At 68.5% G+C, this 228,560-nt stretch carries 221 protein-coding genes (2 of these 221 running past the window's edge); 129 read left to right on the top strand and 92 right to left on the bottom strand.

The genetic code is table 11. The features are described from left to right. Both QRN16_RS11465 and QRN16_RS11460 read left to right on the top strand, forming a co-directional pair. Positions 1-61: the 3' portion of an ABC-F family ATP-binding cassette domain-containing protein gene (locus tag QRN16_RS11465; protein WP_285186764.1), read on the top strand. Its footprint begins 1,556 nt before the window's first position; 61 of the gene's 1,617 nt are visible here — the last part of the coding sequence; its start codon lies off the left edge, out of view; its stop codon occupies positions 59-61. Positions 62-87: 26 nt separating this feature from the next. After that, positions 88-894 (top strand): alpha/beta fold hydrolase, encoded by an 807-nt coding sequence (locus QRN16_RS11460; protein WP_285186762.1) that lies wholly within the window; start codon positions 88-90, stop codon positions 892-894. On the opposite strand, the gene QRN16_RS11455 is transcribed toward QRN16_RS11460, so the two are convergent. After that, positions 875-1,294 (bottom strand): rhodanese-like domain-containing protein, encoded by a 420-nt coding sequence (locus QRN16_RS11455; protein WP_222646355.1) that lies wholly within the window; start codon positions 1,292-1,294, stop codon positions 875-877. The two genes, QRN16_RS11460 and QRN16_RS11455, sit on opposite strands and share 20 nt — an antisense overlap. A gap of 93 nt (positions 1,295-1,387) precedes the next feature. On the opposite strand from QRN16_RS11455, the gene QRN16_RS11450 reads away from it, so the two are divergent. From QRN16_RS11450 to QRN16_RS11430, 5 genes are all read left to right on the top strand, one after another. Next, on the top strand, positions 1,388-1,846 hold the full coding sequence (locus QRN16_RS11450; RefSeq protein WP_285186758.1) for an Lrp/AsnC family transcriptional regulator: 459 nt from the start codon (positions 1,388-1,390) through the stop codon (positions 1,844-1,846). A gap of 277 nt (positions 1,847-2,123) precedes the next feature. Then, entirely contained in the window at positions 2,124-4,346 is a 2,223-nt protein-coding gene (gene secA2 / locus QRN16_RS11445; RefSeq protein WP_285186752.1) for an accessory Sec system translocase SecA2, read from the top strand. A 131-nt stretch (positions 4,347-4,477) separates the two neighbouring features. After that, the gene (locus QRN16_RS11440; protein ID WP_285186750.1) at positions 4,478-6,253 is read left to right on the top strand and encodes an N-acyl-D-amino-acid deacylase family protein; all 1,776 of its coding nucleotides are present in this window, start codon (positions 4,478-4,480) and stop codon (positions 6,251-6,253) included. Then, on the top strand, positions 6,250-6,855 hold the full coding sequence (locus QRN16_RS11435; protein WP_285186748.1) for a TetR/AcrR family transcriptional regulator: 606 nt from the start codon (positions 6,250-6,252) through the stop codon (positions 6,853-6,855). Before QRN16_RS11440 ends, QRN16_RS11435 begins: the two co-directional genes overlap by 4 nt. Beyond that, positions 6,852-7,709 carry an alpha/beta fold hydrolase gene (locus QRN16_RS11430; RefSeq protein WP_222632210.1) on the top strand — a complete coding sequence of 286 codons (858 nt, stop codon included), beginning with the start codon at positions 6,852-6,854 and terminating at the stop codon, positions 7,707-7,709. The genes QRN16_RS11435 and QRN16_RS11430 overlap by 4 nt, the downstream gene beginning before the upstream one ends. An 8-nt stretch (positions 7,710-7,717) precedes the next feature. Here QRN16_RS11430 and QRN16_RS11425 read toward each other — a convergent pair whose 3' ends face one another. The 7 genes from QRN16_RS11425 to QRN16_RS11395 all read right to left on the bottom strand — a co-directional run bounded on the left by QRN16_RS11425 (position 7,718) and on the right by QRN16_RS11395 (position 15,228). Beyond that, positions 7,718-8,932: a low temperature requirement protein A gene (locus tag QRN16_RS11425; protein ID WP_285186744.1), complete on the bottom strand. Its 1,215-nt coding sequence runs from the start codon at positions 8,930-8,932 to the stop codon at positions 7,718-7,720. Between the two features lie 51 nt (positions 8,933-8,983). Continuing rightward, on the bottom strand, positions 8,984-9,532 hold the full coding sequence (locus QRN16_RS11420; RefSeq protein ID WP_222646360.1) for a hypothetical protein: 549 nt from the start codon (positions 9,530-9,532) through the stop codon (positions 8,984-8,986). Between the two features lie 364 nt (positions 9,533-9,896). Further along, positions 9,897-11,009: an ABC transporter ATP-binding protein gene (locus tag QRN16_RS11415; protein ID WP_027506158.1), complete on the bottom strand. Its 1,113-nt coding sequence runs from the start codon at positions 11,007-11,009 to the stop codon at positions 9,897-9,899. An 11-nt stretch (positions 11,010-11,020) separates the two neighbouring features. Next, positions 11,021-11,902 (bottom strand): carbohydrate ABC transporter permease, encoded by an 882-nt coding sequence (locus QRN16_RS11410; RefSeq protein ID WP_027506157.1) that lies wholly within the window; start codon positions 11,900-11,902, stop codon positions 11,021-11,023. After that, positions 11,902-12,849 (bottom strand): carbohydrate ABC transporter permease, encoded by a 948-nt coding sequence (locus tag QRN16_RS11405; RefSeq protein WP_027506156.1) that lies wholly within the window; start codon positions 12,847-12,849, stop codon positions 11,902-11,904. Before QRN16_RS11405 ends, QRN16_RS11410 begins: the two co-directional genes overlap by 1 nt. Continuing rightward, positions 12,849-14,198 carry an ABC transporter substrate-binding protein gene (locus QRN16_RS11400; RefSeq protein ID WP_285186736.1) on the bottom strand — a complete coding sequence of 450 codons (1,350 nt, stop codon included), beginning with the start codon at positions 14,196-14,198 and terminating at the stop codon, positions 12,849-12,851. The genes QRN16_RS11405 and QRN16_RS11400 overlap by 1 nt, the downstream gene beginning before the upstream one ends. A 7-nt stretch (positions 14,199-14,205) precedes the next feature. After that, entirely contained in the window at positions 14,206-15,228 is a 1,023-nt protein-coding gene (locus QRN16_RS11395) for a sugar-binding transcriptional regulator (protein ID WP_027506154.1), read from the bottom strand. 69 nt (positions 15,229-15,297) lie between these two features. Here QRN16_RS11395 and QRN16_RS11390 point away from each other — a divergent pair, with 69 nt between their 5' ends. Then, complete coding sequence (locus tag QRN16_RS11390) at positions 15,298-16,320, top strand: NAD(P)-dependent alcohol dehydrogenase (RefSeq protein ID WP_285186731.1); 1,023 nt, start codon at positions 15,298-15,300, stop codon at positions 16,318-16,320. Further along, positions 16,317-17,792 (top strand): mannitol dehydrogenase family protein, encoded by a 1,476-nt coding sequence (locus QRN16_RS11385; protein ID WP_285186728.1) that lies wholly within the window; start codon positions 16,317-16,319, stop codon positions 17,790-17,792. The genes QRN16_RS11390 and QRN16_RS11385 overlap by 4 nt, the downstream gene beginning before the upstream one ends. 15 nt (positions 17,793-17,807) lie before the next feature. Here the strand turns inward: QRN16_RS11385 and QRN16_RS11380 are convergent, their stop codons facing one another. Further along, positions 17,808-19,025: an L-talarate/galactarate dehydratase gene (locus QRN16_RS11380; RefSeq protein WP_285186726.1), complete on the bottom strand. Its 1,218-nt coding sequence runs from the start codon at positions 19,023-19,025 to the stop codon at positions 17,808-17,810. 416 nt (positions 19,026-19,441) lie between these two features. Between QRN16_RS11380 and QRN16_RS11375 the strand changes: the two genes are divergently transcribed. Then, positions 19,442-21,013 carry an ABC transporter substrate-binding protein gene (locus tag QRN16_RS11375; RefSeq protein WP_222632229.1) on the top strand — a complete coding sequence of 524 codons (1,572 nt, stop codon included), beginning with the start codon at positions 19,442-19,444 and terminating at the stop codon, positions 21,011-21,013. Position 21,014: 1 nt separating this feature from the next. On the opposite strand, the gene QRN16_RS11370 is transcribed toward QRN16_RS11375, so the two are convergent. Then, complete coding sequence (locus QRN16_RS11370; protein ID WP_285186722.1) at positions 21,015-22,409, bottom strand: xylulokinase; 1,395 nt, start codon at positions 22,407-22,409, stop codon at positions 21,015-21,017. 72 nt (positions 22,410-22,481) lie between these two features. Between QRN16_RS11370 and QRN16_RS11365 the strand changes: the two genes are divergently transcribed. Further along, on the top strand, positions 22,482-23,174 hold the full coding sequence (locus tag QRN16_RS11365) for a TetR family transcriptional regulator (protein WP_285186720.1): 693 nt from the start codon (positions 22,482-22,484) through the stop codon (positions 23,172-23,174). Here QRN16_RS11365 and QRN16_RS11360 read toward each other — a convergent pair. Beyond that, positions 23,158-25,215 carry an acyltransferase family protein gene (locus tag QRN16_RS11360; protein ID WP_285186718.1) on the bottom strand — a complete coding sequence of 686 codons (2,058 nt, stop codon included), beginning with the start codon at positions 25,213-25,215 and terminating at the stop codon, positions 23,158-23,160. The two genes, QRN16_RS11365 and QRN16_RS11360, sit on opposite strands and share 17 nt — an antisense overlap. Before the next feature lie 165 nt (positions 25,216-25,380). On the opposite strand from QRN16_RS11360, the gene QRN16_RS11355 reads away from it, so the two are divergent. Then, the gene (locus tag QRN16_RS11355; protein ID WP_222646367.1) at positions 25,381-26,538 is read left to right on the top strand and encodes an acyl-CoA dehydrogenase; all 1,158 of its coding nucleotides are present in this window, start codon (positions 25,381-25,383) and stop codon (positions 26,536-26,538) included. 24 nt (positions 26,539-26,562) lie between these two features. Here the strand turns inward: QRN16_RS11355 and QRN16_RS11350 are convergent, their stop codons facing one another. From QRN16_RS11350 to QRN16_RS11340, 3 genes are read right to left on the bottom strand one after another with little or no spacing between them, the layout of a single operon-like run. Further along, complete coding sequence (locus QRN16_RS11350) at positions 26,563-26,931, bottom strand: RNA-binding S4 domain-containing protein (RefSeq protein WP_027506141.1); 369 nt, start codon at positions 26,929-26,931, stop codon at positions 26,563-26,565. Beyond that, complete coding sequence (locus tag QRN16_RS11345; protein ID WP_056441151.1) at positions 26,928-27,419, bottom strand: metallophosphoesterase family protein; 492 nt, start codon at positions 27,417-27,419, stop codon at positions 26,928-26,930. Before QRN16_RS11345 ends, QRN16_RS11350 begins: the two co-directional genes overlap by 4 nt. Before the next feature lies 1 nt (position 27,420). Beyond that, a complete protein-coding gene (locus tag QRN16_RS11340; protein WP_285186714.1) occupies positions 27,421-28,179 on the bottom strand; it encodes an SDR family oxidoreductase in 759 nt (252 codons plus the stop codon). Positions 28,180-28,283: 104 nt separating this feature from the next. Between QRN16_RS11340 and QRN16_RS11335 the strand changes: the two genes are divergently transcribed. Continuing rightward, the gene (locus tag QRN16_RS11335) at positions 28,284-28,688 is read left to right on the top strand and encodes a VOC family protein (protein WP_285186712.1); all 405 of its coding nucleotides are present in this window, start codon (positions 28,284-28,286) and stop codon (positions 28,686-28,688) included. A gap of 25 nt (positions 28,689-28,713) precedes the next feature. Here the strand turns inward: QRN16_RS11335 and QRN16_RS11330 are convergent, their stop codons facing one another. Continuing rightward, positions 28,714-30,432, bottom strand: a complete 1,719-nt coding sequence (locus tag QRN16_RS11330; protein WP_285186710.1) for a metallophosphoesterase family protein — start codon at positions 30,430-30,432, stop codon at positions 28,714-28,716. A 120-nt stretch (positions 30,433-30,552) separates the two neighbouring features. Further along, the gene (locus QRN16_RS11325; protein WP_285186708.1) at positions 30,553-31,332 is read right to left on the bottom strand and encodes a lysophospholipid acyltransferase family protein; all 780 of its coding nucleotides are present in this window, start codon (positions 31,330-31,332) and stop codon (positions 30,553-30,555) included. A gap of 141 nt (positions 31,333-31,473) precedes the next feature. On the opposite strand from QRN16_RS11325, the gene QRN16_RS11320 reads away from it, so the two are divergent. Further along, positions 31,474-32,871: an NAD(P)/FAD-dependent oxidoreductase gene (locus QRN16_RS11320; RefSeq protein ID WP_285186706.1), complete on the top strand. Its 1,398-nt coding sequence runs from the start codon at positions 31,474-31,476 to the stop codon at positions 32,869-32,871. Between the two features lie 15 nt (positions 32,872-32,886). Continuing rightward, on the top strand, positions 32,887-33,708 hold the full coding sequence (locus QRN16_RS11315) for a UbiA family prenyltransferase (protein WP_285186704.1): 822 nt from the start codon (positions 32,887-32,889) through the stop codon (positions 33,706-33,708). Here QRN16_RS11315 and QRN16_RS11310 read toward each other — a convergent pair. Then, complete coding sequence (locus tag QRN16_RS11310) at positions 33,691-34,017, bottom strand: hypothetical protein (RefSeq protein WP_222632237.1); 327 nt, start codon at positions 34,015-34,017, stop codon at positions 33,691-33,693. The two genes, QRN16_RS11315 and QRN16_RS11310, sit on opposite strands and share 18 nt — an antisense overlap. Positions 34,018-34,106: 89 nt before the next feature. Here QRN16_RS11310 and QRN16_RS11305 point away from each other — a divergent pair, with 89 nt between their 5' ends. Both QRN16_RS11305 and QRN16_RS11300 read left to right on the top strand, forming a co-directional pair. Beyond that, on the top strand, positions 34,107-34,817 hold the full coding sequence (locus QRN16_RS11305) for a dienelactone hydrolase family protein (RefSeq protein WP_027506133.1): 711 nt from the start codon (positions 34,107-34,109) through the stop codon (positions 34,815-34,817). A 45-nt stretch (positions 34,818-34,862) separates the two neighbouring features. Then, positions 34,863-35,792: a pirin family protein gene (locus QRN16_RS11300; protein ID WP_285186699.1), complete on the top strand. Its 930-nt coding sequence runs from the start codon at positions 34,863-34,865 to the stop codon at positions 35,790-35,792. Here the strand turns inward: QRN16_RS11300 and QRN16_RS11295 are convergent. Together QRN16_RS11295 and QRN16_RS11290 are read right to left on the bottom strand one after the other, a co-directional pair. Next, entirely contained in the window at positions 35,783-36,550 is a 768-nt protein-coding gene (locus QRN16_RS11295; protein ID WP_056441130.1) for a putative protein N(5)-glutamine methyltransferase, read from the bottom strand. The genes QRN16_RS11300 and QRN16_RS11295 overlap by 10 nt on opposite strands. Beyond that, a complete protein-coding gene (locus tag QRN16_RS11290; protein WP_156380440.1) occupies positions 36,547-37,935 on the bottom strand; it encodes a maltokinase N-terminal cap-like domain-containing protein in 1,389 nt (462 codons plus the stop codon). The genes QRN16_RS11295 and QRN16_RS11290 overlap by 4 nt, the downstream gene beginning before the upstream one ends. 106 nt (positions 37,936-38,041) lie before the next feature. On the opposite strand from QRN16_RS11290, the gene QRN16_RS11285 reads away from it, so the two are divergent. Further along, positions 38,042-40,015, top strand: a complete 1,974-nt coding sequence (locus QRN16_RS11285; protein WP_056441127.1) for a M13 family metallopeptidase — start codon at positions 38,042-38,044, stop codon at positions 40,013-40,015. A 1-nt stretch (position 40,016) separates the two neighbouring features. Here QRN16_RS11285 and QRN16_RS11280 read toward each other — a convergent pair whose 3' ends face one another. The 5 genes from QRN16_RS11280 to QRN16_RS11260 all read right to left on the bottom strand — a co-directional run bounded on the left by QRN16_RS11280 (position 40,017) and on the right by QRN16_RS11260 (position 45,324). Further along, positions 40,017-41,099: an ABC transporter ATP-binding protein gene (locus QRN16_RS11280; RefSeq protein ID WP_056441124.1), complete on the bottom strand. Its 1,083-nt coding sequence runs from the start codon at positions 41,097-41,099 to the stop codon at positions 40,017-40,019. Between the two features lie 18 nt (positions 41,100-41,117). After that, positions 41,118-42,440 carry an ABC transporter substrate-binding protein gene (locus QRN16_RS11275; RefSeq protein ID WP_027506126.1) on the bottom strand — a complete coding sequence of 441 codons (1,323 nt, stop codon included), beginning with the start codon at positions 42,438-42,440 and terminating at the stop codon, positions 41,118-41,120. A 25-nt stretch (positions 42,441-42,465) separates the two neighbouring features. Further along, the gene (locus QRN16_RS11270) at positions 42,466-43,359 is read right to left on the bottom strand and encodes a carbohydrate ABC transporter permease (RefSeq protein ID WP_027506125.1); all 894 of its coding nucleotides are present in this window, start codon (positions 43,357-43,359) and stop codon (positions 42,466-42,468) included. Then, positions 43,356-44,315 (bottom strand): carbohydrate ABC transporter permease, encoded by a 960-nt coding sequence (locus tag QRN16_RS11265; RefSeq protein ID WP_051613419.1) that lies wholly within the window; start codon positions 44,313-44,315, stop codon positions 43,356-43,358. Before QRN16_RS11265 ends, QRN16_RS11270 begins: the two co-directional genes overlap by 4 nt. Before the next feature lie 76 nt (positions 44,316-44,391). Continuing rightward, on the bottom strand, positions 44,392-45,324 hold the full coding sequence (locus QRN16_RS11260) for a L,D-transpeptidase (RefSeq protein ID WP_285186691.1): 933 nt from the start codon (positions 45,322-45,324) through the stop codon (positions 44,392-44,394). Between the two features lie 219 nt (positions 45,325-45,543). On the opposite strand from QRN16_RS11260, the gene QRN16_RS11255 reads away from it, so the two are divergent. Continuing rightward, positions 45,544-46,845 carry an EAL domain-containing protein gene (locus tag QRN16_RS11255; protein WP_235578864.1) on the top strand — a complete coding sequence of 434 codons (1,302 nt, stop codon included), beginning with the start codon at positions 45,544-45,546 and terminating at the stop codon, positions 46,843-46,845. A gap of 11 nt (positions 46,846-46,856) precedes the next feature. On the opposite strand, the gene QRN16_RS11250 is transcribed toward QRN16_RS11255, so the two are convergent. Further along, positions 46,857-47,867: a zinc-binding metallopeptidase family protein gene (locus QRN16_RS11250; protein WP_027506122.1), complete on the bottom strand. Its 1,011-nt coding sequence runs from the start codon at positions 47,865-47,867 to the stop codon at positions 46,857-46,859. Positions 47,868-48,019: 152 nt separating this feature from the next. Here QRN16_RS11250 and QRN16_RS11245 point away from each other — a divergent pair, with 152 nt between their 5' ends. Further along, positions 48,020-48,580, top strand: a complete 561-nt coding sequence (locus QRN16_RS11245; RefSeq protein ID WP_056441116.1) for a Dps family protein — start codon at positions 48,020-48,022, stop codon at positions 48,578-48,580. Between the two features lie 115 nt (positions 48,581-48,695). Beyond that, the gene (nhaA, locus tag QRN16_RS11240; RefSeq protein ID WP_285186932.1) at positions 48,696-50,540 is read left to right on the top strand and encodes a Na+/H+ antiporter NhaA; all 1,845 of its coding nucleotides are present in this window, start codon (positions 48,696-48,698) and stop codon (positions 50,538-50,540) included. A gap of 6 nt (positions 50,541-50,546) precedes the next feature. Here nhaA and QRN16_RS11235 read toward each other — a convergent pair whose 3' ends face one another. Next, on the bottom strand, positions 50,547-51,632 hold the full coding sequence (locus QRN16_RS11235; protein WP_027506119.1) for a DNA polymerase domain-containing protein: 1,086 nt from the start codon (positions 51,630-51,632) through the stop codon (positions 50,547-50,549). A 2-nt stretch (positions 51,633-51,634) separates the two neighbouring features. Continuing rightward, positions 51,635-52,687: an ATP-dependent DNA ligase gene (locus QRN16_RS11230; RefSeq protein WP_222632253.1), complete on the bottom strand. Its 1,053-nt coding sequence runs from the start codon at positions 52,685-52,687 to the stop codon at positions 51,635-51,637. A gap of 53 nt (positions 52,688-52,740) precedes the next feature. Here QRN16_RS11230 and lppU point away from each other — a divergent pair, with 53 nt between their 5' ends. After that, positions 52,741-53,352, top strand: coding sequence for an LppU family putative lipoprotein (gene lppU / locus QRN16_RS11225; protein ID WP_222629718.1), 612 nt, complete (start codon positions 52,741-52,743; stop codon positions 53,350-53,352). Then, on the top strand, positions 53,349-54,776 hold the full coding sequence (locus tag QRN16_RS11220) for an MFS transporter (RefSeq protein WP_350310206.1): 1,428 nt from the start codon (positions 53,349-53,351) through the stop codon (positions 54,774-54,776). The genes lppU and QRN16_RS11220 overlap by 4 nt, the downstream gene beginning before the upstream one ends. Before the next feature lie 3 nt (positions 54,777-54,779). Here QRN16_RS11220 and QRN16_RS11215 read toward each other — a convergent pair whose 3' ends face one another. Beyond that, complete coding sequence (locus QRN16_RS11215; RefSeq protein ID WP_285186675.1) at positions 54,780-55,358, bottom strand: sigma-70 family RNA polymerase sigma factor; 579 nt, start codon at positions 55,356-55,358, stop codon at positions 54,780-54,782. Between the two features lie 231 nt (positions 55,359-55,589). Between QRN16_RS11215 and ilvD the strand changes: the two genes are divergently transcribed. Together ilvD and QRN16_RS11205 are read left to right on the top strand one after the other, a co-directional pair. Next, on the top strand, positions 55,590-57,323 hold the full coding sequence (gene ilvD / locus QRN16_RS11210; RefSeq protein WP_027506114.1) for a dihydroxy-acid dehydratase: 1,734 nt from the start codon (positions 55,590-55,592) through the stop codon (positions 57,321-57,323). Between the two features lie 138 nt (positions 57,324-57,461). Then, positions 57,462-57,929 (top strand): DUF6764 family protein, encoded by a 468-nt coding sequence (locus QRN16_RS11205; RefSeq protein ID WP_037185983.1) that lies wholly within the window; start codon positions 57,462-57,464, stop codon positions 57,927-57,929. Positions 57,930-58,015: 86 nt separating this feature from the next. On the opposite strand, the gene QRN16_RS11200 is transcribed toward QRN16_RS11205, so the two are convergent. Next, complete coding sequence (locus QRN16_RS11200) at positions 58,016-58,687, bottom strand: S1 family peptidase (protein ID WP_027506112.1); 672 nt, start codon at positions 58,685-58,687, stop codon at positions 58,016-58,018. A 59-nt stretch (positions 58,688-58,746) separates the two neighbouring features. Further along, a complete protein-coding gene (locus QRN16_RS11195) occupies positions 58,747-59,508 on the bottom strand; it encodes a DUF6319 family protein (RefSeq protein WP_285186664.1) in 762 nt (253 codons plus the stop codon). A 146-nt stretch (positions 59,509-59,654) separates the two neighbouring features. Between QRN16_RS11195 and QRN16_RS11190 the strand changes: the two genes are divergently transcribed. The 10 genes from QRN16_RS11190 (at position 59,655) to QRN16_RS11145 (ending at position 70,533) form a co-directional block, all read left to right on the top strand. Next, a complete protein-coding gene (locus QRN16_RS11190) occupies positions 59,655-60,254 on the top strand; it encodes a CatB-related O-acetyltransferase (RefSeq protein WP_222649917.1) in 600 nt (199 codons plus the stop codon). A 45-nt stretch (positions 60,255-60,299) separates the two neighbouring features. Beyond that, on the top strand, positions 60,300-60,794 hold the full coding sequence (locus QRN16_RS11185; protein ID WP_027506110.1) for a pyridoxamine 5'-phosphate oxidase family protein: 495 nt from the start codon (positions 60,300-60,302) through the stop codon (positions 60,792-60,794). A 138-nt stretch (positions 60,795-60,932) separates the two neighbouring features. Further along, the gene (locus tag QRN16_RS11180) at positions 60,933-63,206 is read left to right on the top strand and encodes a glycerol-3-phosphate 1-O-acyltransferase (protein WP_285186659.1); all 2,274 of its coding nucleotides are present in this window, start codon (positions 60,933-60,935) and stop codon (positions 63,204-63,206) included. Then, positions 63,203-64,651 (top strand): HAD-IB family hydrolase, encoded by a 1,449-nt coding sequence (locus QRN16_RS11175; protein ID WP_222649919.1) that lies wholly within the window; start codon positions 63,203-63,205, stop codon positions 64,649-64,651. Before QRN16_RS11180 ends, QRN16_RS11175 begins: the two co-directional genes overlap by 4 nt. After that, positions 64,644-65,693: an adenylate/guanylate cyclase domain-containing protein gene (locus QRN16_RS11170; protein WP_051613418.1), complete on the top strand. Its 1,050-nt coding sequence runs from the start codon at positions 64,644-64,646 to the stop codon at positions 65,691-65,693. The genes QRN16_RS11175 and QRN16_RS11170 overlap by 8 nt, the downstream gene beginning before the upstream one ends. Positions 65,694-65,702: 9 nt before the next feature. Then, a complete protein-coding gene (locus QRN16_RS11165) occupies positions 65,703-66,794 on the top strand; it encodes a spore photoproduct lyase family protein (RefSeq protein ID WP_222632262.1) in 1,092 nt (363 codons plus the stop codon). 1 nt (position 66,795) lies between these two features. Next, entirely contained in the window at positions 66,796-67,599 is an 804-nt protein-coding gene (locus QRN16_RS11160; RefSeq protein ID WP_222632264.1) for a DNA-formamidopyrimidine glycosylase family protein, read from the top strand. 88 nt (positions 67,600-67,687) lie between these two features. Next, the gene (locus QRN16_RS11155; protein ID WP_285186653.1) at positions 67,688-68,533 is read left to right on the top strand and encodes a type IV toxin-antitoxin system AbiEi family antitoxin domain-containing protein; all 846 of its coding nucleotides are present in this window, start codon (positions 67,688-67,690) and stop codon (positions 68,531-68,533) included. 110 nt (positions 68,534-68,643) lie between these two features. Beyond that, positions 68,644-70,089 (top strand): threonine synthase, encoded by a 1,446-nt coding sequence (thrC, locus tag QRN16_RS11150; RefSeq protein WP_222632266.1) that lies wholly within the window; start codon positions 68,644-68,646, stop codon positions 70,087-70,089. 9 nt (positions 70,090-70,098) lie between these two features. After that, a complete protein-coding gene (locus tag QRN16_RS11145; RefSeq protein WP_222646389.1) occupies positions 70,099-70,533 on the top strand; it encodes a VOC family protein in 435 nt (144 codons plus the stop codon). Here QRN16_RS11145 and QRN16_RS11140 read toward each other — a convergent pair whose 3' ends face one another. Next, complete coding sequence (locus tag QRN16_RS11140; protein WP_051613432.1) at positions 70,534-70,965, bottom strand: MarR family winged helix-turn-helix transcriptional regulator; 432 nt, start codon at positions 70,963-70,965, stop codon at positions 70,534-70,536. A 183-nt stretch (positions 70,966-71,148) separates the two neighbouring features. On the opposite strand from QRN16_RS11140, the gene QRN16_RS11135 reads away from it, so the two are divergent. Next, positions 71,149-73,281: an MMPL family transporter gene (locus tag QRN16_RS11135; protein ID WP_285186645.1), complete on the top strand. Its 2,133-nt coding sequence runs from the start codon at positions 71,149-71,151 to the stop codon at positions 73,279-73,281. Further along, positions 73,278-73,883, top strand: a complete 606-nt coding sequence (locus QRN16_RS11130; protein ID WP_027506100.1) for a lipocalin family protein — start codon at positions 73,278-73,280, stop codon at positions 73,881-73,883. The genes QRN16_RS11135 and QRN16_RS11130 overlap by 4 nt, the downstream gene beginning before the upstream one ends. A 25-nt stretch (positions 73,884-73,908) precedes the next feature. Here QRN16_RS11130 and QRN16_RS11125 read toward each other — a convergent pair whose 3' ends face one another. After that, positions 73,909-74,265 carry a universal stress protein gene (locus tag QRN16_RS11125; protein ID WP_027506099.1) on the bottom strand — a complete coding sequence of 119 codons (357 nt, stop codon included), beginning with the start codon at positions 74,263-74,265 and terminating at the stop codon, positions 73,909-73,911. Between the two features lie 37 nt (positions 74,266-74,302). Then, the gene (locus QRN16_RS11120) at positions 74,303-75,718 is read right to left on the bottom strand and encodes a sugar porter family MFS transporter (protein WP_056441079.1); all 1,416 of its coding nucleotides are present in this window, start codon (positions 75,716-75,718) and stop codon (positions 74,303-74,305) included. A gap of 199 nt (positions 75,719-75,917) precedes the next feature. Between QRN16_RS11120 and QRN16_RS11115 the strand changes: the two genes are divergently transcribed. Further along, the gene (locus tag QRN16_RS11115; RefSeq protein WP_155957046.1) at positions 75,918-76,067 is read left to right on the top strand and encodes a hypothetical protein; all 150 of its coding nucleotides are present in this window, start codon (positions 75,918-75,920) and stop codon (positions 76,065-76,067) included. On the opposite strand, the gene QRN16_RS11110 is transcribed toward QRN16_RS11115, so the two are convergent. The 8 genes from QRN16_RS11110 to QRN16_RS11075 are packed head-to-tail and all read right to left on the bottom strand — an operon-like array spanning position 76,068 to position 83,465. Then, on the bottom strand, positions 76,068-77,171 hold the full coding sequence (locus QRN16_RS11110; protein WP_027506097.1) for an MSMEG_0565 family glycosyltransferase: 1,104 nt from the start codon (positions 77,169-77,171) through the stop codon (positions 76,068-76,070). Beyond that, positions 77,153-78,016: a carbon-nitrogen hydrolase family protein gene (locus tag QRN16_RS11105; protein ID WP_285186639.1), complete on the bottom strand. Its 864-nt coding sequence runs from the start codon at positions 78,014-78,016 to the stop codon at positions 77,153-77,155. Before QRN16_RS11105 ends, QRN16_RS11110 begins: the two co-directional genes overlap by 19 nt. Positions 78,017-78,023: 7 nt before the next feature. Next, entirely contained in the window at positions 78,024-79,277 is a 1,254-nt protein-coding gene (locus tag QRN16_RS11100; protein ID WP_037185980.1) for an MSMEG_0569 family flavin-dependent oxidoreductase, read from the bottom strand. After that, the gene (locus QRN16_RS11095; protein WP_056441075.1) at positions 79,274-79,558 is read right to left on the bottom strand and encodes an MSMEG_0570 family nitrogen starvation response protein; all 285 of its coding nucleotides are present in this window, start codon (positions 79,556-79,558) and stop codon (positions 79,274-79,276) included. The genes QRN16_RS11100 and QRN16_RS11095 overlap by 4 nt, the downstream gene beginning before the upstream one ends. Further along, positions 79,551-80,459: a carbon-nitrogen hydrolase family protein gene (locus QRN16_RS11090; RefSeq protein ID WP_037185976.1), complete on the bottom strand. Its 909-nt coding sequence runs from the start codon at positions 80,457-80,459 to the stop codon at positions 79,551-79,553. Before QRN16_RS11090 ends, QRN16_RS11095 begins: the two co-directional genes overlap by 8 nt. Further along, on the bottom strand, positions 80,456-81,853 hold the full coding sequence (locus tag QRN16_RS11085; RefSeq protein ID WP_285186637.1) for an MSMEG_0567/sll0787 family protein: 1,398 nt from the start codon (positions 81,851-81,853) through the stop codon (positions 80,456-80,458). The genes QRN16_RS11090 and QRN16_RS11085 overlap by 4 nt, the downstream gene beginning before the upstream one ends. Before the next feature lies 1 nt (position 81,854). Further along, positions 81,855-82,928: an MSMEG_0568 family radical SAM protein gene (locus QRN16_RS11080; RefSeq protein ID WP_285186635.1), complete on the bottom strand. Its 1,074-nt coding sequence runs from the start codon at positions 82,926-82,928 to the stop codon at positions 81,855-81,857. A 12-nt stretch (positions 82,929-82,940) separates the two neighbouring features. Further along, positions 82,941-83,465, bottom strand: coding sequence for an MSMEG_0572/Sll0783 family nitrogen starvation response protein (locus QRN16_RS11075; protein WP_027506093.1), 525 nt, complete (start codon positions 83,463-83,465; stop codon positions 82,941-82,943). A 170-nt stretch (positions 83,466-83,635) separates the two neighbouring features. Here QRN16_RS11075 and QRN16_RS11070 point away from each other — a divergent pair, with 170 nt between their 5' ends. Genes QRN16_RS11070 through QRN16_RS11060 form a run of 3 tightly spaced genes read left to right on the top strand, consistent with a single transcriptional unit; the run spans position 83,636 to position 85,349 of the window. Continuing rightward, positions 83,636-84,532: a DUF3626 domain-containing protein gene (locus tag QRN16_RS11070; protein ID WP_285186632.1), complete on the top strand. Its 897-nt coding sequence runs from the start codon at positions 83,636-83,638 to the stop codon at positions 84,530-84,532. A 12-nt stretch (positions 84,533-84,544) separates the two neighbouring features. Next, complete coding sequence (locus QRN16_RS11065) at positions 84,545-84,925, top strand: hypothetical protein (RefSeq protein ID WP_027506091.1); 381 nt, start codon at positions 84,545-84,547, stop codon at positions 84,923-84,925. Next, positions 84,918-85,349, top strand: coding sequence for a hypothetical protein (locus QRN16_RS11060; RefSeq protein WP_027506090.1), 432 nt, complete (start codon positions 84,918-84,920; stop codon positions 85,347-85,349). Before QRN16_RS11065 ends, QRN16_RS11060 begins: the two co-directional genes overlap by 8 nt. 51 nt (positions 85,350-85,400) lie before the next feature. Here the strand turns inward: QRN16_RS11060 and QRN16_RS11055 are convergent, their stop codons facing one another. Continuing rightward, positions 85,401-85,772 carry an SdpI family protein gene (locus tag QRN16_RS11055; protein ID WP_285186628.1) on the bottom strand — a complete coding sequence of 124 codons (372 nt, stop codon included), beginning with the start codon at positions 85,770-85,772 and terminating at the stop codon, positions 85,401-85,403. A gap of 3 nt (positions 85,773-85,775) precedes the next feature. Continuing rightward, positions 85,776-86,204, bottom strand: coding sequence for a type II toxin-antitoxin system Rv0910 family toxin (locus QRN16_RS11050; RefSeq protein WP_056442173.1), 429 nt, complete (start codon positions 86,202-86,204; stop codon positions 85,776-85,778). Between the two features lie 109 nt (positions 86,205-86,313). Between QRN16_RS11050 and QRN16_RS11045 the strand changes: the two genes are divergently transcribed. Together QRN16_RS11045 and QRN16_RS11040 are read left to right on the top strand one after the other, a co-directional pair. After that, positions 86,314-88,587 carry an ATP-dependent DNA ligase gene (locus tag QRN16_RS11045; RefSeq protein WP_285186626.1) on the top strand — a complete coding sequence of 758 codons (2,274 nt, stop codon included), beginning with the start codon at positions 86,314-86,316 and terminating at the stop codon, positions 88,585-88,587. A 193-nt stretch (positions 88,588-88,780) separates the two neighbouring features. Next, positions 88,781-89,989 (top strand): lipase family protein, encoded by a 1,209-nt coding sequence (locus tag QRN16_RS11040; RefSeq protein WP_222637912.1) that lies wholly within the window; start codon positions 88,781-88,783, stop codon positions 89,987-89,989. A 10-nt stretch (positions 89,990-89,999) separates the two neighbouring features. Here the strand turns inward: QRN16_RS11040 and QRN16_RS11035 are convergent, their stop codons facing one another. The 4 genes from QRN16_RS11035 to QRN16_RS11020 all read right to left on the bottom strand — a co-directional run bounded on the left by QRN16_RS11035 (position 90,000) and on the right by QRN16_RS11020 (position 95,739). Then, complete coding sequence (locus tag QRN16_RS11035; RefSeq protein ID WP_285186622.1) at positions 90,000-91,874, bottom strand: ABC transporter ATP-binding protein; 1,875 nt, start codon at positions 91,872-91,874, stop codon at positions 90,000-90,002. A gap of 100 nt (positions 91,875-91,974) precedes the next feature. After that, positions 91,975-94,293: an endopeptidase La gene (lon, locus tag QRN16_RS11030; RefSeq protein WP_285186620.1), complete on the bottom strand. Its 2,319-nt coding sequence runs from the start codon at positions 94,291-94,293 to the stop codon at positions 91,975-91,977. 191 nt (positions 94,294-94,484) lie between these two features. Then, positions 94,485-94,880, bottom strand: a complete 396-nt coding sequence (locus QRN16_RS11025) for an OsmC family protein (RefSeq protein WP_222632294.1) — start codon at positions 94,878-94,880, stop codon at positions 94,485-94,487. 43 nt (positions 94,881-94,923) lie between these two features. After that, entirely contained in the window at positions 94,924-95,739 is an 816-nt protein-coding gene (locus QRN16_RS11020; RefSeq protein ID WP_285186617.1) for an alpha/beta fold hydrolase, read from the bottom strand. A 118-nt stretch (positions 95,740-95,857) separates the two neighbouring features. On the opposite strand from QRN16_RS11020, the gene QRN16_RS11015 reads away from it, so the two are divergent. After that, positions 95,858-96,385 (top strand): DUF4190 domain-containing protein, encoded by a 528-nt coding sequence (locus QRN16_RS11015; protein ID WP_285186616.1) that lies wholly within the window; start codon positions 95,858-95,860, stop codon positions 96,383-96,385. A 48-nt stretch (positions 96,386-96,433) separates the two neighbouring features. Further along, positions 96,434-96,700, top strand: a complete 267-nt coding sequence (locus QRN16_RS11010; RefSeq protein ID WP_285186613.1) for a hypothetical protein — start codon at positions 96,434-96,436, stop codon at positions 96,698-96,700. 9 nt (positions 96,701-96,709) lie between these two features. On the opposite strand, the gene QRN16_RS11005 is transcribed toward QRN16_RS11010, so the two are convergent. Continuing rightward, a complete protein-coding gene (locus QRN16_RS11005; RefSeq protein ID WP_027506082.1) occupies positions 96,710-97,195 on the bottom strand; it encodes a ribonuclease H family protein in 486 nt (161 codons plus the stop codon). 136 nt (positions 97,196-97,331) lie between these two features. Between QRN16_RS11005 and QRN16_RS11000 the strand changes: the two genes are divergently transcribed. From QRN16_RS11000 to QRN16_RS10975, 6 genes are all read left to right on the top strand, one after another. Continuing rightward, positions 97,332-98,363, top strand: a complete 1,032-nt coding sequence (locus QRN16_RS11000) for an oxidoreductase (RefSeq protein ID WP_285186610.1) — start codon at positions 97,332-97,334, stop codon at positions 98,361-98,363. A 10-nt stretch (positions 98,364-98,373) separates the two neighbouring features. Then, positions 98,374-99,315, top strand: coding sequence for a DNA-3-methyladenine glycosylase family protein (locus QRN16_RS10995; RefSeq protein ID WP_051613416.1), 942 nt, complete (start codon positions 98,374-98,376; stop codon positions 99,313-99,315). Between the two features lie 196 nt (positions 99,316-99,511). After that, positions 99,512-100,030, top strand: a complete 519-nt coding sequence (locus QRN16_RS10990; protein ID WP_027506079.1) for a VOC family protein — start codon at positions 99,512-99,514, stop codon at positions 100,028-100,030. Positions 100,031-100,091: 61 nt separating this feature from the next. Next, positions 100,092-101,039 (top strand): aldo/keto reductase, encoded by a 948-nt coding sequence (locus QRN16_RS10985; protein WP_222637905.1) that lies wholly within the window; start codon positions 100,092-100,094, stop codon positions 101,037-101,039. 10 nt (positions 101,040-101,049) lie between these two features. Continuing rightward, on the top strand, positions 101,050-101,535 hold the full coding sequence (locus QRN16_RS10980) for a DUF309 domain-containing protein (protein WP_222649937.1): 486 nt from the start codon (positions 101,050-101,052) through the stop codon (positions 101,533-101,535). Between the two features lie 50 nt (positions 101,536-101,585). Beyond that, complete coding sequence (locus tag QRN16_RS10975) at positions 101,586-102,848, top strand: multidrug effflux MFS transporter (RefSeq protein ID WP_222649938.1); 1,263 nt, start codon at positions 101,586-101,588, stop codon at positions 102,846-102,848. Position 102,849: 1 nt separating this feature from the next. Here the strand turns inward: QRN16_RS10975 and QRN16_RS10970 are convergent, their stop codons facing one another. The 4 genes from QRN16_RS10970 to QRN16_RS10955 form a co-directional block, all read right to left on the bottom strand. Beyond that, positions 102,850-103,614, bottom strand: a complete 765-nt coding sequence (locus QRN16_RS10970) for a deoxyribonuclease IV (protein ID WP_222649939.1) — start codon at positions 103,612-103,614, stop codon at positions 102,850-102,852. 9 nt (positions 103,615-103,623) lie between these two features. Next, positions 103,624-103,965, bottom strand: a complete 342-nt coding sequence (locus QRN16_RS10965; RefSeq protein WP_051613431.1) for a carboxymuconolactone decarboxylase family protein — start codon at positions 103,963-103,965, stop codon at positions 103,624-103,626. Between the two features lie 41 nt (positions 103,966-104,006). Then, complete coding sequence (locus tag QRN16_RS10960; RefSeq protein ID WP_285186603.1) at positions 104,007-104,990, bottom strand: NADPH:quinone oxidoreductase family protein; 984 nt, start codon at positions 104,988-104,990, stop codon at positions 104,007-104,009. A gap of 92 nt (positions 104,991-105,082) precedes the next feature. After that, positions 105,083-107,329 (bottom strand): putative bifunctional diguanylate cyclase/phosphodiesterase, encoded by a 2,247-nt coding sequence (locus QRN16_RS10955; protein ID WP_285186601.1) that lies wholly within the window; start codon positions 107,327-107,329, stop codon positions 105,083-105,085. Between the two features lie 223 nt (positions 107,330-107,552). On the opposite strand from QRN16_RS10955, the gene QRN16_RS10950 reads away from it, so the two are divergent. Next, entirely contained in the window at positions 107,553-108,158 is a 606-nt protein-coding gene (locus tag QRN16_RS10950; RefSeq protein WP_051613430.1) for a TetR/AcrR family transcriptional regulator, read from the top strand. Next, positions 108,155-109,363, top strand: coding sequence for an acetyl-CoA C-acetyltransferase (locus tag QRN16_RS10945; protein WP_222637902.1), 1,209 nt, complete (start codon positions 108,155-108,157; stop codon positions 109,361-109,363). Before QRN16_RS10950 ends, QRN16_RS10945 begins: the two co-directional genes overlap by 4 nt. Before the next feature lie 32 nt (positions 109,364-109,395). Here the strand turns inward: QRN16_RS10945 and QRN16_RS10940 are convergent, their stop codons facing one another. Further along, positions 109,396-110,583, bottom strand: coding sequence for a DUF8462 domain-containing protein (locus QRN16_RS10940; RefSeq protein WP_027506071.1), 1,188 nt, complete (start codon positions 110,581-110,583; stop codon positions 109,396-109,398). A 239-nt stretch (positions 110,584-110,822) separates the two neighbouring features. Here QRN16_RS10940 and QRN16_RS10935 point away from each other — a divergent pair, with 239 nt between their 5' ends. Further along, positions 110,823-111,299, top strand: coding sequence for an alpha-isopropylmalate synthase regulatory domain-containing protein (locus QRN16_RS10935; RefSeq protein ID WP_027506070.1), 477 nt, complete (start codon positions 110,823-110,825; stop codon positions 111,297-111,299). Between the two features lie 18 nt (positions 111,300-111,317). Here QRN16_RS10935 and QRN16_RS10930 read toward each other — a convergent pair whose 3' ends face one another. Continuing rightward, the gene (locus QRN16_RS10930; protein ID WP_235578860.1) at positions 111,318-111,797 is read right to left on the bottom strand and encodes a MarR family winged helix-turn-helix transcriptional regulator; all 480 of its coding nucleotides are present in this window, start codon (positions 111,795-111,797) and stop codon (positions 111,318-111,320) included. Positions 111,798-111,852: 55 nt separating this feature from the next. On the opposite strand from QRN16_RS10930, the gene QRN16_RS10925 reads away from it, so the two are divergent. After that, positions 111,853-112,728 carry an alpha/beta fold hydrolase gene (locus tag QRN16_RS10925; protein WP_056441025.1) on the top strand — a complete coding sequence of 292 codons (876 nt, stop codon included), beginning with the start codon at positions 111,853-111,855 and terminating at the stop codon, positions 112,726-112,728. A 23-nt stretch (positions 112,729-112,751) separates the two neighbouring features. On the opposite strand, the gene QRN16_RS10920 is transcribed toward QRN16_RS10925, so the two are convergent. Then, positions 112,752-113,348: an Rv1733c family protein gene (locus tag QRN16_RS10920; RefSeq protein WP_027506067.1), complete on the bottom strand. Its 597-nt coding sequence runs from the start codon at positions 113,346-113,348 to the stop codon at positions 112,752-112,754. Positions 113,349-113,563: 215 nt separating this feature from the next. Between QRN16_RS10920 and QRN16_RS10915 the strand changes: the two genes are divergently transcribed. From QRN16_RS10915 to QRN16_RS10905, 3 genes are read left to right on the top strand one after another with little or no spacing between them, the layout of a single operon-like run. Next, complete coding sequence (locus QRN16_RS10915; protein ID WP_027506066.1) at positions 113,564-114,445, top strand: metal-dependent hydrolase; 882 nt, start codon at positions 113,564-113,566, stop codon at positions 114,443-114,445. Further along, positions 114,442-115,518 (top strand): PDR/VanB family oxidoreductase, encoded by a 1,077-nt coding sequence (locus tag QRN16_RS10910; RefSeq protein WP_285186587.1) that lies wholly within the window; start codon positions 114,442-114,444, stop codon positions 115,516-115,518. The genes QRN16_RS10915 and QRN16_RS10910 overlap by 4 nt, the downstream gene beginning before the upstream one ends. Before the next feature lie 41 nt (positions 115,519-115,559). Continuing rightward, positions 115,560-116,486 (top strand): alpha/beta fold hydrolase, encoded by a 927-nt coding sequence (locus QRN16_RS10905; RefSeq protein WP_056442165.1) that lies wholly within the window; start codon positions 115,560-115,562, stop codon positions 116,484-116,486. On the opposite strand, the gene QRN16_RS10900 is transcribed toward QRN16_RS10905, so the two are convergent. Together QRN16_RS10900 and QRN16_RS10895 are read right to left on the bottom strand one after the other, a co-directional pair. Continuing rightward, positions 116,468-116,848, bottom strand: coding sequence for a YchJ family protein (locus tag QRN16_RS10900; protein ID WP_056441019.1), 381 nt, complete (start codon positions 116,846-116,848; stop codon positions 116,468-116,470). The two genes, QRN16_RS10905 and QRN16_RS10900, sit on opposite strands and share 19 nt — an antisense overlap. 11 nt (positions 116,849-116,859) lie before the next feature. Next, entirely contained in the window at positions 116,860-117,459 is a 600-nt protein-coding gene (locus QRN16_RS10895; protein ID WP_027506062.1) for a TetR/AcrR family transcriptional regulator, read from the bottom strand. A 63-nt stretch (positions 117,460-117,522) separates the two neighbouring features. On the opposite strand from QRN16_RS10895, the gene QRN16_RS10890 reads away from it, so the two are divergent. Continuing rightward, the gene (locus QRN16_RS10890; RefSeq protein WP_027506061.1) at positions 117,523-118,098 is read left to right on the top strand and encodes a hypothetical protein; all 576 of its coding nucleotides are present in this window, start codon (positions 117,523-117,525) and stop codon (positions 118,096-118,098) included. Here the strand turns inward: QRN16_RS10890 and QRN16_RS10885 are convergent. Beyond that, entirely contained in the window at positions 118,070-119,059 is a 990-nt protein-coding gene (locus QRN16_RS10885) for a malate dehydrogenase (RefSeq protein ID WP_027506060.1), read from the bottom strand. The genes QRN16_RS10890 and QRN16_RS10885 overlap by 29 nt on opposite strands. A gap of 188 nt (positions 119,060-119,247) precedes the next feature. Here QRN16_RS10885 and QRN16_RS10880 point away from each other — a divergent pair, with 188 nt between their 5' ends. Then, on the top strand, positions 119,248-119,946 hold the full coding sequence (locus QRN16_RS10880) for a FadR/GntR family transcriptional regulator (protein WP_056441016.1): 699 nt from the start codon (positions 119,248-119,250) through the stop codon (positions 119,944-119,946). 286 nt (positions 119,947-120,232) lie between these two features. Then, positions 120,233-121,666: a stealth family protein gene (locus QRN16_RS10875; protein ID WP_373425307.1), complete on the top strand. Its 1,434-nt coding sequence runs from the start codon at positions 120,233-120,235 to the stop codon at positions 121,664-121,666. Positions 121,667-121,675: 9 nt separating this feature from the next. Here the strand turns inward: QRN16_RS10875 and QRN16_RS10870 are convergent, their stop codons facing one another. Further along, positions 121,676-122,599 (bottom strand): phosphodiesterase, encoded by a 924-nt coding sequence (locus QRN16_RS10870; protein ID WP_027506057.1) that lies wholly within the window; start codon positions 122,597-122,599, stop codon positions 121,676-121,678. Positions 122,600-122,747: 148 nt separating this feature from the next. Here QRN16_RS10870 and QRN16_RS10865 point away from each other — a divergent pair, with 148 nt between their 5' ends. Then, positions 122,748-122,957, top strand: coding sequence for a heavy-metal-associated domain-containing protein (locus QRN16_RS10865; RefSeq protein ID WP_285186575.1), 210 nt, complete (start codon positions 122,748-122,750; stop codon positions 122,955-122,957). Continuing rightward, positions 122,954-125,188, top strand: coding sequence for a heavy metal translocating P-type ATPase (locus QRN16_RS10860; RefSeq protein WP_285186572.1), 2,235 nt, complete (start codon positions 122,954-122,956; stop codon positions 125,186-125,188). The genes QRN16_RS10865 and QRN16_RS10860 overlap by 4 nt, the downstream gene beginning before the upstream one ends. Before the next feature lies 1 nt (position 125,189). On the opposite strand, the gene QRN16_RS10855 is transcribed toward QRN16_RS10860, so the two are convergent. Beyond that, positions 125,190-125,600 (bottom strand): DoxX family protein, encoded by a 411-nt coding sequence (locus QRN16_RS10855; RefSeq protein WP_027506054.1) that lies wholly within the window; start codon positions 125,598-125,600, stop codon positions 125,190-125,192. 91 nt (positions 125,601-125,691) lie between these two features. Between QRN16_RS10855 and QRN16_RS10850 the strand changes: the two genes are divergently transcribed. Next, positions 125,692-126,672, top strand: a complete 981-nt coding sequence (locus QRN16_RS10850) for a sigma-70 family RNA polymerase sigma factor (protein WP_285186568.1) — start codon at positions 125,692-125,694, stop codon at positions 126,670-126,672. Positions 126,673-126,693: 21 nt separating this feature from the next. Here QRN16_RS10850 and QRN16_RS10845 read toward each other — a convergent pair whose 3' ends face one another. Together QRN16_RS10845 and QRN16_RS10840 are read right to left on the bottom strand one after the other, a co-directional pair. Continuing rightward, complete coding sequence (locus QRN16_RS10845; RefSeq protein ID WP_027506052.1) at positions 126,694-127,119, bottom strand: VOC family protein; 426 nt, start codon at positions 127,117-127,119, stop codon at positions 126,694-126,696. A gap of 107 nt (positions 127,120-127,226) precedes the next feature. Beyond that, positions 127,227-128,219: an LLM class flavin-dependent oxidoreductase gene (locus tag QRN16_RS10840; protein WP_285186566.1), complete on the bottom strand. Its 993-nt coding sequence runs from the start codon at positions 128,217-128,219 to the stop codon at positions 127,227-127,229. 292 nt (positions 128,220-128,511) lie between these two features. Here QRN16_RS10840 and QRN16_RS10835 point away from each other — a divergent pair, with 292 nt between their 5' ends. Further along, the gene (locus tag QRN16_RS10835) at positions 128,512-128,880 is read left to right on the top strand and encodes a histone-like nucleoid-structuring protein Lsr2 (protein WP_222632680.1); all 369 of its coding nucleotides are present in this window, start codon (positions 128,512-128,514) and stop codon (positions 128,878-128,880) included. A 19-nt stretch (positions 128,881-128,899) separates the two neighbouring features. Here QRN16_RS10835 and QRN16_RS10830 read toward each other — a convergent pair whose 3' ends face one another. Then, complete coding sequence (locus tag QRN16_RS10830) at positions 128,900-130,138, bottom strand: APC family permease (RefSeq protein WP_285186563.1); 1,239 nt, start codon at positions 130,136-130,138, stop codon at positions 128,900-128,902. 146 nt (positions 130,139-130,284) lie between these two features. Between QRN16_RS10830 and QRN16_RS10825 the strand changes: the two genes are divergently transcribed. Continuing rightward, on the top strand, positions 130,285-131,904 hold the full coding sequence (locus QRN16_RS10825) for an AMP-binding protein (protein ID WP_285186560.1): 1,620 nt from the start codon (positions 130,285-130,287) through the stop codon (positions 131,902-131,904). 34 nt (positions 131,905-131,938) lie between these two features. Here QRN16_RS10825 and QRN16_RS10820 read toward each other — a convergent pair whose 3' ends face one another. After that, positions 131,939-132,979, bottom strand: a complete 1,041-nt coding sequence (locus QRN16_RS10820; protein WP_285186558.1) for a type III polyketide synthase — start codon at positions 132,977-132,979, stop codon at positions 131,939-131,941. A 90-nt stretch (positions 132,980-133,069) separates the two neighbouring features. On the opposite strand from QRN16_RS10820, the gene QRN16_RS10815 reads away from it, so the two are divergent. The 6 genes from QRN16_RS10815 to QRN16_RS10790 all read left to right on the top strand — a co-directional run bounded on the left by QRN16_RS10815 (position 133,070) and on the right by QRN16_RS10790 (position 138,452). Further along, a complete protein-coding gene (locus QRN16_RS10815) occupies positions 133,070-134,155 on the top strand; it encodes a PLP-dependent cysteine synthase family protein (RefSeq protein ID WP_285186556.1) in 1,086 nt (361 codons plus the stop codon). Next, positions 134,155-134,955, top strand: coding sequence for a hypothetical protein (locus QRN16_RS10810; protein WP_285186952.1), 801 nt, complete (start codon positions 134,155-134,157; stop codon positions 134,953-134,955). The genes QRN16_RS10815 and QRN16_RS10810 overlap by 1 nt, the downstream gene beginning before the upstream one ends. Positions 134,956-134,965: 10 nt before the next feature. Further along, positions 134,966-135,808, top strand: a complete 843-nt coding sequence (locus QRN16_RS10805) for an SGNH/GDSL hydrolase family protein (protein WP_222646416.1) — start codon at positions 134,966-134,968, stop codon at positions 135,806-135,808. A 148-nt stretch (positions 135,809-135,956) separates the two neighbouring features. After that, positions 135,957-137,198 carry a dihydrolipoamide acetyltransferase family protein gene (locus QRN16_RS10800; protein WP_222632348.1) on the top strand — a complete coding sequence of 414 codons (1,242 nt, stop codon included), beginning with the start codon at positions 135,957-135,959 and terminating at the stop codon, positions 137,196-137,198. Positions 137,199-137,205: 7 nt separating this feature from the next. Beyond that, on the top strand, positions 137,206-137,643 hold the full coding sequence (locus tag QRN16_RS10795; RefSeq protein WP_027506044.1) for a GNAT family N-acetyltransferase: 438 nt from the start codon (positions 137,206-137,208) through the stop codon (positions 137,641-137,643). Between the two features lie 14 nt (positions 137,644-137,657). After that, positions 137,658-138,452 (top strand): SDR family NAD(P)-dependent oxidoreductase, encoded by a 795-nt coding sequence (locus QRN16_RS10790; protein WP_027506043.1) that lies wholly within the window; start codon positions 137,658-137,660, stop codon positions 138,450-138,452. Here the strand turns inward: QRN16_RS10790 and QRN16_RS10785 are convergent. Beyond that, positions 138,428-139,342 (bottom strand): DUF5996 family protein, encoded by a 915-nt coding sequence (locus tag QRN16_RS10785; protein WP_285186547.1) that lies wholly within the window; start codon positions 139,340-139,342, stop codon positions 138,428-138,430. The genes QRN16_RS10790 and QRN16_RS10785 overlap by 25 nt on opposite strands. 48 nt (positions 139,343-139,390) lie before the next feature. Here QRN16_RS10785 and QRN16_RS10780 point away from each other — a divergent pair, with 48 nt between their 5' ends. From QRN16_RS10780 to nuoN, 17 genes are all read left to right on the top strand, one after another. Further along, positions 139,391-140,341, top strand: coding sequence for a ring-cleaving dioxygenase (locus tag QRN16_RS10780; protein WP_285186546.1), 951 nt, complete (start codon positions 139,391-139,393; stop codon positions 140,339-140,341). Continuing rightward, positions 140,338-140,967: an MSMEG_1061 family FMN-dependent PPOX-type flavoprotein gene (locus QRN16_RS10775; protein WP_285186544.1), complete on the top strand. Its 630-nt coding sequence runs from the start codon at positions 140,338-140,340 to the stop codon at positions 140,965-140,967. Before QRN16_RS10780 ends, QRN16_RS10775 begins: the two co-directional genes overlap by 4 nt. An 87-nt stretch (positions 140,968-141,054) precedes the next feature. After that, positions 141,055-141,447 (top strand): Rv3143 family two-component system response regulator, encoded by a 393-nt coding sequence (locus QRN16_RS10770; RefSeq protein ID WP_056440992.1) that lies wholly within the window; start codon positions 141,055-141,057, stop codon positions 141,445-141,447. A gap of 178 nt (positions 141,448-141,625) precedes the next feature. Continuing rightward, entirely contained in the window at positions 141,626-141,985 is a 360-nt protein-coding gene (locus QRN16_RS10765) for an NADH-quinone oxidoreductase subunit A (RefSeq protein WP_027506038.1), read from the top strand. Positions 141,986-142,012: 27 nt separating this feature from the next. Next, positions 142,013-142,567: a NuoB/complex I 20 kDa subunit family protein gene (locus tag QRN16_RS10760; protein ID WP_027506037.1), complete on the top strand. Its 555-nt coding sequence runs from the start codon at positions 142,013-142,015 to the stop codon at positions 142,565-142,567. After that, entirely contained in the window at positions 142,564-143,211 is a 648-nt protein-coding gene (locus QRN16_RS10755; RefSeq protein ID WP_222649955.1) for an NADH-quinone oxidoreductase subunit C, read from the top strand. Before QRN16_RS10760 ends, QRN16_RS10755 begins: the two co-directional genes overlap by 4 nt. Then, positions 143,211-144,521 carry an NADH dehydrogenase (quinone) subunit D gene (nuoD, locus tag QRN16_RS10750; protein WP_285186539.1) on the top strand — a complete coding sequence of 437 codons (1,311 nt, stop codon included), beginning with the start codon at positions 143,211-143,213 and terminating at the stop codon, positions 144,519-144,521. Before QRN16_RS10755 ends, nuoD begins: the two co-directional genes overlap by 1 nt. Next, entirely contained in the window at positions 144,518-145,366 is an 849-nt protein-coding gene (nuoE, locus tag QRN16_RS10745; RefSeq protein WP_082544271.1) for an NADH-quinone oxidoreductase subunit NuoE, read from the top strand. Before nuoD ends, nuoE begins: the two co-directional genes overlap by 4 nt. Further along, the gene (nuoF, locus tag QRN16_RS10740) at positions 145,363-146,679 is read left to right on the top strand and encodes an NADH-quinone oxidoreductase subunit NuoF (RefSeq protein WP_285186536.1); all 1,317 of its coding nucleotides are present in this window, start codon (positions 145,363-145,365) and stop codon (positions 146,677-146,679) included. The genes nuoE and nuoF overlap by 4 nt, the downstream gene beginning before the upstream one ends. Next, positions 146,676-149,051, top strand: a complete 2,376-nt coding sequence (locus tag QRN16_RS10735; RefSeq protein WP_285186534.1) for an NADH-quinone oxidoreductase subunit G — start codon at positions 146,676-146,678, stop codon at positions 149,049-149,051. Before nuoF ends, QRN16_RS10735 begins: the two co-directional genes overlap by 4 nt. Next, positions 149,048-150,322 carry an NADH-quinone oxidoreductase subunit NuoH gene (nuoH, locus tag QRN16_RS10730; protein WP_051613413.1) on the top strand — a complete coding sequence of 425 codons (1,275 nt, stop codon included), beginning with the start codon at positions 149,048-149,050 and terminating at the stop codon, positions 150,320-150,322. The genes QRN16_RS10735 and nuoH overlap by 4 nt, the downstream gene beginning before the upstream one ends. Further along, positions 150,315-150,839, top strand: coding sequence for an NADH-quinone oxidoreductase subunit NuoI (nuoI, locus tag QRN16_RS10725; protein WP_027506032.1), 525 nt, complete (start codon positions 150,315-150,317; stop codon positions 150,837-150,839). The genes nuoH and nuoI overlap by 8 nt, the downstream gene beginning before the upstream one ends. Beyond that, the gene (locus tag QRN16_RS10720) at positions 150,836-151,534 is read left to right on the top strand and encodes an NADH-quinone oxidoreductase subunit J (protein ID WP_285186529.1); all 699 of its coding nucleotides are present in this window, start codon (positions 150,836-150,838) and stop codon (positions 151,532-151,534) included. The genes nuoI and QRN16_RS10720 overlap by 4 nt, the downstream gene beginning before the upstream one ends. Next, complete coding sequence (gene nuoK, locus QRN16_RS10715; RefSeq protein WP_056440973.1) at positions 151,531-151,830, top strand: NADH-quinone oxidoreductase subunit NuoK; 300 nt, start codon at positions 151,531-151,533, stop codon at positions 151,828-151,830. The genes QRN16_RS10720 and nuoK overlap by 4 nt, the downstream gene beginning before the upstream one ends. A 1-nt stretch (position 151,831) precedes the next feature. Next, entirely contained in the window at positions 151,832-153,718 is a 1,887-nt protein-coding gene (gene nuoL, locus QRN16_RS10710; RefSeq protein ID WP_285186526.1) for an NADH-quinone oxidoreductase subunit L, read from the top strand. Further along, positions 153,715-155,262 carry an NADH-quinone oxidoreductase subunit M gene (locus QRN16_RS10705; protein WP_285186524.1) on the top strand — a complete coding sequence of 516 codons (1,548 nt, stop codon included), beginning with the start codon at positions 153,715-153,717 and terminating at the stop codon, positions 155,260-155,262. The genes nuoL and QRN16_RS10705 overlap by 4 nt, the downstream gene beginning before the upstream one ends. After that, positions 155,259-156,788 (top strand): NADH-quinone oxidoreductase subunit NuoN, encoded by a 1,530-nt coding sequence (gene nuoN, locus QRN16_RS10700; RefSeq protein WP_285186522.1) that lies wholly within the window; start codon positions 155,259-155,261, stop codon positions 156,786-156,788. The genes QRN16_RS10705 and nuoN overlap by 4 nt, the downstream gene beginning before the upstream one ends. A gap of 148 nt (positions 156,789-156,936) precedes the next feature. On the opposite strand, the gene QRN16_RS10695 is transcribed toward nuoN, so the two are convergent. Continuing rightward, a complete protein-coding gene (locus QRN16_RS10695) occupies positions 156,937-157,638 on the bottom strand; it encodes a type 1 glutamine amidotransferase domain-containing protein (RefSeq protein WP_056440961.1) in 702 nt (233 codons plus the stop codon). Positions 157,639-157,773: 135 nt separating this feature from the next. Between QRN16_RS10695 and QRN16_RS10690 the strand changes: the two genes are divergently transcribed. Next, a complete protein-coding gene (locus tag QRN16_RS10690; protein ID WP_027506026.1) occupies positions 157,774-158,166 on the top strand; it encodes an Rv0313 family protein in 393 nt (130 codons plus the stop codon). Here the strand turns inward: QRN16_RS10690 and yczE are convergent. Beyond that, entirely contained in the window at positions 158,109-158,819 is a 711-nt protein-coding gene (gene yczE / locus QRN16_RS10685) for a membrane protein YczE (protein ID WP_285186518.1), read from the bottom strand. The two genes, QRN16_RS10690 and yczE, sit on opposite strands and share 58 nt — an antisense overlap. A 242-nt stretch (positions 158,820-159,061) precedes the next feature. Here yczE and QRN16_RS10680 point away from each other — a divergent pair, with 242 nt between their 5' ends. Then, complete coding sequence (locus QRN16_RS10680; protein ID WP_285186515.1) at positions 159,062-160,477, top strand: GGDEF domain-containing protein; 1,416 nt, start codon at positions 159,062-159,064, stop codon at positions 160,475-160,477. A gap of 6 nt (positions 160,478-160,483) precedes the next feature. Here QRN16_RS10680 and QRN16_RS10675 read toward each other — a convergent pair whose 3' ends face one another. Beyond that, the gene (locus QRN16_RS10675; RefSeq protein ID WP_285186513.1) at positions 160,484-161,191 is read right to left on the bottom strand and encodes a YoaK family protein; all 708 of its coding nucleotides are present in this window, start codon (positions 161,189-161,191) and stop codon (positions 160,484-160,486) included. Positions 161,192-161,232: 41 nt separating this feature from the next. On the opposite strand from QRN16_RS10675, the gene QRN16_RS10670 reads away from it, so the two are divergent. After that, positions 161,233-161,775, top strand: a complete 543-nt coding sequence (locus tag QRN16_RS10670; protein WP_222649964.1) for a YceI family protein — start codon at positions 161,233-161,235, stop codon at positions 161,773-161,775. Positions 161,776-161,834: 59 nt separating this feature from the next. On the opposite strand, the gene dnaB is transcribed toward QRN16_RS10670, so the two are convergent. From dnaB to rpsF, 6 genes are all read right to left on the bottom strand, one after another. After that, a complete protein-coding gene (dnaB, locus tag QRN16_RS10665; RefSeq protein ID WP_056440948.1) occupies positions 161,835-163,223 on the bottom strand; it encodes a replicative DNA helicase in 1,389 nt (462 codons plus the stop codon). A 570-nt stretch (positions 163,224-163,793) separates the two neighbouring features. Next, complete coding sequence (locus tag QRN16_RS10660; protein WP_502943995.1) at positions 163,794-166,067, bottom strand: SulP family inorganic anion transporter; 2,274 nt, start codon at positions 166,065-166,067, stop codon at positions 163,794-163,796. A gap of 338 nt (positions 166,068-166,405) precedes the next feature. Beyond that, on the bottom strand, positions 166,406-166,858 hold the full coding sequence (gene rplI, locus QRN16_RS10655; RefSeq protein ID WP_285186509.1) for a 50S ribosomal protein L9: 453 nt from the start codon (positions 166,856-166,858) through the stop codon (positions 166,406-166,408). A 14-nt stretch (positions 166,859-166,872) separates the two neighbouring features. Further along, positions 166,873-167,115: a 30S ribosomal protein S18 gene (gene rpsR, locus QRN16_RS10650; RefSeq protein WP_027506021.1), complete on the bottom strand. Its 243-nt coding sequence runs from the start codon at positions 167,113-167,115 to the stop codon at positions 166,873-166,875. Between the two features lie 47 nt (positions 167,116-167,162). Continuing rightward, positions 167,163-167,714, bottom strand: coding sequence for a single-stranded DNA-binding protein (locus QRN16_RS10645; RefSeq protein WP_285186505.1), 552 nt, complete (start codon positions 167,712-167,714; stop codon positions 167,163-167,165). A 79-nt stretch (positions 167,715-167,793) separates the two neighbouring features. Further along, on the bottom strand, positions 167,794-168,081 hold the full coding sequence (rpsF, locus tag QRN16_RS10640; RefSeq protein ID WP_027506019.1) for a 30S ribosomal protein S6: 288 nt from the start codon (positions 168,079-168,081) through the stop codon (positions 167,794-167,796). A 171-nt stretch (positions 168,082-168,252) separates the two neighbouring features. Here rpsF and QRN16_RS10635 point away from each other — a divergent pair, with 171 nt between their 5' ends. The 3 genes from QRN16_RS10635 (at position 168,253) to QRN16_RS10625 (ending at position 170,719) form a co-directional block, all read left to right on the top strand. Beyond that, complete coding sequence (locus QRN16_RS10635; RefSeq protein WP_056440943.1) at positions 168,253-169,662, top strand: glycosyltransferase family protein; 1,410 nt, start codon at positions 168,253-168,255, stop codon at positions 169,660-169,662. Then, the gene (locus QRN16_RS10630) at positions 169,659-170,240 is read left to right on the top strand and encodes a GNAT family N-acetyltransferase (protein ID WP_285186502.1); all 582 of its coding nucleotides are present in this window, start codon (positions 169,659-169,661) and stop codon (positions 170,238-170,240) included. Before QRN16_RS10635 ends, QRN16_RS10630 begins: the two co-directional genes overlap by 4 nt. 167 nt (positions 170,241-170,407) lie before the next feature. Then, a complete protein-coding gene (locus tag QRN16_RS10625) occupies positions 170,408-170,719 on the top strand; it encodes a helix-turn-helix transcriptional regulator (RefSeq protein ID WP_081821310.1) in 312 nt (103 codons plus the stop codon). 10 nt (positions 170,720-170,729) lie between these two features. On the opposite strand, the gene QRN16_RS10620 is transcribed toward QRN16_RS10625, so the two are convergent. After that, positions 170,730-171,845 (bottom strand): DUF475 domain-containing protein, encoded by a 1,116-nt coding sequence (locus QRN16_RS10620; RefSeq protein WP_285186500.1) that lies wholly within the window; start codon positions 171,843-171,845, stop codon positions 170,730-170,732. A gap of 171 nt (positions 171,846-172,016) precedes the next feature. Beyond that, positions 172,017-172,592: a TerD family protein gene (locus tag QRN16_RS10615; protein ID WP_027506015.1), complete on the bottom strand. Its 576-nt coding sequence runs from the start codon at positions 172,590-172,592 to the stop codon at positions 172,017-172,019. Between the two features lie 77 nt (positions 172,593-172,669). On the opposite strand from QRN16_RS10615, the gene QRN16_RS10610 reads away from it, so the two are divergent. The 7 genes from QRN16_RS10610 to QRN16_RS10580 are packed head-to-tail and all read left to right on the top strand — an operon-like array spanning position 172,670 to position 180,170. Then, the gene (locus tag QRN16_RS10610; protein ID WP_285186496.1) at positions 172,670-173,962 is read left to right on the top strand and encodes a hypothetical protein; all 1,293 of its coding nucleotides are present in this window, start codon (positions 172,670-172,672) and stop codon (positions 173,960-173,962) included. Positions 173,963-173,978: 16 nt separating this feature from the next. Continuing rightward, on the top strand, positions 173,979-175,163 hold the full coding sequence (locus QRN16_RS10605) for an HpcH/HpaI aldolase/citrate lyase family protein (RefSeq protein WP_056440932.1): 1,185 nt from the start codon (positions 173,979-173,981) through the stop codon (positions 175,161-175,163). Next, positions 175,160-176,434 (top strand): phosphoribosyltransferase family protein, encoded by a 1,275-nt coding sequence (locus QRN16_RS10600; protein ID WP_222646435.1) that lies wholly within the window; start codon positions 175,160-175,162, stop codon positions 176,432-176,434. The genes QRN16_RS10605 and QRN16_RS10600 overlap by 4 nt, the downstream gene beginning before the upstream one ends. Continuing rightward, positions 176,431-177,540 (top strand): cysteine protease StiP family protein, encoded by a 1,110-nt coding sequence (locus tag QRN16_RS10595; RefSeq protein WP_285186493.1) that lies wholly within the window; start codon positions 176,431-176,433, stop codon positions 177,538-177,540. The genes QRN16_RS10600 and QRN16_RS10595 overlap by 4 nt, the downstream gene beginning before the upstream one ends. Positions 177,541-177,584: 44 nt before the next feature. Further along, on the top strand, positions 177,585-178,412 hold the full coding sequence (locus QRN16_RS10590) for an HAD family hydrolase (protein ID WP_285186917.1): 828 nt from the start codon (positions 177,585-177,587) through the stop codon (positions 178,410-178,412). Between the two features lie 38 nt (positions 178,413-178,450). Further along, entirely contained in the window at positions 178,451-179,680 is a 1,230-nt protein-coding gene (locus QRN16_RS10585; protein ID WP_285186491.1) for a TerD family protein, read from the top strand. A gap of 22 nt (positions 179,681-179,702) precedes the next feature. Next, entirely contained in the window at positions 179,703-180,170 is a 468-nt protein-coding gene (locus tag QRN16_RS10580) for a universal stress protein (RefSeq protein WP_027506008.1), read from the top strand. Here the strand turns inward: QRN16_RS10580 and QRN16_RS10575 are convergent. From QRN16_RS10575 to QRN16_RS10565, 3 genes are all read right to left on the bottom strand, one after another. Beyond that, the gene (locus QRN16_RS10575; protein ID WP_222638091.1) at positions 180,133-181,650 is read right to left on the bottom strand and encodes a glycosyltransferase family 87 protein; all 1,518 of its coding nucleotides are present in this window, start codon (positions 181,648-181,650) and stop codon (positions 180,133-180,135) included. The two genes, QRN16_RS10580 and QRN16_RS10575, sit on opposite strands and share 38 nt — an antisense overlap. Before the next feature lie 215 nt (positions 181,651-181,865). Continuing rightward, the gene (locus QRN16_RS10570) at positions 181,866-183,956 is read right to left on the bottom strand and encodes a transglycosylase domain-containing protein (protein ID WP_081821327.1); all 2,091 of its coding nucleotides are present in this window, start codon (positions 183,954-183,956) and stop codon (positions 181,866-181,868) included. A gap of 655 nt (positions 183,957-184,611) precedes the next feature. Continuing rightward, the gene (locus tag QRN16_RS10565) at positions 184,612-185,031 is read right to left on the bottom strand and encodes a DUF5318 domain-containing protein (RefSeq protein WP_056695695.1); all 420 of its coding nucleotides are present in this window, start codon (positions 185,029-185,031) and stop codon (positions 184,612-184,614) included. Between the two features lie 138 nt (positions 185,032-185,169). Between QRN16_RS10565 and QRN16_RS10560 the strand changes: the two genes are divergently transcribed. The 4 genes from QRN16_RS10560 (at position 185,170) to QRN16_RS10545 (ending at position 188,666) form a co-directional block, all read left to right on the top strand. Next, positions 185,170-185,967, top strand: a complete 798-nt coding sequence (locus QRN16_RS10560) for a DUF1707 SHOCT-like domain-containing protein (protein ID WP_285186484.1) — start codon at positions 185,170-185,172, stop codon at positions 185,965-185,967. A gap of 9 nt (positions 185,968-185,976) precedes the next feature. Continuing rightward, positions 185,977-186,816 (top strand): DUF1707 SHOCT-like domain-containing protein, encoded by an 840-nt coding sequence (locus QRN16_RS10555; RefSeq protein ID WP_285186482.1) that lies wholly within the window; start codon positions 185,977-185,979, stop codon positions 186,814-186,816. A gap of 127 nt (positions 186,817-186,943) precedes the next feature. After that, on the top strand, positions 186,944-187,582 hold the full coding sequence (locus tag QRN16_RS10550; RefSeq protein ID WP_027506004.1) for a PadR family transcriptional regulator: 639 nt from the start codon (positions 186,944-186,946) through the stop codon (positions 187,580-187,582). Further along, entirely contained in the window at positions 187,575-188,666 is a 1,092-nt protein-coding gene (locus QRN16_RS10545; protein WP_027506003.1) for an inositol-3-phosphate synthase, read from the top strand. Before QRN16_RS10550 ends, QRN16_RS10545 begins: the two co-directional genes overlap by 8 nt. Positions 188,667-188,733: 67 nt before the next feature. Here the strand turns inward: QRN16_RS10545 and QRN16_RS10540 are convergent, their stop codons facing one another. Then, the gene (locus tag QRN16_RS10540) at positions 188,734-189,276 is read right to left on the bottom strand and encodes a hypothetical protein (RefSeq protein ID WP_027506002.1); all 543 of its coding nucleotides are present in this window, start codon (positions 189,274-189,276) and stop codon (positions 188,734-188,736) included. Between the two features lie 134 nt (positions 189,277-189,410). Here QRN16_RS10540 and QRN16_RS10535 point away from each other — a divergent pair, with 134 nt between their 5' ends. From QRN16_RS10535 to QRN16_RS10520, 4 genes are all read left to right on the top strand, one after another. Continuing rightward, positions 189,411-192,860 (top strand): ATP-binding protein, encoded by a 3,450-nt coding sequence (locus tag QRN16_RS10535; RefSeq protein ID WP_285186477.1) that lies wholly within the window; start codon positions 189,411-189,413, stop codon positions 192,858-192,860. Positions 192,861-192,973: 113 nt separating this feature from the next. Further along, positions 192,974-193,789, top strand: coding sequence for a DUF2786 domain-containing protein (locus tag QRN16_RS10530; RefSeq protein WP_056440912.1), 816 nt, complete (start codon positions 192,974-192,976; stop codon positions 193,787-193,789). Further along, positions 193,786-194,304 carry a TIGR04338 family metallohydrolase gene (locus tag QRN16_RS10525; protein ID WP_285186476.1) on the top strand — a complete coding sequence of 173 codons (519 nt, stop codon included), beginning with the start codon at positions 193,786-193,788 and terminating at the stop codon, positions 194,302-194,304. The genes QRN16_RS10530 and QRN16_RS10525 overlap by 4 nt, the downstream gene beginning before the upstream one ends. 52 nt (positions 194,305-194,356) lie before the next feature. Beyond that, a complete protein-coding gene (locus QRN16_RS10520) occupies positions 194,357-195,124 on the top strand; it encodes an LLM class F420-dependent oxidoreductase (RefSeq protein ID WP_027505998.1) in 768 nt (255 codons plus the stop codon). 3 nt (positions 195,125-195,127) lie between these two features. Here the strand turns inward: QRN16_RS10520 and QRN16_RS10515 are convergent, their stop codons facing one another. Beyond that, complete coding sequence (locus tag QRN16_RS10515) at positions 195,128-196,492, bottom strand: ammonium transporter (RefSeq protein WP_027505997.1); 1,365 nt, start codon at positions 196,490-196,492, stop codon at positions 195,128-195,130. Positions 196,493-196,682: 190 nt separating this feature from the next. Here QRN16_RS10515 and QRN16_RS10510 point away from each other — a divergent pair, with 190 nt between their 5' ends. The 3 genes from QRN16_RS10510 (at position 196,683) to fdhA (ending at position 200,598) form a co-directional block, all read left to right on the top strand. After that, positions 196,683-198,506: an ABC transporter substrate-binding protein/permease gene (locus tag QRN16_RS10510; protein WP_037185965.1), complete on the top strand. Its 1,824-nt coding sequence runs from the start codon at positions 196,683-196,685 to the stop codon at positions 198,504-198,506. 3 nt (positions 198,507-198,509) lie between these two features. Beyond that, positions 198,510-199,265 carry an amino acid ABC transporter ATP-binding protein gene (locus QRN16_RS10505; RefSeq protein WP_056440906.1) on the top strand — a complete coding sequence of 252 codons (756 nt, stop codon included), beginning with the start codon at positions 198,510-198,512 and terminating at the stop codon, positions 199,263-199,265. A 112-nt stretch (positions 199,266-199,377) separates the two neighbouring features. Further along, positions 199,378-200,598 carry a formaldehyde dehydrogenase, glutathione-independent gene (gene fdhA / locus QRN16_RS10500; RefSeq protein ID WP_285186462.1) on the top strand — a complete coding sequence of 407 codons (1,221 nt, stop codon included), beginning with the start codon at positions 199,378-199,380 and terminating at the stop codon, positions 200,596-200,598. Positions 200,599-200,644: 46 nt separating this feature from the next. Here the strand turns inward: fdhA and QRN16_RS10495 are convergent, their stop codons facing one another. Beyond that, complete coding sequence (locus tag QRN16_RS10495) at positions 200,645-201,475, bottom strand: alpha/beta fold hydrolase (RefSeq protein WP_056440899.1); 831 nt, start codon at positions 201,473-201,475, stop codon at positions 200,645-200,647. Between the two features lie 153 nt (positions 201,476-201,628). Between QRN16_RS10495 and QRN16_RS10490 the strand changes: the two genes are divergently transcribed. Continuing rightward, positions 201,629-203,683 carry a PhoX family protein gene (locus QRN16_RS10490; protein WP_285186459.1) on the top strand — a complete coding sequence of 685 codons (2,055 nt, stop codon included), beginning with the start codon at positions 201,629-201,631 and terminating at the stop codon, positions 203,681-203,683. Between the two features lie 27 nt (positions 203,684-203,710). Here QRN16_RS10490 and ggh read toward each other — a convergent pair whose 3' ends face one another. Next, positions 203,711-205,048: a glucosylglycerate hydrolase gene (gene ggh, locus QRN16_RS10485; RefSeq protein ID WP_056442140.1), complete on the bottom strand. Its 1,338-nt coding sequence runs from the start codon at positions 205,046-205,048 to the stop codon at positions 203,711-203,713. Between the two features lie 133 nt (positions 205,049-205,181). Here ggh and QRN16_RS10480 point away from each other — a divergent pair, with 133 nt between their 5' ends. Together QRN16_RS10480 and QRN16_RS10475 are read left to right on the top strand one after the other, a co-directional pair. After that, positions 205,182-206,123 carry a universal stress protein gene (locus QRN16_RS10480; protein WP_156380437.1) on the top strand — a complete coding sequence of 314 codons (942 nt, stop codon included), beginning with the start codon at positions 205,182-205,184 and terminating at the stop codon, positions 206,121-206,123. A 23-nt stretch (positions 206,124-206,146) separates the two neighbouring features. Then, positions 206,147-207,577, top strand: coding sequence for an amino acid permease (locus tag QRN16_RS10475; protein WP_285186454.1), 1,431 nt, complete (start codon positions 206,147-206,149; stop codon positions 207,575-207,577). Positions 207,578-207,591: 14 nt separating this feature from the next. On the opposite strand, the gene QRN16_RS10470 is transcribed toward QRN16_RS10475, so the two are convergent. The 3 genes from QRN16_RS10470 to QRN16_RS10460 are packed head-to-tail and all read right to left on the bottom strand — an operon-like array spanning position 207,592 to position 209,556. After that, positions 207,592-208,374, bottom strand: coding sequence for a pirin family protein (locus tag QRN16_RS10470; protein WP_285186452.1), 783 nt, complete (start codon positions 208,372-208,374; stop codon positions 207,592-207,594). Positions 208,375-208,404: 30 nt separating this feature from the next. Continuing rightward, on the bottom strand, positions 208,405-209,004 hold the full coding sequence (gene wrbA, locus QRN16_RS10465) for an NAD(P)H:quinone oxidoreductase (protein WP_027505988.1): 600 nt from the start codon (positions 209,002-209,004) through the stop codon (positions 208,405-208,407). 45 nt (positions 209,005-209,049) lie between these two features. Continuing rightward, a complete protein-coding gene (locus tag QRN16_RS10460) occupies positions 209,050-209,556 on the bottom strand; it encodes a VOC family protein (RefSeq protein ID WP_027505987.1) in 507 nt (168 codons plus the stop codon). Positions 209,557-209,655: 99 nt separating this feature from the next. On the opposite strand from QRN16_RS10460, the gene QRN16_RS10455 reads away from it, so the two are divergent. Then, a complete protein-coding gene (locus QRN16_RS10455) occupies positions 209,656-210,114 on the top strand; it encodes a MarR family winged helix-turn-helix transcriptional regulator (RefSeq protein WP_285186449.1) in 459 nt (152 codons plus the stop codon). A 9-nt stretch (positions 210,115-210,123) separates the two neighbouring features. After that, complete coding sequence (locus QRN16_RS10450) at positions 210,124-210,795, top strand: SDR family oxidoreductase (RefSeq protein WP_027505985.1); 672 nt, start codon at positions 210,124-210,126, stop codon at positions 210,793-210,795. Positions 210,796-210,819: 24 nt separating this feature from the next. Here the strand turns inward: QRN16_RS10450 and QRN16_RS10445 are convergent, their stop codons facing one another. Further along, the gene (locus QRN16_RS10445) at positions 210,820-211,206 is read right to left on the bottom strand and encodes a universal stress protein (RefSeq protein ID WP_027505984.1); all 387 of its coding nucleotides are present in this window, start codon (positions 211,204-211,206) and stop codon (positions 210,820-210,822) included. A 177-nt stretch (positions 211,207-211,383) separates the two neighbouring features. On the opposite strand from QRN16_RS10445, the gene QRN16_RS10440 reads away from it, so the two are divergent. The 4 genes from QRN16_RS10440 (at position 211,384) to QRN16_RS10425 (ending at position 215,353) form a co-directional block, all read left to right on the top strand. Then, positions 211,384-212,367, top strand: a complete 984-nt coding sequence (locus QRN16_RS10440; protein WP_231476358.1) for a Bug family tripartite tricarboxylate transporter substrate binding protein — start codon at positions 211,384-211,386, stop codon at positions 212,365-212,367. Further along, positions 212,364-212,912: a tripartite tricarboxylate transporter TctB family protein gene (locus QRN16_RS10435; protein ID WP_027505982.1), complete on the top strand. Its 549-nt coding sequence runs from the start codon at positions 212,364-212,366 to the stop codon at positions 212,910-212,912. The genes QRN16_RS10440 and QRN16_RS10435 overlap by 4 nt, the downstream gene beginning before the upstream one ends. Then, entirely contained in the window at positions 212,912-214,417 is a 1,506-nt protein-coding gene (locus QRN16_RS10430; RefSeq protein WP_027505981.1) for a tripartite tricarboxylate transporter permease, read from the top strand. Before QRN16_RS10435 ends, QRN16_RS10430 begins: the two co-directional genes overlap by 1 nt. A gap of 141 nt (positions 214,418-214,558) precedes the next feature. Further along, positions 214,559-215,353, top strand: a complete 795-nt coding sequence (locus QRN16_RS10425) for a DNA/RNA non-specific endonuclease (RefSeq protein WP_285186444.1) — start codon at positions 214,559-214,561, stop codon at positions 215,351-215,353. Positions 215,354-215,364: 11 nt separating this feature from the next. Here QRN16_RS10425 and leuS read toward each other — a convergent pair whose 3' ends face one another. Next, a complete protein-coding gene (gene leuS / locus QRN16_RS10420; RefSeq protein ID WP_285186441.1) occupies positions 215,365-218,214 on the bottom strand; it encodes a leucine--tRNA ligase in 2,850 nt (949 codons plus the stop codon). A gap of 66 nt (positions 218,215-218,280) precedes the next feature. Here leuS and QRN16_RS10415 point away from each other — a divergent pair, with 66 nt between their 5' ends. Together QRN16_RS10415 and QRN16_RS10410 are read left to right on the top strand one after the other, a co-directional pair. Then, on the top strand, positions 218,281-218,694 hold the full coding sequence (locus QRN16_RS10415) for an SdpI family protein (RefSeq protein ID WP_042573554.1): 414 nt from the start codon (positions 218,281-218,283) through the stop codon (positions 218,692-218,694). 1 nt (position 218,695) lies between these two features. Further along, entirely contained in the window at positions 218,696-219,697 is a 1,002-nt protein-coding gene (locus QRN16_RS10410; RefSeq protein WP_285186435.1) for a bile acid:sodium symporter family protein, read from the top strand. Here QRN16_RS10410 and QRN16_RS10405 read toward each other — a convergent pair. Both QRN16_RS10405 and QRN16_RS10400 read right to left on the bottom strand, forming a co-directional pair. Continuing rightward, positions 219,669-220,073: a hypothetical protein gene (locus QRN16_RS10405; RefSeq protein WP_042573453.1), complete on the bottom strand. Its 405-nt coding sequence runs from the start codon at positions 220,071-220,073 to the stop codon at positions 219,669-219,671. The genes QRN16_RS10410 and QRN16_RS10405 overlap by 29 nt on opposite strands. Before the next feature lie 82 nt (positions 220,074-220,155). Next, positions 220,156-221,049: a glucose 1-dehydrogenase gene (locus QRN16_RS10400; protein ID WP_285186427.1), complete on the bottom strand. Its 894-nt coding sequence runs from the start codon at positions 221,047-221,049 to the stop codon at positions 220,156-220,158. A gap of 73 nt (positions 221,050-221,122) precedes the next feature. Here QRN16_RS10400 and QRN16_RS10395 point away from each other — a divergent pair, with 73 nt between their 5' ends. Both QRN16_RS10395 and gad read left to right on the top strand, forming a co-directional pair. After that, the gene (locus tag QRN16_RS10395; protein WP_027505975.1) at positions 221,123-221,752 is read left to right on the top strand and encodes a UdgX family uracil-DNA binding protein; all 630 of its coding nucleotides are present in this window, start codon (positions 221,123-221,125) and stop codon (positions 221,750-221,752) included. Positions 221,753-221,801: 49 nt separating this feature from the next. Continuing rightward, positions 221,802-223,178, top strand: a complete 1,377-nt coding sequence (gene gad, locus QRN16_RS10390; protein WP_222632460.1) for a glutamate decarboxylase — start codon at positions 221,802-221,804, stop codon at positions 223,176-223,178. A 14-nt stretch (positions 223,179-223,192) separates the two neighbouring features. Here the strand turns inward: gad and QRN16_RS10385 are convergent, their stop codons facing one another. Further along, positions 223,193-223,798 carry a YqgE/AlgH family protein gene (locus QRN16_RS10385; RefSeq protein ID WP_285186423.1) on the bottom strand — a complete coding sequence of 202 codons (606 nt, stop codon included), beginning with the start codon at positions 223,796-223,798 and terminating at the stop codon, positions 223,193-223,195. 73 nt (positions 223,799-223,871) lie between these two features. Here QRN16_RS10385 and QRN16_RS10380 point away from each other — a divergent pair, with 73 nt between their 5' ends. Beyond that, entirely contained in the window at positions 223,872-225,212 is a 1,341-nt protein-coding gene (locus QRN16_RS10380; RefSeq protein ID WP_285186421.1) for an MFS transporter, read from the top strand. Here the strand turns inward: QRN16_RS10380 and QRN16_RS10375 are convergent. Next, complete coding sequence (locus QRN16_RS10375) at positions 225,157-226,608, bottom strand: CCA tRNA nucleotidyltransferase (protein ID WP_027505972.1); 1,452 nt, start codon at positions 226,606-226,608, stop codon at positions 225,157-225,159. The two genes, QRN16_RS10380 and QRN16_RS10375, sit on opposite strands and share 56 nt — an antisense overlap. A gap of 78 nt (positions 226,609-226,686) precedes the next feature. Between QRN16_RS10375 and QRN16_RS10370 the strand changes: the two genes are divergently transcribed. Further along, positions 226,687-227,319: an NUDIX hydrolase gene (locus tag QRN16_RS10370; protein ID WP_222649985.1), complete on the top strand. Its 633-nt coding sequence runs from the start codon at positions 226,687-226,689 to the stop codon at positions 227,317-227,319. Then, positions 227,316-228,560, top strand: partial view of a DUF6049 family protein gene (locus QRN16_RS10365; protein WP_285186419.1) — the 5' portion only. 1,170 nt of this gene lie beyond the right edge of the window; only the first 1,245 of its 2,415 coding nucleotides appear in the window; its start codon is at positions 227,316-227,318; its stop codon lies off the right edge, out of view. Before QRN16_RS10370 ends, QRN16_RS10365 begins: the two co-directional genes overlap by 4 nt.

Raw genomic sequence — 228,560 nt, 5'->3', positions numbered from 1 at the left:
GCTGGGGATCACGCGGCGGGTCGATCTGACCGCCGACGGGCTCACCTCGACGTCCACCTGAGATCGCCCACCTGCGACCATGGCACCGTGGACTTCGCGACGAACCCGGTGGACGGCACCCGCATCGCCTGGTCGGTGACGGGTGACCCCACCGGCCCGCCGGTGATGCTGGTGCACGGCAGCCTGTTGTCGCACCAGATCTGGCGCACCTTCGGCTACGTCCGTGCGCTACGCGACCGGTACCGCCTGATCCTCGTGGACCAGCGTGGACATGGCCGGAGCGAGGCTCCTCGCGACGTCGAGGCCTACTCGATGGACCGTGTCAGCGAGGATCTGGTCGCCGTCCTGGACGCGGCGGACGTGTCCGCCGCGCACTACGTCGGCTACTCGTTCGGCGGTCGGTCCGGCCTCAATCTGGTCACCCGCACTCCCCAGCGTGTCGCATCACTCGTCGTGGGCGGAGCCGGATCGGGGCCGCAGAAGGGCGCGCTGGACAGCCTGTTCTTCGACGGCAGCGCCGACGTCCTCGCCGAACGGGGAATGGACGGGTTCGTCGACGAGTGGGCGAACCGCCGCGGCTTCCCGGTCGACTCCGGCACCCGAGCCGCGTTCCTGCGCAACGACTCCGAAGCGTTGGCCGCCTACTTCCGGGCATCGGACGACGATCCCGGTATCGCCGACGACGCCGTCCGCGCCATCACGGCGCCGACACTGTTCTACGTCGGCTCCCGCGACGTCCAGCGTATCGACGACACCCGTCGCACCCGATCGCTGATCGCTGCCGCCGAGTACGAAGAGCTCCGCGGGTACGACCACGCGACGGCCGTGGCCGCGCCGGAGGCCGTCGAACTCGTGTCCAGGTGGCTGAGTGAGGTCACGTCGTCGGAGCGGTGAGCGGATCGGGTGCTCGCCGTGTACGGCCGGTGTCGGACACGACGGCGAAACCTTCCCGTGCCCAGTACTCGAATCCCCCGATCAGCTCCCGCACGCGGGAGTAGCCGAGGCGACTGAGCGTCAGGGCCGCTCGGGTGCTGCCGTTGCATCCCGGTCCCCAGCAGTAGACGACGATGTCGGCGTCGCGATCCGGCTCCACCTCGGCGATGCGCGTGCCCAGATCGGCCCCGACGATGTGCACCGCTCCGGGAATGCGTCCCGCACTCCAGGACGCGTCCGAACGAACGTCGATGAGCAGCGGCCCCGCACCGCGGGATCGCTCGGCGGCGAGATCGGCGGGATCTGTCTCGAACCTCAGTTTCGCGGCGAAGAAGTCGGCGGCGGACGGTGTCTGTTGCATGACCTCAGCCAATCCTGTTCGGGCGACTGGGAGAAGTGATGATCACCGGCTGATCGCACGATCCGGCGTCGATCGGCCGGTATCGTTTTCTTTGTGCCGCGTAATCCACACCCCGAGGTCGACGAGATCGACCGGCGACTGCTGGACGAGCTGCAGAGTGACGGGCGCGCGATTGTTGCACATCTGGCCCGAGTGGTAAACCTGTCGTCGAGTGCGACGGCCGACCGCGTCCGTCGCCTGACCGACATCGGCGTCATCACCGGCTACTCCGTCACTGTCGACACCGAGGCTCTCGGCTACACGGTCTCGGCGTTCGTCCGCCTGGCGTACCCGTCGGGTAATTACGGTCCGTTCGACGCACTGGTGGCGTCCACCCCGGAGATCATCGAGGCGCATCACGTCACGGGTGACGACTGCTTCATCATCAAGGTCCTCGCCCGCTCGATGCGGGATCTCGAACGTGTCACCGGCCGGCTCGCCACCCTCGGCTCCATCACCACTAACGTCGTGTACTCGAGCCCACTCCCCAGTCGGCGCATCACTCCTGCGTGACGGCCCGTCGGTGGCCTGGACCTTCGATCAACGCACGTCGCGCAGCCATGCGATGCCCACGGTGACCATGGTGAACGTCGTCCTCTCGAAGCCGTCCGGCCGCGACCGTCTCAGATGAGGCGGTTCCCGCGTCGGACGCGCTGCGACAACGGGTGTGCGCACCCCTTCTAGTGACCGCACACCCCTCCCCACCGGCCGCAGACCGTGTGCGCTCACCGCTGGGGGTGTGCACACGGCTTGCGGCCGCACCTACGGGCCCGTCGGTAGCCTGGCGAACATGGCGTCACGGTTCTGGTCCCTGCTCGGTCGTTCGGTCGCGAAGGGGCATGCGCGGTCGCGAGGTGCCGTGGATGCCGCCCGGGCGCTCGAGGACCGCCACCGCGACCTCGACGCGGACGGTCTGCGTGCCGCGGCCGACGGTCTACGCGGACCCGGCTCCCTCGACGTGCCCGCGTTCCTCGCGCTCGCCCGCGAGGCGTCCGATCGTGCGTTGTCCCTGCGCCCCTTCGATACTCAGCTCTACGGAGCCGTACGGCTGCTGGAGGGCGACGTGATCGAGATGGCGACGGGTGAGGGGAAGACGCTCTCCGGCGCCGTCGCGGCCGCCGCCTACGTGCTGCAGGGCAGGGACGTGCACGTGGTGTCGGTCAACGACTTCCTCGCTCGACGCGACGCCGAGTGGATGGGCCCGTTCTACGACGCGCTCGGAGTCACGGTCGGGTGGATCACGGCGGAGTCGACGGCGGATGAGCGGCGCGCTGCCTACGGGTGCGATGTCACTTACGCCTCGGTCAACGAGGTGGGCTTCGACGTGCTGCGCGATCATCTGGTGGACGATGTCGAACTGCTCGTCTCCCCGACCGCGGACGTCGCCGTCGTCGACGAGGCCGACTCGGTGCTCGTCGACGAAGCTCTGGTGCCCTTGTTTCTCGCCGGCTCCATCGATCAGGACGTGTCGGCCGACGACGTGCTCGACGCCGTGCGGTCTCTCGACGCTGACACCGACTGGGAGGTCGATGCCGAGCGTCGCAACGTGTTCCTGACCGATGCCGGGGCCGAGAAGCTCGAGGACGCACTGGGCGGGATCGATCTGTACAGCGAGGAGCACGTCGGCACCACGTTGGTGCGCGTCAATCTCACCCTGCACGCAGAGGTGTTGGTACGCAAGGATGTCGACTACATCGTGCGGGACGGTCGGGTACAGCTGGTCAACGCCTCCCGCGGCCGTGTCGCGGAGCTGCAGCGTTGGCCGGACGGTCTCCAGGCCGCGGTCGAAGCGAAGGAAGGCCTGGCGCGCACGGAGACCGGGCAGGTCCTGGACACCATCACCGTGCAGGCCCTGATGGGTCGGTACCGCCGCGTGTGCGGAATGACCGGAACGGCTCTCGCAGCAGGAGAACAGCTTCGGACGTTCTACGGCCTCGGGGTGTCGGTGGTCGAGCCGAACGAGCCTCTCGTCCGCGTCGACGAGGTCGACCGCGTGTACGCCACCGCTCCCGAGAAGAACGCGGCCGTCGTCGCCGCGGTGTTGGAAGCCCACGCCACGGGGCAGCCCGTGCTCGTGGGGACGCACGACGTCGAGGAGTCCGAATCGCTGGCCGCCCGGCTCGAGGACGCCGGAGTGCCGGTGGTCGCCCTCAACGCGAAGAACGACGCGGAGGAAGCCGAGATCATCGCGCGCGCCGGACTGCGCGATGCGGTGACCGTCTCGACGCAGATCGCCGGCCGCGGCACCGACATCAGGCTCGGGGACGGCGTGACCGACCTCGGCGGCCTACTCGTGATCGGCACCGCGCGTTACGTCACCGAGCGCCTCGACAACCAGCTACGGGGACGCGCCGGGCGACAGGGTGATCCGGGCCGCTCCGTGTTCTTCGCCAGCTGGGACGACTCGCTCGTGACGCGCTACCTGGAGAAGAGCGATCGCCCCGGCCACCCCGACGACACGGGCTTCCTCGAGTCGGAGGTCGCGGCCAAGCGCATCGACCACGCGCAGCGCGTCGCGGAGGGCGCGATGCTCGACACCCACGCGTCCACGTGGCGGTACAACCAGCTGACTGCCCAGCACCGCGACATTCTCGACACGCGTCGGGCCGCGCTGCTCGGCACCGACGAAGCGTGGGACCTGCTGGCCACCCGTAATCCCGAGCGTGCCGCGGAACTGGAGGCCGTCGACTCCGACGCCCGCGTACGCGCCGCCCGGCGCATCGTTCTCCACCATCTCGACCGCGCGTGGTCCGACTACCTGGCGCACCTCGGCGATGTCCGCGAGAGCATTCATCTCCGGGCACTCGGCCGACAGAACCCGCTCGACGAGTACCACCGCATCGCGATCGAGGCGTTCGCCGAGGTGCAGTCCCATGCCCTCGAGGAGTCCGACCGCACCTTCCTGACCTCGACGATCACCGACGACGGTGTGGACCTTGAGTCGGCGGGGCTGGTGCGTCCGTCTTCGACCTGGACCTATGTTCGCGAGTCGCACCGTCCACTCGCGTTCTGAGTGGCCTTCGGCTCCGTGCGCCCTTTGCGCATCCGGAGATGCGCAAAAGGAGCACGGGGGACGAAGTCCCACTATTGCGAGTGATCACTCTCTAAGTTACGGTGAGCCCATCGCACAGTGATGGAGGTCACATGAACGAATCGCACTTCGATGTGGTGATCAGCGGCGGGACCGTGTTCGACGGAGATGGTGGGCCGGGAGTTCGCCGCGATGTCGGCATCGTCGACGGCGTGGTCCGTGCCGTGTCCTCGGACGCGCTCGACGTCGGACCGGACACCGAGGTCGTCGACGCCACCGGCCAGTGGGTCATGCCGGGATTCGTCGACGTGCACACTCATTACGACGCGGAGGTCCTGGTGGGGCCGGGCCTGAGCGAGTCGGTGCGCCACGGCGTGACGACGGTGCTGCTCGGCAACTGTTCGCTCTCCACCCTGTACTCCACTCCCGTCGACATCGCCGACCTGTTCAGCCGCGTCGAGGCCCTCCCCCGCGATCACGTGCTCAAGGCCGTCGACACGCACAAGACCTGGTCGGGCCCGGAGGAGTACATCGCCGCGCTCGAGCGCCTCCCGCTCGGACCGAACATCGCTGCGCTGGTGGGGCACTCGGACCTGCGCGCCCACGTCATGGGACTCGACCGGTCGACCGACCGCTCCCAGCGACCGACGCGCGAGGAGACGGCGCAGATGGCGGACGCTCTCGAGAAGGCACTCGACGCGGGCATGCTCGGCATGTCCACGATGACCAATCCCTGGGACAAGCTGGACGGGGATCGATACCGCTCGCGCTCGCTGCCGTCGTCCTACGCGTCGTGGTCGGAGTTCCGGCGTCTGCACAAGATCCTGCGTCGCCGCGGCCGTCTGCTGCAGAGCATTCCGAACCTGAACACCAAGTACGACATGGTGTTCTTCCTCGGCGCCGCGACGGGCATCGGCCGACGCGCACTGAAGGTCTCGCTGCTGGCCGCCGCCGACGCCAAGGCCTCGCCGTGGATCCACCACATCTTCGGTCCGCTGGCCGCTGCGGTGAACGGACCAGGCAAGGGGCAGTTCCGCTGGCAGCACCTGCCCACGACGTTCGACGTCTACTCCGACGGAATCGACCTGGTCGTCTTCGAGGAATTCGGTTCCGGCAGAGCAGCTCTGCACCTTCGTGAGGAGCTCGGCCGTAACGAACTGCTGAAGGACGAGGCGTATCGACGCTGGTTCCGCGCCGACTTCGAGAAGAAGTTCTCCTCCCGTGTGTGGCACCGAGACTTCGGCGACGTCATCATCACCGAATGCCCCGACTCGTCCGTCATCGGCAAGAACATCGCAGAGTTGGCACGGGAGCATGGGATCCACGTCGTCGACGCCTTCCTCGACCTGGTGGTCGAGCACGGCCGGAAACTACGCTGGCACACCACCATCGCCAATCATCGCCAGAAGCAGATGGACAAGCTGATCACGAAGCCCGGTGTGACGGTGGGGTTCTCCGATGCCGGGGCGCACCTGCGCAACATGGCGTTCTACAACTTCGGCATCCGCCTGCTGCGGCGCGTGAACGACGCCCGCGAGTCGTTCCTGACGGTCGGCCAGGCGGCTCACAAACTCAGCGGCGAGCTCGCCGACTTCTACGGCGTCGACGCCGGCCACCTGCGTCTCGGCGATCGCGCCGACATCGTCGTGGTGAATCCCGCCGGCCTGACGGACGAGGTCGACGCGTACAACGAGGAGACGATGCCGGAATTCGGGGGTCTCAGCCGCATGGTCAACCGTAACGACACCGCGGTCACCGCGACGCTCGTCGGCGGACGAGTCGCGTATCGCGAGGGCCGATTCGCCTCCTGGTTCGGGGTGTCCGAGCGGGCGGGCCGATTCCTGCGAGCGGGCGTGAGGACACCTGCGGCCACTACCGTGTCCGTGTGAGACGAACGCAGGAAGAGCGCCGCACCGACACCATCGCGCGACTCCTCGACGCGACCATCGCGTCGCTGTGCGAGAAGGGGTACGCCGCCACGACGGTCAACGAGGTGGTGACCCGCGCGGGAGTGTCGTCGGGTGCACTCTTCCGGCACTTCCCCACCCGTCTCGATCTCGTCGTGGCCGCGGCGGACGAGGTCCGGAGGCGCCAGTTCGAGGAGTTCCGCGCCGGGCTGTCCGGCTTCGGCTCGGCGTCCGTCGAGCACTGCCTGACGTTGCTGCGCGCCGCGTGCCGGGCGCCGATCAACGGTGCCTGGTACGAGCTGCTCATCGCCGCCCGGAGTGACGATGCACTGCGGGAGCGTCTCGTTCCGTTCACCGTGCGCTACCACCAGGAGATCACCGACCTCGGACGCTCGCTGCCGATCGCGGGCACGATTCCCGCGGCGGAACTCGATACGGTGCTCTTCACGGTGGTACACCTCCTCGACGGGGAAGCCCTCTCCGCCGTGGTGCATCCGCAGCCCGAGCAGGACGAGGTGCGGCTGCACCTCGTCGCGCGACTGCTCCGAGGAGAGTCGCTGTACAGAAGGAGCGAGGCAGGATGACCGAGCCGCACAGCAGGTGGACCGCTCACTCGACGGGTGCCGCACTGGCCGTGTTCGAGTACGGCGATCCGGAGTCGGACACGACGGTGCTGCTCGTGCACGGGTATCCGGACGACCACACCATGTTTCACCCGATGATCGACGCCATCGGTGATCGCGCCCGCGTCATCGCCTACGACACGCGCGGTGGTGGCCGCACCGTCGTCGAGCACCCGGAACGGTCCGAGTCGTTCGCCATCGAACGCCTGGCCGACGACACCTACGCGGTGGTCGAGTCGATCCCCGATCTCCGCGGAGCGGTCCACGCCTTCGCCCACGACTGGGGTTCGGTGCAGATGTGGGAGCCGATGCGCGATCCCCGCGCCGCCGAGGTGTTCGGATCGTTCACCTCCGTCTCCGGTCCCAGCATCGACCACCTCCGCGAGACGTCGCGTCGGCGCGGACTGCGGCCCACCCAGTGGCCGTCGGTGCTCGGTCAGCTCGCCCGGTCGTGGTACATCTGGGGCTTCCACGTGCCGGTCCTGGGAAAGTACGTTCCGACTCTGTTCGTCCAGGCCGGTCCCGCGGACCCCGCTCCCGCCGCGGATCCGCTGAACATGCAGCGTGGTGTCGAGCTCTACCGCGCCAACATCATTCGGCGCATGCTGTCCGGGCCACCACCGCGGTGCGACGTACCCACACTCGTCGTGGTTCCGCTGAAGGATCGCTTCCTCTCCCCCGATCTGGTCCAGGACGTCGACCGCTGGGTCCCCGACCTGACCGTCCTGGAGGTCGACGCGAAGCACTGGTGGCCCTGGAGTCACCCGGGAGACGCGGCGGACGTGCTGCTCGACCACGCCGGCCGGGACCGATAGCCCCGGCGTCAGGTCTCGGTCGTGTCGACCGGACTGCGGCGCCGACGGATCACCCCGGTGACGACGGCCGTGATCGCGCCGACAGCGAGGACGATGGCCGAGGCGAACGGGAGCCTGGTGTCGACGAGACCCAGCACGACGACGACGGGAATGGCCAGCGCCGGCCACGGGAACACCGTTCTCCAGTCGCCGGAACTCCAGCCGAGAACGGCGCAGATCCCGACGACGAACAGCGCCACCCCACCGGACAGGGCCCAGCGCCCGGCATCGGTCAGTTCGCCGACGGGATGCAGGACGTACTGCTGGATCCCGACGCCGAGGAGAGCGACACCCAGGGTGAGAGGGAGGTGCCCGTAGACGTACCCGTCGGCACGCCCACTGCCCACCACCCGCTCGTCGTCCTGGATCTCCGTCTTGGCCTCCGCGCCGCCGATGTCGAAGTACATCCACCACACGGCTGCAGCGATCGTGAATCCGAGTGCCGCGACGGCGACGGACGAGAACATCCAGTGGGTGTCGTGCATCCCGAGCACCACAGCCGAGATCGACTCACCGAGAACGAGAATGACGAAGAGCCCGAACCTCTCCGGCAGATGCTCGAGGTGCAGCGGAACATCCGGTCCCCAGTGGGTCGCGGCGAACGGCGCCGCGGCCTCCACCATGATTCCCACCGCCCACAGCAGGTAGGTGATCGGTGACGGGGTGAGCAGCGAGACCGTCCAGATCACGATACTGACGCCGGTGGCCGCGAGGTACAGATCGATCGTGACGCGGACGTCGGGGATGTGCCGCCGTGCGCGAAGATACAGACCGGCGAGAATCACCCGCGTCGCGATGTACCCGGCTCCGAAGGCGACGGTGCCGTCGCCGCCCACCGCCGTCGCGGCACTGGCGGCCATCACCGCCACGGCGAAGGTGGCGGCGAGTTTCAGCAATCGGTACAGCACGTCGTTCGTGTCGAACCTGTTGGCGTACAACGTGGTGGTCACCCAGGACCACCACGTGACGGCGAAGATTCCCGCGAACTCGGCGATGCCCTGCCAGCGAAGGTCGTCCTTCAGTGCGAGTGCGAGTTGGTGCACGACCAGCACGTAGGCGAGGTCGAAGAACAGCTCCAGCCGGGTCGCGCCGCGATCGGCCTCGGTCCGTAACTTCGGCGGTCGCACCAGCGGAGTGCGCTGGTCGGCTCCCGCGTCGGTATCGTCGTCCGGTGTCGTTGCCACGTCATCACCACTCTGCGGTTGCGACCCGGACAGACCTCGCGGATCGGGCGATCAGCCGACGATGCGCGACACTACGCCGCGAGTGACCTCCTCGGGACGAAACTGCTCGCTCGCGTACGCGGAGATGGCGACCACTCCGCCGGCCAACGCGGGGACGACCCACTGCAGTGCCTGGAGTTTCTTCTGCGCGGCCGCCACGTGCGGTGGCGTGGACGCGGTGGGCGTGGTCCCGTCGGAGGCTGGTACCGCACCTTCCTTCGAGACCGTCTGTCCCAGAACGCGGCTGTACGCGGTGACCGCCAGTGCGGCCGCCGTGAGCGCGGTCTTGGCGACGGCCATCGAGGCGACGCCGTCCTGCGCCTTCAGACGTCCGTAGTCGTTCTTCAGCAGTGCTGTCGCACCGGCGAGATGGACACCGATGGCCGCGGCGTTCACCGGCGTCCACCGATCCCATCCCTCGTTGGTGACAGCCCCGGTGGAGGCGGCGGTGTCGGCGTTCGACGACGCCTCGTTCAGTGCGACGGCATTGGCGAGGGTTCCGCCGAACCAGGCCGCGAGTCCGACATCGTGGAGCAGGTGGGCAAGGGTGGCACGGGCCATGAGAATCTCCTGTGTCGAGAGCGAGTGCCTCGAACTACCCTCGTGCCGTGCGCTGAAACGTGTCGACCGGTCCAGGACGTCGACCGCCGGGTGCCGGACCTGACCGTCCCGGAGGTCGACGCGAAGCACTGGTGGCCCTGGAGTCACCCGCGAGACGCGGCGGACGTGCTGCTCGACCACGCCCACAGGGACCGACAGCCCGCAGGCGAGTGTGAGTACACACGATCGACGAACACTCTGCCGATCCGCAGAATCACCGGCGATCCTGTGGCCGCACGCTCACATGCGAGGTCCCGCGACGATGGACGGGTGTGGGAACGGTCTTCCCGGCACGTTCCCACACCCGAGTCTTGCCCCCTGCTGCTCAGGCCCCGATCCGCTCCCCCGAGGTCGGGTGGAACAGGTACGCGGTGCCCTCCTGCTTGGTCAGCGTGACTTTCTCGCCGATCCGCGCGGGTGCCCTCCTGGGAGAGCGTGCCACGATCGTGGCCGGTGTGCCGTCCGAGGCGCGGATCCGGGTGTCGTCGAAGCTGGCGTAGAGGTAGCTCTCGTTGCCCAGTTCCTCCACGAGGTCGACGGTGACCAGCAGTCCGTCGTCGTCCGCGGAGCCGATCGCGAGCTGTTCTGGACGCAGGCCGAGGGTCACCTCGTCGAGTCCCGCGGCGGCGATGGCGGTGAGCTGGTCGCGCTCGAGGGGGACGGTGCGCTCACCGACCTTCAGTCCGCCGGACACGACGGGCACCGTGAACAGGTTCATCGCCGGCGAGCCGATGAATCCGGCCACGAAGGCGTTGACCGGGTGGTCGTAGAGCTCGGTCGGCGCGGCGAACTGCTGCAGCTTGCCGTCCTTGAGGATCGCGACGCGGTCGCCCATCGTCATGGCCTCGACCTGGTCGTGGGTGACGTACACGGTGGTCGTCCCCAGCCGACGCTGCAGCGCGGCGATCTGCGTGCGTGTCTGTACCCGCAGTTTGGCGTCGAGGTTCGACAGCGGCTCGTCCATGCAGAACACCTGGGGCTCACGGACGATCGCGCGGCCCATGGCGACGCGCTGCCGCTGACCGCCGGAGAGCTTGCCGGGCTTGCGATCCAGGTACTCGGTGAGGTCGAGGAGTCGGGCCGCCTCGGCGACGCGGGCCTGACGCTTCTCGAGGCTGACCCCGCGCATCTTGAGCGCGAAGCCCATGTTCTCGCCGACGGTCTTGTTGGGGTAGAGCGCGTAGTTCTGGAACACCATCGCGATGTCGCGGTCCTTGGACGGCACACCGACCATGTTCTTCCCGCCGATCTCGATGGCACCGCCGTCGATCTCCTCGAGACCGGCGAGCATCCGCAGCGCGGTGGATTTCCCGGAGCCCGACGGGCCGACCAGGACGACGAACTCGCCGTCCTGGATGTCGAGGTCGAGCGAGTCCACCGCCAGCTTGTCGGCGCCGTCGTAGATGCAGGACGCTTGCTTGTACGAGATTGCAGCCATGGTTCTTTCTCCTACTTGATGGCGCCGAAGGACAGGCCGCGCACGAGCTTGTTCTGCGCGAACCATCCGGCGAGGACGACGGGGAGGGCTGCGAACGTCGCAGCGGCGGAGAGCTGGGCCCAGTACAGGCCTTGCCCGGTGATGAAGCCGACGAGGTAGACCGGAATCGTCTGTGCCTGAACGGCAGTGAGGTTGACGGCGAAGAAGAACTCGTTCCACGAGAAGATCACACAGATCAGCGACGTGGCCGCGATGCCGGGCGAGACCAGCGGCAGGATGACCTCCCGCACCGATGTCCACAGCGAGGCACCGTCCATGCTCGCGGCCTCGAGCAACTCGCTCGGGACCTCGAGGAAGAACGACCGCATCATCCACACCGCGATCGGCAGATTCATCGCCGTGTACAGGATGATGAGCGCCCAGATGTTGTCGAGCAGACCGATGTCGCCGACGATGACGTACAGCGGCACGATGGCCGCCACGACCGGCAGCATCTTCGTCGAGATGAAGAAGAAGAGCACGTCCTGCGTCTTCTTCACGGGACGCAGCGACAGGGCGAATGCAGCCGGGACACCCAGCAGCAGAACGAGAATCGTGGACACGACGGTCGCGAAGGCCGAGTTGAGCAGCGTGGTGCCGATGCCGCTCTCGAGAACGCCGCGGTACTGGTCGAGGGTCGGGGTGAAGAAGATCTTCGGCGTCGCGGTGTACGCATCGGCTTCCTGCTTGAACCCGGTGATGACCATCCACAGGACCGGGAAGAAGAAGGCGATGCCGGCGACCCAGGCGACGAAGGACCAGATCGATCCGGGCCCCCATCGCTTCTTGCGTGTGATCGGCGCGGTGACGCTCGGAGTTCCGCTGCCGGCGCTCCGCTCGGTGGTGGTACTCATCAGGCAGCCTCCTCTTTCCCGCTGAAGCTCGTGAAGATCAGTCGCAGCGCCAGTGTGCTGACGACGATGGTGGCCACCACGGTGACGACGCCCATGGCCGCGGCCTGGCCGATGTCGAAGCCGAGGAACGCTCGTTGATAGATGTAGAACGGCAGGTTCGACGACGCCACACCCGGGCCGCCGGACGTCATCATGTAGACGGCGTCGAAGGTGTTGATGAGGTAGATGGCGCCGAGGACCGCTCCGAGCTCGATGAAGCGTCGCAGATGCGGCAACGTCAACTCGCGGAACAGTGCGACGGGCCCGGCGCCGTCCACCCGCGCCGCCTCCGCGATGTCCTTCGGCATCGACTGCAGTCCCGCCAGGATGAGCAGCATCATGAAGGGGGTCCACTGCCAGACGAGGTTGGTCATGACCGCGGCGAGCGGGAACCGCGAGACCCAGTCGATCTGGTCGACCCCGAACGGGCTGAGCACGAAGTTGATGAGGCCGAACACCGGGTCGAACATGGTGGTCTTCCAGATCAGTGCACCGGCGACCGGGGTGATGAGGAACGGAGTGATCAGCAGGGTGCGGATCAGACTGCGGCCGATGAACTTACGGTCCAGTAGCAGTGCGAGCACCAGGCCCAGCGCCACCGAGATGATCACCGTGCCCACGATCATGATCACCGTGTTGAACGCGACCGAGCGGAACTGGCTGTCCCGGAACACGTCCACGTAGTTGTTCAGACCGTTGAACTCCCGCGATCCGGGGCGCACCAGGTTCCACGACTGCGTCGAGTAGTACAGCGTGAACAGGAACGGGATCTGCGTGACGACGATCGCGAAGACCATGGCCGGCAGCAGGGGACCGCGGCGCCGCCACCCCTCCGCCTTCGAGATCACCCGTTCGCGAGGAACGAACGGCGTCTCGGATCTCGCCGAGCCGACTTCGGTCGTGGTCATCACTGATCCTCCTGATACGTCTTGCCGACCACCTCGGCGTACTGCTGCGCTTGAGCGAGCGCGTCCTGGACGCTGATCTGTCCTGCCACGGCGGCGCTGATCTGCTGACTGACCCGGGTGCCGAGATCCTGGAACTCGGGGATGGTGAGGAACTGGACGCCGGTGTACGGCACCGGATCGACCGTCGGGTTCAGCGGATCGGCATTGTTTATCGAGTCGAGTGTGACCTGACCGAAGGCGGCCGACGCCTCCTTGTACTCCGGGATCTCGTAGGTGGACAACCGGCTTCCCGGTGGCACCCGCTCCCAGCCGAGCTCTGTGCCCACCTTCTTCAGGTACTCCTTGTTCGTCATCCACGACACGAACTTCCAGGCGTCGTCCGGGCTCTCCGACGTCGTCGGGATGCCGAGCGACCAGGAGTACAGCCACCCGTTGTCGCCCTTTGCCGCCGACGGGGCCTTGGCGTACCCGATCTTGCCTACGACGTTGCTCGACGTGGGGTCCTCGAGCACCGACACGGCCGAGGTGGCGTCGTACCACATGGCCGTGTTGCCCTGTGCAAGTTGCGTTCCGCACTCGCTGAAGCCGCTCGTCGCCGCGCCGGCCTGTCCGTGCGACCGGACCAGGTCGACGTAGAACTGCACGGCTTCCTCGACCTGCGGACTGTCGAGTTGCGCGTTCCAGTTCTCGTCGTACCACCGGCCGCCGAAGGCGTTGATGACGGTGTCGAGGGGCGCGAGCACCTCGCCCCAGCCGGGCTTGCCACGCAGGCAGATGCCGGACATGCCCGGACGGTCGAGTGTGGCGGCGGCCTCGGCCACCTGGTCCCAGGTGGGCTCGGCCGGTATCGTGATGCCTGCTTCCTCCATCAGGTCCTTGCGGTACATGAGGAAGGACGACTCACCGTAGAACGGCACCGAGTACATGCTTCCCTCGTAGGACAGCGACTCCTTGAGCGACGGGATGAAATCGTCCTCGTCGTATCCCGGTGTGGCCTGCGCGTACTCGGACAGATTGGTGAGCCACCCGTTCTCGGCCCATTGCGGCGTCTCGTAGTTGCTGATCATCACCACGTCGAACTCACCACCGCCCGTGGCCACCGACGCCGTGATCTTCGCGCGCGCCTCGTTCTCGGACAGCGAGACGAACTTCAGGTTCACACCCGGGTTCTCGGCCTCGAACTCCGGTGCGAGCGAGATCGCGTCGGACATCTGCGAGTTGGAGACGATGGCCACGGTGATGGTCGTGCCGCCACCGTCACCTCCGAACGATCCCGCGCCCGCGCAGCCGCTCGCCGTCAGCACGGTGGCTGCGGCGAGGGCGGCGAGTGGGACGAATCGTGATGTCACGTCGGTACTACCTCGATTCCTTCATGGGGTTGCTGCCGTGCTCGTCGAGAAGGTCCAGAGCACAGGCGATATCGGTCACCAGGACGGTGGCGAGACGGCCGCGCAGAGCGGCCCGGATCGCGGCGTGCTTGCGCGCACCGCCGGAGATGAGGAGCGTGGTGGCGCAGTTCCGGATGTCGTCCAGCGGCACCGAGACCGTGCGGTCGGTCAGTGAGCTGTCGACGTCGGCGCCGTCGGAGTCGAAGAACCGACCGCCGATCTCACCGACCGCACCGAGTCGATCGAGTTCGGACAGGAGGTCGGCGTCGAGGAAGCTTCCCTCGAACAGCGTCGTCGACGTCGACACCGGGCCCAGTCCGAAGAACATGAGGTCCGCGGTGCGTCCGGCGTCGAGCGCCTTGGACATCAGCGAGTCCTGTTGCAGCGCGACGACTGTCGCCGGGTCGGCGTAGAGAGGGGCGTTGAGCCGCATCGGCGTCGCCTGCAGTTGCTCGGCGCAGCGGGTGAGGACGAAGTCGACACCGGTCTGGTAATCCGCGGTGCTCATGGATCCGTCCAGCTGCACCACGCGGGCGCAGCGGCTGCCGCGTCCCTGGAGCGACTGCGCCACCGCGACCGTCTCCGGCCCCCACGTGAAACCGAGTGTGTGAGCAGGCTGCACGCGCCGGGTGAGGATGCCCGACGCGGCGCGCCCCACCGCGTCGTACCGACCGCCGGCGTCGTCGATGGTCGACGTGACCACCAGCGCCTCGTCCAGGCCGTACCGCTCCTCGAGTCGACGTTCGAGATCGGTGTGCACCGATCCGCTGATCTCCTCGGGCACGTGGATCTCGATGCGCACGAGCCCGTTCGCCCGAGCCCGAGCGACGAGTCGACCTGCCGTGGGACGGGAGACACCGAGCTTGGTGGCGATCTCCGCCTGGGTCGCGCCCTCGACGTGGTACATCGTCGCCGCACGCAGCGCGAGCCTCAGCTCGTCGCTCGAACTCGGCGTCGTCACGATGTCGCTCCCGGTCGTCGAGGTGAGCATCTGCTCACCTGGTGTTCATCTGCTCACTTAAGCTAACATCCAGGTGTGATCCACACAACAGTCGATTCCATGCGTGCCGCAGTTCTCACCGAACCGGGACACATCGAGACGCAGACGCGACCTGTGCCGACGCCGAACGCAGGTGACGTCCTCGTCCGGGTGGCATCCGTCGGGGTCTGCGGATCGGATGCGCACTACTACCGCGAGGGTCGCATCGGCGACTTCGTCGTCGAGTCGCCGCTCGTTCTGGGCCACGAGGCGTCGGGTGTGATCGTCGCCGTCGGTGACGGCGTCTCCCCTCGGCGAGTCGGGTCGCGAGTGTCCATCGAGCCGCAACGACCCGATCCCGACAGTCGCGAGACCCGATCGGGCCACTACAACCTGTGCCCCCATATGGAGTTCTATGCGACCCCTCCCGTGGACGGTGCCCTCTGTGAGTACGTGACCATCGGATCCACGTTCGCGCACGACGTACCCGACGCCGTGTCCGACGACGCCGCGGCCCTCTTCGAGCCCCTGTCGGTGGCCATCGCGACCGCACGCAAGGGCGGGATCACCGGCGGCTCGCGAGTGTTGATCGCGGGCGCCGGGCCGGTCGGAGTGCTCACGGCGCAGGTCGCACGCGCCTTCGGCGCCACGGAGATCGTCGTGTCGGACATCTCGGCCGACCGCCGCGCCAACGCCACGCGGTACGGGGCGACCCGCGTGATCGACCCGGCGGACGAGTCGGTGCACGACCTCGACGTCGACGTGTTCGTCGACGCGTCGGGCGCACCCCGCGCAGTGCAGGACGGGATGCGCGCCGTGCGCCCTGCGGGCAGAGTGGTGCTCGTGGGCATGGGCGGAGACGCGTACCCGATACCCGTGTCCGTGATCCAGAACCGGGAACTGTGGGTCACCGGCGTCTTCCGCTATGCCGACACCTGGCCCACCGCACTGGAACTCGTCCGCACCGGACGAGTCGAGCTCGACAGCATGGTGACGGGTCGGTTCGACCTGGATCATGTCGAGGACGCACTGAATCACGACCGCACCGACGGCAGCATCAAGGCTGTCGTCACCGTGACACCCAGTCAGGAGACCCTCTCGTGAAGCTGTCCGCTGCCACCCTCGCCCAGCTTCCCGACGACGTGGACGTGCCACGGTACGACCGCTCGGCGATCACCACCGGGATCGTCCACTTCGGCGTCGGCGGCTTCCACCGTGCGCACCAGGCGATGTACGTCGACCGGCTGCTCCGCACCGACTTCGAGTCCGCGTCGAGCTGGGGCATCTGCGGCGTGGGCGTGCTGCCGGGTGATCGCCGTATGAAGGACGTCATGGACGCCCAGGACTGTCTCTACACCCTGGCACTGCGGCACTCCGACGGCTCGTGGGACACTTCGGTCATCGGATCCATCACCGAGTACCTCTTCGCGCCGGACGATCCCGAGGCGGTGATCGAGAAGCTCGCCCACGCCGACACCCGCATCGTCTCTCTCACCGTCACCGAGGGCGGCTACAACTTCTCGGCCACCACGGGCGAGTTCGACGCCGAGAACCCGGCTGTGCGAGCAGATCTGGCCCCCGATGCGGTACCGGGCACGACCTTCGGACTGGTGTGCGAGGCGTTGTCCCGCCGGAAGGATCGCGGGCTCGCGCCGTTCACCATCATGTCGTGCGACAACATCGAGGGCAACGGACACATCGCCCGATCGACCTTCACCGCGTTCGCCCGCCTGAAGGATCCCGCACTGGCACAGTGGATCACGGACACCGCGCAGTTCCCCAACTCCATGGTCGACCGCATCACGCCCGTCACCACACCCGACGTCGTCGACGAGCTCGCCTCACGGTACGACCTCGAGGACCAGTGGCCCGTGGCCGCGGAGCCGTTCACCCAGTGGGCCCTGGAGGATCACTTCACCCTCGGCCGGCCGCCGTTCGAGGACGTGGGCGTGCAGGTCGTCGACGACGTCACACCGTACGAGCTGATGAAGCTGCGTCTGCTCAACGCGAGCCATCAGGCCCTCTGCTACGTCGGATACCTCAGTGGCTACCGGCTCGTGCACGACGTCACGCAGGACGCACTGTTCGCCGAGTTCCTGTTGCGCTACATGGACGAGGAAGCCACTCCCACGCTGCAGCCGGTTCCCGGAATCGACCTGGCCGAGTACAAGAAGACGCTGATCGAGCGCTTCTCCAATCCGGAGATCCGGGACACCGTGGCCCGGCTCTGCGCCGAGTCGTCGGACCGGATCCCGAAGTGGCTGGTCCCGGTGGTACGCACGAACCTCGAGTCCGGAGGGCCGGTCGCACTGTCCGCCACGGTGATCGCGAGCTGGGCGCGCTACGCCGAGGGTGTCGACGAGCAGGGTGAGCCCATCGAGATCGTCGACCGTCTGAAGGACACGCTGACCCCGCTGGCTCGGCAGCAGCGCGACGACCCCCTCGCGTTCGTGCGGAACCGGGAGTTGTTCGGGGATCTGGTGGACGATCCGCGCTTCGTCGACGCCTACACGTCGGCTCTCGACTCCCTGCACACTCGCGGAGCCCGCGCCACCGTGGAGTCGTCGGTGCGCTGACGCGCCCGGAGGCCCTCACACGTGCACCTCCGCCACGGTCCACGCGTGCGCCTGCTCGCTCAGGGTGAAGCCGAGGCCAGGACGTTCGGACAGGTGCATCCGCCCGTCCCGCGTCTCCAGGTGCTCCTCGAACAGCGGATCCAACCAGTCGAAGTGCTCCACCCAGGTCTGCAGAGGATAGGCAGCCGCGAGATGCAGGTGGATCTCCATCGCGAAGTGCGGCGCCATCTGCAGGCCGTGATGCTCGGCGAGTCCTGCGAGCTTCAGGAACTGCGTGATCCCACCGATGCGCGGCGCGTCGGGCTGGATGATGTCGACGGACCCGGCCTCGATCAGGCGCACGTGCTCGCCGACACTGGCCAGCATCTCACCGGTCGCGATGGACGTGTCGAAGGTCCGCGCGAGCATGGCGTGGCCCTCGGCGTCGTAGGCGTCGAGTGGTTCCTCGATCCACACCAGATCGAACTGTTCGAGAATGCGGCACATCCGGGTCGCCGTCGGTCGGTCCCACTGCTGGTTCGCGTCGACCATCAGGGGCACGTCGTCACCCAGGTGCTCGCGCACTGCGGTCACCCGAGCGATGTCCTGGCGCCAGTCCGGCTGTCCCACCTTCAGTTTGATACCGCCGATGCCGGCCGCGAGAGACGCGGTCGCGTTCTCCAGCACCTCCTCGATCGGGGTGTGCAGGAAGCCGCCGGACGTGTTGTACGTCTGCACGGCATCACGGGTGGAGCCGATGAGTTTCGCGAGCGGGAGCCCGGCGCGCTTCGCCTTCAGGTCCCACAGTGCGATGTCGACGGCCGCGATCGCCTGGGTGGCGACGCCGCTGCGACCGACGGAGGCACCGGCCCAGACGAGAGAGCTCCAGATCTTACCGATGTCACTGGGATCCTGACCGATCAGCACAGGCGCGATCTCTCGCGCGTGGGCGAACTGCGCAGGGCCGCCGGCACGTTTGGAGTAGCTGAACCCGATGCCCTCGTGCCCCTGCTCGGTGCGTATCTCGACGAAGAGGAACACCACCTCCGTCATCGGCTTCTGCCGTCCGGTCAGCACTTTCGCGTCGCTGATCGGTGTGGCCAGAGGGAGAACGACGGAGCGCAGGGTGACGTCCGCGATGCGATCGATCGTGGCGGCCCCGGGCGCGAGCGCACGAACGGCCGCGTCGGGCGCGGTGAGCCCGCTGGTCGGCCGGGTGGTGCTGCGCTCGGGGGTCTCTCGCGTGTCGGTCACAGTCGGCTCCTCCATCGGGTACGTGGTCCAGCTCACACGCTAGAAGCCGCACTGATGCGCGTCCAACACTGATGTCGCATCGGTCGATGCCGACCGAGCATCACTGCATGTCCCGACGAGTGGCGCTCCGGCCGCACCACATCGGCATCGAACGATGCGGAAATCGCATGTGTCGGTTCACGATCCGGACCGGTCGATCTCTGACCACGTATCGCCGCAGGTGGGTGACTCGAGCGGCGTCGGCGTCGTCGCCTCGATGGTGACGCGGACGGTCTCGACGACGGCTCGACGCCGTTGACGACCTCGACAACCGCTCCTACGTTGTGTCCACCGTCACAGGATCCGATCACCACAGCCCACCTGTCCGGTGTCACTCGAATCCCCCGTCCACTCGGACGTCATACCCGGAGGTCGACATGAGCCCTGCACCGCGACACCGATCCGGGACGCTCGCCGGCGTGCTCGTCCTCGCGCTCACCGCCTCGGCGTGCTCCGTGGCCAACACGGACCGCAGCTCGGTCACCGATCCGGACACCCTGCGCATCGTCCTGAGTCAGGAACCCCCGACGCTCGAGGCGTGCGACGTCTCGCAGACCTCGATCGGCGTCGTCACGCGGTCGAACATCACCGAACCTCTCATGGAGCGGAACCCCACCACCGGTGATCTCGAACCCAAGCTTGCCGACTCCTGGGAACAGAACTCCGACCGCCAGTGGACGTTCCGTCTGCACCCCGGAGTCACCTTCAGCGACGGTCGACCGTTCGAGGCCGCGGACGCCGCGCACTCCATCGAACGCACCGTGAACTCCGACATCGGATGCAACGTCGAGGGATACGTGTTCGGCGACGCCGATCTGACCGTGGCCGTCGTCGATCCGCTGACCCTGACGGTGGCAGCGCCGAACCCGGATCCCATCCTCCCGCTGCGGATCTCGTTCGTGGAGATGGTCCCACGCACCGCCAGCATCACGGAACGCGAGCGGGAACCGGTCGGCACCGGACCGTTCGCTCTCGACACCTGGGACTACGGCCAGCGGCTGACCCTGGTGCGCAACGATCGGTACTGGGGGCCTCGGCCGGAGTTCGCCCGTGCCGTCTACCAGTGGCGCAGCGAAGGCAGCATCCGCGCGTCGATGGTCTCGGGAGACGAGGCCGACATCGCGACCGGTATCGGACCGGAGGACGGTGCCGGGGACCTGGGTGTGGCCTACCCGAACAACGAGACCACCGCGGTTCGGATCCAGGTCGGGGAGCCACCCCTGGACGACATCCGGGTGCGGCAGGCGATCAACTATTCCATCAACCGGAACGGCATCGTGCACGCCCTCTTTCGCGATCTGGGACGCCCGGCGGCCCAGTTGGTCTCGCCGGGAGTCGTCGGGTACGACGACGATCTCGAGGCGTGGCCGTACGACACGGAGAAGGCGCGAGCACTGCTCGACGAGGCACGAGCGGACGGCGTGCCGGTCGATGCGAAGATCCGACTGATCGGCCGTACCGGTCAGTTCCCGAAGGTCAACGAGACCCTCGAGGTCGTCCAGAACGCACTGTCCGAACTGGGCATGAACATCTCGATCGAGATGATGGACTCGGCCGGTACGTCGCAGTACCAGGAGCGCCCCTTCCCCGCCGACGCCGGCCCGTACCTCCTGGTCATCCAGCACGGCAATCAGGCGGGTGACTCGGCCTTCACCGTCGACCAGTACTTCACGAGTGACGGATTCCAGAGTGCCTACGGAACACCGGAGTTCGACGCGGAGATCGCCGCGGCCGGCCAGCTCACGGGTGACGCCCGGCAGGATGCGTACGCCCGCCTTTTCGAGGAGGAGCCGACGAAGATCATGCAGATGGCGTACATCGCGCACATGGAGGGCGTGCTGGCGAAGTCGGACAGAGTCGACTACACACCCGACTCGGCCACCGTCGACGAGATGCACCTCGCTGCCATGACCCACGCCGACGACGAGTCGAACGCTACGGGGCGCTGACCTACCCGGCACCCTCCGTCAGGTCCCGCACCTCGGCGTAGCGTTCGCGCACCGCCGGGGTCGGTTCCGCCTCGTACCGGGGAATGTCCGCCGCGGCCCAGGTGGGCGGTTCGGCCCCGCCGGACAGCACCCAGGCCGCCTGGCGCGCGGCCCCGTCGGCCACGTACTCACCGGGCGGCGGGACGTCGACGGGCATGCCGAAGACTCCCGGCGCGAGGACGCGCACCGCCTCGGATTTTGCGCCCCCGCCGACGAGCAGCACTCGCGACACGGTCGCACCCTGCGCCACCAGGTGGTCGATCCCGTCGGCGAGACTGCACAGCAGACCCTCGATCGCGGCGCGCGCGAGGTGCGCCGGGGTCGAATTGCTCAGGCGCAGGCCATGAATCGCGCCGGTCGCGTCGGGCCGGTTCGGTGTGCGCTCCCCCTCGAGGTACGGCACCATGACCAGGCTCTGGCTCTCCGTGGACAGCGCGAGCCGCGACAGCTCGTCGTGGTCGACGCCGAGCAGGCGCGCGGTCGCATCGAGCACGCGCGCGGCGTTCAGCGTACAGACGAGAGGCAGTTGACGACCGGTGGCGTCGGCGAAGCCGGCCACCAGTCCCGACGGGTCGCGAGGAGCCACGGTGGACACGGCCGAGACGACGCCGGACGTGCCGATGGAGACCACCAGGTCACCCTCGCCGGCACCCAGAGCCAGTGCCGCAGCGGCATTGTCACCGGTTCCGGGCCCGATGGCCGCGCCTCCGGAAGTCGTGCCGATCCGTGTCGAGGGCGCCGCCACGGTGGGCACGTGCGGGGTGCGCCCGCGTAGCGCGAGACCGAGCAGATCGACGCGGTACTCGTTCGTGGCCGCCGAGAAGTATCCCGTGCCGCTGGCGTCACCCCGATCCGTGGCCAGGGCGTCGAGTCCACGAGCACCGCCGAGGCGCCAGGACAGCCAGTCGTGCGGAAGACAGACTGCCGCAGTGCGATCGGCGTTCTCCGGCTCGTGATCCGCGAGCCACCGCAGCTTTGCCGCGGTGATGGACGCGACCGGCACCACGCCCACGGCGTCGGCCCACTCCTGGCCTCCACCCAGCTCGGTCACCAGGTCGCGCGCCGACTCGGCGGAGCGAGTGTCGTTCCACAGCAACGCCGGTCGGACGGTCTCGCCCGCCTCGTCGAGACACACCATGCCGTGCTGCTGCGCTCCGACGGAGACCGCGTCGACGCCGTCCATTCCACCGGCGTCCGCGAGAGCGGTCTCGAGAGCCTCGTGCCACCGGGCCGGGTCCATCTCGGTGCCGTCGGGATGGCCGGCCCGACCGTGGCGGACCAGCTCACCGGAATCCGCGTCCCGAACAACGATTTTGCACGACTGGGTGGACGAATCGACACCCATCACCAACGCCACGACCTCGTCCCTTCACCGTCACGTGCGTTCCGGCAGCTCACCGGTCCGAGCAGTTCACGCTACCGTGAAGCCATGGCCGCCCACGACGAACCGCGAGAAACCGAGGACGCCCGGTTTCGCCTCGAGGTCATGGGTGCGGCGCTGGAGCTCTTCGAGAGCAAGGGGTACGAGGCCACCACGGTCGACCAGATCGCGGAGAGCGCGGGACTGTCGCGCCGCACGTTCTTCCGGCAGTTCCGGTCCAAGGAGGATGTGGTCTTCCTCGACCACGACGCCACCCTCGCCCATGTGCAGGACTTCCTGGGAACGACCGACCTCGACCCGTACGACGCCGTGTGCGAGGCCGCCGCGCGCGTGTTCGCCCGGTTCTCCGGCACGCCGGACACCACCCGTCGCCGCTACCGCGTCCTGCAGACGGTGCCCGCCCTGCGCGAGCGCGAACTGGTGATGGTGATGCGGTACGAGCGCGTCTTCGTCGACACCCTGCGCCGCGGCGCCCCGACGCAGGAGCCGCTCTCCCTGGTGCAGTTCGCCGCCGCGGTCACGGCGACGCACAACTACCTGCTGCGTACGTGGCTTCGCGACGGGGCCCGAGTGGAGGTCGAGGACGTCCGGCGCGCCCTCGGGGCGGTGAAGCGGCGGTTCGTCACCGACACCGCGGGAGACCGGCCCACCGCACTCGTGTTGCCGCCGGGGACGTCGGTCGCCGACGTCACGACCCTGCTCGCACAGCACTTCGGGGACGGTCTCACCACCACCCCGTGACCTCGCCGAGCGTGCTGTCGACCACCGGCACGAGCGACCGGACGTACGTCGCCGACAGGTGGTGGGAATCGTGGTAGACCAGCACGTTTCCTTCGACGACGCGACACACGTCGGGACCGCAGACCGCATCGGAGAAGTCGACGGGAACCACCGAGGGGAACGGCAGCGACGCGGCGCGGGCCGGATCGATCTCGGACAGGACCTCGCTGCGCGGCAGTCCGCACGACTCGCTGTCGCCGCCGTCGGCAAGGCAGTCCGCGGCGCGATACGGGACGCCCTCCCGGCTGAGCCACGGAGTGTCCCGCACGGCCACGACGGGAAGAGCGAGCGCGGAGAAGCGTGCCCAGACGTCGAGGTACGCGTCGGGTGTGACGTCGCCGAACTCCGTGGGGCTCGGCCGCGTCGAGGTGGTGAACACCCAGTCGGGGCGGTCCGACGCGAGGATGTCGAGCACGTCCGAGGACCAGTCCCGGCAGTCCGGGTAGGGCAGATCCACCAGGAGCGGCTCGCCGATGTCGAGCGGGCACCCCATCTTGAGGTAGGTCACCACGGCGAACCCGCGATCCCGGCCGATCCGGTCGAGTGCGGGGAGCCAGTGCTCGGCATGCGATCCCCCGGCCAGGGCAAGGGTGCGCGTCGCGTCGGGATCGCCGTACACGCACGAGATCACCTCGCGCTGCGTCATGTCCGCGATGCAGCCGTCCAGCGTCGACTGCGGCAGGTCCAGGTCCGCATCGAGCACGGTGGGTCGCATCGGAGCGTCCGGCACGGGAACACCGTCGACGAGCGCGAGCGCCCCCGGGTAGCGATCGTCGGAGCTCACGTCGGCGGTCGGCTGGGCCGTCGCTCGATCGAGGTAGCCCTGCCAGGTCGCGCTCGCCGCGGCGAGGCCGATCGCTCCGACGGTCACCAGGGCGGTGAGGACGCCGCGGCCCGCGCCCCGACGGTGCACCGGCTCCTCCACCCACGAGCGTGTGGCGACGGCCAGGGCGATCGAGACGACCACCACGGCGGATCCCGTCACCACGGTCACCGAGTGCCCGGTTCCGAGCACCGCGATGAGGATCGGCCAGTGCCACAGGTACAGCGGGTAGGCGATGGAGCCGAGGAACTGCAGTGGGCGGGAACCGAGAGCACGGGTCACGGCCGGTGCTCGTGACTCGGGAGCACCCGCACCGGCAAGCACCAGCAGCATCGCGGCCCCGACCGGCACCAGCGCGGCAGGACCGGGGAACTGCGCCGCACCGTCGACGAGGAACCCACAGCCCACCAGCGCGGCAAGTCCGACGACGGCGGCCGCGGCCCGTAGCGCGGCCGGCAGCACCACTCGACCGATCACCAGCCCGGCGATCGCACCGACCGCGAGTTCCCACGTCCGCGCCCCGGTGTCGTAGTAGGCCCACCCCTGGTGGGTGCGGCCGATGTCGGCCGCATAGGTGAACGACACCGCGGCGGCGACCGCGAGCACCGACACCAGCACCGGTGTGGTCAGGTCCCGACGACCACACCGACGGCACGCCGCGGCGACGAGGAACACCACGGCCGTGACACCGACGTAGAACTGCACCTGCACGGACATCGACCACAGGTGCTGGAGCGGACTGACCGACAGATCGGCCGCCGCGTAGTCGGACGCGGTCCGCGCGAGCTCCCAGTTCTGGACGTACGCCAGCGACGCGAGGAGCTGCCGCGTCGTCGCGTCCCACATCGTGAAGGGTCTGTCCCACACGGTCCAGAGGGCCACCGCGCCGAACACCACCACCGCCGCGGGGTACAGGCGTCGGGCGGTGCGGACGACGAGGGGCCGCAGGACCGGACCGTCGGCTCGCTCGACGCGGCGCAGCACCATCGACGTGAAGAAGAAGCCGGACAGGACGAGGAAGACGTCGACACCGCCCGAGACCCTGCCGAACCAGATGTGGAAGACGACCACGAGGGCGATCGCCAGCCCGCGGAGACCGTCCAGATCGACGCGGTGGCCCGGCCTGCGCGCGCCGACTGCCCGGGCACCCGGCGCACGGGTCGTCGCCTGGTGGTGCACGACCACCAGAATAAGGGACGGACGGTACGGGTCCGGAGCACCCACACGTGACCAGTGACACCAAGTGCCACGCAGCCATGGTCACCGGCCGGTCGGTCCGGTACGCTGGCCACATTCCGTGACACCGAGTGCCACGACCCTCTCACCACGACGAACGGACATCCCATGGCCGGCAACCCCAGCTTCGACCTCTTCCAGCTCGCCGACGAGCACAACGAGCTCCGCGAGGCCATCCGCGCACTCTCCGAGAAGGAGATCGCGCCGTACGCCACCGAGGTCGACGAGCAGGAGCGCTTCCCCGACGAGGCCTTGAAGGCTCTCAACGCCTCCGGCTTCAACGCGGTGCACATTCCCGAGGAGTACGGCGGCCAGGGCGCCGACTCCGTCGCGGCCTGCATGGTGATCGAGGAGGTCGCCCGCGTGTGCGGTTCCTCCTCCCTGATCCCCGCCGTGAACAAGCTCGGCACCATGGGCCTCATCCTCAGCGGCAACGAGGACCTCAAGCAGAAGGTGCTGCCCTCCATCGCCGAGGGCGAGATGGCCTCCTACGGACTGTCCGAGCGTGAGGCGGGCTCCGACGCCGCCGGCATGAAGACCCGCGCCAAGGCGGACGGCGACGACTGGATCCTGAACGGCTCGAAGGCGTGGATCACCAACGCCGGCAAGTCGACCTGGTACACCGTCATGGCCGTCACCGATCCCGAGAAGAAGGCCAACGGCATCTCGGCGTTCATGGTGCACAAGGACGACGAGGGCTTCTCTGTCGGCGAGAAGGAGCGCAAGCTCGGCATCAAGGGCAGCCCCACCCGCGAGCTGTACTTCGAGAACTGCCGCATCCCCGGAGACCGCATCATCGGTGAGCCCGGCACCGGCTTCAAGACGGCACTCGCGACGCTCGACCACACCCGTCCCACCATCGGCGCGCAGGCCGTCGGCATCGCGCAGGGCGCTCTCGACGCGGCCATCGCGTACACCAAGGACCGCAAGCAGTTCGGCAAGGCCATCAGCACGTTCCAGGGCGTCGAGTTCATGCTCGCCGACATGGCGATGGAGATCGAGGCGGCCCGCCTCATGGTGTACTCGGCAGCCGCTCGCGCCGAGCGCGGCGAGAAGAACCTCGGCTTCATCTCCGCCGCCTCCAAGTGCTTCGCCTCGGACGTCGCCATGAAGGTGACCACCGACGCGGTGCAGCTCTTCGGTGGCGCCGGCTACACGCGCGACTTCCCTGTCGAGCGCATGATGCGTGACGCCAAGATCACGCAGATCTACGAGGGCACCAACCAGATTCAGCGCGTCGTCATGTCGCGCGCACTGCTGCGCTGACGCCGGTGGCGGGACCGCCGTGCGTCACTCGCTCGGCGGTGCCGCCCGCAACCGGTCGATCTCGCGCCGGTCCCGCTTCGTCGGCCTCCCGGCTCCGCGATCGCGAACGGGCACCGCGGCGAACAGTTCCCGTGGCGGTGGGGGCGGGCTCCGGTCGATGTAGCACGCCACCGCGGCCGGGGCTCCCACTCGCTTGTTCACGAGCTGAGTGACCTCGACGATCTTCTCGAATCCCCCTGCGCGGATGCGTACCTCGTCACCGGGCACTACGTGCTGCGCCGGCTTGGCGGCGCTGCCGTTGATCTTCACGTGTCCGCCGCGGCACGCCGACGCGGCGGCGGAGCGCGTCTTGAACAGCCGCACCGACCACGTCCAGGCGTCGATGCGCGTCACAGCTCGTGCACCACGACGTCCGAGACGGCACCGCCGCTCAGGGTCAGCGTCATGTAGGTGCAGTGCGGTTGCCGCCGACGGTCGGTCGGCGAACCCGGGTTGAGCAGGCGCATCCCGTTGTCGGACAGCGTGTCCCACGGAATGTGGCTGTGCCCGAACACGAGCAGGTCGGTGTCCGGGAACTGCGCGTCCATCCGCTTCTCCCGTCCCCCCTTCGCCCCGGTCTCGTGCGTCACCACCATGCGTACGCCCTCGACCGTCCGCCGTGCGACCTCCGGCAACCGCGCACGGAGATCGTCACCGTCGTTGTTGCCCCAGCAGGCGAGCAGATCGGTCGACCGTTCCTCGAGCGCGTCCAGCAACGACGGCGCCATCCAGTCACCCGCGTGCACCACCAGGTCGGCCGCGTCCACCGCGTCCCACACCGCGGCGGGCAGATCCCGCGCGCGGGTGGGGACGTGGGTGTCGGCGAGCAGCAGCAACTTCACGTCAGTCTTTCGGCCCGCCCGCGACGTACACGACCTGGCCGGACACGAATCCTGCACCCTCACTGCAGAAGAAGGATGCCGTGTGGGCGATGTCCTCGGGCTGACCGATGCGGTTGACCGGGATCTGCGACGCGGCACCCTTCTTGAAGTCCTCGAACGGCACGCCGACGCGCTCGGCCGTCGCCGCCGTCATCTCCGTCTCGACGAAGCCGGGTGCGATCGCGTTGACGGTGACGTTGTAGCGGCCCAGCTCGATGGCGAGGGTCTTGGTGAAGCCCTGCATGCCGGCCTTGGCGGCCGCGTAGTTGGCCTGACCGCGGTTGCCCAGCGCCGAGGTGGACGACAGGTTGACGATGCGTCCCCACTTGGCCTCGACCTGATGCTTCTGCACCTCGCGGGACATGAGGAACGATCCGCGCAGATGCACGCCGAGCACGGCGTCCCAGTCGTCGACCGACATCTTGAAGAGAAGATTGTCGCGCAGGATGCCGGCGTTGTTCACCAGCACCGTGGGCGCCCCGAAGTCGGTGGCGATGCGCTCGACCGCAGAGACGACCGACTGCTCGTCCGCGACGTTCGCGCCGACGGCGATGGCCTGACCACCGGCTGCGGTGATCGCGTCCACCGTGCCGGCACACGCCGCCTCGTCGAGATCGACGACGGCGACACCGAAGCCGTCCGCGGCGAGACGTCGGGCGACGGCGGCACCGATTCCTCGCGCGCTTCCCGTGACGATTGCTGTCCTGACCTGCTCGCTCACGACTACCCTCTTTCTCATCTCGGCCCCGAAACCCCGCGGCTCCCACTCTTTCTATCAAGTCACAGGAGTCGGCGGACCACCCCTGCTCGAGAAAGAGGCTCACCATGACGACCCGACTGAATCCGTACCTGTCGTTCCGGGACACGGCGCGGGAGGCGATGGAGTTCTATCGCACCGTGTTCGGCGGAGAACTCACGCTGTCGACGTTCGGTGACTCGGGCATGCCTGTCGAGGAGTCCGAGTCGGGCAACGTCATGCACGGTCAGCTCGACACCCTGAGCGGCTTCACGCTGATGGGCGCCGACACTCCGTCGTCGGTGGAGGTGAGCACCAACGGCACGGTGTCCCTGAGCGGCGACGACGAGCCAGAACTGCGCGGCTACTGGGACGCGCTCGCCGCGGGCGGCACCCTCGGCGTCCCGCTCGAGACGGCCCCGTGGGGCGACACCTTCGGGATACTCACCGACCGGTTCGGGATCGGCTGGATGGTGAACATCGCCGGCAGCTAGCTGCCGACGGTCACATGGCCGGCAGCTAGCTGCCGAACGCGAGCGGCAGGTCGCGACGGAAGGTGACCTCGTCGAACTCCCGCCCGTACTCGTCGACCGCGGCGATGCGCATCCGACTCGGTGTGATGCCGGGGATCCCGGGCGTCACGTCCGCGCGGACGAACGAGTAGTTGCGGAATCGCACCCGTGACCAGGTGAGCGACTCGGGCACCTTCGAACCGTCCGCGGCGACGACGTAGCTGTTCGGCACCGACGTGTCGGCCACCTCGTTGCCGCGGTAGCTCTCGGGTTCGCCGTCCTGGAACCCGTAACGCGGGCGCCCACCGCCGCCCACCGTGTAGTAGACGGTGCCGTCCGAGACCGAGGTGACCTCCGACCGGTCACCGGCGACGCGGGTCGGCGAGCCGCCGCGGATCGGATCGGACCGCTCGAACACGTGGTTGTGCGCCTGCAGCACCACATCGACGTGGTACCGGTCGAAGAGCCCCGCCCACGCACTGCGGACGCCGCCGTCGCTCGCGTGGTCCTTCGTCGTCGAGTACGCGCAGTGGTGGAAGAAGCAGACGATGAAGTCGACGGCCGGATCGGCCCGGTAGCGCGCCAGGGTCGACTCCACCCATCCCGTCTGACGTCCGCCGCTGTAGCCCGTGTTCGCGCGGATCTCGTTCGAGACGTCGTTGGCGTCGAGCGAGAGCACGGCGACGTTGCCGTGGACGAACGAGTAGACCGACGGGCACCCGGCGGGGCCGTTGTCCGGCTGGTCCAATCGTGCTGCGTGGCCGCCGTATCCGTTCGGCCCGTACAGCGCCTCCATGTCGTGATTTCCGGTCGCGAAGAGCCAGGGCGTCGACGCCGCGCTCTGCTCGATCGCCGCGAGGTAGCCGTCCCAGACGTACGGGTTGAACTTGTCGAAGGCCTTGTCGACGGTGCCGCCACTGGGTACGAAGCGAGGAGTGCGGCCCTGTCCCGACGGGTCCGCGTACGCGATGTCGCCCGCGAGGATGTGGAAGTCGGGCCGCGAGTCGGCGATCTGGCGCACGATGTTGGCCGCGTGCTTGGCCGACGGCTCGTTGTCGGGCTTGTAGTACAGATCGTCGTAGTCACCGGGCTTCAGGCCGGGAGGCTGGGTCGGCGTCTCGTCGACGCCTTGATCTCCCATCATCGTGAACCGGAACGGCGCGAGCCGGCCCGGCGGCAGAGCCGGTGCGGCACTGCGGACATCGCTGACGTAGCCGTCGGCGGTGCGCCACCGGTAGTAGTGCGGAAGACGCGGAGTGAGCCCGTCCACCGGAACGTGCACGTAGAACTGCTCGGCCGCCAGGATGCCGCCGTCGGACCGCGGTACCTGGCTCACCAGGTTGCGCACCTCGGCCGACGTCGTGGCGCCCAGTGCCGGGGTCGGACCGTGGTCGAGAAACACCCCGGTGAGTCCGGGATTGCGGGAGAGCTGCGCCGAGAACCGGAGCTGCGTCGCGGCGTCGGAGCCGAAGGAGAGATGCCGTCCTCCGACGGTCAGCGGCGCGTCCTGCGCGTAGGCGACGCGATTCCAACCGGGGTTTCCCACCCCGGCCGCCGCGGCGACGGCGGCAGCACCCACGAGGAAGTTGCGACGGGACACCCGATGGCGACGGAGATTGCTCAGGTGCCAGTCGTGCTGCTCGGCGATGGAAGCGTTCGCCGCGATGTGGGCGGGGACTCCTGTGTCGACGATCTCCCCGGCCGGATTCAGTGCGTTCTCCACCATGGAGACGACGCTGCTCCCGTCACCTCGACGTCAGGCGCACGGCAGGCGAGCAGGAGCCGAACCGAATGTGAACAACGATGCAGCACATGACATTTCGGTCTGACCGGACAAAACCACCAGTCAGTACTGGCGGACCGACAACTCCACGGCCACCTGAAGGTACTCGGCGACGGTGCGCGCGATGGAGACCGGCTTGTCGGGGAGCACGATGTCCGGCACGTCGATGTGCACGCTCGCCGAGCGGTACCTGCCGGGCGGCGGTCCGTAGTGCAGCCCCATCACCACGAGCCTCGGTTCGACGCCGCGAGTCCGTGCGCGCGCGACGATGTGCCCGATCCCGCTCCCGACGTGCTGGAGCACCGTCGGATCACCGTCGTTGCACGTGCCCTCCGGGAAGATCGCGAGATCGTCACCACGAGAAAGCCTTTCGGCACACACGTCCATCATGAGATTGCCGGCCCGAGACACGGCGCGCAGACCGTGGTCGCGGCTGCGGAACACCGGGATGCCGCCCATCATCTCGATGCGACGTCGTTGCGACGTCCGCTCGGCGATGCGGCGGGTCCGCGGGCGGTTCGGTTCGGTCTCGACGAACAGCTCGTCCTTGGCCAGGACGCGGGTGCGGCCGATGACGGGTCGCAGCGCGCTGGACCACGCGGCGGCGGCGACCGTGTACGGGTCGGTCTCGCTGACGTGGTTCACGGCCAGGATGAACCGCGTGTCGTCGTAGATGAGGGAGCGGAGGCGTTCGCGAGCACCGTCGCCGTACCGGACGCGGGGTCGGAACCGTCCGGCGAGAGCCCCGTAGGCGAGCCGCGTGACGCGTCGATTCTGCTGATGCTCCCGGTAGTACTCGTACACGGCGTCGGCGTTCTCGAGGGCGACCACGGGGCGATCCATGCTCGAATCGTAGGCGTTCGCCCTGTTCCACCTATTTGTTCTGACAAATCGAGCGCGCCGTGTATGGTCTGGGTCACAGACGGAAACCCCGTCGGAGGCGGACCCGCAGGTCGGCCACGTGAAGTGAGAGGAACGGGCACCGTGACCACCACCACAGCCCCGCACCGCGTCGTCGTCGTCGGCTCCGGATTCGGCGGCCTGTTCGCGACCAAGGCCCTGCGCCGCAGCGACGTCGACGTGACGATCGTGGCGCGCACCGCGCACCACCTCTTCCAGCCGTTGCTCTACCAGGTGGCCACCGGGATCCTCTCCGAGGGCGAGATCGCGCCCTCCACCCGTCTCATCCTCAAGAACCAGGCGAATGCCGCCGTCGTGCTCGGCGACGTCACGGAGGTGGACCTCGAGGCGCGCACCGTCGTCTCGGTCAGCCGTGGCCGCGTCACCGTCACTCCGTACGACAGCCTCGTCGTCGCCGCGGGCGCCGGCCAGTCCTACTTCGGCAACGATCACTTCGCCGAGTTCGCCCCCGGCATGAAGACGCTCGACGACGCCCTCGAGCTGCGCGGGCGCATCATGAACGCGTTCGACGCCGCCGAACTCACCACCGACCCCGTCGAGCGCGCACGGCTGCTCACGTTCGTCGTCGTCGGCGCCGGCCCCACGGGTGTCGAGATGGCGGGCCAGATCGCCGAGCTCTCGCGCCGCACCCTCGCCGGAACGTTCCGCACGATCGACAGCCGCGACGCCCGCGTGATTCTGCTCGACGCGGCCCCGAAGGTGTTGCCGCCCTTCGCCGACTCGCTGGGCGAGAATGCTCGACGACGTCTCGAGAAGGTCGGCGTCGAGGTCGAGCTGGGCGCCGCGGTCACCGACGTCGACGCCGACGGATTATCTGTCCGCGACAGCGACGGCACCGAGCGCCGCATCGAGTCATCCTGCAAGGTCTGGTCGGCCGGTGTCTCCGCGAGCCCGCTCGCGGCACAGCTCGCGGCGAAGTCCGGGGCCGAGGTCGACCGCGCGGGCCGCGTGCTCGTCGAGGCCGATCTGACACTGCCGGGCCACCCCGAGGTCTTCGTGGTCGGCGACATGATGGCGCGCGACAAGCTCCCCGGCGTCGCCCAGGTGGCGATCCAGGGCGGCCGCTACGCCGCGCGGTGCATCACTGCCGACGTCCGCGCCGCTGCCACCGACACACCGCGCTCCGAGCGCACCCCGTTCCGCTACCGGGACAAGGGCAGCATGGCGACCGTGACGCGGTTCTCGGCCGTGGCGCAGGTGGGACCCGTCAAGATCACCGGCTTCCTGGCATGGCTGATGTGGCTCGCGGTGCACCTCGTCTACATCGTCGGATTCAAGAGCCGACTCACCACCGTCTTCAACTGGACGTGGACGTTCCTCGGCCGAGCGCGCACCCAGCTGACCGTCACGCAGCAGCAGATGCACGCGCGCACGGCACTCGGCAGGCTCGTCGTGCTCGAGGACGCCCGCCGGGAGCGGGACGCGGGAGCCGCGGCACGCGAGGACGCTCGCGCCAGCTGAGTACTGTTCCGGTACATGGGCAGTCGACTCTCCGCTCTCCTCGTCGCCTCCCACCCCGGCCCCGCCGCCGCGGTCACGACGTTCGTCGCACTGCTGTCGGTCAGCATCGGCCCACCCTCGGCGGGGCTCCTCGTCGTCGTGGTCGTGGCGGTGCTGAGCGGGCAGCTGATCGTGGGCTGGACCAACGATCTGATCGACGCCCCGCGGGACACCGCGGTCGGCCGCACGGACAAACCGCTCGCCGTCGGCCGCCTCGACCCCGCCACCGTGCGGGTGAGCGTCGCAGTCGCGGCGGTGGTCTGCGTGGTGTTCTCCATGCTGTGCGGCGTCGTTCCGGGTGCGGTGCACCTCGTGCTGGGAGTCGGGTCGGCCCTCGCCTACAACCTCGGTCTGAAATCCACCGTCGTGTCGTGGCTGCCGTACACCGTCGCGTTCGGATCGGCGCCCGTGGTCGTCTCGCTCACCGTGGTCGACGCGATGCCGCCGTGGTGGATGATCACGGTAGGGGCGCTGCTCGGCTTCGGCGCCCACCTGGTCAACGTGCTGCCCGACATCGCCGACGACACGGCGACGGGAGTCCGCGGGCTGGCACACCGACTCCCTGCTCGCGTGGTCGCTCCACTCGCCGCGGGGGTGCTCGTCACCGCATCGATCGTGGGGGTCGTGGGGAGCGGGGCTCTCGGGCGCACCGGGGTGTCGACCGCAGCGGGCGGAGCCGCTTTGGCCGTCGTGGTCGTCGCCGCATGGATCGCGTCGACGAGCAGCGGGCGGACACCGTTCCGCGCGGCCATCGTCATCGCCGGCGTGACAGTGCTGGTGCTACTGCTTCCGCGCTGACGTCTCGGCGGCAGGGGTCAGGTCGCCGGCGGCCTCGAGGTCGTCGGTGTCGCGGAACACCAGGCACCCGTTGTCCAGGGCCACCGCCCACCGGTGCGCCACGGCCCAGTCCCGACCCACGGACGACGAGTCCACGAAGTCGGCGAAGTCCTCGACGATCGATCCCGTCTCGAGAGGCCACGTCGTCGGATCCGAGTCGCGGTCGATCGAGTGCCGGGTACGTACCCGCGCACCGACCTCGAACGTCGGCGGCGGCCCGGTCGGCTCCTGCGGCGTCGCTGCGCCGGGATTGTTCAGGGTCGATGTCATGGCAGCCTCCTGCTGTTTCCTCGGTGCGGTTTCCCCGTTTCACACAGTTCACACATGGAACACCGAGATTCTCGTGATCTGATGGTGGGATGGCCATCACTTTCACCACACGCGTCCCGGAAGGTCCGATACGAGGCGGTGTCGTCGTCGTCCAGGAGGCGTTCGGCGTGACCGACCACATCGCGGAGGTCTGCGGCCGCTTCGCCTCGGCAGGATGGATCGCGGTGGCCCCGCATCTCTTCCACCGGGCCGGTGATCCGGTGGTGTCGTACGACGACATGAGCACCGCGATGGACCTCATCGGAGCACTGAAGGCCGAGGAGATCGACCAGGACGTCGATGCCGCGTTCGACGAGTTGGCCGGGTACGGCTACGGACCGAGCGGGTGCGCGATCGTCGGGTTCTGCATGGGCGGCACCGTCGCCTTCGAGACGGCGGTGCGGCGTCCACTCGGTGCCGCGGCCACGTTCTACGGCGGCGGCATCCGCGAGGGTCGCTTCGGTTACCCGCCGCTGCTCGACGGCGCCACGGCACTGCGAACGCCGTGGCACGGGTTCTTCGGCGACCTCGACACCGGGATCCCGGTCGACGATGTCGATGCGCTGAACGCTGCCGTCACCGACGCGCAGGTGGACACTCGCATCGCCCGCTATCCCGACGCCGAGCACGGCTTCCACTGCAACGATCGACCCGCCGTCTACAACGAACGGGCTGCGTACGACGCGTGGTCGCGCACCCTCGACTGGTTCGATCTGCACGTGGATCCGGCCGGGGAACAAGGACGGGCCCCTCGCGGTTGAGCCGGGCAAGTAGTTGATTCGTCAACTTTATCCCAGGAGGCCGACATGCCCGCAGTGACCGTCGACAACGTTCTCGCGCTCCCCCGCATCTCCACGCCGCAGCCCGGCTCGGTGAACCGTCCGGTCCGCGCCGTCACCACCGCCCCCACCGGCTACGAGGGCGAGGGGTTCCCGGTCCGACGTGCCTTCGCGGGCGTCGACATGAAGTACCTCGACCCCTTCATCCACATGGACCAGATGGGCGAGGTGAACTACGCGCCGGGCGAGCCCAAGGGCACACCGTGGCACCCGCACCGCGGCTTCGAGACGGTCACCTACATGATCGACGGGATCATGGATCACCAGGACTCGCACGGCGGTGGCGGTTCTATCACCGGCGGCGACACCCAGTGGATGACCGCGGGCAGCGGCATCCTGCACATCGAGGCCCCGCCGGAGCACCTCGTCGTCTCGGGCGGGCTGTTCCACGGCGTGCAGCTGTGGGTCAACCTCCCGCGCAGCAACAAGATGGCGGCGCCGCGGTACCAGGACATCACCGGCCGCGAGGTCGCTCTCCTCTCGAGCCAGGACGGCGGCGCGCTGGTGCGCGTCATCGCCGGCGAGATGGACGGCCACGAGGGACCGGGATCGACCTACACGCCGATCACGCTGTCCCATGTCACCGTCGCCCCGGGTGCCTCGGTGACCCTGCCCTGGAACGCGCGCTACAACGCCATCGCCTACGTGCTGGGCGGATCCGGCACCGTCGGCACCGAGCGGCGGCCCGTACGCACAGGTCAGACCACGGTCTACGGCTCGGGCGACACCTTGACCTTCGCCGCCGCCGAGGGCACCGAGTCGATGGAGATGTTCGTTCTCGGAGGCGAGCCGATCCGCGAGCCCGTCGCGATGGCCGGGCCGTTCGTCATGAACACCAAGGCCGAGGTGCTCCAGGCGTTCGAGGACTTCCAGTCCGGGCGGTTCGGTCAGCCCTGATCGAGCGTCCCTCGCCCGATCACCATGGTGGCGTCCCGGTCCTCGTCGTGTACCACCGTCGGCTCCAGACCGGCGGCAGCGAAGATCTGTCGCACCGTGTCGGCCTGGGCCGCGGACGCCTCCACGATCAGTGATCCGCCGGGTGCCAGCCAGTCGCGTGCCTGTGCGGCCACGCGGCGCTGGACGTCCAGTCCGTCCGGTCCACCGTCGAGGGTGACGCGGGGTTCGTGATCCCGCGCCTCGGGCGGCATGGTCTCGATGGCCGACGAGGGAACGTACGGCGTGTTGGCGGTGACGACGGCGATCCCGTGGCGCAGGTGCGTCGGTATCGCGGCGAAGGTGTCGCTCTCGAAGACCGTGCAGCCCGGCAGGTTTCGACGAGCGCACGCCACCGCCACCGGGTCGATGTCGGAGGCGTACACCGTGGACCCCGGCGCCGAGCGCACCACCGCGGCGGCCACGGCACCCGAGCCGCAGCACAGATCGAGCAGCACGCCGCCGCCGAGTCGGCCGAGCGCCGCGTCCACCATGGCCTCGGTCCGTCGGCGCGGCACGAAGACGCCGGGCTCGACGAGCACGCGGCCCCCGTGGAACTGCGCCCACCCCACGATGTACTCGAGCGGCTCCCCGGCGACACGGCGCTCGATCCAGTCGGCCAGCGTGCTCTCGTCCGGAGCCTCGCCGATCAGCAGAGCTGCCTCGTCCTCGGCGAACACGCATCCGGCCGCCCTCAGCACGGCGACCGTCCGCGAGGTCACTCCGCGACGAGCCGCTCGATGGCGTGCAGGGGGATCGAGAGCCAGGTCGGGCGGTTGCGCGCCTCGTAGACGGCCTCGTACACGGCCTTGTCCAGCTCGTACGCTCGCAGCAGCGCCCACGAGATGCGCGGGTCGTGTCCCGCCACCTCGGTGTAGCCGTCGCAGAATGCGGACACGTTGCGCTCCACCCACTCCCGCGCCACGGGCTCGAGTCGCGCCCGTTCCTGCGGATCCTCGATCTCGACGACGTGGCTCATGGCGGCGTAGTCGAAAGAGCGGATCATTCCTGCCACGTCGCGCAGCGTGCTGTCCGGAGTGCGCCGCTCCTCGAACGTCTTCGACGGTTCGCCCTCGAAGTCGATGAGGACCCACCGCTCCGACGTGCGGAGCACCTGCCCCAGATGCAGGTCGCCGTGGATGCGCTGGGTGTCGATGCCGCCCGTGCCCGCTGCCTGGTCGATCAGGGCCCGGATGCGCGGGAGGTACTGCTCCAGGTCGGCGATCACCGGCAGTGCCGTCTCCACGCGAGCGGAGATGTCGGCCGCCGTACCGGCCGCCGGCGCCAGGGACGTGCCCAGCACCGACGCGAGATCGGCGTGCACGGAGGCGACGGCGCGGCCCAGCTCGCGGGCCTCGCTCGTGAAGTCGGACGTCGTCACGTCACCGCTGGCCAGGACGTCCCGCACGCTGGCCTGCGCGGTGGTCCACCCCTCGGTGGATCCCGCCACGAAGTCCTGCGCCATGGCGAGGGTCGTCTCGGTGTGGTCGATGTCCGCTTCCATCCATCCGCGCAGCGGCGCGACGTTCTCGCACCCCGCCTGGCCCAACGCCCGGTGCAGCTCCACGTCGGGATTGATGCCGATCGTGACGCGCCGGAAGATCTTCAGCAGATGGTGGTCGCCCAGGATGACCGACGTGTTCGACTGTTCGGCGCCCAGCACCTTTCCGCGCAGGCCGGTCTGCAGGTCGCTGCCCGGCATCGCCAGGAAGCGCACCTCGCCGGTCCCGCCGGTGGCCAGGAGGTCGGAGTAGACCGAGATGGCATCGGGATCACGCAGGGCGTCGAACACCACCGCGCCGCCGTCCCGAGTGACGACCCACGGGTCGAGGTCCTCGTCCACCGAGGCTCGGACACCGAGGGGCACCTGGAAGATCTGGGGCTCGGTGCCCTCGAGGTCCACCCGCACGAGTACGTGCTCGACCACGAGCTCGGACGTGGTGGCCAGCGTCTCCCGCGTGAGCAGATGCACTCCGGTGACGGTGTGACCCTTGGCGGAGAACCACCGCTGTTCCGGCAGCCAGGCGGCGAGTGCGCCGAGGAGGGCGCCCTCGTCGAGGGGTGGCGGCGCGACGGGCTCGTCGATGCTGTGCTGTTCCGTGGACATGAGCCTCGGTTACCCCGAATTCTCTCGTCGACAACGTGACCCTGCGCGGACCAGCGTAATGCCCCGTCGACCCCGCGCATCTCGTCCGGCCTGTCAGGATGGAGGCATGACCTCGGACGCATCACTCGCACGGCCCTCGGGCCTGGACCTGAAGTTCGTCGACGCCGCCACCAGAGCGCAGGACGATCTCTTCGAGCACGTCAACGGCCGCTGGCTGGCCGAGTACGACATCCCGGCCGACCGCGCCGTCGACGGCGCGTTCCGGACACTGTACGACCGGGCCGAGGAGCACGTCCGCGACATCATCCAGGTCGCGGCGGACTCCAGCCCGGCGCCCGGCTCGGACGCCGCGAAGATCGGTGACCTCTACAGCAGCTTCCTGGACGCCGACGCCATCGAGGCGGCCGGCACCGCGCCGATCGCCGACGAGCTCGCGGCGGTGGCCGACGCCACCGACAGCGAGGCGCTCGCCCGCGTACTCGGCACTTTGCAGCGCACCGGTGTCGGCGGCGCGGTCGCGCACTACGTCGACACCGACTCGAAGAACTCGGACCGCTACCTCGTCCACTTCTCGCAGTCCGGCCTCGGCCTCCCCGACGAGTCGTACTACCGGGAGGACGAGCACGCACAGGTTCGCGAGCAGTACGCCGAGCACATCGGCGCCATGTTCGCCCTCGCGGGCGTGACCCGTTCCGCAGCGAGCGTCCTCGATCTCGAGACCGCCCTGGCGGCGGGCCACTGGGACGTGGTGAAGCGCCGCGACGCCGATCTCTCCTACAACCTGACGACGCTCGCGTCGCTGCGAGCGGACGCGCCCGGCTTCGAGTGGGGCGCCTGGATCGAGGGCCTCGGCGCCGACGCGGACCGTCACTTCGCCGAGATCGTCGTCCGCCAGCCCGAGTTCCTCACCACGTTCGCGGAGCTGTGGTCGACGCGCAGCCTCGACGACTGGAAGGCCTGGGCCACCTGGCGCATCCTCCACTCCCGCGCGCCGTACCTGACGTCCGCGATCGTCGACGAGAACTTCGCCTTCTACGGCCGCACGCTGACGGGAACCGAGACCAACCGCGAGCGCTGGAAGCGCGGCGTCTCCCTCGTACAGGATCTGATGGGCGAGGCGGTGGGAAAGCTGTACGTACAGAAGCACTTCCCGGCCGATTCGCGGACGCGCATGCAGGAACTGGTGGCCAACCTCGTCGAGGCGTACCGGCGCAACATCTCCGACCTCGAGTGGATGAGCCCGGAGACGCGGACGGCCGCGCTGGCGAAGCTCGACAAGTTCACCCCGAAGATCGGCTACCCGGACACCTGGCGGGACTACTCCTCGCTGCTGATCGATCCGGCGGACGTGGTGGGCAACTACCGCCGCGGCTACGAGGCCGAGTACCAGCGCGATCTGGACAAGCTCGGTGGTCCGGTGGACCGCGGCGAGTGGTTCATGACCCCGCAGACCGTCAACGCCTACTACAACCCGGGCATGAACGAGATCGTGTTCCCCGCCGCGATCCTGCAGCCCCCGTTCTTCGACCCGGACGCCGACGACGCCGCGAACTACGGCGGAATCGGTGCGGTCATCGGACACGAGATCGGCCACGGATTCGACGACCAGGGAGCCAAGTACGACGGTGACGGCAACCTCGTCGACTGGTGGACCGACAGTGATCGCAGCGAGTTCGGCAAGCGCACCACCGCGCTGATCGAGCAGTACGACTCGTTCGAGCCGAAAGCCCTTCCCGGACACCACGTCAACGGGAAGTTCACGATCGGCGAGAACATCGGCGACCTCGGTGGTCTGTCGATCGCCGTCGAGGCGTACAAGATCTCACTGAACGGCTCCGCGGCCCCGGAGATCGACGGCCTGACAGGGCTCCAACGTGTCTTCTTCGGTTGGGCGCAGGTGTGGCGCACCAAGGCGCGGGACGCGGAGGCGCTGCGCCGCCTGTCCATCGATCCCCACTCGCCGCCCGAGTTCCGATGCAACGGCGTGGTCCGCAACCTCGACAGCTTCCACGAGGCCTTCGAGGTGACAGAGCAGGACGCGCTCTACCTCGATCCGCAGCAGCGCGTCCGCATCTGGTGATCTAGCGCAGGCGCAGGCCGGACTCGGGATCGAAGAAGTACACCTCACCCGCGTCCGGCCGGACGCGCAGGCGCTCGCCCGCACCGACCACGACACGACGATCCACCCGCACCACCACGCGGCCACCGCGGGCCGTCCAGCCGGCGTCCGCCGGTCCGACCGAGTAGGCGAACGACTCCGCCCCCAGTTCCTCGACCAGCTCGGTGGTCAGCTCGACCGCCTCGGTGTCGGACTCGCCCACCAGTTCCCACGACTCGGGGCGGACCCCGACGACGATCCTCCCCTTGTGTGCGGCGGGCACCGGGATGCGCGCGCCACCCAGGACGGCGTGGCCGTCCACCACGTCCGTCTCGAGCAGATTCATCGCGGGCGAGCCGATGAACGACGCGACGAAGTCGTTGACCGGATTCGCGTACAGCTCACGCGGACTCGCGACCTGCTGCAGGAGTCCGCTCTTCAACACCGCGACCCGGTCCCCCATCGTCATGGCCTCGACCTGATCGTGTGTCACGTACACCGTCGTCGTGCCGAGCCGGCGCTGCAACGACGCGATCTGCGACCTCGTGCTCACCCGGAGCTTCGCGTCCAGGTTGGAGAGCGGCTCGTCCATGCAGAACACCTCGGGGCGACGCACGATCGCGCGCCCCATCGCCACGCGCTGACGTTGGCCGCCGGACAGCTTGCCCGGACGCCGGCCGAGGAGGGGCTCGAGCTCGAGCATCCGAGCCGCCTCCTCGACGCGGACGGCCGTGTCCGCCTTCGACATTCCCGCGTTGCGCAGCGCGAATCCCATGTTCTCCGCCACCGTCATGTTCGGATACAGCGCGTAGTTCTGGAACACCATCGCGACGTCACGTTCCTTGGGTGCGAACCCGCTGACGTCCTTGCCGCCGATCTCGATGCGCCCGCTCTCGATCGCCTCGAGCCCGGCGAGCATGCGCAGGCTCGTCGACTTGCCGCATCCCGACGGTCCGACGAGCACGAGGAACTCGCCGTCCGCGATGTCCAGACTGAGCGCGTCCACCGAGGGAGTCGGTGCTCCCGCGTAGCGGTGGGTCGTCTCCACGAAATGTACCGAGGCCATGACAGAGGTGGTCCGCTTCTACTTGGGCAGCTTGGGAGTGATCTGGCGATCGATGATCTGCTGCAACTGATCCTGCACACCCGAGAACGTCGACGCGACGTCGGCGTTCTGCAGGGCGATCTGCTCGAGACCCGCACCGATGATCTGATCGCCGCCGGGCACGAACACGCGGGCGTAGTCCTGCGACCGGGTCCGCGCGAGCTGGTCCACCGCGGTCCGCGAGCGGGGGTTCTGCTCGAGGAACGCGACCTCGGAGGCGTCGGTGGCGGACGACTTGCGCACCGGCATGTAGCCGACGTTCTGCGAGAAGTACGCCGTGTTCTCGGTGTTGGTCACGAACTCGATGAACTTGAGCGCGTTGATCTTCCGCTCGTCCGGGATGTTCGCCGGGATGGCCAGTCCGGCGCCACCCGTCGGGCACCCGGGAGTGCCCGCCTCGGCGGGTAGAAACGCCGTGCCGAAGTCGAACTTCGCGTTCTTCGTGATGCCCGACAGGTCGCCGGTCGACGCGATGGTCGAGCCGAGCAGGCCCGCGGAGAAGTCGTTGGCGATGTCGTTGGACACGGCCGCGTACTTCTTCGTGTGGATCATGTCCTTGAGGAAGTTGCCGGCCTCGATGGTGCGCTCGTCGGTGAACTTCAGATCGAACTCGTCGGAGTAGCTGCCGCCGAACGTCCAGATCGGGCCCTCGAAGGTCCACCCCAGGTAGTCCTCCGCGTTGCCCCAGCCGTGCGCGAGCTTGCCGGATCCGATGGCGCGCTGGATCTCCGGGCCCCACTGGTCGAACTCCTGCCACGTGGCAGGCCCGCGATCCGGGAGTCCGGCAGCAGTCCACACCTCGCGGTTGTAGTAGAACAGCGGGGTCGAGCGGGCGTAGGGCAGCGCCCACGTCTTGTCGTTCCAGTTGTAATCGGCGACGAGCGAGTCGACGTAGTCGCTCGTGTTCACGCCCGCCTGCGAGAACAGGTCGTCCAGCGGCGAGATCGCGCCGAGCAACGCGAAGTTGAACCACCACACGTCCGAGAGCAGCACGACGTCCGGCAGCGACCCGCCCGACAGCGCCGCGTTGAACTTCTGCGCGATCTCCTCGTAGTTCTTGCCGCCGTCGACCATCTGCACCGTCAGGTCGGGATTGGCGGTCTGGAAGCGCGAGATGAGCTCGTTCTCGATGTCCTTCGAGCTGCCCGGGTGGGACGACCAGAACGTGATCGTACTGGCATCGCCACCACCGGACGACGACGAGCTGCTCGTCGAACTCGTTCCGGCACAGGCGGTGAGAGCGGCGCCCGCGGCGACGGCACCGGACAGTCCGAGGAATCCGCGGCGAGAGAATGGCTGCATCATGTGCTCCTTGTTCATAGGTTGGTCAGCCCTTGACGGCGCCGGAAGTGAGGCCCTTGATCATGTGACGCTGGAGAGCCAGGAAGACGATCAGAATGGGGAGCATCGTCAGGACGGTGCCGGCCATGACGGGCCCCCAGTTGGTGACGCCGTCGTTGTTCTGCAACTGGGTCAGGCCCACCGGCAGCGGCGCGACGGACGAGTCGTCCGACATCAGGAACGGCCAGAGGTACTCGTTCCACTCGTTCACCACGGTGATGGTGGCGAACGCGACCATGGTCGGGCCCGACAACGGCAGGACCACCCGGAACAGCAGGCGGACCGGGCCGGCGGCGTCCATGCGGGCGGCCTCGATGATCTCCTGCGGTATCGACAGGAAGTGGTTGCGCATGAGGAACGTTCCGAATGCCACGCCCGCCAGCGGCACGATGATGCCCTGGAAGGTGTTGCGCCACCCCAACTGCGCCACCAGCGCGTAGTTGGAGATCACCGTGATCTGATTCGGCACCATCAGTGCGGCGATGATCACGAGGAAGACGATCGTCTTGCCCGGAAAGCGCAGGAAGACGAGGCCGTAGGCGCTGAGCACGCCCAGCGCGAACTTCACGACGGCCAGGATGCTGGTGATGATCAGGGAGTTCTTCAGGAACGTCCAGAACGGAACGGTGGTCGTCGCCTCGTCGTAGTTCTCCGGGCGGAACACCGCGGGCCACCAGACCGACGGCTGCACGTAGATGTCACCGCGCTCCTTGAACGAGGTGACGACGATCCAGAACAGCGGCAACCCGATGATGACGATGACCACGACCATCGCTGCGTAGCCGAAGAGTGTGGAGAGTCGACGACGCCGGGCGGCGTCCCGCGCCGGGCGGGCATCGTCGGCAGTGGCGGCGGCCGGTGCCCTGTCGATCACGCTCATCGCGCGTCACCTCGATCCATGACTCGCACCTGCAGGACGGTGATGATCAGCAGCACCAGGAACATGATCGTGGCGACGGTCGCGCCGTAGCCCGCCCGGAAGTTCCTGAAGGACTCCTCGTACACCTGATAGACCATCGTGGTGGTGCCGGTACCCAGCGGACCGCCTCGCGTCATCACGTTGATGATGTCGAAGACCTGCAACGAGTTGAGCATGACCGTGATGGACAGGAAGAACGTGGTGGGACGCAGCTGAGGGAGCGTCACCTTGCGGAACGTCGTCCACCGACTCGCGCCGTCGATCTGCGCGGCTTCGGTCAGATCCTGCCGAAGACCCTGCAGCGCTGCGAGATAGATGACGAAGGCGTAGCCCAGGTTCTTCCACAGGTACGTCACGGTGATCATGAACAGCGCCCACCCGGGGCTCTGGTAGAAGTCCGGCACTCCCTCGAAGCCGAACCGCCGCATGACGTCCTGGATCAGGCCGAAGTTCGGATCGAACACGAACTGGAACGCCACACCGATGGCCGCGCCGGAGATGACGAACGGAGCGAAGACGGCCGAGCGGACGATGTTACGGCCGCGCAGCTTGCGATCGAGGAGCATCGCCAGGACGAGTCCGAGGAGCATGCTGCCCGCCACCGCCGCGATGGTGAAGATGACGGTGTTCGACACGATCTGCCACGTGTCGCTGCGCCCCCACCATTCGCGGTAGTTCGAGAGACCGATGAAGGTCGACGTCGGCGACGAGATGTTCCAGTCGAAGAACGAGAGCCTGATGTTGTCCAGCAGAGGCCGGTAGGTGAACACGCCCAGCAAAACCAGGTTCGGCCCGACCAACACCAGGAACAGCGCGTAGTCGCGCCACGGTCGACGGAGGAAAGATCGTTGTGCGGGTGGCAGTTCCGGCAAGGTGCGCTGGACCACCGGCCGCGATCGCGGCGGGCTTGCTCTCACCGGTGGGACATTAGCGTAGGTAAAGCGAACGAATGGTGAACATGGACCGATCAGTATCGGTCCGAGATGTGATCGTTCAGAGTTGCCAGTCGCCGAGGCCGTCGCGGCCGTTCAGAATGCCGCCGTCGGTGTTCTGCACCACCACCGGATCACCCTTCTGGGCCGTCTCGAAGAACCATTTCGCGTCCTCGGTGCTGACGTTGAGGCAGCCGTGGCTGACGTTCTCGACACCCTGACTGTCCACCGACCACGGCGCGGCGTGGACGAAGATGCCGCTGTTCGACATGCGGGTGGCGTACTCCACGTAGGTCCGGTAGCCCTCGGGCGCATCGACCGGCACGCCGTAGGTGGACGAGTCCATGTACATGTCGCGGAAACGCTCGCCGACGATGTAGGTGCCGTTGGGCGTCTCGTGGCCGACCTTGCCCATCGAGGTGGGCATCGTGCGCACCACCTCGCCGTTGCGCGTCACCGTGATGGTCTTGGTGTCGTCGTCGGCCGTCGTGACGATCGCGTCGCCGACGGTGAAGGTGGACGACGCGTCTCCCGCGGTCACCGTCACGGTCGTGTTCGCCGGCCAGAAGACGTCGGGTCGCCAGCGGACCTGGCTGTCGGAGAACCAGAAGAAGCGGCCGGCGACGTCACCGGCGGACGTGGTCACGTCGATCGCCCGCTCGGCGGCCGCGCGGTCGTCGATCGGGGCGGCGAACCGGACGATGATCGGCTGCGCGACACCGACGACCTCGCCCGCGGACGGGTTCAGTGCGGGAGCGGAGAAGTTCGCGGGACCACGCGGCGCCTCGACGGGTGCGGGCGGGGCGACCGGCGGTGTCGGGACACCGGGCGCGGGGGCGGTGATGCCGGGGATCGGAGGGAGCGAGATGTCCGGGCCACCGGGCCACAGCGGCGCCGCGGAGGCGGGCACGGCCACCCCGACGGTGACGGCGGCCGCGGCGAGGACGCCTGCAGCCGAACGAGCAAGGAAACGAGCCGAACGTCGAGCACCCATGCTTGTGAACCATCCCTAGCGAAGTCGCTGTACCTGATCGCACCGCAATTAACACATACGGGTGGTCCCCATCGCCAATCGGGTAATGTGGTGAGACACCCGGGAGGGCGCTGACTGCGCCGTGTCGGGATGACGTAGGACTCCTGTCAAACCACGGCGGCGGTCGAGGGTCGAGCACGTTCCTCGCGAACGCGCCGACATGACGGAAGGGCACACGCCGTGGTGATCGACGACCGAACCAACACAGCCGGAAGCAGGCCGGCCCGTCCCGTGCTGTTCTCCGGCGACCGGGACGGGGGCGGACTCAGCGATCTGCTCGGTCCCGAGAGCCTCCGCACGTCGTTCCAGCGCATCATCGATCTGCAGACCGATGCCATCGTCGGGTACGAGGCGGTCGTTCTGGGTCCCGCCGACTCGTCGTTCGCCGACCCCGTGTCACTCGCGTCGGCCGCGAAGTCGATGGGCATGACACCCGACCTCGACGCCGCGCGGTGGAACGGAGCGCTCAGCGAGGCCGCGCGCGCCGAGCTTCCTCGTGAACTGCCCCTGTTCATCGCGGTCGACCCCGACTCCCTCACGGAACTGCCCGACCTGCGGGACCACGACATGGGCGGCGCGGTGCTGCAGTTCGACGAGACCGCGCTCATCCGACGACCGGCGCACCTGATGCAGGTGGTCGCCGAGGTCCGACGACTCGGCTGGGCCATCGCCGTCGACCACGTGGGAGTACGGCCCGAGTCCCTCGCTCTGCTCCCGCTGCTCGAGCCGGACGTGATCAAGCTGGACCGGACCCTCCTGGCCACACGCCCCAATCGCTTCACGGCCCGCGTGGTCAACGCCGTGGCGGCCCAGGTGGAGCGCACCGGCGCCGTGGTCATGGCCGAGGGCATCGACACCCCACGAGCAGCGCTCACGGCGCAGGCCATGGGAGCGCGTGTCGGCGAGGGCTCCCTCTACGGATCGACCACCGACCTCTCCGTCGACAGTCCCGTGGGATCACCCCTCGAGTTCGAGATCGCGCGCGATCGCGGCTTCACCCCGATGTCGACGCCGTACAACCTGGCTGCCGGCGGTCGCGACGTACGCCGAGCGAGCAAGCGTCTGCTCATCGAGATCAGCAAGAACCTCGAGGCGATGGCGACCGACAGCCAGCAGACCGCGCTGATGCTCGGAGCGTTCCAGCACGTCAAGCACTTCACGCCCATCACCGGACGACGGTGGGAGCTGATGGCCATGAACGCGACGCTCGTCGGCGCGCTCGCGGAGAACATCGGGACCGAGCCTGCCCCGAAGATCCGCGGCGCCAACCTCGCCGCGTCGGACGCGTTGCGCGAGGAATGGGACGTCGTCGTGCTTACGCCCCACTTCTCCGCGGTGCTCGCTGCCCGCGACCTCGGCGACACCGGACCCGACATGGAACGTCGGTACGACTACGTGCTGTCCCACGACACGACGCTCACCATCGAGTGCGCGCGGTCCCTCATCGCCCGGCTGCCTCCCGAACGAAGCGGTTCCTGGTAGAAGGCGCCTGCTCAGACCTCGTCGGGGACGATGACGGAGTGGACGAAGCGCATCTTCTCCAGCACCTTCGCCGGCAGGACGAAGGGGTAGAGGTCCTGGTGTCCCATGGACCTGTTCAGCTGGTTGAGTGCCCACGTGAGCGGTAGCCACCAGTCGATGATCCGGCTGAAACCGACGTCGCCGGCCAGTGGCGCCTCGAAGGTGGATCCGGCGGGCGCGAAGGCGTAGGCCGCAGCGGTGTCCAGGGTGTCCCGGATGTGCAGGTAGTGGGCGAACGTCTCCGCCCAGTCCTCGGCCGGATGCATCGTCGCGTAGGACGACACGTAGTTCTTCTTCCAGCCGTCCGGTGCACCCTCGCTGTAGTGCCGATCCAGTGCCGCCTGGTAATCGTCGTCCGGGTTGCCGAAGAGTTCCTCGAACCGCGCGCGATGCTCACCGCTGCCGATCAGCACCATCTGATAGAAGTGGCCGATCTCGTGCCGGAAGTGGCCGACGAGCGTGCGATAGGGCTCGTCCATCGACACCCGCAGCTGCTCGCGGTGCACGTCGTCGCTCTCGGCGAGGTCCAGCGTGATCAGACCGTTGGCATGACCGGTGATGACGTTGCGGTTGGCGCTCGAGAGAAGGTCGAACGCGAGACCACCCTCGGGGTTCTCGTCCCGCCCGATGATCGGCAGGTGCAACTCGTCGAGCTCGAGCACCACCCGGCGCTTCGCCGTCTCCGCGGACGCGAACTCGGCGATGGCCTCCTGGTCGGAGTCGGCGGGCCGCGTGCGAGTGAGGGCGCAGGACAGGCACAGCGTGTCCCCGTCCGTCGCGTCGACCAACCAGTTGCACTGCGCCAACTTGATGTTGGCGCAGCGTCGCCAGGTGGTGCCGTCCACGACCACGGACAGATCGTCGTCGAGCACCTGCATGCTGCGACTCGGCAGGTGGAATCCCAGCCTGCTGTCACAGCTCAGGCAGATGGAGTTCTCGAACGACAGCTGTTGACCGCACTTGCGGCAGAAGAAGACTCGCATGACTCGTGGAACACCCTTCTCGACAACGCTACGACGCTCAGCCTACGCAGATGCGGGGTCGCTCCGGACCACACCGAGACCATGCCCCCGAGCCGGTGTGACCTGCGACGCCGGGGGGTTTGAACGAGGGGCCGACGGTGAATCCACGGTGCATGACTGACACGACGCAGAAGACGGCCTCGTACACCGTTCCCGGCATGGACGTCGCCGACGGTGCCCATGTGGCGGAGGTCCTCCAGGACCGCCTCAACGCCCTGAACGACCTGCATCTGACGCTCAAGCACGTGCACTGGAACGTCGTCGGACCCAACTTCATCTCCGTCCACGAGATGCTGGATCCCCAGGTCGAGGCCGTGCGCGGCTTCGCCGACGACGTCGCGGAGCGCATCGCGACGCTGGGCTCGTCCGCACTCGGCACCCCCGGCACCATCGTCTCGCAGCGCAAGTGGGACGACTACAGCATCGGCCGCGCGCCGGCCATCGAGCACCTCGGCGCGCTCGACCTCGTCTACACCGGCGTGATCTCGGACTACCGCGCGGCGATCGAGGAGGTCGGCAAGGTCGACCCCGTCACCGAGGACCTGCTCATCGGACACAGCGGCCAGCTGGAGCTGTTCCACTGGTTCGTGCGTGCGCACCTCGAGAACGCGGGTGGCCAGCTCTCGACGGCCGGCGCCGGTTCCGAGAAGGAAGCGGCACGCGACGCGAGCTGACACTCCGTCTCCACCGCACGAGCTCACAGCGCCGCACCCCGCGAGGGGTGCGGCGCTGCTGTAGCTTCGTGCGGTGACGGAGTCGATCACCGCGCATCGGACGCGGTTCAGAGGCCTGGTCGACAAGATCGCCGACGCGCGTCGGGGAGACAGCAGCGAGACCGTCGCTGCCGCGTTCCTCCTCGTCGCCACCGTGGTGGCGCTGATCTGGGCGAACTCGCCGTGGGGTGAGACCTACCAGTCGTTCTGGCACACCCCGCTGTCGATCACGCTGGGTGATCAGGGCATCGAGCTCGACCTGCAGCATTGGGTCAACGACGGTCTGATGGCTCTGTTCTTCTTCGTCGTCGGGCTCGAGGTCAAGCGGGAGTTCGCCATGGGCGAGCTCCGCGACCGGTCCCGCGCCGCCGTTCCCATCGTGGCGGCGATCGCCGGGCTCGCACTGCCCGCGGCGTTGTTCCTTCTCCTCAATCCCACCGGGCCCGAGGCCGCGGCGTGGGGTGTGGTGATCTCGACCGACACCGCGTTCGTGGTCGGGCTGCTCGCGGTCGTCGGACCCGCCCGAGCCGTGCGTCTGCGCATCTTCCTGCTGACCCTCGCCGTCGCCGACGACGTCGGCGCACTCGCCATCATCGCGGTGTTCTACACCGACGAACTGCGGATCGGGCCCCTGCTCGTGTCCGTGGCGGGCCTCGCTCTGATCGCGTCGCTGCGCGGCCTGCGGGTGTGGCGCGGCGCGGGCTACGGACTCGTCTCGGTGGTCACCTGGGTCGCCATGTACGAGTCCGGCGTCCACCCCACTCTCGCGGGCGTCATGATCGCCCTGATCCTGCCCGTCTACCCGCCGCGGCGGCGTGAGGTGGAAAATGCCGCCGCGCTGACCCGGGCGTTCCGACAGTCCCCCAATCCGGAGTACGCCCGCGCCGCGCGGCTCGGACTCGAGCGCGCCGTCTCGGTGAACGAGCGGCTGATGCGGCTCTACCAGCCGTACACGGCCTTCATCATCGTGCCGATCTTCGCCCTCGCGAACGCGGGTGTGGTCCTGAGCTCGGAGACGCTGCGTGCCGCCGCCACGTCGTCGCTGACCTGGGGCATCGTCGTCGGCCTGGTGCTCGGCAAGTTCGTCGGCATCACGACGGCGAGCGCGGTGTTCGCGAAGCTCCGGCCGGGATCCATGACGCCGGGGCTCACCTTCCCGCAGATCGCCGGCGGCGCCGCGCTCTCCGGCGTGGGATTCACCATCTCGCTGTTCATCGTCGATCTCGCGCTGGACGACCCGGCTCTTGCAGATCAAGCCCGCGTCGGCGTGCTCAGTGCCTCCGTGATCGCCGCGCTGCTCGGCTGGCTGGTGTTCTCGCTCGGCAACCGATTCGCGCCGCCGCCCGCGGAACCGTCACTGGACCTCCTCCGCCGCGTGAGCCCGAAGCGGGACCACATCCGCGGACCGGTGGACGCGCCGCTCACCATCGTGGAGTACGGCGATTTCGAGTGCCCGTTCTGCAGCAAGGCGACCGGAAGCACGCGCGAGGTGCGGGAACACTTCGGAGACCAGGTGCGCTACATCTTCCGCCACTACCCGCTCGACGACTACCACCCGCATGCCCGGTACGCGTCCGAGGCGTCGGAATCCGCTGCGGCACAGGGCAAGTTCTGGGAGATGCACGACACGCTGTTCCTGCACAGCGACGCCCTCGAGCGCGACGACATCGACCGCTACGCCGCGGACCTCGGGCTCGACATGGATCGCTTCGAGGACGACCTCCGGACCGGCGACTTCGTCACCCGCGTCGAGGACGACGAACTCGACGCGCTCACCAGCGAGCTACCGGGGACACCGACGTTCTATCTCGGCGTCGAGGGCCGGGTTCCGCAGCGCCACAGCGGCCCCCACGACGCCGCGACCATCATCCGCGAGCTCGAGGCGATGCGCGCAGCCGCCCGCCGGCCTGTCGCCGACTGACGTCGCCTACTCCTGCGCCCGGTTGCCGTCCTCGTCCCAATGGGCGGCCACCTTCTTCGACGGCTGGACGCGGGGCGGCTCGCCGGGCATCTTGGGGTAGTCCGGGGGGAAGTTGAGTTCGCCGCCGGGCAGCGTCTCCCACAGATCGAGCAGCGGAGCCAACGAGTACGCCTCGTCGTCCATCGACGCCCAGGGATCGCCGTCCTGCAGGTAGTCGGGGACGGTGACCAGGGAGTACTCACGGGGGTCGCTGGTCTCGGCGAGGCGCTCCCAGGTCAGCGGCGTCGACACCGGGGCGCCGGGACGCGCCCGCAGACTCCACGCACTCGCGATGGTGCGGTCCCTGTTGTTCTGGTTGTAGTCGATGAAGAGGCGCGCACCGCGCTCCTCCTTCCACCAGGCCGTGGTCACGCCGTCGTCGCGGCGTTCGAGTTCACGGCCCAGGCCGATCGCGGCGTGACGCACGTCCTCGAACGTCCACTCCGGCCGGATCCGCACGTACACGTGGATGCCGCGGTTGCCACTGGTCTTCGGGTAGCCACGAAGACCCAGTTCCTCCAACAGTTCTCGCGTCACCAGAGCGACGCGGCGGGCGTCGGTGAACGAGGTTCCCGGCTGGGGGTCGATGTCGATGCGTAACTCGTCGGGACGGTCGACCTCGGGCCGACGGACCGGCCACGGGTGGAAGGTCAGGGTGCCCATCTGGGCGGCCCACACCAGCGACGCCGGCTCGGTGGGACACAGTTCCTCTGCGCGCCTCCGGCTCGGGAACGTGATCTCGACGGTCTCGACGAAATCGGGTGCACCTCTGGGCAATCGCTTCTGATAGAAGCCGTCGCCACCCTTGTCCTGCGGGCCGGTGGCCAGGCGCATCCCGTCGCGATACCCGTCGGGCCAGCGCTCCATCGCGGTGGGACGGTCCCCCAGGGCGCGCATCAACGGCTCGCCCACCGTCGAGAAGTACTCGCACACCTGCAGTTTGGTGATGTCCGGTGTGCGGTCCGTGGCCTCGTAGATGATGCGGTCCGGACTCGAGACCTTCACCTCACGCTCGCCGACCTGCAGCATCACGGGCGTCGACTTCGCGGCCACGGTCAGGACCTCTCGAGGATGTCGGAGACGTCGTAGTCCGCGGGCACGTCGAGCTGGTCGTACGTGCAGCTCAGCGGATCCCGGTCGGGGCGCCAGCGGACGAAGCGCGCGGCGTGGCGCAGCCTGGACTTCTCCATCTGGTCGTAGGCCACCTCGAGAACCCGCTCGGGCCGCACCGGGATCCACGTACGGTCCATGCCTGAGCGCCAGCGGGTCTGCTCGCCGTCGGAGACGATGTCGTCACCGAGCCGCAACGGTTCCAGTTCCTCGAGGTAGGACAACCGCTTCGCGTCCGTGAACGCGGACGCGCCGCCGATCATCTGGAGCTGGTCACCGTTGTAGAGACCCAGCAGCATCGACCCGATACCGTTGCCGCTCTTGTGAATGCGGTACCCGATGAGAACGCAGTCGGCCGTGCGGGCGTGCTTGACCTTGATCATCTCGCGCTTGTTCGGCACGTACACGCCGTCGAGCCGCTTGGCCACGACCCCGTCCAGTCCCGCTCCCTCGAACCGGTCGAACCAGTCGGTGGCCAGAGCGGCGTCCGCGGTCACGCGCGTCACGTGGCACCGCGGCTCGGTCCGACCCGTGTCGAGGATCGTCTCCAGGCGGGCACGCCTCTCGGCGAAGGGAAGACCGGTCAGGTCCTCGTCACCGAGAGCCAGGAGATCGAATCCGATGAACTGCGCGGGGGTCTTCTCGGCCAGCATCCGCACGCGACTGTCGGCGGGGTGGATCCGCTCGGACAGCGAGTCCCAGTCGAGCCGCCACGATCCGTCGGTCTCGAGAGCGACCACCAGCTCGCCGTCGACGACACATCGTTCGGGCAGTTCCTCGCGCACGGCGTCGACCATCTCCGGGAAGTACCGGGCCAGGTCCTTACCACCGCGTGACCCGAGCACGACCTCGTCCCCGTCACGGAAGACGATCGTGCGGAAGCCGTCCCACTTCGGCTCGTAGGACCACGCCGGATCCCCCGAGTCGGGCTGGTCGGGGACCGTCTTGGAGGCCTTGGCGAGCATGGGCTGCAACGGGGGTGAAACGGGGAGGTCCACCGCTCAATACTTACACGTCGGACAAACGGTGCAACGGGCTTACAGTGTCGTCTATGACGATTTCTCGGCGACCGGGAACGCGGCGCGCTCCGGCCGTTCTCCTCGTGCTGACGGCGGTCGCTCTGCTGGCAGGATGCTCGTCGACGATCACCGGTACCCCCGTCGCTCAGCAGGGCTCCGTACCCGCGTCCGAGGTGCCCGAGTTGCCGAACGATTCGATCCTCCCGCCGGTCCCCACCACTCCGTCCGGCACCGGCGGCGACGTCTCCATCGACGCGCAGGCGGGTGACTGCGTGCGTCTCGGCGGCACGGTCGACGAGGCCACCATCGAGGAGGCCGCGTGCGGGTCTCCCGAATCGAACTACCGCGTGGTGTCTGCCGAGGTCTCCACCGACTTCTGTCCCGGTGACGTCGACCAGACGTACTACGAGACGCTCGCCGGCATCGAGCAGGGCGCGCTGTGCCTCGACATCGACTTCGTGGTCGGGGGATGCATGGATCTGGGCACGCCCGACCCGGAGCGCTCGGACTGCGACGCCCCGATGATCGGCGGTGTCCGGGTCGTCGACGTCCTGCAGGGCACGACCGACGCGTCGGAATGCCCGTCGTCACGCAGTTACGTCTACGACGAGCGCGCCTTCGTCGTCTGTCTCGACGACCAGTGACCTCGCCCTCGCCGACCGTCCCCCTGTCGTCGGCGCGCGGCCGGTGGATCGTGCTGGCCACGGTGCTGGGATCGACCCTGTCGCTGCTCGACGGAACCGTGGTCACCATCGCCCTCCCCGACATCGGGACCGAACTGGGCGCCGACGTCAGCGGGCTGCAGTGGACGGTCACCGGCTACACCCTGACGCTCGCCGCGTTCGTGCTGCTGGGCGGCTCGCTCGGCGACCGTGTCGGACGGCGGCGCATCTTCGTCCTGGGCACGATCTGGTTCGCGGTCGCGTCGGTCGCGTGCGGTCTGGCGCCGAACGTCGAGTTCCTCGTGCTCGCTCGTGTCGTGCAGGGCATCGGCGCTGCGTTGGTGACGCCGGGTTCGCTGGCGATCCTGTCGGCCTCGATCGACCCGAAGGATCGGGGTGCGGCCATCGGCCTGTGGTCGGGCTTCGGTGGCATCGGGTCCGCGGTGGGCCCGCTGCTGGGCGGCTGGCTCGTGGAGATCGCCGGGTGGCGGTCCATCTTCCTGCTCAACGTGCCGCTCGCCGTCGCGGTCGTCGTCGTCGCGTTGCGCCACGTGCCCGAGACGCGAGACCCCGAGACCTCCGGCCGACTCGACCTCCCCGGAGCTGCCGTCGTCGCCCTCGCTCTCGCGGCACTGACGTACGGGGCGATCGACGGACGGTGGCCGATCATCGCGATCGGCCTTGTCGGCATGGCCGTGTTCGTGGTCGTCGAGCGCCGGACGGCCCACCCTCTGGTGCCGCCGTCGCTCTTCTCGTCCAGGGTCTTCGTCGCGGCGAACATCGTGACCTTCGCGGCCTACGCCGCGCTCGGCGGCGTGTTCTTCCTGCTGCTGCTGCAACTGCAGGTCGCGCTCAGCTACTCGGCCCTCGCCGCCGGCACGGCGACACTGCCGATCACCGCGGCGCTCCTCCTGCTGTCGGCGCGCGCCGGCGCGCTGGCCGGCCGCATCGGACCTCGCCTGCCCATGACGGTGGGACCGTTGGTGGCCGCGGTCGGGCTGGTACTCATGATCCGCATCGAGCCGGGATCGACCTACCTCGGTGCCGTGCTGCCGGCCGTCGTCGTGTTCGGCGTGGGGCTCTCCCTGCTCGTGGCGCCACTCACCGCGGCCGTCATCGGTGCGGCACCGGCATCGCACGCGGGTACCGCGTCCGCGGTGAACAACGCGGTCGCGCGCACGGCTCAACTGCTCTCGGTCGCCGCGATTCCCGGCATCGTCGGCATCTCCGGGCAGCTGGATCCCGCGCAGTTCTCGTCGGGATTCCGCGCCGCGATGCTCATCTGTGCGGCCATGCTGGCTCTCGCCGGGGCACTCGCCGCCGTCTCGATCCGCACACCTCGCCCGACGGGTCGCACACCGACGCACTGCGACGTGTCCGGGCCGCCCGTGACGGACGGCCGCTGACGGTCACTCCGCCAGGCAGGCCACGCGGGGATCGACGCGCATCTTTGCGAGTGCGCTGCGGATCCGCGACTTCATCGTCGACACCGGCACGCCCATACGATCGGCGGCCTCCGCGTACGTGAGACCTTCGAAGAACGCCATGAACAGGCATTCCCGCTGCCGGCCACTCAGTTCCTGCATCGCGTCGAGCACCGGACGGCGGTCGAGGAAGCGGTCCGACGTGTCGTGGATCCCCACGGCGGCGTCGAGCATCGCGTACTTCGACTCGCGATCGGTCCGCGACTGCTCGGACCGCACACGGTCGATGGCTCGCCGGTGCGCCATGGTCACCAACCACGCCGCCGGCGACCCCTGTTCGGGCGAGAACGTGGGGGCCTTCTGCCACACCTCGAGGTAGACGTCCTGGACGCACTCCTCGGAGAATCCACGATCGCGGAGCACCCGGAGCACGGCTCCGTAGACGCGGGAGGACGTCGCGTCGTAGAACCGGGCGAACGCCTCACGGTCGCCACGGCCGACGGCCTGGAGCAGAGCCGACAGTTCCGCCGTCGAGCGAGCCGCGGGCCGAGGCGCGGGAGACACCGCCGAATCTTCCGTAAGCGGCTGTGCAACAAGTGTATTCACGGTCTTCACCTCGATCCGTCGAACGCGGGACGTGCTCTCGATAGGCATGACGATGCCAGCGCTACCACGCGGTAGCGCATCGCGAGTGTCGCGATCGGGTCACTGGTTGATAACGGAACGGTCACGGTGGCGGAGGTCGAGTGCGGTGCCCGATGATCGGTGATTCCGGTGCGGTCTAGGGTTTTTGCCATGAGCAGCACCCCCGCAGACGCCACCACCTCCACCAGCGCCGACACGGCCGACGTCAAGCCCCGCAGCCGCGACGTCACCGACGGTCTCGAGAAGACCGCAGCGCGCGGCATGCTGCGCGCGGTCGGCATGGGCGACGCGGACTGGGGCAAGTCCCAGATCGGCGTCGCGTCGTCGTGGAACGAGATCACCCCGTGCAACCTCTCGCTCGATCGCCTGGCGAAGGCAGTCAAGGAGGGTGTGCACACGGGCGGCGGCTATCCCCTCGAGTTCGGCACCATCTCCGTGTCCGACGGCATCTCCATGGGCCACGAGGGCATGCACTTCTCGCTGGTCTCCCGTGAGGTCATCGCCGACTCGGTCGAGACCGTGATCAGCGCCGAGCGCCTCGACGGCTCCGTGCTGCTGGCCGGCTGCGACAAGTCGCTGCCCGGAATGCTCATGGCGGCCGCGCGCCTCGACCTCGCGAGTGTCTTCCTCTACGCGGGCTCCACTCTTCCCGGTTTCGCGACGCTCTCGGACGGCAGCGAGCACCAGGTCACCATCATCGACGCGTTCGAGGCCGTCGGCGCCTGCTCGCGCGGCCTGATGTCACGTGAGGACGTCGACACCATCGAACGCGCGATCTGTCCCGGCGAGGGCGCCTGTGGCGGTATGTACACCGCCAACACGATGGCCAGCGCGGCCGAGGCCATGGGCATGTCGCTCCCCGGCAGCGCCGCTCCGCCCGCTCCCGACAAGCGTCGCGACGGATTCGCTCGTGCCAGCGGCGAGGCCGTCGTCGAACTGCTGCGTCGCGGCATCACCACGCGCGACATCATGACGAAGGAGGCGTTCGAGAACGCCATCGCCGTCGTCATGGCCTTCGGCGGTTCCACGAACGCCGTGCTGCATCTGCTCGCGATCGCGTACGAGGCAGGTGTCGAACTCACCCTCGACGATTTCGTCCGCGTCGGCGCCAAGGTGCCGCACCTCGCCGACGTGAAGCCGTTCGGCCGCCACGTCATGACCGACGTCGATCGCATCGGCGGCGTTCCCGTCGTCATGAAGGCCTTGCTCGACGCCGGCCTGCTGCACGGCGACTGCCTCACGGTCACCGGCAAGACGGTGGCGGAGAACCTCGCCGACATCGCCCCGCCGGATCCCGACGGTCTGGTGCTGCGCGCGATGAGCGAGCCGATCCACCCGACCGGCGGCATCACGATCCTGAAGGGCTCGCTGGCTCCCGGCGGCGCCGTCGTGAAGTCGGCAGGCTTCGACTCCGACGTCTTCGAGGGCACCGCCCGCGTCTTCGAGCGTGAGCGCGCCGCGATGGACGCTCTCGAGGACGGCACCATCACGTCCGGCGACGTCGTCGTCATCCGGTACGAGGGCCCCAAGGGCGGCCCGGGCATGCGCGAGATGCTGGCGATCACCGGAGCCATCAAGGGCGCGGGCCTCGGCAAGGACGTCCTGCTGATGACCGACGGTCGGTTCTCGGGTGGCACGACGGGCCTGTGTGTCGGGCACATCGCTCCCGAGGCCGTCGACGGCGGACCGATCGCGTTCGTCCGCGACGGCGACCGCATCCGCCTGGACGTCGCGAACGGCACGCTCGACCTGCTGGTCGAGGACGCCGAGCTCGAGTCACGCAAGGCGGAGTGGGCACCGCTTCCGCCTCGCTACACCCGTGGCGTGCTGGCCAAGTACTCCAAGCTCGTGGGGTCCGCGTCGCAGGGCGCCGTCTGCAGCTGAGACCGCGCGGTGACAAGACCGTGACCTGACCGTGACCGTCGGCAGAGTTGGCTGATACCCGGCGGGGGCATTCTTCGAGGACAAGACGCGGCAACGATCGTTGCCGTCGATCGTTTTCGGGAGAGGGCAACCCACGTCATGTCAGTCGTCAAGAGAACCATCGCCGGAGCGTTCACCGTCGCACTCGGTGTCGCCGCATTCCTGCCCGCCACCGCCTCGGCCGCACCGGTCACGGCATGCCAGGCACCGTTCGGTGCGGACGCCGTGCCCGCCGGTGGCCTGTGCTCGGCGACCAGTGACGCCTCCAGCGCCGCTGCCGCCTACGGTGACGCGTCCGCCGACGCCAGCCGCAACGCCCTCGCCCTGGCGCTCGGCCTCAACGGCGGCATCGCCAGCAGCTCGGCCGTCGGTTACGCGGCACCGGCCGCCATCGCGTTCGGACCGGGTTCCGTCGCCGAGGCACTCGGCCTGAACCCGGGTCTGTCCATCGCCATCGCGGCACCGGGCTCGACCGTCACGGTCGACTCCCTCGGCGGCGTCACCTGCGACGGCCCCGGATTCGCCGGCGACCTCACCACGCTGAAGGCGTGCCTGCGCGTCAACTGATCCACAGCTCCACCCAGCCGACACGACGAAGGCCGTGACCCCCTCTCGGGAGTCACGGCCTTCGTCGTGTGGCTGGGGTCCGGCGATCAGCCCGTGACGGTGAACCCGGTACCGACGCCGCCGCCGCGGTTGATGTCGTCGAGCACCGTCTGGATGTTGGTGCCCACCTCGGGACCGATGCACGGGATGCCCAGGTACGCGTTGACCATGCCCACCAACGTGGTGCCGGCGACGACCGGGCCGCCCGAGTCACCCTGCTGGACGCAGATCTGCGTGTAGGTGCGGTCGTTCTGGAAGAGCTCCCCGTAGGTGATGCCGCACGTGTTACCGGTGGTGCGGCCCTCCTTGCACATGATGCCGGGGAAGGTCGCGGGCGCCCCCACGCCCGTGATGGTCACGTTGCCGACGCGGTTGGTCGGTGCGACGCGGCCCCGATCGAACTCGATGACGGCGTAGTCGAGGCCGGGGACCGAGCTCACGATGCGGCCGACGGCGCCCGCGTCGGGCAGGTACTCGGCGCCGATCAGATCACCGGGAACGCCGCAGTGACCTGCGGTGATGCCGACGAGTCGACCGGCGGCGTCGTTGCCGATGGTGGTCAGTGTGCAGTCGAACTTGCCCTTGCCGGTGCTGTCTGCGACGAGCACTCCGGATCCGCCACCGAGCACGGCGACGGGTGCGGCCGACGCGGTTCCGGCGCCGATCCCGCCGGCGAGCGCCAGCGCTGTGGTGGCAACGAGCACGAGTTTCTTGAGCATGTATCCCCTCCGAGGTCACGCACACCGTAGCAATACGCGGGACCCGGAACGCGACGCTTCTACTCGTTCTTCAGTCGATCGAGCGCGCGGCGTGCCTCGTCGAGTTCCCGACTCAGGGCCTCGACCCGCTCGAGCGCGGCAGCCCGAGCCGCCTCGATCTTGTCCTCGACGGCAGCGGAAGCCACATCGTCGCCCAGTTCGCGGATCGCGCGGAGGACCCGGTCTGCCGTCACGTCCGACGGCTTGGCCAGCTTCTTCGCACCGTGCGACACGGTGACGGTCCACTGATCGTCGGGCCCCGACGTCACGGTCACCGACACCGGCGCGGGCTGCGCCTTCGTGCGCCGAGCCGGCCGAGCCGCGGGCTTCACCGACGTCTCCGGCGCGAGAGCCGGCGTGGCCACCGACTTCTCGGGTGCTGCTTTTACAGGCACGGGAGTCTCCGATCGGGGCGTCGCTGCATGTGGGACGACGGGGGGTGGGACCACGGCGGGGCGGGTTGTCGGGCGCGCCGCCGTCGTGCGCGGAGCGACCTTCGTGGCTTTGCGCGCCGGCGCCGGCGCGTCCTTGCGCAGACGCAACTCGTCCGCCTCGTACGGCAGCTGGTCGTCGATGCCCTTGGGGCTCACCGTCACCGTGGTGCCGTCGACCGAGATCACCCGCGCCGAGGCGCCCGCCTCGAGGCCGAGGGACGGCGTCGCCTCCCGCAGGTAGACGGTGACGCGGCGACCGGCCGCGAGCCCCGCCTCGAGAGTCGCGAGGTCCTCGGCGGTCAGCGCCTCGCCGGGTCGGGGGGCGCGGCGCCGGGCGGGAGCGCTCATGATCGGGTGCCTCTCGTCGTGAGTGGAGCGGGTCGTGGCTGGGGATCGGCGAGTCCGGGCGTGGGGCAGAACGGACGCGACAGAAGTTTTGCACGACCCACCGACACCGTTCGACGCACCGAGTCCTGCCACCTAGCCTCGATCGGATGAGACTGCCCTTTCCGTCACCGGCGCGAGATCGAGTACGACGCAATCGGCGCATCCCGCTCACCAACCGGCTGCGGCGCTACCGCAGGCACCAGATCGGCGACTGGACCTACGGCAAGCCCATGGTCGGCTGGGCGGACGGCGGCCGGTTGACCATCGGCAAATACTGCTCCTTCGCACACGGGTCCGTGATACTGCTCGGCGGAGAGCACGATGCCGATGCGGTGAGCACCTACCCGTTCACCGAGGTCTTCCCACCGGCGGACCGCACCCGGCGCGCGGAGCCGCGCACCAAGGGGGACGTCAGCATCGGCCACGACGTGTGGGTGGGCCTCGGCGCCATGATCATGTCGGGAGTGACGATCGGGGACGGGGCGGTCATCGCCGCACGGGCGGTCGTCGTGAAGGACGTGCCGCCCTACACCGTGGTGGGCGGTGTCCCCGCGAAGCCGATCCGACGACGCGCGAGCGAGGAGACGGCCCGCGCACTGCAGGGGATCGCGTGGTGGGACTGGCCGCACAGCGACGTCCTCGCCCGTGCCGCAGACCTGCAGAGCGCGGATCTCGACGGGTTCGTCGCCAAGTACGGCGTCTCCTGACCCGCCTTCCGGTTGCGCCACCACCACCGCGGGTAGCCGTGCCCCATGACTACTGACGAGAGAACCGAAGGCACCGCCCGCGTCGCCGAACTGCTGTCCGACGCGAAACTCTGCATGTTCACCACCCACGGCACCGACGGCCACCTGAAGGCGAGGCCGATGGCCCTGCAGGAGACGGAGTTCGACGGCGATCTGTGGTTCTTCGCCGCGAACGACTCGAGGAAGGTGGCCGACATCCGTTCCGATCCGTCGGTCAACGTGTCGTTCCAGTCGGGCACGTCGTGGGTCTCGCTGTCGGGGCGCGCGAGCGTGGTGCTGGACGACGCGAAGAAGAAGGATCTCTGGAGCCAGGGCGTCGCCGCGTGGTTCGAGAACGGTCCCGAGTCCGACGAGGTCGTCCTCATCCGGGTGGAGTCGGAGGGAGCCGAGTTCTGGTCGGCGCCGGGGTCCAAGGTCTCGACACTCATCGCGTACGCCAAGTCGCGCATCACGGGCGACAAGCCGGACGTGGGTGACAACGAGAAGGTCGACATGTCGTGACGGAGGCACCACTTCGGTTCCGCGGCCGGGGCGGCTCGTGAAAGTGGCACCGGGGTACCTGTCCCGGGCGTAGCGTTGCGGACCATCACGTGCACGGCCCACCACCGGTGGCGCATCGGAGGGGGAAGGCGAGCGGACATGTCTCAACTGGATTCGACCGAGCATCCGCTGACGGGGAGATCCTCGTCCGCCGGCGATCAGGTCTTCCTCATCGACGCGGTCTCCGACGTCGACGTCCACGCGGCCGACGACTGGATCGACCGTCACCACGGTGACGGCCGGCCGGAGTCGGTCGTCATGACGGGCAAGGCACTCGACGAACTCACCGAGCGGGCCGGTGGCGCCGATCCACTCATCACTCCGTTGCGGGTGAGCTGGACCAAGGCTCCGCGTAAGGGATTCGGTCTCCGGGTGGGCCGGGCACGCCGCGGTGAGCCGCGCATCATCGAGGGTGAGCCCGCCTCGTTGTCGGCGCTGCGTGAGCGGTTCGAGGCGACGGCCGGCCGCTCCCTGTCGTCCTACATCGCGCGGCAGGCCAGCCTCACGCTGGACAAGGCCGAGCGTGAGGTCATCGGCAGCGAGTACAAGGTGCCGCGGTTCGTCGTCGAGGAGATGACGGAGCGCTCGCAGTTCCGCGCCGATCTGGCGGAGTTGGCGGCCTCGGTGGACACCCCGGTGTCGGCGGTCAATGCTCGGGTCCACGAGATCCTCGACGAGATGGTGGCCACCGAGAACAAGGGTGCCGTCGAACTCTGGGGCCAGCTCGGTGCCTTCTTCTCGCGGGCCTACCGCGTCGAGGTGGACACCGAGAAGCTCGCCGAGCTGCGCGATCTGGACAAGTCGTTCCCCCTGGTCTTCCTGCCGAACCACCGCTCCTACCTCGACCCGCTGGTTCTGCGCCCCGCCCTGCTCGAGCAGGGCTTCCCGCTCAATCACGTCATGGGCGGCATCAACGTCGGGTTCTGGCCCATCGGCCCGCTCGCGAAGCGCAGCGGTGTGGTGTTGATCCAGCGCAAGTTCTCCGACGCGGTCTACAAGTGGACCCTTCGCCAGTACATGAGCTTCCTGTTGAGCAAGAAGTTCAACCTCGAGTGGTACATCGAGGGCGGCAGGTCTCGCACCGGCAAGCTCCGGCCTCCGCGCTTCGGCCTGCTCACCTACCTCTTCGACGCGCTCGAGAACAGCACGGCGGCCGACGCGTACCTCGTCCCGACGTCCATCACCTACGACCGGTTGCACGAGGTCGGCGAGATGGCGAAGGAGTCGCACGGTGCGACGAAGCAGGCCGAGGGAATCCGGATGGCCATCGGGTACGTCCGCGCCCAGGGCCAGTTACGCGGAACCGTCTACCTGCGGTTCGGGACTCCGATGTCGGCACGGCAGTTCCTCGACGAGTACGACGACAAGCGGGTCGCGGTGCAGCGTGCGGCGCTGGCGGTGTCGCACGCCATCAACGAGTCCACTCCGGTGACGCCGGCGGCGCTGGTGGCGATGGCGATGCTCGGCATCGAGGACCGCGCGCTGAACAAGCGTGAGATGTGGTCGATCATCGAGCCGTTGGCGTCGTACATCCAGCAGCGTGGTCTCCCGACGGCGGGTGGGGTGGATCTGACCGACATCGACGTCATGACGGCCGCTGTGCGCGCGCAGGTCGCGGCCGGTGTGGTGCGGCGCTTCGACGACGGCCCGGAGCCGTTGTTCCTGCTCGCGCAGGACAAGCATCTCGTCGCGTCGTTCTTCCGCAACAACGCCATTCACTTCTTCGTGATGCGGGCGATCGGCGAGTTGGTGGTGTTGCGCACCGAGGACTGCCCCACGGGCGAGGTGGCCGCCGACGATCTGTGGAAGTCCGCGCTGGAACTGCGGGACATGCTGAAGTTCGAGTTCTTCTTCGGCGAGAAGCGTGAGTTCGGGGAGCGCCTCGAAGCCGAGGTCGATCTCATCGATCCGCACTGGCGCACCGGTCTCGATCGACCCGGATACGCGCTGAAGTCGTTGCAGTCGCAGCCTTTTCATCTGGCGCACCGGGTACTGCAGCCGATCTTCGAGGCGTATCAGGTGGTGGCCGACCAGCTGCTCACCCTCACACCGGGTGCGAAGTTCGACAAGGTGTCGTTCCTCGACGACTGCCTGGGCGTCGCGCAGTCGCGGCGACTCCGACAGCAGCTCGAGCACAGCGAGGCCATCTCGAACGAGCTCTTCGACACCGCCCTGCAGTTGGCCGACAATCGTGGTCTCCTGTCCACCGAGGACCACGACATCGCTTCCCGCCGTGAGGAATTCGCTGCGGACATCGCGGCGTGGGGACGTGTGAGCAGACGTATCCGCACGATGGTGCACGTGGCCCTCGACTCCGTCGACGGTGCGGACGCACCCGATCGACCAGACAACGCTTCCGGAGGGCACCGGTGACCAGCACTCACCCAGCACACACGTTCCAGGATCTGCTCGACGAGGTCGCACAGGCTCCGAAGGGTCCGGACGTGGTGGCGTTCTTCGATTTCGACGGCACCGTGATCGACGGTTACTCCGCGACCGCCGTGTTCAAGGAACGTCTTCGCCGCTTCGACGTCGACCTGTTCGAGCTGTGGGAGATCAGCAGCGCCGTCGTGGAGATGCGGGTGCGCGGGACCACCGTCGACAACCTGATGGACAAGGCCGTGCACGCGTTGGCCGGCAAGACGCACGACGAGTTGATGGAGCAGGCGCAGCGGCTCTTCCGCTCCGAGATCGCTTCGCAGATCTTTCCTCAGGTCCGCACCCTCGTCGCCGCGCATCGCCGGGCCGGTCACCGCGTCGTGATGTCGACGTCCGCGACCCCGTACCAGGCTCAGCCCGTGGTCGACGACCTCCGCTTCGACGACCTGATCTGCACCCACCCCGAGATCGGGCCGGACGGCGTCCTCACCGGCCTCCTCGACGGCCGGTCGCTGTGGGGTCCGCGCAAGGCCGAGGGGATCGAGGACTGGGCGACGGCCGAGGGCGTCGACACCTCCGTGTGTTTCGGCTACTCCAACGGCATCGAGGACGTCCCGATGCTCGAGGCCGTCGGTCGTCCCGTCGCGCTCAACCCGGACCCCGAACTCGACCGCACGGCGCGTGACCGCGGCTGGTCCCGTGTCCAGCTGCGCAGGCCCACGCGCGGAGCCGATCTGACGTCCACCGTGCGCAGCGTCGCCGCCCTCGGCTCGGTCCTGGCGAGTGCCGGACTGGGTGCGACCCTGGGCGTGCTCAGCGGCAGCCGCCGAGTGGGCGCCAACGTCACCAACGCCGTCGCACCGGAGGTCGCTCTGGCCCTCACCGGCATCACGGTGAACGTGGTGAACGAGGAGAACGCCTGGAGCCACCGACCGGCGGTGTTCCTGTTCAACCATCAGTCCACGATGGACATGATCGTCGTCGCCCGCGTCCTGCGTCGGGACATCACGGCCGTCGCGAAGAAGGAACTGAGCCGCGACCCCCGGTTCGCCCCCCTCGGGGCTCTCTTCGACGTGGCCTACGTCGACCGATCGAACAACGCCGCGGCGCGCGAAGCGATGAAGCCGGCCATCGACAAGCTCCACAGCGGCGTGTCGGTGGCCGTGGCCCCGGAGGGCACCCGCATGCCGACGGAGCGGTTGGGGCGCTTCAAGAAGGGCGGGTTCCATCTGGCCATGGCGGCCGGGGTCCCGGTGGTTCCCCTGATCCTCCAGGGAGCGGGCGACGTGATGTGGAAGTCCTCGTTCACCGCGCACTCCGGCACCGTCACCGTCACTGTGGGAGAACCGATCCCGACGACGGACTGGACGGCGGAGACACTGGACGAGCACATCGCGGAGGTCCGGGCGGTCTACGAGCGGACTCTCGACCATGCCTGACCAGGGCCCACCGGACGCCGGCCGGCCCACCTTCCGGCAGAACGAGGTCGAACAGACCCTGCTGGGAGAGGAACCCACGTACACCCGCGATCAGGTCGCGGAGCTGGCGAACGTGGATCTCGAACGCGCGCAACAACTGTGGATCGCCATGGGCTTCCCGGTCAGCCCGGATCCGGACGCCGTCATGTTCACCGATGCCGACATCGAGGCGCTGCGCCTGCTCACGACACTCGTCGACGAGAACGTCGTCGAGAAGTCGATGGAGGTGGCGGTCGCGCGGACGCTGGGGCAGTCGATGTCACGACTGGCCGAGTGGCAGGTGGGCGTCGTCAACTCCTACATCCGCTCGCGCATCGCTGCCGACGCCGCCGATCCGGACGCCATTCGATCGGAGTCCCGGGTCACCGCCGCGGACACGGTGCCCACCATGGAGAAACTGCAGAACTACGTGTGGCGGCGCCATCTCGCCGCGGTGGCCGGGCGCGCACTGTCCGTCGAGTCGAGCGGGGAGACCGACACGGTGCTCGCGGTCGGCTTCGCGGACATGGTCGGCTACACCTCGCTCACCCGTCGACTCGATGTCTCCGAGCTGACCTCGCTGCTCGAGGAGTTCGAGTCGGTGGCCACGACGATCATCGCCCGCGGCCACGGATCGGTGGTGAAGAACGTCGGCGACGAGGTGATGTTCCAGACCACCGACCCCCGGGACGCGGCACGGATCGCCCTGGAGCTGCACGACGCCTTCGCCGACCGGGACGACGTTCCCGCGCTGCGCGTCGGCATCGCCGTGGGTCCGGTGCTCGCCCGCTTCGGCGACCTGTACGGGTCCGTGGTCAACATGGCCGCCCGCCTGACCAGCAACGCGCACCCCGGCACGGTGCTGGTGGACAGCGAGACGGCCGACGCGCTGTCGGGCGAGGACGAGTTCTACCTCAAGTCGCTACGACCCCTGCGGGTGCGCGGTTTCAGCAAGCTACGCACCTACGCGCTGCGTCGCAATCGCGACCACCAGCGGGAAGGATCGCGCGACACCGAGCGTTGACGTGAGGTGATGACGGATGCGCTGCTCACTCCGACCCGCCTGTGGACACCCCGGCGGGTGATGATCACCAAGTCGGCCGCCGAACTGCCACACACCGCCGAGATCGTGCGGCGGTGCGAGGCGGCGGGTGTGTCGGAGATCGACGTCCTCCCGGCGGATCGCCTCACGGGGCTGCGCGGCGAGTCCGAGCGGGAGACCTACGCGCGGGCGAAGTCGACGCTCGCGGTCGTGGTCGCTCCGCCCAGTGCACTGAAGCCGCAACCCATCCCACCCAGCGCCGATTGGCGCATCGACCTGGCGAAGGGCTGCCCGGCGCACTGCCAGTACTGCTACCTCGCCGGCTCGCTGTCGGGCCCACCTGTCACTCGGGTGTACGCCAATCTCGACGACGTCCTGGCCCCGATCGCGACGCATGTCGGCCGCGGCACCATCACCAGCGGCACCGCCGAGCGTGGACACGAGGGCACCACCTTCGAGATGTCCTGCTACACCGACCCTCTCGGCATCGAGCACGTCACCGGATCACTGGCCGCCGCCATCTCGCGGGTCGGCGCCGGCGAGTTCGGACCCGGCGCCTCCCTCCGCTTCACGACCAAGTTCGACGATGTCACCGAGTTGGTCGGCCTCGACCACGGCGGGCGTACCCGGGTGCGACTGTCGGTCAACGCCCGCGACATCGGGAACCGTTTCGAGGGCGGCACGGCTCGGATGCCCGCCCGCATCGCGGCGCTGCGTGCGCTCGCGCAGGCGGGGTACCCGGTGGGCGTGACCATCGCTCCGATCATGCCCGTGCCCGGCTGGCGCGAGCAGTACGGCGAGCTCCTCGCCGACATCGCGGCGGCGCTGGCCGACGTCCCGGACGTCGACCTCACCGCCGAGATCATCACGCACCGGTTCACTCCGTCGAGCAAGGACGTGCTGCTGAGCTGGTACCCGGCCACGAAGCTCGAGATGGACGAGGACTCGCGCTCGGCCAAGCGCTCGAAGTTCGGGGGCGTCAAGTACGTCTACCCGAAGGACACCATGGCGGAGATGAAGAGCTGGTTCACCGAGGAACTACGGGACGTCCTGCCCGCGGCGCAGCTCCTGTACTGGACCTGACGTGCCGGAGGGGGACACGGTCCACGCGCTCGCGGCACGTCTGCGGGCGGCGCTGGACGGCCGGGAACTGGCCGAGGGCCGGCTGAACGTCCCCGCACATGCGACGGAGAACCTCGCGGGACGCACGATCCAACGGCACCGGACGCACGGCAAACACCTGCTCACCGATCTCGACGGCGACCTGACGCTCCACACGCATCTGAGGATGACGGGGTCGTGGACCGTCACCGCGCCCGGCCGACGACTGCCCCGTCGCCTCGATCCCGACGTGCGCGTGCGGCTGGCCGTGCGCGACGGGCCCACCGCGTACGGGCTGCTGCTCCCGGTGGTCGAGTTCTCCACCACTCGCGACGTCGACGCGGCGCTGTCGTATCTCGGCCCCGATCCGCTGCACGACGACTTCGACGCCGCGCAGGCGGCGGCGAACATCGCGCGGGACCCGCGCCCGATCGTCGCGGTACTGCTCGATCAGCGCGTCATGGCCGGTCCGGGCAACCTGTGGGCCAACGAACTGTGTTTCCTTCGTGGTCTCGGGCCGTGGGTGCCGGCGTGCGACGTGGATGCCACTCGACTGGTCGCCCTCACTCGCAAGGCGATGCGCCACTCGGTGTCCACCCCGCGGGCCATGCAGGTGACCACCGGAGACACCCGGCCAGGTCGGCAGCACTGGGTGGCGGGTCGCGCGGGCAAGCCGTGCCTGCGATGCGGCACCACCGTCCGCGTGGTCGCCGAGGTGCCGGGAGATCCGGAACGACGGCGGACCTGGTGGTGCCCGCACTGCCAGCCGGGGCCGGAGCGGCCGTGATCCGGTGCAGCCGACCGTGCTGTACCCGGTTCACTGCACCGGATCCGATCCACGGAACTGCCGCGGAGGCGCGCGCGTCCAGTGCGAGATGATCGAGAGACTGCTGGCCGAGCAGGACGGGGTGGTGACCACCGCGCAGGCCCGCACCGCCGGACTCACCCCCGAGGCCATCGAGTGGCGCGTCCACACCGGCCGCTGGCGGCGCACGAGTCGCGGAGTGTTCTTCGCCGTCGACCGACCGTTCACCGACGACGCGCGGATCCGGTGCGCGGTGTGGTCCACGAGTACGGGCGCGCTGTCCGGTCCTGCAGCCGCGTACTGGTATCGCATGCTTCCGCGGGCCCCGGAGACGATCGAGGTGACCGTGCCCCGGACAGGCTCCGGTCGCGGAATCACCGGCGTCGGGGTGCGCCGGCGCGACCTGCCGAGCATCGACGTCGTGATCGTGCGCCGTGTCCTCGTGACGAGGACGCCGCTGACCGTTCTGGAGGCGTCCACGGTGCTGGGCCCCGAGGTCATGGATCGCGCCCTGCAGAAGACGATGACCCTCGACCATCTCCGACGAGCGCACGCTCGCAACCCCGGACGTCGCGGGTACGTGCGAGCGGAGCAGCTCCTGCGCGCCGCCGAGGGCGGTGCCCGGTCCGAGGCCGAACGGCTGTTCCGCAGGATCATGAGATCCGCACACATCACCGGACTGCGGGTGAACCTGCCGTACGCGGGCTACATCCTCGACTTCGCGTTCCCGCACGCCAGGGTCTGCGTGGAGATCGACGGGTGGGCCTTCCACTCGGACAGCGCCGCGTTCCACCGCGACCGGATCCGGCAGAACGTCCTCAGCAGGGAGTGGACGGTGTTGCGGTACACGTGGCGGGACCTCGTCGAACGGCCCGACGAGGTGGCGGCCGAGGTGCGACGCTTCGTCACCGGCTGATCCGGTGCAGCTAACCGTGCTCTCCACGGTTCACTGCACCAGATCCGGTCCGGACCGGCGGATGTGGCACAGTTGTCAGCCGGGCGCGCCACCGGACGAGAGAGACGAAGATGCAGTATCAGTCGACGCGGGGTCACAACCTGCCCCAGCACTTCTCGGACATCCTCCTCGGCGGCCTGGCCCCCGACGGTGGTCTCTACCTGCCGGCCGAGTACCCGCAGCTGACCGCCGACGAGCTCGAGTCGTTCCGCTCACTGTCCTACGCCGACCTCGCCTTCGAGGTGCTCTCGAAGTTCGCCGACGACATTCCCGCGGAGGACCTCCGCGACATCACGCGCCGGACGTACACCGCCGAGGTCTACTCGAACGGCCGACCCGGCGACGACACGTCACTCATCACCCCGCTGCGTCCACTCGGCGAGGAGCAGGGCACCTCGCTCCATCTCCTGGGGCTGTCCAACGGCCCGACGCTGGCATTCAAGGACATGGCGATGCAGTTGTTGGGCAACCTGTTCGAGTACTCCCTCGCGGGCAGCGGCGAGGAGCTCAACATCCTGGGCGCCACATCGGGTGACACCGGCAGCGCCGCCGAGCACGCGATGCGCGGCAAGAAGAACATCCGCGTCGTCATGCTGAGCCCGCACGGCCGGATGAGCAGTTTCCAGCGGGCACAGATGTTCAGCCTGCAGGACGAGAACATCGTGAACCTCGCGGTCGAGGGGAATTTCGACGACTGCCAGGACATCGTCAAGGCCGTCTCCAAGGACGCCGAGTTCAAGGCGCACCACGCCATCGGCACCGTCAACTCGATCAACTGGGGTCGAGTCGTCGCGCAGGTCGTCTACTACGTGCACGGGTGGCTCCTCGCGACGGACGGGCCGGGCCGGCGCGTGTCGTTCTCGGTGCCGTCCGGCAACTTCGGCAACGTGTGCGCCGGGCACATCGCCCGGTGCATGGGCCTGCCGATCGACCAGCTCGTCGTCGCGACCAACGAGAACGACGTCCTCGACGAGTTCTTCCGCACGGGTGTCTACCGTCCCCGCGCGGCCGCCGAGACCCACCACACCTCGAGCCCCAGCATGGACATCTCCAAGGCGTCCAACTTCGAGCGCTTCCTCTACGACCTCGTCGATCAGGACGCGGTCCGGCTCGGTGAGCTGTTCCGCGCGCTCGACACCGACGGCGGCTTCGACTTCTCCGGTACTCCCGAGTTCGATCGCATCCAGGAGTTCGGCTTCGTGTCCGGCCGCAGCACGCACGCGAACCGCGTCGAGACCATCCGCGACGTGGCCGAGCGCTACGGCGTGACCATCGACCCGCACACCGCCGACGGCGTGAGTGTCGCCCGCCGGAACCTGCGCGAGGGCGTGCCCATGATCGTGCTCGAGACCGCGTTGCCCGCGAAGTTCGCGGACATCGTGCGGGAGGCACTGGGAACCGAACCCGAGCGTCCGCCGGCGTTCGAGGGCATCGAGGACCTGCCGCAGCGCTTCGATGTCGTCCCCGCGGACGTCGATCGCGTGAAGGACGTCATCGTGGAGCACACCGGTCGTTAGAGTCGAGCGATGTCGATACGACTCGAGAACGTCGGGATCGCGGTACGCGACCTCGACGAGGCCATCGCGTTCTTCACCGATCTGGGTCTGACACTCCTCGGCCGTGACACGGTCCAGGGCGAGTGGGCCGACACGGCGGTGGGTCTCGACGGCAATCACGCCGACATCGCGATGCTGCAGACGCCGGACGGGGCGGGCCGCATCGAGCTGTTCCAGAACCGCCATCCCACCATGATCGAGACGGAACCGACGCTCCCGCATCAGATCGGCATGCACCGCATCGCCTTCGAGGTCGACGACCTCGAGCAGGCTCTGGCAGTGGCCGCTCGGCACGGCTGCCACCCGTTGCGCGGTGTCGCGAACTACGAGGGTGTCTATGCACTGACCTACGTGCGCGGACCCAGCGGCATCATCGTCATGTTCGCTCAGAAGCTCGGGGCCTGATCACCCGGTGCTCTTGATCTCCTGGTGGTAGGTCTGCATGGCGTCGGTGAGAGCTCCGAACACACGGTGCGCCGCAGCGAGATCCGTGTCTGGCAGCGCGGACAGCGACTCGTGGACGTGCTGTCCGAGCGGGCCGAAGAACTGCCGTGCGACGTCCATTCCCGGCTCGTCGTAGCGGAGGATGACCCGCCGTCGGTCCCGCGTGTCGGGTTCGCGGCGGATGTGACCCGACGCGATCATCCGCTCCACCAGATACGTCATGGCGGCGGAGGAGAGTCCGAGGAGAGAGCCGAGCTCGCCCGGCGACACCGGACGTCCACCGACATCGGCGACCATGATGTGCAGCAGGGCTCGGAAGTCGTTCGCGCTGAGGTGGTGTCGAGAGCCGAACACACGGCCGAGCTGATCCGACTCGGCTGTCATGGCGCGCATGTCGGCGGCGATCGTGGATTCGAGATCGCGCCGGGCACCGTCGGCGTCGGTCGCGTCGGACCGCTCCGACCGTTCGTGTGCTGACACAGATTCTCCTTCGAAAACTCGGGTGTCAGCGTACTCGCCGGACCTCCGAGCAATGTCTCAGTTGCTTAACGATCAATTAACTGAGACACTTTTCCGGTGAGCGACAACTCTGTGTGGAACCGCGTGGCCGGCCTCGTCTCGGGGCCTCGGTCCTGGATCGTCGCCCTGCTCGTCGTCCTTGCCGCCGGCGCGCTCATCGGCGGCGTCGGGAGCAACTCCGCTGCCGAGAGTTCACCGACATCGCTCCCATCGGACGCGGAATCGGCACGGGTCGACGCCCTGCTCGAGGAATTCCCCGACTCCGACCTCTCGCCGGTGATCCTCGTGGTGACGCGCGCCGACGGCGGCGCCCTGTCCGAACAGGACCTCGCCGACGTCGCTGCCGCGAGGATGCGGATGAACGGTGTCGAGCGCGGGGTGGACGCGGGTGCGCCCGACTCCCCGGTCGTTCCCGCACCCGACGGCGAGGCGGCCATCGCCCCCGTCCAGGTGTCGACGTCGGAGTCCGGAACGGGACTGGCCGATCTGGTCACCGAGCTGCGCACCGCTGCCACCGACGGCCTCCCCGACGGGTTGACGGCGCAGGTCACGGGCGGTCCCGCGTTCGCCGCCGACATCGCCGACTCCTTCTCCGGGGCCAATGTCACGCTACTCGGCGTCACCGCGCTGGTGGTGGCCCTGCTGCTGATCGCCACGTACCGATCACCGGTTCTCTGGCTCGTGCCGCTCGCCGTCGTGGGCTTCGGTGACCGGGTCGCCTCGACGGTCGGCACCGCCGTGTCCGGGCTCACCGGGCTCTCGTTCGACGGCAGCACCTCGGGCATCACCAGCGTCCTGGTGTTCGGCGCCGGGACCAACTACGCGCTGCTGCTCATCTCCCGGTACCGCGAGGAACTGCGCCGCGAGAGCGACCACCGGGTCGCCCTCCACCATGCCGTGCGACGCGCCGGCCCGGCCATCGTGGCGAGCAACGCGACGGTGGTGCTCGCGCTCCTGACGCTGCTGCTGGGCACTCTGCCGAGTACGCGCAGCCTGGGCGGTCTGGCCGCGGCCGGTCTCGTGGTCGCCGCCGTCTTCGTGCTCTTCGTTCTTCCGCCACTGCTCTCACTGTTCGGCCGGAAGCTGTTCTGGCCGTTCGTTCCTCGCGTGGGCGATCCCGAGCCGACGGACAAGGGCGTGTTCTTCCGCGTCGCCAACGCCGTCGGTCGTCGACCCGGCCGCGCCGCGGCGGTGTCGCTGGTCGCGCTGGCCGTCTGCATTCTCGGCCTCGTCGGAACGAACGTGGGCCTGTCGCAGACCGAGCAGTTCCGCGTCACCGCCGAATCCGTCACCGGCATCGACACGCTCGCCGAGCACTTCCCGGCGGGGCAGTCAGATCCGACCGTCGTCGTCGCCCGGACCGCGGCGGCCTCGGAGGTCGAGGCAGCGCTGCAGGACACCGACGGCGTGGTGTCGGTGTCCCGAACTGCGGACTCCCGGCCCGGCACCTCAAACACCGGTCTCACCGAGTGGTCCGTCGTGCTCGACGCGGAACCGTCCTCCGACGGCGCGTTCGCCGCGGTCGAGAACCTGCGTGCATCTGTCGCTCCGATCACGGGTGCCGACGCTCTGGTGGGCGGCAGCGATGCGCAGGCGCTGGACACGTCCGATGCCGCAGCTCGCGACCGCCTGGTGATCATCCCGGTGATCCTGCTGGTGGTACTGCTGGTGCTGTTCGTTCTGCTCCGGTCGGCCCTCGCACCCCTGGTGCTCGTGGCCACGACGGTGCTCAGCACGCTGGCGGCTCTGGGCATCGGCAGCTGGGCCAGCGAGAACATCTTCGGCTTCCCCGCCCTCGGCGACAACGTGCCGCTGTTCGGGTTCCTGTTCCTCGTGGCCCTGGGTGTGGACTACACGATCTTCCTCGTCACCCGGGCACGCGAGGAGACACCGTCGTACGGGACGCGGACGGGCATCGTGCGCGCCGTCGCGTCGACGGGCGCGGTCATCACCAGTGCGGGCATCGTGCTCGCCGCGGTGTTCACCGTGCTGGGCGTCCTGCCACTCATTCTGCTCACGCAGCTCGGGATCGTCGTGGGCCTCGGCATCCTGCTCGACACCTTCGTGGTCCGCACGATCGTGATTCCGGCCCTGTTCACCCTGATCGGTCCCCGCATCTGGTGGCCGACCGAACTCGACCCGCACTCCGAAGACAGTCCGAACGCCACGAAAGAAGGAGTCACCTCATGATCCGCAGCATCATCCGCACGGCAGTCGCCGGAGCGTTGGTCACCGGAGCGCTGCTCGCCGGCGGCAGCGCCGCGTCCGCGCAGCCCCTGTTCGAGCCGCTGCAGCCCATCGCTCAGCTGGACGTCCAGCGCTACGCGGGTGACTGGTGGCAGATCGCGGCCGTCCCGCAGCCGTTCAACCTGAACTGCGCCAAGGACACCCGGGCCAACTACCAGGTGCTCGACCCCAGCAACGTGCGCGTGCAGAACAACTGCACGCGCTGGGACGGCGGAGCCAACGAGATCATCGGCAACGCCCGGGTGAACGATCCGGTCACGCAGGCGCAGCTGCACGTGAGCTTCCCCGGCGTGCCCACCCAGGACAATCCCGAGGGTCCCACCAACTACATCGTCACCTACATCGCCGACGACTACTCGTGGGCGTTGGTGGGCGACCCGTTCCGCACGTCCGGCTTCGTCCTGTCGAGGTCGCCGCAGGTGAGTGCCGATCAGTGGAAGCAGATCCGGAGCGTCGTCGAGAGCCGCGGCTACAACGCCTGCCTGCTGTTGACGTCGCCGACCACTCAGGGCAGCAACGAGATCCGCCCGCTCTGCACCGTCTGACCTCCGCCACCGCTCACCGTTCGGCTCAGCTGGGTCGAACGGTGAGCACCGGCACCGGTGACGTCATCAGCAGACGCTGACTGACGCTGCCCAGCAACGCCTTTCCCACCCGACTGCGCTTCTTGATCCCGATCACGAGTCGCGTCACCTCCGGGTGCGCCTCGATCTCGTCGATCACCGCGATCACCGGGTCGCGGTCCTCGCGCCCCGCCCGGTCGATCACTCGCACCGCCACGTCACCGCCCACGTCGCTCGTGTCTAGCGCGCCGAGGGTCAGATTCACCGCGATCACGTCGGTCTCGAGCATGCGCGCCTCCGACACCGCCTCCGACAGTGCGTGTCGGCCCTCGTCGCTGTCGGTCACTGCCACCAGTACTGCCATGATGTCTCGCCGTCCTTCTCGAAGTGGGGTGATCGTGTCAGGAGTACTCGCGGCGGAACCGGGCCTCGAGTTCCTCCAGGCTCTGACCGCGGGTCTCCGGCACCTGCGTGATGATGAAGACCAGGGCCAGTATGCCCAGTCCGACGAAGATGAAGAACGTCGGCGCGATGCCGAGCGCGTCGACCACCGGCGGGAAGGCCAGTGCGACGGCAGCATTGGCGATCCACAGCATGAACACGCAGACACCGATGGCGAAGCTGCGAATCTTGAGCGGGAAGATCTCTGCGAGCATCAGCCAGACCAGCGGCCCGATCGTGCCCTGCATGCAGAAGACGAAGAGCACGACGAAGACGAGGATGAAGTATGCCTTGGCGGTGCCGTCCGGCAGCAGCAGTGCGGACAGTCCGACCAGGAGATGGAAGAGCGTCGTCAGTGAGAAGCCCGCGATCAGCATCGTTCGGCGATCGATCCGATTCATGATGAGCAGGCCGACCGTGATGCCGAGGACGCTGAAGAGGCCGTTGAGCGTGTTCGCGATGATGGCGGAGCTGCTCGAGAATCCGGCGTCGCCGAGGAGCTGGGTGCCGTAGTACATCACCGAGTTGATGCCCGTGAACTGTTGGAACACACCGAGTCCCACACCGATGTAGATCAACCGTCGGATCCACCGCACCGACAGGTCGGCCGCGCCGCCGGTCTGCGAGAGCTTCTCCTCCTCGGCCAGCGCGTGCACCTCGGCCATCTCGGCCTCCGCACGTTCGGGGGACCGCACCTGCTTCAGCACCGCCAGGGCGTCGTCGTCCCGGCCCTGCGAGACGAGCCAGCGCGGACTCTCGGGCATCCGCAGCATGCCGAAGAACAGTGCGAACGCGGGCAACACGGCGACCAGCAGCATGTAGCGCCAGACGGAGTCGTGCTCGCCCCAGATGTTGAAGATGAGGGCGTTGATCACGAAGGCCGCGAACTGGCCGCTGACGATCATGACCTCGTTGCGCGTCACCAGGGAACCGCGGCGCTCGAACGGTGAGACCTCCGAGAGGTACACCGGCACGGTCGCGGACGCTCCGCCGACCGCGAGGCCGAGGATGAAGCGGAACACCGCCAGCACCTCCCACGACGGGGCGAGAACGCAGCCCAGAGTGCCGAGGACGAAGATGCCGGCCAGCATCAGGATGTTGTGCCGACGGCCGTACTTGTCCGACAGTCGGCCCCCGACCAGTGCGCCGATGGCCGCCCCGAAGATGAGGATGCTGACGACGAAGCCCTCGGTGAAGGCCGTGAGCGACAGGTCCTCCTTCAACGGCTCCAGCGCGCCGTTGATGACGCCCGTGTCGTATCCGAACAGCAGGCCACCGAAGGTCGCCACCACGGCGATGACGCCGAGGCGACGCGAGTGGGGACCGGGTGCGTCCGGCGGTAGTGCACTTCCCGTGGTGCTGACTTGCGAAGACATGACATCCCATCGTCGGCGTGGCGGGTCCGAGCCGCCCAGCGACGCTCGAACCATGTCTGTATGTCTTAACATAGTTTCCGAGCCCTGAGAAGTGGATCACATCATTTTCCCCTCGACACCGGTATATCTCTCAGTTGTTCAACTATTCAGAATCTGAGATGATTGGTCCGGCGATCCACGTCGAGAAGGGAGTGCCACCATGTCCGACGAGCCCGAGCGGGACAGCGAGCAACGCGCGGCTCCGTTGTCGTTCGTCCAGTTGTTCTTCGACGCGACGGTCGACACCACGTCGCCGGGACACCTCCCCGACGACGGACCCGACGACGCGGGCACATCGCCCCTGCGCTGATCAGCGATGCGCGAGCCCTGCGTAGAACGCGAGATGAGCGGCCGCGGCGTCGTCCCAACTCGTGCGGGCAGCCAGTGCGCGCCCGGCAGCGGCACGGTCGTCCGACGTCAGAGCGTCCTCGAGTGCGGCAGCCGTCCCCTCCGCGTCGCCGCCGTAGCGCACCGCGTCCCCGAACACCTCGCGGAACACGGGGAGGTCCCGCACCACGACGGGAACCGAGGCGGCGAGAGCCTCCATCGCGGCCAGCCCGAAGCCTTCCTTGGTGGAGAGGAACGCGAATGCCGACGCGCCCGCGACAAGAGACGGGAGCACGTCGTGGTCGACGGTGCCGAGCACCCGCGGTACGGGCCCCTCGTCGCCTGTCGACCGACCGGCCTCCGGCCTGCCCGCCAGTTCCGCGAGTCGGGTGTCGAACTCCGCCCGGTACCCCCGGTAGTCGAACAACGTCTCACCGCCGGCGAACACCAGACCCACGTCCGGACACCGCTCTCGAAGCGCGGCGTGGGCCTCGAGCAGGTCGATGCTCCCCTTGCGCGGCTCGATGCCACCGACCGCGAGGACGTATCGGCCGAGACGGGTGCGCCACTCGTCGCCGCGTGCCGCCGCGAACCGAGCATGGTCGACCCCGTTGGGGATGACCGTCGGCGACAGCCCCCATCCCGCACGCACCTCGTCGGCCACGGCGCGCGAGACACAGATGCGGGCGAGGGGCTCGACGACCGCGCGCTCGTGGCAGGCGGCGAGTTCCGGTGTCGTGAACTCCTCGAGGTGGTGGATCGTGCGGACACAGCGTCCGACGGCGTTCGCGGTGATGCAGTCCTGGGCATGCACGACGTCGGCGTCACCCGGGTCGAATGCACTGCGCATCAGTGCTATCGACCGCAGGATGCGATCGCCCACCGACTCGTCCTCGCGCGCCGGGAACGGAACGAGACGAACCGTCACCGCGGGATCGATCGCACGGTAGAAGCCCTCGTCGCCGCCGCGCGCCAGGGACCACACCGTCACGTCCGCTCCCGCGCGCGCCAGTGCTTCCGCCAGTTCGACGGTGTGGACCACTCCCCCTCGCGGTTTCGTCGAGTAGGTCAGGAGGGCGACACGCACGTGGTCTCCTTCGATGCCTGTGAGTGGTAGGTGTCCGGTCGTCGTTCGTCGAGGTGACGCAGCACCCGACGGGCCCGGTCCACCTCCGCGTCCACGTCGATGTCGCAGCACGCCAGGCCACCCTTGTCTCGCGTCCGGCACAGGACCTCGCCGCCGGGACCGACGATCTTCGCCTGCCCGAGGAAGCGCAGAGATCCCGTCACCCCCGTGTGATTGGACGACAGCAGCACCACCTGATTCTCGGCTGCCCGGGCGGCGTCGTAGAGGTCGAACAGGCGAGACTGTCTGTCGTTGGCCAACTTCGACGCCCTGTCCGTCACACTGGCCGGCCACGCCGACAGCGCCGCGATGATGCGCGCACCGTCCAGAGCCAAGGTGCGCGCCGCCTCGGGGAATGTCTTGTCGTAGTCGATCAGCATGCCCATCCTGCCCACCGGCGTGTCGAACGCCGAGAACCGATCTCCCGCCGCATAGGCCAACGACTCCCCCGCCGGTTGGTGCACCTTTCGATGACGACCCAACACACCGTCGCCCGTGAGGCACACGGCGGCGTTGTAACGGACCAGGGCCGCCCTCTCGGTGTAGCCCACGCACACGGTCATCGCACCGGCCGCAGCAGCGATCGCCGCGAGCTCGGGTCCGTCCTCGTCGAGCGCCGGCGGCAGCTCCTCGAGATCGGGCCGCGCGAGATCACCGAGGTAACCGCCGAGGCAGGCGTCGGGCATGACCAACAGGTCGATGCCCCGCTGATGGCCCTGCTCGATGATGCCCACGATCTTCTCGACGGACCGCTCGACGTCACGGCCGAAGTGTCCCGCGAGCGCCGCCGCCCGGATCGGCGCCATCTCGCGGTCAGACCGCCGCGGGCACGCGGGCGCCGACCGCCGGGGACATCTGCTCCGCGAGGTACTCCGCATCCCGTGCCACCGCCGCGAATCGGCCCGAGCCCCAGGTGTTCTGCCATGGCAGACCCAGGAAGTACAGGCCCTCCGCCGCGGTCACACCGCGGGTGTGAGCCGGGTGGCCCTCACCGTCGAACACCCCGACCTTCAGCCAGCGGTAGTCCCGGCGGAAGCCGACGGCCCACACGACGGACGTGACGCCCGCCGCCTCGAGATCGAGCTCGGTGGGTTCCGACTCGGGCCGCCAGACCGGTGTGTAGCGCTCCTCGACGGGAGCGTCGAGTCCCGCCCTGGTGATGTAGGCGTCGATGTCGTTCTTGATGCCCTCCGACACCGCGTCCGCCGCGTCGAGTGACTGCTCGAGAGTCGGCGCGAAACGCAGGACACCGTCCGAACCGACGTCGGTCAACCGCCCGTACAGCCGCATCCCGTCCAGCGCGAAGGCACGCAGGTCGATGTCGCGTCCGCCGTCCCGCCCGGTCACGTAGTGGTTCGTGCTCTCCCGCTTGGAGAGTCCGCCGGCGTGTTCGGAGATCGACACGTCGTACACCCCCATGTCCTGCAGCCACGCGACGCAGTCCCGTCCGCGGTAGAAGCGGGCGACGCGAGGCGCGGACCCTGCGACGAGGTGCACCTGCCTGCCCTCGAGGTGCAGGTCCTCGGCGATCTGCGCGCCGGACTGCCCGGTACCGACCACCAGGACCCCGCCCGGAGGAAGCGCCGCCGCGCTGCGGTACCCCGACGAGTGGATCTGCGTGATCGTCTCCGGCACTCGCTCGGCGAGGCGTGGAATCGACGGGACGTGGTAGCCACCGACGGCCACCACGACCTGATCCGCGGTCATCGACCCGGCGGAGGTCGACACGACGTGGCCGCCGCCGGGTGCCTGCTGCACCGACAGCACCGCGACGTGTTCGCGGACCGGAGCGCCGAACGAGTCGGCGTAGCGCCGCACGAAGTCGTACACCAGGTCTCGGGTCATGAATCCGTCGGGATCGTCGCCGTCGTAGGCGTACCCGGGCAGGACGCACTGCCAGTTCGGTGTCACCAGGGTGAAGTTGTCCCACCGCCCGTCCAGCCACTCGTGGGCGATGGTGTCCCGTTCGAGGACGACATGGTCGACACCGCGTCGGGTCAGGTGCCAGCTCATGGACAGCCCCGCCTGGCCCGCGCCGATCACGATCACGGTGTGATGCTCGGTCATCGCGCTCCTCCCAGGTCGAGCACGTGCACGGTGCCGCGGTCGAACGCCGCTGCGGTGGTCTCGATCTCGCGCAGAGTCGCCGCTGCCGAGGTACACGCGAAGCCGTACTTGGCCCGCACCCGGTCACTGGCCTCGGTGAGCGCGAGTCGACTGCGCTGCACGAAGTCGGCGATCTCGTAGCGCGTCCCGACCGTGAGATGGTCACGGACGACGAGTGACGGTGAGTAGCACTGTTGGCGGCACCCGTTGGGCCACTGGACGGTGAAGGTCATCTCAGGCACGGCTCATCACCCGGTCCACCCGTGACATGCTGTCGCCGTCGACGAGGGTCCCGTACACGGACGGACGGCGGTCCCGCAGGTTGTACATGCCACCTCCGCGAGCCGCCGCGATCGCCTTCTGCACATCGAGAGTCGCTGTCGCCAGGCCGGGTTCGACGCCCGTGCCGGCGAGGATCTCCCCTCCCGGACCGACGATCTTGGCGCTGCACACGAAGTCCAGCGACCCGAAGGACCCCGCCTGATTGGACGCGATCCAGACGACCTGGTTCTCCAGTGCTCGCGCCTGGTCGTAGATGTCGAAGCGCAGCTTCCATCGATCGTCGGCCATGTTCGGAGCACGACCCGTTCGCGAGGTCGGCCATGCCGACAGCGAGGTGATGATCTCGGCGCCGTCGAGTGCGATCTCCCGCGCCGCCTCGGGGAACGCTTTGTCGTAACAGATCTGCATGCCCATCCGGCCGACCGGGGTGTCGAAGGCGCGGTACTCGGATCCCGCCGAGTAGCAGAGGTTCTCGCCCAGTGGCTGGTGCACCTTGCGGTACGAGCCCAGCACCCCGTCACCGTGCACCGTCACCGCGGCGTTGTACCGCGTGAGACCGTCCGCCTCACAGAACCCGAAGGTCACCACCATGTCCCCGGCCATCGCCGACACTCGCGCGATCTCCGGACCGTCCAGCTCGAGGGCCGGCGGCAGGTTCTGCAGCCGGGTGCGGCGCTTCTCCTCCGACTCGTCTCCGCCTCCCAGACTCGGGAGGTAGCCCCCGAGGCACGCCTCCGGCAGGACCAGCAGCGCGCTGCCGCGTCGCCGTGCTTCCGCGATGGTGCGCTCGATGGTGGCGTACGACTCGTCCATGTCGCGGCCGAAGCGCTCGGACGCCACCGAGAGAGTTACGTCGTTCATGCTGGTCCCAATCCTGTGACTGCGGCGGAGACCGCCGAGGTGGTGGCGCCGTCGGGCCACCGCAAGGTGACTCCCGGCTCCGAGGTGAGGCGGCCGCAGGCGGCCGATGTCGCCGGACCGGCCGGCGGGAGCCGACGTCCGGGGCGGTCCGCGGTGATCATCGCGAACCCGGGGAAGCACGTGATCCATCGGCCGAGGTCGGCGCCGCCGGGTCGGGGTATGCGGGCGACGTCGATCTCGGCGCCCGTACCGGATGCCTCGGCCAGCATGCCGACGGTGCCCGCGAGCCCCGCCATGCTGACGTCCTTCGCCGCACGAGGAGCTGCCCGGGCCACGAACGAGCCCATCTCGCGGAGGTCCGACCCGGAGCGTGCGGAGGTCGAGTCCCACTGCAGGCCGTGGTAACCGGGTCGCCAGCCGCCCCCGAGGTCGGCGGTGAGACTCAGCTCGTCACCGACCTCACCGCCGCCCGCACGCACCGGCGACGACGTCCGTCCGAGTGCCGTGACCGACAGCGCCGCCGGCACACCCACCTGGGTGTGGCCGCCGAGCACGGGAACCCCCCACGCGTCACCGGCGCGGGCGAGGCCCCGGATCACGCGGGTGAGGAGCGACGTCGTCGGAGCGCCGACGGCGTCCAGCATGCCCACCGGGGTCGCACCCATGGCGGACAGATCGTTCAGATTCACCAGGGCGGCACACCATCCGGCCCACTCCGGGTCGCGCTCGACCATCGACGGCACGATGGCGTCGCACGCGGCGATGATGTCGGAGCCGGGCACCGGCACTCCGTCGTCGCCTCGGAAACCACTCGCCCCCAACCCCAGTGGCGCAGTGGCCAGGGGCGCCAGCACACCTGCGAGCACGGCCTTGGTCGACCGGACGAGACGTGCCACCGTGTCGATGGTCCAGCGCATCGTCTCGTGCGGGGCGCCGGCCAGCACGGTGGGGCCGGTGGCGGTCCACCCGAGCGCCGTGAACATCGGGACGTGGCGAGACTGCACGGTGGCGTCGAACCGCACCACCCCGGCCGTCTCCACATGAGCGCAGGCGGCTCGGATCAGAGCGGGTCCCACTGCGCGGCTACGCTTCTCCCGCGCGACGACGAGGCGGCTGCCCGACCACCATCCCAGGTCGACGTCCGTGCAGGGAGCCACCCGGACCCCGCCGAGGACGGTGCCGTCGGGGGCGGTCGCGAGAAGGACGACCGCGCGCGGATCGTCGTCGACGTCGTCCCGGTCGGTACCCGAGAACAAGCCCTGCTCGACGACGAACGACTCGCGTCGAAGACGGTGATAGGCGGCGAGATCGGCCGCCGACTCGGCCGGCCGGACGAGGAACGGGGCAGCGCCGACGGTGGGTGCCCCGGTGAGGATCGACAGTTCGGTGCTCATGTCAGCCACCCATCGTCTGCAGGACGCTGCACGCACCACACGCTGCGCACCCGGCCTTCTGGTCGGTCCCCAGCATCTCCGCGTCCACCAGTGCCGCGGCCACCCGAGTGCTCACGTCCGTCAACAGCTCGGCGGACGGCGCCCCGGCCCCGTCGACGTCCACCGCGAGGGTCCCCGGGTGTGGCCGGAACGGGACGACGAAGGGATAGACCCCCATCGCGATCAGCTCGGTGGCGCCGCGAACCACCTCGTCCGGGTCCTCGCCGAGCCCGACCAGCAGATATGTCGACACCTGGTTGTGTCCGAAGACACGCACCGCCTCCGCCCATGCCGCGCGGTACTCGTCGAGCGAGACCGACGCCTTGCCCGGCATCCAGCGGCGCCGCACGTCCTCGTCCAGGGACTCGACGTGGATACCGATGGACCGTGCGCCGGCGTCGTACAACTCGGTGAGGGTCGCGAGATCACCGGGCGGTTCGCACTGCACCTGGATCGGCAGGTCGGGGAGCACGGTGCGCACCGCGCGGACGCAGCGTGCCAGGTGCAACGCCCCGCGATCTCGGCCCGCCGAGGTCCCGGTCGTCATGACCATCTGGGTGATGCCGTCGAGTCGCACCGCCGCCTCGGCCACGGCGGCGAGATCGGCGGGCTTCTTCACCGCCACGGTGGCGCCGCTGCGCAACGACTCCTCGATGGAGCAGAACCGACACCGTTGCGACTCGTCGTAGCGAATGCAGGTCTGGACCACGGTCGTGGCCAGCACCCCCTTGCCGTGGAGCTTGGCGAGCTTCTCGTAGGGCACACCGTCGTCGGTGGTGAGGTCGTAGAAGGCCGGCCGGGCGATGGCGGCGATGTCCAGTCCGATGTCGTCCCCGTCGAACAGCACCCGATCGCCGTCCAGGACGTAGGGGCTCGACGGATTGCGGGGCAGCGCTGCACCGAGTCCGTCGATGCTCACGTGGCCGTCGTCGCTCGGTCCCGCACCCGCGGTGCGGCGCACCGGTGGGGTCCCACGGATGCCGAGCAGGGCCAGATCGACCCGGTGGTTCCTGGTCTTCAGTCGAACGTCGGACATCGCCGTCTCACCTCAGACCATGTACGTGGAGTTGATGATCGCGCCCTTGCGGGCGTAGTGGATCAACGCGTCCTGCACGTCCAGCGGGTGCGCGGGCACGACGCCCTCGATGAGGTCTTCCTCGCGGCCGCCGTGCAGCGCGAGCCCGAATCGGCAACAGAACACGGTGCCGCCCTCCGAGATGAACGTCGCGAGAGCGTCGTTGATGTTCTGTTCGCCGGGGAAACCGGAGTCTCCGGTGGTGGGGAAGCCGCGGGTCGCCAGGCAGTTGATGGCACCGGGACCGTAGAAGTACATCGCCGACTCGTAGCCCTTGCGCAGAGCGCGCGTCGCCTGCAGCACGGCGACGAAGCTCACCGACGACTCGTGGGCGATGCCGTGCACGAGGGTGAAGTACGACTCGCCGTCCTCCGCCTTGTAGTCCGGGAAGATCTTGGTTCCGCCGTAGATGTTGCTGCCCTTGGGGAGTGACGGGTGCGGGATCTCGGCGAGTGAGGCGGACATGTTGTCGAGGATGGTCTGATCGAACGCGGCCACGGGAACCTCCGGAAGATGAGTGAGCAAGTACTCGGGTGCGGAGACGTCCGTCCCGCTGACACCAGTACAGGCCCGCTCGATGTCCGGATGGTCACCCGCGGAACAACGCCCTGTTTCGTCCTGCTCACTCGCGTAACCCCGGCGACACACCGCCGCGTTACCGTCGGAGTGTGGTCGACGCCTCGGGTGCCCGACGCCTCCTCGCACTCGCGCACGTCGCGTCGCGAGTCGAGGCGGGCCCACCCGTGCCGCCGGCGACGAGAGTGACCGTGCACTTCCATCCCGATCGGCTCGTGGCCGGCCGACCGTTGCTCGAGGTGCTGATCGAGGAGAACCTGTACCGATCGCAGTTCGTCACCGGCACGAGCAACGGCGGGTTCGATCCTGCGCCCGGCGGTCGTCGCCACGCATGGGAGTCCCGGATGTTCGGTGGGGCGTACGACCACGGCCCGGCATCGGAGCGCCCGATCTACGGCTCGCTGAATCACCGCCTGGTGCCTGCGGGCGGATCGGTGCGCTTCGGCTCCTCCCACCTGGTGCTCCGCGGAGACGTGCTGCCCCGGACGACCTTCTGCTACCCCGATTCCGTCCACGAGCCGACAGCCTTCGGCACCGGTGAGCGCATGCCACTCGTCGAGACGGCACTCTCCCACCACGACGTCGACGTGCTCGACGACTACATCGAGGCCCATGTCCACGGACCGCTACGACTCGACACCGATGTCGAGGCACTCGTTCTCGACCCGTCGTTCCGCGGGACCGAGCTGGACGCGATCGTATGCCGGGCACCCGTTCCGGTGCGGTGGCACCACGGGTTCGAGCTGACATCGAGTCGGTTCGATCACTGCGCCGACTACCGCGGACCACACATCGCCGACCTCGCACGGTCCGTGGCGAGAGACGGGCGTCTCACCGCGTGCATCGTCGGTCAGGCCGCGAACACCGGTGAGCACGACGATCAGCACATCAAACAGCTCTGGCACTGCGTCGCGCGCTTCGGACACGACTGGTCCGACCGTCCGGGGGCCGCAACCTCACCTGCCGAGGGACGAATCGGACGGGGATAAACTGGGCTCACCATGCTCACACCCATCACGGTCGCCCTCTACGTGCTGCCACTCGTCGCCGCGGTCTGGGCACTGGTGAAGCTGATCCGCAATCAGGCGCTGCTCCTCGCGAACCGCGGTGACCGCGTGTTCTTCCGGTTCCTCGTCGGCATCGAGCTGCTCGTGCTCGCGCAGGCCGTGGTCGGTTTCGTCGCCCTGGCCACCACCGACCGCGATGTGCACACCGTCACCTTCGGCGCGTACCTCATCGGTCTCGCGCTGCTGCTGCCGATCGGTGTGTGGTGGTCCCTCGGGGACCGCAGTCGCGGCGGCACCGCCGTCCTGATCGTCGTCACCCTCACCCTCGCGGTGATGGTGCTGCGTCTGAACCAGATCTGGGCCGGCCATGCCTGACACCGCACGCACGGACCTGCAGACGGCCACCCGGTCCGGCATCGGGCGCGTCCTCATCGCCCTCTACGCCCTGTTCTCCGTCGCCGCCGCGTCGCGCTCGGCGGTGCAGATCGGGACCCGGTTCGACGACGCACCTGTCGCGTACCTGCTGTCCGCGTTCGCCGCCCTGGTCTACATCGTCGGCACCGTGTGTCTCGCACGAGCCTCCGTGGTGTCGCGCCGCATCGCGACCATCTCGTGCGTCGTCGAGATAGTCGGTGTGCTCGCCGTCTCGATCGCCAGTTACGCCGTGCCGCAGGAGTTCCCGGAGCCCACGGTGTGGTCGCACTTCGGATCGGGCTACCTGTTCATCCCGGTGATCCTGCCGATCGCGGCGCTGTGGTGGCTGCGCCGGACGGACACCGGTAGGGCGGGGAAGGGCTGATTCGTCCGCGCTGCGGCCACACGAACGAGCCTCCTCGCAGTGGGTAGGGAATCACGCGTGACGTTTGGCCACCCGGTCCGCACGCACGGTGGCGGCCACCAGGATCACAGCTTGCACCGCGAGACCTGCGGCGGGAACCGAAACCACCGCGGGCCCGATGTCGGCCTCGGTGATCGACGCGATCAGCCAGAGCGTGCTCGTCAGAACGACGACCGCGACAGCGGTGACACCGACGGCGAGAAAGTGCGCCGCGGCAGCTCGATGACCGGCTCGCCAGGCATCGCGGGATGCCGTCGTCGCCTTCGTGCGCAATCCCACGGCCGAATTCACGTCCACGTTCGTGCCCGGCGTCCGCATCACGAGCGACAGGGACCCGAGGAGGACCACCCCGACGAGAAGTGACAGCACCGGAGCAGGTTCCACGAACTACCCCAGCTTCGCCAGGTTGGTCACACTCGTGCGCACGTCCGACTCCAGCACCTTCGCGACGACCCCGCCGATCGGGCCGGACAGCAACCCGCCGCGGAAGTTCGCGTCGAGGGTGAACTCAGATCCGGCGCCCTTCGGCGCGACGGACATCTTCAGATCGATCTTGATGCCGCCCTTGCCTTTGCCGAGCAGCGCGATCTCGTAGGGCTTGTCGTACTCGGTGATCGTCCAGGTGATCACGTTGCGGAAACCCTTGACCTTGATCAGCGAGTCGATGGTGACGCCTTCCTTCAACGTGTCCGGCACGGGGCTGCGCCATCCACCGAAGATGGTCATCCACTCCTGGAAGCTGGACAGATCGGACGCCCTGGCCCACGCCTCGTCCGGTGTCATCGTCGAATCCACCGTCACGTTCACTCCGGCCACGCGGCCCTCGCTTCCTGCCTCGTCGGTCCCGCGCGCGGGTCCTGCCACCGAGCGTGGCACCGCTCTCGAACATACCCAGCTCGCGAAGCACGCAATCTATCCTGAACCCATGGCATCGCTGGAGGTCGCGGGGCGACAGATCGCCTTGACCAACGTCGACAAGGTGCTGTGGCCGGAGACGGGCACCACCAAGGGCGAGGTGATCGACTACTACGTCGACATCGCGCCCGCGATGCTCCCCCACCTTCTCGGACGCCCGGTCACGCGGAAGCGATGGCCGAACGGGGTCCAGGCAGGCTCGTTCTTCGAGAAGAACCTCGCCGCGTCGGCTCCGGACTGGCTCGATCGACGACGTCTGCACCACTCGGACCGCGTCGTGGTCTACCCCGTCTTCCACACCGCCGCCGATCTCGCGTGGCTGGGACAGCAGGCTGCGCTGGAAGCCCATGTGCCGCAATGGACTTTCGACGGCGACGAGCAGGGCAAAGCCACCCGCATCGTCTTCGATCTCGATCCGGGCGAGGGCGTCGACCTCGACACCTGCGCGACCGTGGCCTGTGAGGTACGGGCGATGATCACCGACATCGGGCTCACCGCCCACCCCCTCACCAGTGGTAGCAAAGGCATACACCTGTACGTCCCGCTGGAGAAGCCGGTCTCGTCGTCCGGTGCCTCGACCGTCGCGAAACGCGTTGCGAAGCTTCTCGAGGAGAAGATGCCCGATCTGGTCACCGCGTCGATGTCGAAGGCTCTGCGGCCCGGGAAGATCTTCCTGGACTGGAGTCAGAACAACGGCAAGAAGACCACCATCGCGCCGTACTCGCTGCGCGGACGCGACCGCCCTACCGTCGCGGCTCCGCGGACGTGGGACGAGCTCTCCGGCGGCGGTCTCGCCCAACTGAGCTTCGAGGAGGTGCTCGCTCGCTTCCACCGGGACGGCGATCTGCTCGCCGGCCTCGATCCGGAGCCGGAGGCGTCGACGATCACCGACAGCCTCGGTCCGTACCGCGGCAAGCGGACTGCCTCGCGCACACCGGAACCCGTCCCGACGACATCGACGACTCGGGAATCCGCGGACCCGATCTTCGTCATCCAGGAACACCACGCACGTCGACTCCACTACGACTTCCGACTCGAGCGCGACGGCGTGCTGGTCTCGTGGGCGGTTCCGAAGAATCTGCCGACGGACGAGAAGAAGAACCATCTCGCCGTGCACACCGAGGACCATCCGATGGACTACGCATCCTTCGAGGGGACCATCCCGCAGGGCGAGTACGGCGGCGGCGAGGTGAGCGTCTGGGATCACGGCACCTTCACCACCGAGAAGTGGCGGGACGACGAGGTCATCGTCGAACTCGCGGGTGAGCGCGTCGCGGGTCGGTACGCACTGATCCGGACCGACCGGGACCAGTGGCTCGTGCACCGGATGACATCGCGCCCCCAGCCGACACGCACGGAGTTGCCCCAGCACCTGCGGCCGATGCTGGCGTCCGCCGGAACGCTGTCCGGACTCGAAGCCGACGAGTGGTCGTTCGAGGGGAAGTGGGACGGCGTCCGCATCGTCGCGACCCTCGACCACGGGGACGTCGTGCTCGAGAGTCGGACCGGACAGGACCTCACGCGCCGCTACGCGGGGATCACGGCGCTCGCCGCGGATCTGTCCGACCATGCGGTCGTACTGGACGGTGAGGCCGTGGTCTACCGCGCGGACGGAGTCACCAGCTTTCAGGCACTGCAGGACGCGCATCCCGACGACGTGCAGTTCATCTGCTTCGACATCCTCCACCTCGACGGCACGGATCTGACGGGCAAGAAGTTCACCGACCGGCGCAAGATCCTCGAGCTGCTCCTGACCGGCCTCGAGACGGCGACCGTCTCGCCGCTCCTGCCCGGCACAGCGGCGGGAGCACTGTCCGAGAGCGAACGCCGCGGGTGGGAGGGCATCGTCGCGAAGCGGCGGGACTCGACCTACGAGGTGGGCCGACGCAGCACCTCGTGGATCAAGGTGAAGAACTGGCGGACGCAGGAGGTGGTCATCGGCGGATGGCGCGCCGGCAAGGGTTCCCGCACCGGGAGCATCGGGTCGCTCCTGCTCGGCATCCCGTCGGAGAACGGACTGCACTACGTCGGGCGCGTCGGCACCGGGTTCACCGAGCGCCAGCGCGCGGACCTGCTGACACTGCTGCGCCCGAGCGTCGTCGACGAGTCACCGTTCGACGAACCTCTCCCCACCGCCGACCGCCGCGATGCGACGTGGGTGGCCCCCACCGTCGTCGGCGAGGTGCGGTTCTTCGAGTGGACGGACGGCGGCTCGTTGCGCCATCCGAGCTGGCGGGGCCTGCGTGAGGACAAGACCGTCGAGGACGTTCACCGCGAGGACTGAGCGCTCCCACTCGAGTGGGCAAAGTTTGGACCTTACACAAGAACCCTCGAATACGGTTGTCGCCGTCGTGTCGCTTGCTTACGGTTCGATCACGGGGCCGGGGCGCCGTTTCCCGAGTGGAACCGTGCGCTCGGGCAGTGTTCAATGTGGCTGTCGTTCGATAACCGCACAGTCGGTTCGTAGGAGTGTTCCAGTGAGATCCATTCGTCGCCTCGTGCTCGCCGTGGTCACCGCAGCCGTCGTCGCTGCCGCCCTTCCGGGGACCGCCGCCGCAGACGCCCAGTACCCGACCCCCAGTGCCGACCCGTTCTACTCCGCGCCGGGCGACATCTCCGGGCTCGCACCGGGCACGATCCTCGCCAGCCGTCCGATGCCCAACCCGCCCAACTTCATCGGCGTGTCGACGTGGCAACTGGCGTTCCGCAGCACCGGCAGCGAGGGCAACCCCATCGTCGGTGTCACCACCGTCTTCGTCCCGCTGGGGAAGGCGCCCGACGGCCCGCTGCTCTCCTACCAGCAGATCGTCAATGCTCTCGGCCTGAAGTGCGCGCCCTCGCAGGCGTTGTGGTCGACCGACCCGAACGTCGTCATCCGCGACGCCGCCGCCTTGAACGCGGTGTTCACCCGCGGCTGGTCGGTCTCGATGCCGGACCACCTCGGCCCCAACAGTGCCTACGGTGCCGCCAAGCTGGGCGGTCAGATCACGCTGGACGGCATCCGCGCTGCCAAGAACTTCGATCCGCTGCAGCTGCGCAACAGCCCCGTCGGCATGGGCGGCTACTCCGGCGGCGGCATGGCCACCGCCTGGGCAGCCGCGTTGGCACCCTCGTACGCACCCGAGTTGAACATCGTGGGCAGCGCCCAGGGTGGCGTTCCGATGAACCTGTTGAAGATGGCCTACATGCTCGGCGAGAACACACCGCACCCCGTGTTCGGGCTGGCACTGGCTGCGGCGATCGGTCTCGGTCGCGAGTACCCGGACCGGATGCCCGTGTCGCAGAACCTGACTCCCCAGGGCACGTCGATGATGAATCAGATCGCCGACTCCTGCACCAACGACATCCTGGCCGTGGGCGCCAACCACAGCGCCGCGGAGATCACCGCGAACAAGTCGGTGTTCGCGGATCCGCAGGGCCGTGCCGTCGTGGAAGAGAACAGTGTCGAGCTCTACCCCGGCGTTCCGCGCGCACCGATCTTCGAGTGGCACAGCCCGACCGACGGGCTCATCCCCGTCGAAGCCATCGACAGCACCACCGCCCGGTACTGCAGCGCCGGCGCTCGAGTGCAGACGCTGCTCACCCCGACACCCGATCACCTCAGTGGCGCGTTGCTCGGGCTGCCGTCCGCACTGCAGTGGCTGAACGATCGCTTCGCCGGCCTGCCTGCACCCAGCACCTGCTGATCGCGGAGGGTCAGGCGCGGACCGGTTCGTCGAACTGCGTGCGGTAGAGCTCGGAGTAACGACCCGAGTTCGCCAGCAGTTCGGTGTGCGTACCGCGCTCGACGACGCGGCCGTTCTCGATGACCAGGATGAGATCGGCCGCCCGGATGGTGGAGAGCCGGTGCGCGATGACGATGGACGTCCGTCCCTCCAGTGCCTCGGCGAGTGCCTCCTGCACCGCGGCCTCGGAAGTGGAGTCCAGTGACGCGGTGGCCTCGTCCAACACGACGACGGTGGGACGCGCCAGCAGCAGGCGGGCGATGGTGACACGTTGACGCTCACCACCGGAGAAGCGAAAGCCGCGCTCGCCGACCACGGTGTCCAGGCCGTCCGGCAGCGACAGCACCAGCTCCTCGAGACGCGCACGCCGCAGCGCGGACCAGATCTCCTCCTCCGTCGCATCCGGGTGCGCCAGGGTGAGATTGGACCGCAACGTCTCGTGGAACAGGTGGCCGTCCTGCGTCACCATGCCGACGGTGCGACGGATCGATTCGGCCGTCAGATCCCGCACGTCGACGTCGCCGATGCGCACGGCACCGGAATCCACGTCGTACAGCCGCGAGACGAGCTGCGCGATGGTCGACTTTCCTGCACCGGACGAGCCGACCAGGGCCACCATGTGTCCGGGCTCGGCGCGGAAGGACACTCCGTGGAGCACCTCCTCGCCGCCACGAGCATCCAGGACGGACACGTCCTCCAGAGACGCCAGTGACACCTTGTCGGCCGACGGATAGGCGAAGCGGACGTCGTCGAACTCGACGGTGACCGGGCCCTCCGGAACCGCGCGGGCGTCGGGCTTGTCGGTGATGAGCGGATCGAGGTCGAGGATCTCGAAGACCCGCTCGAAGCTCACCACGGCGCTCATGATGTCGACGCGGGCGCTCGCCAGTGCGGTGAGCGGTGCGTACAGCCTGGTCAGAAGCAGCGCGAGAGTCACGACCGACCCTGCGTCGAGCTGCCCCCGCAGCGCGTAGAAGCCACCGAGGCCGTAGACGAGCGCGAGTGCCAGCGCGGACACGAGGGTCAGCGCCGTCACGAAGACGGTCTGGACCATGGCCGACCGCACGCCGATGTCGCGGACGCGGCCCGCTCGAAGCGCGAACTCGGCCGACTCGTGATCGGGGCGTCCGAACAGCTTGATCAGCGTCGCGCCGGGAGCGGAGAAACGCTCCGTCATCTGCGTCGACATGGCCGCGTTGTGCGCGGCGGCCTCACGCTGCAGACGGGCGAGCCGAGTGCCCATCCTGCGGGCCGGGAGCACGAAGATCGGCAACAGCAACAGTGCCAGCAGGGTGATCTGCCAGGAGATCCCGAGCATGACGACGAGGGTGAGCAGCAACGTCACGAGGTTGCTGACGACACCCGACAGCGTGCCGCTGAAGGCGCGCTGCGCCCCGATGACGTCGTTGTTCAGCCGCGAGACCAGGGCACCGGTGCGCGTGCGTGTGAAGAAGGCGATGGGCATCTTCTGCACGTGGTCGAACACGCGAGTACGGAGGTCGAGGATGAGGTTCTCGCCGATCCGCGCCGAGAGCCACCGGTTCACCAGCCCCGTACCGGCATCGAGCAACGCCACGACCGCGATGATGACGGCCAGTACGAGGACCGTCCCGTACGCGCTGCCCTGCACGATCGCGTCCACGACACGGCCGGCCAGCACGGGCGTCGCGACGGCCAGGACCGCCGCGACGACGCTGAGGATCAGGAACCCGACGAGCAGGGAGCGCAGGGGCCGCGCGAACACCATGATCCGCCGCACGGTCACCCGGGAGAACGGTCGGTGATCGTCGCCGTTGGTGTGCATCGATCGGTACATCTGGTTCCACGCGGTCATTTCCATACTCATGTGGAACCTCCTGTTACTCGTCACGATCTCTGCACACCCACGGCGCGGCCCGTTCACCTGCACTGAGGGCAACCCCCGCGCTGCCCCGCTCATTCCGTGGTCAGGCCGCGGCGACCTGCTCCCGCGCAGGTTCGAGGGCTTGGGCGACGATATCGGCGACGTCCGACATGGGCCGGACGTCGACGGCAGCCCGTACCTCGGCCGGCACGTCGTCGAGATCGGGCTCGTTCCGCGCGGGAACGAACACGGTGGTGAGTCCGGCGCGCTGAGCGGCGAGCAATTTCTGCTTCACCCCACCGATCGGGAGTACCCGACCGTTCAGGGAGACCTCGCCCGTCATGCCGACGTCGGACCGCACGGGACGGCCCGTCGCCATCGACACCAGCGCGGTGACCATCGTGACGCCCGCGGACGGGCCGTCCTTCGGTACGGCGCCTGCCGGCACGTGGATGTGGATCGCCTTGTCCAGCGCCGTGGGGTCCACCCCGAGTTCCGCCGCGTGCGACCGCACGTAGGAGAGCGCGATCTGCGCCGACTCCTTCATGACATCGCCGAGCTGACCGGTGAGGGTGAGGCCGGCGGTGTCACCCGTCGAGCTCGCCTCGATGAACAGGACGTCGCCGCCCAGACCGGTCACGGCCAGGCCCGTCGCGACACCGGGGACCTCGGTGCGTTGGTGTGCCTCGGGGGTGAAGCGGGGCCGTCCGAGGTAGGTGACCAGATCGGGCTCGTCCACGGTGATGGGCCGCTCGTCTTGCGCCAGCACGGTCGCCACCTTGCGCAACGCCTTCGCCAGCAGTCGCTCGAACTGACGGACACCGGGCTCACGGGTGTAGTCGGCGGCGATCGTGCGGAGTGCAGCGTCCGTGACGGTCACCTCGGCATCGGTCAGTGCAGCGCGGTCGACCTGCCGCGGGAGCAGGTGGTTCCGTGCGATGACGACCTTGTCGTCCTCGGTGTAGCCGTCGATGGTCACCAGTTCCATACGGTCCAGCAGCGCTGTCGGAATCTGGTCGATCACGTTGGCGGTCGCCAGGAACACCACGTCCGACAGGTCGAGATCGAGGTCCAGGTAATGGTCACGGAACGTGTGATTCTGAGCCGGATCGAGGACCTCGAGCAGCGCCGCCGCGGGGTCACCGCGGAAGTCCGATCCGATCTTGTCGATCTCGTCCAGCAGGACGACGGGATTCATCGAGCCTGCCTCGGCGATCGCACGCACGATCCGGCCCGGCAGGGCTCCGACGTACGTACGCCGGTGTCCGCGAATCTCGGCCTCGTCGCGCACGCCACCGAGGGCGACGCGAACGAACTTGCGGCCCAGAGCCTTCGCCACCGACTCGCCCAGCGAGGTCTTGCCGACGCCGGGAGGACCGGCCAGCACCATGACGGCACCGGATCCACGTCCGCCCACCACCGTCAGACCGCGTGAAGCGCGCCTCGACCGGACGGCCAGGTACTCGGTGATGCGGTCCTTCACGTCGTCGAGTCCGTGGTGGTCGGCATCGAGAACGGCGCGCGCTGCCACGATGTCCGTGCTGTCGTCGGTCGTCAGCGTCCACGGCAATTCCAGGACCGTGTCCAACCACGTTCGGATCCAACCACTCTCGGGACTCTGATCGCTCGAGCGCTCCAGCCGGCCCACCTCGCGCAGCGCCGCCTCACGAACCGAGTCGGGCAGGTCTGCGGACTCGACGCGTCCGCGGTAGTCGTCGGCACCGTCGGGCTCGCCCTCGCCCAACTCCTTGCGGATGGCCGCGAGTTGCTGCCGCAGCAAGAACTCCTTCTGCGTCTTCTCCATACCGTCGCGGACATCGCCCGCGATCTTGTCGGTCACCTCGATCTCGGCGAGGTGGTCGGTGATCCAGCCGGTGAGAACGGTGAGTCGGGTCGCCACGTCGGGGGTCTCGAGCAACTGCCGCTTCTGGACGTCGGTGAGCCACGACGCGTAACCGGCGGTGTCGGCCAGCGCAGACGGATCCGTCATCCGGTTCACGGTGTCGATCACCTGCCAGGCGTCGCGACGCTGCAGCATCGCGAGGACCAGCTTCTTGTAGTCGGCCGCCTGCGCGCGCACCTCCTCGGTGGGCTCGGGTTCCGACACGAGCTCGGCCTCCACCCAGAGGGCCGCGCCGGGGCCGCTCACGCCGGACCCGATGTGCGCACGCTTCTCCGCCTTCAGCACCGCAGCCGGCTCACCGGTCGCGAGACGGCCGACCTGCACGATCGTCGCCACGACGCCGTAGGCGGGGTAGCGGTCGTCCAGTCGTGGGGCGATCAGCAGAGTGCCGTCGGCGCTGGTCCGCGCGGCGTCGACCGCAGCGCGGGCAGCGTCGTCCAGTTCGACCGGCACGACCATGCCGGGCAGGACGACGGGGTCGGTCAGGAACAGAACGGGCAGGCGAGTCGATTCGCTCATGGGGTCCTCCAAAGTTCAGCGTGATCAGCTCAACTTGGCGGTGGGCCCCGGTGTTCCCGCAGATGAGGGCGTTCGCTGGAGGCGGACATGGCGGGCCCGAGAGTGGTTCCCGCAGGCATTCCATGCTCCCGCAGCGGCTGCAACCACTACGGCGAGGCGGAACACCCGCGGGAACGGTCAGCCGGCGGCGCTCACTCGCTGAGCGTCACGTCCACGCCGGTGACGGTCTTGAGGAACGGGCAGATCGACCGTGCCTGCTCGAGCACGTCGCCCGGGTTGTCGACGCCCGGCAGTGTCACGCCGAGGCGGTAGGCCGCGTCGTAGCCCGCGCCGTCCGCGGAGGACAGCGTCACCTGTCCCTCCACCGATGCACCCTCGAGGGATCCACCCGCGGTACCGACTGCGATGCGCAGCGACTCGAGCAGGCACGAGCTCAGCGCAGCGGCCATCAACTGTTCGGGGTTGGTCGCCCCACCCGGACCCCCGAGGTCGGAGGGCTCGTGGACATCGAGGGAGAGCACGTCGTCGCTCGAGGAGATCGATCCGTCGGTGGCGGTGACAGTGGCGGTGTACAGGTCTTGACTCATGCCTGCCGGGTGTCCGCGAACCGCTGTCCGCAAACCACCGAGGTCAAGAGTGCTCGGCGAGGAAGCCGAGCACCTCGTCCTCGAACTTCCGCGGCTCGTCGAGAAACAGTGCGTGACTGCTGTTCTCGAACACGACGGTGCGCGCGCCGGGAATCGTGTCACCCACGTACTGTGCCGCTTCCCACGGAAACGCCTTGTCGTGCTTGCCCACCATGACCAGCGACGGCAGCTCGAGTGCCGGCAGCAGATCACGCCAGTCGTGATGGGTGTGGTCCGCCATCACCGCGTTGCGCGCCTCCGAGGAGATCTTCGTCATCTCCGCGAGGAGGACCTCGACACGCTCGGCGGGGAGGTCGGTGGCGGTGATCTCGTCGAGCTGTTCGCGGTCGAAGTTCTCGCGGTCGTACGTCACACGGCCCTGCACCGCGGCCAGCGACGCGTCGTCGAAGATGCTGGTGTGCGCCAGGGTCCACTCGGGCGTCCGGTACTGCCGCGGAGTCTGCGCGACGTAGATCGCCTGCGCCAACAGGTCGGTGCCGAACAACTCCTGGTAACTCCAGATCACCGGACAGCCCAGCGACCACCCCAGAACGGTGACGTCCGTCAGCTCCAACCCCACGAGCAGATCGCGGAGGTCCTTGGCCAACCTCGACACCCGGTAGCCGTGGCCCGGATCCTCCGAGTCACCGTGAGCGCGCAGATCGACGGTGATCACGCGGGCGTACTCGGCGAGCCGATCGACACTGCCGTCGAAGAAGCGGCCGCTGAATCCCCACCCGTGCAGCATCACGAGCGGCCGTCCCGTTCCCTGGTCGGTGTAGTGCAGGACTGTGCCGTCGCTGACGGTCCACGTACTCATCCTGCTGAGATACCCCACCGGACACCTGCGGTAACGGTGCGATCACGCACTCACGCCGAAGGTGCCGTCCGGCGCTACAGTGCGAGACACCAGCCGAGTCGCCCGTCAGGAGAGACCAGTGAGCGGTCCCACGCCCGAGTACGGCCAGCAGCCCGAATATGGTCAGCAGCCCCCGTACGGCCAGCAGCCTCAGTACGGTCAGCAGCCCGGTTCCGGCGGGCAGTACCCACCACCCGGCGGCTACGGCCAGCCCCCGGTCAGCCCGAAGAACGGCGTGGGAATCGCGGCGCTGATTCTCGGCATCCTGTCGATCCTGGCCTTCTGGACCTTCGGATTCGGCATCTTCCTGGGCATCATCGCCGTGGTGCTCGGCGTGCTCGGCCGCGGCCGAGTCAAGCGCCGCGAAGCCACGAACGGCGGCGTCGCCACGACGGGGCTGGTGCTGGGTGTCCTCGGCATCATCGGTGGCGCGGTGTTCATCGCCCTGACCGTATGGGTGTTCAACGAGGTGGGAGTCGGTGACCTCGCGACCTGCCTCAGCGACGCCGGTGGCGACGCGACACGGGTCGAGCAGTGCCAGCAGCAGTTCACCGACAATCTGGAGAACCAGTTCTCGGTGACCTTGACGCCCGCTCCGACGCCGTGACAGGTGCGGAAGGGTTGACCGCGCGGTGGATCGGGCACACCGGTGCTCATGAGTGATTCCGTGAACGAGCCCGTCGACACCGCATCCATCGACCCGCGCGAGGAGTCCAAGGGCACGGGTGCGGACACTGCGCAGGGTCCGGACGAGCGCGACGAGGCCGTGCGCGAGTTCGACAACCATGCCGAGGCCGAGCCGGCGCCGACCCTCGATCGGAGTGAGGCCGCCGTGGACGAGGGCAAGGATCTGCCCGCCCCGAGTCCGCGCGACGTGACCGCCGGCGACAAGGACGACAAGCAGACCGCTCGCCAGGAATGAGCCTCTGCTCTAGAAGAGCGTGACGGGTTCCTGTGCGCCGACCGGCTCGCACGGCGTCAGCGAACCGTCTCGGATCGCCCGCGCAGCGATTCCTGCCAGCTCGTCCGCCATCTCGTTGAACTGGTTGCCCACGTGTCCGCGGACCCAGCGGAACCGCACCGGACCCTCGCGCTCGGTGATGGCACGGTCGATCGCGCGGACCAGTTCCAGATTGCGCACCGGCCCACCCGTGGACGTGCGCCAGCCCTTGCGCTTCCATCCGGCGAGCCACTCCGACGCACACTTGATGGCGTACTGGCTGTCCGACTCGATGAGCATCGGCTCCGGACCCGGATGCGCGGCCACGGCCTCGTACAACGCCCTGAGCTCGGCGATCTGATTCGTGCCGGACGCTTCTCCGCCGGAGGCGGACGGGCCGGTGTGGTCGACCCAGGCCCAGCCGATGGCCCCGCCGGGGTTCTTCAGGCACGAACCGTCGGTACTCACGATGATCACCCTCGAGACAGTACGGCCGAGGACCGACAATTCCGCGGTCCCGCGCCGAGCGCACACATTGTCCACGGCTCGGCCTACTCTCGAACGTGAACCATCAGCCCAGACTTCGATCTGGACCGACACAGGGAGACGCCACGTGACCTCGCCGACCGACGATCGATCCGCCACCGAGATCCCGGAGAACTTCCGCGCCCTGGTCGCCCGGCAGACCGACGACGGTGTGGATCTGACGTCCGAGACGGTCGACCTGTCGTTCCTGCCCGAGGGCGAGGTGGTCGTCCGCGTCGAGTACTCGGGCGCCAACTACAAGGACGCCCTGGCCGTCACCCCGAAGGGCGGAGTGGTGCGGGAGTACCCCATCGTCCCCGGCATCGACCTCGCCGGTGTGGTGGTCTCCTCGACGTCCGACGGGGTGTCGGTCGGTGACCGCGTCGTGGCACACGGCTACGAGATCGGCACCGGACGTCACGGCGGCTACGCCGAGTACGCGCGCGTTCCGGCCGAGTGGGTCGTGCCACTCGCGGACGGACTGTCGACGGCCGACGCCGCCACCATCGGCACCGCGGGCTTCACCGCCGCACTCAGCGTGCAGGCCCTGCTGGCGCGTGGCCTCACCCCGTCCGACGGTCCGGTACTGGTCACCGGAGCGAGCGGCGGGGTCGGCAGTGTCAGCGTGGACCTGTTGTCGCAGGCCGGGTTCGAGGTGGTCGCCTCCACCGGCAAGGAGTCGGCACACGACCTGCTGACCACACTCGGCGCGTCCTCGATCATCGGCCGCCTCCCCGAGGACCCCGACGCGGCGCCGCGTCCCCTCGGGAAGGCGCAGTGGGCCGCCGCGGTCGACTGTGTCGGCGGCAAGACCCTCGCGCACGTACTCAGCACCACGAGGTACGGCGGCGCGGTCGCCGCCAGCGGGCTCACCGGGGGAGCAGGGCTTTCGACCACGGTGTTGCCCTTCATCCTCCGGGGAGTGGCCCTGCTGGGCATCGACTCGGTGCAGTTGCCCATCGAGGCCCGACGCACCCTGTGGAACGACCTGGCGGGTTCCCTGCGCCCGAGTCGGCTCGCCGAGGTCACCACCGAGGTGACTCTCGACGAGGTGGCGGGAGTGCTCGACTCCCTGCGCGACGGGGCCACCATCGGTCGCACCCTCGTCCGTGTCGGCTAGCTCGTTTCGCGTGCTCGACCCCGGACACACTTCCCGCGGCGGCGCGGTGGAGATCACGCTCACCTCGGATCGCCCACTCGCCCTGCGGTATTCGTTGTCGCCACACCGCCGCGGAGCGGGCGATCCGGCCCATCGGGTGGAGGCCGACGGATCCATCTGGCGCACCTCACGGTTTCGCACGGGGCCGGTGACGTATCGCCTGCGCCAGGTGGACCGGTTCGAGGTGACCTGCGAGGCCTGGGGCGCCGGCTCCGCGGAGTTCCTCGACTCTCTTCCGGGGCTCGTGGGCATGGAGGACGACGCCGACGGATTCGCGCCCGAGCATCGCATCCTCGCGGAGGCGCATCGTCGATTTCCCCACCTGCGTATCGGCCGCACCGGGCAGGTCATGGAGGCGCTGGTCCCGGCCGTTCTGGAGCAGAAGGTGCACGGGGTCGCTGCCTTCGCGGCATGGCGCTACCTGCTCTCGAAGTTCGGCGAGCCGGCACCGGGACCGGCGCCCGCGGGGATGCGGGTACCGCCGCCCGCCGAGGTCTGGCGGCGGGTGCCGTCCTGGGAGTTCCACCGGGCGAACGTGGATCCGAAGCGCTCCAAGACGATCGTGCGGAGCGCCGCCCTGGCCGACAAGCTCGAACCGATCGTGTCCATGACGAGGGAGGATGCCGAGCGCCGGTTGCGCCACGTTCCCGGAATCGGCGTGTGGACCGCGGCCGAGGTGATGCAACGGGCGCTGGGAGATGCGGACGCTCTGTCCGTCGGCGACTACCACCTGGCGTCGGTGATCGGATGGACGTTGACGGGGGCACCGATGACGGACGACGAGATGCTCGAGTACCTGGCGCCGATCCGGCCGCACCGCTATCGCGCGGTACGTCTGCTCGAGGTCAGCGGAACGGCCCTGCGCCCGAAGTTCGGTCCGCGCACCGTGGTCACCGACCACCGCCATCACTGACGGACGCTGCGAGGTGTGTGCACACAGGTACGAGGTGTGTGCACACAGGTACTGGTGAGCCCACACGATCTCCCGCACGCAGGAGCGGGTGTTCGGTTCACGCAGGCTGTGTCCACGCGGCTGCGGGAACAACCGGGGTACAGTTGAAGTTGAAGCTTCAAGCTAGCGACAACGCCTCGATCCGAAGGGACCTCTCATGGCCATCTCCCGTCTGAACCACGCCGTGCTCTACGTGCGCGACGCCCAGCGCAGCGCACGCTTCTACTCGGACGTGCTCGGTTTCCGCGTCGTCATGTCCATGGGCGATCGCGCCGTGTTCGTGCAGGCGCCGGACAGCACGAACGACCACGACCTCGGCCTGTTCTCCGTCGGCGACGGAGCGGGCGCGTCCCCGGCCGGCCGCAGCACCGTCGGGCTCTACCACCTGGCCTGGGAGGTGCAGACGCTGTCCGATCTCGTCGACCTGCGGGAGAAGCTGGCCACCGCGGGCGCACTGGTCGGCGCATCCGATCACTCGACGTCCAAGAGTCTCTACGGCCAGGATCCCGACGGCATCGAGTTCGAGATCGCCTGGCTCGTTCCCGCGGACCGCATCGACGACGCCGTCCTCCACGGTCGTTCCAGCATCGCTCCGCTGGACCTCGACGCGGAGATCGCTCGTTACGGCGCCGACACCACGGGCGGCATCGGCGTCAGCACGGCGGCGCTGTCCTGACGGACGCCTCTCACCCGGTGCCGGGCGGAAATAGCGACGGCTCACAGGTGTTGCACCGAACATGACTCGTATCGGAACCTCGGACCTGGACGTCTTCCCGCTCGCACTCGGTGCCAACACCTTCGGATGGACGAGCGACGAGCCGGACTCGCACCGCATCATCGAGGCCTTCCTCGGAGCCGGTGGTTCGCTGATCGACACCGCGGACTCGTACTCCGCCTTCGCCCCCGGCAACTCGGGCGGCGAGTCGGAGACGGTGATCGGGAACTGGTTCACCTCGACGGGCCGACGCGACGACGTCGTCCTGGCCACCAAGGTGAGCCAGCACCCGCAGTTCAAGGGTCTGGCCGCGGGCACGGTCGCTGCCGCGGCCGACGCGTCGTTGCAGCGCCTGCAGACCGATCGCATCGACCTCTACTACGCACACTTCGATGACGCGGACACCCCGCTCGAGGAGACGGTGGCCGCCTTCGACTCACTCGTGAAGGCCGGCAAGGTGCGGTATGTCGGCATCTCCAACTACACGGCGGAGCGCGCGCGGCAGTGGATCGACATCGCACAGCGCGAGGGGTTCGACGCACCCGTGGCGCTGCAGCCGCACTACAACCTGGTGCATCGCCGCAGCTACGAGCCGGAGCTGATGGAGGTCGCCGAGAAGAATCTGTTGGGCGTCTTCCCGTACTTCGCGCTCGCCTCGGGCTTCCTGACGGGCAAGTACCGCACGCGCGAGGACATCGAGGGCACACCCCGTGCAGCGATGACGTCCGGCTACTTCAGTGACGCCGGCCTCGAGGTCGTCGGTGCGCTCGCCGACATCGCGGACGCTCACGGCTCCGCGATCCCCACCGTGGCACTGGCGTGGCTGCTCTCCCGCAACGGCATCGTGGCACCCATCGCCAGCGCGAGCCGTCTCGAACAGCTCGCGTCCCTGACGGACGCCTCGACGTTGTCGCTGACCGCCGACGAGCTCGACCGTCTGACCGCATTGTCGGACAAGGTCGGCGAGTAGCGTCGTCTCGGTGGTCACGCCGAGACGAGAGCGCAACCCCGAGGGCCGGCCGCAGAACGGCCGGCCCCGCGACGGGCTCGGACGTCCCCTGCCCCGCGGAGCCGAGGGCGTCGAGCGCATTCCGGACGACGTCCAGCTCCCGCCGGTCGAGTCCCTGGTCCGTGCCCAGCAACTCCTCGACGACGGCATGCCCTTCCACGCGCACGAGATCCTCGAAGGCACGTGGAAGATCAGTACGCCAGGGGAACGTGCACTGTGGCAGGGCCTGGCCCAGCTCGCCGTCGGTCTCACCCACCTGCTGCGTGGGAATCGCGTGGGAGCCACCTCGCTGTTGACGCAGGGACGTGATCGCATCGGGACGTACGCCGACGCACCCCACGACATCGACATCGCGGGCCTGATGCGGTGGGCCGACCTCCTGGTGGCTGCGCTGGACCGCGGGGAGTCCCCCGTTCCGACAGTCCCGCACCTCACGCATCGCCGACAGTTCACCTGACCGTCACACGGATCGGGAACACATCGCGGCCGCACGGTGCTGCACCCCGGGTGACGACAGACTCCCGCACCACCTCGGCGACTCCCGGCACGGCCGTCGGTACCTCCGACCAGCCGGCCGCACCCTCCAGGCTTCGCACCATCCTGGTTCTCGGCGCCCTCGTCGCGCTGGGGCCGCTCACGATCGACGTCTACCTCCCGGCGCTGCCCGCGATCACCGAGGACCTCGGGTCCACGAATGCCGCGGTGCAGTTCACCCTCACCGGCACCCTCATCGGACTGGCCGTGGGACAGCTGGTGATCGGGCCGCTCTCGGACTCCCTGGGACGTCGACGGCCCCTCATCGCCGGAACGATGATCCACATCGTCGCGTCGCTCCTGTGCATGATCGCTCCGACCGTCGGCGTCCTGGGTGTGACCCGAGCCCTGCAGGGCTTCGGTGCCGCCGCCGCCATGGTCATCGCGATCGCCATCGTCCGCGACCTGTTCGACGGCAGGGCCGCCGCCACCGTGATGTCGCGTCTGGTCCTGGTCATGGGCGTCGCGCCGATCGTGGCACCCAGCCTCGGCAGCCTCGTCCTCATCCACGGGTCGTGGCGCGGCGTGTTCGCCGGGCTCGCGGTCGTGGGTGCCGCCCTCATGCTCGTGGCGATGTTCCTGCTGAAGGAGACGCTCCCCGAGGAGCGTCGTCGACCCAACGAGTTCCTGCCCGTCCTGCGCACCTACGGATCGTTGCTCGGCGACCGACGGTTCGTGGTTCTCGTTCTCGTGGCCGGCCTCGGTATGTCCGCGCTGTTCGCCTACATCTCCGGCAGCTCGTTCGTGCTGCAGGACGGCTACGGACTCGGCGAGCAGCAGTTCGCCCTGGTGTTCGGCATCGGCGCCGTCGCACTGATCAGCGCGTCGCAACTCAACGTCCTGGCGCTGCAGCGCTTCACCCCGCAGCGGATCGTCACCGTGGCACTGGTCGCGATGGCCGTGTCCGGCGCCGCCCTCATCGTCACCACGACCACCGGATTCGGCGGCATCGTCGGATTCATGGTGCCCGTGCTGTTCGTGCTGGCGTCGGCAGGATTCGTCATGCCCAACTCCCCGGCGCTCGCCCTGTCACGCCACGGTGAGGCCGCCGGCACCGCCGCCGCTCTGCTGGGTGCCGCGCAGTTCGGCATCGGTGCGCTCATCGCGCCCCTGGTGGGCGTCCTCGGCAACGACGGCCCGGCCATGGCCATCGCGATGACCGGTGGCGCGACCATCGCGCTGCTCGCTCTCGCGAGCGTCCGGTCCGAGAAGCCGGTACCCGCCGACGCGGTCTGACTCAGAGCGAGCGGAGGTACGCGACGTCGTCCTTCATGCCGTCAGCGGGCGTCTCCAGCATCACCGGAGCGTCCGCCGAGGCGGCGACGGCGGCCAGCACCTCGGCCTCGATCTCGCCGCTCTCAAGATTGGCGTGACGGTCGCGAGCCGAATCGAACTCGTCGCGAGAGTTGTTCAGGTGCACCAGGTCGATGCGTCCGGTGATCGCCTTGACGCGCTCCACGGCGTCCACGAGGTCCTCGCCGCCGGCCCAGGCGTGGCACGTGTCGAGGCAGAACCCTGCTCCGAACTCCCCGACGGCGTCCCAGAGGCGAGCGATGGCGTCGAAGCGCCGCGCCATCGCGAAGTCGCCGCCGGCGGTGTTCTCGATCCAGATCGGAACCGCGAATCCACCGGACTCCGCCTGCCGTTCGAACAGCTTGCGCCAGTTGGCCACTCCCTCGGCGGGATCCTCCCCGTCGCGAACGTGTCCACCGTGGACCACCAACCCGAGGGCACCGATCTCTGCGGCCACGTCGGCCTGCTGCGCGACGGCCTTGCGGGACGGGATGCGGATGCGGTTGTTCAGGCTCGCGACGTTGATGACGTAGGACGAGTGGACGACGATGTCGACCGCACTGTCCCGGACCGCCTCCAACCCCGAACCGACGACGGGCTTGTTCCACTTCTGCGGGTCCGTGAGGAACAGTTGCACCAGGTCGACGTCGAGATCCTCGGCCTCGCCGAGCGGGTTCTCCGAGTTGCGGACGTGTGCACCGATACGCATGTCCCGACCTTACTCGAGCGGACCCAGCTCCTCGTCGAGTACTCGCTGCACCACCCGCATCGCTGCGAGCGCCGCCGGCGCGCCGCAGTAGCCACTGGCGTGGACCACGGACTCCACGATCTCCTCGCGGGTCAGACCGTTGGTGAGTGCGCCCCGGATGTGCCCGCCGAGCTCCTGCTCGGCCCGGAGGGCGATCAGCATGCCGATGTTCAGCAGGCTCCGACTCCGTCGGTCGAGGCCCGGCCTGTTCCACACGGCGTCCCACACGTGCTCGGTGACGTGGCGTTGCAACGCTTCCGAGTCGGTGCCCGTGCTGTTCTCGAGGGCGGCCGCGACGAAGGTATCGCCCATCACCTCGCGGCGGACCGCGAGACCGTCCCGATAGGCATCACTCACTGCAGCGTCACCACGACTTTGCCTGTGGCGGTCCGGTTCTCAAGAGATGCGATGGCCTCGCCGGCCTTGTCGAGTGGGTACACCACCGGCTCCGGCGCCACCAGCGCGCCCGAGGCGAACAGCGGCTCGAGCTCGGCCCACTGCGTCGTCGTGTAACCGGGCCGGCTCATCCACCACGCACCCCATCCGGCGCCGACGACCTCGACGTTGCTCAGCAGCAGTCGGTTGACCTTGACCGTCGGGATGTCGCCACCGGTGAAGCCGATGACCACGAGTCGACCCGCAGGCGCCAGCGATCGGATGCTGTCGGTGAAGCGATCCCCACCGACGGGGTCGATGACGATGTCGACTCCGCGGCCACCGGTGAGTTCCTTGACCGTGTCCTTCCAGCCCTCGCCGTTCGGGCCCTGCAGCATCACCACATCGGTGGCGCCCGCGGCGCGAGCGACCTCGGCCTTGGCCTCGCTGCTCACCACCGCGATGGTGCGTGACGCTCCCAGTACCGGGGCGAGTCGCAGCGTCGATGTCCCGATGCCGCCACCGGCGCCGTGGACCAGGACGGTCTCGCCCTCGGCCAGACGTCCGCGCTCGCGGAGGGCGAAGTGCACCGTCAGATCGTTGAAGAGCAGTCCCGCACCGGCCTCGAACGAGACGGCGTCGGGCAGCGCGAAGACGAGGTCGGGGGTCGCCACCGCCACCTCGGCAATACCGCCGCCGAATCCGGTCAGCGCCGCCACTCGGTCACCGGGCGCGAATCCCGAGCCCTCGGGCGCGGACCGCACGACACCGGCGACCTCGCTTCCGGGCACGAACGGCAGGTCCGGCTTGTACTGGTAGAGCCCACGACTGAGCAGTGCGTCGGGGAAGGCCACGCCGGCCGCACGCACGTCGATCACCACGCCGTCGCCGGTGGGCTCGTCGAGATCGGTGAGGGTGAGGGCTTCGGGGCCTTCGAGGGTGGTCACCTGCACTGCGCGCACGGACTGTCCTTTCGCCGGTCGACGGTCGAGGGGTGGTGCGAGTCGACTCGGGCCTCAGGTTACAAATAACCCGCCGTCGCCGGTGCGCTGGGTCACACAGCAGTACGAGCGGCGCCCACTGCAGAGTTCACGGCCTTCACCGTGCGCACGACGTCGCCCGCGGGAACCGGCCGCGCGATGTGGAAGCCCTGCACCGCGTCGCATCCGAGTCCGCGCAGCACGTCGAGGGTGTGTTCGTCCTCGACGCCCTCGGCCACGATGTGCAGACCCATGCTGTGCGCGAGAGCGATGGTGGATCGGACGATCGCGAGGTTGGCGGAGTCCGACGCGAGCGAGGTGACGAAGGACCGGTCCATCTTCAGCTGCTGCACCGGAAGCGACGCCAGGTACGTCAAGGAGCTGTACCCCGTGCCGAAGTCGTCGATGGAGAGTGAGACTCCCTGCGCGCGAAGCGCTTCGAGCGTGTCGATGGATCGTTCGGGATCGGTCATCGCGGACGACTCGGTGACCTCGAAGACGACGGCGTGCCCGGGAAGGCCGTGGTCGTCCAGAGCCGTTCGCACTCGGGACGCCAGGGAGGAGTCCACGAGATCCCGGACGGAGAGATTGACGGCCACGTCGATGTCCAGTCCCGCCAGCCGCCAGCGTCGGCACGCGGCCATCGCCGTGTCGATGACGAACGAGGTGACGGCCGGGAGCATGCCGGTCTGCTCCGCACTCGGCAGGAACGCGGCCGGCAGCAGCAGCCCCTCGCGCGGATGTCGCCACCGCAGAAGGGCTTCCATTCCCGACACGGCTCCGGTGCGCAGGTCGAGGCGGGGCTGGAAGAACACCTCGAGCTCACCTCCCGTGATGGCGTCCTCCAACTCGCCCATCCTCCGGAGCTGATCGATCCTGTCGATGTCCATCGTGTGGTCGTAGACGGCCAGTCGCGGTTGCCGGGACTTCGCGGCCACCACGGCGGCGTACGCCCGCTGCACCAGCTCCTCGGATCGTGGGTGCGGCGTGTCGGTCGACAGTGCCACGGCCACACTGCTTTCCAGCGTCAGCTTCATGTCCCGCACCTCGAGCGGGGCCCCGACCGCGCGTTGCGCAGCGATCGCGACCGCCACGGCGTCGTGCCTGTCGACGGGGCCCGGCAGGACGAGGGCGAACTCGTCACCCCCGAGACGTCCCACCGTCGCCGACGAGTCCACCGTGTCGACGAGTCGGCGACCGATCTCGGTGAGCACCTGATCTCCCACCGCGTAGCCGAAGGTCTGGTTGATGTCGGAGAACCGGTTGAGATCCACCAGCACCAGGGCCACTCCGTCGCGGCCCTCCGGACCGAGGATCTCGTGCAGCCGACGCCCGAGCCGGCCGCGGTTCGCCAGTCCCGTGACGGAATCGGTGTCGGCCGCAAGGCGCAGTGCCCGCGACTGTCGTTGCAGCAGTGTCAGGAACGAGGTCATCCGCACGGCGCCGAGGACGACGATGATCGAGGCGGCGATCACCACCGCGGGCCCCCAGCGAGTGACCGGAGTGCCGCGCATCAGTTCGATGCTCATGACGACCGGCGTCATCGCCACGGCCGAGGTCAGCAGGATCAGTCGAGCCATCCCCGTCTGCGCACGACTGATGGTGCTGACACGCGGACGCTCGTCATGTCGCAACGCCGCCGCACCGAAGAGCACGTAGGACGCGAGCCAGCAGACGTTGAGGATCGTGCTCTCGGCGGGACCGTCCGCGACCACCACGTACGAGGTGTAGTCGGCGACCACCATCAGTGCCGTGGCCGCACCCAGCAGCCAGTGGGTGGTGGAGCCCGCGCGTCGCTTCAACACGACGAAGACGAGCAGTACCAGCAGGAAGACGTCGATCTCGGTGTAGAAGATGCCGAGCCACGTTCCGGCGTCGGGCACGCGCTCGCCTCGGGGACCGGACACCACGACCCAGGACGCGAGACCCACCCCCGCGGTCATGATCGCGGCTTCGAGTCCGTCCGCCGGACTCAGCATCGGGGTCCCCGAACTGCGGACCGACAGCAGGGCCACGACGATGAGGAGGTACCCCAGGACGTAGGCGGCGTCCGCCACCGACGGGAGAGGTACGACGCCGCCCGAGTTCTCCATCACCGCGATCGCGATGTCGCCGACGACCCAGAACGACAGCGCCGTCGCGACGATCCACCACGAATGGGTGCTCACCTTGCGGTGTGCGCGGATGCCGACAGGAATGGACGCCACCGCACCCACGGCGATGACGCAGTACAGCACGCTGGACACCACGCCGGGCGGAAGCGTCGCGTACACGGCGATCGCGAGCGCACCGACCACGAGAAAACGGGTCGGCGAGGACATCGAGACCATGCTGCCTCTCTCGTGACCCCGACCGACATGGACGGAATGAATGTACCGCCGCAGACGGGCGCGCATCGCGGAAATCCCGCGAAGAGAGCGCGGTCACCAAGTGAATGGTCACTAACCGAATACGGTAAACTGGCTGCTCGCGACCGACGACAGGTGGGAGGCCCGGGTGGTGAACCGTATCGCGGCGGGCTCCGCGTCCACCGAACGTTCACGGATGAAGGCCGAGCGCCGCAGCGCACTGGTCGACGCCGCCGCCGTCCTCGTCGCGGAGCGCGGGTACCACGGTCTACGACTCGAGGACCTCGGCGCCGCGGTGGGGATCAGCGGTCCCGCCGTGTATCGCCACTTTCCGAACAAGGAAGCCGTCCTCGTCGAACTGCTGGTGGGAATCTCCGAGTACCTCCACGCCGGTGGGGAAGAGGTCCTGGCGCGACGGTCGGCACCGCTGCCGACGCTGCACGAACTGGTCGCGTTCCACCTCGACTTCGCCATGACCTCGCCGCGCCTCATCGAGATCCAGTTCCGCGATCTCGCGAACCTGCCGACCGACGCCCAGCGTTCGGTGCGCTCGCTGCAGCGCCGCTACGTCGAGATCTGGGTCCGCACCCTGCGGGAACTGGACTCGGACTGCTCCGAGGACGACGCTCGCGTCCAGGCTCACGCGGCGTTCGGTCTGCTCAACTCCACTCCGCAGTCGATGGGCCGCGTGCCCGCGTCGCTGCTCCGACACCGTTTGTCCACCATGGCTCTGACCGCTCTGGGGATCGACCCCGCCGCATCCACCATCACATCTGCCCCCACCAGTGAGGAAACAGCATGACCGCACCTTCCGGCACCACGTCCGTCATCGTGGCCGGTGCCCGCACTCCCATCGGCCGTCTGCTCGGATCGCTGTCGACCCTCTCCGGCTCGGACCTCGGCGGCGTCGCCATCGCCGGCGCCCTCGAGAAGGCCGGGATCAGCGGTGACCAGGTCCAGTACGTCATCATGGGCCAGGTCCTCACGGCCGGCGCAGGCCAGATTCCCGCACGCCAGGCCGCCCACGCCGGCGGCATCCCCCTCAGCGTTCCTGCCCTGACCATCAACAAGGTGTGTCTGTCCGGTGTCGACGCCATCGCCCTCGCCGACCAGATGATCCGCGCCGGAGAGTTCGACATCGTCGTCGCCGGCGGCCAGGAATCGATGTCCCTCGCCCCGCACATGCTCGAGAAGAGCCGCAGCGGATTCAAGTACGGCGACGTCACCATGAAGGACCACATGGCCTACGACGGCCTGTACGACATCTTCACCGACCAGGCCATGGGCGCCCTCACCGAGGACCGCAACGCCGACACCCGTTTCGTCACCCGCGAGGAGCAGGACGCCTTCGCCGCCGCGTCGCACCAGCGCGCCGCCGCAGCCTGGAAGAACGGCGTCTTCGACGACGAGGTCGTTCCCGTCAGCATCCCGCAGCGCAAGGGTGATCCCGTCGTCGTCACCAGCGACGAGGGCATCCGCGCCGACACCACCAGCGAGAGCCTCGCCAAGCTCCGCCCGTCGTTCGACAGGAACGGCACCATCACCGCCGGCTCCGCGTCCCAGATCTCCGACGGCGCCGCTGCCGTCGTCGTCATGAGCCGCGCCAAGGCCGAGGAACTGGGACTGACCTGGCTCGCCGAGATCGGCGCCCACGGCGTCGTCGCCGGACCCGACTCCTCGCTCCAGTCCCAGCCCGCCAACGCCATCACCACCGCCTGCGCCAAGGAGGGCATCGCCCCGACCGACCTCGACCTCGTCGAGATCAACGAGGCGTTCGCCGCCGTCGGCATCGTCTCCACCCGCGAACTGGGCATCGACCCCGAGAAGGTCAACGTCAACGGCGGCGCCATCGCCATCGGTCACCCCCTCGGCGCGTCCGGCGCCCGCATCGCCCTGCACCTCGCACTGGAGCTGCAGCGACGCGGCGGCGGAGTCGGCGCCGCAGCACTGTGCGGTGGCGGTGGACAGGGCGACGCCCTCATCCTGCGGGTTCCCGCAGCCGAGTAGCCGGTTCCACACCCAAAGCGTGCAGGTCGGCGCTAGTCGGCCTGCGCCCTCAGGTACCGCCCGAAGTGGGGGACGGTGAAGCCGATCGACCCGCGCTCGGCGGAGTAGATCAGTCCCTTCTTGATCAACCCGTCGCGTGCGGGGGACAGCGACGCAGGTTTCCGTCCGAGTTCCACGGCGATCTTCGACGTGGAGACGGGACCGTCGTCGCCGGACAGGTCGGCCATCGCTCGCATGTACTCGCGTTCGGCGGGAGTTGCTCTCTCGTAACGGGATCCGAAGAACCCGACGGCCAGCTCGTCCTCGGCCGTCGGTGCTGCGACCCGCACGTCGTGGACCGTGATCGGGCTGTCCGCGGCCAGATCCCACGTCGCCTTGCCGTACGCCTGAACGAAGTAGGGGTACCCGTCCGCGGCCTCGTACAGCGCGTCGAGTGCCTCGCTCGTGTACTCGACGTCCTCCCGCTCGGCCGGTGCGATGAGGGCGCGGTCCGCCGAAGCGCGGTCCAGGCGGTCGATGCGGTGGTAGCTGAACAGGCGCTCGGAGTAGCTCTTCGACGCGGACAGCACCGCAGGCAGGTGGGGAAGACCGGCGCCGACGACGATCAGCGGAGCCGCATCCTGGCTCAGTTCGTGGCACGCCCCGCAGATCGCGGAGATGTCCTCCGCCGCGAGGTCCTGCATCTCGTCGATGAAGATGGCGATACCGACGCCGACGTCCCGAGCCAGCGACGCGGCGTCGAGCAGCAGTTCGACCAGGTCGATCTCGATGTCACCGGTGTCCGCGCGCCCCTTGAGGGCGGGCGCGTCGATGCCGGGCTGCCACTTGTCCCGCATGCCCTTGTCTGCGGACGCACGAAGAGCGAAGGACTTCAGCACACCGAGGAACTGGTCCACGCGTTCGGGATCGCGATGCGCCACCGCGATCTCCCGCACTGCCATGTGCAGCGCCGACGACAGCGGTCGCCGCAGGTCCTGGTCGGGGCGGGCCTCGATCTTCCCGGTTCCCCACTTCCGCGAGATCGCGGCCGATCGCAGGTGGTTCAGCAGCACCGTCTTGCCGACGCCGCGCAACCCGGTGAGCACGACACTGCGTTCGGGCCGACCGCGCGCGATGCGCTCGAGCACCACGTCGAACGCGTCGAGTTGCTTGGACCTGCCGGCGAGCTCGGGTGGCCGCTGGCCGGCGCCGGGTGCGTACGGATTGCGAACGGGGTCCATGGCGTGACGGTAGCAACGTCGGTAGCGTTCTCTGCCCTTCTCTAGCGCGTGTCCTAGAACCGAACAGAGAGCAATCGAGAACCGGACCCTTGCCTGTGACGCCGCGACGCAGCTACTCTGGGGCCATGTCGCGCATTCTCGTAGTTCACCGCAGCGGGGTCTGATCTCGGACCGACCCCCCGCTGCGGGTCGAACGAGCGCCCGTCGGTCCTTCCTCTCACCGGAAAGACCCCAGCGACATGAGCACCAGCGCACATTCCCTCACCGAACACTTCTCACACAGTTCCGCTGCCATTCACGCCTCGTCGGCTCTGCCGCACGGGTTGCGCGCGGAGGCTGACGGCATGTCCTTCGCGGAGTTCGTCCACACCTACTCGCCCACCTCGGGCCCCATCCGGCTCGGTTCCGCAGAGTGCGCGCCGAAGGGTGCGGGCAGGTTCGAGTTCACGGCCACCCTCGCCATCGGCGACACCATCCGCAGTTCGTCGATCGTCTGCCACGGGCCCGCCGAGGCCATGACGTCGATGCTCTACGACGCCGGCGTCAACCTCGAGATCTTGTCGTTCCACCAGCAGATCACCGAGACGGGATACGTCACCTACATCCGCGGACAGCAGGATCACCGCACCGCGTGGGCCATGGGGACGGGCTCGGATCCGACAGAGTCGACCGCCAAAGCCCTTGTCGCTGCGGCTAATCGGATGCAGAACCAGTAGTCGGCGATCACACGGCTCTCACGAGCCCGGCGCAGTCGATCTGATGGCGGCCAGCATCGCGGACTGATACCGACGAATGGTTGCTCGGTCGTCGTCCGACAACTCGGAGAGTTGCGTGGCCGCCCTGAGGATCAGCGGGCCGAAGAACTCTGTGCCCAGTCGCTCTGCCTTGTCGGTGACCCTCAGGGCCACCTTGCGGCGGTCACCGACGACCGACTGCCGTTCGACGTGGCCGGCGAGTTCGAGCCTGTCGACGAGTGCCGTCGCGGTCGCCGAGGTGATTCCCAGCTGCGTCCGCAGCCAGGACGGAGTAGCCGTTCGACCGGCACGAGCAGCATCGAGAAGAACGATCAATGCCCGCACGTCGGTGCTGTGCATGCGGTGCTTCTCGGCGAATCCCGCACCCAGCAGATCGAGCTCGACGACGAGCGCACGCAGGCCGTGCACCAGGTCCATGACGTCCGTGTCCACCGAAGGGGTTGCATCGACTTCGTCCACGGCATCAGTATGTCACCTATCGTATTACTCGACCATCGAGATAACGGGGTGCCGCATGACAGACGCGATGCAGACGTTCCATCGATCGCCCGAGGGGCGGGAGTTCGCTGCGGCCTACGACCGCGTACTCGGGACGTGGCCGGCGGAAACGACCACGACGATGGTGCCGACACGATTCGGCGACACCCATGTCACCTCGGCCGGTCCCACCGACGGTCGCCCTGTCGTACTGCTCCCCGGATCCGGGGCTACCTCGATGGCCTGGACCGGCCAGGCGACCGAACTGAGTCGTCGCCACCGAGTGGTCGCGGTGGACATTCTCGGTGACGTGGGGCGATCGGTTCCGGCGGGTGAACCCGCGAGGAACGTCGACGACCTCATGCTGTGGTTGGACGATGTGTTCGCCGGGTCGGCACTGCGGCGACCGTCGATTCTCGCTCACTCGTACGGCGCGATGATCGCTCTGGCGTTCGCTCTCCGTCGGCCGGCCGACGTCGACCGCCTCGTCCTGCTCGATCCGAATTCGTGCTTCGCCGGCATGCGCGCCGCCTACCTGGCTCATGCGTTACCGCTCCTGCTGCGACCGTCGGAAGAGCGACAGAGACGATTCACGGCGTGGGAGACGGGCGACGCAGTTCTCGACGCCGACTTGTCCCGACTGTCCGAACTCGGAACAGCCCATCACCCTCGTCGTCGGCCCATCGTTCCGAGGCGGCCGAGTTCTTCGGCGCTGCACTCGCTCCAGGCGACCACGACGGTCGTTCTCGCCGGGTCCAGCCGGATTCACGACAGTGCTGGGGTGCGAGATCGCATCCAGAAGAACTGGCCGTCGATCAGTACCCGAATCCTCGACGGCGCCACCCATCACACGTTCCCGGACTCACCTAGAGCAGAACTCGGCGTCGCGATTCACGACGCTCTGACGAGGTAGCGACAGCCGTCGGCACACGTCCGTCAGGACAGGAATCGCGCGATCGCGTCGTCCCACTCCCGGTCCCGACGACGGTCGTAGACGCGGGCGAAGACGCTGCGCACGATCACGAGCACGATCGCCACGAGCGCGAGAAGCGCTGCGGCGCCGAAGATGCTGACCACCACGACGTCGACCCCGGTGGGCGGGGGTGCGATGCGACGACCGTCCGCGTCGACGGTGATGGTCACCTCGGTACCCGACGGACTCTGCGCCGCAACAGGAACCGACCCGACGTGCTTCACGCCGTCGGAGGACCAGGTCGCGGGAGCCAACACGGTGGGAGTGACCGCCGCGAATTCGTCCGACGCCACCGGCGCCACGGCGTCCGCGGTGGTCGTGGCGAGCACCGACGAGGACGACGTCACGGCGTCGGCCGCCATGGTCTGCTGATCGTGGTAGAGGCTGACGCCCATCACGGCGACGAACGGGACGGCGAGCAGGAACAGCGTCACGAGAAGACGGTGCAGTCGAGCCTCCGCGCGGTCGACGCCTCGAACGAGCGGGTTGCGCGGTGTGCGCGCCACGGGCCGCCGAGTGTCGTCGGTCCCGCGCTCCGCCCTCTTGGAATTGTCCGCCATCGTCTCGTGTCCTGCCTGCGTCACGGACCCCGTGCGCCGTGACGGCGGCGGGTGTCCTGCGTGTCCGACCTTCTGTCCAGCGTCCGCGCAGCGTGTGACCTCGGCAAGGTCGTTCGCGTCACGTCACATGTGTTCTCGCTTACCCGAGGTGCTTTACTGTTACCAGTTGTCATACTAAGATTTGTGTGAACGAAGCCACACCGGAAGGACCCGACATGACCGCCGATGCCGACAATCTCGTGCTGCAGGCGCGCGACGTGCACTTCGACTGGGACGACCTGCCGATGCACTGGATCCCGGGTGAGCCGTTCTCCACACACGCGCTCAACGTCCTGCACCTGCTCCTCCCCGCCGGGGAGGAATGGTTCGTCGAGACGTTCCGCCAGGCGCTCCCGTTCATCGAGGACGAGAAGCTCCGCGAGGACGTCATCGGGTTCATCGGCCAGGAGGCCATGCACTCGTCGGCGCACTCCGGCGTCCTCGAGCACCTGCAGCGCAGCGGACTCGATCCGACGCCGTTCACCGACCAGATGAACTGGGTCTTCGGCAAGGTCATCGGCCCTCGACCCATCACCAGCAGCCGCGAGAAGAACTACCTCGTCGAGCGCCTGGCGATCATCGCGGCCATCGAGCACATCACCGCGTTTCTCGGCGACTGGGTTCTGAACGCCGAGGGGCTCGACCGCGCCAACATCCACCCGACCATGCTCGACCTGCTGCGATGGCACGGGTCCGAGGAGGTCGAGCACCGCTCTGTCGCCTACGAGACGATGCGCTACTTCGATCGCCGCGAGGTCCGACGCCTTCGCACCCAGGCACTCGCGGCACCGCTGCTGGTCTACCTGTGGATCCGCGGAACCCGCTTCCTCATGCAGAACGATCCGCTTCTCGCCGACGGACCGGCGTCCCGGCGCCGTCCCACGCCACTCGCCTGGCGCCGCGCGGCGAAGAAGGGCACCGTGCCGGGGCCTGTCGATCTCGGCCTGCGGCTCTCGCGCTACTTCCGTCGCAGCTACCACCCCAGCCAGGAGGGCTCGACGGCGCAGGCCGTCGCCTATCTGGCCTCCTCGCCCGCGGCGCGGGCAGCGTCGCGATGATCGACGCACCACGCGACCTCCGCGGACGGCCTCGTGGCGACCGGGCCCTCGGCCTGATCGGCCTGGTCGTCGGCAACTACCTCGGCGCGATGTCGCGTGTCCCCTACGACCCTCGGGTGGCCCTGCGTCCCCCGGACACCGCGGCCACACTGACGGTCGCGAGTGTCACGCCGGTGACCAGCGACGGCGATGTCGCGCAGATCGATCTCGTCGACGCGGGCGGATCGTCCCTGCCGGCCTGGCAGCCGGGCTGCCACATCGACGTGCACCTGGAGGGTGACGCGACGTCGGGACCGCTCCGGCGGCAGTACTCGCTGTGCGGCGACCCCGCCGACACGACGCGGTACCGCATCGCCGTCCGACGCATCGGCACCGTCTCGGAGCGGATGCACGCCCTGCGCCCCGGCGACACGGTGACGGTGCGCGGCCCCCGCAACGCCTTCCTGTTCGCGCAGGAACGCTCGGTGCACTTCGTCGCCGGCGGCATCGGCATCACCCCGGTCCTGCCGATGGTCCGCGCCGCTCGCGATCTCGGCCTGGACTGGACCTTCGTCTACTGCGGACGCTCCCGCGAGAGCATGCCCTTTCTCGACGAGATCGAGAGCTGGAATTCGCCGCGTGTCGCCGTCCGCACCGACGTCGAGGACGGACTGCCCACTGCCACGGACCTTCTGGGTCCGGCCGCCCGTGGCGGCGCGGTGTACTGCTGCGGACCGACGCCGATGCTGAACACCGTGCGCACGTCGTTCGCGGGCTGCGGCGCGTCTGCTCTCCACTTCGAACGTTTCGGGGCCCCACCCGTGGTGGGCGGTCGGCCGTTCACGGTCACACTCGCGAGAAGCGGTCGCACGCTGACAGTTCCCGCCGACAGGTCTGCACTGTCCGTCATCGTGGACGAGGACCCGACAGTCGCGTACTCCTGTCGCCAAGGCTTCTGCGGCACCTGCAAGGTGCGTGTTCTCGCGGGGACGCCCGAGCACCGCGAGACTCGACTGAGTCCCACCGAGCAGCAGGAACACATGCTGCCGTGCGTGTCTCGGGCAGACTCCGACCACCTCACGCTCGACGTCTGATGTCCCCCGCACACCCCACGTCCACCGATTCCGGAGCGTCCATGACCGTCACCCGCCCGTTCGAGTCCGAGCGTTCCACCGTGCGGAACGGTGACGTCGAGCTCGCCGTGTACACCGCCGGCGTGTCCGACGGCCCCACTCTCGTGCTGGTGCACGGCTGGCCGGACAATCACACTCTCTGGAACCACGTCGTCGGACTGCTCGCCGACCGCTACCGCGTCGTCACCTACGACTCACGCGGCGCCGGTGACTCCACGGTCCCCGCACGGACCCGCGGGTACCGACTCGACGCGATGGCCTCCGATCTGCGAGCGGTGATCGACGCGGTCAGTCCCGACGCCCCGGTCCACGTGCTCGGTCACGACTGGGGCGCGGTGGAGGCCTGGGAGCTCGTCGCCGAAGCCGATGCGCCGCTCCGCATCTCGTCCTACACGTCCGTGTCGGGACCCAACCTCGACCACCTCGCACTGTGGGCCCGCTCGCGGCTCCGTAGGCCCACACCGCGCAACCTGGCACAGGTGTTCGCCCAGACGCGAGCGTCCTGGTACACGGTCACCTTCCACGTCCCGCCGTTGGCTCGGGTGCGGATGTACCGCATGAAGCGCAAGGGCTGGACCCAGTTCATCGGCGAGTTCTCCGACGTCCCCGCCGCGATGGTGGAGGAGTCACCGACACTTCTCGACGACGCGTGGAACGGCCTGCGCATCTATCGAGCAAATCTTTTGCCGCGCTTCACCTCTCCGCGGCGTCGCTACGTCACCGTGCCCGTGCATCTGATCGTCAACACCCGTGACGCGGCGGTGCGTCCGTTCCACTACGAGGACACGCCGCGCTGGGTGGCCGACCTGTCGCGAACCGATCTCGATGCAGGACACTGGTCGCCGCTGTCGCATCCTTGGGACATCGCGCGCATCACGTCCGAGTTCGTCGACGGCATCGAGTCGCGGCGTCAGACCGCGTCGACGTAGACCCAGGCTCCATCGACGCGGGAGAACGTGCTGTTCTCCCGCTGCGAACCCGGTCGCCGGGCACCCGCGTCACGGAAGTGAGCCACGAACTCGACCGTGCCCGTGGTGTGCAGCATGCCGCCTCCGGTGGTGCCCAGGATCTCGAGCCCGGTCCACCGGCGGCGGTCGTCGAGGTCGAGCGCCGACGGTCGAGTATCGGGATGCCATGTGCGCAGCAGATACTCGGCGTCGAGCACCGTGAAGGCGGTGTACCGCGAGCGCATGAGCCGCTCGGCGGTCGGCGCACCGATCCGTCCCTCGAGCAAGGGTCCACAGCACTCGGACATCGGTAGGGGAGTGCCGCACGGGCAGGTGTCGGGCATGGCTGTAGACCCTACGGCCCTCGCAGCGAGTCGAGATGTGCCGCCAGCTCCGCCTCGGCCCACGCGCGGTTCTCGTCGTGTGGCGCGTGGACCAGGTGCAGCGCGAGTCCGTCCAGGAATGCATGAAGTCGACGCGCCTCGTCGGGTACCCGGTCGGACAGTGACGCGTAGTCGGTGTCGTTCTCGGCGAGTAGGTTCACCAGTCGCCTGCACCCCGCGGCCAGGTACTGGTGCGCCCGGTCGTAGGCGACGCGCATCGCGGCGTTCGTGAAGGCGAGAGCGCCCAGCGACATCTGCACCTCCATCTCGAGGCGACTCTCGTCGGTGAGCGGCAACAACTCTCGCAGACTCGCCTCGCAGTACTCGCGGGGTGACAGCTGCGGGTCGATGCGCTCCAGGCGTTCGACGACGCGTTCGGCTGCGTGTTCGAGGCAGAACGCTCGCAGGTCGTCCTGAGTGGGAAAGGAACGACGGAGGGAGGCCGTCGCCAGCCCGGCCTCCTCGGCCACGTTGCGCACCGACAGATCGAGCAGGCCGTCTCGACCGATGATGCGCCAGGCGGCGTCGGCGACGTCGCGTCGCCGCTGGTCGTGATCGATCAGTTTCGGCACTCCCTGAATGTACACAGTTGTGCTACTTTGTTGTGAACACGATCGTACCAACAAGGAGCGCTCATGGTTCTGGCAGTCATCGTCGCGTGCGAGATCGGATTCTGGGTGGCCATCGCCGCCGGCCTCACGCTCCGGTACGGCGCACGGCGACCTCGTGCCGGTGCCGTGGTTCTGGCCTGCGCCCCGGTCGTCGATCTCGTCCTGCTCTGCGCCACCGTCATCGACCTGCGGTCGGGCAGTACCGCCACGTGGCATCACGCGCTGGCCGCTGCCTACATCGGCTTCTCGATCGCGTACGGACACCGCATGATTCGCTGGGCAGACGTGCGAGTGGCCCACCACTTCCGCGGCGGGCCCGCGCCGGTTCGTCTCCACGGCGCTGCCTATGCGAGAGCGTGCTGGGCGGACGTGGTCAGAACCCTGATCGCCGTGGCCGTCACCGTCGGGCTGCTCGCCGGCCTCGTCGCGCTGGTCGGGTCTCCCGAGCGAACCGAGGCGCTGACGGCCTTCATGCCCGTGCCCCTCGTCGTGCTCGCCGTCGACGTCGTCGCCGCGATCACCTACACGGTGTGGCCACGACAGCCTCGACGGCGGGACATGGACGGTCGAGTCAGTTCGGCAGCATCCCGAGTCTCGTGACAGCCTCGCGCTCGGCCTGCAGTTCCGCGACGGAGGCGTCGATACGGCGCCGGGAGAACTCGCCGATCTCGAGTCCCTCCACGATCTGCCAGGCGCCGCCGGAGGACCGCACGGGGAACGAGGACACCAGTCCCTCGGGCACGCCGTACGCACCCGTCGACGGGAGTGCGACGGACGTCCAGTCGTCGGCGGGAGTGCCCAGGACCCAGTCGCGCACATGATCGATGGTGGCGTTCGCCGCGGAGGCAGCGGACGACGCACCGCGCGCCTCGATGATCGCGGTACCGCGGCGCGCCACCGTCGGCACGAAGACGTCCTCGAGCCAGGTGGTGTCCGCGGCGAACTCGGCGCCCGACCGGTCACCGACTCGCGCGTGGAAGATGTCCGGGTACTGCGTGGCGGAATGGTTGCCCCAGATGCTGACCCGCGAGATCTCACCCACCGGGACGTCCGCACGAGCGGACAGTTGCGCGACGGCGCGGTTGTGATCGAGCCGGGTCAGCGCGGTGAACCTGTCTGCGGGAATGCTGGGTGCGTGCGCCGCGGCGATGGCCGCGTTGGTGTTGGCGGGATTGCCCACGACGACCACCCGGATGTCGGACGCGGCGCCCGCCTCGAGAGCGGCGCCCTGCGGCCCGAAGATCGACCCGTTGGCCTCGAGCAGGTCGGCGCGCTCCATCCCCGCGGTACGAGGGCGAGCGCCGATCAGCAACGCGACGTTCGCGCCGTCGAAGGCGTCGACCGGATCGTCGTGGATCTCCACCGACCGCAGCAGGGGGAACGCACTGTCGTGCAGTTCCATGGCCGTGCCCTCGGCTGCGCGCAGTGCCGGCGGGATCTCGAGAAGCCGCAACGTGACGGACGTGTCCGGACCGAGCATCGCACCCGATGCGATGCGGAACAGTGCCGCGTAGCCGATGCTGCCGGCCGCGCCTGTGACGGTGACGATGCTGTGAGCCATGTGAACTCCTTCGTTCCCCTCGACCGTAGATCCGGCAGTCGACCGAGTGCACGGATGTGTGTCGGACAGCACCCGATCACCGTTCCATCGGGATCTCTCTCGATCTCTAGCACTGCGACTAGAAACATGAATATCGTCCTGTGCACGTCCGATTTGCCTGACCACCATTCCTCGTTCACAGTGACGCCATGACCCTGTCGGACAGTTGGGCCAGCAAACAGGCCACAGTGACGCGCGTGGGGGCGGCCGAGGCCGTCCTGCGCGAGCTGCGTTCGGCGATCGAGAGCGGCGAACTCGAGGTCGGCACCAAGCTCCCGTCCGAGGCCGCTCTCGCGACGCGCTTCGGCGTGAGCCGGTCGGTGGTTCGCGAGGCACTGCGCTCGACCACGGCTCTCGGACTGACGGAGACGCACACCGGCAAGGGAACGTTCGTCCTGGCGAAGACCGTCGAGACCGACAGAGTCTTCGGCAACCATTCCGTCGATTCCCTGCGCGAGGCCCGCCCGCACATCGAGATTCCTGCCGCCGCACTCGCTGCCGAACGGCGGACGCCGGAGCAGATGGACGCGATCCGCAGCCTGTTGAATCGGATGATCGCCGAGAACGATCCCAAGGAGTGGGTCCGTCTCGACGCGGAGTTCCATCTGCTCATCGCGACCGCGAGCGGCAACGACGTCTTCGCCGCCGTCATCACCGAGATCCGCGAGGCCCTGTCGCAGCAGTCCGAGATGGTGAACCTGCTGCCCGACCGTCGGCACCGGTCCAACGTCGAGCACGAGAGCATCGTCGACGCCATCGACTCGGGGTCCGGCGAGGCCGCGTCCGAGGCGATGAGCCGACACCTGACGCACGTGCAGGACGCACTCGGCCAGCTTCGCGGCCGATGACTCCCGTGGTCCGGACCCACCCTCGGCATCACTTAGAATGAGCAGGTCACAGCGCCGCACAGGCTCGCCCACCAGCACGTCGGGAAGGTCCACCATCACACAGCCGCCAGCCCTGCAGAACGTCGAGACGCCCGATGTCTACCTCGTCCCGCCCGACAGCGGCGAGATCGAACGGGCGCGCGTCGCGTCCGCGGCGTCCCGACATCGGTTGACCGAGCGCTCCGACATCGTGTGGGTCAAGGACAAGTTCGCACTGTCCATCACCACCACGACGCCCCACGAGGCGATGGTGGAGGACCTCCTGTTCGTCCGCGATGTGCTGGACGCGACCGCGATCGAGTACCTGCTCGTCCGCGGCAACGACGAGCGGCCCGTCATCGCCATCGACAGGCACGACAGGCCGACGTTGCGCGACGCCCTGGTCGCGGCCTGCGCGGACGAGCCGTTCTACTCCAAGCCGATGGACGTCAAGGGATCCCCGGCCCTGCTCATCGCGGACGGACTCCTGGCGTCGGCCACGCAGGCGCGGATCTTCCGGTTGTTCCGCCCTCGTGCGCACCGCCCGAGCGGGCTCTTCTACGGATCCGGCAAGGGCATCCAGATCGAACTGTGGGAGTTCTCGGACGACACGATCGTTCTCCCCGTCGAGAACTCGCTGACCCGACGCACCATCCGTCAGGACGAGGCGGTGCGTGGCACGGTCGAGCGCTTCGGCCGACACTGGCCGACCATCGAGAACATGTTCGCCGACCACGCGTCGGACATCGACTTCGACATCGACCTGATCTTCTCCTGGGTCGACGGCACCGACGTGGAGTGGCAGGCGGAACGCGCGGCGATGCTGCGTGAGGTCGTCGTGGGCGAGGGCGACGATCACGAGGCCCGCTTCCGCCAGATCGACGAACTCAAGTACGCCCTGCGCTCGGTACACCTGTACGCGCCGTGGATCCGGCGCATCTTCGTCGTCACCGACTCACCGAAGCCGGGGTGGCTCGACGATCATCCCGACGTCACGTTCGTGCGCAGCGAGGAGTTCTTCACCGACACCTCCGTGCTGCCCACCTACAACTCGCAGGCCGTGGAATGCCAGCTCCACCACATCGACGGTCTCGCCGAGCACTTCCTGTACTCGAACGACGACATGTTCTTCGGCCGCCCCGTCGGTCCCCAGATGTTCTTCTCACCCGGCGGCATCAGCATGTTCGTCGAGGCGGGAACCCGGATCGGACTGGGCGCCAACGACGAGCAGCGCAGCGGATTCGAGAACGCCGCGCGGGTCAACCGTCGCCTGCTCCACGACCGCTTCGGTCGCATCACCACGCGCCACCTCGAGCACGCTCCCGTGCCGCTCCGGCGCAGTGTGATGTTCGAGCTCGAGAAGGAGTTCCCCGACGAGTTCGCGGCCACGGCCGCCAGTCGGTTCCGCGCGAGCTCCAACATCTCGGTGACCAACTCGCTGTACCACTACTACGCCCTGCTCACCGGCCGCGCCGTGGTGCAGACGCAGGCCTCGGTCAAGTACGTCGACACGACGATGCGCAGTGGACTGCGGGACATGGACCGCCTACTCGCGAAGCGGTCGATGGACTTCTTCTGCCTCAACGACGGCAGCTTCCCCGAGATCGACGCCGACGAGCGCGCAGCGGCGGTGACGACGTTCCTGAGCACCTACTTCCCGGTGCCGGCGCCCTGGGAACACGCCGTCACACCGGTCGGCTGATCGCCACAGCTACGACTGCCGGCTGATCGCCTTCTGGGGAGCGTCGGCGATGACGACGCCGGCATCGTGCAGGCGCTGGGCGGCCTCGTCGGCCGACACGTAGGTGCCGACGGTGTCGCCCGTCCCGATGGGCACCACCGAGTGGACCACCGTGTCCTGGTACAGATGCACCAGGTTGTAGGCCTGCGCCCCGTCGCGCCCGCGTTGCGCACCCACCGGAACGTTGAGGTCCTGCGTGTAGCAGGTGGCCGACGCCACCGACACCGGGATTCCGGCGAAGGTCGCGGACGTGGAGTAGTGCAGGTGGCCCGCGAGGATCGCCCGCACGTCGCTGCCCGCGAGCACCTCCGCGAGCGAGTCCTGGTCGCGGAGTTCCACCAACACCGCGAGATCTTGCACGCAGGGAACCGGCGGATGGTGCAGCGCGAGCACTGTGCCGTCCGGCGCCGGCATCGCCAGTTCTGCTGCGAGCCATCGCAACTGTTCCGCGGAGATCTGGCCGTAGTGGTGGCCGGGGACGGTCGAGTCCAACGTGATGACTCGCAGCCCACCGATGTCGTAGACCCTGTCCACGGGCTCGGTCGATCCGCGCTCGTCGAGCAGGCCGCGACGGAACGCCGCTCGGTCGTCGTGGTTGCCCATCGCCCAGATCACCTCGGACCCCAGAGCTGCGGCGACCGGATCGACCAGCGCGCGCAACGAGTCGTACGCGTCGGGCTCGCCCTTGTCCGCGAGATCACCCGTGAACACCAGAGCCTCCGGCCGGGCACCCGTCGCCTCGAGCTCCGCGAAGATCTGGCGAAGACGCGCCTCGCTGTCGACCGCGTCGTACAACTCGCCGGCGCCGACCAGGTGCGTGTCACTGATGTGCAGGAGGAAATGGTCCGGCCGTGGATGCTCGGCGGTGCGCCAGGTCTGCTCGACTGGCTCCATGAGTTCTCGCTTCCCAGTGCTCCCGGATCGGAGCTCGGTCACCCTGTGTGTACCGGGCTCGTCCACCCTAACCACAGGAGGTGTCGAGCCGCCGAACGCCGGGCGACACGGGGTTGACGGCATACCGTAGGGGGGTATGGTAGTTCTCATGACCACGAAGACTGTCACCGTCGTCGGAATGACCTGCCAGCACTGCGTCGCAGCGGTGACGGAGGAGGTGAGCGCCCTGCAGGGAGTCACCTCGGTCCACGTCGACCTCGAGTCCGGACGCGTCGATGTCGAGTCCGACACACCCGTCGACGACGCTGCCCTCGCAGCCGCGGTGGACGAGGCCGGGTACGAGCTGGCTCAGCCGTGACCACCGGGGAGAAGGCCGCGAACATCCAGCTCGACATCGGCGGCATGACCTGTGCGTCGTGCGCCAACCGCATCGAGAAGAAGCTCAACCGCCTCGACGGTGTGACCGCGACGGTCAACTACGCCACCGAGAAGGCGAGCATCGCCACGGACTCGACCGTCGAGACCGGGGACCTCATCGGCACCGTCGAGAAGGCCGGTTACACCGCGACCGTGCACGAACCCCACCGACCGGCCGGCCCTCCCGCAGCCGAGTCCGATGCCGCCGCAGCCGAGTCCGATCCCCTGCGCACGCGTCTGCTCGTGTCGACGCTGCTGTCCGCTCCCGTCATCGCGATGGCGATGATTCCGCCGCTGCAGTTCGACAACTGGCAGTGGCTCTCGCTCACCCTCGCCGCGCCCGTCGTCGTGTGGGGCGGACTGCCGTTCCACCGCGCCGCCTTCACCACTGCGCGGCACGGCGCGACCACCATGGACACGCTCGTGTCGGTGGGCACGCTGGCCGCCTTCGGCTGGTCGCTGTACGCGCTCTTCTTCGGCCACGCGGGCATGCCCGGCATGCGCCACGCCTTCGAGTTCACCGTCTCGCGTGGCGACGGCAGCGCGAACATCTATCTCGAGGCGGCGGCCGGCGTCACGACGTTCCTGCTCGCCGGTCGGTATCTGGAAGCGCGGTCCAAGCGCAGCGCCGGCGCCGCCCTGCGTGCGTTGCTCGAGGTCGGCTCCAGGAACGCGACCGTGCTGCGCAACGGCAGTGAGGTCAGCGTGCCCGCCGACGAGCTCGTGGTCGGAGACCGCATCGTCGTCCGACCGGGCGAGAAGATCGCCGCCGACGGCACCGTCGAGAGCGGCACGTCCGCCGTCGACGCCTCGATGATCTCCGGTGAGTCCATCCCCGTGGAGGTCGGTCCGGGCGCCACGGTCACGGGCGGGACCGTCAACGTGGGTGGCGCGCTCACCGTCGTCGCCGACCGCGTGGGCGCGGACACGCAGCTCGCGCGCATGGCCCGCATCGTGGAGGACGCGCAGAACGGCAAGGCCGAGGCGCAGCGCCTGGCCGACCGCATCTCGGGCGTCTTCGTCCCCGTCGTGATCGGTCTCGCCCTGGCCACCCTGCTGGGCTGGGTCCTCGTCAGCGGCAGCTGGTCCGCCGCGTTCACCGCATCCGTCGCGGTCCTCATCATCGCGTGCCCGTGCGCGCTGGGCCTGGCCACTCCGACCGCCCTGATGGTGGGCACCGGACGCGGCGCCCAACTCGGCGTCCTCATCAAGGGACCCGAGGTGCTCGAGCGCACCCGCCGCGTGAACACCATCGTGCTGGACAAGACGGGCACCATCACCAGCGGTGTCATGAGCGTGCAGTCCGTCGTGGGAGACGCTCGCGACGACGCGCTGCGGTTCGCCGCGGCGGCGGAGTCCGGTTCCGAGCACCCGGTCGCCCGCGCGATCGTCGACGCGTACCGGACCGCGCACGGAGAGCCCGTCGCGGCCACCGACTTCACCACCACGGCGGGACGCGGTGTGACCGCGACAGTCGACGGCCACCGCGTGGTCGTCGGACGCCCCGGCCTGGTGGGCGGCGCACTGCCCAGCGCTCTGCAGACGGCCTTCGAGGACGCCGAGGCCACCGGGGCCACCGCGGTGGTCGTCGGGTGGGACGACGAGGCCCGCGCCGTCATCGCGGTCTCCGACACCGTGAAGGAGACGTCCGCGCAGGCGGTCTCGGAGCTCCGCGCACTGGGTCTCGACCCGATCATGCTCACCGGTGACAACGAGTCCGCAGCCCGCACGGTGGCCGCCTCGGTCGGTGTCGACACCGTCATCGCCGGTGTGCTGCCGGAGCAGAAGGTGGACGCGATCCGCGAGCTGCAGGCGTCGGGCAAGGTCGTCGCCATGGTCGGTGACGGCGTCAACGATGCTGCGGCACTGGCGACGTCGGACCTCGGACTCTCGATGGGCACGGGCACCGACGTCGCGATCGAGGCCGGCGACCTCACGCTGGTGCGGGGAGATCTGCGCGTCGCGGTCGACGCGGTGCGCCTCTCGCGCGCGACCCTCCGCACCATCAAGGTCAATCTCTTCTGGGCCTTCGCCTACAACGTCGCGGCGATCCCGCTCGCGGCCGCCGGACTGCTCAACCCCATGCTGGCCGGTGCCGCGATGGCGCTGTCGTCGGTCTTCGTCGTCACCAACAGCCTGCGGCTCCGATCCTTCCGGTCCTCGGTGGTGTGACTCAGCCTGCGAGCAAGGCTCGGACTCGGCCGTCGCGCAGCCAGAGTCCGAGCCACGCGGCGATGCCGACGTAGATCGCGAAGAACACCGTGCTGACGAGTGGCTGGTCGGTGCGCCAGTTCGTGATCACCGCTCCACCGAGGTAGCCGGTCAACAGGACGGCACCCAGCGGCGCGGTCCGCGGAATCACGTACAGGGTCACGATCACGAGGCAGACGACGCCGATCTTCGGGGCCATGTCGACGGGGAGTCCGAGTTCGGCGGACGCGTCCTTCACGACGTCCAGGTTCAGCAGATGGATCACGGCGTCGAACAGCATGAAGACGACCACCAGCGCGCTGACGATCCATCCTGCTCGAACGGCTCCGCGGGACGGTGCGGTGGTGGTGGCGCGGGTGAGGTGTGTGGTCATGTGACTGTCGACCGCGTACGCCACGGAAACTCATCACGAAGCCCCGAAATTTTCCTCGGCGAGTCGTCCCTGCGAGGACTATCCTCCTCGCATGACTGCGACGCAGGAGCTCGGCAACGACTTCATGACTCTCGCGGAACCGTACCGCCGCGAGCTCCTCGCGCACTGTTACCGCATGACCGGATCCATCCACGACGCGGAGGATCTGGTGCAGGAGACCCTGGTCCGAGGGTGGAAGGGGTACGCGAACTTCAAGGGCGACTCGTCGCTGCGCACGTGGCTCTACCGCATCGCCACGAACACCTGCCTCACCTCGCTCGAGGGCCGCAAGCGCCGACCGATGCCGTCGGGGCTGGGTACACCGTCGTCCGATCCGTCGGACGAGCTGGTCGAGCGCCACGAGATCGCGTGGCTCGAGCCGGCGCCGCCGTTCGGCGATCCGGTGGACGACGACCCGGCATCGCTGATCGGCTCGCGTGAATCGGTGCGGCTCGCGTTCGTGGCCGCGTTGCAGCATCTGTCCGCCCGGCAGCGAGCCGTCCTCGTACTCCGAGAGGTGTTGCAGTGGAAGGCGTCCGAGGTGGCCGAACTGCTCGGCACCTCCACTGCTGCAGTCAACAGCCTGCTGCAACGTGCGCGCGGCCAGATCGAGGCGATCATGCCCGACGAGAACTCCGTGTCCGAGCCGGAGTCACCGGAGACGCGAGAGTTGTTGCGACGCTACGTCGAGGGATTTGAGACGTACGACATCGACGGCATCGTGAAACTCTTCGCCGCAGAGGCGGTCTGGGAGATGCCGCCGTTCACCGGGTGGTACCGCGGCCCGGCCGACATCGGCGCCCTCATCTCGACGAAGTGCCCCGCGACCGGCCCCGAGTCGATGCGGATGATGGCGACCACCGCCAACGGGCAGCCGGCCTTCGGCCTCTACATGCTCGGAGAGGACGGGGTACACCGTCCGTTCCAGCTGCACGTCCTCGAGATCATCGACGCCCGCGTCGCGCATGTGGCGTGCTTCTTCGATCTCACGCTGTTCGATCGGTTCGGACTGCCACCGGTGTACCCGGGCTGAGCCCGGGTCACCTGCCGCGGCTCACATGTCGGGAGGCGTGGCCTCGCCCGAGGCGACGGCCGGGTCCATCCAGGTCACTTCCCACACGTGACCATCGAGGTCGCGGAACGACCGCCCGTACATGAAGCCGTGGTCCTGCGGATCCATCCAGTCACTGCCGCCCGCGGCGAGCGCCGCGTCGGCCATGGCGTCGACGGCCTCCTTGCTGTCGGCCGACACGGCCAACAGCATCTCGCGCGAGGTGGAGAGGTCCGCGACGTCGTCGCGGATGAAATCCTTGAAGCGCGGGACGTTCAGCAGCATCACGACGGCCTGCTCGTTGACGATCAGGCACGCGGTGTTCTCGTCGCTGAAGGTGTCGTTGAAAGAGAATCCCAGCGACGTGAAGAACGCGCGGCTCGCGGCGACGTCCTGGACGAAGGTGTTGACGAAGATCATGCCGGACATGGTGTCTCCTGGTGTGGTGTCGTCGGCCCCGGCGTCAGGGCCACTCACCACTACCGACACCGCCCGGGCGGAAAAGTCATCGCGCGGGCGGCGTCGGTCGTGCGGCGTCAGGCCGCGGTGGCGTGCAGGTGCTGCTCGGCGAGCAGGCGGTAGGAGAGCAGTCGCTCGTCGGTGTCGTCGATACCGCTGGCGACGATGACCTCGTCGGCCCGGGCGTGCGCGGCGAAACGATCGATGTAGTCCGACGCCTCCGCCGGCGTTCCGACGGCCGAGTACTTCACCATTCCCTGAATCTGTCGGCCAGCGGGCGAGTCCATGATCATGTCGACCTCCTCCTCGGAGAAGGAACGGCCGCGTCCCACCATCTGCACCACCCGGCGCCGCAGACCGGCCGTGAACAGCTCGTGCGCGCGAGCGGACGTCGGTGCGACCGTCGCGTTGACTGCGGCGATGACGTAGGGCTCGGCGAGCTGTGCGGACGGCTCGAACGTGTCCCGATAGACGGCCACGGCCTCCTCGAGCGAGTCGGGAGAGAAGTGCGACGCGTTGGCATACGGAAGGCCGAGATGTGCTGCGAGCTGAGCACCGAAGAGCGAGGATCCCAGAATGTAGAGCGGCACATCGGTTCCCGCGCCCGGCACTGCCTGCACTCCCGGAACCCGACTCGAACCCGACAGGTAGCCCTGGAGTTCGAGAACGTCCTGCGGGAAGGAATCGGCCGACGACGGGTCACGGCGCAGCGCACGCATGGTGGTCTGATCGGATCCCGGCGCTCTGCCGAGACCGAGATCGATACGGTCCGGATGGAGTGTGGCCAGCGTTCCGAATTGCTCGGCAATGGTCAGCGGAGAATGGTTCGGCAACATCACTCCACCCGATCCGAGACGAATGGACGAGGTGTGCGCGGCCACGTGTGCGATGAGGACCGACGTCGCCGAGGACGCGATGGAGGGCATGTTGTGGTGCTCCGCGTACCAGACTCGCCGATATCCGCTCTCCTCCGCGAGGCGGGCCAACGCGACACTGGCATCGAAACTGCTTCGAGGAGTTTCACCTACGCCGACCTGTGCGAGATCGAGTACGGACAGTGGTACGGCCACGTGCGTTCACCCTTTCGAGAAAAAGAAGACTTGTCAGGTGCGAACGCCCGCCCGGCGGAGAATATTTCCCGAGCCGCGTGACCTCGAACGACCGAACCGTGCGGTATCGAAGGACCGGCACGAGTACACGACATCGAACCGGAATTGGCGGTGACTCGCTAATCGGGCTTCGAGATGGATAAACTCTGGCGGAAGAACCGCGATGGTGGTCGGAACGACGAGTCGACGACGGCTCGATGAATCCATGTCCGGTTCGGTCGGGGAACTCATCATCGAAAGGAACCACAGCGTCATGGCGAAACAGGTCTTCGTGGAATTGGTCGACGATATCGACGGCGCACCCATCAAATCGGGTAAAGGGGAGACCATCGGTTTCTCGGTCGACGGTGTGGAGTACGAGATCGATCTCGGTGTGAAGAATGCCAAGGAGTTCCGCAAGCAACTCGATTACTGGGCCGAGCACGCCACGAAGGTGTCGTCACGTGGCAAGAAGGCAACGGCGAAGAAGGCGACCGGAACGGCGACGCAGGTCGGCTCGTCTCCGCGAGATCCTCTGCAGACCAAAGCCATTCGCGAGTGGGCGAATCAGAACGGGTACACGGTCTCGAGCCGCGGACGTATTCCGGCCGAGGTCGAAGAGGCGTACAACTCCGCCCAGTGACGTCAAGGCAGTAGCGATGTCATGACCGCAATGCGCGCCGGCGCTGCAGCATCCACCGTCCGGCCGACCCTGCCGACAGGACCCCGATTCCGACCACCACCGCCGCCGCGGGCAGTGTGACCGCCAGCAGGACGCAGCCGCAGAGCCCGAGCATCTGCAGTGCCCGCGGCCACCGGCGATCGGAACCGGTCTGCGTGAATGCCGCGGCATTGGCCACGGCGTAATAGACGAGAACTCCGAACGATGAGAATCCGATCGCGTTCCGCACGTCGAGCGTGAGAACCACGACCACCACCACGGCGGCCACGGTGATCTCCGCGGCGCGCGGAACCGAGCGGCGCTCGTCGACGTGCGCGAGGTATCGCGGCATGTCCCCTTCCCGCGCCATCGCCATGGTGGTGCGGCCGATCCCCGCGATCAGTCCCAGCAGGGCTCCGAGAGCCGCGGCCGATGCCCCGACGCGCACCACCGGGCCCGCCCAGTGTGCCCCGACCGCGTCCATCGCAGCGGCCACCGGAGCCGTCGAGCGCGCGAGTGCGTCCGCCCCGAGAACGTGCAGCAGCATCACTGCGACGGCCGCGTAGATCACGACCGCGCACGCGAGGGCGCCGACCACGGCGCGCGGGATGGTGCGCGCCGGGTCCCGCACCTCGTCTCCGAGCGTCGCGATGCGCGCGTACCCTGCGAAGGCGAAGAACAGGATCCCCGCGGACTGCAGAACGCCCACCGGACCCGAGGTCGCCGAGAACTCGGCGCCCGTCACGGTGGACGAGCCCGTCGCACCGACGATCAGTGCCGCGACGAGCACGACGAGCACCACCGCCACCAGCACGCGCGTGACCGACGCGGTGCGGGTGATGCCCAGGCAGTTGACCGCCGCCAGCGCCACCACCGCGATCACGGCGAGCGCCCGTGTGTGCTCGGGCCACGCGTACGCGCCGAACGTCAGGGCCATGGCGGCACAACTCGCGGTCTTGCCGACCACGAAACTCCAGCCCGCCAGGAAGCCCCACCGGTCACCGAGTCGCGCTCGCCCGTACGCGTAGGCGCCGCCGGACGTGGGGTGCACCGCGGCGAGCTGGGCAGTCGACGTCGCGTTGCAGAACGCCACGACGGCGGCGACGGCGAGCCCGACCAGCAGCCCGCCACCCGCGGCCGCCGCGGCCGGGCCGAAGGCGGAGAACACCCCGGCGCCGACCATCGACCCCACGCCGATGACGACGGCGTCGCGCGTGGTCAGTCGTCGTTGCAGCGGCATCGACGAAGCATAGGGACCCCCGGTGAACGCCGAACGGAAACACGCCACTTCGATGAATCACGATTAACCGAAATCGGGGAAACCGCAGACGGGCGGCCGTCCCATGGATTAGCGTCGCGGAGGTACCCGAGCCTCGAGGAGCGACTTTGTCACCGCAGACTTCCTACTCGTCCGGCCCGACCGACACGCCGCTGCTCGACGAGACGATCGGACGGAACTTCGATCGCACCGCCGCGCGGGTGGGCTCGTCGGACGCTCTCGTGGACGTCGCGTCCGGTCGCCGGTGGACGTACGACGAGTTGCGATCCGACGTCGACGATCTCGCCCGCGGCCTGCTCGCGCGCGGAATCCGTCGCGGGGATCGCGTGGGGATCTGGGCACCGAACTGCCCGGAGTGGACCATCGTCCAGTACGCCACCGCGAAGATCGGCGCGGTGCTGGTGACCATCAACCCTGCCTACCGTGCGCACGAGCTGCAGTACGTGCTCGACCAGTCCGGCGCCACCATGCTGGTGGCGGTCCGGGCGCACGGCACCTCGGACTACGCCTCGATGATCGACGCCGTGCGCGGCGAGTGCACCGATCTGGCCCACGTCGTGTACATCGGCACCGACGACTGGACCGACCTCGTCACCGATGGTGAGTCCGTCGATGTGGACGAATTCGACCGGCGCAGTGCCGATCTCGGACCCGACGACGCCATCAACATCCAGTACACCTCCGGCACCACGGGATTCCCCAAGGGCGCGACGCTGAGCCACCGCAACATCCTGAACAACGGCTACTTCGTCGGCGAACTCTGCCATTACACCGAGGCGGACAGTGTCTGCATTCCCGTGCCGTTCTATCACTGCTTCGGGATGGTGATGGGAAACCTCGCCTGCACCTCGCACGGTTCGACCATGGTGATCCCGGGACCGTCGTTCGATCCGGCAGCGACACTGGCCGCGATCTCCGCCGAGCGGTGCACCTCGCTCTACGGAGTTCCCACCATGTTCATCGCGGAACTGGCCGTTCCCGACCTGGCGGAGCACGATCTTCGGTCGCTGCGCACGGGCATCATGGCCGGATCACCCTGTCCCACCGAGGTGATGAAGCAGGTCATCGACGTCATGGGAATGGCGGAGGTCTCCATCTGTTACGGGATGACCGAGACGTCCCCGGTGTCACTGCAGACCCGCTCCGAGGACACGATCGAGCAGCGCGTGTCCACGGTCGGACGAGTCGGACCGCATCTCGAGGTGAAGATCGTCGACCCCGTCACCGGGGAGACGGTTCCCCGCGGGGAGCCCGGTGAACTGTGCACACGGGGGTACTCCGTGATGCTCGGTTACTGGGACGACCCCGAGAAGACCGCCGAGGCACTCGATTCCGAGCGCTGGATGCACACGGGCGACATCGGCACCATGGACGACGACGGCTACGTCGCCATCACCGGGCGCATCAAGGACATGGTGATCCGCGGCGGCGAGAACATCTACCCCCGTGAGATCGAGGAGTTCCTGTACTCCCACCCCGACATCCTGGACGCCCAGGTCATCGGTGTGCCCGACGACAAGTACGGCGAGGAACTGATGGCCTGCGTCCGTCTGCGTGAGGGCGCGGCGGCCATGACCGTCGACGATCTCCGGGCCTACTGCGACGGCCGCATCGCACGATACAAGATCCCGCGCTACCTGCGCGTCATGGATGCCTTCCCCATGACCGTGACCGGCAAGATCCGCAAGATCGAACTACGCGAGGAAGCCACGCGCCTGCTGGATTGACGGAACGGCTGGGTCGATCGAACGGCTGGGGTGATCAGGCTGCGTGGAACAGCATGGTCTCGGCGGTGAGTCCGGGGCCGAACGCCATCGCGCATCCCGACCCGGTGTCACCCCGCTCGAGCATGTCCGCGAGCACGAACAGCACGGTGGCCGACGACATGTTGCCGTAGTTCTCGAGCACGCGGCGCGACGACGTCAGAGCGTCTGCGTCGAGGTGCAGCGCGCCCTCCACCGCGTCGAGGATCGAGCGACCACCGGGATGCACGGCCCACAGGTCGATCGACGACGTCTCCGCCCCCGAGAGCACCGTCTTCATCGTGGTCTCGTCCAACGCGCGTGACAACGAGCCCGGCACCTTGCCGGAGAGCACCATGTCGAACCCCATGCCGCCGATGCGCCAGGTGATGAGGTCGCGGGAGTCCTCGATCATGAGGGCCTGGAAGGAGTCCATGGCCAGACCGGTGGACTCGGCAGTGACCAGCACGGCCGCGGCGCCGTCGCCGAACACCAGGAACGACAGCATCGTCTCGAGATCGTCGGTCTGCTGCATGTGCAGCGAGCACAGTTCGACGCTGACCACGAGCACCTTCGCGGCGGGCTCGGAGCGCACGATGTGGTGGGCGAGCTTGAGACCGTTGATGCCGGCGAAGCAGCCCATGAAACCGACCTGGGTGCGCTCTGCCGTGGTGGGCACGCCGCACTGCTTCATGATCTCGAAATCGATTCCCGGAGTGTAGAACCCGGTACATGTCAGGACGATGAGATGGGTGATGTCCGCTGCCGCGTCGCCGAGGCCGAGCCCGTCGACGGCACGAACGGCGAGTCCGGGAGCGGTGCGCTCGAACTCCTGCATCCGCGCCTGCGTGTCGACGGCGTTGGGATCGTCGCCGTAGAAACTGGCGATGGACGGGAACGCGGACCACCGGTGCGAGATCTGCGCGCGATCCGCCATGCGGCGGAACAGCAATTGCTTCCGTCGCAGCGTGAACGTGCTGTCGGCGTAGGCGACGAAGTCGTCGTGGACGTCGTGCTCGGGAACGGCGGTCGAGATGGCATTGATGTATGCGATCGTCACAGGTGCCTCTCGTGAAGGTGGGGGCTCGACAGGTCGAGTTCCCCCTGACCACCGCAGTCAACCACCGAGCGGGGCCGCGCGTCGGACAGAATGACCGTCATGAGAATCGAGGACCGTTCCTGGGTGGAGAACGCGCTGCGCATCGTCGAGGCCGACGCGAACCGCAGCGCGGACACTCATCTGCATCCCTTCCCACTGCCGGCCGAGTGGGGCATCGATCTCTACCTCAAGGACGAGTCGGTCCACCCCACCGGATCGCTCAAGCATCGGCTCGCACGGTCGCTCTTCCTCTTCGGCCTGGCCAACGGGGACATCGGGCCCCGCACCACGCTGGTCGAGGCGTCGTCCGGGTCGACCGCCGTGTCGGAGGCGTACTTCGCCCGGCTCATCGGCCTCGAGTTCGTCGCGGTCATGCCGGCCACCACCAGCCCGACGAAGATCGCGCTGATCGAGCGCTACGGCGGCATCTGTCGCCTCGTCGAGCACTCGGGTGCCGTGTACGACGTCGCGGAGGAACTGGGTGCGCAGAAGGACTGGCTGTATCTCGACCAGTTCACCAATGCGTCGGTGGTCACCGACTGGCGCGGCAACAACAGCATCGCCGCCTCCATCTTCGATCAGATGGCCCTCGAACGGTTCCCCGTCCCCACCTGGGTGGTGGTCGGCGCCGGCACCGGTGGCACCAGCGCGACCATCGGCCGGTACTGCCGCTACCGGCGCGTGCCCACCCGGGTGTGTGTCGTCGACCCCGAGGGATCCGCGTTCTTCGAGGCGTGGCGCGACGACACCCGTGACGCCGTCGGCACCGGATCGCGCATCGAGGGAATCGGTCGGCCCCGCGTCGAGCCGTCGTTCGTCCCCGCCGTCATCGAGCACATGGTGCAGATCCCCGACGCCGCCTCGGTGGCGGCCGTCCGCATGCTCGACCAGGTGACGGGCCTGCACGCCGGTGGATCGACCGGGACCAACCTCGTCGGCGCCTTCCGGTTGGCAGCGGACATGAAGGCTCGCGGAGAGCAGGGGAGCATCGTCACGCTGCTGTGCGACGGGGGAGAGCGCTACGAGGGCACCTACTACGACGACGCCTGGGTGACGAGCCACGGCATGAACCTCGACGCACACCGCGCCTGCATCGACCACTTCCTCGCGACAGGCGTCTGGTCGGAGTCCGTGTGATGACCCTCTACTCGGAGCTGCCCGCCCGCCGGACCCGCCAGGTGGTCGCCGACGTGGTGGTCGCGGTGTGGACCGTGGTCTGGATCCGGGTGGGCTCGGCGCTGCACGACGCGGTGATGGCGTTGGCGGCGCCCGGACGCGAGATCGCCGACGCCGGAAGCGGACTGGAGAACAACCTCCGGTCCGCGGGCGAACGGGTGTCCTCCGTCCCACTCATCGGTGACGACGTCCGCACACCGTTCGACCGGGCCGGGGACGCCGGCGCCGCACTGCGCGGCGCAGGTGAGGCGCAGGTCGCGGCGGTCGAGGCGCTGGCGTCGTTCCTCGGTGTCACCGTCGCCCTGCTCCCCATCGTCGCGCTGCTGCTCCTGTGGCTCCCGCGGCGGATCCGCTTCGCCCGGCAGGCCACCGCCGCGGCGGCGCTTCTCCGGTCCGGCGCCGACCTCGACCTCTTCGCGCTGCGTGCTCTCGCACGGCGACCGCTGACGGAACTGACGCACATCCATCCCGATCCTGCCGGCGCCTGGCGCGCGGGCGACCCCGACGTGGTCCGCTCGCTCGCGGCGCTCGAACTGGCGGCGGTAGGGATGCGCGCACCCGGTCCCGACCTTTCGAGGTCCGACGGCGCCACGGCCGTTTACGCTGAGTCCATGGCCGAGAAGACGACGACGAACGACTCCACCGACGAGCCCAAGGGCGGCCGACCCGGACCCGCCGATCAGGGCGGCGCCGGCGGTATGGCGACGCGGGAGAACGCACCCGACGTCGCGGAGTCGGAAGCATCGAACGACGCCGACTAGGACTGCGCGCATGTCGACACGCCGACTCGTCGTCGCAGTGGCGGCTGCCGCCGCCGCGAGCACTCTGTCCGCCGCTCCCGCGGCCGCCGCGCCGGCACCCGGTGCGTATGTCGCGCTAGGAGATTCGTTCTCCGCCGGCAGCGGAATCGCACCGCAGACACCGTCCGGGATCTGCGGCCGGTCCGCGGTGAACTACCCCACGCTCGTCGCTCGCGAACTCGGCATCGACACGGTGCGCGACGTGACGTGCGGCGCCGCGGAGAGCGAGAACCTCGCGGGACCGCAGACCGGGCTCGGCGGCGGAGTCGCCGCACCGCAGTTCGACGCGCTCGGTCCAGACACCACGCTCGTCACCCTGGGAATCGGCGGCAACGACATCCAGTTGGTTCAGCTCGCGGCGGGCTGTATCAGCGTGCTCCCGGCTCCTCTGACGCCATCGTGCTCCGATCGTCCGGACACCTACAGCGACCGTATCGACGCGTTCGCCGCGACGTACGACACGATCCTCGACGAGATCGCCCGCCGGGCGCCGGCCGCGCAGGTGGTGATGGTCGGGTATCCCACCGGCATCCGGCCCGGCGGCTGCCTCGACTCGCAGCCCGTGCGGCCCGCGGACGCGACCTACCTACAGGCCCGCATCGATCAGCTCAACTCGGTGATGAGTCGCGCCGCCGCCGCGCACGACGCCACGTTCGTCGACCTCGCGCCGACCACCCGTGACCACGACGTGTGCGCCGCCGACAGCTGGATGGTCGGCGCGGTGCCGACGTCTCCGGACGCGGTGGTGCCGCTGCACCCCACGGCGGCGAGTCACCAGAACACCGCGCGCGAGATCGTGGCCGCACTGCGCTGACGCACGGTGCACGACCGACTGCCTCGCTCGACCGCCGCCGTTGGTCATCGTGCTCACTCGGTCGACCGTCTCTTGCGCACTGTGCGGCGTGGTGATTGTGTGATCTGACACACAGCGTTCACGAGTGCACTCACGAGGAGCATCCGCCATGTCCACGGTCAAGACATTCCTGCTGCCGGACCTCGGCGAGGGGCTCGCCGACGCCGAGCTGCTCACCTGGTCGGTCGACGTCGGCGACACCATCACGCTCAACCAGACCATCGCCGAGGTCGAGACCGCGAAGGCGTCCGTCGAACTGCCGTCTCCCTATGCCGGCGTGGTCGTGGCGCGGCACGCCGAGGAGGGCACCACCATCGACGTGGGCGCACCGTTCCTCGACATCGAGGTGGCGGGTCCGGCGACGACCGGTCCGGCCTCGCCCGACACCGCCGACGAGGCGGCAGCCGACGCGCGTCCCGAGCCGTCGGTCGAGAAGGCGGAGTCCGAGACGGTCGGGGCCGCGCCGACGCGGACGCCAGTCCTCGTCGGCTACGGCGTCGCGGAGGAGACATCGAGTCGTCGGCCCCTGGCCGCGCCGCCGGTACGCAAGGAAGCGCGTGAGCGCGGTATCGACCTCGCGACCGTGGCCCCGACGGGACCGCACGGCAACGTGACCCGCGACGACCTGGCCGTCTCCTCCGCGCCGCACGCGGACGAGGAGCGCACACCGATCAAGGGCGTCCGCAAGCACACCGCCGAGGCCATGGTGCGCAGCGCGTTCACCGCGCCGCACGTCACCGAGTTCGTCACCGTCGACGTCACACCGATGATGGAGTTGCTCGACGAGCTGAAGGCGAGCCCACTGCTGGCCGGCGTCCGCGTGACGCCGCTCGCTCTCGTCGCGAAGGCCCTGCTCATCGCCGTCCGGGAGCACCCGAGCCTCAACTCGTCGTGGGACGAGGCGGCGAACGAGATCGTCACCAAGAAGTACGTGAACCTCGGTATCGCCGCGGCGACACCGCGCGGGCTGATGGTTCCCAACATCAAGAACGCGCAGACCCTCGGATTCCGCGACCTGTGCTCGTCACTGTCCGCGCTCACCGCCGTCGCCAAGGAGGGGAAGACCGGTCCGGCGGAGCTCGCCGACGGGACCATCACGATCACCAACATCGGCGTGTTCGGCATCGATTCGGGCACCCCGATCCTCACGCCCGGCGAGGCCGCCATCCTGTGCTTCGGGGCCGTCCGGCGTCAGCCGTGGGAGTACCGCGGGGAGATCGCGCTGCGACACGTCACGACCCTCAGTCTGTCGTTCGACCACCGGCTCGTCGACGGCGAACAGGGCTCCAAGTTCCTGTCCACCGTCGCGACCCTGCTCTCGGATCCGGTGGGGTTCGCGGCCCTGGGATAGTGGTGCGGTGACCAGCATCCATCACGCCACCGTTCGAGACGTCGATCCCGTTGCGCTGTACCGCGTCCTGCAGTTGCGCACCGAGGTGTTCATTCACGAGCAGGGCATCGTCGGCGAGCAGGAGATCGACGGGCGCGATCTCGAACCCACGACCACCTTGTTCTGGTCGGAGGAGCCGAACGGCGACGTGCTCGCGACACTGCGGGTGTTGCAGGACGAGGTGCCGGCCCACATCGGCCGCGTCGCCACGGCGTCGGCGGCACGCGGACGCGGGCTGGCCGCCGACCTGGTGCGGGCGGCGATCGAGTTCGCGGGCACCGACGTCGCGATCTCCGCCCAGGCCTACCTGGAGGAGTGGTACGTGCGCCTCGGCTTCGTGCGCACCGGGCCGAACTATCTGGAGGCAGGAATAGACCACCTGCCGATGCTGCTGACCCGTACCTGACACCAGGAGGACACATGCAGATCGATCTGAGCGGCCGGACAGCCCTCGTCACGGGTTCCACGCAGGGCATCGGCTACGCCATCGCCGTCGGCCTCGCCCGAGCGGGAGCGACCGTGCTGATCAACGGCCGGTCCGACGCGTCCGTCGGTGCGGCACTCGACCGTCTCACCGCGGAGGTACCCGACGCGACGGTCGTCGCGGCCCCGGCGGACGTCAGCACGGAGGACGGCACACGCGCCCTGGTGCAGGCACACCCCGATGTCGACGTCCTGGTGAACAATCTCGGAATCTTCGGCGCCACACCGGCTCTGGAGATCGACGACGACGAGTGGCGCCGCTATTTCGAGGTCAACGTCCTCGCCGCCGTGCGTCTGATCCGCGCCTACCTTCCGGGTATGAAGGACCGGGGCTGGGGACGGGTCCTGTCGATCGCCAGCGACTCGGCCGTCGTAATTCCGGCCGAGATGATCCACTACGGCATGTCCAAGACCGCGCTGCTCGCGGTGTCGCGCGGCTTCGCGAAGGAGGCGGCCGGCTCGGGCGTGACCGTCAACTCCGTCATCGCCGGACCGACACACACGGGAGGTGTCGAGACCTTCGTCCGCGATCTGGTGGGCGACGAGTTGCCGTGGGACGAGGCGCAGCACGAGTTCATGGTGAAGTACCGCCCGCAGAGCCTGATCCAGCGACTCATCGAGCCCGAGGAGATCGCCAACATGGTGGTCTACCTCAGTTCACCTCTCGCGTCGGCCACCACGGGCGGCGCACTGCGCGTCGACGGCGGCTACGTGGACTCGATCCTGCCCTGACCGTCGGGCCACTCCGCGAGGTCCGCGGCGATGCGTGCAGTGCTCTCGAGGAACTCCCGCAGCAGGGCGTCGCCGTCCTCGGCCTCCCGCACCGCCGAGTAGGGGAGCACGAACTCTCCGAGATCGCGATCGAAGTACGCCTGCGCCGGCTCGACGGCCGCGGTGTCGAAGCCGTCGGGTTGCGGGTAGGCGTACGAGTAGAAGATGCCCTCCGACGCCCCGCCGGGCCAGTACCCGGCGCTCGACACCTCCTCGTTGTAGGCCTCGTGCATCACCCAGTCGGGGCAGTTGGGCACCCCGCCCGGATGCTGCGCCGCCGGGCGACCCGAGAACCGGGTCACCGCCAGGTCGAAGGCCCCCCAGAAGAAGTGGGACGGACTGGACTTCCCGCGGAATTCGCCGCGGAACGCGGAGAACACCCGATGCGCCGACACCAGCGAGCGCCAGTATCGCGTCATCGCCTCGGCGTCGTAGCTGGCATGCACGGTGTCCCGGGCGAACGGGATGGCGGGGTCGACCTCGACGGGAGAGCCCATGATCGAGACGTGGACCCCGAGCGCCTCGAGGTGGGCGAAGAACTCGTCGTGGAAGTCCGCGACCGTGCGCGGCCGCAACTCCATCTCGCGTGCGTCGCCCCACGTGGTCTCGATGGTCAGCCGGTGTCGGAGGAAGTCGAAGCGGATCTCGACTCCGCCGCCGCGGTACGGCATGAGCGAGGTGGTGAGTCCGGACGCATCGACGTAGGACGTCACGCCCCACCAGTGGTTGAGCGGTGGCGCCAGAGCCATGCGCACCTTGCCGACGATCTGCGTCCACATGTGCACGGTGTCGCGGGTGTCCTGCCACGAGTCCACGACGAGTTCCGGCCAGGCATCGTTCGTATCGGTCACTGCATCCCTTTCACGGAGATATCGGCGCACACGTAGGACGATGGTCCCATGACGACACTCGCCCCTCTCGGTCTTCACCACGTCACCGCCATCGCGTCGGACCCCGGCCGGAACGTGGAGTTCTACACGCGCGTGCTCGGCCTGCGGTTGGTGAAGCAGACCGTCAACTTCGACGACCCCGGCACCTACCACCTGTATTACGGGGACGAGCACGGGAGCCCGTCGTCGCTCATCACCTTCTTCCCGTGGAAGGACGTCGAGCGCGGACGACAGGGAACCGGACTCGCGACCTCGACAGCGTTCAGCGTTCCGGGCTCGTCGCTGTCCTTCTGGCACGACCGGCTCCGGGAGCTGAACGTGCGCGTCGAGGCGCCGGTGACCCGCGGCGACGACGAGGTCCTGCGCCTGTACGACCACGACGGCATGGTCCTCGACCTGATCGCCTCCGACGGGGACACCCGCTCCGGCTGGGACGGCGTGGCATCGGTGCCCACCGAATACGCGGTGCGCGGACTGCACTCGGTCACCCTCACCGAGACGACACTCGACGCGACAGCCGAGCTGCTCACCGACCGGATGAGCATGACCGTCGCCGCGGACGGTGCCGCGAGCGCGCGGTTCGCCATGGCCGCGGGCGGCGCGGGCGCGCTGGTCGACGTCGTCACCGACCGCAGCGACCGTGGTCTGCAGGCAGGCGGCACCGTTCACCACGTCGCCTTCCGTGCGCCCGACCACGAGACGCTCACCGCCTGGCGCACCGAGCTGGTCGACAGCGGAGCGCACGTCACCGAGATCCTGGACCGGCAGTACTTCCAGTCGATCTACTTCCGGGAACCGGGCGGCGTGCTGTTCGAGATCGCGACCGAGGCGCCGGGATTCGACGTCGACGAGCCACTGCTCGAACTCGGGCGCTCGCTGAAGCTGCCGCCGTGGCTCGAGCCGACGCGGGAGCAGATCGAGCAGAATCTCCCGGCACTCCCGGTGGGTGACGCGTCGTGACGTGGACACAGGTGACCGACCGCGAGACGCTGACGGCGATGTTCGGCACGCCGAGCTTCCGCGCCGCCCACAAGGATCGCCCCCGGCTGCATCCGCTCGACCGCGACTTCCTCGCGGCCTCGCCGTTCTGCCTGGTGGCCACCGCCGACGAGACCGGACGGTGCGACGTCTCACCGAAGGGAGACCCGCCCGGCTCGCTGGTGCACGTCCTCGACGACGCCACCATCGCGCTGGCGGAAAGGCCCGGCAACAAGCGGATGGACGGATACCGCAACGTGCTGAGCAACCCGTTCGTGGGTCTCGACTTCCTGGTCCCCGGACGCGGGGACACGCTGCGCATCAACGGCCGCGCGCGGTTGATCTCCGACGCGCCGTTCTTCGACGACCTCGTGGTCAAGGGACACCGCCCGATCCTCGCGCTCGTCGTCGACATCGAGCAGGTCTTCCATCACTGCGCCAAGGCGTTCCTGCGGTCACGGCTGTGGGAGCCGGACACCTGGAATCCGTCGGTGCTGCCGACGGTCGCAGAGATCTCCAAGACGCTGATCCCCGACTCGCCGGAATCGCTCGAGGAACTGCGGGCGTACTACGGGCCGGCATACGAGGAGTCGCTGTACCGGTCGTAGATGCGCTCCGCGCCTGTGCGTCTTTTGCGCATCCAGGCATACGCAAAAGGCGCACGGGCGCGAAGCGCACTGGGTAACGTCCCACCCGTGGCGGACGCAACATTGTCGGTGCTGATCTACAGCAGCCACGCGTCCACGCGGGCGCTCGTCCACCAGGCGCTGGGCCGTCGCCCGCACCCCGACCTGCCCGAGATCGAGTATCTCGACGTGGCGACGGCGCCCGTCGTGATCGAGCACCTGGATCGCGGCGGTGTCGATCTCGTGATCCTCGACGGCGAGAGCGCTCCCGTCGGCGGGATGGGCCTCGCGAAGCAACTGCGCGACGAGATCGACCCGTGTCCACCACTTCTCGTGCTCACCGGCCGCCCCGACGACGCGTGGTTGGCCACCTGGTCGCGTGCCGACGCGTCGGTGTCGCACCCGATCGACCCACTCGAACTCGGCCGCGCCGTGGTGGGACTGCTCCGCGATCCTGCCTGAGGCCCCGCCGGATCTCCGATCTCTGACGCCGGGGGATCACCGATTCGCGACGATTGTGAGCCCGAGTCACCAAACCGGACCCATCGCGACGAAAAAGTCCTACTGTGTGGCACAGATCACCTCGAGGCGTAGGGCGGTTCCGGTCGGAACCCACGACACGGGCAGGAGTTCGAGTGGCATGAACGCATATGTGCCGGTCCTCGTTCTCGGCGCGATCGCGGTCGCCTTCGCGCTGTTCTCGGTCCTCGTGGCATCGGAAGTGGGACCGAAGCGATACAACCGCGCCAAGCTCGACGCGTACGAATGTGGCGTCGAGCCCACCCCGCAGCACATCGGCGGCGGTCGCTTTCCGGTCAAGTTCTACCTCACCGCAATGCTTTTCATCATCTTCGACATCGAGATCGTGTTCCTGTACCCGTGGGCTGTGCACTTCGAGGCACTGGGTGTGTTCGGTCTCGCCGCGATGGCCCTGTTCATCGTCAACGTTTCCGTCGCCTACGCATACGAGTGGCGTCGTGGAGGTCTCAGCTGGGACTGATCCACTCGCCGTGGAAGAAGTGATCGCATGGGATTGGAAGAGAAGCTGCCGAGCGGCTTCCTGCTGACCACTGTCGAAGGCCTCGCCGGCTTCGCCCGCAAGGGGTCTCTGTGGCCCGCGACCTTCGGACTGGCGTGCTGTGCGATCGAGATGATGTCGACGACGTCCGGCCGGTTCGATCTCGCCCGATTCGGTATGGAAGCCTTCCGCGCCTCCCCCCGCCAGGCGGATCTCATGATCGTCGCGGGACGGGTGAGCCAGAAGATGGCACCGGTGCTCCGACAGGTGTACGACCAGATGGCCGAGCCGAAATGGGTTCTGGCGATGGGTGTCTGCGCGTCCTCGGGAGGAATGTTCAACAACTACGCCATCGTGCAGGGCGTCGACCACGTGGTACCGGTCGACATCTATCTGCCCGGTTGTCCGCCGCGGCCCGAGATGCTGATCAATGCCATCCTGCAGTTGCACGCGTCGATCCAGGCGATGCCGCTGGGCGTCGACCGCGAGAGGGCCATCGCCGAGACCGAGAAGGCCGCGCTGAGTTCTCCGTCCGTCATCGACGCGAAGACGCTGCTGCGATGAGAGCGCGGGGCATGTTCGGAGTGCGCGGTTCGGGCGACACGTCGGGTTACGGCCGACTGGCGCCGCCGAAACCCCGACACGACAACGCGAGTCGACCGTTCGGTGGGGACCACGACGTCGTGGCGGACGCACTGGAGTCGGCGCTCGCGGCTCGGGGCGAACGTTGGGACGACGCCGTCGAGCGTGCCGTGCTCCACCGCGGTGAGCTGACTCTGCACATCGCGCGTACGCACCTGCCCGCTGTCGCGTCCGCGCTACGCGACGATCAGGCACTCCGCTTCGAACTGTGTCTCGGCGTCAGTGGCGTCCACCAGCCCGGCGAGACCGGACGCGAGCTGCACGCCGTCTACCATCTGCAGTCCATCACGCACGGTCGTCGGTTGCGTCTCGAAGTGTCAGTGCCGGAGTCCGACCCGCACATTCCGTCGCTGTGCGGCATCTACCCCACCACCGACTGGCACGAGCGCGAGACGTACGACTTCTTCGGCATCGAGTTCGACGGGCACCCGTCCCTGACACGCATCGAGATGCCCGACGACTGGGTGGGGCACCCGCAACGCAAGGACTACCCGCTGGGCGGCATCCCGGTGGAGTTCAAGGGCGCGCGGATCGCGCCCCCCGATCAGCGCAGGTCGTACAACTGATGACACTCGAGAAGGATCACACCACGCCGACCGTCTACACCGTGTCGGGCCAGGACTGGGACGAGATCGTCGACCTGGCCGGCACCGCCGGTGAGGAGCGCATCGTCGTCAACATGGGACCGCAGCACCCCTCCACGCACGGGGTCCTCCGCCTCATCCTCGAGATCGAGGGGGAGACCGTCACCGAGGCGCGGTGCGGAATCGGCTACCTGCACACCGGTATCGAGAAGAACCTCGAGTACCGGAACTGGACGCAGGGCGTCACCTACGTGACGCGGATGGACTACCTGTCGCCCTTCTTCAACGAGACGGCGTACTGCCTCGGCGTGGAGAAGCTGCTCGGCATCACCGACGACGTGCCGGAACGCGCGACCGTGATCCGGGTGTTGCTGATGGAACTCAACCGCATCTCCTCGCACCTGGTCGCTCTGGCCACCGGCGGCATGGAGCTCGGCGCGGTCACCGCCATGCTCTTCGGATTCCGGGAACGTGAACTGATCCTCGACATCTTCGAGACGATCACGGGCCTGCGGATGAATCACGCGTTCGTCCGGCCGGGCGGGCTGGCGATGGACCTGCCCGACGACGCCGTGCCGAAGATCCGGGACCTGCTGCACCTGTTGCCGATCCGCCTGCGCGACATGAGCGCGATGCTGGACGACAACCCCATCTGGAAGGGTCGGACCCGCGGCATCGGGTACCTCGATCTCACCGGGTGCATGGCACTCGGGATCACCGGTCCGGTGCTGCGTGCCACGGGCTTGCCCCACGATCTCCGTCGCGCGGAGCCCTACTGCGGCTACGAGACCTACGAGTTCGACGTGATCACCGAACAGGAGAGTGACTGCTACGCGCGGTATCTCATCCGTGTCGACGAGATGAGCGAGTCGCTGAAGATCGTCGAACAGTGCCTCGACCGACTGGCGCCGGGGCCCGTGATGGTGTCGGACAAGAAGATCGCGTGGCCTGCGGACCTGGTCTCGGGCCCCGACGGACTGGGCAACTCCCGCGAGCACGTGCAGAAGATCATGGACGGATCGATGGAATCGCTGATCCACCATTTCAAGCTCGTCACCGAGGGCATCCGCGTGCCCGAGGGACAGGTGTACGTCGCGGTGGAGTCACCCCGCGGCGAGCTGGGTGTGCACATGGTCTCCGACGGTGGATCCCGGCCCTACCGTGTGCACTTCCGGGACCCGTCGTTCACCAATCTGCAGGCCGTCGCGGCGATGTGCGAGGGCGGCATGGTGTCCGACGTGATCGCGTCCGTGGCGAGCATCGATCCCGTGATGGGTGGGGTGGACCGATGAGCGCACGGGAACCGGTGGCGATACCCTTCGGACCCCGTCCGGAGGAACGCGTCCAACTCGTGCGACCAGGCGCCCGGCGGACCTACCCCGAGGACGTGCTGGCTCGCCTCGAGGCGGACGCCGCCACCATCGTGGCCCGCTACCCGCGCGCCCGGTCCGCGATCATCCCGATCCTTCATCTGCTCCAGGCCGAGGACGGGTACCTCACCCCCGCCGCGATCGACTTCTGTTCGCACACACTCGACCTCACGGGTGCCGAGGTCGCGGCGGTGGCGACGTTCTACTCGATGTACCGCCGCGAGCCGACAGGCGACTACCTCGTCGGCGTGTGCACCAACACTCTCTGCGCCGTGATGGGCGGGGACGCCATTCACGAGGCCCTCGTCGACCACCTCGACGGCGTCACGGACGGCACCGTGACGCTCGAACACATCGAGTGCAACGCCGCCTGCGACTACGCACCGGTGGTGATGGTGAACTGGGAGTTCTTCGACAACCAGACTCCCGAGTCGGCGCGCACGCTGGTCGACGAACTCCGCGCCGGGCGCCCGGTCACCCCGACGCGCGGTGCGACCCTGTGCACCTTCCGCGAGACCTCGCGCATCCTGGCGGGCTTCCCTGACACCCGGCCCGGCGCGCTCGACGCACCGACCGCAGGCGAGGCGACGCTGGCAGGCCTGCGTGTCGCGCGGGAGAAGGACATGCGCGCCCCCGATCACGCGGAACCCGACGCGGCGGCGGCAGCCGAGCCGCCGACGGACTCCACCCCGGACAAGCCCGCGCCCGCCCCGTCGGCCGATGTGCCCCGCCCGGACGGCACTGCAGCGAAGGAGGCCCGGCCGTGACACTCACCCCGGTTCTGAGCCGCTACTGGGACGAGCCCGAGTCCTGGACTCTGGACACCTACCGCCGCCACGGCGGGTACGACGGTCTCGCCGCAGCCCTGGCGATGACACCCGACGAGGTGATCGGCACGGTCAAGGACTCGGGCCTGCGTGGTCGCGGCGGCGCCGGCTTCCCCACCGGCACGAAGTGGAGCTTCATCCCCCAGGACGGCCCGACACCCGCGAACCAGACCGTGCCGCACTACCTGGTGGTGAACGCCGACGAGTCGGAGCCGGGCACGTGCAAGGACATGCCGCTGCTGATGGCCACACCCCACGCGCTGGTCGAGGGCATCGTGATCGCGGCGTACGCCATCCGCTCGTCGCACGCGTTCGTCTACCTCCGCGGTGAGGTGGTGCCGGTGCTGCGGCGGCTGCAGGCCGCGGTCGCCGAGGCCTACGCCGCGGGGTATCTGGGCACGGACATCCAGGGCTCCGGGTTCGATCTGGACCTCGTCGTCCATGCGGGGGCGGGCGCCTACATCTGCGGCGAGGAGACCGCACTGCTCGACTCCCTCGAGGGGCGCCGCGGCCAGCCCCGGCTGCGGCCACCGTTCCCCGCCGTGGCGGGCCTCTACGCGAGCCCCACCGTCGTCAACAACGTCGAGTCCATCGCGAGTGTGCCGACGGTCCTGGCGCGCGGGACGCAATGGTTCCGCTCGATGGGCAGTGAGAAGTCACCCGGCTTCACGCTGTACTCGCTCTCCGGCCACGTCACCCGCCCCGGACAGTACGAGGCGCCGCTCGGCATCACGTTGCGCGAGTTGCTCGAGCACGCGGGCGGTGTCCGCGCCGGGCACACGCTGAAGTTCTGGACACCCGGCGGATCCTCCACCCCGATTTTCACGGCCGAGCACCTCGATGTCCCGCTCGACTACGAGGGCGTGAGTGCCGCGGGATCGATGCTCGGCACGAAAGCACTCCAGATCTTCGACGAGACGACGTGCGTGGTCCGCGCGGTCCGTCGCTGGAGCGAGTTCTACGCGCACGAATCGTGCGGGAAGTGCACCCCGTGCCGCGAGGGCACCTACTGGCTGGTGCAGATACTCGCGCGCCTCGAGAACGGCACCGGATCGGAGGGTGACCTGCAGAAGCTGCTCGACGTCGCCGACAGCATCCTGGGAAAGTCGTTCTGCGCGTTGGGAGACGGGGCGGCCAGCCCCATCGTCTCGTCGATCGCCCACTTCCGGGACGAGTACGTGGCGCACGTGGAGCAGGGTGGATGCCCCTTCGATCCGCACCTCTCCACCCTGATGGCAGGACAACTGACATGACCGCGGTGCAGAACGGCGGCGCGCGCGCCGAGACGACGGTGGACATCACCCTCGACGGCGTCCCGATGTCGGTCCCGAAAGGCACCCTGGTCATCCGGGCGGCCGAGATGCTCGGTGTGCAGATCCCGCGGTTCTGCGACCACCCGCTGCTCGACCCGGTCGGCGCGTGCCGGCAGTGCCTGGTCGATGTCGAGGGCCAACGCAAGCCCTTGGCGTCGTGCACCACCACGGTGTCCGACGGCATGGTGATCCGGACGCAGCACAGCTCGGAGATCGCCGAGAAGGCGCAGCGCGGAGTGATGGAACTGCTCCTGATCAACCATCCGCTCGACTGCCCGGTGTGCGACAAGGGTGGCGAGTGCCCGCTGCAGAACCAGGCCATGTCCACCGGCCGCACCGAGTCGCGCTTCACGGAGACCAAACGCACGTATCCCAAGCCGATCCCCCTGTCGACCGAGGTCCTGCTCGACCGGGAGCGGTGCGTCCTCTGCGCCCGGTGCACGCGCTTCTCCGAGCAGATCGCCGGTGACCCGTTCATCGATCTGCTCGAACGCGGTGCGCTGCAACAGGTCGGCATCTACGGCGCCGAGCCGTTCGAGTCGTACTTCTCCGGCAACACCGTGCAGATCTGCCCGGTGGGTGCACTCACCAACACCGCCTACCGATTCCGCGCGCGGCCCTTCGACCTGGTGTCGACTCCCAGCGTCTGCGAGCACTGCTCCAGTGGGTGCGCCCAGCGCACGGACCATCGCCGCGGAAAGGTGTTGCGTCGGTTGGCCGGCGATGATCCCGAGGTCAACGAGGAATGGAGCTGCGACAAGGGCCGCTGGGCGTTCGCGTACGGCACGCTGCCCGATCGCCTCGACACCCCGCTGGTCCGCCGCGGAACCACCCTCGAGCCCGCGTCGTGGTCGGAGGCCCTGGCGGTGGCCGCCCGCGGCCTGGCGGAGGCTCGCGGACACGCCGGGGTGCTCACCGGGGGTCGTCTCACCGTCGAGGACGCGTACGCCTACAGCAAGTTCGCACGGATCGCGCTGGGTACCAACGACATCGACTTCCGGGCCCGCCCGACGTCCGAGGAGGAGACCGACTTCCTGTCCGCTCGGGTGGCCGGCCGCGGGATCGACGTCACGTACGCCGCACTCGAGGCCGCACCGATCGTCGTCCTCGTGTCCTTCGAACCGGAGGAGGAGAGCCCCATCGTCTTCCTCCGCCTGCGGAAGGCAGTGCGCGGGGGACACACTCGCGTACTGACACTGGCGCCCTTCGCGTCGCCCGGCAGCACGAAGCTGAGAGCCGACGTGCGTCCCACGGTGCCGGGGACGGAGGCCGCGGGGCTGGCGGACCCGGACGTGCTCGACCAGCTGCGCGTGCCGGGCGCGGTGATCCTCGTCGGCGAGCGCGCGGCGTCGAGCCCCGGCACCCTCGCCGCGGTCGCGCGCACCGCCGACACCACCGGCGCCCGCGTCGCGTGGATCCCCCGCCGTGCCGGTGACCGCGGCGCCCTCGACTCGGGTGCGTTCCCCACCCTCCTGCACGGAGGTCGCCGGGTGGACGACCCCGCGGCTCGGCGCACGGTGGCCGCGGCGTGGGGTGTCGACGATCTGCCGGCGACACCGGGCCGGGACACGGTCGGCATCCTCGGCGCCGACCTCCGCGCGCTCGTCGTGGCCGGTGTCGAGCTCGACGACCTCCCCGATCCCGAGGCGGCCCGCGCCGCGCTCGACCGAGTCCCCTTCGTCGTCGCACTGGACCTGCGCAGCAGCGAGGTGACCGACCGGGCCGACGTCGTGTTCCCGGTCGCCGCCGTCGCGCAGAAGGCCGGATCGTTCACCACCTGGGAAGGCCGCCGGCGCACGTTCGGAGCAGCACTCCCGACGCCGTCCATGATGGCCGACCTGCGGGTCCTCGACGCGATCGCCACCGAGATGGGTCACCGCCTCGGACTGCCGGACGCCGACGCGGCACGCCGCGAACTCGACGCGGCCGGGTCGGCACCCGGATCCCCCGACGTTCCGGACCGCGGCAGCGCGGCACCGACCGCCCTCGGCGCAGGAACCGCCGTACTGGCCGGCTGGCGGATGCTGCTCGACGCCGGGCGGATGCAGGACGGGGAGACCGATCTCGCCGGCACGGCGCGGACCCCCGTCGCCCGGCTGTCGCCCGCGACCGCGGCCGACACCGGGGTGTCCGACGGTGAGCCACTGACCGTCTCCACCGACTCGGGGTCGATCACGCTGCCGCTCCACGTCACCGCCATGCCGGACCACGTGGTGTGGCTGCCGTCGAACTCGGCACCGTCCCGAGTGAGTGCGACCCTCCACGTCGCACCCGGTGCCGCCGTGCGTCTCTCGGCAGGAGCACCGTCATGACCGACCTCTCCGTCTTCGGGATCGACCCACTGTGGCTGGTCGTCGCCAAGGCGCTCGCCGTCTTCGGCTTCCTCGTGCTGACACCGCTCATCGCGATCTACGCCGAGCGCAAGGTCATGGCCTGGATGCAGATGCGCATCGGCCCCAACAGGGTCGGGCCGTGGGGCATCCTGCAGAGCCTCGCCGACGGTGTGAAGCTCGCCCTGAAGGAGGGGATCGTCCCGAGGGGCGTGGACCGTCCGATCTACCTGCTGGCACCGATCATCTCGGTCGTCCCCGCCTTCATGGCCTTCGCCGTGATCCCGTTCGGCCCCACCGTGTCGGTGTTCGGGCACATCACCCCGCTCCAGCTGACCGACATGCCCGTCGCGGTGCTCTACATCCTGGCCGTGACCTCGATCGGTGTGTACGGCATCGTCCTGGCCGGGTGGTCGTCCGGTTCCACGTATCCGCTTCTGGGAGCACTGCGCTCGACCGCGCAGGTGATCTCGTACGAGGTGGCCATGGGCCTGAGCTTCGCGGCCGTGTTCCTCTACGCGGGCACCATGTCGACGTCCGGCATCGTCGCCTCGCAGGAGCGCCTGTGGTTCGTCGTGATGCTGCTGCCGTCGTTCCTCGTCTACATCACCTCGATGGTGGGCGAGACCAACCGTGCGCCGTTCGATCTCCCCGAGGCGGAGGGCGAACTGGTCGGCGGATTCCACACCGAGTACTCCTCGCTCCGGTTCGCCATGTTCATGCTCGCGGAGTACGTGAACATGGTCACCGTCTCGGCGCTCGCGACCACGCTTTTTCTCGGCGGCTGGCGCGCCCCCTTCCCGATCAGCCTGTGGGACGGCGCCAATCAGGGCTGGTGGCCCGTTCTCTGGTTCACGATCAAGGTGTGGGGCTTCCTGTTCGTCTTCGTCTGGCTCCGCAGCACCCTGCCACGCCTGCGCTACGACCAGTTCATGAACTTCGGGTGGAAGGTGCTCATTCCCGCTGCGCTGCTGTGGATCATGGTCATCGCGGCCGTGCGCGTCCTCCTCCTCGACTCCCCGCACGTCCGGCCGGTCACCGTGGTGGTGTCACTGGTCTACACCGCCGCCCTGATCGCCGTGCTCGCCCGGACGCTACGGCGTGGGCGCCTGGAACGGACCCACTCCGGTGCGACGGCGGACCAGCAGGGGGTCGATGCCGCGGCGGGCGGGTTCCCCGTGCCTCCGATGCCGGACCGCTCACCCGGTCCGGCACGCCCTCGACCCATCACCAAGGAGACGACCGATGCCTGAATTCCTGGGACCTGTCGCGGGTTTCGGCGTCACCTTCGCCACCATGTTCAAGAAGCCGGAGACCGAGTCGTATCCGGAGGAGAAGGTACCGACGGCGACGCGGTACCACGGCCGTCACCAGCTGAATCGCTACGCGGACGGCCTGGAGAAGTGCATCGGCTGCGAACTGTGCGCGTGGGCGTGCCCCGCCGACGCCATCTACGTCGAGGGCGCCGACAACACGGAGACCGAGCGGTACTCGCCCGGCGAACGGTACGGGCGCGTCTACCAGATCAACTACCTGCGGTGCATCGGGTGCGGTCTGTGCATCGAGGCGTGCCCCACCCGCGCCCTGACCATGACCAACGAGTACGAGATGGCCGACGACAACCGCGCCGATCTGATCTACGAGAAGACCGATCTGTTGGCCTCGCTCGCCGAGGGGATGGACGCGCCCCCGCACGCCATGGCCGACGGCGCCACCGACGAGGACTACTACCGCGGGGCCGTCATCGCCCGGCGGGAGGCGGACCGATGATCGTCTCGACCTCCGAGGCCATCGCCTTCTGGATCCTCGCCCCGCTCGCTCTCATCGGCGCGCTGGGCGTCGTGGCGTCGGCGAAAGCCGTGTACTCGGCTCTGTTCCTGGCATCGACGATGGTGGTGCTCGCGATCTTCTACATCGTCCAGGGTGCCGTCTTCCTCGGTGTCGTCCAGATCGTGGTCTACACCGGCGCCGTGATGATGCTCTTCCTCTTCGTACTCATGCTCGTGGGGGTGGACTCGTCGGACTCGCTCGTCGAATCGCTACGGGGGCAACGCATCGCGGCCATCGTCGTGGGTCTCGGATTCGGTGTCCTGCTGATCGGGGGGCTCGGCAATGCCGCGCTGAGCGACTTCCGCGGCTTCACCGCGCAGTCGCCGGCGAACGTCGAGGGGCTCGCCGAGCTGGTGTTCGTGCGCTACGTGTGGGCCTTCGAGCTCACCGGAGCGCTGCTCATCACTGCCACGATCGGTGCCATGGTGCTGACCCACCGGGACGCCGTCGGCCGGACCAGAACCCAGAAGGAGCTGTCGCAGGACAGGTTCCGCTTCGGAGACCGCGTGACACCGCTGCCGAGTCCGGGTGTCTACGCACGCCACAACGGTGTGGACCGGCCCGCTCGTCTCCCCGACGGCAGCGACGCCGAGTCGTCGGTCAGTCGGCAGTTCCGCGACGGGCCGAGCCGATGAACCCGGAGTACTACCTGTACCTGTCCGCGGCCCTGTTCACCATCGGCGCCGCCGGTGTCCTCCTGCGCCGCAACGCCATCGTCGTCTTCATGTGCATCGAGCTGATGCTCAACGCCGCGAACCTGGCCTTCGTGACGTTCTCGCGGATGCACGGCGGACTGGACGGACAGGTCTTCGCGTTCTTCACGATGGTCGTCGCCGCCGCCGAGGTGGTGGTGGGTCTGGCCGTCATCATGGCGATCTTCCGCTCTCGTCGATCCGTCTCGGTCGACGACGACAGTCTGTTGAAGTACTGACATGGCGACGACTCTGGTTCTGCTGCCGCTCATTCCCCTCGCCGGAGCCGTCGTGCTGCTGCTGGGTGGACGCCGGAGCGATGCGTGGGGCCACCTCCTCGCGTGCGCGGCGATGCTCGCGTCGTTCGCGCTGGCCGTCGTCGCCTTCGTCGACATGGCCGGGCGGGCAGCGGAGGACCGCGCGCTCTCGCAGACGGTCTTCACCTACGTTCCGGTCGAGTCGCTGCAGATCGAGTTCAGTCTCCGCCTCGACCAGCTGTCGGTGTGCTTCGTCCTGCTCATCACCGGCGTCGGAACCCTCATCCACGTGTACTCGATCGGGTACATGCGGGACGATCCCGCGCGCCGCCGATTCTTCGCGTACCTCAATCTGTTCGTGGCCGCGATGCTGCTGCTGGTCATGGCGGACAACTTCCTCGGCCTGTACGTCGGATGGGAGGGCGTGGGCCTCGCGTCGTACCTGTTGATCGGATTCTGGTCCACCCGGCCGTCGGCGGCCTCGGCCGCACGCAAGGCGTTCGTCGTCAATCGTGTCGGCGACATCGGACTGGCCGTCGCGCTGATGATCATGATCTCGTCCGTCGGATCCGTCTCGTACGACGACGTGTTCGCCGGGGTCGACGGCATGGGCGATGGCACCGCGACCGCCCTCGGCCTCGTCCTCCTGCTCGCCGCGTGCGGCAAGTCGGCGCAGGTGCCGCTGCAATCGTGGCTGGGTGACGCGATGGAGGGCCCGACGCCCGTCTCGGCGCTCATCCACGCCGCGACGATGGTCACCGCCGGTGTGTACCTCATCGTCCGGTCCGGGCCCGTCTTCGAGGCGTCCCCGGCCGCCCAGAACGTCGTCGTGCTGGTCGGCGCCGTGACGCTGCTCTTCGGGGCCGTCATCGGCTGCGCGAAGGACGACATCAAGAAGGCTCTGGCCGCGTCGACGATGAGCCAGATCGGGTACATGGTGCTCGCGGCCGGTCTCGGCCCCGCCGGGTACGCGGTCGCGATCCTGCACCTGCTCACGCACGGATTCTTCAAGGCCGGCCTGTTCCTCGGCGCCGGGTCCGTGATGCACGCGACGAACGACGAGACGGACATGCGGCGGTACGGCGGACTGCGCACCGTCCTGCCGATCACCTACGTGACGTTCGGGCTGGCCTATCTCGCGATCATCGGTGTCCCACCGTTCTCGGGGTTCTTCTCGAAGGACGGCATCATCGAGGCCGCGATCGACGCCGGCGGTGCGAAGGGTGCGGCACTCGGCGCGGCCACCCTGGTCGGCGCGGGACTCACCGCCTTCTACATGACGCGGGTCATGATCCTCACGTTCTTCGGCGAGCGGCGGTGGCGCAGCGGAGTCCACCCGCACGAGGCACCCGCGAGCATGACCGGCCCGATGATCGTGCTGGCCGTCGGATCCGTCGGTGCCGGTGCGCTTCTCGCGATCGGCACCCGATTGGAGGGATGGCTCGCCCCGGTCGTCGGTGAACACGACCCCGCACACCTCGTACCCGCGTGGGCCGTCACCCTCGCGGTGCTGGTGACCGTCGCCTCGGGAGTGGGCGTGGCCGTGCGCATGTACGGCCGATCGGCGATCCCGATGACCGCACCCACGGGGTCGGTCCTCACCGCGGCCGCCCGCCGAGATCTGTACGGAGACGCAGTGAACGAGGCCGTCTTCATGCGGCCGGGTCAGCGGGCGACCGCCGCGGTGGTCACCGCCGACCGCGTCGGCGTCGAGGGAGTGGTGGGTGCCGTCGCCACCGCGGTCCGGGAGTCCTCCACACGACTACGCCGGTGGCAGAACGGGTTCGTCCGGTCGTACGCCCTCTCGATGTTCGCCGGGGCCGTCCTGGTGGTCGTCGCCCTGACCGTGGCACTGGGAGTGACGCGATGACCGACCTTCCCGTGCTGAGCGCGCTCTGGCTCCTCCCGCTGATCGGAGCGCTGGCAGTGATCGCCGTGCCGCCCACCCGGTCTGCGGCCGCCCGCGCGGTGGGACTCACGACATCGTGCGTCGTGCTCATCCTCGCCGTGCTGTGTGCGATCGGGTTCGAGGCGGGCGCGCCGGGATACCAGTTCGTGGAGGAGCACGAGTGGATCCCCAGCTTCGGTGCGGGCTACACACTCGGGATCGACGGCATCGCACTGACTCTCGTACTGCTGACCGCTGTCCTGGTCCCGATCCTCCTGCTGGCCGGGTGGAACGACACCCCGCCCGCGTCGCGCTCACGCCGCACCCACACCTACGTCGCGTTGATCCTCGTCGTCGAGTCGATGGTCATGGTCGCGTTCGTCTCCCTCGACATCCTGCTCTTCTACCTCTTCTTCGAGGCCATGCTCGTGCCGATGTACTTCCTCATCGGCGGCTTCGGCCGTGATGCCGGACGAGCGCGTTCCGCCGCGGTGACCTTCCTGCTTTACAACCTCGCGGGCGGGCTCGTCATGCTGGCGGCCGTCATCGGCCTGTACGTCGTCACCGCCTCGGATGCGAGTCCCTTCTCGGCGGGCACGTTCGACCTGCGCGCCATCGCGGACGCCGCGGCGGCCGGCGAACTCGGCGCCTCGCCCGGCGTGCTGAACGCGCTGTTCCTGGGATTCCTCGTGGCCTTCGCCGTGAAGGCGCCGCTGTGGCCGCTGCACACCTGGTTGCCCGGCGCGGCGACCGAGAGCACCCCGGCGACCGCGGTACTGATGATGGCCGTCGTCGACAAGGTGGGCACCTTCGGGATGCTGCGGTACTGCCTGCAGCTGTTCCCGGAGTCGTCGGCGACCTTCGCGCCGGCGGTGATCACGCTCGCCGTCGTCGGGATCGTCTACGGCGCGGTGCTGGCGATCGGCGCGACCGACATCATGCGCCTCATCGCGTACACCTCCATCTCGCACTTCGGGTTCATCATCCTCGGCATCTTCGCCATGACGAGCCAGTCGCAGGCGGGGTCCGCGCTGTACATGGTGAACCACGGGATCGCCACGGCCGCACTGTTCCTCGTCGCAGGGTTCCTCGTCACCCGGCGCGGGAGCGCGGTCATCGCCGACCACGGGGGTGTGCAGAAGGTGGCGCCCGTGCTCGCCGGCACGTTCCTCGTCGCCGGACTGGCCACTCTGTCGCTTCCCGGACTCGCCCCGTTCGTCAGCGAATTTCTGGTCCTCGTGGGAACGTTCCCGCGCTACGGCGTCGCGGCGGTGATCGCGGCGTCGGCGCTGGTGCTCTCGGCGATCTACGTGCTGTGGCTGTATCAACGGGTGATGACCGGGCCCGTCGCCGCCGGCTCGGAACGGATCCGCGATCTCGTGCCGCGCGAGATCGCCGTCGTCGCTCCACTTCTCGTGCTCGTCATCGCGCTGGGCGTGTACCCGAGACCCGCGCTGGACATACTCACGCCGGCCGTCGAACGCACATCGGTCGAGCAACTCGAGACAGGAGTGGCCGCGCCATGACCATCGACACCCCGTCCCTCGAGTACAGCCTGCTGTCGCCCATGATCATCGTGCTGGCGGCCGCGGTGATCGGCGTCCTGGTCGAGGCGTTCGTTCCCGCCGATCGGCGCCGCGTCACCCATCTCGTGCTCGCCCTCGGCGCACTCGCGGCAGCGTTCGCCGCCGTCGTCGCGCTGGCCGGAACCAGCACCGTCGCCGCTGTGGGGTCGGTGGCCGTGGACGGGCCCACACTGTTCCTGCAGGGGGTCATCGTCGCGGTGTCCGCGGCGTCGGTCGTACTGATGGCGCATCGCTCGTCCGACCATCCCGAAGTGGCTGCGGTCGATGCCTTCACGCCCGCGGCGTCCACGGTGCCGGGCACGGTCGCCGAGGCCCGTGCCGTCACTGCCCGGGTCACCCGTACCGAGATCTACCCGCTCACCCTGTTCGCCGTCGGCGGCATGATGGTGTTGCCGGCCTCGAACGATCTGCTGAGCATGTTCGTCGCGCTGGAGGTGCTCTCGCTCCCGCTGTACCTGCTGTGCGGTCTCGCGCGTCGTCGGCGTCTGCTGTCCCAGGAGGCGTCGCTCAAGTACTTCCTCCTCGGAGCGTTCTCGTCGGCCTTCTTCCTGTTCGGCACGGCGCTGCTCTACGGCTACGCGGGCAGCGTCCGACTCGACGACATCGCCGACGTGGCCGACGGGGACCAGGTTCTCGGCGTGCTGGGGGTCGGTCTCGTGGCCGTCGGCCTGCTGTTCAAAGTCGGTGCGGTGCCGTTTCATTCGTGGATCCCCGACGTGTACCAGGGCGCACCCACGCCCGTGACCGCGTTCATGGCCTCGGCCACGAAGGTGGCGGCCTTCGGCGCGCTGCTGCGTATTCTCGTCGTGGGCGTGCCCGATCTCCAGGACGCGTGGCGGCCGATGCTGTGGGCCGTCGCCGTCGTCACCATGCTCGTGGGAGCCGTGATCGCGGTGACGCAGACCGACGTCACGCGGATGCTGGCGTACTCGTCGATCGCCCACGCGGGCTTCATCCTCACGGGTGTCTCCGCGGGAGCTGCGGGCGTGTCCGCCACGCTGTTCTATCTCGCGGCCTACGCCTTCAGCACACTCGGCGCCTTCGCCGTGGTGTCCCTCGTGCGGGATCAGGGCGGCGAGGTCACCGAACTGTCCCGGTGGGCGGGCCTCGGACGATCGTCGCCCCTGACCGCAGCGGCCTTCGCGCTGTTCCTGCTCGCCTTCGCCGGCATCCCGCTGACGAGCGGCTTCACGAGCAAGTTCGCCGTCTTCCAGGCCGCACTCGAGGACGGCGGTGCCGTGCTGGTGATCGTCGGCGTCGTCAGTAGTGCCATCGCCGCGTCGTTCTACATCCGCGTCATCGTGGTGCTGTTCTTCACCGAACCGGAGGGACCCTCGGCGACGATCACCCACGGAACGGGCGCGACCGTGGCCGTCGCCGTCTCGGCCGTCGCCACCGTGGTGCTCGGGGTCTTCCCGCAACCGCTGCTCGACCTGGCCGAGCGGGCTGCAGCCGCGATGGTCTGACCCCCTTCCCCCCGCCCGCTCCCGGCCCGCCCGCTCCCGGCGAGTACGTCCGAAGCGTCGTGAATCGGCGGGGAATCGCGACAGTGTGGACGTACTCGCGGGGGCGGCAGGGAGGGTCAGCGGGCGCCGGGAGTCAGCGAGGGTGCCGTCAGCTCAGAGCAGCGACGAGCCGATCCGCCAATGCCTTGGTCGATGCCGGGTTCTGGCCGGTGTAGACGGTGCGATCGACGATGACGTGGGGCGACCAGGCATCCGCCGCCGAGAAGCTCGCTCCACCCTCACGCAGACGGGTCTCGAGCAGCCAGGGCGCCTTGTCGGCCAGTCCGGCCTGCTCCTCCTCCTGGTTGGTGAAGCCCGTGAGCTGGTAGCCGGAGAAGGGCCAGCTGCCGTCGTCGCGCTTCGCCGACAGCAGCGCGGCGGGTGCGTGGCACACGGCCGACACGATCTTGCCCGAGTCGAGGAACTCGGTGACCAGGGCGCCGAAGTCGTCCGACACCGCGAGGTCCTCCATCGGACCGTGGCCACCGGGGACGAAGACCGCGTCGAAGGACGACGCTGTCTGGTCCTCGAGGCGCGCGGGTGACGCGAGCACGTCCTTCACCGACTCCAGGTACGACTTCAGATCGGCGACCTTCGCCTCGTCGCCGCCGTTCGCCTCGACGGCCAGCGATCCCTCGTCGACGGTCGGGGTCACACCACCGGGCGTCGCGACGACGATGTCCCAGCCGGCCTCGGTGAAGGTCCGGTGCGACTCGACGAGCTCCTCCGCCCAGTACCCGGTGGGGTGCGCGGTTCCGTCCTTCAGCGTCCAGTGATCCGATCCGGTGACCACGTACAGAAGCTTCGTCATGCGGTGATGTCCGTTCGTCGAGGGGTACTTGCCGTCATGGTGTACCCGTCCGCGCCGTACTGACACGGGAACGGATGAAGCTCATCGGTCGTTGGGGGAGTAAAGCCCGTCACACCACACTCTGCGAGGTACACCATGAGCGGTAAAGGACAGTTCGGTTTCGATCCCGAGGACTTCGAGCGCGTCGCTCGCGAAGCGGGCGAGGGCCTGCGGGACATGCTGGGCCAGGCCATGAAGATGGCCGATCAGTCGGGCGGAGGCGCTCCGTGGGTCGGCATGTTCACGCCCGCCGCGACCAAGTCCACCCCGGAGCCGGAGACCACGGGTCAGAAGGGCGACGGGGTGTGGGCCGTCTACTCCGTCGACTCCGACGGGTCGGCGAGCGTCGATCAGGTCTTCGCGACCGAACTCGATGCTCTGCGTGCCCACCGGGACAACGTGGATCCGAATCGCAAGGTCCGCTTCCTTCCCTACGGTGTCTCGGTCGGGATCCTGTCGGCCGGTTCGGAGCTCTCCACCGAGGAGTGATCTCCTCCTGCTCGCACCGCGCACTTCCGGGCCGTGAACTTCTGGGCCGTGAACTTCTGGGCCGTGAACTTCTGGGGCATCACGCCGAGGAAGAAGTGCACCAGCGGCCCGATCGAAAGCGCGTACAGCACCGTCCCCACACCGGCCGTGCCGCCGAGGAGCCATCCGGTTCCCAGCACCGCGAGTTCGATGGCCGTGCGCACCAGGCGCACGGACAGTCCGGTCCGCGCGACGAGTCCTGTCATCAGGCCGTCGCGCGGACCCGCGCCCAGGCCGGCCGAGATGTAGGCCGCCGTGGCGAGACCGTTGAGGACGATCCCTCCGGTGAGCAGCGCTGCGCGTGACGGGATCGAGGTGACATCGGGCAGCCAGTCAAGCGCGAGGTCGACGCTCACCGCGATGATGACGATGTTCGCGACGGTTCCGATGCCCGGCCGCTGACGCAGCGGGATCCACAGCAGCAGCACCATCACGCCGGTCACCGCCGTGATCGCCCCGAAACTGATCGGGAGCCGTGCGGTCAGCCCCTGGTGGAACACGTCCCACGGGTTGAGCCCGAGACCACCGGTGATCATCATGGCCATCGACGTGCCGTAGAGCGTGAGGCCACCCACGAGCAGGGTGGTCCGGAGTGCGAGGTCGCGGGCGTTCATGTCTCGAGTCTGTCCGCCCGTCCGCTGCTCGAGTCCAGTCCACCGACCGGCAGTGGACTGAATATCGGTCCCCGTACCGGAACCGGAGACGTGGGCGAGCGCGGCGCCTCAGCGCGAGTGAGCAGTCTGTCGCATCGGTCGCCACGTGCGGTTGCGGTAGTAGATACTGCACTCGATAACAACGAAGCCGTTGGGGACGACTGAGATGTCACAGGGGGTTCCCGTCCATGCGAAGGACGACCTTGCCTGCGACACCCGAGCCGGACATGCGCAGTCCGGCCGCGCGCGCCGCGACCGACATCGCCCTCCTGACCGCCGCCGTCTTCATCGCGGCGATCATCGGAATCCATTCGCGGCCACCGGGACTTCTCGCCTCGGTGTGGGTGGCCAACGCGGTGGCGCTGAGCGTCTTCGTTCGCTGGCCCCGCACCTTCTCCGCGCCGGCTGCCGTCGCAACGCTGCTCGCCCTCGTCACCGCGGACCTCGTCTCGGGTACCGACGTCTACGCTGCGGTCGCGTTCAATGTCGCGAACATCGTCGGGGTCCTCGGAGGCACGCTGGTGATCCGGCGGCGGCACCCCGAGCCGATGACCCTCGCGGGATCCGCGGACTTCGCCAGAATGTGCCTCGGCATCGTCGCCGCCGCTCTCCTGTCGACGACCGTCGCCACCCTCTCGAGCAGCCGGCTGGGACCGCACGCACCCGCCGTCGAGGCTCTGAGCTGGTTCGGATCCGAGCTCACGAGCTACCTGCTGATCGTCCCCGTCCTACTGTCCTTCCGCGCGTCGACGCCGCGCCGCCGCACCGGCCCCGCCTCGCTCCGGCGCCTGATCACGGGTGAGACTGCACCGATCGCGCTGACCGTCCTGCTGATGCTGGCCGGTCTCATCGTCCAGGGCCCGTTGCTGCTCGCGCTGCCGCTGCCCGCGCTGCTCTGGTGCGCCACCCGCATCCCCATCTTCGGCACCGCGCTGCTCACCGCACTGTGGTCCGCGTGGACGCTGCTCTTCCTCGGACGCGGGGAACTCCAGACCGGTGGGCTGCTGGGCGCGGACGGCCAGGACGGCGCCTCCGCGGTGCTGTCCGTCGCGTTAGTCGCACTCGGACCGCTGCTGGTCGCCGCCGTGTCGCTGGACCGGATGGCCGTGCAGAACAAGCTCCGCGAGGCCCTCGAGTACGACAGTCTCACCGGCGTCCTCTCCCGCGCCGCCTTCCTGCGACGGAGCCAGCAGCGCCTCGACACCCTCATCACCGACTCGCGGCCGGTCGCGCTGCTCATGCTCGACCTCGACCACTTCAAGTCCATCAACGACACGCTCGGCCACGCCGTGGGCGACATCGCGTTGGTCCGCAGCGCCGCCTGCATCCTCGGTGCCCTACCGGACGACGCGATCGCCGGGCGCATGGGCGGTGAGGAGTTCGCGATCCTCCTCCCGCACGCGGATCAGGAGGACGCCGCCTCCATCGCCGACTCGATCCGCCGCGATCACGAACGGCTGCACGTACTCTCGTCGCGCACGGCGACGGTGAGCATAGGGTTGGCCTGGACGAGCTACGCCCCGCAGTCCGTCTCGCCGCTGCTCGTGTCCGCGGATCATGCGCTGTACGACGCGAAGCGACGCGGCCGGAACACGGTGGTCGCGGTCAGCCTCGACTGACCGACGTCAGGCGGCGACCTGCCATGGTCGCTCGCGGCGCCCCACCGCCCACACGACCACGAGGATCGCCGCGAACAGCGCGGCCACGAGCACCAGCGTCGCCACCACACCCGAATGCAACACCACCACGGTGCCAAGGATCGCACCGAGGAACATGGCGACGACGGAGGAGAGCCGACGCAGTACAGCCGCCCCGTCCCGTTTCCGGAGATCGGACCCGATGCCGGTGAGGGCCATCGTCAGCACGGTGGTGGTCATGTCCGGGACGGCGAGATGCCGCACCGCCGCGTTCTGCAGCCCCAGGCCCAGCGCGAGCAGCACGACGATGACGTATCCGCGGCCGGGACCGTCCACCATGAGGATCGCGGCGATAAGCGACGCGAGCGCGAGGACGAGCTCGACCCCGAGTGCGTTGCGCAGCAGATGATCTCGTCGACCACCGGCCCGCGTGATCAGTGTTCCACCGACCATCGCGCCCGCCAGGAATCCGACCAGGGCGAGCACCGAGCCCCACAACGAGAAACCGGGCGCCCCGCCCAGTGCGAAACCGATGAACACGACGTTGCCCGTCATGTTGGCCACGAACACTCGACCGAGAGCCAGCAGGCTGAGCGCGTCGATCGCACCGGTGACGACCGTGACGGCCAGCAGGATCATCGGCAGCGGCCCGTGGCGGGGATGCGCGACGTAGTCCGAGAAGCCATGTGTGGTCACGGCCACGCATTCTGCCCCAGCAGCGCGGATACAGTCGGGTGATGACCACCTCGAGCAGGACCCTGACCGCGGCGGACGGCACGCTGAACGTCCACACCGGGGTGACCGGTCGAGCCTCGAAGATGGGGCACCGGCTGACCATCGCGTTCCGCGACTGGAGCGTCACCGTCGACGAGTCGGACGGCGCTCCGACGGCCGTCACGGTTCGGGTCCGCGTCGACTCCATGGAGGTCGTCAGTGGCGAGGGCGGCGTCACACCGATGTTCGGCCCCGAGAAGATGCTCGCGCGGTCCAACGCCCTCGGCACGCTGGACGCGTCGGACCATCCCGAGATCCGCTACGACGCGACCACCGTCGAGTCGACGAAGGACGGCTACCGTCTCGACGGCACGCTGACGATCCACGGCGTGACACGCGAGCACACCGTCGACCTTTCGGTCTCCACCTCCGACGGGACCACGCACGTCGCCTTCGACGCGGTGGTGACGCAGACGGACTTCGGCGTGAAGCCCTACTCCCAGCTGCTCGGATCGATGAAGGTCGTCGACGACGTCGACGTGTCCTTCTCCGCCTCGATCTCGTAGCCCTGCAGCCCTGCCCCGATCTCCCAGCCGGCCTCGATCTCCTGGCCGGCCTCGGCGGACTAGCCGCGCGCCATGTCGACGAAGCGCGACAGGTGCAGCTGGTGCGCCACAGTGATGGTGGCCGTGGGTCCGTTGCGGTGCTTGCCGAGGATCAGGTCGGCTTCGCCGCCGCGGGGATCGTCGCGCTCGGTCGCATCCGGACGGTAGAGCAGGATGACCATGTCGGCGTCCTGCTCGAGCGAGCCGGACTCACGAAGGTCCGAGACCATCGGCTTCTTGTCCGTGCGCTGCTCGGGACCACGGTTGAGCTGACAGATGGCGACCACCGGAACCATGAGCTCCTTGGCCAACAGCTTCAGCGATCGCGAGAAGTCCGAGACCTCCTGCTGACGCGACTCCACCTTCTTGCCGGACGACATCAGCTGCAGGTAGTCGATGACGATGAGCTTGAGATCGTGTCGCTGCTTGAGTCGCCGCGCCTTGGCGCGGATCTCCATCATGGTGAGGTTGGGGGAGTCGTCGACGAAGAGTGGTGCCTCGCTGATCTCGCTCATCCTGCGGGCGAGGCGGGTCCAGTCGTCGTCCGTCATCTTTCCCGAGCGCATGTCGCCGAGCTTGATCTTGGCCTCGGCGGAGAGGAGACGCATGACGATCTCGGTGCGGCTCATCTCGAGCGAGAACATGACGCTGGCCATGCCGTGCTTGATGGAGCACGAGCGCATGAAATCCATTCCGAGAGTTGACTTCCCGACACCAGGCCTCGCCGCGACGATGATCATCTGGCCCGGATGCAGACCGTTGGTCACCTCGTCGAGCTCGGTGAAGCCGGTGGGGACACCGTTCGACATGCCGCCGCGGCTGGCGATGGAGTCGATCTCGTCCATCGTGGGCTGCAGCAGCTCTTCGAGTTGGACGAAGTCCTCCGCGGTACGACGCTCGGTGACCTCGTACACCTCGGCCTGAGCCCGGTCGACGACTTCGGACACGTCCTGACCGTCCGCGCCCGCGTAGCCGAACTGGACGATGCGCGTACCGGCCTCGACGAGGCGACGCAGGATCGCCTTCTCGACGACGATCTCGGCGTAGAACGACGCGTTGGCCGCCGTGGGGACCGTCTGCGTCAGCGTGACGAGGTAGGGCGGGCCGCCGATGCGCTTGAGCTCGCCGCGCCGTTCGAGCTCCGCGGAGACGGTGACCGGGTCGGCGGGGTCGCCGCGGCCGTACAGATCGAGGATGGCGTCGTAGACCATCTGGTGGGCCGGGCGGTAGAAGTCGCCGGGACGCAGAACCTCCAGGACGTCCGCGATGGCGTCCTTGCTGAGCAGCATGCCGCCCAGAACGGACTGCTCGGCAGCCATGTCCTGAGGGGGCTGACGACCGAAGTCCTCACCGGGCGCCTCGGACGGCCCCTGGTAGTCGTTCGTTCCCCGATCGTCCACGACTGCCACAGAAGTTCGCCGCCCTCTCGCTCGACCGAAGCTCGCCCCCGGAGATCTCGTCCGTCCTCGGCCGTGTCGGCCGAGTCCGTGCTCACCACGTTGTACCCCCGGCCTCCGACACGGTCCGAACACGTGACTGCACGCGCGTGCGCGAGCGGCTGTCCGGCGGTCGACGAGGCCCGTCGATGGTGTGCCGGAGGGACGTTAGGTGCTCGGTCCGCCAGCACCAAACGGGCCTGTTGAGCAATCTGTGGACGGGGTGTGGACAACGCAGGCGAGTCGTGTTGACCACCTGTGCAGAACCTGTGCAGCAACAAGATCACACAGCCCATCAGTGCACGTCAGGGCGATTTCTCAATTTTTCTCTCTGTGGATGAATCCGCACTCGGCGTGTCCTGCCGACTTGACATGTCGGGCGTGTCAGGTCTCCGTGGCTGGAGTTATCAACATGACCTGGGTCACATGTCGGTATCCGCCGGTGAAACCGCCGAGTGATTCTGATCCGGTCCGGATAACAGCCGCCGGACACGCGACGGGGCGCCGCGATGCAGTGCATCGCGGCGCCCCGTGGAGCCCTGGTCAGTTCTGCGCAGGCTCCTGATCGAGCTCGGTGACCGAGGCCGCGTCGACGAGCACGACCCGCGCCGTGGGAATGTCGAAGAAAAGTCCGACCACCTTGAGCCTCCCCTCGGCGACCGCCTTGCCCACCACGGCGTGACGCGACAGGGTCTGCAGTTGTACTGCCACGTTCACCATGGCGAGCTGGTCGATCTCGGAGAACCCCAGCTCCGCGGCATCCCGCGCGACGGGGTGGCCACTCCGGAACGCACTGAGGCTCGCCCGGCCGTGCGAGAGCCACTCACCCACCACCCCGTCGGCGTCGTGGGCGTCCGCGAGCAGCCCCCGCATGGCTCCACAGCCGGAGTGGCCGCAGACCACGACTGAACTGATGGCGAGCGTGTTCACGCCGTACTCCAGAGCGGCCTCGAGCGACGTGTCCGGATCACCGACCGGGATCAGATTGCCCATGTTGCGGACGGTGAAGAGGTCTCCGGGTCCGGCGCTGGTGATCGTGTTCGGCAGCACGCGCGAGTCGACACAACTCAGGAAGAACGTGTCCGGGTCCTGGAACTCGCTCAGCTTCTCGAGGTGCGGGCGCATGGACGACGCGCTGCGACGATGGTATTCCTCGACACCGGCCAGGACCGGCCGGAGCGCCGCCGGGGTGACGGCATCGGCGGTGAACGGCCCGGAGTGGCTGTCGACGGTCTGCCACTGCGACCACGGCATGAACGTGCGCGCGGACAGCATGTGGGGCATGCGTCTCGGTGGCCCGGCCGTGGCCGACGCCATGTCCACGGCGCCGACCTCGTCGACGACGACGGTGCCGCCCGTCGCCTCGTACTGCTTCGTCCACTCGTGCAGCGCGTCGTACACCGCGTGGTCGAGGAAGTCGACGGTCAGCTCGATCGTCACGGATCGGCCGGCAGGAACGGACTGCAGCACCCGCGTGAGGCGAGGAAGCGACAGGAAGCTGAGCGATCCCTCCACCACGACGCGCCAGGAGTCCTCGGTGAGCTGCTCGGCACGCACCCGTGCCCACAGCACGCGACGCAACACCAGCAGGACGGAGATGGCGAGCCCGATCAGCACACCCTCGAGCAGATTGAGGGTGACGACACCGACGACCGTCGCCGCGTACACCACCACGTCGCCGGTCCTCGTCGCCGAGCGGATGTCCGCGAGCTTGACCAGCTGCACACCGATCATGACGAGCAGACCTGCCAGTGCGGCGTAGGGGACCAGCTCGACCACACCGATGAACAGGACCGAGAAGATTAGAACCCAGACACCGTGCAGCACAGACGAAGCGGGGGATCGGGCGCCGGATCGGACGTTGGTGGCGCTGCGCACGATGACGCCGGTGACGGGCAGTCCGCCGGCGACACCGGACACCATGTTGGCGGCGCCCTGACCCATGAGTTCGCGATCGAAGTTGGTGCGTCTGCCCGAGTGCATCTTGTCGATGGCGACGGCGGAGAGCAGACTCTCGACGCTCGCGATCAACGCGATGGTCAGCACACCGGTCGCGAACGCTGCCCACTGCCCGTCCGGGAATGCCGGCAACTCCACGGCCTCGATCAGGTTGCCGGGCAGATCGATTCGTTCGACGTTCATCGAGAAGGCCAGTGAGAGACCGGTTCCCGCGACCACGGCCACCAGCGGGCCGGGGACCTTACCGAGTGGGCCGGTGATGCGCGGCCACAGCAGCATCAGCGCAACGACCACGCCGCCGATGGCGACCGGCGCCGCCTCGGCGTTCAGGATCGACGAAGGCAGAGACGTGATGTTGGCGACGGCGGAACTCCGGCTCTCCCCACCGAGCAGCACGTGGATCTGCTGCAGCGCGATGGTGATACCGATACCGGCCAGCATCGCGTGCACCACCACCGGCGAGATGGCGAGCGCCTGGCGGGCGATACGGCTCAGACCCAGCACCACCTGCAGCACACCGGCGAACACCGTGATGAGACACGTGATGCGCCAACCGAACTGGTTCACCAACTCCGCCACCACCACGGTCAGGCCGGCGGCCGGCCCGCTCACCTGCAGCGGGGACCCACCCAGCGCACCGGCGAGGATGCCGCCGATGACGGCCGCGATGAGGCCCGCCATGACGGGAGCGCCGGAGGCGACCGCGATTCCGATGGAGAGCGGTACCGCCACCAGGAACACCACGAGAGACGCGGGCACGTCGTACCGGGCGATGCTCGCCAGCCGGTCGCGCGGTGTGGGGCTCGGGTCGGGTACGGGTGGTTCGGCGGGGGACGAGCGATCGAGTTGTGCAGTCACGGTGAAGCCTCCAGGCGGACACGGATGGTGTGGGTCTGTGCGGTTTCGTCGGTGCAGAACGCCCGGTCTCTCCTCGGGGCGCATCGTTGGTCAAGACATCTCGAAGAGTACGTAAAGGTTTCGACGCACCCTCGGCGTCGGACGGTGCTCGGGCCGCGTCTGCTCCGAGGTTTGGGGACGGTGCCAGTGGACCCACCCGGAAACACTCACCGCGCACAGAATCACCACCTCGCCCACGCCGGAGGACGGCCGAGACAGGCAGGAAAAGAACGAACGCAAACGCAGAATGCCCCGGCCGAGAATCGGCCGGGGCATTCGGTATTGCGTGTCGGTGATGCTTACGAGGCGGTGACCTCGAGGTCGAACGACGCCGTCACATCGGGGTGCAGCGCCACGGTGATGCGGTGCGTTCCGGTGGACTTCACGTGCGACTTCGGCAGTTCGATGCTGCGCTTGTCGAGCACCGGGCCACCGGCGCTCTTGACGGCAGCGGCGACGTCGGCTGCGGTGACCGCACCGAAAAGCTTGCCCGAGCCGCCGGTTCGCACCGACAGCATCACGGACGTCAGGCCCTCGATGGCCTGCTTGAGCTCGTTGGCATGGTCCAGCCCGCGCACGGCGCGAGCTTCCTGGGCACGACGGATGCCCTCGACCTGCTTCTGTGCTCCGCGGGTGGCCGCAATGGCCAGTCCACGGGGCAGCAGGAAGTTACGTCCGTAGCCGTCCTTGACCTCGACGGTGTCTCCGGGTGCGCCGAGGTTGTCGACATCAGCGGTGAGGATGAGCTTCATGGTTACCTTTCCCCTTATCGCGCAGTCGCGGCGTAGGGCAGCAGTGCTACCTCACGCGAGTTCTTGACTGCGATGGCGATGTCCCGCTGGTGCTGGACGCAGTTGCCGGTGACACGACGAGCGCGGATCTTGCCGCGGTCGCTGACGTACTTACGCAGCAACGTCGTGTCCTTGTAGTCGATGGACGTGTTCTTTTCCTTGCAGAAGGCACAGACCTTCTTCTTGATCACCTTGTCGCGCAACGGCGGTTTAGGCATGGACAATCTCCGAATCTTGATTCACTGCATGTGTGGTGCGTACCGGATCAGAACGGCGGTTCGTCGTCGCTGCCGCCACGGGAGCCACCGAACGATCCCGATGCCTGCGGGGCACTGCCCCACGGATCGTCACCGCCCGAGCTGCCACCGGACGAACGGCTCGACGAGCCACCCGATCCACCGGAGGAACCACCGAACCCGCCGCCGCTGTTGCCGCCGCCTCCGCCGCTGCCACGACTGACCTTGTTGACCTTGGCCGTCGCGTACCGCAGGGAGGGACCGACCTCGTCGACCTCGAGTTCGACGACAGTGCGCTTCTCGCCTTCACGCGTCTCGTAGGAACGCTGCCGCAACCGGCCCGTCACGACGACTCGCGCACCGCGGGTGAGCGACTCCGCGACGTTCTCCGCAGCCTCGCGCCAGATGTTGCAGCGCATGAAGAGTGCGTCGCCGTCCTTCCATTCGTTGGACTGACGATCGAACGTGCGGGGCGTGGACGCGACGGTGAAGTTCGCGACCGCTGCACCTGCGGGGGTGAATCGGAGTTCGGGATCGGCCGTCAGGTTCCCGACGACGGTGATGACGGTTTCGCCTGCCATGATTCCTCTTTCTCGTGCCTTGTCAGCGCATGATCTTCTCGGTTGCCGTCAGCCTAGGGCGAGACGGTGACACGAGGGATCACTTGCCGCGGCGCAGAACCTTGGTGCGCAGCACCGATTCGTTCAGGCCGAGCTGGCGATCGAGCTCCGACACCGTGGCGGGCTCCGCGTTGATGTCGATCACCGCGTAGATGCCTTCGGCGTGCTTCTCGATCTCGTAGGCGAGACGGCGCTTTCCCCACACGTCGACCTTGTCGACCTTGCCGCCGTCCTTGCGGATGACGTTCAGGAACGTATCCAGCGACGGGGCGACCGTGCGCTCGTCGAGATTGGGGTCGAGGATGACCATCAGTTCGTAATGACGCATAAGACCTCATCACCTCCTATGGACTGTGAAACGGTCACGGACGATCCGTGACAGGAGGGTCGTTGCGTCAGCAACCGGTCCAGGGTACCTGGACCGCGGCTCACCACGAAATCGGCGGATCGACGGTGCGGACAGCACGGCGCGAGGTCCGGGACACCTACTCTTGTCCTCATGACCACCGGCCGCGCGACGATCTCCGGCCGCGCCGGGGTCGCCACGGCGGCCGCCGTCACCGCGATCTCGGTGATCACGATGGTGCTCGGCTACGTCAACAAGGCGCGGTGCGCGGGAGCACCCTTCGACGAGACCGGACGCAGTCTGGCGTTCGACCGCATCAAGGACTCGTCCGTCTGCTACTCCGACATCCAGTTCCTGTGGCTCGACCGCGGCATCGATCAGCACCTGTTCCCCTACCTGACCGGCGGTATCTCCGCCGACGGCACACTCACCGGCGGAACCGTCGAGTACCCGGTGCTCAGCGGACTCCTCATGTGGGTCGGCGGTCTGGCGAGCCACACCGACGCCCAGTTCCTCCTCTACTCGGCGCTCCTGCTCGCACCGTTCGGCGCGGTGACCGCCTGGATGCTGGGACGCCTCGGCGGCCGCGTCGCGCTGCTCTGGTCGGCCGGCCCCGCGCTGGTTCTCTACGCGTTCCACAACTGGGAACTCCCCGTGGTGGCGACGACCGTCGGCGCCGTGTACGTGATGTCCACCCGCATGCCGCTCCGACGTCGGGCGTATCTGGCGTCGGCACTCCTGGCGGTGGGCTTCTGCCTCAAGCTCTATCCGGGCGCCTTCGTTCTCCCGCTCGCGTCGTACGTCCTGGCCGGGGGCGTGGGCGGGGTGGAGTCCCCCGTGTCCGCACGCCGGTCGCCGCGCCGACTCGACGTGCGCGGGGCGGCCGGAGTGATAGCCGTCGCCGCTGCCGTGGTGGCCGCCGTCAACCTGCCCTTCGCGATCCTCGGCTACGACGGATGGCGAGCGTCGTTCGCCTTCCAGGGCATGCGGCAGGCCGACATCACGACCAACTCGATCTGGTACTGGGGACTGCGGATCCTCTACGACGTGCCGTCGGCGACGCCGGACATGAGCGCCGCCAACGACCAGGCGTACCAGAGCTTGGTCTCGGTGCTCTCGCCGTTGCTGGTGCTGGTGTCGTTCGCCGCCGCGCTGTGGTTCGGCTGGCGTCGACGTCTCGCGGAGGGCACCTACCCCTGGGTGCAGACCAGCGCGGTGATGCTCGTGGCGTTCCTTCTGTTCCACAAGGTGCACTCACCGCAGTACACGCTGTGGCTCGTCCCGTTCTTCGTCCTGTTGCACGTTCCCTGGCACGTGGTGACGGCTTACCTGATCACCGACGTCGTACTCGGTGTCGGCGTCTTCCGGTACTTCGCCGCGTTGTCGAGTGGCAGCGACGCGACCACCGAGGAGAACGTCGTGGTGTTCGGGGTGTGGGTGCGCGCCGTGCTGCTGGTCGTTCTCGTCGTCCTGTTCGCACGGTCCCGTCGCCGCACTCTCGACGCCCGTCCCACCCGGTCCCCGCGCCGCCGGACCGACGCCGAAGCGGAGGTACCCGTGTGAGCACGCCGTTCGATCCCGTCCCCCTGCTCGGCGAGCGCGTGCACCTCGAGCCGCTGACGCCCGATCACGCGGGCGAGCTCGCGGCGGCCGCGGACGACCCCGCGATCTTCCGCTGGACCGGATCCGTCGTGTCCGACGACACGACCGCCCGCGCGTACATCGACACCGCCCTCGCGGACACGGCGCGGCGGGCGTTCCTGCAGCGGGACGCGCGTACCGGCGTCGCGGTCGGCACGACGTCCTACTATCAGATCGACGCCTCGAATCGGAGCGTCGCCATCGGATACACCTGGCTCTCGCGCTCGGCCCAGGGAACCAGGATCAACCCCGAGTCGAAGTTCCTTCTGCTCGAGCACGCCTTCGGCTCCGCCGGCGTGGTGCGGGTGGAGTGGCACACCGACGCACTGAACGAGCAGTCCCGTGCGGCGATCGGCAAGCTCGGCGCACACTTCGAGGGATTGCTGCGCAAGCATCGTCGCCGCGTCGACGGAACGTGGCGCACCACGGCGCTGTTCTCGATGACCGACGACGAATGGCCGGCGGCCCGGGACGTTCTGCGCAGCCGCATCGACAGCTGAGCCGTCCGTCGACCTGCGCCTTTTACAGAATGTGTGCACTCGTCCGGCAGAGTTCGTGACGAGTCATTCTCCGGGGAACGATGACAAAACCGACTGTTTGGTGAGAGACTGCTGAAGAAACCGGCAGTTCGACCGAAGCCAGGGACACGAGAAACAAGGGCACACCAGTGACGACCACGACATGGCGCCGTCCGGATCAGGACGGCTCGGCCACCGTTCGCACGCATGGCCACACCGACAGCACCACCTACCAGCGCCCCAACCTCACGGTTCGTGAGATCGAGGTGCTCATCAGCTGGTTCCGCTGCGATTCCAAGCCGGCCGTCGCGGCCAGCATGTTCCTCTCGCTCGGAACGGTGAACACCCACCTGACGCGGATCCGTCAGAAGTACGCGGCCGTCGGCCGGCCCGCACCGACCAAGGCATCCCTGGTCGCGCGGGCCCTGCAGGACGGCCTGATCGACATCGACGAACTCTGAGGTCCGCCCGTCACTCCTGGATGTGCACCTTGGCGTCGTCGGCATGCCCCTCGACCGCGAGGCGCCGGTTACGGCGCACGCTGGACAGGAACGACAGTCCGATGAGGACCACACCGACGAGTCCGGTGATGATCTCGTTGATGTGCACGCCGATCGAGACCAGCAGGATGATCGACAGTGCGCCGATGGCCCAGTGGGCGCCGTGCTCGAGGTACACGTAGTCGTCGAGCGTGCCCTTGCGCACCAGATAGACCGTGAGCGACCGCACGAACATCGCACCGATGAAGCCGAGGCCCAGGGCGATGATGATGGGGTCGGCGGTGATGGCGAACGCGCCGATGACGCCGTCGAAGCTGAAGGACGCGTCGAGGACCTCGAGGTAGAGGAACAGGAAGAAGCCGGCCTTGCCGGTCGCCTTCGCGAGGTCCGACGGCCCGCCGGAGGTCTCCTCCTCCTCGTCTTCACCGGGGACGTGGAACAGATTGCCGAGGCCGTTCACCGCGATGTAGGTGACCATGCCCAGCACGCCGGACACCATGACCGTGGAGATCTTGTCGTCCTCCGCCATGAACTCGGCCGCGAGAACCAGCAGGATGCCGGCGACGATCACGGACATCATGTCGAGCTTGCCGGCCTTGGCCAGCGGCTTCTCGATCCACGAGAGCCAGGTGTGCTCGCGCTCCTCGAAGATGAAGCCGAGGAACAGCATGAGCAGGAACATGCCACCGAACGCGGCGATCTGCGGATGCGCGTCGGTGATCAGCGTCTCGTACGACGGGCTGCCGTCGGGGAAGTAGGCGGCATCGTCCGCGGGCGGGTTGAGCGCGAGACGGAGCGCCGCCACGGGGCCCAGGCCGGACGCGGCCCAGACGATGACCAGCGGGAAGACCAGCCGCATACCGAAGACGGCGATGATGATGCCGATGGTGAGGAAGATCTTCTGCCAGAACTCGCTCATCCGGCGCAGGACCGTCGCGTTGATGACCGCGTTGTCGAAGGACAGCGACACCTCGAGGATGCCGAGGATCACGACGAGAGCGACGGCCTGCCAGCTCCCGTAGATGAAGGCCACCACGATGGCGAGCGCGGTGATCGCGAACGACCATCCGAAGATGCGTAGAACCACGGGTGGTGGCCTTTCTCTGGTGTCGATCCCTGCGGGCTCCGGCAACGGGGCGTCGTTGCCCCGACATGCAACGGAGAGTGTCGCAGCGCCGTCCGACGAGGACGACGCGCAACACTCTCCGGTACTCGGACCGAATGCCCCGTCGAGCGGGACATTACTCCTTCACAGGGGTCAGACGTTCACTCCGAAGTCGCGGGCGATGCCGGCCAGACCGGAGGCGTAGCCCTGGCCCACGGCGCGGAACTTCCACTCCGCACCGTTGCGGTAGAGCTCGCCGAACACCATGGCGGTCTCCGTCGAGGCGTCCTCGCTGAGGTCGTAGCGGGCGAGTTCGGTGCCGTTGGACTTGTCGACGACGCGGATGTAGGCGTTGCGGACCTGGCCGAACGACTGCGAGCGTGCGTCGGCCTCGTAGATGGACACCGGGAAGTTGATGGTGTCGATGTTCGGCGGCACGGCGGAGAGCTCGACGTTGATGACCTCGTCGTCGCCGTCGCCCTCACCGGTGGTGTTGTCACCGGTGTGTTCGATCGACCCGTCGGGGCTCTTCAGGTTGTTGAAGAACACGAAGTGCTGGTCGCTGACCACCTTCTTGTCCGTACCGAGCGCGATGGCGCTGGCATCGAGGTCGAAGTCGGTACCGGTGGTCGTGCGGATGTCCCATCCGAGACCCACCGAGACGGCCGTGAGGTTCGGTGCGGCTTTCGTGAGGGAGACATTGCCACCCTTGGTCAGGCTGACGCCCATGGCTCGAGTCCTTTCGGTTGCGTGCTACCGGTCGCGTGCTGGAAAGTGCTGTCCACTCGCGTTCATACCCTCAACGTGTGGCATCGCACCAGCGTTCCCGCGAGCCGGTGCGACTCGAGATCGCCGGCGCGTCCGAGAACGGCGCCGCCAGTACCATCGGGCGGGTGACACACCGCTGGCCCGGGCGCCTGAGCCGCGGCCGGGCGCGCACCGAGGCGGTCGCCGCCATCCGGGCCGACACGGTCCGGACCTTCCTCGACATGGACAAGCGTCAGTCGATCGCATCCGCGGGGGTCGACGCGCTGGAACGACTGGGCAGGTCGGACGACAGTCTGCGAGCGCGCTGGCGGCCGGTGGAGGAGCAGTGCTTCGCAGCGGGTGCCTCGTATCTGGCGGCCACGGAGCGCCCCGAGTCCGACGCGAGCGAGGAGGCGTACGACGCCTTCGCCACCGCCATCGCCCATCTCTCCGCCGCCAGCGCCGCGGTCGACCAGTTCTACGAGGCGCATCGGGCCCGGCTCGAGCACGCGACGCTCGAGTACGCCGCGGTCCCGCGATTGGCGAACGACGCACGCACCGCGGCGACCTCGGTGCTGGCGACCGTCACCGGATCGGAACCGCACCACTCCTATCGCTCCGTGCGTGACGCCGTCGCCGCGGTACACCGTGCACTGGACGGTCTCGCGGCGGCGGAATCCGGTGGCAGCGGCACCGCGGTCACCGGCCGCGCAGCGCAGGTGCGCTCCGCCGCGGACGATCTCCGGAGGGCACTCGCCGAGGCACCCGGCCGCGCCGGATCGGCGTCCACCGCCCTGGCATCGGTCCGCACCCGGCTCCAGGCGGTCGGCACCAAGGCCGAGTACATCGCGCCCGCCTACTCCGCCCTGCTGCGCGAGTTCGTGGCCGCCAGCTCGGACGATCTCTCCCGAGCTCGGGAGAACTGCGAGACCCACATGGTCGAGGCGGCCCGCGACATCGACGACGCGGCGACCGCACGCGACCGAGGCGACCCGGAGGAGGCACTCGACCGGATCACCGCCGCACGGCAGCATCTGGCCGACGCGGAGGCGGACATCGAGGCCGTCACCGGACGCCTGGCACGCCTGCGCGAGGTGCGGGACGACCCCGGGGCCGTGGATCGGCGCGTCCGGTTCCGGCTGCGCGACGCGCAGCTGCTGGCCGTCGACCGGGGACTGGTTGCCGAATGGGGCTCGGTGTTGGATGCTCAGCTCGCACGGATCGAGAGGGCCGCCGCGGCACTCGGAACGGGCCGGCCCGACTACTGGGCGTACCTGCGCGAACTCGATTCCGTCGAGGACTTCATCTCCGGTGTGGTCGACCGCATCCGCGGCCGACAGAGTCGGACCTGATACGAAAGGGGTTGCAGTGCAGCACTTCTCTCACCTGGAACCCGCCACACTCGAGTACCTGTTCCACCGCCCGCCCGTCGCCGTGACCGCGGAGAGCGACCTCACGACGCGGGCGCTCGCCCTGGGCGCCACGCTCTACGTCCCGGCCACCAGGGCAAACCTGGTGGAGACGGTACGCAAGCGCGCGGCCGAGGGCTCCCGGTCCGTCGTGCTCGATCTCGAGGACGCCGTTGCCGACGCCGACCTCGAAGCGGCGCGCGGACACGTGGTCGCCGCGCTGGACGCACTCGCCGTCGATCCGCCCGAGGCCGCCGTCTTCGTCCGCGTCCGCACGGCGGAGGACATGCACCACGTCTGCGACCGTCTCACCACCGGCATCGACGTCCTGCACGGCTTCGTTCTTCCCAAGTTCCGGCCGGAGAGCGGCGAGAAGTTTCTCGAGGAGGTGGCCGCTCGGTCGGCCGCAGCGGGCAGACACCTGGTGGTCATGCCCGTGATGGAGTCCCGCGAGATGGTCTACCGGGAGACCCGTGACGACGAGTTGGCCGGTGCACGTGACGTGCTCGACCGATACCGCGACAGCGTCCTGGCGGTGCGAGTCGGTGCCACCGACATGAGCGGCGCCTTCGGGATCCGACGCGACCGCGACCTGACGATCTACGACGTGCGGGTGGTCGCGGACACCATCGGCGCCATCGTCAACCACCTCGGGCGCAGTGACGGAACGGGTTTCGTCGTCACCGGCCCGGTCTGGGAGTACTTCGCCGACCACGAGCGGCTGTTCCGCCCGATGCTGCGAGCCACGCCCTTCGCCGAGCACGACGCCGTCCGCTTCCGCCAGCAGCTGGTCAGCCGCGACATCGACGGTCTGCTCCGTGAGGTCGCGCTCGACCGTGCCAACGGGCTGCACGGCAAGACCGTCATCCACCCGTCCCACGTCGCCGCCGTGCACTCGCTGTCGGTGGTCACCCACGAGGAGTATCAGGATGCACAGGCCATCGCGTCGTCCTCCGGCGGAGGCGGCGTCCTCGCCTCCGGCTACGGCAACAAGATGAACGAACTCGGTCCGCACCGGCCGTGGGCCGAGCAGACGCTGCGCCGGGCCGCCGTCTTCGGCGTCACCGCCGAGGGTGTGTCGTTCGTCGACGTGATGCAGGCACTGGCCAGGCGTCCCGCGTCCACGACCGGCACTGCACGATGAGCCGCGCGATGGGCCGTCGACTGCCCTGGGCGACAGCGGAACTGGGGCTCGTCCTCGAGCACGGCACCTCGTCGGTGGGCCGGCGGGTGGGCGACCTGGTGCAGCCGGGGCTGCGGCGCAACCCGCGCCGGGCACACCTGCTGGTGTCGACCGTTCTGGGCAAACACATCCCGCAGGACCCGGCCGAGGTGATCCGAGCAGGTGAGCTCCTGGGCTCCCTGTGCGCCGACGTGCTCGCCGGGCACGACGACGGCGTGGTGGTACTCGGATTCGCCGAGACCGCGACGGGACTCGGTCACTGCGTGGCGACGCGCCTCGGCGCACGGTCCTACATCCACTCGACCCGTCGACCCGTCGAGGGATTCGCCGTGCACGGTGAGTTCGAGGAGGGCCACTCGCACGCGACGGATCATCGCCTCCTACCCACCGATCCGGAGCGCGACCTGCCCTCTTACCTCCCGATGGTCCTGGTCGACGACGAGATCTCCACGGGAACGACGGCCCTCGGTGCCATTCGCGCGGTGCACGCACTCGCGCCGCGGGCGCGCTACGTGATCGCCTCGCTCGTCGACATGCGCTCGGCGGATCAGCGCCGCGAGACCGACCGCGTCGCTGCGGAACTCGGGGTGGTCATCGACTCGGTGTCGCTCGCGACGGGCACCGTGCATCTGCCCGACGACATCATCGCCGTCGTGGAAGCGCTACCCGCTGCGTCTGCACCGGTGGATGCTCCCCACCGAGGGACCGTCACCAGGGTCGACGTGCCCTGGCCGGCCGGAGTGCCCGACGGCGGTCGCCACGGTTTTCGGGCCGAGGACGTCGCCGCCTTCGACGCCGCGGTCGAGGAGTCGGCCGATCTGCTGCGACCGCACCTCGGCTCGGGCACCACCGTCGTGATCGGGCACGAGGAACTGATGTACCTCCCGCTCCGCATCGCCCGCGCACTGTCGGACCGCGGAACGCCGACCCTGTTCCAGACCACCACCCGCTCACCCGCTCATGTGCTCGACGAGCCGGGTTACCCGCTGCGGCGCGGCTTCTCGTTCGTCGCACCGGAACCCGCGGCCGGTGGCCGACGTCATCTCTACAACGCTCGGGTACCGGACGAGGAGGCGCCGAGCCCCGTTCTTCTCGTCGTGGATCCGCCCGCGGACACCGAGGCGTTGACGGGTCCGGACGGTCTCGTGGACGCCCTCACCCGCACCGGTATCGACGTCACCGTCGCCGTGGTGGCGGCGGATCCGCACTCGCTGCGGACGGAGTCTCGATGACGGCACCGCTGCACGGTCCGGCGTTCGGGTCCTACGCGGCGGGCGAGGTGTCCTGGCTCCTGAAGGATCTCTCGCACGTCTCGCTGGAGGCGGACACCGCGTCGCGGGAGCAGCAGATCCAATCGGGCGCAGCGCACTACGCCGAGAGCCTGCCCGTCGAGTATCAACCCGATGCCGCCTACCGCGACCTGTTCGCCACCGTCCTGGAGGAGAGCGCGACGCGCCTCGCCACCGCGGTCGGCATCGTCACCGATCTGGTGATCGCCGAGCGCGGTGAGAACCTGGTGCTCGCCTCTCTCGCCCGCGCCGGCACCCCCATCGGCATCCTGATGCGCCGCTGGGCGCGGGACGTGCGCGGTCTGACGTGGCCGCACTACGCCGTGTCCATCGTGCGCGATCGCGGAATCGACTCGGCCGCACTGGATCATCTCGCCCGTCACCACGACCCGGCCGACGTCGTCTTCGTGGACGGGTGGACCGGCAAGGGCGCCATCACTCGGGAGTTGACCGCCGCCCTCGACGCGGTGCACCGGGCGGGAGGTCCGCGCTTCGACGACCGGCTCGCGGTACTGGCGGACCCCGGGCACTGTGTGACCACCTACGGCACCCGCGACGACTTCCTCATCGCGTCGGCATGCCTCAACTCGACGGTGTCGGGCCTGATCTCCCGCACCGTGCTCAACGACACGCTCATCGGGCCCGGTGAGTTCCACGGCGCCAAGTTCTACGCCGACCTCGCCGCGGTGGACGTCTCGAACCTGTTGCTGGACAGCGTGTCCGCCAGATTCGACGACGTCGCGGACGCCGTGGCAGAGGGACTGTCGACGGTGCGGTCCGCCGACCGGACTCCGACGTGGAGTGGCTGGGCCTCGGTCGAGCGAGTACGGGAGGAGTACGGCATCAGCACGGTCAACTTCGTCAAACCCGGAGTGGGAGAGACCACCCGCGTGCTGCTCCGCCGGGTCCCGTGGCGCGTTCTCGTGCGCGACGCGCAGGCGCCCGAGCACCGCCACATCCGGATGCTCGCCGAGGCGAGGGGAGTGCCCGTGGACGTCGTTCCCGATCTCGCCTACTCCTGCATGGGTCTCGTCCGGGACGTCTCGTGACCGAGGCGAGGACCACGCTGGTCGCGACGGATCTCGACCGCACGATGATCTACAGCGCCGCCGCCTTGGCGGAGGGTCGCACGGACGGAGAGCACGATGACGTGCGCTGCGTCGAGTACTACGAGGGTGCTCCGCTGTCGTACATGACCACACGCGCCGCGGACCTGCTCACCAGCCTCGCGTCCGAGGTGGTGGTGGTGCCGACCACGACGCGCACCGTCGAGCAGTTCCGACGCATCGCCCTGCCGGGAGCACCCTGGCGGCACGCGATCACGACCAACGGGGCCACCATCCTCGTCGACGGTGAGCCGGATCTCGACTGGCGCCGCGCCGTCGAGGACGCCGTCGCCGGATCCGCGGTGCCGCTCGCGGAGGTGACCGCGGAGATGACACGGCGGGGCGACGACTCGTGGGTGCTCACGCAGCGGACGGCGGACGATCTGTTCTGCTACCTCGTCGTGAACGTGGAGACGATGCCCGAGGATTTCGTCGACGAGTTCGCACACTGGTGCACCGAGCGCGGCTGGGGCGTGTCCCGGCAGGGCCGCAAGGTCTATGCGATGCCCGACGCGGTGTGCAAGTCGCACGCCGTCGCCGAGGTGCGCCGACGGTGCGTGGACGCGGGAACGCTGGAGGCCGACGCCCCGGTGCTCGCCGCCGGGGACGGCGCCCTCGACGCGGAGATGCTTCGTGCCGCGACCGCCGCCATCCGTCCGCGGCACGGTGAACTGGAACTGCTGCAGTGGGACGCCCCCGGGCTGGTGGTCACCGAACGGTCCGGCGGTGCTGCGAGCGAGGAGATCCTGCACTGGTTCCGGGCAACGGCCGGCACGTCGGGCTCCGCCGCTGCCCCGCCGACACACGTACGCTGAATTCGGACGTACCCGACCACCCCGGAAGAGGACGAGACGTGGCTGCACAGCCGTTGACCAAGGGACAGAATGCTCCTCTGTCCACCGCCACCGTTCGCATCGGTCTCGAGCTGACCGCACCGGCGGACATCTCCGCCCTGCTCGTCACCGACAGCGGCAAGGTTCGCTCCGACGCCGACTTCGTCTTCTTCAACCAACCCTCCGGCCCCGGTGTGCAGCTGGTTCCGGGCCAGGGTGGGCCGCAGGAAGTCGCCGTGACCCTCGCCGCGGTCCCGGCCGACATCACGCAGATCCGAGTCGTCGTCACGCTCGACGACTCGTCGAGCAGCTTCGGACGCGTCTCCGCTCCCACCGCCCACGTGATCGACGGCGGCACCGGTGCGACGCTCTACTCGTACACCGTGGACGGCCTCACGACGGAGTCCATCGTCATCGCGCTCGAGCTGTACCGGCGCGGCGACGGCTGGAAGGTCCGTGCCGTGGGCCAGGGTTACGCGGGCGGGTTCGCCGCTCTCGTCGGTGACCACGGGGTCTCGGTGGACGACGCTCCCGCAGCGGCGCCTGCGCCTGCTGCACCCACACCTCCGCCTGCCGCTCCCACACCTCCGCCGGCCCCCACGCCGCCGCCCGCGGCACCCCCGGCACCTTCTGCGCCCGCGGCCCCCGCCGAGGTGAGCCTGGCGAAGGCTCGGCCCGTCAGCCTCACCAAGGGTCAGAAGGTGACGCTGAAGAAGGACGGTGGCGTCGCACTGACCACCATCCGCATGGGCCTCGGTTGGGACCCCATCAAGAAGGCCGGCTTCTTCGGAGGCGGGCGCAGCGCGGACGTCGATCTCGACGCCTCGGCGCTGATGTTCTCCGGCGACAAGCACGCCGACGTCGTCTACTTCGGCCAGCTGCGGTCGAAGGACGGGTCGATCGTCCACCAGGGCGACAACCTCACCGGCGAGGGCGAGGGCGACGACGAGGTGATCACGGTGGACCTGACGCGGGTGCCCGCCCATGTGAGCTCGATCGTCTTCATCGTGACCTCGTACCGCGGGCAGACCTTCGAGCAGGTGGCGAACGCCTTCACCCGCCTGGTCGACAACACGATCAACACCGAGCTGGCACGCTTCACGCTGCAGGGCGGCATGCCGTTCACCGGGCTGGTCATGGCCAAGGTGTACCGAGCCGGGAGCGAGTGGAAGCTGCAGGCGATCGGCGACGGCATCAACGCCAAGCACGCGGGCGAAGCGTTGCCGCAGCTCCGTCCGTACCTCTCCTGACGAGGAGTCGTAGGCTCGGGTCGTGACCTCGTCGAACGATCCCTCCGTCTTCGAGTACGGAGTGGACGGCCCCAAGCTGATCGTCGTGGGCCTCGACGGCTCCGACTCCTCCTGGCGGGCGGCCGCGTACGCCGCCGGACTGGCGCGCCGGCAGCACTCCAAGCTCGTGCTGGTCTACGTGCAGACGCTGGCGGCCGGCGCCTTCGCGCAGGCGAGCGGCGTGGTCTACGACTCGGGGAGCCAGGTGGCGGACCAGCTGCTCACCGAGATCCGCGACCACGTGGTGCGTTTCGGCGAGCACCAGCACGTGAACTGGGAGTTCCGGACGTTCCGCGGCGACCCGGCGATGGGACTCGCCGCCGTCGGCGACGAACTGCGTGCCGACGCGATCGTCGTGGGCACGTCCGAGTCTGCCGGGCACCGCATCTTCGGCTCCGTCGCCGTCCGACTGGTCAAGCTGGGTCGGTGGCCGGTGACCGTGGTGCCCTAGGCGGTGGCGCCGCATCCGCGATCGGAACCTCGACGGGCCGCGGACGCACCATCGCCGGCACCCACGACGGGTACGCGTCGGGTGCTCCGTCGAGCACACCACCGGCCGGATCGTCGTCGCCGCTGCGACGCACCAGATCGTCCACCGGCCGGTAGATCTGCCGCACCACCAGGACACACAATCCGACGACGGCGAGATCGCGCACCAGGACGGTCGCCGTGAAGTACTGCTCGGGCAGACCCTTGTCGGCCACGCCCAGGTAGTACATCATCCGTGGAACCCAGACGAGTGCGTCGATGGTCATCCACGCCAACAGGATTCGCCGGTGCGGCAGAGCCAGGACCGCGAGCGGCACCAGCCACAAGGAGTACTGCGGACTCCACACCTTGTTCGTCAGCAGGAAACCGGCGACAACGAGGAAACACAGCTGCATCAGGCGAGGACGCCGCGGAGCCGTCAGCGCCACCCAGCCGATGGCGAGGCACACGACCACGAAGAGCAGCGCCGTCACGAGATTGAGGATCACCGGCTTCTCGCCGGGACCGAGCGGGCCGTCGAATCCGGCCCAGCCGGTGAACGACCGGGCCACGTTGTAGAGCGAGTCCGGATCGGCGCCGCGGTCGGAGTTCAGTCGGAAGAACTCCGACCAGCCACGCGGAAACAGCAGTGCGATGGGCAGATTGACCAGAACCCACGCCGAGAGCGCCGCCGCCGTGGTCCGCGACCAGTCCCTGATGTTCCCCGTGCGGATGCACAGCACGAGGAGCGGACCGAGCAGGAACAGCGGGTAGAGCTTCGTCGCACCCCCGATGCCGAGCAGGACACCGGCCAGCACCGGCCTGCGTCGCGCCCACGCCAGCAACCCACCGGAGGCGAATGCCGTTGCGAGGGCGTCGAAGTTGGTGAAGACGTGCACGATCACCAGAGGGGAACACGCGGCCAGCGCGGCGTCCCACACCCGACGTCCCGCCAACATCGTGGTCGCCCAGATCGTCACGAGCCAGGCGAGGGCGGAGCCGAACGCCACCACGTTGAAATACAGCGCGACCGTGAGCGCCTGCGGCAACCACGGGACTGCAGACCACGCGTGGGCCACCTGCATCGACACGTACTGGTACAGCCCCGCCACCACCGGATACTCCATGTACCGGGTGATCGTGGAACCGTCGGAACCCGTTTCCTCCCACGACTTCTTGTACGGGAACGCGCCCTGATCGAGTCGCTCCGCTCCGTAGAGGGGGACCACGTCGGAGTAACACATCGCGACGTACTGACGGCTCCCGCTCCAGTCGAGTCCCAGCTCGCCGCCGGGGCTGTTCGGGGCCTGCTGGATGCACGCGGCCTTCCCGAACCAGCCCAGCGCGAGAAACACGACCGTGAACGCGAAGATCACGCGCAGTGGCGTGATGTGGCGCTGCCGCCCCACCAATGCGTGCTTGCCGACGGGGCCGCCGACCACCGTCGACAACTCCGCGACCATGGGGTCGGTCAGACTCGGCCGATCGCGCCGACGAGCGGAGCGCCGATCCGTCGCCAACTCACCCGGGCTCGCCAACAACTCGTCGGACGAATGGTCCCGACCGGCCTCCGGCCCGCCCGTCGACACTCGACCGGCCTCCGGCCTGCCCGTCGAAACTCGACCGGCCTCCGGCCTGCCCGTCGAATCCCGACCGGCCTCCGGCCTGCCCGTCACCCCTAGCCGCCGGGCGGCGTGGCCGGCTCCGGAGCCGCCCCGTCGTCGGGCGGGGTGACGGCGGAAGGTTCCGCCGGCGCCGGGGCCAGACCGGGAACCGGAATGGTGATGCCCGGCAGGATCTCGACCTGCGACGGGACGACGACCGGCGGAGCGACGGGCTCCGGCGTCGTGGGCTCCGGCGCTGCGGAAGAGGACGTGGGCGGCGCCGCGGTCCGTGTCGGCGCGGGTGCCGAGTACTGCGGCACACCGGCCTGGCCGGCGATCGCACCCGGTGCAGGGAACGACTCGACGGGCGAGCCCTCGAGGGACGCGTCGAGCGTGTCCTTCCAGATGTCCGACGGAAGTCCGGAGCCGTAGATGGGTCCCCCGTAGCTGTTCTCCAGCGGGAGGCCCTGCTCGGTACCGACCCACACGGCCGTCGCCAGAGACGGCGTGTACCCGACCATCCAGGCGTCCTTGTTCTCGCCGGTGTCACCGAGCTGCGCGGTACCGGTCTTCGCAGCGGACGCGCGTCCCTCGGCCAGGTTGTGGCCGTTCGAGTAACCCGCGATGGGACGCATGGCCGCCGTGACGTTGTCCGCGACGGCGGGGTCGACCCGCTGCTCGCCGGGGTCCGCTCCGCGATCGAGCAACACGGTGCCGTCGGCCGTCACGACCTTCTGCACGAAGTGCGGTGCGTGGTAGGTACCCGATGCGGCGAGCGTCGCGTACGCGCTGGCCATGTCGATGACACGGGACTGGTACTGCCCGAGCACGATGCCGTTGTTGGGGCCGGCGCCGTTCGGCTCGGTCAGGGTCTCGCCGATGCCCTCGACCTCGGTCGGGATACCGAGGCGGTGCGCCATGTCGGCCACCGCCTGCGGGCCGCCGTCGAGGCTGAGCTGCAACCGGTAGAAGCTCGTGTTGAGCGACCGCTTGAGAGCCTCGGCAATGGTGCAGGTGCCGCAGGACTCGCCCTCGACGTTGCCGATGGAGATGCCGTTGACCGTCAGCGGCGAGCTGTCGTACATCTGCGACAGCGGGATGCCCTGATCCAGAGCCGCCGCCAGGCCGAAGACCTTGAACGACGAACCGGTCTGCAGGCCGGACTGCGCGAAGTCGAAGCCGCGGCCGTCGACACCGCCGTAGTACGAGCGCACCGCACCGGTGCGGGGGTCGATCGACACCGACGCCGTGCGCAGCTCGGACGGTTCACCCTCCATGTTGGAGTTCACGGCGTCGATGGCGGCCTGCTGATCCTGCGGATCGATCGTCGTGGTGATCTGCAGTCCGGCGGTGTTCAGGTCCTGCTCACTGATGCCCGACGCGGTGAGCTCCTTGAGCACCTGGTTCTTGATCAGTCCGTTCGGGCCGGCGTCGGCGGCGTCGCCGCTGTCCACCGAGGCGAGCGGTCGCCACTGCGGGTACTGCATCGCCTGACGCTGGGTCTGATCGAGCGCACCCATCGTGACCATGCCGTCGAGGACGTAGTTCCAGCGGCTCTGCGCACCCGTCGGGTTGTTCTCCGGATCGAGTCCGGAGGGCTGCTGGATGGTGGCCGCGAGCACGGCACCCTCCTCGACGCTCAACTGCTCGACGGGCTTGTCGAAGTACGCCTTCGACGCCGCCGCGATGCCGTACGCGCCGCGGCCGAAGTAGATGGTGTTGAGGTACGCGGCGAGGATGTCGTCCTTGGTCCACTGACGCGCCATCTTCGAGGAGATGACCAGCTCGCGCATCTTGCGGGTGAGCGTCCGCTCGGACCCCACGAGCGCGTTCTTCACGTACTGCTGCGTGATGGTGGATCCACCACCGGCGCTGTCGCGCCCGAGCACGTTGTCGCGAGCGGCGCGTGCGAAGCCGGTGACCGAGAATCCGGGGTTGGAGTAGAAGTCACGATCCTCGGCCGACAACACCGCATTGCGGACGTGCTCGGGGATCTGTCCGATCTCGACATCGGTGCGGTTGCCCTCGGGAGGGACCACCGTGCCGAGGACGGACGTTCCGTCCGACGCGAGGACGGTGGCGACCTGGTTGGTCTTGATGTCACCGGGCCGCGGAACGTCCTCGACGACGTACGCGACCATGAACACCAGGACAGGAACGACCATGCCCAGCGCGATCAAGCCGTACAGCGTGCGCCGCAGGACCTTCCACTTCGACTTCCTCTTCGTCTTCGTGGCAGTACCTCCTGATGGCGGTTCGGTGGGTCCTCCACCGAACCGGTCCCGGTCACCGTCGGCGTCGCCACGCGAGTGGGACGTCACGGGCCGGGAGGGTGGAGCGTCGGTCGCCCGTGGATCGTCCGAGTACGGGCGCGGCTGCGAGAACGCCTGCGACCGCGGCGGGGGCGCGGTCGGGGGAATTTGGGTGGTGTCCGGTCCACGATCGTCGTAGGACGGCGGACCGTAGGCCGGGCGCCGCGGGTGATCGGCCGGCGGCCAGCTCGGCGGGGGACCACCGGGGCCGTCCCGGCGAGGCGCACGCGGTGGGGGTGGGCCCGACGGCCGCTGCTGGGGATCGCGGACCGGCTCGTGGCTCGGGCGCCCGTGACGCGGTGGTTCCCCGGGCCCGTCGGGTCGACCGTGGCGGCCGGACGGACGCCCGCGATCGTCACCGGAACTGTCGTAGGGGGAACTCACTCACGTACTCCACTGTCAGGACGCACGTGTGACCAGGTGGCGACGGTCACGTGTGCGTCGGGCTCGTTCGACTCGGTTGCGCGGGGGACCACCGACGGACGGTACCGCCGACGACCTGCGTCCGTCACTCACTGGCCGTGCGTCGGCGGGAGGCGGAGCGTGTGCGGGGGCTCTTGGGCGCCGGAACGGCACCCAGGACGTACGACTGCACGAGGTGGTTCCAACTGCAGGTTCGGCAGACCTCGACGACGTGCACGGAGAACTCCTCCTGCGTGCCGGCGAGGCGGGTGAGCTCGTCCGCGGTCCGGGCCGAGCCGTTCATCGTCCCGAGCTTCTCTCCGAACACCCAGGAGACCAGCGTGAGCTGCTCCTTCCGGCAGATGGGGCACGCCACGGTGGACGGCCGACCGTGGAACTTGGCCGCTCGGAGGAGGTAGGGATCGGCGTCGCAGACCTGGGCCATCGCCGTTCGTCCGGAGTAGACCTCGGCGAGCAGCGACTTGCGCTGCAACGCGTAGTCCACCACCTGCCGCTGTGATCTCACGGTGACCAGAGTACGTGCGCCGTCGAGGTGGGGTGGTGCTCGACCCCGTCCCGTGCGCTGGAGCGGAGCCGTGGAGCCGGAGCACTTGAGGGACCCGGTCCACGGGCCTACCATCTGGCGATGCCGACGGTCCGATCTGTGGGTGTCAGAGCGCGTGACCAGGACAGAGTGCACGCGTGCGCCGCGCTGGACCGTGCGCTCGCGGACGGCCAGATCGACGCCGAGGAGCACGCCACCCGCATCGCCCTCGCCACCGATGCACGTGCGCTCGAGGACCTCCACGATCTGATCGGCGATCTGCAGGGCACGTCGGACCTGGCTCGGATGGCGTCGCCCGGGGCGACAGCTGCGGGGCTCTCCCGTCGGGGTCGGCCGAGCGTGCTGAGCGCGGTGATCCGGTGGGCTGTTCTCCTGGTCGTCGCCGCACTCCTGTTCCTCGGTGTCCGCGCCTGTGCGTCCGACGACAGCGCGACCGGCACCTACGGCTCGGCCGGCTACCTCGAACCGCGCGCGATGGACGACATCGTGGCGTCGACGGGCATCCTGCTGGGAACCACCGTCGTCGACGAGCTGATGTTCTACTCCGAGTACGTGCTGCTGAGGGCGCCGAGTCCCGACAATCCGGGCCGGGAGAGGCGTTATCAGTACCGCGACGGCGAGTGGAGACAGTCGGACGACGCGGACAGGGACCGAGAGACGGCGACCGTCGACCTCGCCGACCTGGGCCCCGGCGTGCTCGGCGGGTTGGTTCTGGGCGCCGGCGCGAGCCTGAACATCGCCGAGATCGACTCGCTGTACCTGTTCGTCCGGAACACCGGCGTCGGCCCCGTGATCAGCCTGCACGCGAGCAACGAGGCCGCGAACGAGGACGGATACCTCGAGGCGTCCCTGTCGGGCGACTTCCTCAGCGTCACCCCGTTCGATCCGACCGAGTAGGAGACGACGATGGCGACCGGACAGGATCGACGACTGCGCGCCCGTGACATCGATCGCGCCGTGGTCGCGACCGCTCTCGACACCGCGTACGCGGACGGGCAGCTGACGTTCGACGAGCACCGGTCACGGGTGGCGGCGGCGAGAACGGCGACGACACTGGGCGATCTCCACGCGTTGGCCGCCGATCTGCAGGCGGCCGTACCGCTGCCCGAGGCGATACGGCCCGCACCCGGACCGTCCCGGCGCCCGGTGATCGTGGGTCTGCTCGTCGTGGTCCTCGTCCTCGGAGTCGCCGTCGTGCTGGCGGTCCGCGGATCCGATGCACCGTCGTCGCCGAGCGTCGCGGCTCCGTCGTCGTCCGTCGGCCCGGGAGCGACGGCCGCGGGCACCGTGACGCCGATCGTCGCGCGACCCTTCGTATTCGACACCCCGGAGGGCCTGGCCGACTTCCGCGACCGGTGGATCACACGATTCGGCGACCCCGAGGTCACCGAGTTGGTGCTGTACCCGTCGGACGATCGCGCCTCTCTGACCCGCCTCGCCGAGAGCGACCGCGTGCGCGACGTGTCGGTCCGCGGCGGTTTCGAGGAGTCCGCCGCCACGAGCCCGAGGGAGACGGACGAGCTGCCCTTCGACCTCACCGCGCTCGACGTCGCGGCACTGGCGGGCCTGATGGCGGGTTCCGCGTCGTTCGTCGAGGTACCGGACGCGTCGGTCACCCACGTGATCGTGCGCAACGAGGCAGTGCCGGAGGTACTGGTCTATCCCGCGGATGCGGACGGCCGCGGTGGATACCTGCAGGCCACCCTGGCCGGTGAGGTCACGCGGGTCAGCCCCCACCGTCCCTGACGGGGCCCGTGTTCATGTTCTCGACAGTTACATGTACCCCCATATATCGGCCCGATACATGTGGCGGTTATAGTGAGCGAGCGTCATCTCGACGCGGACTCGGGTCGGAACAGGAAGGGGACCGCACATGCTCGAACTGGCGATCCTCGGCCTGCTCCTGGAGACACCCATGCACGGTTACGAGCTTCGTAAGCGACTCACCGGACTTCTCGGTGCCTTCCGGGCCTTCTCGTACGGTTCGCTCTACCCCACCTTGCGTCGTATGCAGGCGGACGGGCTCATCGTCGAGAACCCCGGAGTCCAGGGCGCCGTCAAGCGTCGGGCACGTCGTGTCTACGAACTCACGCCGGCCGGCCGAGCTCGGTTCACCGAGCTGGTCGCGGACACGGGTCCGCAGAACTACACAGATGATGGATTCGGCGTACACCTGGCCTTTTTCGGGCGCACCCCCGCTGAGGCGCGGATGCGGATACTCGAAGGTCGGCGTCGCCAGGTCGAGGAGCGCCGTGAGGGGCTCCGCGACGCCATCGGCCGAGCAAGTGGGTCGTTGGACAGGTACACGCGCGGATTGCATCAGCTCGGCCTCGAGTCGAGCGAGCGCGAAGTGCGGTGGCTCAACGAATTGATCGCTGCCGAGGCAATGGCGATCACTTCGGAGAGTCCACCGCCCGCACCCACGACCGACACCTCGGCCGTGGCACACCCGGAGAGCACGTCGGCTCCGGCCACCCGATACGGAAAAGAAGGAGAACCCGACCATGAGTGACAACAGCACTGCGGTGCGCGTGGCCATTGTGGGCGTGGGTAACTGCGCGTCGTCCCTGGTTCAGGGCGTGCAGTACTACAAGGACGCCGACGAGAACACCACCGTTCCCGGCCTCATGCACGTGAAGTTCGGCAAGTACCACGTCCGCGACGTCGAGTTCGTCGCCGCGTTCGACGTGGACGCCAAGAAGGTCGGCTTCGATCTGTCCGAAGCCATCTTCAACAGCGAGAACAACACCATCAAGATCGCCGACGTGCCCCCGAGCGACGTCAGCGTCCAGCGCGGCCCGACACTCGACGGCATCGGCAAGTACTACTCGGAGACCATCGAGATCTCCGACGCGGAGCCGGTCGACGTGGCGCAGGCACTGCGTGACGCGAAGGTCGACGTGCTCGTCTCCTACCTGCCCGTCGGATCCGAAGAAGCCGACAAGTTCTACGCGCAGGCCTGCATCGACGCGAAGGTCGCGTTCGTCAACGCGCTGCCCGTCTTCATCGCGTCCGATCCGGTCTGGGCCAAGAAGTTCACCGACGCCGGTGTGCCCATCGTCGGCGACGACATCAAGAGCCAGGTCGGTGCCACCATCACCCACCGCGTCATGGCCAAGCTGTTCGAGGATCGCGGCGTCCAGCTCGATCGCACGATGCAGCTGAACGTCGGCGGCAACATGGACTTCCTCAACATGCTCGAGCGCACGCGCCTCGAGTCGAAGAAGATCTCGAAGACGCAGGCCGTCACGTCCAACCTGCAGCGTGAGTTCAATGCGAAGGACGTGCACATCGGCCCGTCCGATCACGTCGGCTGGCTCGACGACCGCAAGTGGGCCTACGTCCGCCTCGAGGGTCGCGCGTTCGGTGACGTCCCGCTGAACCTCGAGTACAAGCTCGAGGTCTGGGACTCCCCGAACTCCGCCGGCGTCATCATCGATGCCGTGCGCGCCGCGAAGATCGCTCAGGACCGCGGAATCGGTGGACCTGTCGTGCCCGCGTCCGCGTACCTGATGAAGAGCCCGCCGAAGCAGCTCGCCGACGACATCGCTCGTCAGCAGCTCGAGGCGTTCATCATCGGCTCCGACGAGCAGTAGCCACTCGCGAACGTCCCGACGGGGTCGTCACGGTCGATCACTCGGCCGCGGCGACCCCGTCGGCGTCTCACCGGTCGAGCGGGCCGTCGGGGACGCCGAGCAGGTACGACGTGGTGCCGCGGACACCGTCGGACACGAACACCTGGAACGTCTGATCGCAGGTCTCGGTACCGAAGCGGACGACGGCGAGTCGATGATGCGCACCCGTCACGCGCGGCCCCCGCGGAGGAGACGATTCCGTGAGCGGTCGGCGACGTGCGGACGCCGCCGCGTCGTGCTCGTACGTCACGACGGTGCCCTCGGTGGTGACCACGCCGACGGCCGTGATCGGTTCCGTCGCACTCGTGGACAACACCGGCGTGATCACGATCTCCCCCACCTCGTGGTCCCCGTCGGTGACGACGATGGTGAAGCGATCGGAGCCGAAGGACGACGGGTCGTCCTCCCACCGGTCCACGGACGCCGTACGCGAGTAGGTGAACATCCCGTCGGACGCGACGTCCGCGGTACCGCAGGACGGGCCGGAACCCAGTCGGTGGCTCCGCTGTGTGCACAGGGGCGAGGCGACGGACCCCGCCAGCAGGCAGGCCGTGACGGAGGTTCGAGGCATGGGGTCGCTCCTGAGGGTCGTGCGCCGGCCGGGTCGGCCGGATTCTCCTGTACTCACCGTGCCCGACGCGTGCACAAGAAGTGCAAAAGTGCCTGCGTGCGGCGCGAATACGCACAGCTGACTAGACTTGTCAGGTGACGAGTGACTCACCCGCTTCCGTCCGACTCGTCGGTGCCGTCACCGTCGAGCGTGGCTCTCGGGTGGTCGATCCCCGCATCATCGGTGGGCCGCGCTGCGTCGAACTGCTGTCGTATCTGACGCTCAATCGCCATCGAGAGGTCTCGCACGACGAGTTGGCGGACCTGCTCTGGCCCGAGGAGCGGCCGCGCACCTGGAATTCTGTGCTGCGTGGGGTGATCTCGAAGGTGCGGGACGTTCTCGACGCCGCGGACATCGCGGGTACGTCGATCGTGTCCCGTACCGGCATGGTGCGTCTGACTCTTCCGCCGGACACCACGGTCGATCTCGAGGAGATCCGGGACGCGTGCCGCCGCACGGAGGGATCACCCGCGGACCGTGCCCGCGATGCCCGGACGGCGTTGCGTCTGCTCGCCGAACCCGTGCTCGTCGGAGCCAACGGCGCGTGGGCGGACGACGTCCGGCGAGAGTTCGACGACCTGCGGCTCACGGCCCTCGAAGCGGACGCCACCGCGTCGATGGATCTCGGTGCGTTCGAGAACGCCGTGTCCTCCGCGGAGTCCCTGCTGGCAGCCGACCCCCTGCGCGAGAGCGCGTACCGCATCGCCATGCGTGGCTACGTGGCACTGGGCGACCGCGGACAGGCTCTCGGGGCGGCGGCGCGATGCCGGGCGGTGCTGGCGGACCGGCTCGGGGTGAGCCCCTCACGCGAGACCCAGTCGTTGTACCTGGAGTTGTTGGAGGACGATACCGAGACCACCCCAGCGCAGCGCGAGGAGCCGCCGGTGGGATCCGCCTTCGTCGGACGCGATGTCGAGATGAGCCGCATCGTCGAGGACCTCGAGGCGGCCGCTGCCGGTCATGGACGGTTTCTCCTGGTCTCGGGTCCGCCGGGGGCAGGGAAGACGTCACTCGCCCGCGCCGTGATGCAGCGTGCCCGCGCCGCCGGCACGGACGTCGTGTCGGGTCGCTGCAGCGAACACTCGACCATCCCGTACGAACCGTTCGTGGAGGCAGTCACCCGCGACCTCGACTCGCGCGGCGTCATCGGAGCGCGTCAGTGGCTGCGGACCAACGGCGCCGACATCCTCGGCATCATCCCCGGGGCCGCACGTCGATTCGGGGACCTCATCCCCCCGCACGTGGACGACGACCGCACAGGGGCGTCCGACGCGGTGCAGCGGTGGCTCGTCGGGCCCGCTCGACAGGCCCCGACCCTGCTCGTGATCGACGACCTGCAGTGGGCCTCCGGCACGACGGCCGCCCTGGTCCGCCATCTCGCGCGGTCGACGCAGAACGACCGACTCTGCATCCTCGCGACAATGCGGGACGAGAACCTCGTGTCCCCGGAACTCCAGGCGACCCTCGACGTCATCCGGTTGTCGGCGGGGTTCCGCGAGATCACCCTGGGCGGACTGTCTCTGGCCGCGGTGCACGACCTCCTTCGCGAGCAGAACTCGACCCTCGACCCCGAGGCCATCGTGGCACGGACGGGTGGCTCCGCCCTGCTGGTCGCAGCCGTCATCGCGGCACACGAGCGCGAACCCGGCGGCTCGCTCCCCTTCACGGTCACGGACGCGGTGCGTCTCGCGAGTCGCGAACTCAGCTGTGACGCAGTCACTCTGCTCGAACTGTGCGCGGTGACCGGGGTGACGGTCTCGCGCCCGCTGCTGCGGGCCGCCTCGACGATCCCGTCCGATCTCCGTTTCGCCGAGACCCTCGACGAACTGCTGGCCGTGAACTTCCTGGTCGCCGGCGACACCGACGACGAGCTGGTGATGAGACACGCTCTCGTGCAGTCGACTCTGTACGACGCGATACCCGGGGCGCGGCGAGCGCAGATGCACTCCGACGTGGCTCGGGCCCTGGTCGATCTCGGTGCCGACACCACCGCCGACGAACTCGCGCGCATCGCGTACCACTTCGGCAGGGCGCTGGACTCCGACCGCTCCGAGGCCGCGCTCTACGCGCGGCGTGCCGGCGACGCCGCCTACGCGGTGTCCGCGTACGAGGACGCGGTGGTGGGGTACCGGACCGCCCTTCGGAAGATGGTGCCGCACGGCGACTCCCGAGAGCGGTGCCGACTGCTGATCGACCTCGGCCGGGCGCAGCGTAAGTGCATCGACCGGTCCTACCGGGCCACTCTCTTCGACGCGATCGCCATGGCGCGGAGACTGGGCGACGTCGACCTGCAGGTCGACGCGACGCTGGCGGACACGATCAGTGGTGCGGGCCTGTTCCAGATGTTCGACCCGTTGCCGGAACGACTCGACAGCCTGCACGACGCACTGCACGTCCTCGAGGACTCCGGCCGCTCGAACAGCGCCGCCACGGCCAAGGTCCTGGTACTGCTGGCCATGGAGCTGAGCTGGACCGATGACTGGAAGGAACGCCGAGACCTTCTCGAACAGGCTGTGACGCTGGCGCATTCGGTGGGAGACCGCAGTGCCCTCGAGTCGGCGCTGCGCGCGATGCTGTGGTGCCTCCTGGTGCCCCAGTGCTGGGATCTGCGCCAGGAGGCGATGACGCGCCTCGTCGAGCTGGAGTCGACATCGTCTCGGCGGCATCGCGATCCGTCCGCCGCCACCATCCTGGCCAGGACCCAGCAGGCGTTCGGCGACCTCGGCGGCGCCGACTCGACACTCGCGGCGGTGACCCGGGCCGATCTCGCGGACGACCCCGAGATGACCTGGGCCATGGTGTGTTCCAAGTTCGGCGTGGACGTGTCGGCAGGACGACTGGTGCGCGCGGAGACCGTGCTGGCACGGATCTGCAAGACGCCCGACGCCGCGCTCGGCAGACACACCTACGGCCGCGAACACACGTCGATCCTCACCCTCCGGACGATGCGCGGAGATCTCCGGCACTTCGCGGATCGGCGCGACGAGATGGCCACGATGTTCGACCTGATCCCGGCGTTCCGCCCGGTCGTGGCGTCCTCGCTCGCCGACGTCGGACGCATGGACGAGGCGCGCGAGCTGATGGACTGGTACGACGAGCAACGGCTCGCGGCGATCGCCCCGGACATGCTCTGGCTGATGTCGATGACCTTCATCGCCCGTGCCGGTGCCACGGTGGGCAACACACTGGTGTGCACCGACGTGTACGAACGGTTGCTGCCCTACGCGGAGCAGACCGTGTCGGTCGCCCCGAGCGTCTTCGGCGTGGTGCACCACCACCTGGCCGACGCGTCCCTGGCCACCGGTCACGTCGAGCGAGCGGGTCGCCATCTGCACGCCGCGCGGCGCCTGCACGTCGCCCGCGGCTTCGAGGGATGGAGCGCGGAGGACGCGTATCTCGGTCTCCGCATCGAGCACGCCCGCACCGGACGGCTCGCGGCCCGCGCTCTGGCGTCGGCCCGCACCCGTGCGGACGTCATCGGAGCCTCGGCGGTCCGGCGGCGCATCGACGCCGTCGCGGCCTTGGTGGAGAACTCCGAGCGCTGACTGCTACTCGCCGACGCGGTCGTCCGCAAGACCCTGCGAGCGCCTGTGGACGGCCGTCCCCGGGGACGCTCGGTGGGCCCGGCTCACGGCTGGTCCGGGCGTACTCTCGGCCCGTGAGTTCAGACAGGATGGTGGCCCGCATCGGTGGGCTTCTGCGTCAGGCCGAGTCCACGGACAATCCCCACGAGGCCGAGGCGTTCATGGAGGCCGCGCAGCGTCTCGCGACCGCCGCCTCGGTCGATCTGGCCGTGGCACGCTCGCACACCGCCTCGCGCGAGAAGCGGGCGACGCCGGTGCAGCGCGTCGTCCACATCGGGGAGCACGGCAAGAAGGGCCTGCGCACCTACGTCCTGCTGTTCGTGGCCATCGCCCGCGCGAACGACGTGCAGTGCGACGTGGCGCAGTCGTCGACGCAGGTCTTCGCGTACGGGTTCGAGAGCGACATCGACACGTGCGAGGCCCTGTACGCGAGCCTGCTAGTGCAGATGGTGCGCGCGAGCGACACGTACATCTCGTCGGGTGCGTACCGGGACGCCACCGTGGACCGTGAGGTCACCGTCGTCCGAGGACGCCGGCGCTATCGCACGGTCGAGCGGGCGCCGCTCGCCGGCGTCACTGCCAGGATCGAGTTCCAGACCGCGTTCGCGCACCGGGTCGGCGAGCGCCTGGCCGCCGTCAAGAAGGAGGCCGAGGCCGAGGCGGTCGCCACGGAAGCTCCCGAGGCCGGCACCGCACTGGTGTTGCGTGACAAGGAGATCGAGCTGCGCGACTTCTACCGGTCCGCTTCCACCGCCCGGGGTACCTGGCGCGGCAGCTCGGGTCGCTCGTACTCGTCGGAGGCTCGGCGAGCCGGAGACCACGCCGGTCGACGTGCACGCCTGGGCAATCAGAGCGAGATCGGCGGCCCCCGAGGACAACTCGAACGGTGACCCGCGACAGCCAGCGCTCCCGCGTCTACGACGCCGAGCATCAGGTCCGCACCATGTTCGACCGCGCGGACGAACGGGGCCTGCGCACCGTCGAGATCCTCGGGTCCACGGTCACCCTGCCGATCGAGCGGCGCTTCGCCTCGCTCGACTCGGTCCAGACCTACGTCGACGGCGTCACCGCTCTGGACTGGGTGCGCAGCGAGTGGCCACGCGCGGCCGTCCCGGTACGGGTCCGGGCCCGCTCGGGCGCGGGCGCCGCGCACTACGAGGTCGACACCGCCACCATCGCTGTCCCACTCCACGTGCGGGGACGCGCCTGGGCCCTGCGCGAGATGGTGGTGCTGCACGAGATCGCGCACCATCTCGAACCCGGCGATCCGGACGACCACCGCGAACCGGCCCACGGCGGCGCGTTCGTCGATCGCTATCTCACCCTGGTCTCGGAGATCATCGGCGCCGAGGCAGGTTTCGTCCTCCGCGCGACGATGCACTCGTGTGGAGTGCGCATCGGTTGACAGGCCGGGCACCATGGAAGCGACAGCCAGCGCACTCACCGAAGGATCAGACATGTCCGTTCGCATCGGAGTTCAGCTTCAGCCCCAACACGCACCCGATTACGGCCTCATCCGCGACGCGGTGTTGCGGTCCGAGGACGCCGGCGTGGACATCGTCTTCAACTGGGATCACTTCTACCCGTTGTACGGCGACCTCGACGGCGCCCACTTCGAGTGCTGGACGATGCTGGGCGCCTGGGCCGAGCAGACCTCGAACGTCGAGATCGGCGCGCTCGTCACCGGCGGCGGCTACCGCAATCCCGACCTGCTGGCCGACATGGCGCGCACCGTGGACCACATCAGTGGAGGACGGCTGATCCTGGGCATCGGCGCCGGGTGGAACCAGAAGGACTACGACAACTTCGGCTACGACTTCGGCACCGCCGGCTCACGCCTGGCACTGCTCGACGAGAGTCTCGCCCGCATCACCTCGCGTCTCGCCGTCGGCAATCCGGCGCCCACTCGCCACATCCCGATTCTCATCGGCGGTGGCGGTGAGAAGAAGACGCTCAAGATGGTCGCCCGCTACGCCGACGTCTGGCACAGCTTCGCCGACCTGGACGCGCTGAAGCACAAGTCCGAGGTCCTGGCCGGACACGGTGAGACCGTCGGCCGCGACGTGTCGCAGATCGAGCGATCGGTGGCGTGGCCGGGCGCGGACGACGCGCAGGCCTTCGTCGACGCCGGAGCCACCCTCTTCACCGTCGGCGTCAACGGCCCCGACTACGACCTCACCGAGCTGACCGGCGCGATCTCCTGGGCGCGGTCGCACCAGGGTTGACAGTCAGCCGGACTGCTTTCCGAACAGCCCCGAGCTGCCGTGTCCGCCGTGCGAGGAGGCGAACTCGTACGCGGACTCGGCATGCTCGTGTTCGTCGATGCCGTCCGTCTCGTGCTGCGGATCCGCTCTGATCCCGATGGTCAGCTTCAGCACCGTGGCGATGGCCGCGGTGACCAGGAACGCATAGGCGAGAACGACGACGACGGCGACCACCTGTCGACCCAGCTGCGTGACGCCGCCGCCGTAGAACAGGCCGTCGACACCGGGCGGCATGTCGCTGCTCGCGAGGAGGCCGATCATGAGCGTGCCGACGATGCCACCGACCAGGTGCACTCCGACCACGTCGAGCGAGTCGTCGTACCGGAAGCGGTACTTGAGGCCGATCGCCAGGGCGCAGGCGACACCGGCGGCAGCGCCGACGCCCAGAGCGCCGATCGGGGTGACGGCCGTGCACGACGGCGTGATGGCCACCAGACCGGCGACGACACCCGACGCCGCGCCGAAGGATGTGGCCTTCCCGTCGCGGATCTTCTCGACCACCAGCCACGCCACCATCGACATCGCGCCCGCGCCCATCGTGTTGACCAACGCGACCGCGGCGACGCCGTCCGCCGCGAGCGACGATCCGGCGTTGAAGCCGAACCAGCCGAACCACAGCAGCCCGGCACCCACCATGACGGCGGGCAGGTTGTGCGGCCGCATCGCCTCCCGGGGCCACCCACGACGCTTGCCGACGACCAGGGCGAGCGCCAGTCCGGCCGCGCCGGCATTGATCTCCACCGCGGTGCCCCCGGCGAAGTCGATGGCCTTCAGCTGGTTGGCGATCCAGCCCCCGGTCTCCGCGGTGACACCGTCGAACGCGAACACCCAGTGTGCGACGGGGAAGTAGACGAGTGTCGCCCAGAGGCCGGCGAAGATCACCCACGGCATGAAACGCATCCGGTCGGCGACGGCGCCGGACACGAGCGCCACGGTGACCATCGCGAAGCCTGCCTGGAAGGCCACGAAGGCGAGCGCCGGAACGGTTCCCACCAGCGGGATCTCGACCGCGCCGCCCCCGGCTCCGAAGCTGCCGCCGATCAACGAGGTGAGGCCGGCGAACTGCGTCGGGTCCCCGATCCACCCACCGACGCTGTCGTCGCCGAACACCATCGAGTATCCGAACAGGACCCACAGGACCCACACGACCCCGATGGCCGACAGGCTCATCATCATCATGTTCAGCACGCTCTTCACGCGCACCATGCCGCCGTAGAAGAACGCGAGCCCCGGAGTCATCAACAGCACCATCGCGGCACTGGCCAGAACCCACGCCGTGTTTCCGGCATCCGGAGCGCCCGTCAGCGGGTACTCGAGACTGGAGTACATACGAACACCTTCCGTCCCCCGGCACACACCCTCCAGGCGTCCTGGATAGTCGGTGACGTGCGCCCCGACGGAGACTAGACCCCTGGTCGGAGCGGTCCCCACGTCGATCACCGGCAACAGATCACTGAGCACAACCATTGCGCGTTCGACGTTTCGGTGATTCCGGCACGTGAGCCCTAGTGTTCATCTCATGCTTGCGCACCGCGTGGGACGGAAACTCATCGTCCTCGTCTCCACACTTCTCCTCGCCGTCCTCCTCGCGTCCTGCGGCACCTCGGACGGCGGCTCGTCGGACGGCTCCTCGTCCGCTGCCGCGGCACCGACCGAACTGTGCTCACCTCCCGGTGTGGACAGCGCGTCGTCCACGCCGACCAACTTCGACGCCGCGGCCGCCGCCGCGACCGAGGATCGGTACACGACGCCGTCGGTCACGCCGCTCGATCGCATCGACACCTCGCAGCTCGGACTGATCACGCCCGGCCAGCTCACCGTCGGCACGCTCTCCGACGCGCCGCCGAGCATCTGCGTCGACGGCTCCGGCACCTACACCGGCTACGACAACGAGCTGCTGAAGGCCGTCGCCGCGAAGCTCGGCCTGCAGATCAACTTCTCGGGCACCGAGTTCTCGGGTCTGCTCGCGCAGGTCGCCGGCCGACGCTTCGACGTCGGGTCGTCGTCCATCACCACCACCGACGAGCGGCGCAACACGGTCGGCTTCACCAACGGCTACGATTTCGGCTACTTCTCCCTGGTCGCGAAGGCCGGCGGACCGATCACCGCCTTCGAGAACCTGGGGCCGGACACCCGTATCGGCGTCGTGCAGGGAACGGTGCAGGACGACTACGTCGTCAACACCCTGGGCCTGGACCCGGTGAAGTTCCCCGACTACAACACCGCGTACGCAAATCTCCGCACCGGACAGATCGACGCCTGGGTCGCACCGTCGCAGCAGGCCGAGGGCCTGGTGAAGCCGGAGGACGGGACCGCGATCACGCAGAACACGTTCAGCCTCAACAACTTCGTCGGGTGGGCCGTCGCGCGGGACAACCAGCCGCTGATCGACGCGTTGAACTCCGGCCTCGACGCGATCATCGAGGACGGGACCTGGGCCCAGCTGTACTCCGACTGGGTGCCGCGCGAACTCCCGGAGGGATTCAAGCCCGGTAGCAAGGCAGCGCCGCAGCCCGAGCTTCCCGACTTCGCGGCCATCGCCGCCGAGAACGACGCGAACGCTCCCGCCGCGCAGGCCGTCGCACCGAAGTCGACGTTCGAGCAGCTCGGCGACACGTTCTTCGACTGGAACCTCTACAAGCAGGCGCTGCCGGACCTGCTGAAGACCGGCCTGCCGAACACACTGATCCTGGCGCTGGCATCGGGCATCATCGGCACGGTTCTCGGCATGCTGCTCGCACTGGCGGGCCTGTCCCGCACCCGCTGGCTGCGCTGGCCGGCACGCGTCTACACCGACATCTTCCGCGGACTGCCCGCCGTCGTGATCATCCTCGTCATCGGTCTCGGCATCGGACCCGTCGTCAGTGGGCTCACCGGCAACAACCCGTACTGGCTCGGCGCGGTGGCGCTGTCGCTGCTCGCGGCCGCGTACATCGGCGAGATCTTCCGCTCCGGCATCCAGAGCGTCGAGAAGGGGCAGATCGAGGCAGCACGTGCGCTCGGCTTCAGCTACCGCCGCTCGATGCGCCTCGTCGTGGTGCCGCAGGGTGTCCGCCGCGTGCTGCCGGCCCTGGTCAACCAGTTCATCTCGTTGATCAAGGACTCGTCGCTGATCTACTTCCTGGGTCTGCTGGCCACGCAGCGCGAGCTGTTCGCCGTCGGTCGTGACCTCAACGCCCAGACCGGAAACCTGTCACCCCTGGTGGCGGCCGGACTCGTCTATCTCGCGATGACCGTCCCGCTGACCCACCTGGTCAACTACATCGACAAGCGTCTGCGCGTCGGCAAGGCCGAGCAGACACTCGACCCGGTCGAGCAGGCCATCGTCGTGGAAAGAGGCTGACACATGACCACCGCACCCTCGACTGAGCCGTTGACCGGCGTCTCACTCGCCGGCCGTGACCTGCACCTGTCCTTCGGCACCAACAAGGTCCTGCGCGGCGTCGACATCGACGTCGCCGCAGGAGCCACCACCACGGTCATCGGACCGTCCGGGTCGGGCAAGTCCACGCTCCTGCGCGTGCTCAACCGACTGCACGAGCCCGAGCAGGGCGACATCCTGCTCGACGGACGCTCGGTGCTGAAGGACGATCCCGACGCGCTGCGCCAGCGCATCGGCATGGTGTTCCAGCAGTTCAACCTGTTCCCGCACCGCACCGTCCTCGACAACGTCGCGCTCGGTCCGTGGAAGTTGAAGGGACTGAGCAAGGACGACGCACACGCCGCCGCACTCGCCCAGCTCGACAAGGTGGGCCTGAAGGAGAAAGCGGGCTCGCGCCCGGGCAACCTCTCCGGCGGTCAGCAGCAGCGCGTGGCCATCGCGCGAGCACTCGCCATGGAACCGCAGGTGATGTTCTTCGACGAGGCCACGTCCGCCCTCGACCCGGAGCTCGTCAAGGGCGTGCTCGCCCTCATGGCGGACCTCGCGACCGGCGGCATGACGATGGTCGTCGTCACGCACGAGATGGGCTTCGCCCGCTCGGTGTCCGACCGCGTGCTGTTCATGGACCACGGCAGCGCCGTCGAGGTGGGCCCGCCCGCAGCGCTGTTCGACGACCCGCAGACCGAGCGACTGCAGCGGTTCCTGTCCGAAGTGCTCTGATCCCCGAGCCGCGAATGTGACGCGGCGCACAGCATCCCGCGTACGGTCGAGAGAGATGCCGACATTCGCACTCGAGAATGTCGGCGCTCTACCTCGAACGGGAGCTGAAAACATGGCCGACAACAGAGCCGTCGCCTACGCCGGAGCCGGGAAGGTCGAGGTCGTCGACATCGACTTCCCCAGCTTCACCTTGCAAGACGGGCCCGGCGTGAACCCGGCGAGTGTGGGCCGCGAGTGCCCGCACGGAGTGATCCTGAAGGTGGTGTCCACCAACATCTGCGGCAGCGATCAGCACATGGTGCGAGGCCGCACGACGGCACCCGAGGGCCTGGTGCTCGGGCACGAGATCACGGGCGAGGTCATCGAGGTGGGCCGCGACGTGGAGTTCATCAAGCAGGGTGATCTGTGCTCGGTGCCGTTCAACATCGCGTGCGGTCGCTGCAGGAACTGCAAGGAACGCAAGACCGGCATCTGCCTGAACGTCAATCCTGATCGTCCCGGTGCCGCCTACGGCTACGTCGACATGGGCGGCTGGGTCGGCGGCCAGGCCGAATACGTCATGGTGCCGTACGCGGACTGGAACCTGTTGAAGTTCCCGAACCGAGACCAGGCCATGGAGAAGATCCTCGACCTGACGATGCTGTCGGACATCTTCCCCACCGGCTTCCACGGCTGCGTCACCGCCGGAGTGGGCGTCGGATCGACGGTCTACATCGCCGGCGCCGGTCCGGTCGGGCTCGCCGCCGCAGCCAGTGCGCAACTGCTCGGCGCCGCCGTCGTCATCGTCGGCGACCTCAACGAGAGCCGGCTCGCGCAGGCCCGAAGCTTCGGTTGCGAGACCGTCGACGTCAGCAAGGGCGATCCGAAGGATCAGATCGAGCAGCTGCTCGGGGTGCCGGAAGTCGACTGCGGCGTCGACGCCGTCGGTTTCGAGGCACGCGGTCACGGTGACGGGTCGGCGACGGAAGCGCCTGCCACCGTGCTGAATTCGCTGATGGACATCACGACGGCGGGTGGTTCGCTCGGCATTCCGGGGTTGTACGTCACCGGCGATCCCGGCGCATCCGACGAAGCCGCCAAGGTCGGCGCGTTGTCGCTGAGCCTCGGCACCGGGTGGGCCAAGTCGTTGTCCTTCGCCACCGGACAGTGCCCGACGATGCAGTACCACCGCGGCCTGATGATGGCGATCCTGCACGATCGCGTGCAGATCGCGAAGGCCGTCAACGCACGCGCCATCTCGCTCGAGCAGGCTCCGCAGGGCTACGCCGACTTCGACTCCGGTGAGGCCACGAAGTTCGTGCTCGACCCCCACGGGCTCCTCGGCGCGGCCTGACCGACTCTCGCGAGGTGGGCTGTCGCGCCCACCTCGCGAGTGCGCGTCAGCCCAGGAACGCGAGCAGTTCCTGGTTGAACCGATCCGGGTGCGAGGTGTTGAACCCGTGCGGGCCGCCCTCGACGAGTACCAGGGTGCTGTTCGCGATCGCCTCGTGTGAGCGCTTGCCGCTCACCTCGAACGGAACGATGGCGTCCGCGTCGCCGTGGATGACGAGGGTGGGGACGTCGATCTTCGGCATGTCCTCACGGAAGTCGGTGCGCGCGAACGCCTCGATGCAGCCGAGGATCGCCGGTGTCGACGCTTCGGCCGCCATGTCCACCGCGTACTGACGATCCTCCTCCGAGACCTTCAGCTCGCCGTTCGCGCTGAAGAAGTTGGTGGCGAAGCCGTCGAGGAAGGCGTTACGGTCCTCCTCGACGCCGTTCTCGAAACCCGCGATCGTCTCGTCGTCGAGGCCGCCGTCGGGGTTGTCCTCGGACTTGTAGAGGTACGGGGGAACAGCACCGGCGAGGACCGCCTTCGCGATGCGGTCGCTGCCGTACTTCGCGAGGTAGCGCACCACCTCGCCGCCGCCCATGGAGAAACCCACCAGCGTCACGTCCCGCAGGTCGAGCGTCTCCAGCAGGACCGACAGGTCCGCGGCGAACGTGTCGTAGTCGTAACCGGACTCGGGCTGCGACGAGCTGCCGAATCCACGCCGGTCGTACGTGACGACGCGGTGGCCCGCGTCGAGCAGTGCGACGATCTGGGGCTCCCACGACCGCTCGTTGAGCGGCCAGCCGTGGATCAACACCACCGGCGCGCCCTCGCCTCGGTCCTGGTAGTGCAGGTCGATCGGGGCGTCGTTCTCGACTCCCACCGAGAGCATCGGCATGTCGTGCCTCCTTCGTCGCGGTGTCTCCGCGTCGCTCTCGGTCTACCCGGAGCGTGCCCCGACGACACACGTTCGCCCACCGTTCACCTTCCTGCACCCGGGGAGTTGCTTACCTTCCCTTTGCCTTTTGCCCGGCACTTCTACGGTCGACCGGTGACCACGATTCCGCTTCCCCTGATCGTCTCCCATCAGCACGACGGCAGCTCCTCGCGGTCGTCGCTGACGTGCAAGTACAAGTGCGGCGACGCCTGCTTCCACGAGGTGCCCAACACGTCGTCGAGCGAGTACTTCGGCGACATCGTCAAGACGGCGATGACGCGCCGCGGCATCCTGCGCGGTAGTGCGATGGCCGTGCTGGCCGTCGGCGCCACCAGCGCCCTCGCCGCGTGCGGCACAGAGGACTCCGGCACCGCCACCACCGCGTCGGCCACCCCGACCCCGGAGCCGCGTGGACTCGACTTCGCCGCCGTCGCGCCCAACACCGAGGACGCGGTCGTCGTCCCGGAGGGGTACGAGCAGGCCGTCGTCATCCGGTGGGGCGACCCGGTGGTCGAGGGTGCGCCTGCCTTCGACTTCGACAACCAGACCTCGGCGGCCCAGGAGAAGCAGTTCGGATTCAACAACGACTTCGCGGGTCTTCTCCCGATCGACGGGTCGTCCACCGAGTACCTGCTGGTGGTCAACCACGAGTACACGACGGAACCGTTCCTCTTCAAGGGGTACGACGCGGAGAACCCCACCGCGGAGCAGGTCGCCATCGGCCTTGCCGCCCATGGTCTCTCGGTGGTCCAGGTGGCCGGTGAGAACGGCTCGGGCAAACTCACCCCGCAGATGGGCCGCTACAACCGTCGCATCACCGGATCGACCGAGTTCGTCCTCACCGGACCCGCGGCCGGCAGTGACTTCCTCAAGACCTCCGCCGATCCCACCGGCACCACGGTGTTCGGCACGTTCAACAACTGCTCCGGTGGCGTCACCCCGTGGGGCACCGTGTTGTCCGGCGAGGAGAACATCAACCAGTACTTCGCCAACGCCGAGAGTGTGACCGACCCCGTGGTCGCCGAGCGTCTGGCGCGCTACGGCGTGGAAGGTGCTGCGTCCGAGCGCAAGTGGGAGCGATTCGTCAAGCGCTTCGATCTGGCGCAGGAGCCGAACGAGGTGAATCGCTTCGGCTGGGTCGTCGAGGTGAACCCGTGGGATCCCACCGCAGCGCCGATCAAGCACACGGCGCTCGGCCGGTTCAAGCACGAGGCCGCGACCATCCACGTGACCGACGACGGCACCGTGGTCGCCTACAGCGGTGACGACGAGCGTTTCGACTACATGTACAAGTTCGTCTCCAGCCGGAAGATGATGCAGGGCACCGGCGCTGCGGCACTGCGGTCCAACGTGACGCTTCTCGACGCCGGAACCCTCTACGTCGCGACGCTCTCCGGTGACGCGCCCGACCAGATCGACGGCTCCGGAAAGCTCCCGACGACGGGACAGTTCGCCGGCAAGGGCGAATGGATCCCGTTGTTGCGTACCGGCGAGGACGGCCGCGGCGAGTCCCTGGTCGACGGCATGTCCGCCGAGGAGGTCGCCGTCTTCACGCGCCTCGCCGGTGACAAGGTCGGCGCCACCAAGATGGACCGGCCGGAGGACTTCGAGCCGAACCCCGTCACCGGCAAGGTGTACGTGGCGCTGACCAACAACTCGAACCGAGGCACCGAGGGCAAGGCCGCCGCCGACGAGGCGAATCCGCGGGACAAGAACAAGAACGGCCAGGTCCTCGAGCTCGACGACGACCACGCCGGGACCAGTTTCACGTGGAACCTTCTGCTCGTCTGTGGCGATCCCGCAGCCGCCGACACCTACTTCGGTGGCTTCGACAAGTCGCAGGTCAGCCCGATCTCGTGCCCGGACAACCTGGCGTTCGACGCCGACGGCAACCTGTGGGTGTCGACGGACGGCAACGCCCTCGACTCCAACGACGGCCTGTTCTCGGTGGTTCTCGACGGTGACCGCCGCGGCCAGACGAAGCAGTTCCTCACCGTGCCGAAGGGCGCCGAGACCTGCGGTCCGATCGTGCAGGAGCAGCGTGTCGTCGTGAGCGTGCAGCACCCGGGCGAGGAGGACGACGCCAGTGCCGACGCCCCCGCCTCGCACTGGCCCGACGGTGGCGACTCGCAGCCCCGCCCGTCGGTCGTCGCGGTGTGGAAGGTCTGACCTTCTCCCTGCCGTCGTGGACCGCGGTCAGCCCAGCCAGTCGAGCACGCTGGCCGCGGTCCACGATTGCTGCATGCTTCCCAACGGCTCTCCGGTGAACGGCTCGTAGTACTCGGCGAAGCTGCCGTCGCTGGCCTGCCGCAGCCCCTCCTCGCGCAACATCGCCGACCGCTCCGACCACCCGCGTCGAGCGAAGGCCCACGAGAACAGCCACGTCACCACCGGCCACACGGGACCGCGCCAGTACTCGCGAGGTCGGAAGTCCCGCGAGATCGGCGACGTCGACGGGGGAACGGCGTACTTGAAGTCCGGGTGCCCGCAGAAGCGCGGACCCTCGAAGAGTCGCAGCAGCGCCCGCTCGGTGTCACGAGGCAACCCACCGCACAGCAGCGGCGCGAACATCGCCATCGTGTCGGTCTTGATCCACTCCCCGGACCGCACGTCGCGATCCCGAGCCGCGCCGGAACGCGCGTCGGTGGTTGCGACGACGCCGCTCCGGAACCGGTCGGCCCAGGCGCGCAGGTCCCGCACGTCCGCATGAGGCCGGGAATGGTCCTCGCCGATGGTGGCCAGCACGTCACAGGCGACGGCGAAGATCGCGCTGACGAACACGTCCTCCACCGCGAAGCTCATGGCACTGTTCAGCGCGAGATCGTCGTACCGGGCGAGTTTCATCTCCTCGAGCAGCCAGAGATAGCGGTCGTACTCGATGTTGCTCGGGCGCTGCGACGAGTCGGTGACGATGGACGTGTCCTCCCGGATGTACGGCGGCACCGCCCCCGGAATCACCTTCCCGTACGCCGCGTCCCAGCGCGGCGAGTTGTCCATGCCCGATTCCCACCCGTGGTACAGCGTGATGCGCCCCGTGTGGTTCTGATCGCGTGCGTGTGCCAGCCAGCGGTGCCACCGCACCAGATCCGGCCATCGCCGATCGAGGAACTCACCGGCGACCTGCCGCGTGGTCCGCCCACGTCGACGGGCGTGATCGAGAATGCGCTGCACGGCGATCGCGTGCACGGGGGGCTGCGTGATGCCCGAGGTGTGGACGCCGACGGGTGCGTGCGCGGCGAGTTCGTTCACCTGCCAGCGGGCGGGCCCGGGAAAGTATCCGTCGACACCGCTGGCGAAGACGATGTGCGGGATCATGCCGTTGGACCACTGCGCGGACAACAGGGTGTCGAGCTCGACGACGGCCCGCTCGACACTCAACGGGGCGAGCCCGACCGACACGAAGGCGGCGTCCCAGCTCCACATGTGTGGGTACAGACGCGGAGCCGCGCTGGTCATGGTGCCCAGATCGTTGCCGCGCAGGAGATAGGCGGCCCGTGCCGCGAGCTGAGTCGGGGTGAATCCGGGGGCGGCCATGGGAGACATCATCCGTCGGACGGCGCGATCCTGCAGGACGCGCCGGTGAGTCGGGGTGCGGGCCCGGCGCGTCGGTCGCATACTGAGCCATCGGCGTCGAACGCGCCGGGGCAACTGGTCGGGGGTGGTGGGTGTGTCGACCGCGTCGATGTCCGCGCTGGTCGGGTGGCTGCCGGACGACTCCGGTCACGATGCGCTGGGTCTGGCCGCGCGCATGGCGACCACCGCTCGGGCCGCGGGCGGCGCGATGACGGTCCGCACGTGCACCGTCCTGCCGCGGACGTGGCCGTTCCCGTCGATGGCGCACGTGGACGCGGAGTACCGACGCTGGCTCGAGGAGCGCGGCACGGATGCGGCCGCTCGGGCCGATGCGGCGATGGCGGACCTGCTCACTCCGGCCGATCTGGGATCGCCCTCCGCCTTCTTCGCCGAGAACGCCGCCGAGTCGGCCGCACTCACCGCGGCGGCGGCCACTCACCATGCCGACCTGGTGGTGCTGGGGAGCTCCGACGGTCCCGACGATCGCTTCACGCCGGGGAGCACGAGCGAGACGCTGCTGCACTCGTCGGCTGTTCCGCTGGCACTGGCGCCGCGCGGCGCGCGCCGCCGCACCGACGCCGTCGCCCGCATCTCCTGCGCCTACACCGGGACCCCGGAAGCCAAGGATGCGCTGTACTCCGCGGCGGCTCTCGCGGTGCGCTGGAACATCGCGCTGCGCCTGGTGGCGTTCGCACCACGACGCTCGACGACGTATCCCCCCTTCGGTGGCTACGACGCGGAGGATCTGGTGACGTCGCAGTGGCGCGAGCAGGCCACCGAGATGCTGCACTCCGCGGCGTCGGACGTCACGTCCGCCTACCCGGCCCTGTCCCCTACGTGCGCGGTGGGATCCGGCGGGGACTGGCAGCACGTGGTGGACTCGGTCGAGCTGGGGCCCGAGGACCTGCTGGTGCTCGGTTCGTCCCGCCTCGGACCTCTCGCACGGGTGTTCCTCGGCTCCACCGCGTCGAAGATTTTGCGGCACAGCCCTGTTCCGATTCTGGTCGTTCCCCGTGGAAGCCGATTCGCTCGGTGAACCACGCCGATAGTGGAGGAAACATGAGCGATCCGAGCAACGGTTCGGGATTGCTGCGACGCAAGTCGATCAGCGACATCGCGGCACTGGAAACGACGGGCGAAGGTCGGCTGAAGCGGTCGATCACCACGTTCCAGCTGACGTGCATCGGCGTCGGCTCGACCGTGGGCACCGGCATCTTCTTCATCTTCTCGTCCGCCGTCCCGGTGGCGGGGCCCGCCGTCATCTTCTCGTTCGTCATCGCCGCCGTCACGGCCGGCCTGACGGCGCTCTGCTACGCCGAGCTGGCGTCGTCGATCCCGGCCTCCGGGTCGACCTACACCTACACGTACACCACCATCGGCGAGTTCGTCGCGATCCTCGTCGGCGCCTGCCTCATCCTCGAGTACGGCGTGTCGACGGCCGCGGTGTCGGTGCTGTGGTCCCAGTATCTCAACGACCTGTTGGATCGTACTGTCGGACTACGCATTCCGGACGTGCTGTCGCATGCACCCGGGGACGGCGCCGGCTTCGGCGTCAACCTGCCCGCCATCGTTCTCGTCGCGCTGTGCGCCGTGTTGCTGATCCGCGGAACGAGTGAGTCCGCTCGTGCGAACGCCGTCATGGTCGTCATCAAGATCGGCATCCTCGCGATGTTCGCCATCGTCGGTTTCACCGGATTCAGTCTCGAGAATCTGGAACCATTCGCCCCGTTCGGAGTCGCCGGTGTCGGTGCGGCGTCCGGCCTGATCTTCTTCTCGTTCATCGGACTCGACGCGGTGTCGACGGCCGGCGAGGAGGTGCACGATCCCAAGCGCACGCTGCCCATCGCGCTCATCAGCGCGCTGGTGGTGGTCACGCTGATCTACCTGTTGGTGACGATGTCGGCGATCGGCGCGCAGAAGTACACCGAGTTCGAGGGCCAGGAGGCCGGTCTCGCCGAGATCCTGCAGTACGTCACAGGATCGAGCTGGCCGTCGATCGTGCTGTCGGCGGGCGCCGTCGTCTCGATCTTCTCGGTCACGCTGGTCACCCTCTACGGGCAGACTCGGATCCTGTTCGCGATGAGCCGCGACGGTCTGATCCCGAAGGTGTTCTCGCAGGTGAACCCTCGCAGCCTCGCACCGGTGAAGAACACGATCATCGTGGCGTTCTTCGTGTCCCTGCTCGCGGGTTTCCTGCCGCTGGACTTCCTGGCGGACCTGGTGTCGATGGGCACGCTCGTGGCCTTCATCGTCGTCTCCGCCGGAGTGATCATCCTGCGCCGCCGCGAGCCGAACATCGAGCGCGGCTTCAAGGTTCCGCTGTACCCGGTGCTCCCGATCCTGTCGATCTGCGCATGCCTGTACCTCATCAGCACCCTGCACATCCAGACGTGGATCCTCTTCGCGGTCTGGCTGGCGGCCACGTCGGTGCTCTACTTCACCTACTCACGACGGCGATCGGCCCTGGAGCCGAACAGGCTCCAGGGCTGATCGAAGCGTGACGGTCAGCGACCGATGGTGGCGTGCATCTCCCAGACGATGACCTCGGCTGCGGACGTCGTCGACAGTGTCTGTCCGCCACCGCCCTTGATGCGGACCGCGTCACCCTCGCGCAGCAGGCCCACGCCCTCGAGCGAGGCCTCGCCGCGGGCGACGAAGACGTGCAGGAACGGAGCATCCGGAAGGTCCTGAGCCGGGGTGTCGGAACGCAACCGTGCGACGTGCATCGCGGCGTACTTGTTCTTGATGCGGATCGCCGAGTGGTCCTTGTAGGCGTCCATTCCCGACGCGACCGGAACCAGCCCGCCCGAGAGCAGTTCGTCGTCGATCTCGAGCTGCTCGTACCCGGGGGTGATGCCGGCCTCGTCGGGCACGACCCACATCTGCACGAAGTGCACCGGGTCCCGATGCTTCTGCGACGGGTTCTCCGCCGACGCGAGACGCCACGAGTCGTTCTTCTCCGAGTGCAGGATTCCCGTGCCGGCGCTCATCCGCTGGGCGAGCCCCGGGTAGATGAGCCCGTTGTGCCCGATGGAGTCCTGGTGCACGAGGGATCCCTGCAGGACCCACGTGACGATCTCCATGTCCCGGTGCGGGTGCGTGTCGAAACCGGTACCCGCGTCCACGATGTCGTCGTTGTTCACCATCAGCACCCCGTGGTGGGTGTTGTCGGGATCGTAGTGATGTCCGAACGAGAACGAATGGTGCGAGTCGAGCCAGCCGATGTTCGTGGCCGGCCGGTCGTCGGCGCGACGGACGTCGAGTTCGGGTGCGGTGGAGTTCGTCATGGGGGTCCCTTCTCGGGATGGAAACTGAGACTACCGAGCGAGCTTGCCCGCGATGGTGACGACGCGGGTGGCGAGATGTCCGAGGGCGGCGCGGGTCGCGTCGTCCAGTTCGTTCTGGTTGTCGGGTCCGGTGACGTGGCCGACGCCGTAGGGGTTGCCGTCGGCGAACTTCAGTCCGTCGGTGTAGCCGGGGGGAACGAGGATGCCGCCGAAGTGCATGAGCGAGGTGTACAGGTTGACGATGGTCGTCTCCTGGCCGCCGTGGGCCGTCTGGCTCGAGGTGAACGCGGCGTAGGCCTTGTCGGCGAGCTTGCCCTGGGCCCACAGGCCACCGAGCGTGTCGAAGAAGGTCTGGAACGGGGACGCGACGCTGCCGAAACGGGTCGGCGAGCCGAAGATGACGCCGTCGGCCCACACGATGTCGTCACCGGTGGCGGCCGGCAGATCCTTGGTGGCCTCGTAGTTGGCAGTCCAGGCGGGGTTCTCGGCGAAGGTCGCCGGGTCACGGGTCTCGGCGATGTGCCGGACGCGCACCTCGGCGCCGGCCGCCTGAGCGGCCTTCTCGAGCTCGGCCGCCATCGTGGTGCCGTGGCCGGTGGAGGAGTAGTAGAGGATCGCGAGCTTCGTCATGAGTGACCTTTCGGGAGAGAACCGTGATTCGGGAGTGATTCGGACTCAGAGAACGTGGTGGCCGTACATCTCGCCGAGCGGGTCGGCGATGAGTTCGAGGCGTGCACCGTCGGGATCACGGAAGTAGATCGAGACTCCACTGTGCTCCGTGAGCTCGACGCCCGCATCCGTCAGCTTGGTGCGCAGGTGTTCCCAGCGGTCGGGTTCCACGCTGATGGCCACGTGATGCAGTCCGCCGAGCACCTCCTCGTAGGGGCCGACGTCGAGGCCGGGGAAGTCGAAGAAGGCGAGGAGGTTGCTGTTCCCGATGTCGAAGAAGAAGTGCGACGAGCCGGGGTAGTCGCGGTTCTCGATCAACTCGGTCAGTGGGAACTCGAGCACACCCTGGTAGAACAGGATGGTCTGCTCGACGTCGCTGCTGATCAGCGCGGTGTGGTGCAGTCCGCGCGCCGAGGACGTCGGGCGGGACTCTGCAGGCTGCAGGTGCAGGCCCCGCAGTCGGTCGCGCCTGGCCTCGAACTCGTCCGAGCGCTGCTGCTCGTCGGCTGTCATGCTCATCGTCTCCGCCTTCGATCGAATCGTTGCGTTGTCAACTACCGAGAACAGTACCGCATATGGTTGCGCTGTCAACTACTTGGGTAGACTCGTGTCATGACTCAGTGGCTGAACGAGGACGAGCAGCGCGCCTGGCGCTCGTACCTCGACGCGACGCGTCTGCTGATGCAGACGCTCGATCGGCAGCTCACGCGCGATTCCGGGATCTCCTTCACCGACTTCGAGCTGCTCGTCGTGCTCTCGGAGGCACCCGGCCGACAGATGCGGATGCGCGACCTGGCCGATGCGGTGACCACCACCCGCAGTGGCGTCACCCGGGCGATCACCCGACTCGTCGACGCCGGTTGGGTCGTCCGCGTCGAGTGCGAGGACGACCGTCGGGGGATGCTCGCGGAACTCACCGACGCGGGTATGGACAAGCTCGCGGCGTCGAGCCCCGGCCATGTCGGCGCCGTCCGGGCGTCGATGTTCGACGTCCTCACCGACGACGACGTCGCGACCTTCGCGAGGGCGTACTCGGACATGCGGACGCACATCCAGAAGGGCGCCGGATAGCCTCGCTGTATGCCACGCACAGCACTCGTCACCGGAGCCGCCCGCGGACTGGGAGCGGGAATCGCTCGCCTGTTGTCCGCCGATCACGACGTCTGGGTCGGGGGATCGACGGCCGACTCCGTCGCGGGCATCTCCGACGAACTGATCAGCGCGCGGCCGTGGCCCGTCGACCTCACCGACGCGGACGCTCTCGCCGCGGCCACCGCGGACATCACGAGCCTCGACGTCCTGGTGCACAACGCGGGCGTCGCCGATCTCGGCACGGTGGAGACGCTGACGCTCGCGGACTGGCGACACACGTTCGAGGCCAACGTCTTCGCGGTGGCCGAGCTCACCCGCCTCCTGCTGCCCGCGCTCCGAGCAGCCGGCGGCCACGTCGTGTTGATCAACTCGGGCGCCGGCATCAGGGCCAACCCGGGGTGGAGTGCCTACGCCGCGAGCAAGTTCGCGCTGCGGGCCTTCGGCGACGCACTGCGCCTCGAGGAGCCGACCCTGCGCGTGACGTCCGTCCACCCGGGGCGCATCGACACCGACATGCAGCGCGCGATCGTCGCGGGCGAGGGCGACGAGTACGACGCCTCGAAGTACCTCACCGTCGAGACCGTCGCCCGCGCCGTCCGCCAGGCCGTGGACACCCCTGCCGATGCGCATCCCACCGAGATCGTCCTGCGCACACGGTGATCGGGGATCAGGGGCGAGCGTGACTCAGTGCTCGTTCGCCTTGACCACGAGCACGGGGACCGGACTGTCGAGCAACACGCGCTGAACCGTGCTGCCGGTCAGGAACTTTCCGACCGCGCTTCGGCGACGTGATCCGATGATCACCAGCGTGGCACCGACATCCGAGACCAGATCGACGAGAGCCCCCGCCGGATCGCCGCCGTCGGGTTCGACGCGCACCGTGAAGGAGTTCTCTCCCAGCACCTGACGTGCCTGCGCCTCGGCTGCGTCCCGGTGGGCGGTGGTGACCGAATCGGCGTCGATCACCGACAGGACGACGAGATCGGTTCCCCTCAGCGTCGCCTCCGCCTGTCCCTGCACGAGCGCCTCACGGCCTTCGGGTGTCGAATTCATCGCTACTGCAACGGTCATGACGGTGCCTTTCACATCGGGGAGACTCCAGGTTCACCGAGATTCCGTCGCGACGACGTACGTTTCGCGGTATTCGTCCGTGCACACTATGGCCACAACTCGGATTCCCTGGACTATTCGGACATCCAGAACCTAGCCTCCTGATGTGACCGAAACCACTCCTGAGTTGTCGTGCCCATGCAGATCACAGTGAAGCGCGCGCTCGGCACGCTCGCTGTCGTCGCCGTCGTCGCCGTCGCCGGCATCGACGCGGCCGGCAGCGCCAGCGGATCCGACGCCCGCGCCAAGTTGACCCTGATCGCTCCCGCCGCAGCGGGAGGTGGATGGGACCTGGTGGCGCGTGAGTCGCAGCAAGCACTCCGTTCCGACGGCATCGTGAACAACGCCCAGGTGGTGAACGTCCCCGGAGCCGGCGGGACCATCGGGCTCAGTCAGCTCGAAAATCTCACGGGCCAGTCGACCACGGTCATGGTGACCGGCACGGTCATGCTCGGCGGTATCGCGATCAACGATTCCGACATCACCCTGCAGGACACCGTGCCCATCGCCAAGATGGCCGAGGACTTCGAGGTCTTCGTCGTACCGCGAGACTCGCCGTACCAGAACCTCGAGGACTTCATCGCCGCATGGCGGGCCAACCCCGGCGGTCTCCCCATCGGCGGCGGCTCGCTCGGCGGTATCGACCACATCGTCTCCGGCCAGCTGGCACAGCAGGTCGACATCGATCCGGCAGCGATCAACTACATCGCGTTCTCCGGCGGTGGTGAGGTGCTGACCTCGCTGTTGTCCAACACCGTCGGCATCGCCGTCAGCGGATACAACGACTTCCGCGACCAGATCGAATCCGGGAACGTCCGCGCCCTCGCGGTGGCGGCACCCGAGCCCGTCGAGGGGATCGACACCCCGACGTTCAAGGAACTCGGGTACGACGTCGACCTGGTCAACTGGCGCGGATTCGTCGCACCTCCCGGCATCTCGGACACCGACAGGCAGACGTTGATCGAGATCGTCACCGAGATGCAGGAGACCGAACAGTGGGACACCGCCATCGAGCGCAACCGGTGGAAGCCGTCCTTCGTCACCGGGGACGACTTCGGTGACTTCCTCGAGGTCGAACAGACCCGCATCACCGACATCCTCCGAGAGTTGGGCCTGGTATGAGTGAGAGTGTTTCGACCACGCGGGCGGAAACGCCGCCCGATACCGATCGTGGTTTCCTCCACGGCCGGAGCGGACTGGTGGTGTCGGGGCTTCTCGTCGCCCTCGGCCTGTTCCTGATCTACGGCACCGTCACCATGGACGTACCCGACACCGCGACATCGCCCGGCCCGCAGGTCTTCCCGGCCATCATCGCGGGACTGTGCTTCGTGATCGCCGTGCTCGTCGCGGTTCAACTGCTGCGCACTCCGGACGAGGTCGACCTCGGCGTCGACGAGGCCGGCGAGCCGAACACCGGGACCGTGTCCAACTGGCGCTCCGTCGGCATCACCGTCGGCTCGATCGCCCTGTTCATCGCCCTGCTGAATCCGCTGGGATGGGTGCTCGCCGGTGCGCTGCTGTTCTGGGGCGTCTCGATCGGACTCGGCGGCACCCGGTACGTCTTCGACGCCGGTGTGGCGCTTGTCATGTCGTCCGTCGTCCAGCTTGTCTTCTCCGGTGGACTCGGGCTCACGTTGCCCGGCGGCATCCTCGCGGCGGTGTTCTGATGGACGCACTCTCCAATCTCATCGACGGCTTCGGCACCGCGCTGACGCCCATGAACATCGTGTGGGTCGTCGTCGGCGCCCTGCTCGGCACCGCGGTGGGTGTCCTTCCCGGTCTCGGATCGGCCATGGCTGTCGCCCTGCTCCTACCCGTGACGTTCACCCTCGAGCCCACCTCGGCGCTCATCATGTTCGCCGGCGTCTACTTCGGCGGCCTGTTCGGTGACTCGATCTCCGGCATCCTCATGAACACCCCCGGAAACAGCACGGCGATCGCGGGAACGTTCGAGGGGCACCGCATGGCGAAGAACGGCCGCGCCCCACAAGCGTTGGCCACCTCCGCCATCGGCGCCTTCATCGGCGGCATCATCGCTACCACCCTCGTGGTGTTCTTCGCCCCGACGCTCGCCGACCTGGCCACGAACTTCGGACCCGCGGAGTACTTCGCCCTGGCGGTGTTCGCCTTCATCGCGACGTCCGCAGTCGTGTCCGACTCCGTCCTCAAGGGTCTGAGCGCACTGCTGATCGGCCTGACACTCGCCGTCATCGGTATCGACGGACCCTCCGGCGCATCACGGTTCACGTTCGAGGTACCCGCACTGTTCGACGGCATCTCCGTGGTGGTCATCACCGTCGCGATGCTCGCCCTCGGCGAGGTCATCTTCATCGCCTCGAAGATCGGCAAGCCCGACGACAACACGCTGATCCCGTCGAAGGGTCGACCCTTCCTGAGCAAGGCAGAGTTCCGCGAAGCGATGCCTGCATGGTTGCGCGGCACCGCATTCGGTGTCCCCTTCGGCGTCATCCCCGCCGGCGGCGCCGAGGTGCCGAGCTTCCTGGCCTACGGCACCGAGCGCCGCTTGGACCGACGCAGCAAGAACCCGATGTTCGGCAAGGGCGCGATCCGCGGCGTCGCCGGACCGGAAGCCGCCGGCAACTCCACCGCCGGTACCGCGATGGGTGCACTTCTCGCCCTCGGGCTCCCCACGTCGGCGACGGCAGCGATCCTGCTCGCAGCGTTCCAGCAGTACGGGATCCAACCGGGACCGTTGCTGTTCGAGCGGAACGGTGAGGTCGTCTGGGCACTGCTCGCCAGCCTCTTCGTCGGCATGGTGGTCCTGCTGATCCTGAACCTGCCGTTCGCCCCACTGTGGGCGCAGCTGCTCAAGATCCCCAAGAACTACCTGTACGCCGGCATCACCGTGTTCGCCTCGCTCGGCGTCTACGCGGTGAGCGCCTCGATCGTGGACCTCATCGCCATGCTCGGACTCGGCATCATCGGATTCATGCTGCGCCGCTTCGGGATCCCGTTGGCGCCGGTGCTCATCGCCGTCATCCTGGGACCGCTCGCCGAGGATTCGCTGCGACGAGCCCTGGCCGTCAGTGAAGGGGACGTCTCCGTCCTCGTCGGCAGTGGCATCACCGTCGTGCTGTACACGCTGATGGTCATCGCGGTGGTCTTCTCCATCGTGACGAAGGTGCGGTCGCGGGCGAAGGTGGACTTCTAGAGCACCCCGCTTCACCCCTCACCCCTCGCGAGTACGTCGACAGTGTCGTGATCCAGCTGCTGATCACGACAATCAGGACGTACTCGCGGGGGGTTCGTGGGTGTTCACCCCCGTGTCACCCCACCGTGGCTGAATGACGGCATGGGATACGACGAGACCTTCCTGTCCACCACCCCGCTGCCGCTCCCCGCCCGGCCGGACCTGACCGTCCTGACCTACACGCACTTCTCCGTGTCGATGGACCCCGAACGGCGCCTCGCCGCCGTGACCGCGGTGAACATCGACGGCGGCGCATTGCAGGAGGTGGACCGCGGAGACGACTGGCGCCTCGATCCGCGACTGCCGGCGACCGCGCAGGCGGGCCCGGAGCTGTACGCGAACAACGACATCGACCGTGGGCACCTCGTACGACGACGCGATCCCGTGTGGGGCACGCTCGACGTCGCGGAGCAGGCCAACGAGGACACCTTCCACTACACCGTGTGCGGACCGCAGACGGCGACACTGAACCAGTCCAAGACTCTCTGGCTCGGCCTCGAGGACTACGTGCTCGAGCACGCGCGGACGTACGGGCAGACGATCTCCGTCTTCAGCGGCTGCGTGTTCGCCGAGGACGATCCCGTCTACCGCGGTGTCGCGATCCCGCGGCGCTTCTTCAAGATCGCGGCCTGGTGGCAGAACGACGTGCTCGCCGCGACCGGCTACGTGCTCGACCAGTCGGAGTCGCTGGCACCCATTCTCGAACGCGGCGCCCTGGCGAGCGACATCCCTCCGCTCGGGGCGTACCGCACGTATCAGGTGCCGATCACCGACATCGCCGCTGCGACCGGCCTGGCGATGGCCGAGCTGACGGCGGCCGATCGCCTCGCCCTGGTTCCCGGCGTCCGGCCCGTCGAATGGCGTGAGATCGAGGGAGCCGACGACCTGGTGTGGTGAGGTCGGTCGAGCTACAGAACGATGTTCACCATTCTGCCCGGCACGACGATGACCTTCTTCGGATCCTTGCCGTCGAGAAGCGCGACGATCTTCTCGTCGGCCAGGGCCACCGCCTGCACGTCCTCGCGGGACCCGTCGGCCGCCACCGTGATGCGACTGCGTACCTTGCCGTTGACCTGGATCGGGTAGTCCACCGTATCGTCCACGAGCCACTTCTCGTCGACCGTGGGGAATGGACCGTGAGCCAGTGACTCGCTGTGTCCCATCGTGTTCCACAGTTCCTCGGCGATGTGCGGTGCGAGAGGAGCCAGCATCAGCACCAACGGCTCGACGGCGTCCCGAGGTGCGCCCTGCGGGTACTCCTTCGTGAGGTGGTTGGTGTACTCGATGAGCTTCGCGCCGGCCGTGTTGTCGCGCAGCGCAGCGTAATCCGCGTCGACACCCTCGACGGTCCGGTTGAGAGCCTTCAGCGTGGCGTCGCTCGGCGTCGCGTCGGTGGTCCGGACGGCGCCGGTCTCCTCGTCGACCACCAGACGCCAGACGCGCTGCAGGAAACGGTGCGCGCCGACGACGTCCTTGGTCGCCCACGGCCGGGACGTGTCCAACGGACCCATCGACATCTCGTACATGCGCAGGGTGTCCGCGCCGTACTCGGTGAAGATCTCGTCGGGGGAGACGGAGTTCTTCAGGGACTTGCCCATCTTCCCGTACTCACGAGTGACGGGCTGCCCGTCGTGGAAGTACCCGCCGTCGCGCTCCTCCACCTCGTCGGCCGCGACGTAGACGCCGCGCGCGTCGGTGAACGCGTACGCCTGGATGTACCCCTGGTTGTACAGGCGGCGGTACGGCTCCTTCGAGCTGACGTGCCCCAGGTCGAACAGCACCTTGTGCCAGAACCGCGCGTACAGCAGGTGCAGCACAGCGTGTTCCACGCCGCCGACGTAGAGGTCGAGGCCGCCGGGGTCGTTCTCACCGTGAACGTCGGGGCGCGGTCCCATCCAGTACGCCTCGTTCTCCGGAGCGCACATCTGCTCGGAGTTGGTCGGATCGATGTAGCGCAGCTGGTACCACGAGCTACCGGCCCACTGCGGCATGACATTGGTGTCGCGCGTGTACGTCTGCAGCCCGTCGCCCAGGTCGAGCTCGACGTTCACCCAGTCGGTCGCCTTCGCCAACGGGGGAGACGGCTCACTGTTCGCGTCGTCCGGGTCGAACGACACGGGTGCGTAGTCCTCCACCTCCGGAAGTTCCACCGGCAGAGCAGAATCCGGCAACGGGTGCGCCTTGCCCTCCGCGTCGTACACCACAGGGAAGGGCTCGCCCCAGTACCGCTGACGGGCGAACAGCCAGTCGCGCAGCTTGTACTGGATGGTGCCCCTGCCGCGGCCCTCGGACTCGAGGTGCTCGATGACACGCGCCTTGGCCGCGTCGACGGTGAGGCCGTCCAGGAAATCGGAGTTGATCAGCTCGCCGTCGCCGGTCCACGCGGACTCGTCGACAGCGCCACCCGAGATGACCTGCACCACAGGCAGTCCGAACTTCGTGGCGAACTCCCAGTCACGCTGGTCGTGACCCGGGACGGCCATGATGGCACCGGTGCCGTAGCCGGTCAGGACGTAGTCGGCGATGAAGACCGGCACCGACGCGCCGTTGACGGGGTTGACGGCGAAGGCGCCGGTGAACACACCGGTCTTCTCCTTGTTCTCCTGGCGCTCGAGGTCCGACTTGGCTGCGATCGCACGACGGTACGCGCCGACCGCGAGCACGGGAGTTCCCTCACCGTGCGTCCAGCGCTCGTCGGTGTCCGTCGGCCATGCCGCCGCCGTGATGTCGTCCACCAGCGGGTGTTCGGGTGCCAGCACCACGTAGGTGGCGCCGAAGAGCGTGTCGGGGCGGGTGGTGAACACGTCGATGTCGGCGGTGCCGGACCCGTGCGGCAGACCGGCGACGAACGTCACCTCGGCGCCGCGGGAGCGCCCGATCCAGTTGCGCTGCATCGTCTTGACCTTGTCCGGCCAATCGAGCAGATCCAGGTCGTCGATCAACCGGTCGGAGTATGCGGTGATCCGCATCATCCACTGGCGCAGGTTCTTCCGGAACACCGGGAAGTTGCCGCGGTCGCTGCGACCGTCGGCGGTGACCTCCTCGTTGGCCAGCACGGTGCCCAGACCGGGGCACCAGTTGACCAGCGAGTTGGACTGGTAGACCAGACGATGACCGTCGATGACGTCGCGACGCTCGGAGACCGAGAGATCGGCCCATGCACGCCCGTCGTCCAGAGTCCGAGCACCGGAGGTGAATTCCTCCTCGAGCTCGACGATCCGTCGTGCTTTACCGGCCTCGGTGTCGTACCAGGAATCGAAGATCTGCAGGAAGATCCACTGCGTCCAGTGATAGAAGTCGACGTCCGTCGTGGCGAGCGAGCGGCGGGTGTCGTGACCGAGTCCCAGCCGCCCCAGCTGCCGGCGCATGTTGGCGATGTTCGCCTCGGTGGTGGTGCGCGGGTGCGTTCCCGTCTGCACCGCGTACTGCTCGGCGGGTAGACCGAACGCGTCGTACCCGAGGGTGTGCAGCACATTGCGGCCCTGCATGCGGTGGTAGCGCGCGAACACGTCCGTCGCGATGTAGCCGAGCGGGTGGCCGACGTGCAGACCGCTACCCGAGGGATACGGGAACATGTCCTGGACGAACAGCTTGTCCGACGGCACCTCGCCGGCCAGGTCGCCCACCGGATTGGGCGCGTCGAACGTGCCCTCGGCGGCCCACCGCTCCTGCCACCGCGACTCGAGGGAACCCGCCAGGTCCGCGGTGTAGCGGTATCCGGGGGTCGTGTCGGGGGAGGCGTCGCCGTGTTCACTCACCCGACCAGCGTAAAGCGTGACCATGCGCACGCGAACGCCCGGCCACGAGGCCGTAAAGTGGTGTACGTGATTGTCGTGTCCGTGATCCTTCTGCTCGTACTCCTCGTGGGCGCTGTCGCGCTGGGCACGGTGGCGTTCCTCGGCCTGGGTGGCCGGCTGAAGCGCAACTCCGTCGCCGGAGTGCGCACCGAAGCCAGCATGCGGTCCGACGAGACGTTCGCCGTCGCCAACAAGGTGGCAGGCCCGACGACCGCTGCTGCAGCCGTCCTGCTGCTGATCGGAGCGGTGGCGACCATGGCCCCCGGTGGCGTGTTCGGTGTCGTGGCCGCCGTCCTGACCACCGTCGCCGCCCTGGTGACCGCTGCCTACGGCGGCGCCATGGGCACCCGTGCTGCTGCGGCCGTCCCCGTCGAGGAGACCGGCGGATGCGGACACAGCTGCATCTCGTGCAGTCTCAAGGACGCGTGCCAGCCGTCCTGACGTGGCGTTCTCCCTGACCGGCACCGTCAAGGCGCTCGACGGCTTCGTCCTTGCGATCTTCGCTGCTGCCATCGCGGCGACCGTGTTCCCGGTCTCGGGCACCGCAGCCGACGTGCTGTCGTGGGTCACCACTGTCGGTATCGCGCTGCTGTTCTTCCTCTACGGAATTCGACTGTCCCCTCGCGACGCCATGGACGGGGTCCGGCACTGGCGGCTGCACGGAGTGGTCCTCGCCTGCACGTATCTGCTGTTCCCGCTTCTCGGGCTCGGAGTACGGGTGCTCGCGCCGGGGCTGCTGACCGACGACCTGTACACCGGGATGCTATACCTCTGCCTGGTGCCGTCCACGATCCAGTCGTCGATCGCCTTCACTTCGATCGCCCGCGGCAACGTCGCCGGTGCCGTCGTCAGCGCGTCGCTGTCCAACATCGTCGGAGTGTTCGCGACGCCGCTGCTGGTGGTCCTTCTGATGAGCACGACGGGCGGAGCGAGCATCGACGCCGGGTCGATCGTCGACATCATGCTGCAGCTCCTGCTGCCCTTCGTCGCCGGACAGTGCGCCAGGCGATGGCTTGCAGGATGGGTAGCCCGGCATCGGTCCACCACCCTGCTCGTCGACCGTGGATCGATCCTGCTGATCGTGTACGCCGCGTTCAGCGCGTCGCGCGTCGACGGAGTCTGGGCTGCCACCACGCCATGGCAGATCGTCGCGGTGGTGCTCTTGTGCAGTGCCCTGCTCGCTGTCGTCCTCGCCGCGACTGCCGGGATCGCGCGCGCGGTGCGTATGTCCCGCGCCGACCGCATCGTCGTGGTGTTCTGCGGGTCGAAGAAGAGCCTGGCCAGCGGCATCGCGATCGCGTCGGTGCTCTTCGTCGGGCAACCCGTCGGAGTGATCGTGCTTCCCCTGCTGATCTTCCACCAGATCCAACTGGTGGTGTGCGCCGTCCTCGCCGGTCGCTACGAACGCCAGGCGATCAGGGACGCTGCTGCATCGACTTCCTGATCTCGTCCAGGCGAGCCTTGCCGGCGCGTTCCCGCTCGGCGAACTTCTCCGCCTCGGTTCGACCGATCGCGCTCTCGGCATCCAGCTCGGTAGACCCCACCGCGCGCCCCGAACGCCCGTCGATTCGCTCTCGCACCGCGTCGAACGTGGGGACACCGGCGTCGGTGAAGCCCGGGTCTGTCGGAACCTGCGGAATGTCCGTCACCGACGGCGTGCGCGGCACGATGTCGGGGTCGACCGACGCCTCGGGAGTCAGAGCCACGGCAGCGTCGTGCACCGCGCGCAGCGCCGGTCGAGCACTCGTGAGGGCGACCACGAGGTCCAGGACCTCGGCATCCGGCAACGACGCGGCCTGGTCTGACGAGAAGTCGGTCATGTCATCAGGGTAGGCCGGGGCGCCCCGGTGATCGTGGACTTCCGACCCCGGAAAGCGGGGCGAGGAGTCCACGATCCCGCCGTCACGGCGTCGGCATGCCGCCGTTGACGTTCAGCGTGTCGCCGGTGACGTAGCCCGACTCGGCCGACGAGAGGTATACGTAGGCGCCGGCCAACTCGGCGGGCTGACCCGCACGACCGAGGGGCGTCTCCTGCCCGAACTCCGGCAGAGCCGAGGTGGGCTGGCCGCCGGACGCCTGCAACGGTGTCCAGAACGGTCCGGGCGCAACGACGTTGACCCGGATCCCGCGGGGAGCCAACTGCTGAGCGAGTGCCTTGCTCATCGTGTTGATCGCCATCTTGGTCGTCGCGTAGTCCACGAGTCCCGGTGACGGCGTGTACGCCTGGATCGAACTGGTGTTGACGATGGTCGATCCTGCCGGCATGTGCGGAACCGCTTCCTGGATGATCCAGAACAGCGCGTACACGTTGGTCTTGAACGTGGCGTCGAACTGCTCCGGGCTCAGATCCTCGAGCTTCTCGACGTACTGCTGCTTGCCGGCGACGTTCACGAGAAGGTCTATGCCACCGAACTTCTCGACGGTGGTGCGCACGATGCCGCGAGCCGCGGACTCGTCCGTGAGGTCGGCGGGAGCGAGTACCGCGGTCCTCCCGGCGGTGCGCACCAGGTCGGCCACCTCCTGCGCGTCCTTCTCCTCCGACGGCAGGTAGTTGAGAACGACGTCGGCGCCCTCGCGGGCCAGCGCGATGGCGACGGCGCGGCCGATGCCGCTGTCCGCACCGGTGACCAGTGCCTTGCGCCCGGTCAGCCGGCCGGTGCCGCGGTAGCTGCCCTCACCGTGGTCGGCCTTGGGCTCGAGTTCCGCGGCGAGGCCCGGCGGATTCTGGTGCTGCTCGGGGTACCCGTCCTGTCGGTACTGGGTGACGGGATCGGTGAACGTGTACTGGTCGGTCATCGCCGTGGCATGCCCCGGCCGTGGGGGGTGCCAAACAGGTGTCACCGGGTCCGTGGCGGGTACCACCGAAGACATGGCCCCGAAGTTTCCCGGCGCAGGCACCTTCGTGCCCGAGTCCGACGATCTCCGCGTTCTCGCCGACGCCGCCCGCAGTTGCCGGGGATGCGACCTGTGGGAGCCCGCGGAGAACACGGTGTTCGGAGCCGGCACCCCGTCCGCTCGCATGATGCTCATCGGCGAGCAACCGGGGGATCAGGAGGATCGACGGGCACAGCCCTTCGTCGGCCCGGCGGGTGCGCTCCTGAATCGTGCTCTGGCGCAGGCGGACATCGACCGGGAGCTGACCTACGTCACCAACGCGGTCAAGCACTTCAAATTCACGCGTGCCGACCGCGGCCCGCGGCGCATCCACAAGAAGCCGCTGCGCTCGGAGGTCGTCGCGTGTCACCCGTGGCTCGAGGCGGAGATCCGCGCCGTCGACCCGTCCGTCGTGGTCCTCCTCGGCGCGACGGCGGCGCAGGCGATGCTGGGGACCTCGTTCCGGATCGGTGTCGACCGGGGGCGCGTCCTCGAGGTGGGCGAGGCGAGAGCTGTTGCCACCGCGCACCCGTCGGCCGTCCTCCGAGCGCCGGACGACGAACGCGATGCCGCGTTCGACGCACTCGTCGCCGATCTGCGAGTGGCCGCATCACTTCTGGAATGACACCGGAAGTTCACAGGCACCGCCCCGGTCACCGCAGTAGCGTGGCGTCGTGACGAGAATCCCGCGCGACGGAACGATCTCTCCTGCCTACACCGGGCGCTTGGCCAACGATCCCGTTCCGGCGCTGCGACTGCCGGACGACCGCATGGATCCCGACGTCACCTACCGCTTCATCCACGACGAGCTGATGCTCGACGGCAGTTCCCGCCTCAACCTCGCCACGTTCGTCACCACGTGGATGGAGCCCGAGGCCGAGAAGCTGATGGCCGAGACGTTCGACAAGAACATGATCGACAAGGACGAGTACCCGGCCACCGCGGCGATCGAGGAGCGGTGCGTCAACATGGTGGCGGATCTCTGGAACGCGCCCGGGCTCGACCCGACCGATCCGTCCAGCGCGACGGGCGTCTCGACGATCGGTTCGTCCGAGGCCGTCATGCTCGCCGGTCTGGCACTGAAATGGCGGTGGCGCGCACGTCGGACCGCGGCCGGTGCGGACACCGGTCGGCCCAACCTCGTGTTGGGGACGAACGTCCAGGTGGTCTGGGAGAAGTTCTGTCGCTACTTCGACGTCGAGCCGAAGTACCTCGACATGGAGCCGGGCCGCTACGTCGTCACGGCCGACCAGGTGCGCGACGCCGTCGACGAGAACACCATCGGCGTGCTCGCGATTCTCGGGACCACGTTCACCGGCGAACTCGAACCGGTCGAGGAGATCTCGGCCGTGCTCGACGAGATCGCCGCGGCCGGCGGGCCGGACGTCCCCATCCACGTGGACGGTGCCAGCGGCGGTTTCGTGGTCCCGTTCCTGAACCCGGATCTGGTGTGGGACTTCCGGTTGCCGCGCGTGAAGTCCGTCAACGCCAGCGGTCACAAGTACGGACTGACCTACCCCGGCCTGGGATTCGTCGTGTGGCGCGAGAAGGAGGACCTCCCCGAGGACCTCGTGTTCCGCGTCAACTACCTCGGCGGTGACATGCCGACGTTCACCCTGAACTTCTCACGCCCGGGCAATCAGGTGATCGGTCAGTACTACAACTTCCTCCGCCTCGGCCGCGCCGGCTACACGGATGTCATGACCTCGCTGCGCTCGACCGCGACCCGCGTCGCCGACCACCTGCGCGAGCACGGCGACGTCGACGTCATCTCCGACGGGTCCGACATCCCGGTGGTGGCATTCGCGCTGCGGGAGAACTGCGGCTTCACCGTCTTCGACGTCTCTCACGAACTCCGCGCCCGCGGGTGGCAGGTTCCCGCGTACACCATGCCGGCCCGTGCCGAGTCGGTCTCGGTCCTGAGAATCGTTGTGCGAGAGGGCTTCTCGGCAGACCTGGGTAGGATGCTGTGCGAAGCGATCGACGCCGTCCTGGCGTCGCTCTCCACCGACGGCGACGGGCACTCGCACGCTCGGCACTTCGCCCACTGACGAGAACTTCGGTCTCAGTTCCGGTCGACGTCGATCGGGTGGGTCGCCAGCATCGCCAGCGGCAGCGGCTGACGGCGCAACACCTGCGCCCACAGATCGACGCGCGGCGGGCCCACGACGTCGGACGGCAGCGCGGACACCACCATCCAGTCGTCCCGCTCGAGTTCTCCCTCGAGCTGTCCGAGCGTCCATCCCGAGTAGCCGGCGAAGATGCGCATGCCCTCCACCAGCGGGGCGATCGCAGCCGGGTCGTAGTCCAGGTCGACCATCACGACACGGCCGTCCACTCGACGGATGCCCCGCACGTCGTCGACGTCCACGCCGGACCGCAGCGTGGCCAGACACAGTGCGGAGTCGCGTTTGACGGGTCCGCCCACGTAGAGCGCTTTCGGGGACGCCGCGAGATCCGACCACTGCGGGAGCACGTTCTGCACAGCGGTCTCGCTCGGCCGATTGATGACGACGCCCAGGCTGCCGGCGTCGTTGTGCTCGATGATGTAGACCACGGTACGACGGAACGTCGGTTCGACGAGTTCCGTGGACGAGACCAGCAGCGATCCCGGCCGCACCACCTGATCGGCCGACGCGGTCCGGTCCTCCGGTTCTTCTGCGTGTGCCACCTCCTCATCATGGCACCGGCAGCCTCGACAGTGCGAGAGATGACGCGCCGAGGCGGCGGTTAGTGTCACCCGCGTGACCCGAACGGAGCGGACAGGCGCCGTCGACGCGCTGCGATCCGTCCGACACGAGCCCGGAGCACCTCGTCTGGTCGCGCTGCGTGTCGCCTCTCAGTTCGGCGACGGCATGTTCCAGGCCGCCCTCGGAGGCGCGATTCTCTTCGACCCACAGCGCGGTGGTGATCCCGCTGCGATCGCCGCCGGCTTCGCGGTGCTCTTGTTGCCGTACTCGCTGATCGGCCCGTTCGCCGCGCGGATCCTCGACCGCGTCGATCGAGCGACCGTGCTCGCCCGCGCAGGCATCGTGAAGTCGCTCCTCATCCTCTGCGCCACCGGGCAACTCGTCGCGGGCGCCTCGACGACGGCCGTCCTGATCACGGCCCTCGCCGTCGTCGGAGTGAGCCGGTTCGTCCTCGCAGGCCTGTCCGCGTCGCTACCGCACGTCGTTCCGGTGCGATCGCTCGTCGCGACCAACGCCGCCCTGGTCACCGTCGGCGCAGTCGTCTCCGCCGTCGGCGCGTCGGTGGCTGTCCTGGTGCTCGGACTCGTCGGGCCGTCGGATCGGGCCACGGCCTTCGCGACGGCCGTGTCCGCCGTGGGTGCCGTCGCGGCGACTCTCCTGGCGCGCGGCTTCGCTTCCGGACGACTGGGTCCCGGCGCCGCCTCGGTGTCCGCCCCGACCCGCCGCGTTCTCGCCGACTGGGTGTCCGGCTTCGTCGCGGTGCGCTGTACCCCGTCCGTCGCCGCCGCGCTGGTGGGAGTGGGTGCCCACCGGGTTGCCTTCGGCATCGACACCCTCGTCATGGTGCTGGTGCTGCGCGAGGGCGCGCGCTCGTCCGTCCTGCCCGGCGGTGTGGCGGGCTTCGGGTTGACGGTGGGTGCCGCCGCGGCGGGCATGTTCCTCGCCGCACTCGGCACGCCCGTTCTCCTGCCGCGCCTCGGCCGCACGCGCACAGTGGTCGGTGCGCTGGTCCTGGCCACGCTCACCCAGGCCACCCTCGTCGTCGCACTGGTGCCGGACCTGCTGATCCTCGCGGCCTTCCTCCTGGGGTTCGCAGGTCAGACGGTCAAGCTGACCGCCGACGCGGCCATGCAGACGGACATCGACGACGACACTCGCGGACGCGTCTTCGGAGTGCAGGACACCGTGTTCAACGTGGCGTTCGTCGGCGCCGTGGCGGGCGCGGCCCTCGTGATCGGTCCGGGGTCGACCGCGGTCGACACGTCCGCAGCCATCGTCTGCGTGGTCGCCGGCGTCGTCGCCTACGCGGCGGCAGCGGCTATCGCGCTCCGGATCGGCGTCAGGACCTCGCGGCCCACCACGCCAGGAGCTCCTTCTCCGCATCCTCACGACTGAGCGGCCCGCGATCGAGGCGGAGCTCCTTCAGGAACTTCCACGCCTCTCCCACCTGCGGGCCGGCCGGAATGCCGAGCAGTTGCATGATGGCGTTGCCGTCCAGATCCGGACGCACCCTGGCCAGGTCCTCCTGCTCGGCGAGTGCCGCGATACGCCGCTCGAGATCGTCGTACGTCGCCTGCAGGGACGCTGCACGGCGCTTGTTACGGGTGGTGCAGTCGGCGCGGACCAGCTTGTGCAGCCGGGGCAGCAGATCGCCGGCGTCGGTGACGTAACGACGCACGGCCGAGTCGGTCCACTGACCTTTGCCGTAGCCGTGGAAGCGCAGATGCAGAAAGACGAGCTGCGCGATGTCGTCGGTCAGTTTCTTCGGGAACTTCAGTGCGCGCAGGCGGCGACGCACCATCTTGGCGCCCACCACCTCGTGGTGGTGGAAGCTCACCCCGCCGCCGGGCTCGTTGCGTTTGGTGTCGGGCTTGCCGATGTCGTGGAGCAGCGCCGCCCATCGGAGCACCAGGTCCGGATCGCCGTCCTCGAGGTCGATCGCCTGCTGCAGAACCGTGAGGGAGTGCTGATAGACGTCCTTGTGCTGGTGATGCTCGTCGATCTCGAGCGTCATCGCCGGCACCTCCGGGAGGATGCGTGCCGCGATCCCCGTCTCGCACAGGGCGTCGATGCCGTCGACGGCGAACTCGCCGAGAATCAGCTTGTCCAGCTCGGCGGTGACGCGCTCGACCGTGATCCGGTCGATCTGCTCCGCCATGTTCTCGATCGCCGCGCGGACCCGCGGCAGCATCGTGAAGCCGAGCTGGGCGACGAACCGCGCAGCGCGCAACATCCGGAGCGGATCGTCGTCGAAGGACGCCTCCGGGGTGGTCGGCGTGTCCAGGACTCCCTCGAGCAGCGCGTCCAGGCCACCCAGGGGATCGACGAACTCGCCGGCCCCGTCCGGCCCGATCCGCACCGCCATGGCGTTGAGCGTGAAATCGCGCCGGACCAGGTCGTCCTCGAGCGTCGAGCCGTACTGCACGATCGGATTCCGGGACACCCGGTCGTACTTGTCGCTCCGGAACGTCGTGATCTCGATCTGCCGACCGTGCTTGACCGCACTGACGGTGCCGAAGTCGATGCCGGTGTCCCACTGATGGTCGGCCCAGCCCGCCAGCAGCGCCTGCACGTGCTCGGGCAGAGCGTTCGTCGTGAAGTCGAGGTCACTGCTCAAGCGGCCCAGGAGAGCGTCCCGGACGCTCCCGCCGACGAGGTACAACTCGTGGCCCGCCGCAGCGAACAGCGACCCCAGTGGACCGAGGATGTCGTCGTGCGCGCGCAGGGCCACGGCACCCGACGCGAGGAGCCGTGCGCGGCGGTCCGGATCGGTGGCAGGCGGGGGAGGCACGACGTCACACCCTACCGAGGCGCGCACTTCGCGGTGCGTCCCACCGGGAGCAGGGCGGACGGAACTAGTATCGATCGGGTGTCCGGTGCCGAGCGAGCCAAGAGAACACGTCGCGGTGTGCGACGGCGTCCTCGTGCCGCCGCCGACCCCGGAACACGAGGGGCCGACAAACCCACACTGCGCACCGTTCGGGAGACCTCGGCCGGCGGCCTGGTCGTCGACGGACTCGACGGACCCCGCGACGGACTGTGCGCCGCCCTCATCGGTCGCACCGACCGACGCGGCCGCCTGCTGTGGTCGCTGCCCAAGGGTCACATCGAGCAGGGCGAGACGCCCGAGCAGACCGCCGAGCGGGAAGTGGAGGAGGAGACCGGCATCACCGGGTCCGTCCTCGCGCCCCTGGGAAGCATCGACTACTGGTTCGTGACCGAGGGACGACGCGTCCACAAGACCGTCCACCACTACCTGCTGCGATCCCTCGGCGGCGAACTGTCGGACGAGGACGTCGAGGTCACCGAGGTGGCCTGGGTGCCGCTCAGCGAGCTGCACTCCCGGCTCGCGTACGCCGACGAGCGCAAACTCGCCGAGCGAGCCGGCGAGATGATCGACTCGATGGCGCGCGAGAAGTCCGCCGACACGCAGAACCCCCGACCGGTCTCCGACCTTCCCGCACCATCCCGACCGGTCTCCGACCTTCCCGCCGCCGAATGACCCGGTCCGCACCGACGGCCCGGCGCCTCGCCGTGGTCATGGCGATCCTCGCCGTGCTCGCCTGGCTGACCGTCCCCGCGGGAGCGCAACCCTCCACCCCGCCCAGCGACCCCACCACGACGCGGAGCACACCGTCGCCCTCGGCCACGCTGGCGCCACCGGACACCTCGATCGACGGCACGTTCCTGTCGATCTCCGTCGACGAGGTCACGCCGACCACCGTCTCCACCAGCAGTGCGCCGGTCGTCACCGTCACGGGAACGGTGACCAACGTCGGGGACCGCGCGGTCAGCGACATCTCGGTCCGGCTGCAGCGAGCACCCGCGGTACGCACGGCCGACGAACTCCGGACCTCGCTCACCGAGGATCAGGACCGCTTCGACACGGTCGGGCCCTTCGAGTCGCTCACCGGCGACGGATCGGACACCGCGCTGCAACGCGGCGACACGCTGCCGTTCGAGCTGACCCTGCCGCTGCGCTCGACCACCGGACCGTCACTTGGTCTGGATCGGCCGGGTGTCTATCCGATGATGGTGAACGTCAACGGCAACCCCGAGTACGGGCAGGAGGCACGGCTGGACGACGCCGCGTTCCTACTTCCCGTCGCGGGTCTGCCGCGGGACACCACGGTGCTCGATCCGGCCGCTCCCGATGCCGTTCCGCTTCCACCGGACACGGGACGCCCCGTCGCCACGACGCTGCTCTGGCCGCTGGCCGACCGCCCACACCTGGCGGCGGGCCTGCCCGGCACCGTCGACGAGGAGGTGCGACTGAACGACGACGACCTCGCCGCCTCGCTCTCCGCCGGCGGTCGACTCGAAGGACTGGTGTCGGCACTGGAGTTCGCGACCGGACCGACCGTCGACACCGAGGGCGCACTCGCCTCCTCGACGTGTATCGCCGTCGATCCCGACCTGCTGGTCACCGTCTCGAGCATGACGCGGGGTTACCTCGTGGTCGACGACCCGGCCGATCCCACCGGCCCTGCCTCCGAGGGCAGCGGCGCCGTCGCCGCCGCGTCGTGGCTCGATCGCGTCCGCACCCTCGCGTCCTCGATGTGTGTCACCGCGGTGCCGTTCGCCCAGACCGATCTCGCGGCCGTCGCCGCCGTGGCCGAGCCGGTTCTGACCTCTGCCGCGATCACGACCCCGGCGGACGTCGCCGACTCGATCCTCGGAGTCACGTCCCGCCGCGACGTCCTGTGGCCGGACGCGGGTGCTCTCGACGATGGGGGGGCGGCC

Source organism: Rhodococcus sp. MEB041 (assembly GCF_030208955.1).
Lineage (GTDB): Bacteria > Actinomycetota > Actinomycetes > Mycobacteriales > Mycobacteriaceae > Rhodococcoides.
The sequence above is the reverse complement of the archived record's forward strand: the minus strand, read 5'-3'. Positions and strand labels throughout refer to the sequence as shown.

What these genes read in the sequence shown, in the direction of transcription:
- QRN16_RS11115 (WP_155957046.1), top strand. Translation starts at nt 75,918, where the DNA reads ATGTCCGACGAGCCCGAGCGGGACAGCGAGCAACGCGCGGCTCCGTTG.
- QRN16_RS11085 (WP_285186637.1), bottom strand. Translation starts at nt 81,853, where the DNA reads ATGAGCACCGAACTGTCGATCCTCACCGGGGCACCCACCGTCGGCGCT.
- QRN16_RS11155 (WP_285186653.1), top strand. Translation starts at nt 67,688, where the DNA reads ATGATCGAGAGACTGCTGGCCGAGCAGGACGGGGTGGTGACCACCGCG.
- QRN16_RS11330 (WP_285186710.1), bottom strand. Translation starts at nt 30,432, where the DNA reads ATGGTGGAGAACGCACTGAATCCGGCCGGGGAGATCGTCGACACAGGA.
- QRN16_RS10925 (WP_056441025.1), top strand. Translation starts at nt 111,853, where the DNA reads ATGACAGACGCGATGCAGACGTTCCATCGATCGCCCGAGGGGCGGGAG.
- QRN16_RS10985 (WP_222637905.1), top strand. Translation starts at nt 100,092, where the DNA reads ATGACTCGTATCGGAACCTCGGACCTGGACGTCTTCCCGCTCGCACTC.
- QRN16_RS10720 (WP_285186529.1), top strand. Translation starts at nt 150,836, where the DNA reads ATGATCGTCTCGACCTCCGAGGCCATCGCCTTCTGGATCCTCGCCCCG.
- QRN16_RS10965 (WP_051613431.1), bottom strand. Translation starts at nt 103,965, where the DNA reads ATGGGCGATACCTTCGTCGCGGCCGCCCTCGAGAACAGCACGGGCACC.
- QRN16_RS11170 (WP_051613418.1), top strand. Translation starts at nt 64,644, where the DNA reads ATGCCTGACCAGGGCCCACCGGACGCCGGCCGGCCCACCTTCCGGCAG.
- nuoK (WP_056440973.1), top strand. Translation starts at nt 151,531, where the DNA reads ATGAACCCGGAGTACTACCTGTACCTGTCCGCGGCCCTGTTCACCATC.
- QRN16_RS10460 (WP_027505987.1), bottom strand. Translation starts at nt 209,556, where the DNA reads ATGACAGCCGACGAGCAGCAGCGCTCGGACGAGTTCGAGGCCAGGCGC.
- QRN16_RS10810 (WP_285186952.1), top strand. Translation starts at nt 134,155, where the DNA reads ATGACCCTCTACTCGGAGCTGCCCGCCCGCCGGACCCGCCAGGTGGTC.
- nuoI (WP_027506032.1), top strand. Translation starts at nt 150,315, where the DNA reads ATGCCTGAATTCCTGGGACCTGTCGCGGGTTTCGGCGTCACCTTCGCC.
- QRN16_RS10520 (WP_027505998.1), top strand. Translation starts at nt 194,357, where the DNA reads ATGTCCGTTCGCATCGGAGTTCAGCTTCAGCCCCAACACGCACCCGAT.
- ilvD (WP_027506114.1), top strand. Translation starts at nt 55,590, where the DNA reads ATGAGCAGCACCCCCGCAGACGCCACCACCTCCACCAGCGCCGACACG.
- QRN16_RS10430 (WP_027505981.1), top strand. Translation starts at nt 212,912, where the DNA reads ATGGACGCACTCTCCAATCTCATCGACGGCTTCGGCACCGCGCTGACG.
- QRN16_RS11065 (WP_027506091.1), top strand. Translation starts at nt 84,545, where the DNA reads ATGCTCACACCCATCACGGTCGCCCTCTACGTGCTGCCACTCGTCGCC.
- QRN16_RS11100 (WP_037185980.1), bottom strand. Translation starts at nt 79,277, where the DNA reads ATGACCGAGCATCACACCGTGATCGTGATCGGCGCGGGCCAGGCGGGG.
- nuoE (WP_082544271.1), top strand. Translation starts at nt 144,518, where the DNA reads ATGAGCGCACGGGAACCGGTGGCGATACCCTTCGGACCCCGTCCGGAG.
- QRN16_RS10475 (WP_285186454.1), top strand. Translation starts at nt 206,147, where the DNA reads ATGAGCGATCCGAGCAACGGTTCGGGATTGCTGCGACGCAAGTCGATC.
- QRN16_RS11405 (WP_027506156.1), bottom strand. Translation starts at nt 12,849, where the DNA reads ATGACCACGACCGAAGTCGGCTCGGCGAGATCCGAGACGCCGTTCGTT.
- QRN16_RS11010 (WP_285186613.1), top strand. Translation starts at nt 96,434, where the DNA reads ATGAGTGATTCCGTGAACGAGCCCGTCGACACCGCATCCATCGACCCG.
- QRN16_RS10880 (WP_056441016.1), top strand. Translation starts at nt 119,248, where the DNA reads ATGACCCTGTCGGACAGTTGGGCCAGCAAACAGGCCACAGTGACGCGC.
- QRN16_RS10865 (WP_285186575.1), top strand. Translation starts at nt 122,748, where the DNA reads ATGACCACGAAGACTGTCACCGTCGTCGGAATGACCTGCCAGCACTGC.
- QRN16_RS10450 (WP_027505985.1), top strand. Translation starts at nt 210,124, where the DNA reads ATGCCACGCACAGCACTCGTCACCGGAGCCGCCCGCGGACTGGGAGCG.
- QRN16_RS11180 (WP_285186659.1), top strand. Translation starts at nt 60,933, where the DNA reads ATGTCTCAACTGGATTCGACCGAGCATCCGCTGACGGGGAGATCCTCG.
- nuoD (WP_285186539.1), top strand. Translation starts at nt 143,211, where the DNA reads ATGACACTCGAGAAGGATCACACCACGCCGACCGTCTACACCGTGTCG.
- QRN16_RS10510 (WP_037185965.1), top strand. Translation starts at nt 196,683, where the DNA reads ATGCTTGCGCACCGCGTGGGACGGAAACTCATCGTCCTCGTCTCCACA.
- QRN16_RS10870 (WP_027506057.1), bottom strand. Translation starts at nt 122,599, where the DNA reads ATGGAGCCAGTCGAGCAGACCTGGCGCACCGCCGAGCATCCACGGCCG.
- QRN16_RS10595 (WP_285186493.1), top strand. Translation starts at nt 176,431, where the DNA reads ATGACGGCACCGCTGCACGGTCCGGCGTTCGGGTCCTACGCGGCGGGC.
- thrC (WP_222632266.1), top strand. Translation starts at nt 68,644, where the DNA reads ATGCAGTATCAGTCGACGCGGGGTCACAACCTGCCCCAGCACTTCTCG.
- QRN16_RS11455 (WP_222646355.1), bottom strand. Translation starts at nt 1,294, where the DNA reads ATGCAACAGACACCGTCCGCCGCCGACTTCTTCGCCGCGAAACTGAGG.
- QRN16_RS10885 (WP_027506060.1), bottom strand. Translation starts at nt 119,059, where the DNA reads ATGGCTCACAGCATCGTCACCGTCACAGGCGCGGCCGGCAGCATCGGC.
- QRN16_RS10570 (WP_081821327.1), bottom strand. Translation starts at nt 183,956, where the DNA reads ATGGTCGTTCCTGTCCTGGTGTTCATGGTCGCGTACGTCGTCGAGGAC.
- QRN16_RS11335 (WP_285186712.1), top strand. Translation starts at nt 28,284, where the DNA reads ATGACGACCCGACTGAATCCGTACCTGTCGTTCCGGGACACGGCGCGG.
- QRN16_RS10540 (WP_027506002.1), bottom strand. Translation starts at nt 189,276, where the DNA reads ATGCCTCGAACCTCCGTCACGGCCTGCCTGCTGGCGGGGTCCGTCGCC.
- QRN16_RS10405 (WP_042573453.1), bottom strand. Translation starts at nt 220,073, where the DNA reads ATGACCGACTTCTCGTCAGACCAGGCCGCGTCGTTGCCGGATGCCGAG.
- QRN16_RS11325 (WP_285186708.1), bottom strand. Translation starts at nt 31,332, where the DNA reads ATGGATCGCCCCGTGGTCGCCCTCGAGAACGCCGACGCCGTGTACGAG.
- ggh (WP_056442140.1), bottom strand. Translation starts at nt 205,048, where the DNA reads ATGGCCGCCCCCGGATTCACCCCGACTCAGCTCGCGGCACGGGCCGCC.
- QRN16_RS10600 (WP_222646435.1), top strand. Translation starts at nt 175,160, where the DNA reads ATGAGCCGCGCGATGGGCCGTCGACTGCCCTGGGCGACAGCGGAACTG.
- QRN16_RS10920 (WP_027506067.1), bottom strand. Translation starts at nt 113,348, where the DNA reads ATGGCGGACAATTCCAAGAGGGCGGAGCGCGGGACCGACGACACTCGG.
- QRN16_RS10940 (WP_027506071.1), bottom strand. Translation starts at nt 110,583, where the DNA reads ATGGACCCCGTTCGCAATCCGTACGCACCCGGCGCCGGCCAGCGGCCA.
- QRN16_RS10735 (WP_285186534.1), top strand. Translation starts at nt 146,676, where the DNA reads ATGACCGCGGTGCAGAACGGCGGCGCGCGCGCCGAGACGACGGTGGAC.
- QRN16_RS10875 (WP_373425307.1), top strand. Translation starts at nt 120,233, where the DNA reads ATGGTGGAGGACCTCCTGTTCGTCCGCGATGTGCTGGACGCGACCGCG.
- QRN16_RS10495 (WP_056440899.1), bottom strand. Translation starts at nt 201,475, where the DNA reads ATGCCGATGCTCTCGGTGGGAGTCGAGAACGACGCCCCGATCGACCTG.
- QRN16_RS10945 (WP_222637902.1), top strand. Translation starts at nt 108,155, where the DNA reads ATGACCGCACCTTCCGGCACCACGTCCGTCATCGTGGCCGGTGCCCGC.
- QRN16_RS10400 (WP_285186427.1), bottom strand. Translation starts at nt 221,049, where the DNA reads ATGACCGACCAGTACACGTTCACCGATCCCGTCACCCAGTACCGACAG.
- QRN16_RS10705 (WP_285186524.1), top strand. Translation starts at nt 153,715, where the DNA reads ATGACCGACCTTCCCGTGCTGAGCGCGCTCTGGCTCCTCCCGCTGATC.
- QRN16_RS10645 (WP_285186505.1), bottom strand. Translation starts at nt 167,714, where the DNA reads ATGGCAGGCGAAACCGTCATCACCGTCGTCGGGAACCTGACGGCCGAT.
- QRN16_RS10805 (WP_222646416.1), top strand. Translation starts at nt 134,966, where the DNA reads ATGTCGACACGCCGACTCGTCGTCGCAGTGGCGGCTGCCGCCGCCGCG.
- QRN16_RS10910 (WP_285186587.1), top strand. Translation starts at nt 114,442, where the DNA reads ATGATCGACGCACCACGCGACCTCCGCGGACGGCCTCGTGGCGACCGG.
- QRN16_RS11080 (WP_285186635.1), bottom strand. Translation starts at nt 82,928, where the DNA reads ATGTCCGACGTTCGACTGAAGACCAGGAACCACCGGGTCGATCTGGCC.
- QRN16_RS10470 (WP_285186452.1), bottom strand. Translation starts at nt 208,374, where the DNA reads ATGACGAACTCCACCGCACCCGAACTCGACGTCCGTCGCGCCGACGAC.
- lon (WP_285186620.1), bottom strand. Translation starts at nt 94,293, where the DNA reads ATGAGCGAATCGACTCGCCTGCCCGTTCTGTTCCTGACCGACCCCGTC.
- QRN16_RS10440 (WP_231476358.1), top strand. Translation starts at nt 211,384, where the DNA reads ATGCAGATCACAGTGAAGCGCGCGCTCGGCACGCTCGCTGTCGTCGCC.
- nuoL (WP_285186526.1), top strand. Translation starts at nt 151,832, where the DNA reads ATGGCGACGACTCTGGTTCTGCTGCCGCTCATTCCCCTCGCCGGAGCC.
- QRN16_RS11375 (WP_222632229.1), top strand. Translation starts at nt 19,442, where the DNA reads ATGAGCCCTGCACCGCGACACCGATCCGGGACGCTCGCCGGCGTGCTC.
- QRN16_RS10850 (WP_285186568.1), top strand. Translation starts at nt 125,692, where the DNA reads ATGACTGCGACGCAGGAGCTCGGCAACGACTTCATGACTCTCGCGGAA.
- QRN16_RS10590 (WP_285186917.1), top strand. Translation starts at nt 177,585, where the DNA reads ATGATCTACAGCGCCGCCGCCTTGGCGGAGGGTCGCACGGACGGAGAG.
- QRN16_RS11310 (WP_222632237.1), bottom strand. Translation starts at nt 34,017, where the DNA reads ATGACATCGACCCTGAACAATCCCGGCGCAGCGACGCCGCAGGAGCCG.
- QRN16_RS11305 (WP_027506133.1), top strand. Translation starts at nt 34,107, where the DNA reads ATGGCCATCACTTTCACCACACGCGTCCCGGAAGGTCCGATACGAGGC.
- QRN16_RS11365 (WP_285186720.1), top strand. Translation starts at nt 22,482, where the DNA reads ATGGCCGCCCACGACGAACCGCGAGAAACCGAGGACGCCCGGTTTCGC.
- QRN16_RS11145 (WP_222646389.1), top strand. Translation starts at nt 70,099, where the DNA reads ATGTCGATACGACTCGAGAACGTCGGGATCGCGGTACGCGACCTCGAC.
- QRN16_RS10815 (WP_285186556.1), top strand. Translation starts at nt 133,070, where the DNA reads ATGACCGTCATGAGAATCGAGGACCGTTCCTGGGTGGAGAACGCGCTG.
- rpsR (WP_027506021.1), bottom strand. Translation starts at nt 167,115, where the DNA reads ATGCCTAAACCGCCGTTGCGCGACAAGGTGATCAAGAAGAAGGTCTGT.
- rplI (WP_285186509.1), bottom strand. Translation starts at nt 166,858, where the DNA reads ATGAAGCTCATCCTCACCGCTGATGTCGACAACCTCGGCGCACCCGGA.
- QRN16_RS11125 (WP_027506099.1), bottom strand. Translation starts at nt 74,265, where the DNA reads ATGGCAGTACTGGTGGCAGTGACCGACAGCGACGAGGGCCGACACGCA.
- QRN16_RS11090 (WP_037185976.1), bottom strand. Translation starts at nt 80,459, where the DNA reads ATGAACGACGTAACTCTCTCGGTGGCGTCCGAGCGCTTCGGCCGCGAC.
- QRN16_RS11020 (WP_285186617.1), bottom strand. Translation starts at nt 95,739, where the DNA reads ATGAGTACGTGGACCGTCAGCGACGGCACAGTCCTGCACTACACCGAC.
- QRN16_RS10760 (WP_027506037.1), top strand. Translation starts at nt 142,013, where the DNA reads ATGGGATTGGAAGAGAAGCTGCCGAGCGGCTTCCTGCTGACCACTGTC.
- QRN16_RS11315 (WP_285186704.1), top strand. Translation starts at nt 32,887, where the DNA reads ATGGGCAGTCGACTCTCCGCTCTCCTCGTCGCCTCCCACCCCGGCCCC.
- QRN16_RS10835 (WP_222632680.1), top strand. Translation starts at nt 128,512, where the DNA reads ATGGCGAAACAGGTCTTCGTGGAATTGGTCGACGATATCGACGGCGCA.
- QRN16_RS11195 (WP_285186664.1), bottom strand. Translation starts at nt 59,508, where the DNA reads ATGAGCGCTCCCGCCCGGCGCCGCGCCCCCCGACCCGGCGAGGCGCTG.
- QRN16_RS11105 (WP_285186639.1), bottom strand. Translation starts at nt 78,016, where the DNA reads ATGGCGCCGATCCGGGCGGCGGCGCTCGCGGGACACTTCGGCCGTGAC.
- QRN16_RS11120 (WP_056441079.1), bottom strand. Translation starts at nt 75,718, where the DNA reads ATGTCTTCGCAAGTCAGCACCACGGGAAGTGCACTACCGCCGGACGCA.
- QRN16_RS10900 (WP_056441019.1), bottom strand. Translation starts at nt 116,848, where the DNA reads ATGCCCGACACCTGCCCGTGCGGCACTCCCCTACCGATGTCCGAGTGC.
- QRN16_RS10780 (WP_285186546.1), top strand. Translation starts at nt 139,391, where the DNA reads ATGACGACACTCGCCCCTCTCGGTCTTCACCACGTCACCGCCATCGCG.
- QRN16_RS10765 (WP_027506038.1), top strand. Translation starts at nt 141,626, where the DNA reads ATGAACGCATATGTGCCGGTCCTCGTTCTCGGCGCGATCGCGGTCGCC.
- secA2 (WP_285186752.1), top strand. Translation starts at nt 2,124, where the DNA reads ATGGCGTCACGGTTCTGGTCCCTGCTCGGTCGTTCGGTCGCGAAGGGG.
- QRN16_RS10915 (WP_027506066.1), top strand. Translation starts at nt 113,564, where the DNA reads ATGACCGCCGATGCCGACAATCTCGTGCTGCAGGCGCGCGACGTGCAC.
- QRN16_RS10545 (WP_027506003.1), top strand. Translation starts at nt 187,575, where the DNA reads ATGAGTGACAACAGCACTGCGGTGCGCGTGGCCATTGTGGGCGTGGGT.
- QRN16_RS10800 (WP_222632348.1), top strand. Translation starts at nt 135,957, where the DNA reads ATGTCCACGGTCAAGACATTCCTGCTGCCGGACCTCGGCGAGGGGCTC.
- QRN16_RS10845 (WP_027506052.1), bottom strand. Translation starts at nt 127,119, where the DNA reads ATGTCCGGCATGATCTTCGTCAACACCTTCGTCCAGGACGTCGCCGCG.
- QRN16_RS10575 (WP_222638091.1), bottom strand. Translation starts at nt 181,650, where the DNA reads ATGGTCGCGGAGTTGTCGACGGTGGTCGGCGGCCCCGTCGGCAAGCAC.
- QRN16_RS11390 (WP_285186731.1), top strand. Translation starts at nt 15,298, where the DNA reads ATGCGTGCCGCAGTTCTCACCGAACCGGGACACATCGAGACGCAGACG.
- QRN16_RS11280 (WP_056441124.1), bottom strand. Translation starts at nt 41,099, where the DNA reads ATGGCCTCGGTACATTTCGTGGAGACGACCCACCGCTACGCGGGAGCA.
- wrbA (WP_027505988.1), bottom strand. Translation starts at nt 209,004, where the DNA reads ATGACGAAGCTCGCGATCCTCTACTACTCCTCCACCGGCCACGGCACC.
- QRN16_RS10555 (WP_285186482.1), top strand. Translation starts at nt 185,977, where the DNA reads ATGGCGACCGGACAGGATCGACGACTGCGCGCCCGTGACATCGATCGC.
- QRN16_RS11355 (WP_222646367.1), top strand. Translation starts at nt 25,381, where the DNA reads ATGGCCGGCAACCCCAGCTTCGACCTCTTCCAGCTCGCCGACGAGCAC.
- QRN16_RS11245 (WP_056441116.1), top strand. Translation starts at nt 48,020, where the DNA reads ATGACTGACACGACGCAGAAGACGGCCTCGTACACCGTTCCCGGCATG.
- QRN16_RS10635 (WP_056440943.1), top strand. Translation starts at nt 168,253, where the DNA reads ATGACCACCGGCCGCGCGACGATCTCCGGCCGCGCCGGGGTCGCCACG.
- yczE (WP_285186518.1), bottom strand. Translation starts at nt 158,819, where the DNA reads ATGAACGCCCGCGACCTCGCACTCCGGACCACCCTGCTCGTGGGTGGC.
- QRN16_RS11420 (WP_222646360.1), bottom strand. Translation starts at nt 9,532, where the DNA reads ATGGCCCGTGCCACCCTTGCCCACCTGCTCCACGATGTCGGACTCGCG.
- QRN16_RS10425 (WP_285186444.1), top strand. Translation starts at nt 214,559, where the DNA reads ATGGGATACGACGAGACCTTCCTGTCCACCACCCCGCTGCCGCTCCCC.
- QRN16_RS11440 (WP_285186750.1), top strand. Translation starts at nt 4,478, where the DNA reads ATGAACGAATCGCACTTCGATGTGGTGATCAGCGGCGGGACCGTGTTC.
- QRN16_RS10935 (WP_027506070.1), top strand. Translation starts at nt 110,823, where the DNA reads ATGAGCACCAGCGCACATTCCCTCACCGAACACTTCTCACACAGTTCC.
- QRN16_RS11270 (WP_027506125.1), bottom strand. Translation starts at nt 43,359, where the DNA reads ATGAGCGTGATCGACAGGGCACCGGCCGCCGCCACTGCCGACGATGCC.
- QRN16_RS10955 (WP_285186601.1), bottom strand. Translation starts at nt 107,329, where the DNA reads ATGTCCTCGCCGACCCGTTTTCTCGTGGTCGGTGCGCTCGCGATCGCC.
- QRN16_RS10505 (WP_056440906.1), top strand. Translation starts at nt 198,510, where the DNA reads ATGACCACCGCACCCTCGACTGAGCCGTTGACCGGCGTCTCACTCGCC.
- QRN16_RS11205 (WP_037185983.1), top strand. Translation starts at nt 57,462, where the DNA reads ATGTCAGTCGTCAAGAGAACCATCGCCGGAGCGTTCACCGTCGCACTC.
- QRN16_RS10690 (WP_027506026.1), top strand. Translation starts at nt 157,774, where the DNA reads ATGAGCGGTAAAGGACAGTTCGGTTTCGATCCCGAGGACTTCGAGCGC.
- QRN16_RS10990 (WP_027506079.1), top strand. Translation starts at nt 99,512, where the DNA reads ATGGCCATCTCCCGTCTGAACCACGCCGTGCTCTACGTGCGCGACGCC.
- QRN16_RS10550 (WP_027506004.1), top strand. Translation starts at nt 186,944, where the DNA reads ATGCTCGAACTGGCGATCCTCGGCCTGCTCCTGGAGACACCCATGCAC.
- QRN16_RS10905 (WP_056442165.1), top strand. Translation starts at nt 115,560, where the DNA reads ATGACCGTCACCCGCCCGTTCGAGTCCGAGCGTTCCACCGTGCGGAAC.
- QRN16_RS11285 (WP_056441127.1), top strand. Translation starts at nt 38,042, where the DNA reads ATGACCTCGGACGCATCACTCGCACGGCCCTCGGGCCTGGACCTGAAG.
- rpsF (WP_027506019.1), bottom strand. Translation starts at nt 168,081, where the DNA reads ATGCGTCATTACGAACTGATGGTCATCCTCGACCCCAATCTCGACGAG.
- nuoH (WP_051613413.1), top strand. Translation starts at nt 149,048, where the DNA reads ATGACCGACCTCTCCGTCTTCGGGATCGACCCACTGTGGCTGGTCGTC.
- QRN16_RS11045 (WP_285186626.1), top strand. Translation starts at nt 86,314, where the DNA reads ATGGCATCGCTGGAGGTCGCGGGGCGACAGATCGCCTTGACCAACGTC.
- QRN16_RS10855 (WP_027506054.1), bottom strand. Translation starts at nt 125,600, where the DNA reads ATGACCACACACCTCACCCGCGCCACCACCACCGCACCGTCCCGCGGA.
- QRN16_RS11260 (WP_285186691.1), bottom strand. Translation starts at nt 45,324, where the DNA reads ATGGGTGCTCGACGTTCGGCTCGTTTCCTTGCTCGTTCGGCTGCAGGC.
- QRN16_RS11275 (WP_027506126.1), bottom strand. Translation starts at nt 42,440, where the DNA reads ATGCAGCCATTCTCTCGCCGCGGATTCCTCGGACTGTCCGGTGCCGTC.
- QRN16_RS11165 (WP_222632262.1), top strand. Translation starts at nt 65,703, where the DNA reads ATGACGGATGCGCTGCTCACTCCGACCCGCCTGTGGACACCCCGGCGG.
- fdhA (WP_285186462.1), top strand. Translation starts at nt 199,378, where the DNA reads ATGGCCGACAACAGAGCCGTCGCCTACGCCGGAGCCGGGAAGGTCGAG.
- QRN16_RS11035 (WP_285186622.1), bottom strand. Translation starts at nt 91,874, where the DNA reads ATGAGTATGGAAATGACCGCGTGGAACCAGATGTACCGATCGATGCAC.
- QRN16_RS11395 (WP_027506154.1), bottom strand. Translation starts at nt 15,228, where the DNA reads ATGCTCACCTCGACGACCGGGAGCGACATCGTGACGACGCCGAGTTCG.
- QRN16_RS10455 (WP_285186449.1), top strand. Translation starts at nt 209,656, where the DNA reads ATGACTCAGTGGCTGAACGAGGACGAGCAGCGCGCCTGGCGCTCGTAC.
- QRN16_RS10395 (WP_027505975.1), top strand. Translation starts at nt 221,123, where the DNA reads ATGGCCCCGAAGTTTCCCGGCGCAGGCACCTTCGTGCCCGAGTCCGAC.
- QRN16_RS11300 (WP_285186699.1), top strand. Translation starts at nt 34,863, where the DNA reads ATGCCCGCAGTGACCGTCGACAACGTTCTCGCGCTCCCCCGCATCTCC.
- lppU (WP_222629718.1), top strand. Translation starts at nt 52,741, where the DNA reads ATGACGATTTCTCGGCGACCGGGAACGCGGCGCGCTCCGGCCGTTCTC.
- QRN16_RS11185 (WP_027506110.1), top strand. Translation starts at nt 60,300, where the DNA reads ATGACTACTGACGAGAGAACCGAAGGCACCGCCCGCGTCGCCGAACTG.
- QRN16_RS11250 (WP_027506122.1), bottom strand. Translation starts at nt 47,867, where the DNA reads ATGCGAGTCTTCTTCTGCCGCAAGTGCGGTCAACAGCTGTCGTTCGAG.
- QRN16_RS11025 (WP_222632294.1), bottom strand. Translation starts at nt 94,880, where the DNA reads ATGAGTCAAGACCTGTACACCGCCACTGTCACCGCCACCGACGGATCG.
- QRN16_RS11415 (WP_027506158.1), bottom strand. Translation starts at nt 11,009, where the DNA reads ATGGCTGCAATCTCGTACAAGCAAGCGTCCTGCATCTACGACGGCGCC.
- QRN16_RS10615 (WP_027506015.1), bottom strand. Translation starts at nt 172,592, where the DNA reads ATGGGCGTCAGCCTGACCAAGGGTGGCAATGTCTCCCTCACGAAAGCC.
- QRN16_RS10515 (WP_027505997.1), bottom strand. Translation starts at nt 196,492, where the DNA reads ATGTACTCCAGTCTCGAGTACCCGCTGACGGGCGCTCCGGATGCCGGA.
- QRN16_RS11290 (WP_156380440.1), bottom strand. Translation starts at nt 37,935, where the DNA reads ATGTCCACGGAACAGCACAGCATCGACGAGCCCGTCGCGCCGCCACCC.
- QRN16_RS11190 (WP_222649917.1), top strand. Translation starts at nt 59,655, where the DNA reads ATGAGACTGCCCTTTCCGTCACCGGCGCGAGATCGAGTACGACGCAAT.
- QRN16_RS11410 (WP_027506157.1), bottom strand. Translation starts at nt 11,902, where the DNA reads ATGAGTACCACCACCGAGCGGAGCGCCGGCAGCGGAACTCCGAGCGTC.
- QRN16_RS10670 (WP_222649964.1), top strand. Translation starts at nt 161,233, where the DNA reads ATGACCACCTCGAGCAGGACCCTGACCGCGGCGGACGGCACGCTGAAC.
- QRN16_RS10435 (WP_027505982.1), top strand. Translation starts at nt 212,364, where the DNA reads ATGAGTGAGAGTGTTTCGACCACGCGGGCGGAAACGCCGCCCGATACC.
- QRN16_RS10830 (WP_285186563.1), bottom strand. Translation starts at nt 130,138, where the DNA reads ATGCCGCTGCAACGACGACTGACCACGCGCGACGCCGTCGTCATCGGC.
- QRN16_RS11200 (WP_027506112.1), bottom strand. Translation starts at nt 58,687, where the DNA reads ATGCTCAAGAAACTCGTGCTCGTTGCCACCACAGCGCTGGCGCTCGCC.
- QRN16_RS10755 (WP_222649955.1), top strand. Translation starts at nt 142,564, where the DNA reads ATGAGAGCGCGGGGCATGTTCGGAGTGCGCGGTTCGGGCGACACGTCG.
- QRN16_RS10970 (WP_222649939.1), bottom strand. Translation starts at nt 103,614, where the DNA reads ATGCGTATCGGTGCACACGTCCGCAACTCGGAGAACCCGCTCGGCGAG.
- QRN16_RS10790 (WP_027506043.1), top strand. Translation starts at nt 137,658, where the DNA reads ATGCAGATCGATCTGAGCGGCCGGACAGCCCTCGTCACGGGTTCCACG.
- QRN16_RS11060 (WP_027506090.1), top strand. Translation starts at nt 84,918, where the DNA reads ATGCCTGACACCGCACGCACGGACCTGCAGACGGCCACCCGGTCCGGC.
- QRN16_RS10445 (WP_027505984.1), bottom strand. Translation starts at nt 211,206, where the DNA reads ATGACCGTTGCAGTAGCGATGAATTCGACACCCGAAGGCCGTGAGGCG.
- QRN16_RS11130 (WP_027506100.1), top strand. Translation starts at nt 73,278, where the DNA reads ATGATCCGCAGCATCATCCGCACGGCAGTCGCCGGAGCGTTGGTCACC.
- QRN16_RS11140 (WP_051613432.1), bottom strand. Translation starts at nt 70,965, where the DNA reads ATGCGCGCCATGACAGCCGAGTCGGATCAGCTCGGCCGTGTGTTCGGC.
- QRN16_RS10950 (WP_051613430.1), top strand. Translation starts at nt 107,553, where the DNA reads ATGAAGGCCGAGCGCCGCAGCGCACTGGTCGACGCCGCCGCCGTCCTC.
- QRN16_RS10890 (WP_027506061.1), top strand. Translation starts at nt 117,523, where the DNA reads ATGGTTCTGGCAGTCATCGTCGCGTGCGAGATCGGATTCTGGGTGGCC.
- nuoN (WP_285186522.1), top strand. Translation starts at nt 155,259, where the DNA reads ATGACCATCGACACCCCGTCCCTCGAGTACAGCCTGCTGTCGCCCATG.
- QRN16_RS10695 (WP_056440961.1), bottom strand. Translation starts at nt 157,638, where the DNA reads ATGACGAAGCTTCTGTACGTGGTCACCGGATCGGATCACTGGACGCTG.
- QRN16_RS11430 (WP_222632210.1), top strand. Translation starts at nt 6,852, where the DNA reads ATGACCGAGCCGCACAGCAGGTGGACCGCTCACTCGACGGGTGCCGCA.